General features: G+C 61.5%; 221 protein-coding genes, 1 tRNA gene and 3 pseudogenes (1 of these 225 running past the window's edge). 123 read left to right on the forward strand and 102 right to left on the reverse strand.

What is annotated here, in order from left to right:
* The 3 genes from Q7C33_RS09640 to Q7C33_RS09650 form a co-directional block, all read right to left on the reverse strand.
* Positions 1–388, reverse strand: a 388-nt coding sequence (locus tag Q7C33_RS09640) for a GFA family protein (protein ID WP_407683305.1), incomplete at its 3' end; no start/stop codon positions are given.
* A 56-nt stretch (positions 389–444) separates the two neighbouring features.
* On the reverse strand, positions 445–831 hold the full coding sequence (locus tag Q7C33_RS09645) for a hypothetical protein (protein ID WP_030141390.1): 387 nt from the start codon (positions 829–831) through the stop codon (positions 445–447).
* Positions 832–874: 43 nt separating this feature from the next.
* Positions 875–1828 carry a LysR substrate-binding domain-containing protein gene (locus Q7C33_RS09650; protein WP_407683306.1) on the reverse strand — a complete coding sequence of 318 codons (954 nt, stop codon included), beginning with the start codon at positions 1826–1828 and terminating at the stop codon, positions 875–877.
* A gap of 133 nt (positions 1829–1961) precedes the next feature.
* On the opposite strand from Q7C33_RS09650, the gene Q7C33_RS09655 reads away from it, so the two are divergent.
* Positions 1962–2363, forward strand: a complete 402-nt coding sequence (locus tag Q7C33_RS09655; protein WP_198798194.1) for a RidA family protein — start codon at positions 1962–1964, stop codon at positions 2361–2363.
* A gap of 181 nt (positions 2364–2544) precedes the next feature.
* Here the strand turns inward: Q7C33_RS09655 and Q7C33_RS09660 are convergent, their stop codons facing one another.
* The 4 genes from Q7C33_RS09660 to Q7C33_RS09675 form a co-directional block, all read right to left on the reverse strand.
* On the reverse strand, positions 2545–3024 hold the full coding sequence (locus Q7C33_RS09660) for a VOC family protein (RefSeq protein WP_030141387.1): 480 nt from the start codon (positions 3022–3024) through the stop codon (positions 2545–2547).
* A gap of 61 nt (positions 3025–3085) precedes the next feature.
* On the reverse strand, positions 3086–4387 hold the full coding sequence (locus Q7C33_RS09665; protein ID WP_030141386.1) for an Nramp family divalent metal transporter: 1302 nt from the start codon (positions 4385–4387) through the stop codon (positions 3086–3088).
* 146 nt (positions 4388–4533) lie between these two features.
* On the reverse strand, positions 4534–4773 hold the full coding sequence (locus Q7C33_RS09670) for a hypothetical protein (protein WP_030141385.1): 240 nt from the start codon (positions 4771–4773) through the stop codon (positions 4534–4536).
* Positions 4766–5551: an MlaA family lipoprotein gene (locus Q7C33_RS09675; RefSeq protein ID WP_030141384.1), complete on the reverse strand. Its 786-nt coding sequence runs from the start codon at positions 5549–5551 to the stop codon at positions 4766–4768. Before Q7C33_RS09675 ends, Q7C33_RS09670 begins: the two co-directional genes overlap by 8 nt.
* 381 nt (positions 5552–5932) lie before the next feature.
* On the opposite strand from Q7C33_RS09675, the gene Q7C33_RS09680 reads away from it, so the two are divergent.
* The 4 genes from Q7C33_RS09680 (at position 5933) to kefC (ending at position 10440) form a co-directional block, all read left to right on the forward strand.
* Positions 5933–6643, forward strand: coding sequence for a response regulator (locus Q7C33_RS09680; protein ID WP_030141383.1), 711 nt, complete (start codon positions 5933–5935; stop codon positions 6641–6643).
* The gene (locus Q7C33_RS09685) at positions 6640–7989 is read left to right on the forward strand and encodes a sensor histidine kinase (RefSeq protein WP_030141382.1); all 1350 of its coding nucleotides are present in this window, start codon (positions 6640–6642) and stop codon (positions 7987–7989) included. The genes Q7C33_RS09680 and Q7C33_RS09685 overlap by 4 nt, the downstream gene beginning before the upstream one ends.
* Positions 7990–8090: 101 nt before the next feature.
* Entirely contained in the window at positions 8091–8612 is a 522-nt protein-coding gene (gene kefF, locus Q7C33_RS09690) for a glutathione-regulated potassium-efflux system oxidoreductase KefF (protein WP_323153997.1), read from the forward strand.
* Position 8613: 1 nt separating this feature from the next.
* Positions 8614–10440: a glutathione-regulated potassium-efflux system protein KefC gene (gene kefC, locus Q7C33_RS09695; protein WP_407683307.1), complete on the forward strand. Its 1827-nt coding sequence runs from the start codon at positions 8614–8616 to the stop codon at positions 10438–10440.
* 166 nt (positions 10441–10606) lie between these two features.
* Here the strand turns inward: kefC and Q7C33_RS09700 are convergent, their stop codons facing one another.
* Positions 10607–11473, reverse strand: a complete 867-nt coding sequence (locus Q7C33_RS09700) for an aldo/keto reductase family oxidoreductase (protein WP_407683308.1) — start codon at positions 11471–11473, stop codon at positions 10607–10609.
* Between the two features lie 101 nt (positions 11474–11574).
* Here Q7C33_RS09700 and Q7C33_RS09705 point away from each other — a divergent pair, with 101 nt between their 5' ends.
* The 7 genes from Q7C33_RS09705 (at position 11575) to Q7C33_RS09735 (ending at position 17877) form a co-directional block, all read left to right on the forward strand.
* Positions 11575–12552 (forward strand): LysR family transcriptional regulator, encoded by a 978-nt coding sequence (locus Q7C33_RS09705; RefSeq protein ID WP_407683309.1) that lies wholly within the window; start codon positions 11575–11577, stop codon positions 12550–12552.
* Positions 12553–12795: 243 nt separating this feature from the next.
* The gene (locus Q7C33_RS09710) at positions 12796–12981 is read left to right on the forward strand and encodes a hypothetical protein (protein ID WP_148290007.1); all 186 of its coding nucleotides are present in this window, start codon (positions 12796–12798) and stop codon (positions 12979–12981) included.
* Positions 12974–13657 carry an SOS response-associated peptidase family protein gene (locus tag Q7C33_RS09715; RefSeq protein WP_407683310.1) on the forward strand — a complete coding sequence of 228 codons (684 nt, stop codon included), beginning with the start codon at positions 12974–12976 and terminating at the stop codon, positions 13655–13657. Before Q7C33_RS09710 ends, Q7C33_RS09715 begins: the two co-directional genes overlap by 8 nt.
* 16 nt (positions 13658–13673) lie before the next feature.
* Positions 13674–14555: an NmrA family NAD(P)-binding protein gene (locus Q7C33_RS09720; RefSeq protein WP_407683311.1), complete on the forward strand. Its 882-nt coding sequence runs from the start codon at positions 13674–13676 to the stop codon at positions 14553–14555.
* A gap of 69 nt (positions 14556–14624) precedes the next feature.
* Positions 14625–15005: a RidA family protein gene (locus tag Q7C33_RS09725; RefSeq protein ID WP_198798187.1), complete on the forward strand. Its 381-nt coding sequence runs from the start codon at positions 14625–14627 to the stop codon at positions 15003–15005.
* A gap of 541 nt (positions 15006–15546) precedes the next feature.
* Positions 15547–15882 carry a DUF6124 family protein gene (locus Q7C33_RS09730; protein ID WP_407683312.1) on the forward strand — a complete coding sequence of 112 codons (336 nt, stop codon included), beginning with the start codon at positions 15547–15549 and terminating at the stop codon, positions 15880–15882.
* A gap of 231 nt (positions 15883–16113) precedes the next feature.
* Complete coding sequence (locus tag Q7C33_RS09735; RefSeq protein WP_407683313.1) at positions 16114–17877, forward strand: L-lactate permease; 1764 nt, start codon at positions 16114–16116, stop codon at positions 17875–17877.
* 148 nt (positions 17878–18025) lie between these two features.
* Here the strand turns inward: Q7C33_RS09735 and Q7C33_RS09740 are convergent, their stop codons facing one another.
* Entirely contained in the window at positions 18026–18361 is a 336-nt protein-coding gene (locus tag Q7C33_RS09740; RefSeq protein WP_030141372.1) for a hypothetical protein, read from the reverse strand.
* A gap of 247 nt (positions 18362–18608) precedes the next feature.
* Between Q7C33_RS09740 and Q7C33_RS09745 the strand changes: the two genes are divergently transcribed.
* Positions 18609–19265 (forward strand): polysaccharide lyase family 7 protein, encoded by a 657-nt coding sequence (locus Q7C33_RS09745; RefSeq protein ID WP_030141371.1) that lies wholly within the window; start codon positions 18609–18611, stop codon positions 19263–19265.
* A gap of 18 nt (positions 19266–19283) precedes the next feature.
* On the opposite strand, the gene Q7C33_RS09750 is transcribed toward Q7C33_RS09745, so the two are convergent.
* The 3 genes from Q7C33_RS09750 to Q7C33_RS09760 form a co-directional block, all read right to left on the reverse strand.
* Positions 19284–20516, reverse strand: coding sequence for a nucleoside permease (locus Q7C33_RS09750; RefSeq protein WP_407683314.1), 1233 nt, complete (start codon positions 20514–20516; stop codon positions 19284–19286).
* 174 nt (positions 20517–20690) lie between these two features.
* The gene (locus Q7C33_RS09755) at positions 20691–21776 is read right to left on the reverse strand and encodes a sugar phosphate isomerase/epimerase family protein (protein WP_407683315.1); all 1086 of its coding nucleotides are present in this window, start codon (positions 21774–21776) and stop codon (positions 20691–20693) included.
* The gene (locus Q7C33_RS09760) at positions 21773–22948 is read right to left on the reverse strand and encodes a Gfo/Idh/MocA family protein (protein ID WP_033864575.1); all 1176 of its coding nucleotides are present in this window, start codon (positions 22946–22948) and stop codon (positions 21773–21775) included. Before Q7C33_RS09760 ends, Q7C33_RS09755 begins: the two co-directional genes overlap by 4 nt.
* Before the next feature lie 174 nt (positions 22949–23122).
* On the opposite strand from Q7C33_RS09760, the gene Q7C33_RS09765 reads away from it, so the two are divergent.
* From Q7C33_RS09765 to Q7C33_RS09780, 4 genes and pseudogenes are all read left to right on the forward strand, one after another.
* Positions 23123–24145: a LacI family DNA-binding transcriptional regulator gene (locus tag Q7C33_RS09765; protein WP_407683316.1), complete on the forward strand. Its 1023-nt coding sequence runs from the start codon at positions 23123–23125 to the stop codon at positions 24143–24145.
* Positions 24146–24400: 255 nt separating this feature from the next.
* Positions 24401–25352 (forward strand): annotated as a pseudogene (locus Q7C33_RS09770) (TAXI family TRAP transporter solute-binding subunit).
* Between the two features lie 79 nt (positions 25353–25431).
* Positions 25432–27459 carry a TRAP transporter permease gene (locus Q7C33_RS09775; RefSeq protein WP_407683317.1) on the forward strand — a complete coding sequence of 676 codons (2028 nt, stop codon included), beginning with the start codon at positions 25432–25434 and terminating at the stop codon, positions 27457–27459.
* Complete coding sequence (locus tag Q7C33_RS09780; protein WP_030141364.1) at positions 27456–27839, forward strand: DUF1850 domain-containing protein; 384 nt, start codon at positions 27456–27458, stop codon at positions 27837–27839. The genes Q7C33_RS09775 and Q7C33_RS09780 overlap by 4 nt, the downstream gene beginning before the upstream one ends.
* Positions 27840–27843: 4 nt before the next feature.
* Here Q7C33_RS09780 and Q7C33_RS09785 read toward each other — a convergent pair whose 3' ends face one another.
* Positions 27844–28461: a TetR/AcrR family transcriptional regulator gene (locus Q7C33_RS09785; protein ID WP_258647904.1), complete on the reverse strand. Its 618-nt coding sequence runs from the start codon at positions 28459–28461 to the stop codon at positions 27844–27846.
* A gap of 163 nt (positions 28462–28624) precedes the next feature.
* On the opposite strand from Q7C33_RS09785, the gene Q7C33_RS09790 reads away from it, so the two are divergent.
* Positions 28625–29065 carry a hotdog fold domain-containing protein gene (locus Q7C33_RS09790; protein WP_030141362.1) on the forward strand — a complete coding sequence of 147 codons (441 nt, stop codon included), beginning with the start codon at positions 28625–28627 and terminating at the stop codon, positions 29063–29065.
* Between the two features lie 225 nt (positions 29066–29290).
* On the opposite strand, the gene Q7C33_RS09795 is transcribed toward Q7C33_RS09790, so the two are convergent.
* The gene (locus Q7C33_RS09795) at positions 29291–30379 is read right to left on the reverse strand and encodes an SMP-30/gluconolactonase/LRE family protein (RefSeq protein ID WP_198796063.1); all 1089 of its coding nucleotides are present in this window, start codon (positions 30377–30379) and stop codon (positions 29291–29293) included.
* Positions 30380–30877: 498 nt separating this feature from the next.
* Between Q7C33_RS09795 and Q7C33_RS09800 the strand changes: the two genes are divergently transcribed.
* Both Q7C33_RS09800 and Q7C33_RS09805 read left to right on the forward strand, forming a co-directional pair.
* The gene (locus Q7C33_RS09800) at positions 30878–31840 is read left to right on the forward strand and encodes an EamA family transporter (protein WP_198796062.1); all 963 of its coding nucleotides are present in this window, start codon (positions 30878–30880) and stop codon (positions 31838–31840) included.
* 250 nt (positions 31841–32090) lie between these two features.
* Positions 32091–32954, forward strand: a complete 864-nt coding sequence (locus Q7C33_RS09805; protein WP_407683318.1) for a CAP domain-containing protein — start codon at positions 32091–32093, stop codon at positions 32952–32954.
* 178 nt (positions 32955–33132) lie between these two features.
* Here the strand turns inward: Q7C33_RS09805 and Q7C33_RS09810 are convergent, their stop codons facing one another.
* The 4 genes from Q7C33_RS09810 to ggt form a co-directional block, all read right to left on the reverse strand.
* Positions 33133–33765 (reverse strand): Vgb family protein, encoded by a 633-nt coding sequence (locus Q7C33_RS09810; protein ID WP_198796060.1) that lies wholly within the window; start codon positions 33763–33765, stop codon positions 33133–33135.
* A gap of 34 nt (positions 33766–33799) precedes the next feature.
* Complete coding sequence (locus Q7C33_RS09815) at positions 33800–35026, reverse strand: helix-turn-helix domain-containing protein (RefSeq protein ID WP_407683319.1); 1227 nt, start codon at positions 35024–35026, stop codon at positions 33800–33802.
* A gap of 168 nt (positions 35027–35194) precedes the next feature.
* On the reverse strand, positions 35195–35728 hold the full coding sequence (locus Q7C33_RS09820; protein ID WP_407683320.1) for a cysteine hydrolase family protein: 534 nt from the start codon (positions 35726–35728) through the stop codon (positions 35195–35197).
* Positions 35729–35746: 18 nt separating this feature from the next.
* Positions 35747–37474 (reverse strand): gamma-glutamyltransferase, encoded by a 1728-nt coding sequence (ggt, locus tag Q7C33_RS09825; RefSeq protein ID WP_407683321.1) that lies wholly within the window; start codon positions 37472–37474, stop codon positions 35747–35749.
* 165 nt (positions 37475–37639) lie between these two features.
* On the opposite strand from ggt, the gene Q7C33_RS09830 reads away from it, so the two are divergent.
* On the forward strand, positions 37640–38071 hold the full coding sequence (locus Q7C33_RS09830) for a GNAT family N-acetyltransferase (protein WP_030141355.1): 432 nt from the start codon (positions 37640–37642) through the stop codon (positions 38069–38071).
* Positions 38072–38247: 176 nt separating this feature from the next.
* Here the strand turns inward: Q7C33_RS09830 and Q7C33_RS09835 are convergent, their stop codons facing one another.
* Positions 38248–38598 carry a hypothetical protein gene (locus Q7C33_RS09835; RefSeq protein WP_181287751.1) on the reverse strand — a complete coding sequence of 117 codons (351 nt, stop codon included), beginning with the start codon at positions 38596–38598 and terminating at the stop codon, positions 38248–38250.
* 132 nt (positions 38599–38730) lie between these two features.
* On the opposite strand from Q7C33_RS09835, the gene Q7C33_RS09840 reads away from it, so the two are divergent.
* The 7 genes from Q7C33_RS09840 to Q7C33_RS09870 all read left to right on the forward strand — a co-directional run bounded on the left by Q7C33_RS09840 (position 38731) and on the right by Q7C33_RS09870 (position 42773).
* A complete protein-coding gene (locus Q7C33_RS09840; protein ID WP_030141353.1) occupies positions 38731–39066 on the forward strand; it encodes a DUF6388 family protein in 336 nt (111 codons plus the stop codon).
* 236 nt (positions 39067–39302) lie between these two features.
* On the forward strand, positions 39303–39695 hold the full coding sequence (tusD, locus tag Q7C33_RS09845) for a sulfurtransferase complex subunit TusD (protein WP_334598804.1): 393 nt from the start codon (positions 39303–39305) through the stop codon (positions 39693–39695).
* Positions 39695–40057, forward strand: coding sequence for a sulfurtransferase complex subunit TusC (gene tusC, locus Q7C33_RS09850; protein ID WP_198796057.1), 363 nt, complete (start codon positions 39695–39697; stop codon positions 40055–40057). Before tusD ends, tusC begins: the two co-directional genes overlap by 1 nt.
* A complete protein-coding gene (gene tusB / locus Q7C33_RS09855; RefSeq protein ID WP_030141350.1) occupies positions 40057–40350 on the forward strand; it encodes a sulfurtransferase complex subunit TusB in 294 nt (97 codons plus the stop codon). The genes tusC and tusB overlap by 1 nt, the downstream gene beginning before the upstream one ends.
* Positions 40347–40682, forward strand: coding sequence for a TusE/DsrC/DsvC family sulfur relay protein (locus Q7C33_RS09860; RefSeq protein ID WP_030141349.1), 336 nt, complete (start codon positions 40347–40349; stop codon positions 40680–40682). The genes tusB and Q7C33_RS09860 overlap by 4 nt, the downstream gene beginning before the upstream one ends.
* Positions 40679–41680, forward strand: coding sequence for a glycosyl transferase family protein (locus Q7C33_RS09865; protein WP_258647907.1), 1002 nt, complete (start codon positions 40679–40681; stop codon positions 41678–41680). Before Q7C33_RS09860 ends, Q7C33_RS09865 begins: the two co-directional genes overlap by 4 nt.
* 88 nt (positions 41681–41768) lie before the next feature.
* Entirely contained in the window at positions 41769–42773 is a 1005-nt protein-coding gene (locus Q7C33_RS09870; protein WP_323155611.1) for a glutathione S-transferase family protein, read from the forward strand.
* Between the two features lie 135 nt (positions 42774–42908).
* Here the strand turns inward: Q7C33_RS09870 and cysG are convergent, their stop codons facing one another.
* The 6 genes from cysG to Q7C33_RS09900 all read right to left on the reverse strand — a co-directional run bounded on the left by cysG (position 42909) and on the right by Q7C33_RS09900 (position 50535).
* Positions 42909–44303: a siroheme synthase CysG gene (cysG, locus tag Q7C33_RS09875; RefSeq protein ID WP_407683322.1), complete on the reverse strand. Its 1395-nt coding sequence runs from the start codon at positions 44301–44303 to the stop codon at positions 42909–42911.
* Positions 44304–45584: a serine--tRNA ligase gene (serS, locus tag Q7C33_RS09880; RefSeq protein ID WP_407683323.1), complete on the reverse strand. Its 1281-nt coding sequence runs from the start codon at positions 45582–45584 to the stop codon at positions 44304–44306.
* 15 nt (positions 45585–45599) lie between these two features.
* On the reverse strand, positions 45600–45974 hold the full coding sequence (gene crcB, locus Q7C33_RS09885) for a fluoride efflux transporter CrcB (RefSeq protein WP_030141344.1): 375 nt from the start codon (positions 45972–45974) through the stop codon (positions 45600–45602).
* The gene (locus Q7C33_RS09890; protein ID WP_407683324.1) at positions 45971–47296 is read right to left on the reverse strand and encodes a replication-associated recombination protein A; all 1326 of its coding nucleotides are present in this window, start codon (positions 47294–47296) and stop codon (positions 45971–45973) included. Before Q7C33_RS09890 ends, crcB begins: the two co-directional genes overlap by 4 nt.
* Positions 47297–47444: 148 nt before the next feature.
* Positions 47445–48068 carry an outer membrane lipoprotein chaperone LolA gene (gene lolA / locus Q7C33_RS09895; protein WP_030141342.1) on the reverse strand — a complete coding sequence of 208 codons (624 nt, stop codon included), beginning with the start codon at positions 48066–48068 and terminating at the stop codon, positions 47445–47447.
* Between the two features lie 58 nt (positions 48069–48126).
* On the reverse strand, positions 48127–50535 hold the full coding sequence (locus tag Q7C33_RS09900; protein WP_407683325.1) for a DNA translocase FtsK: 2409 nt from the start codon (positions 50533–50535) through the stop codon (positions 48127–48129).
* Positions 50536–50853: 318 nt separating this feature from the next.
* Here Q7C33_RS09900 and trxB point away from each other — a divergent pair, with 318 nt between their 5' ends.
* The 4 genes from trxB (at position 50854) to infA (ending at position 53704) form a co-directional block, all read left to right on the forward strand.
* Complete coding sequence (gene trxB / locus Q7C33_RS09905; RefSeq protein WP_334597960.1) at positions 50854–51813, forward strand: thioredoxin-disulfide reductase; 960 nt, start codon at positions 50854–50856, stop codon at positions 51811–51813.
* Between the two features lie 69 nt (positions 51814–51882).
* Positions 51883–52563 (forward strand): leucyl/phenylalanyl-tRNA--protein transferase, encoded by a 681-nt coding sequence (gene aat, locus Q7C33_RS09910; RefSeq protein WP_030141339.1) that lies wholly within the window; start codon positions 51883–51885, stop codon positions 52561–52563.
* A 57-nt stretch (positions 52564–52620) separates the two neighbouring features.
* Positions 52621–53328, forward strand: coding sequence for an arginyltransferase (locus tag Q7C33_RS09915; protein ID WP_407683326.1), 708 nt, complete (start codon positions 52621–52623; stop codon positions 53326–53328).
* A 157-nt stretch (positions 53329–53485) separates the two neighbouring features.
* The gene (infA, locus tag Q7C33_RS09920; protein WP_002553999.1) at positions 53486–53704 is read left to right on the forward strand and encodes a translation initiation factor IF-1; all 219 of its coding nucleotides are present in this window, start codon (positions 53486–53488) and stop codon (positions 53702–53704) included.
* Positions 53705–53986: 282 nt separating this feature from the next.
* Here the strand turns inward: infA and clpA are convergent, their stop codons facing one another.
* Entirely contained in the window at positions 53987–56257 is a 2271-nt protein-coding gene (gene clpA / locus Q7C33_RS09925; protein WP_030141337.1) for an ATP-dependent Clp protease ATP-binding subunit ClpA, read from the reverse strand.
* A gap of 28 nt (positions 56258–56285) precedes the next feature.
* Positions 56286–56648 (reverse strand): ATP-dependent Clp protease adapter ClpS, encoded by a 363-nt coding sequence (clpS, locus tag Q7C33_RS09930; protein WP_030141336.1) that lies wholly within the window; start codon positions 56646–56648, stop codon positions 56286–56288.
* Positions 56649–56891: 243 nt separating this feature from the next.
* On the opposite strand from clpS, the gene cspD reads away from it, so the two are divergent.
* Positions 56892–57182 carry a cold shock domain-containing protein CspD gene (cspD, locus tag Q7C33_RS09935; RefSeq protein ID WP_030141335.1) on the forward strand — a complete coding sequence of 97 codons (291 nt, stop codon included), beginning with the start codon at positions 56892–56894 and terminating at the stop codon, positions 57180–57182.
* A gap of 71 nt (positions 57183–57253) precedes the next feature.
* Here cspD and icd read toward each other — a convergent pair whose 3' ends face one another.
* Complete coding sequence (gene icd / locus Q7C33_RS09940; RefSeq protein WP_030141334.1) at positions 57254–58510, reverse strand: NADP-dependent isocitrate dehydrogenase; 1257 nt, start codon at positions 58508–58510, stop codon at positions 57254–57256.
* 482 nt (positions 58511–58992) lie between these two features.
* On the opposite strand from icd, the gene Q7C33_RS09945 reads away from it, so the two are divergent.
* The 9 genes from Q7C33_RS09945 to aceA all read left to right on the forward strand — a co-directional run bounded on the left by Q7C33_RS09945 (position 58993) and on the right by aceA (position 69785).
* Entirely contained in the window at positions 58993–61218 is a 2226-nt protein-coding gene (locus tag Q7C33_RS09945; RefSeq protein WP_407683327.1) for an NADP-dependent isocitrate dehydrogenase, read from the forward strand.
* Positions 61219–61418: 200 nt separating this feature from the next.
* Positions 61419–61865, forward strand: coding sequence for an NUDIX hydrolase (locus tag Q7C33_RS09950; protein WP_030141332.1), 447 nt, complete (start codon positions 61419–61421; stop codon positions 61863–61865).
* A gap of 59 nt (positions 61866–61924) precedes the next feature.
* Positions 61925–63049 (forward strand): tRNA 2-thiouridine(34) synthase MnmA, encoded by a 1125-nt coding sequence (gene mnmA, locus Q7C33_RS09955; protein WP_198796051.1) that lies wholly within the window; start codon positions 61925–61927, stop codon positions 63047–63049.
* Positions 63046–63669, forward strand: a complete 624-nt coding sequence (hflD, locus tag Q7C33_RS09960; protein WP_030141330.1) for a high frequency lysogenization protein HflD — start codon at positions 63046–63048, stop codon at positions 63667–63669. The genes mnmA and hflD overlap by 4 nt, the downstream gene beginning before the upstream one ends.
* A 190-nt stretch (positions 63670–63859) precedes the next feature.
* Entirely contained in the window at positions 63860–65230 is a 1371-nt protein-coding gene (gene purB / locus Q7C33_RS09965; protein ID WP_407683328.1) for an adenylosuccinate lyase, read from the forward strand.
* Between the two features lie 83 nt (positions 65231–65313).
* Entirely contained in the window at positions 65314–66480 is a 1167-nt protein-coding gene (locus Q7C33_RS09970) for a ribosomal protein uL16 3-hydroxylase (RefSeq protein ID WP_407683329.1), read from the forward strand.
* Positions 66473–66898 (forward strand): GNAT family N-acetyltransferase, encoded by a 426-nt coding sequence (locus tag Q7C33_RS09975; protein WP_030141327.1) that lies wholly within the window; start codon positions 66473–66475, stop codon positions 66896–66898. Before Q7C33_RS09970 ends, Q7C33_RS09975 begins: the two co-directional genes overlap by 8 nt.
* Before the next feature lie 294 nt (positions 66899–67192).
* Positions 67193–67954, forward strand: a complete 762-nt coding sequence (locus Q7C33_RS09980; RefSeq protein ID WP_323155605.1) for a secretin N-terminal domain-containing protein — start codon at positions 67193–67195, stop codon at positions 67952–67954.
* Positions 67955–68459: 505 nt separating this feature from the next.
* A complete protein-coding gene (gene aceA / locus Q7C33_RS09985) occupies positions 68460–69785 on the forward strand; it encodes an isocitrate lyase (RefSeq protein WP_030141325.1) in 1326 nt (441 codons plus the stop codon).
* 111 nt (positions 69786–69896) lie between these two features.
* Here the strand turns inward: aceA and Q7C33_RS09990 are convergent, their stop codons facing one another.
* On the reverse strand, positions 69897–70784 hold the full coding sequence (locus Q7C33_RS09990) for a methyl-accepting chemotaxis protein (protein WP_407683460.1): 888 nt from the start codon (positions 70782–70784) through the stop codon (positions 69897–69899).
* A 15-nt stretch (positions 70785–70799) separates the two neighbouring features.
* A pseudogene (locus Q7C33_RS09995) lies at positions 70800–71819 on the reverse strand (methyl-accepting chemotaxis protein); the annotation flags it as partial.
* A 632-nt stretch (positions 71820–72451) separates the two neighbouring features.
* Between Q7C33_RS09995 and Q7C33_RS10000 the strand changes: the two are divergent.
* From Q7C33_RS10000 to Q7C33_RS10080, 17 genes are all read left to right on the forward strand, one after another.
* Positions 72452–72865, forward strand: a complete 414-nt coding sequence (locus Q7C33_RS10000) for an NADH-quinone oxidoreductase subunit A (protein ID WP_030141323.1) — start codon at positions 72452–72454, stop codon at positions 72863–72865.
* A gap of 10 nt (positions 72866–72875) precedes the next feature.
* Positions 72876–73550 carry a NuoB/complex I 20 kDa subunit family protein gene (locus Q7C33_RS10005; protein ID WP_030141322.1) on the forward strand — a complete coding sequence of 225 codons (675 nt, stop codon included), beginning with the start codon at positions 72876–72878 and terminating at the stop codon, positions 73548–73550.
* Positions 73551–73623: 73 nt separating this feature from the next.
* On the forward strand, positions 73624–75408 hold the full coding sequence (gene nuoC, locus Q7C33_RS10010) for an NADH-quinone oxidoreductase subunit C/D (RefSeq protein WP_030141321.1): 1785 nt from the start codon (positions 73624–73626) through the stop codon (positions 75406–75408).
* A gap of 2 nt (positions 75409–75410) precedes the next feature.
* Positions 75411–75908 (forward strand): NADH-quinone oxidoreductase subunit NuoE, encoded by a 498-nt coding sequence (nuoE, locus tag Q7C33_RS10015; protein WP_003180060.1) that lies wholly within the window; start codon positions 75411–75413, stop codon positions 75906–75908.
* Positions 75905–77263, forward strand: a complete 1359-nt coding sequence (gene nuoF / locus Q7C33_RS10020; protein ID WP_198796049.1) for an NADH-quinone oxidoreductase subunit NuoF — start codon at positions 75905–75907, stop codon at positions 77261–77263. Before nuoE ends, nuoF begins: the two co-directional genes overlap by 4 nt.
* A 143-nt stretch (positions 77264–77406) precedes the next feature.
* A complete protein-coding gene (gene nuoG, locus Q7C33_RS10025; protein ID WP_407683330.1) occupies positions 77407–80121 on the forward strand; it encodes an NADH-quinone oxidoreductase subunit NuoG in 2715 nt (904 codons plus the stop codon).
* Positions 80118–81125, forward strand: coding sequence for an NADH-quinone oxidoreductase subunit NuoH (gene nuoH / locus Q7C33_RS10030; protein WP_030141318.1), 1008 nt, complete (start codon positions 80118–80120; stop codon positions 81123–81125). The genes nuoG and nuoH overlap by 4 nt, the downstream gene beginning before the upstream one ends.
* 11 nt (positions 81126–81136) lie before the next feature.
* Positions 81137–81685, forward strand: coding sequence for an NADH-quinone oxidoreductase subunit NuoI (gene nuoI, locus Q7C33_RS10035; RefSeq protein ID WP_003180051.1), 549 nt, complete (start codon positions 81137–81139; stop codon positions 81683–81685).
* 9 nt (positions 81686–81694) lie between these two features.
* The gene (gene nuoJ, locus Q7C33_RS10040) at positions 81695–82195 is read left to right on the forward strand and encodes an NADH-quinone oxidoreductase subunit J (RefSeq protein WP_030141317.1); all 501 of its coding nucleotides are present in this window, start codon (positions 81695–81697) and stop codon (positions 82193–82195) included.
* A 4-nt stretch (positions 82196–82199) separates the two neighbouring features.
* A complete protein-coding gene (gene nuoK / locus Q7C33_RS10045) occupies positions 82200–82508 on the forward strand; it encodes an NADH-quinone oxidoreductase subunit NuoK (protein WP_003180046.1) in 309 nt (102 codons plus the stop codon).
* Positions 82505–84358 carry an NADH-quinone oxidoreductase subunit L gene (gene nuoL, locus Q7C33_RS10050; RefSeq protein ID WP_198796047.1) on the forward strand — a complete coding sequence of 618 codons (1854 nt, stop codon included), beginning with the start codon at positions 82505–82507 and terminating at the stop codon, positions 84356–84358. The genes nuoK and nuoL overlap by 4 nt, the downstream gene beginning before the upstream one ends.
* Before the next feature lie 39 nt (positions 84359–84397).
* The gene (gene nuoM / locus Q7C33_RS10055) at positions 84398–85930 is read left to right on the forward strand and encodes an NADH-quinone oxidoreductase subunit M (RefSeq protein ID WP_407683331.1); all 1533 of its coding nucleotides are present in this window, start codon (positions 84398–84400) and stop codon (positions 85928–85930) included.
* A 7-nt stretch (positions 85931–85937) separates the two neighbouring features.
* Complete coding sequence (nuoN, locus tag Q7C33_RS10060; RefSeq protein WP_217859904.1) at positions 85938–87401, forward strand: NADH-quinone oxidoreductase subunit NuoN; 1464 nt, start codon at positions 85938–85940, stop codon at positions 87399–87401.
* Between the two features lie 253 nt (positions 87402–87654).
* Positions 87655–87927: a CopG family ribbon-helix-helix protein gene (locus Q7C33_RS10065; RefSeq protein ID WP_030141313.1), complete on the forward strand. Its 273-nt coding sequence runs from the start codon at positions 87655–87657 to the stop codon at positions 87925–87927.
* Positions 87927–88202, forward strand: coding sequence for a type II toxin-antitoxin system RelE/ParE family toxin (locus Q7C33_RS10070; protein ID WP_198796045.1), 276 nt, complete (start codon positions 87927–87929; stop codon positions 88200–88202). The genes Q7C33_RS10065 and Q7C33_RS10070 overlap by 1 nt, the downstream gene beginning before the upstream one ends.
* Before the next feature lie 63 nt (positions 88203–88265).
* On the forward strand, positions 88266–89375 hold the full coding sequence (locus tag Q7C33_RS10075; RefSeq protein WP_407683332.1) for an NAD(P)/FAD-dependent oxidoreductase: 1110 nt from the start codon (positions 88266–88268) through the stop codon (positions 89373–89375).
* Between the two features lie 198 nt (positions 89376–89573).
* Entirely contained in the window at positions 89574–90050 is a 477-nt protein-coding gene (locus Q7C33_RS10080) for a hemerythrin domain-containing protein (protein WP_030141310.1), read from the forward strand.
* Positions 90051–90102: 52 nt separating this feature from the next.
* Here the strand turns inward: Q7C33_RS10080 and Q7C33_RS10085 are convergent, their stop codons facing one another.
* The 7 genes from Q7C33_RS10085 to Q7C33_RS10115 all read right to left on the reverse strand — a co-directional run bounded on the left by Q7C33_RS10085 (position 90103) and on the right by Q7C33_RS10115 (position 96846).
* The gene (locus Q7C33_RS10085; protein WP_198796043.1) at positions 90103–90981 is read right to left on the reverse strand and encodes a LysR family transcriptional regulator; all 879 of its coding nucleotides are present in this window, start codon (positions 90979–90981) and stop codon (positions 90103–90105) included.
* 247 nt (positions 90982–91228) lie between these two features.
* On the reverse strand, positions 91229–91858 hold the full coding sequence (gene ycaC / locus Q7C33_RS10090; protein ID WP_030141308.1) for an isochorismate family cysteine hydrolase YcaC: 630 nt from the start codon (positions 91856–91858) through the stop codon (positions 91229–91231).
* A gap of 144 nt (positions 91859–92002) precedes the next feature.
* Positions 92003–93841, reverse strand: a complete 1839-nt coding sequence (locus tag Q7C33_RS10095) for an amidohydrolase (RefSeq protein ID WP_407683461.1) — start codon at positions 93839–93841, stop codon at positions 92003–92005.
* A gap of 118 nt (positions 93842–93959) precedes the next feature.
* Positions 93960–94598: an antibiotic biosynthesis monooxygenase gene (locus Q7C33_RS10100; RefSeq protein ID WP_198796042.1), complete on the reverse strand. Its 639-nt coding sequence runs from the start codon at positions 94596–94598 to the stop codon at positions 93960–93962.
* Positions 94591–95004: a DoxX family protein gene (locus Q7C33_RS10105; RefSeq protein ID WP_407683333.1), complete on the reverse strand. Its 414-nt coding sequence runs from the start codon at positions 95002–95004 to the stop codon at positions 94591–94593. Before Q7C33_RS10105 ends, Q7C33_RS10100 begins: the two co-directional genes overlap by 8 nt.
* A complete protein-coding gene (locus Q7C33_RS10110; protein ID WP_030141304.1) occupies positions 95001–95954 on the reverse strand; it encodes a LysR family transcriptional regulator in 954 nt (317 codons plus the stop codon). Before Q7C33_RS10110 ends, Q7C33_RS10105 begins: the two co-directional genes overlap by 4 nt.
* Positions 95955–96024: 70 nt before the next feature.
* Positions 96025–96846, reverse strand: a complete 822-nt coding sequence (locus tag Q7C33_RS10115) for an alpha/beta fold hydrolase (RefSeq protein WP_030141303.1) — start codon at positions 96844–96846, stop codon at positions 96025–96027.
* A gap of 347 nt (positions 96847–97193) precedes the next feature.
* Here Q7C33_RS10115 and Q7C33_RS10120 point away from each other — a divergent pair, with 347 nt between their 5' ends.
* On the forward strand, positions 97194–100004 hold the full coding sequence (locus tag Q7C33_RS10120) for an ATP-binding protein (protein ID WP_407683334.1): 2811 nt from the start codon (positions 97194–97196) through the stop codon (positions 100002–100004).
* Here the strand turns inward: Q7C33_RS10120 and Q7C33_RS10125 are convergent.
* Both Q7C33_RS10125 and Q7C33_RS10130 read right to left on the reverse strand, forming a co-directional pair.
* A complete protein-coding gene (locus Q7C33_RS10125) occupies positions 99951–101441 on the reverse strand; it encodes an ATP-binding protein (protein ID WP_407683335.1) in 1491 nt (496 codons plus the stop codon). The two genes, Q7C33_RS10120 and Q7C33_RS10125, sit on opposite strands and share 54 nt — an antisense overlap.
* A 185-nt stretch (positions 101442–101626) precedes the next feature.
* A complete protein-coding gene (locus tag Q7C33_RS10130) occupies positions 101627–102577 on the reverse strand; it encodes a GlxA family transcriptional regulator (RefSeq protein ID WP_030141831.1) in 951 nt (316 codons plus the stop codon).
* A gap of 298 nt (positions 102578–102875) precedes the next feature.
* On the opposite strand from Q7C33_RS10130, the gene Q7C33_RS10135 reads away from it, so the two are divergent.
* Complete coding sequence (locus Q7C33_RS10135) at positions 102876–103598, forward strand: pirin family protein (protein ID WP_030141832.1); 723 nt, start codon at positions 102876–102878, stop codon at positions 103596–103598.
* 126 nt (positions 103599–103724) lie between these two features.
* On the opposite strand, the gene Q7C33_RS10140 is transcribed toward Q7C33_RS10135, so the two are convergent.
* A complete protein-coding gene (locus Q7C33_RS10140) occupies positions 103725–104600 on the reverse strand; it encodes a LysR family transcriptional regulator (protein WP_258647924.1) in 876 nt (291 codons plus the stop codon).
* Positions 104601–104710: 110 nt separating this feature from the next.
* On the opposite strand from Q7C33_RS10140, the gene Q7C33_RS10145 reads away from it, so the two are divergent.
* The 3 genes from Q7C33_RS10145 to Q7C33_RS10155 all read left to right on the forward strand — a co-directional run bounded on the left by Q7C33_RS10145 (position 104711) and on the right by Q7C33_RS10155 (position 106883).
* The gene (locus Q7C33_RS10145) at positions 104711–105913 is read left to right on the forward strand and encodes a YbfB/YjiJ family MFS transporter (RefSeq protein ID WP_217859911.1); all 1203 of its coding nucleotides are present in this window, start codon (positions 104711–104713) and stop codon (positions 105911–105913) included.
* Between the two features lie 139 nt (positions 105914–106052).
* Entirely contained in the window at positions 106053–106454 is a 402-nt protein-coding gene (locus Q7C33_RS10150; protein WP_217859912.1) for a hypothetical protein, read from the forward strand.
* A gap of 222 nt (positions 106455–106676) precedes the next feature.
* Positions 106677–106883, forward strand: coding sequence for a hypothetical protein (locus tag Q7C33_RS10155; protein ID WP_030141836.1), 207 nt, complete (start codon positions 106677–106679; stop codon positions 106881–106883).
* 6 nt (positions 106884–106889) lie between these two features.
* Here the strand turns inward: Q7C33_RS10155 and Q7C33_RS10160 are convergent, their stop codons facing one another.
* Complete coding sequence (locus Q7C33_RS10160; protein ID WP_030141837.1) at positions 106890–107933, reverse strand: GlxA family transcriptional regulator; 1044 nt, start codon at positions 107931–107933, stop codon at positions 106890–106892.
* Between the two features lie 269 nt (positions 107934–108202).
* On the opposite strand from Q7C33_RS10160, the pseudogene Q7C33_RS10165 reads away from it, so the two are divergent.
* The 6 genes and pseudogenes from Q7C33_RS10165 to Q7C33_RS10190 all read left to right on the forward strand — a co-directional run.
* A pseudogene (locus Q7C33_RS10165) lies at positions 108203–109285 on the forward strand (HAMP domain-containing protein); the annotation flags it as partial.
* A gap of 93 nt (positions 109286–109378) precedes the next feature.
* Positions 109379–110146 carry a methyl-accepting chemotaxis protein gene (locus Q7C33_RS10170; RefSeq protein ID WP_407683462.1) on the forward strand — a complete coding sequence of 256 codons (768 nt, stop codon included), beginning with the start codon at positions 109379–109381 and terminating at the stop codon, positions 110144–110146.
* A gap of 171 nt (positions 110147–110317) precedes the next feature.
* Positions 110318–111226: a LysR substrate-binding domain-containing protein gene (locus tag Q7C33_RS10175; RefSeq protein WP_198796036.1), complete on the forward strand. Its 909-nt coding sequence runs from the start codon at positions 110318–110320 to the stop codon at positions 111224–111226.
* Between the two features lie 111 nt (positions 111227–111337).
* Positions 111338–112528, forward strand: a complete 1191-nt coding sequence (locus tag Q7C33_RS10180; protein WP_407683336.1) for a CaiB/BaiF CoA transferase family protein — start codon at positions 111338–111340, stop codon at positions 112526–112528.
* Positions 112525–113460 carry a hydroxymethylglutaryl-CoA lyase gene (locus Q7C33_RS10185; RefSeq protein WP_407683337.1) on the forward strand — a complete coding sequence of 312 codons (936 nt, stop codon included), beginning with the start codon at positions 112525–112527 and terminating at the stop codon, positions 113458–113460. The genes Q7C33_RS10180 and Q7C33_RS10185 overlap by 4 nt, the downstream gene beginning before the upstream one ends.
* Positions 113461–113544: 84 nt before the next feature.
* The gene (locus tag Q7C33_RS10190) at positions 113545–114879 is read left to right on the forward strand and encodes an MFS transporter (RefSeq protein ID WP_030141842.1); all 1335 of its coding nucleotides are present in this window, start codon (positions 113545–113547) and stop codon (positions 114877–114879) included.
* A gap of 38 nt (positions 114880–114917) precedes the next feature.
* Here Q7C33_RS10190 and Q7C33_RS10195 read toward each other — a convergent pair whose 3' ends face one another.
* From Q7C33_RS10195 to Q7C33_RS10215, 5 genes are all read right to left on the reverse strand, one after another.
* Positions 114918–115790, reverse strand: coding sequence for a DMT family transporter (locus tag Q7C33_RS10195; protein WP_225936133.1), 873 nt, complete (start codon positions 115788–115790; stop codon positions 114918–114920).
* A complete protein-coding gene (locus Q7C33_RS10200; protein WP_030141844.1) occupies positions 115774–116040 on the reverse strand; it encodes a ribbon-helix-helix protein, CopG family in 267 nt (88 codons plus the stop codon). The genes Q7C33_RS10195 and Q7C33_RS10200 overlap by 17 nt, the downstream gene beginning before the upstream one ends.
* 123 nt (positions 116041–116163) lie before the next feature.
* Positions 116164–117063 (reverse strand): glycine betaine ABC transporter substrate-binding protein, encoded by a 900-nt coding sequence (locus tag Q7C33_RS10205; RefSeq protein WP_258647930.1) that lies wholly within the window; start codon positions 117061–117063, stop codon positions 116164–116166.
* Positions 117064–117236: 173 nt separating this feature from the next.
* Entirely contained in the window at positions 117237–118172 is a 936-nt protein-coding gene (locus tag Q7C33_RS10210; RefSeq protein WP_407683338.1) for an electron transfer flavoprotein subunit alpha/FixB family protein, read from the reverse strand.
* Positions 118172–118921, reverse strand: a complete 750-nt coding sequence (locus Q7C33_RS10215) for an electron transfer flavoprotein subunit beta/FixA family protein (RefSeq protein WP_407683339.1) — start codon at positions 118919–118921, stop codon at positions 118172–118174. The genes Q7C33_RS10210 and Q7C33_RS10215 overlap by 1 nt, the downstream gene beginning before the upstream one ends.
* A 208-nt stretch (positions 118922–119129) precedes the next feature.
* Between Q7C33_RS10215 and Q7C33_RS10220 the strand changes: the two genes are divergently transcribed.
* Both Q7C33_RS10220 and Q7C33_RS10225 read left to right on the forward strand, forming a co-directional pair.
* The gene (locus tag Q7C33_RS10220; protein WP_407683340.1) at positions 119130–121166 is read left to right on the forward strand and encodes an oxidoreductase; all 2037 of its coding nucleotides are present in this window, start codon (positions 119130–119132) and stop codon (positions 121164–121166) included.
* Positions 121167–121359: 193 nt separating this feature from the next.
* Positions 121360–121743, forward strand: a complete 384-nt coding sequence (locus tag Q7C33_RS10225; protein ID WP_030141849.1) for a VOC family protein — start codon at positions 121360–121362, stop codon at positions 121741–121743.
* Positions 121744–121981: 238 nt separating this feature from the next.
* Here the strand turns inward: Q7C33_RS10225 and Q7C33_RS10230 are convergent, their stop codons facing one another.
* Positions 121982–122767 carry a pyrroline-5-carboxylate reductase family protein gene (locus Q7C33_RS10230; protein WP_407683341.1) on the reverse strand — a complete coding sequence of 262 codons (786 nt, stop codon included), beginning with the start codon at positions 122765–122767 and terminating at the stop codon, positions 121982–121984.
* Positions 122764–123465, reverse strand: a complete 702-nt coding sequence (locus Q7C33_RS10235; RefSeq protein ID WP_407683342.1) for a TetR/AcrR family transcriptional regulator — start codon at positions 123463–123465, stop codon at positions 122764–122766. The genes Q7C33_RS10230 and Q7C33_RS10235 overlap by 4 nt, the downstream gene beginning before the upstream one ends.
* 225 nt (positions 123466–123690) lie before the next feature.
* Between Q7C33_RS10235 and choW the strand changes: the two genes are divergently transcribed.
* From choW to Q7C33_RS10270, 7 genes are all read left to right on the forward strand, one after another.
* Positions 123691–124539, forward strand: coding sequence for a choline ABC transporter permease subunit (gene choW / locus Q7C33_RS10240; protein ID WP_030142168.1), 849 nt, complete (start codon positions 123691–123693; stop codon positions 124537–124539).
* On the forward strand, positions 124536–125759 hold the full coding sequence (gene choV / locus Q7C33_RS10245) for a choline ABC transporter ATP-binding protein (RefSeq protein ID WP_407683343.1): 1224 nt from the start codon (positions 124536–124538) through the stop codon (positions 125757–125759). The genes choW and choV overlap by 4 nt, the downstream gene beginning before the upstream one ends.
* 75 nt (positions 125760–125834) lie before the next feature.
* On the forward strand, positions 125835–127088 hold the full coding sequence (locus tag Q7C33_RS10250; protein ID WP_407683344.1) for an aromatic ring-hydroxylating oxygenase subunit alpha: 1254 nt from the start codon (positions 125835–125837) through the stop codon (positions 127086–127088).
* A 9-nt stretch (positions 127089–127097) separates the two neighbouring features.
* The gene (locus Q7C33_RS10255) at positions 127098–128216 is read left to right on the forward strand and encodes an FAD-binding oxidoreductase (RefSeq protein ID WP_407683345.1); all 1119 of its coding nucleotides are present in this window, start codon (positions 127098–127100) and stop codon (positions 128214–128216) included.
* Positions 128217–128303: 87 nt separating this feature from the next.
* Positions 128304–129218 (forward strand): LysR substrate-binding domain-containing protein, encoded by a 915-nt coding sequence (locus tag Q7C33_RS10260; protein ID WP_198796026.1) that lies wholly within the window; start codon positions 128304–128306, stop codon positions 129216–129218.
* 111 nt (positions 129219–129329) lie between these two features.
* Complete coding sequence (locus Q7C33_RS10265) at positions 129330–129593, forward strand: hypothetical protein (protein ID WP_030142163.1); 264 nt, start codon at positions 129330–129332, stop codon at positions 129591–129593.
* A 97-nt stretch (positions 129594–129690) separates the two neighbouring features.
* Positions 129691–129777, forward strand: coding sequence for a hypothetical protein (locus tag Q7C33_RS10270; RefSeq protein WP_442087941.1), 87 nt, complete (start codon positions 129691–129693; stop codon positions 129775–129777).
* Positions 129778–129802: 25 nt separating this feature from the next.
* On the opposite strand, the gene Q7C33_RS10275 is transcribed toward Q7C33_RS10270, so the two are convergent.
* The gene (locus Q7C33_RS10275; protein WP_030142162.1) at positions 129803–130384 is read right to left on the reverse strand and encodes a TetR/AcrR family transcriptional regulator; all 582 of its coding nucleotides are present in this window, start codon (positions 130382–130384) and stop codon (positions 129803–129805) included.
* A gap of 146 nt (positions 130385–130530) precedes the next feature.
* On the opposite strand from Q7C33_RS10275, the gene Q7C33_RS10280 reads away from it, so the two are divergent.
* Positions 130531–131625 carry an alkene reductase gene (locus tag Q7C33_RS10280; RefSeq protein WP_407683346.1) on the forward strand — a complete coding sequence of 365 codons (1095 nt, stop codon included), beginning with the start codon at positions 130531–130533 and terminating at the stop codon, positions 131623–131625.
* A 54-nt stretch (positions 131626–131679) separates the two neighbouring features.
* Entirely contained in the window at positions 131680–132468 is a 789-nt protein-coding gene (locus Q7C33_RS10285; RefSeq protein WP_030142160.1) for an SDR family NAD(P)-dependent oxidoreductase, read from the forward strand.
* 67 nt (positions 132469–132535) lie between these two features.
* Here Q7C33_RS10285 and Q7C33_RS10290 read toward each other — a convergent pair whose 3' ends face one another.
* Both Q7C33_RS10290 and Q7C33_RS10295 read right to left on the reverse strand, forming a co-directional pair.
* Entirely contained in the window at positions 132536–132874 is a 339-nt protein-coding gene (locus Q7C33_RS10290; protein WP_030142159.1) for a hypothetical protein, read from the reverse strand.
* A gap of 99 nt (positions 132875–132973) precedes the next feature.
* Positions 132974–133369 carry a hypothetical protein gene (locus Q7C33_RS10295; RefSeq protein WP_030142158.1) on the reverse strand — a complete coding sequence of 132 codons (396 nt, stop codon included), beginning with the start codon at positions 133367–133369 and terminating at the stop codon, positions 132974–132976.
* A 123-nt stretch (positions 133370–133492) separates the two neighbouring features.
* On the opposite strand from Q7C33_RS10295, the gene Q7C33_RS10300 reads away from it, so the two are divergent.
* Positions 133493–135514, forward strand: coding sequence for a DKNYY domain-containing protein (locus tag Q7C33_RS10300; protein ID WP_407683347.1), 2022 nt, complete (start codon positions 133493–133495; stop codon positions 135512–135514).
* On the opposite strand, the gene Q7C33_RS10305 is transcribed toward Q7C33_RS10300, so the two are convergent.
* A complete protein-coding gene (locus tag Q7C33_RS10305) occupies positions 135511–135750 on the reverse strand; it encodes a YceK/YidQ family lipoprotein (protein WP_030142156.1) in 240 nt (79 codons plus the stop codon). The genes Q7C33_RS10300 and Q7C33_RS10305 overlap by 4 nt on opposite strands.
* Positions 135751–135889: 139 nt before the next feature.
* Positions 135890–137260, reverse strand: a complete 1371-nt coding sequence (locus tag Q7C33_RS10310; RefSeq protein ID WP_407683348.1) for an aminotransferase-like domain-containing protein — start codon at positions 137258–137260, stop codon at positions 135890–135892.
* 142 nt (positions 137261–137402) lie between these two features.
* Between Q7C33_RS10310 and Q7C33_RS10315 the strand changes: the two genes are divergently transcribed.
* The 3 genes from Q7C33_RS10315 (at position 137403) to Q7C33_RS10325 (ending at position 139443) form a co-directional block, all read left to right on the forward strand.
* The gene (locus tag Q7C33_RS10315; RefSeq protein ID WP_407683349.1) at positions 137403–137810 is read left to right on the forward strand and encodes a VOC family protein; all 408 of its coding nucleotides are present in this window, start codon (positions 137403–137405) and stop codon (positions 137808–137810) included.
* A gap of 79 nt (positions 137811–137889) precedes the next feature.
* Positions 137890–138516: a LysE family translocator gene (locus Q7C33_RS10320; protein ID WP_407683350.1), complete on the forward strand. Its 627-nt coding sequence runs from the start codon at positions 137890–137892 to the stop codon at positions 138514–138516.
* Between the two features lie 84 nt (positions 138517–138600).
* Complete coding sequence (locus Q7C33_RS10325) at positions 138601–139443, forward strand: PhzF family phenazine biosynthesis protein (protein WP_407683351.1); 843 nt, start codon at positions 138601–138603, stop codon at positions 139441–139443.
* A gap of 202 nt (positions 139444–139645) precedes the next feature.
* On the opposite strand, the gene Q7C33_RS10330 is transcribed toward Q7C33_RS10325, so the two are convergent.
* The 9 genes from Q7C33_RS10330 to thrS form a co-directional block, all read right to left on the reverse strand.
* Positions 139646–139722: transfer RNA gene (locus Q7C33_RS10330), tRNA-Pro, on the reverse strand.
* 90 nt (positions 139723–139812) lie between these two features.
* On the reverse strand, positions 139813–140169 hold the full coding sequence (locus Q7C33_RS10335) for a MerR family transcriptional regulator (protein WP_003179985.1): 357 nt from the start codon (positions 140167–140169) through the stop codon (positions 139813–139815).
* Positions 140150–140452, reverse strand: coding sequence for an integration host factor subunit alpha (gene ihfA, locus Q7C33_RS10340; protein ID WP_002553164.1), 303 nt, complete (start codon positions 140450–140452; stop codon positions 140150–140152). The genes Q7C33_RS10335 and ihfA overlap by 20 nt, the downstream gene beginning before the upstream one ends.
* A gap of 3 nt (positions 140453–140455) precedes the next feature.
* Positions 140456–142834 (reverse strand): phenylalanine--tRNA ligase subunit beta, encoded by a 2379-nt coding sequence (gene pheT, locus Q7C33_RS10345; RefSeq protein ID WP_198796017.1) that lies wholly within the window; start codon positions 142832–142834, stop codon positions 140456–140458.
* Between the two features lie 26 nt (positions 142835–142860).
* Positions 142861–143877 (reverse strand): phenylalanine--tRNA ligase subunit alpha, encoded by a 1017-nt coding sequence (gene pheS / locus Q7C33_RS10350; protein WP_030142134.1) that lies wholly within the window; start codon positions 143875–143877, stop codon positions 142861–142863.
* Between the two features lie 109 nt (positions 143878–143986).
* Positions 143987–144343 (reverse strand): 50S ribosomal protein L20, encoded by a 357-nt coding sequence (gene rplT / locus Q7C33_RS10355; RefSeq protein ID WP_002553161.1) that lies wholly within the window; start codon positions 144341–144343, stop codon positions 143987–143989.
* Between the two features lie 30 nt (positions 144344–144373).
* Positions 144374–144568, reverse strand: coding sequence for a 50S ribosomal protein L35 (rpmI, locus tag Q7C33_RS10360; protein WP_002553160.1), 195 nt, complete (start codon positions 144566–144568; stop codon positions 144374–144376).
* Positions 144569–144628: 60 nt separating this feature from the next.
* Entirely contained in the window at positions 144629–145180 is a 552-nt protein-coding gene (infC, locus tag Q7C33_RS10365; protein ID WP_169432615.1) for a translation initiation factor IF-3, read from the reverse strand.
* Positions 145180–147102: a threonine--tRNA ligase gene (gene thrS / locus Q7C33_RS10370; RefSeq protein WP_024779373.1), complete on the reverse strand. Its 1923-nt coding sequence runs from the start codon at positions 147100–147102 to the stop codon at positions 145180–145182. Before thrS ends, infC begins: the two co-directional genes overlap by 1 nt.
* A gap of 375 nt (positions 147103–147477) precedes the next feature.
* On the opposite strand from thrS, the gene Q7C33_RS10375 reads away from it, so the two are divergent.
* Both Q7C33_RS10375 and Q7C33_RS10380 read left to right on the forward strand, forming a co-directional pair.
* Positions 147478–147780, forward strand: a complete 303-nt coding sequence (locus Q7C33_RS10375) for a hypothetical protein (RefSeq protein WP_030142131.1) — start codon at positions 147478–147480, stop codon at positions 147778–147780.
* A 289-nt stretch (positions 147781–148069) separates the two neighbouring features.
* A complete protein-coding gene (locus Q7C33_RS10380) occupies positions 148070–148282 on the forward strand; it encodes a cold-shock protein (protein WP_003179963.1) in 213 nt (70 codons plus the stop codon).
* 66 nt (positions 148283–148348) lie between these two features.
* On the opposite strand, the gene Q7C33_RS10385 is transcribed toward Q7C33_RS10380, so the two are convergent.
* Both Q7C33_RS10385 and Q7C33_RS10390 read right to left on the reverse strand, forming a co-directional pair.
* Positions 148349–148663: an I78 family peptidase inhibitor gene (locus tag Q7C33_RS10385; protein WP_030142130.1), complete on the reverse strand. Its 315-nt coding sequence runs from the start codon at positions 148661–148663 to the stop codon at positions 148349–148351.
* A 154-nt stretch (positions 148664–148817) separates the two neighbouring features.
* Complete coding sequence (locus Q7C33_RS10390) at positions 148818–149123, reverse strand: hypothetical protein (protein WP_030142129.1); 306 nt, start codon at positions 149121–149123, stop codon at positions 148818–148820.
* Between the two features lie 129 nt (positions 149124–149252).
* Between Q7C33_RS10390 and Q7C33_RS10395 the strand changes: the two genes are divergently transcribed.
* A complete protein-coding gene (locus Q7C33_RS10395) occupies positions 149253–149450 on the forward strand; it encodes a hypothetical protein (protein ID WP_030142128.1) in 198 nt (65 codons plus the stop codon).
* Between the two features lie 46 nt (positions 149451–149496).
* Here Q7C33_RS10395 and Q7C33_RS10400 read toward each other — a convergent pair whose 3' ends face one another.
* From Q7C33_RS10400 to Q7C33_RS10435, 8 genes are all read right to left on the reverse strand, one after another.
* Entirely contained in the window at positions 149497–150525 is a 1029-nt protein-coding gene (locus Q7C33_RS10400) for a nucleoside hydrolase (RefSeq protein WP_030142127.1), read from the reverse strand.
* A 29-nt stretch (positions 150526–150554) separates the two neighbouring features.
* Positions 150555–150959, reverse strand: a complete 405-nt coding sequence (gene rbsD, locus Q7C33_RS10405) for a D-ribose pyranase (RefSeq protein WP_030142126.1) — start codon at positions 150957–150959, stop codon at positions 150555–150557.
* Positions 150956–151870 carry a ribokinase gene (gene rbsK, locus Q7C33_RS10410; protein ID WP_407683352.1) on the reverse strand — a complete coding sequence of 305 codons (915 nt, stop codon included), beginning with the start codon at positions 151868–151870 and terminating at the stop codon, positions 150956–150958. Before rbsK ends, rbsD begins: the two co-directional genes overlap by 4 nt.
* Before the next feature lie 24 nt (positions 151871–151894).
* Positions 151895–152914, reverse strand: a complete 1020-nt coding sequence (locus tag Q7C33_RS10415; protein ID WP_030142124.1) for a LacI family DNA-binding transcriptional regulator — start codon at positions 152912–152914, stop codon at positions 151895–151897.
* Between the two features lie 3 nt (positions 152915–152917).
* A complete protein-coding gene (locus Q7C33_RS10420) occupies positions 152918–153895 on the reverse strand; it encodes an ABC transporter permease (RefSeq protein WP_198796014.1) in 978 nt (325 codons plus the stop codon).
* On the reverse strand, positions 153892–155445 hold the full coding sequence (locus Q7C33_RS10425; protein ID WP_217859929.1) for a sugar ABC transporter ATP-binding protein: 1554 nt from the start codon (positions 155443–155445) through the stop codon (positions 153892–153894). Before Q7C33_RS10425 ends, Q7C33_RS10420 begins: the two co-directional genes overlap by 4 nt.
* Before the next feature lie 55 nt (positions 155446–155500).
* Positions 155501–156460 (reverse strand): sugar ABC transporter substrate-binding protein, encoded by a 960-nt coding sequence (locus Q7C33_RS10430; RefSeq protein ID WP_030142121.1) that lies wholly within the window; start codon positions 156458–156460, stop codon positions 155501–155503.
* A 133-nt stretch (positions 156461–156593) separates the two neighbouring features.
* Positions 156594–157040 (reverse strand): hypothetical protein, encoded by a 447-nt coding sequence (locus tag Q7C33_RS10435; protein ID WP_030142120.1) that lies wholly within the window; start codon positions 157038–157040, stop codon positions 156594–156596.
* 179 nt (positions 157041–157219) lie between these two features.
* Here Q7C33_RS10435 and Q7C33_RS10440 point away from each other — a divergent pair, with 179 nt between their 5' ends.
* Both Q7C33_RS10440 and Q7C33_RS10445 read left to right on the forward strand, forming a co-directional pair.
* On the forward strand, positions 157220–157519 hold the full coding sequence (locus Q7C33_RS10440; RefSeq protein ID WP_198796012.1) for a DUF1654 domain-containing protein: 300 nt from the start codon (positions 157220–157222) through the stop codon (positions 157517–157519).
* A 5-nt stretch (positions 157520–157524) separates the two neighbouring features.
* Positions 157525–158214, forward strand: coding sequence for an endonuclease (locus tag Q7C33_RS10445; RefSeq protein ID WP_030142118.1), 690 nt, complete (start codon positions 157525–157527; stop codon positions 158212–158214).
* 136 nt (positions 158215–158350) lie between these two features.
* Here Q7C33_RS10445 and Q7C33_RS10450 read toward each other — a convergent pair whose 3' ends face one another.
* Positions 158351–158716, reverse strand: a complete 366-nt coding sequence (locus tag Q7C33_RS10450; protein WP_198796011.1) for an SPOR domain-containing protein — start codon at positions 158714–158716, stop codon at positions 158351–158353.
* 247 nt (positions 158717–158963) lie between these two features.
* Here Q7C33_RS10450 and csrA point away from each other — a divergent pair, with 247 nt between their 5' ends.
* A complete protein-coding gene (gene csrA / locus Q7C33_RS10455; RefSeq protein ID WP_003179932.1) occupies positions 158964–159158 on the forward strand; it encodes a carbon storage regulator CsrA in 195 nt (64 codons plus the stop codon).
* A gap of 192 nt (positions 159159–159350) precedes the next feature.
* Here csrA and Q7C33_RS10460 read toward each other — a convergent pair whose 3' ends face one another.
* The 3 genes from Q7C33_RS10460 to Q7C33_RS10470 form a co-directional block, all read right to left on the reverse strand.
* Positions 159351–159806, reverse strand: a complete 456-nt coding sequence (locus Q7C33_RS10460; protein ID WP_407683353.1) for a DUF2214 family protein — start codon at positions 159804–159806, stop codon at positions 159351–159353.
* 201 nt (positions 159807–160007) lie between these two features.
* Positions 160008–161390, reverse strand: coding sequence for a cysteine--tRNA ligase (cysS, locus tag Q7C33_RS10465; protein ID WP_407683354.1), 1383 nt, complete (start codon positions 161388–161390; stop codon positions 160008–160010).
* Between the two features lie 21 nt (positions 161391–161411).
* Positions 161412–163109 carry a glutamine--tRNA ligase/YqeY domain fusion protein gene (locus Q7C33_RS10470; RefSeq protein WP_030142114.1) on the reverse strand — a complete coding sequence of 566 codons (1698 nt, stop codon included), beginning with the start codon at positions 163107–163109 and terminating at the stop codon, positions 161412–161414.
* A 249-nt stretch (positions 163110–163358) separates the two neighbouring features.
* Between Q7C33_RS10470 and Q7C33_RS10475 the strand changes: the two genes are divergently transcribed.
* Together Q7C33_RS10475 and Q7C33_RS10480 are read left to right on the forward strand one after the other, a co-directional pair.
* On the forward strand, positions 163359–163865 hold the full coding sequence (locus Q7C33_RS10475; protein WP_198796007.1) for a peptidylprolyl isomerase: 507 nt from the start codon (positions 163359–163361) through the stop codon (positions 163863–163865).
* Positions 163862–164629 carry a UDP-2,3-diacylglucosamine diphosphatase gene (locus Q7C33_RS10480; RefSeq protein ID WP_198796006.1) on the forward strand — a complete coding sequence of 256 codons (768 nt, stop codon included), beginning with the start codon at positions 163862–163864 and terminating at the stop codon, positions 164627–164629. The genes Q7C33_RS10475 and Q7C33_RS10480 overlap by 4 nt, the downstream gene beginning before the upstream one ends.
* Before the next feature lie 112 nt (positions 164630–164741).
* Here the strand turns inward: Q7C33_RS10480 and Q7C33_RS10485 are convergent, their stop codons facing one another.
* The 7 genes from Q7C33_RS10485 to Q7C33_RS10515 all read right to left on the reverse strand — a co-directional run bounded on the left by Q7C33_RS10485 (position 164742) and on the right by Q7C33_RS10515 (position 175982).
* The gene (locus tag Q7C33_RS10485) at positions 164742–166271 is read right to left on the reverse strand and encodes a DHA2 family efflux MFS transporter permease subunit (RefSeq protein ID WP_407683355.1); all 1530 of its coding nucleotides are present in this window, start codon (positions 166269–166271) and stop codon (positions 164742–164744) included.
* Between the two features lie 214 nt (positions 166272–166485).
* The gene (locus tag Q7C33_RS10490) at positions 166486–167682 is read right to left on the reverse strand and encodes an HlyD family efflux transporter periplasmic adaptor subunit (protein ID WP_407683356.1); all 1197 of its coding nucleotides are present in this window, start codon (positions 167680–167682) and stop codon (positions 166486–166488) included.
* A gap of 15 nt (positions 167683–167697) precedes the next feature.
* The gene (locus Q7C33_RS10495; protein ID WP_407683357.1) at positions 167698–169167 is read right to left on the reverse strand and encodes an efflux transporter outer membrane subunit; all 1470 of its coding nucleotides are present in this window, start codon (positions 169165–169167) and stop codon (positions 167698–167700) included.
* Positions 169164–169637, reverse strand: a complete 474-nt coding sequence (locus tag Q7C33_RS10500) for a MarR family winged helix-turn-helix transcriptional regulator (RefSeq protein WP_030142108.1) — start codon at positions 169635–169637, stop codon at positions 169164–169166. Before Q7C33_RS10500 ends, Q7C33_RS10495 begins: the two co-directional genes overlap by 4 nt.
* Positions 169638–169861: 224 nt before the next feature.
* Entirely contained in the window at positions 169862–173548 is a 3687-nt protein-coding gene (locus Q7C33_RS10505) for a translocation/assembly module TamB domain-containing protein (protein WP_407683358.1), read from the reverse strand.
* Entirely contained in the window at positions 173545–175272 is a 1728-nt protein-coding gene (locus tag Q7C33_RS10510; RefSeq protein WP_323154651.1) for an autotransporter assembly complex protein TamA, read from the reverse strand. The genes Q7C33_RS10505 and Q7C33_RS10510 overlap by 4 nt, the downstream gene beginning before the upstream one ends.
* A gap of 65 nt (positions 175273–175337) precedes the next feature.
* Positions 175338–175982, reverse strand: a complete 645-nt coding sequence (locus Q7C33_RS10515) for a GNAT family N-acetyltransferase (protein WP_030142105.1) — start codon at positions 175980–175982, stop codon at positions 175338–175340.
* 174 nt (positions 175983–176156) lie between these two features.
* Here Q7C33_RS10515 and xthA point away from each other — a divergent pair, with 174 nt between their 5' ends.
* The 3 genes from xthA (at position 176157) to Q7C33_RS10530 (ending at position 179359) form a co-directional block, all read left to right on the forward strand.
* Positions 176157–176969, forward strand: coding sequence for an exodeoxyribonuclease III (gene xthA, locus Q7C33_RS10520; protein WP_030142104.1), 813 nt, complete (start codon positions 176157–176159; stop codon positions 176967–176969).
* Between the two features lie 224 nt (positions 176970–177193).
* Complete coding sequence (locus tag Q7C33_RS10525) at positions 177194–178528, forward strand: substrate-binding domain-containing protein (RefSeq protein ID WP_198796000.1); 1335 nt, start codon at positions 177194–177196, stop codon at positions 178526–178528.
* Positions 178529–179020: 492 nt separating this feature from the next.
* The gene (locus tag Q7C33_RS10530; protein WP_407683359.1) at positions 179021–179359 is read left to right on the forward strand and encodes a DUF6124 family protein; all 339 of its coding nucleotides are present in this window, start codon (positions 179021–179023) and stop codon (positions 179357–179359) included.
* 176 nt (positions 179360–179535) lie between these two features.
* Here Q7C33_RS10530 and Q7C33_RS10535 read toward each other — a convergent pair whose 3' ends face one another.
* Together Q7C33_RS10535 and Q7C33_RS10540 are read right to left on the reverse strand one after the other, a co-directional pair.
* Positions 179536–180774: a M20/M25/M40 family metallo-hydrolase gene (locus Q7C33_RS10535; RefSeq protein ID WP_198795999.1), complete on the reverse strand. Its 1239-nt coding sequence runs from the start codon at positions 180772–180774 to the stop codon at positions 179536–179538.
* A 76-nt stretch (positions 180775–180850) separates the two neighbouring features.
* Positions 180851–181927, reverse strand: coding sequence for a diguanylate cyclase (locus tag Q7C33_RS10540; protein WP_030142099.1), 1077 nt, complete (start codon positions 181925–181927; stop codon positions 180851–180853).
* A gap of 292 nt (positions 181928–182219) precedes the next feature.
* On the opposite strand from Q7C33_RS10540, the gene Q7C33_RS10545 reads away from it, so the two are divergent.
* The 3 genes from Q7C33_RS10545 (at position 182220) to Q7C33_RS10555 (ending at position 185490) form a co-directional block, all read left to right on the forward strand.
* Positions 182220–183149 carry an alpha/beta fold hydrolase gene (locus tag Q7C33_RS10545; RefSeq protein WP_030142098.1) on the forward strand — a complete coding sequence of 310 codons (930 nt, stop codon included), beginning with the start codon at positions 182220–182222 and terminating at the stop codon, positions 183147–183149.
* A 160-nt stretch (positions 183150–183309) separates the two neighbouring features.
* Complete coding sequence (gene hglS / locus Q7C33_RS10550) at positions 183310–184686, forward strand: 2-oxoadipate dioxygenase/decarboxylase HglS (protein ID WP_030142097.1); 1377 nt, start codon at positions 183310–183312, stop codon at positions 184684–184686.
* 285 nt (positions 184687–184971) lie between these two features.
* Positions 184972–185490, forward strand: coding sequence for an Hcp family type VI secretion system effector (locus Q7C33_RS10555; RefSeq protein ID WP_030142096.1), 519 nt, complete (start codon positions 184972–184974; stop codon positions 185488–185490).
* Between the two features lie 177 nt (positions 185491–185667).
* Here Q7C33_RS10555 and Q7C33_RS10560 read toward each other — a convergent pair whose 3' ends face one another.
* The 6 genes from Q7C33_RS10560 to Q7C33_RS10585 all read right to left on the reverse strand — a co-directional run bounded on the left by Q7C33_RS10560 (position 185668) and on the right by Q7C33_RS10585 (position 192408).
* Positions 185668–185841, reverse strand: coding sequence for a hypothetical protein (locus Q7C33_RS10560; RefSeq protein WP_187293355.1), 174 nt, complete (start codon positions 185839–185841; stop codon positions 185668–185670).
* A gap of 121 nt (positions 185842–185962) precedes the next feature.
* The gene (locus tag Q7C33_RS10565) at positions 185963–186205 is read right to left on the reverse strand and encodes a hypothetical protein (protein WP_030142095.1); all 243 of its coding nucleotides are present in this window, start codon (positions 186203–186205) and stop codon (positions 185963–185965) included.
* Between the two features lie 65 nt (positions 186206–186270).
* Positions 186271–187341, reverse strand: coding sequence for a lipocalin-like domain-containing protein (locus Q7C33_RS10570; protein WP_407683360.1), 1071 nt, complete (start codon positions 187339–187341; stop codon positions 186271–186273).
* On the reverse strand, positions 187331–189799 hold the full coding sequence (locus tag Q7C33_RS10575; protein WP_407683361.1) for an ABC transporter permease: 2469 nt from the start codon (positions 189797–189799) through the stop codon (positions 187331–187333). Before Q7C33_RS10575 ends, Q7C33_RS10570 begins: the two co-directional genes overlap by 11 nt.
* On the reverse strand, positions 189799–190467 hold the full coding sequence (locus Q7C33_RS10580; RefSeq protein WP_407683362.1) for an ABC transporter ATP-binding protein: 669 nt from the start codon (positions 190465–190467) through the stop codon (positions 189799–189801). The genes Q7C33_RS10575 and Q7C33_RS10580 overlap by 1 nt, the downstream gene beginning before the upstream one ends.
* A gap of 243 nt (positions 190468–190710) precedes the next feature.
* Complete coding sequence (locus Q7C33_RS10585; RefSeq protein WP_407683363.1) at positions 190711–192408, reverse strand: sulfatase-like hydrolase/transferase; 1698 nt, start codon at positions 192406–192408, stop codon at positions 190711–190713.
* Between the two features lie 377 nt (positions 192409–192785).
* Here Q7C33_RS10585 and Q7C33_RS10590 point away from each other — a divergent pair, with 377 nt between their 5' ends.
* The 16 genes from Q7C33_RS10590 to Q7C33_RS10665 all read left to right on the forward strand — a co-directional run bounded on the left by Q7C33_RS10590 (position 192786) and on the right by Q7C33_RS10665 (position 210965).
* Entirely contained in the window at positions 192786–194144 is a 1359-nt protein-coding gene (locus Q7C33_RS10590; RefSeq protein ID WP_030142091.1) for a UDP-glucose dehydrogenase family protein, read from the forward strand.
* Positions 194141–195199, forward strand: coding sequence for an NAD-dependent epimerase (locus Q7C33_RS10595; protein WP_030142090.1), 1059 nt, complete (start codon positions 194141–194143; stop codon positions 195197–195199). Before Q7C33_RS10590 ends, Q7C33_RS10595 begins: the two co-directional genes overlap by 4 nt.
* Positions 195196–195942 (forward strand): sugar transferase, encoded by a 747-nt coding sequence (locus Q7C33_RS10600; RefSeq protein WP_198795995.1) that lies wholly within the window; start codon positions 195196–195198, stop codon positions 195940–195942. The genes Q7C33_RS10595 and Q7C33_RS10600 overlap by 4 nt, the downstream gene beginning before the upstream one ends.
* Positions 195943–196587, forward strand: a complete 645-nt coding sequence (locus Q7C33_RS10605) for a CpsD/CapB family tyrosine-protein kinase (protein ID WP_030142088.1) — start codon at positions 195943–195945, stop codon at positions 196585–196587.
* A gap of 20 nt (positions 196588–196607) precedes the next feature.
* Positions 196608–197630: a polysaccharide biosynthesis/export family protein gene (locus tag Q7C33_RS10610; protein WP_030142087.1), complete on the forward strand. Its 1023-nt coding sequence runs from the start codon at positions 196608–196610 to the stop codon at positions 197628–197630.
* A gap of 15 nt (positions 197631–197645) precedes the next feature.
* Positions 197646–199238 (forward strand): GumC family protein, encoded by a 1593-nt coding sequence (locus Q7C33_RS10615; RefSeq protein WP_217859942.1) that lies wholly within the window; start codon positions 197646–197648, stop codon positions 199236–199238.
* Positions 199235–200338 carry a glycosyltransferase family 4 protein gene (locus Q7C33_RS10620; RefSeq protein ID WP_030142085.1) on the forward strand — a complete coding sequence of 368 codons (1104 nt, stop codon included), beginning with the start codon at positions 199235–199237 and terminating at the stop codon, positions 200336–200338. Before Q7C33_RS10615 ends, Q7C33_RS10620 begins: the two co-directional genes overlap by 4 nt.
* The gene (locus Q7C33_RS10625) at positions 200335–201705 is read left to right on the forward strand and encodes an O-antigen ligase family protein (RefSeq protein ID WP_030142084.1); all 1371 of its coding nucleotides are present in this window, start codon (positions 200335–200337) and stop codon (positions 201703–201705) included. The genes Q7C33_RS10620 and Q7C33_RS10625 overlap by 4 nt, the downstream gene beginning before the upstream one ends.
* Entirely contained in the window at positions 201702–202661 is a 960-nt protein-coding gene (locus Q7C33_RS10630; protein ID WP_217859945.1) for a glycosyltransferase, read from the forward strand. The genes Q7C33_RS10625 and Q7C33_RS10630 overlap by 4 nt, the downstream gene beginning before the upstream one ends.
* Entirely contained in the window at positions 202654–203790 is a 1137-nt protein-coding gene (locus Q7C33_RS10635) for a glycosyltransferase family 2 protein (RefSeq protein WP_030142082.1), read from the forward strand. The genes Q7C33_RS10630 and Q7C33_RS10635 overlap by 8 nt, the downstream gene beginning before the upstream one ends.
* Positions 203791–203801: 11 nt before the next feature.
* Entirely contained in the window at positions 203802–204806 is a 1005-nt protein-coding gene (locus Q7C33_RS10640; RefSeq protein WP_030142081.1) for a polysaccharide deacetylase family protein, read from the forward strand.
* Complete coding sequence (locus Q7C33_RS10645; protein ID WP_198795992.1) at positions 204803–206107, forward strand: oligosaccharide flippase family protein; 1305 nt, start codon at positions 204803–204805, stop codon at positions 206105–206107. Before Q7C33_RS10640 ends, Q7C33_RS10645 begins: the two co-directional genes overlap by 4 nt.
* Before the next feature lie 248 nt (positions 206108–206355).
* Positions 206356–208332: a hypothetical protein gene (locus Q7C33_RS10650; RefSeq protein ID WP_407683463.1), complete on the forward strand. Its 1977-nt coding sequence runs from the start codon at positions 206356–206358 to the stop codon at positions 208330–208332.
* Positions 208329–209018, forward strand: coding sequence for a GNAT family N-acetyltransferase (locus tag Q7C33_RS10655; RefSeq protein ID WP_323155714.1), 690 nt, complete (start codon positions 208329–208331; stop codon positions 209016–209018). The genes Q7C33_RS10650 and Q7C33_RS10655 overlap by 4 nt, the downstream gene beginning before the upstream one ends.
* A gap of 5 nt (positions 209019–209023) precedes the next feature.
* A complete protein-coding gene (locus tag Q7C33_RS10660; RefSeq protein ID WP_407683364.1) occupies positions 209024–210199 on the forward strand; it encodes a GNAT family N-acetyltransferase in 1176 nt (391 codons plus the stop codon).
* Positions 210171–210965 (forward strand): ChbG/HpnK family deacetylase, encoded by a 795-nt coding sequence (locus tag Q7C33_RS10665; protein WP_407683365.1) that lies wholly within the window; start codon positions 210171–210173, stop codon positions 210963–210965. The genes Q7C33_RS10660 and Q7C33_RS10665 overlap by 29 nt, the downstream gene beginning before the upstream one ends.
* Before the next feature lie 111 nt (positions 210966–211076).
* Here Q7C33_RS10665 and Q7C33_RS10670 read toward each other — a convergent pair whose 3' ends face one another.
* The 3 genes from Q7C33_RS10670 to Q7C33_RS10680 all read right to left on the reverse strand — a co-directional run bounded on the left by Q7C33_RS10670 (position 211077) and on the right by Q7C33_RS10680 (position 212574).
* On the reverse strand, positions 211077–211523 hold the full coding sequence (locus Q7C33_RS10670) for a hypothetical protein (RefSeq protein WP_407683366.1): 447 nt from the start codon (positions 211521–211523) through the stop codon (positions 211077–211079).
* 185 nt (positions 211524–211708) lie between these two features.
* Positions 211709–212251, reverse strand: a complete 543-nt coding sequence (locus Q7C33_RS10675; RefSeq protein WP_407683367.1) for a hypothetical protein — start codon at positions 212249–212251, stop codon at positions 211709–211711.
* A 95-nt stretch (positions 212252–212346) separates the two neighbouring features.
* Positions 212347–212574 (reverse strand): hypothetical protein, encoded by a 228-nt coding sequence (locus tag Q7C33_RS10680; RefSeq protein WP_217859951.1) that lies wholly within the window; start codon positions 212572–212574, stop codon positions 212347–212349.
* A gap of 182 nt (positions 212575–212756) precedes the next feature.
* On the opposite strand from Q7C33_RS10680, the gene Q7C33_RS10685 reads away from it, so the two are divergent.
* A complete protein-coding gene (locus Q7C33_RS10685; RefSeq protein ID WP_407683368.1) occupies positions 212757–213698 on the forward strand; it encodes an alpha/beta hydrolase in 942 nt (313 codons plus the stop codon).
* Between the two features lie 176 nt (positions 213699–213874).
* Here the strand turns inward: Q7C33_RS10685 and Q7C33_RS10690 are convergent, their stop codons facing one another.
* From Q7C33_RS10690 to Q7C33_RS10715, 6 genes are read right to left on the reverse strand one after another with little or no spacing between them, the layout of a single operon-like run.
* Entirely contained in the window at positions 213875–215617 is a 1743-nt protein-coding gene (locus tag Q7C33_RS10690; RefSeq protein WP_030142072.1) for an ABC transporter substrate-binding protein, read from the reverse strand.
* Between the two features lie 48 nt (positions 215618–215665).
* Positions 215666–215938: a DUF2160 domain-containing protein gene (locus Q7C33_RS10695; RefSeq protein ID WP_030142071.1), complete on the reverse strand. Its 273-nt coding sequence runs from the start codon at positions 215936–215938 to the stop codon at positions 215666–215668.
* 10 nt (positions 215939–215948) lie between these two features.
* The gene (locus Q7C33_RS10700; RefSeq protein ID WP_030142070.1) at positions 215949–216749 is read right to left on the reverse strand and encodes a carbohydrate ABC transporter permease; all 801 of its coding nucleotides are present in this window, start codon (positions 216747–216749) and stop codon (positions 215949–215951) included.
* 10 nt (positions 216750–216759) lie between these two features.
* Positions 216760–217626 carry a carbohydrate ABC transporter permease gene (locus Q7C33_RS10705; RefSeq protein ID WP_030142069.1) on the reverse strand — a complete coding sequence of 289 codons (867 nt, stop codon included), beginning with the start codon at positions 217624–217626 and terminating at the stop codon, positions 216760–216762.
* A complete protein-coding gene (locus tag Q7C33_RS10710) occupies positions 217623–218732 on the reverse strand; it encodes an ABC transporter ATP-binding protein (RefSeq protein ID WP_407683369.1) in 1110 nt (369 codons plus the stop codon). Before Q7C33_RS10710 ends, Q7C33_RS10705 begins: the two co-directional genes overlap by 4 nt.
* Positions 218732–219826, reverse strand: a complete 1095-nt coding sequence (locus Q7C33_RS10715) for an ABC transporter ATP-binding protein (RefSeq protein ID WP_030142067.1) — start codon at positions 219824–219826, stop codon at positions 218732–218734. The genes Q7C33_RS10710 and Q7C33_RS10715 overlap by 1 nt, the downstream gene beginning before the upstream one ends.
* 420 nt (positions 219827–220246) lie before the next feature.
* Between Q7C33_RS10715 and Q7C33_RS10720 the strand changes: the two genes are divergently transcribed.
* Positions 220247–222097 (forward strand): sigma-54-dependent Fis family transcriptional regulator, encoded by a 1851-nt coding sequence (locus Q7C33_RS10720; protein ID WP_407683370.1) that lies wholly within the window; start codon positions 220247–220249, stop codon positions 222095–222097.
* Between the two features lie 126 nt (positions 222098–222223).
* Here the strand turns inward: Q7C33_RS10720 and Q7C33_RS10725 are convergent, their stop codons facing one another.
* Complete coding sequence (locus tag Q7C33_RS10725; RefSeq protein WP_407683371.1) at positions 222224–222742, reverse strand: anti-virulence regulator CigR family protein; 519 nt, start codon at positions 222740–222742, stop codon at positions 222224–222226.
* Positions 222743–223099: 357 nt separating this feature from the next.
* On the opposite strand from Q7C33_RS10725, the gene Q7C33_RS10730 reads away from it, so the two are divergent.
* From Q7C33_RS10730 to Q7C33_RS10745, 4 genes are all read left to right on the forward strand, one after another.
* Complete coding sequence (locus tag Q7C33_RS10730; RefSeq protein ID WP_198795984.1) at positions 223100–223297, forward strand: hypothetical protein; 198 nt, start codon at positions 223100–223102, stop codon at positions 223295–223297.
* A 271-nt stretch (positions 223298–223568) separates the two neighbouring features.
* Positions 223569–223997, forward strand: a complete 429-nt coding sequence (locus Q7C33_RS10735; protein WP_198795983.1) for a DUF2628 domain-containing protein — start codon at positions 223569–223571, stop codon at positions 223995–223997.
* Between the two features lie 106 nt (positions 223998–224103).
* Complete coding sequence (locus tag Q7C33_RS10740) at positions 224104–224280, forward strand: DUF3606 domain-containing protein (RefSeq protein WP_080628505.1); 177 nt, start codon at positions 224104–224106, stop codon at positions 224278–224280.
* A gap of 136 nt (positions 224281–224416) precedes the next feature.
* The gene (locus Q7C33_RS10745) at positions 224417–224551 is read left to right on the forward strand and encodes a hypothetical protein (RefSeq protein ID WP_258647972.1); all 135 of its coding nucleotides are present in this window, start codon (positions 224417–224419) and stop codon (positions 224549–224551) included.
* A 33-nt stretch (positions 224552–224584) separates the two neighbouring features.
* Here Q7C33_RS10745 and Q7C33_RS10750 read toward each other — a convergent pair whose 3' ends face one another.
* Positions 224585–225016 (reverse strand): PACE efflux transporter, encoded by a 432-nt coding sequence (locus tag Q7C33_RS10750; RefSeq protein WP_198795982.1) that lies wholly within the window; start codon positions 225014–225016, stop codon positions 224585–224587.
* A gap of 105 nt (positions 225017–225121) precedes the next feature.
* On the opposite strand from Q7C33_RS10750, the gene Q7C33_RS10755 reads away from it, so the two are divergent.
* Entirely contained in the window at positions 225122–226006 is an 885-nt protein-coding gene (locus Q7C33_RS10755; protein WP_030138078.1) for a LysR substrate-binding domain-containing protein, read from the forward strand.
* A 444-nt stretch (positions 226007–226450) separates the two neighbouring features.
* On the forward strand, positions 226451–226628 hold the 5' portion of the coding sequence (locus tag Q7C33_RS10760) for a type II toxin-antitoxin system HicB family antitoxin (protein WP_407683372.1). It continues 155 nt past the right edge of the window; only the first 178 of its 333 coding nucleotides appear in the window; the start codon lies at positions 226451–226453; the stop codon falls past the right edge of the window.

Raw genomic sequence — 226628 nt, forward strand, 5'->3', positions numbered from 1 at the left:
CCTCTGCCCGCCCCCCGCCCTCGCGATCCCCCTCATACCGCCGCGCCAGCGCAAACGCCGGCAACCAGGACTCACGGCGCACGGTCCAGCATTCGTAGGTGGGCTTGAGTTGATCGGGGGAATCGAGCGCGCCGAGGTGCACTTCGATCTCGTCGCCGCTACGGGCGAACAGTGACGAGCCGCAATTGGGGCAGAAGAAGCGTCCGGCGTAGTCCCGGGTTTCACCCGTGACGGTCACCGCATCCCGGGGGAACACGGCCGCCGCGAAAAACACTGCGCCATGGTGCTTGCGGCAATCCAGGCAGTGGCAAAGGCCGACCCGGTAAGGGCGGCCGGAGGCTTCAAGGCGGACGTTGCCGCATAGGCAGCCACCGGTGAATCGTTCCATGAGGGTTTCCTCGTACCGTTGATAGGCGGCCGGCGTCTCGGTCGGGTCTCAGACATTCATGACGAATCGTCCAATATCAAAACAAGGAAGAACAGGCCATGACCGGTGACCGAGACAACGGAAGTCCACAACGCCATTTTCTTCAAGATAGCCGCTCTGGTTTTGATGAGCCGACTCGCAACGGCCAGCGCACCTCCCAACCAACCCAACTGAGCGAGCAAAAGAATCTCGATAAGAAGCATCCCCAGGGTCCACCTGTTGCCCCCTATGCCATAGATCCAACAGGCAAAGCAAACAATGGTAAGCGGAACGCTACAACCCCATATGAAAAGCGAGACAGCGTTTGCAGGCCTTAGCCTTGTAGCCGCTAAAAGCATCAGCAACAGCCCCAGACAAACGAAGCCCATGTCCAACCACAATAAAAATTCGCTTAGTTTACTCATCGCTCTCCATACGGTCGCAATAACCAGCTTCGCCAGAAAAAAGCTATCTCGCTGGCTCATTCTTCAGCGCGGGTTGACTTTCCATGGTTTCAACAGGCGCATGCTGCGCCATCAGCTCGATCACCCAGTCGATGAACACCCGCAGCTTGGCACTGATATGCCGGTTCGGCGGGTAGGCCACGTACATCGGCATCGACTCCAGGCGCCAGTCTTCGAACAACGGGACCAATGTCCCCTGCGCCTGGTGGATCCGCGACATGTAGGTGGGCAACCAGAGCACCCCGAGCCCCGCCAGGCCGGCGGCGAGATAGGCATTGCCATCGTCGATCGCCAGGGCGTAGCGCCCCTTGATATGCAGGTGCTCGTCCTGCCGGTGCATGGCATAGGGCAAGGCTTTGCCGGTGCGTGCCCAGAGGAAACCGACGACGCGGTGCTGGGAATCCTCCAACTCGCGGGGATGAGCCGGAGTGCCCAGACGCGCCAAGTAGCTCGGCGCGGCGAAGACGCCCAGGGCCAGGTCGCCGACGCGCCGGGCAATCAGCGATTGGTCCGTCAGCTCGCCGCCGCGAACCACGCAATCGACGTTCTCATCGATCATGTCGACGATGCGGTCGCTCACGCCCATGTCGATCTGGATGTCCGGGTAACGCTCATAGAACGCCGGCAACGCCGGGATCAGGATCAGCGCCGCCAATGGGCTCGGCACATCGACCCGCAGTCGGCCGCGCGGCAACGCCTGGGCGCCGGACAGGCTGGTCTCGGCGTCGTCCAGGTCAGCCAGCAGGCGAATCGCCCGCTCGTAGAACACCGCGCCGTCCGCCGTGACGTTGACCTTGCGCGTGGTGCGGTTGAGCAATTTGACCCGCAGCCGCGCTTCGAGCTGTTGCACCAGTTGCGTGACGGTGGTCTTGCTCATGTGCAGCGTCTCGGCGGCCTTGGTGAAACTGCCGGCCTCGACGACACGCACGAACGCTTGCATCGCGTCGAAACGATCCATTCTTTGCCTCGGATTGTTTGGTTTCTACAAACAGTGATCGCCAAGGTTGCTCGTTTATCGCCCGGGCACAAGCCCCTAGAGTGACTTCATCGTTGAGTTCCGGCCGCTATCGGCCATTGATGGAGAGATTCCCATGACCACCCGAGACGTTGTTTTCCCACCCGGCCGCCAAGCGCTTTACGAGCGCAACCGTTATTCACCGGCTGTTCGCTCCAACGGTTTGCTGTTCGTCTCCGGGCAGGTCGGCAGCCGCGAGGACGGCTCGCCGGAGCCGGTGCTGGAAGATCAGGTGCGCCGCGCCTTCACCAACCTGAATGCGATCCTCGCAGCCGCCGATTGCAGCTTTGACGACGTGATTGACGTTACCGTCTTCATGGTCGATCCGGAGTCGATCTTCGAACGGGTCTGGAGCGTCGTGGCCGAATTCTGGGGCAACGCGCCGCACCCGACGGTGACGGCGGTGGGCGTGACGTGGCTGTATGGCTTCCAGTTCGAGATCAAGGTGGTTGCCAGGTTGCCAGGGTCCTCCTTGTAGCATCGGGCGTGTGGAGGGTCTGCGGTGAGTGTGTTGGCTGTGCGTGCGCCATCGCGAGCAAGCTCGCTCCCACAGGGTTCCGTGCTGGCAGGAGAATCGAAGTCACCCTAATAAATGTGGGAGCGAGCTTGCTCGCGATCGCGTAGGGTCAGCTTGCATGGTCTTTTCTTCCGACCGCAGGCTACCCTTTCACCGCCGCCTCGATCGCCGCGATGTCGATCTTGGTCATCGTCATCATGGCCTCGAAGGCGCGCTTGGCCGCGGCTTTGTCGGCACTGGTGACCGCATCCACCAGCACCCGCGGGCTGATCTGCCACGACACGCCCCACTTGTCCTTGCACCAGCCGCAGGCACTCGCCTGGCCGCCGTTGTCGATGATCGCGTTCCACAAGCGGTCGGTCTCGGCCTGGTCGTCGGTTGCGATCTGGAACGAAAACGCCTCGCTGTGCTTGAACATCGCCCCGCCGTTCAAGCCGATGCAAGGAATGCCGATCACCGTGAAATCCACCGTGATCACATCGCCCTGGCTGCCCGACGGGTAATCGCCCGGCGCGTGGTGGATGGCGTTCACCGCGCTGTCGGGAAAGGTTCTTGCGTAAAATTCCGCCGCCTCTTGCGCAGTGCCGTCGTACCAGAGGCAGATCCTGTTCTTGTTGTTCATTCGGATTCTCCGAAAGGGACTGGACCGTGAAGTCTAGCAGTCCCTCCGGAGGTGAATGGACTCAGGTGAACAGATCGACGCCCAACTGGAATGCCACCCACAACGCCAGGCCAGTCGCAAACACCAGCGCAACGTTCTCGAACAGGTTGTTGCGGTACTCCTTGCCCAGCAGTGATTTCTGGTTGGACATGATCAGCAGGCCCAGGGAGATCACCGGCAGGCCGACGATGTTCAGCGCATTGACACCGATGGTCAGGGTCACGAAGTCCGGCATGCCCGGCAACGACCAGATCAACGGCGTGACGAGGATGAACAGCATGAACCACTTGTGCATCGGGTCGCGGTGGAATTCCTTGCCATAACGCTCGCGACGCTCGGGTCGCACGTGCTGGAAAGCATCGGTGATCAACATCGGGAACGCCGTGGTCTTGCCGGAAATGCTGGCGAACAGCGTAGCGAAGACGCCGATGAAGAACACGTACCAACCGATCGAGCCAAAGAACATTTCCAGGGCCTTGCCCAGGTCGCCGAGGGTTTTCACCTCGATACCGTTTGGCCGAAGGATCTCCGCGCCAACGATCCAGATCGCCAGGTTGATGACGATGCCGACGAACACCGCAAACAGCAGGTCGTTGCGCTGGATACGCTTGTGCTCCGGCCCGACCCAGCCTTTCTGGCGCATGACATAAGGGTGGACGAAGTTGGCGATGGAGCCCGCCACCGCACCGATCACCGAGACCGCCACCAGCAGCGCACCGTGCACGCCTTCATCGGGCGGAATGCTGAAGCCGATGGTGCCTTTGACGATCCCGGCGACATCCGGACCGGACATGACCGCCAGGGCCAGGAATGCCAGCGTCATGATCGCCAGCAAGGCCTTCATCACGCCTTCGATCATCGAATAGATATTGCGCCCGACGAGCATCCACACCGCCAGCACCACCGCCACCGAGCACAGCAGCGGGTAGTCGACCTTGAGCAGCATCGCCAGGGCCTCGCCGGCGCCCTTGATCATGTAGGCGTTCATCAAATGGCCCATGAGCAGCGCGTACACCAGCAGGAACCAGGCGAAGAACGGATTGAGCTGGGCGTAGCCCTGGAGGATGGTCATGCCCTGGTTATTGCAGAGCTGGAAGCGCGCGATGATGTTGACGATCAGGTATCGCAGCAGCAGGGACACCGCCAGCACCCACATCATGGCGTAGCCATAGTTCGCACCGGCCACGGAAGACGTGATGAGGTCGCCGGCGCCCAGCCAGGACAGCACTGCAATGATGCCGGGGCCAAGAAGCTTCAAGAGGCGTACGAAGCGGCTCTGCGCGGGAGCCACGGCCTGGCCTTCGGCGGAAGGAATGCTCGACATGGATGAGTCTCCGTTGTTTTTTTTGTGAGAAACGGAAACAGTCGACCACATTACGTACGACATCGTACAACTAAAATCAGGCCGGAATTATGTAGAAATGTTTCATGGGCCCCAGGGCTCAAAGACACCGGGGCCGTCGACTTTCGTCACGGCGCCTCCCTCCGCTCACCGTTATTGATCATCCAGCGAATCATGCTCGCCAACGGCACCCGATAGTGCTGGGTTGCGCATTGGCCGGCCTGCTGCGGGTCGTACCATTCGACGTAGCGGCTGAACAGCACATGGCGGCCGTCCTCGGCCACCCGCAGCTCCATTTCGCGGCAATGCAACATTCCCTGATCGAGGGTTTTTACCCGTCGATGCAGGACCAGCGCCTGGCTATTCATTCGCGGCGCCCTCTTCCCCACATTGTGGCGCGTCCTGGACGGAACCCAACTTTCCTTGCGCGACAAAATCGGCACGGCGCTGGGCGATGGCGTCGCGAAGCGCCACATAGTAATCCGGCTGGGTCCGCAGCTTGTCGGTGAGCGGCAACGCCTCCGCGCGGCCATCGACGACGCCACCCACGGTCTTGATCGTGCCCAGGGTTTCAACGGTATCGCTGTTGTCGCCGAACGGATCGACCGCAAAGCTCACCACCTTGCCGGTCGCGTCCCTCAGGTTGGCGGTGCCCAGCAGCGGCAGCTCGACGATCGGTCCGGGAGCGATGTTCCAGACGCCAAACGTCTGGCCGAAATCGGACTCGTGGCGTTCGATGCCCAGCTTGCCCGACACATCGATCAAGCCGACGATACCCACCGTGGTGTTAATGGCAAAACGGCCCAGTGTGTTGACCGAACGCTGCCCGTTGCCTTGCAGCAAATCGTTGATGAACACCTTGGGCTCGCCGAAGTTGGCGACGAAGTTGTGCACGCCGGCCTGGAGCATGTCCGGCAATTTTCGATACCCACGGGCGATCGGGGCCAGGGCGTAATCGTCGACGGTGCGGTTGAAGGCGAAAATGCCACGGTTCACCGGTTCGGCTGGATCATGGACGGCGAAGGGCACGCTCTCGCAACTGCCTGGCGTGGCAGTGGGCGTACTGCTGCAACCGCTGGCGAGTGCCGCCAGCGCGACGATGACGGTGGATCGGACAAGCAACGGCGCGGGTTTGGTGATCGGCATGCGGGGCTATCTCGGGGAGGAATGGGGACGATACCAATCAGCCAATGACGCGGTTCCTGTGGCGAGGGGATTTATCCCCGCTGGGTTGCGAAGCGACCCCAAAACCAGGCACCACGGTACGTCTGGTTCATTGAGTCAACAGCTTTGGGGCTGCTTCGCAACCCAGCGGGGCGGTGCGACGTTTCGCTAAATCCCCTCGCCACGGGTTCCGTTTGCCATCGTCTAACCAACTGGAATCGACCCCATCCTGCCGCCGTTTTCTTGCCCACAGATTTCCGGAATATTGCTCGCCGGCAGCTTTGTTTCCGGATTGAAATATATGACGCAAGCCCCGGATTGCCCCTAGTATTCCACCCGTATTCATTGCCCGACGTGACCCCCGTGAGCCATTTACTCCTGGTGGACGACGACCTCGAAGTCCTCGCCCTCCTGCGCAAATTCCTCGAACAACATGGCTATAGCGTCGAAGTCGCCGCCGACGGCAAAGCGCTGTGGCAAGCGGTGGAACGCCGACAGCCGGACCTGATCATCCTCGACGTGATGCTGCCGGGCGACAACGGACTGGTGCTCTGCCAGCGCCTGCGCACCGAGCACCGGGTCGGGATCATCATGCTCACCGCCATGGGCGAGTTGAGCGACCGCGTCGTCGGCCTGGAAATGGGCGCCGATGACTACCTGACCAAACCCTTCGACGCCCGCGAACTGCTGGCCCGGGTACGCGCCGTCCTCCGGCGCACCGGTGAAGCCAGGGGCGCCTTGGGCGACTTGACCCGCCCGGTCCTGGAATTCGACGGCTGGCAACTGGACGTCACCCGCCGCGAGCTGCGCTCCCCCGACAAGGTCATGATTCCCCTGTCCAGCGGCGAGTTCGAACTGCTGCTGGTCTTCGTCGAACATCCACGTCGGGTGCTCAGCCGCCAGCAACTGCTGGACCTGGCCCGTGGCGAAACCTTCGATGCGTTCGACCGCAGCATCGACGTGCAGGTCAGCCGACTGCGTCGCAAGCTGGAGACCGACGTCACGGGCCCGTCGATGATCCGCACCGTCCGCAACAGCGGCTACTTGTTCAGCCCCCACGTGGTGAAGCGATGACACCGGGCGGCACGAAGGTGTCTCGACCACGGGACACCGTGGCGCGGTGGATCGCCTTGACCACGATGGTGGCGATGCTGACGTTGCTGGCCCTCAACGAATTGTTCGGGGTATTGGCCGGTGCCTGGGCACGCCCTCCCCTGATGGAAACCGGCCTGATGGACAAGGCCGCGGCAATCACGCGCATCATCGATTCCGCCGCTCCCGGGCAACGCCACGACATCGCCAAGACCGCCAGCGACCCGGGGCTCAGCGTGCAATGGTTGCAGCGCTATGAGGACGCGCGGTTGCCAGTCATCGGAGACCCGGAGTTCAGTGAAGGCTCGGTTTTCCTGCGCCGGCAATTGAACAGGCCCGACGCCCGAATCGAGGCCTATGAGCCGGACGATTGGCCAACCAAGGATAATCCTGACAGGCGCTACGCGGTGATCATCGAGCTGACCGACCACACCTGGGTCATATTCTCGGTGTCATCCCGCAGTTGGGGCCTGGGGGAATGGCAACGCAACCTGATCATCATCGCGCTGATCCTGCTCTCAACCTTGATCGTCGCCCTGATCGCCACACGACACCTGGCGACACCCCTGGAGCACTTTGCGGACGGCGCCCGGCGCTTCGGCGTGGACTTCCGGGCGCCGCCGATCCCAGTCGTGGGCCCCTATGAAATCCGCCAGGCGATCCTCGCGTTCAACGCCATGCAGGCCCAGCTCAAGCACTTCGTCCAGGACCGCACGCAGATGCTCGCGGCCATCTCCCACGACCTGCGCGCACCGTTGACCCGCATGCGCCTGCGCGGGGAATTCATCGAGGACGCCGACCAGCAATCGAAGCTGTTCAGGGATGTCGACGAGATGCAGGCAATGGTCAACGCCGCACTGGAATTCTTCCGCGACGAAGCACGCCTTGAACACGCCACGGCATTCGATCTGGCTGAGCTATTGCACACCGTCGTCGATGACTTCAGGGACGCCGGCACCGAAGTGTCGTTCGAAGGCGCGCAGCGTTTTGTCTATGTCGGCCGGCCCATCGGGATCAAGCGTGCGCTGACCAACCTGATCGACAACGCGGTCAAATATGGCAGCGAGCCCGGCGTTCGTTTGAAAGCCTTCGCCGATTGCGTCGAGATCCGCGTCGTCGACCGCGGGCCGGGCATCGCGCCTCACTATCAAGAGCAGGTGTTCGCGCCGTTCTTTCGCGTCGAGGGCTCGCGCAACAAGCATACCGGCGGCGTCGGCCTGGGCCTGTCGGCGGCACGGGCGACGGTGCTGGAGCATGGCGGGACACTGGTGCTCAGGAATCGACGCGAGGGTGGCCTGGAAGCCAGGGTCTCGCTGCCCCTCAATTGACCCCGGCGAGGCGCGCTGAACAACGATGCCCTAAAACCCACGCGATTTCGGTAGGATGTCCGGCCTTTTGACCCGGCCCCCTGTCTCGTGGAATTGCCCCGATGATCCTGATCGTTTACGCCCATCCCTACCCCGACCAGTCGCGGGTCAACCAGCAGATGCTCAAGCGCGCGTCCGCCAATCCGGACGTGGTCATACGGTCGCTCTACGATCTCTACCCAGACTTCGCCATCGACGTCGAGGCGGAACAGCGCGCCGTCGAACAGGCGGATCTGATCGTCCTCCAGCATCCGATGTATTGGTACAGCATGCCGCCGCTCCTGAAGTTGTGGATCGACAAGGTGTTCACCCATGGCTGGGCCTACGGCAAAGGCGCCACGGCCCTCAATGGCAAAGGCCTGCTGTGGGCTGTCACCACGGGCGGCGAGCGGGAACATTTCCAGATCGGCGCGTACCCCGACTTTTCAGCGCTGGCCCAGCCACTCCACGCCACGGCCCTTTATTGCCACATGCGCTGGCTGGAGCCGGTCGCCGTGCATGGCGCGTATGCCGCCGAGTCCGACACCCAACGCGCACAAATCGAACACTACGGCGCACGCCTGGCCTCCTGGAAGGAAGATTGAGATGGAGACGCACAGCCTGATCGAAATGCTCATCTACCTGGCCTCGGCGACGCTGATCGTGCCGATTGCCGTGCGCTTCGGCCTGGGCCCGGTGTTGGGTTACCTGCTGGCCGGCTGCGTGATCGGCCCGTGGGGGCTCAAGCTCATCACCGATGTGAAGGCGATCCTGGAATTCGCTGAAATCGGCGTCGTGTTGATGCTGTTCATCATCGGCCTTGAGCTCGATCCCAAGCGCCTGTGGGCGCTGCGCCGGATGGTGTTCGGCGGCGGCGCCTTGCAGATGCTGGCCTGCGGCGGCGCAATCGCGGCGTTCTGCGCGGTCCTTGGCCTGAACTGGACGGCGGCGCTGCTGGTCGGCCTGACCTTGAGCCTGTCCTCCACCGCTATCGCCATGCAGGCGATGAGCGAACGCAACCTGACCGCCACCGCCGTCGGGCGCAGCAGTTTTGCCGTGCTGCTGTTCCAGGACATCGCGGCCATTCCCCTGGTCGCCATGATCCCGCTGTTGTCGGCCCACGGCGAAACCCCATCCGGCATGGCCCTGGCGCTGTCAGTCGTGAAGATCGTCGCCGCCATCAGCGTCGTCGTGCTGCTCGGGCGCTATGTGACGCGACCGCTGCTGCGCTTCGCCGCGCGCTCGGGCCTGCGGGAGATCTTCAGTGCCGTGGCGCTGTTCCTGGTGTTCGGTTTCGGTTTTCTGCTCGAAGAAGCCGGCCTGTCGATGGCCATGGGCGCGTTTCTCGCCGGAGTCTTGTTGGCGAGTTCCGAATACCGCCATGCCCTGGAGAGCGACATCGAGCCGTTCAAAGGCCTGCTGCTGGGGCTGTTTTTCATTGGCGTCGGCATGTCGATCGATTTCGGCACGCTGATCAACGCACCGCTGAAAGTCATCACCCTGACCCTGGGCTTCATCCTGATCAAACTGCTGGTGATCAAGACCGTCAGCCGCTTCCTCAACGTCCCCGCCGGCCAGCGCTCCTGGCAAGCGGTGCTGCTCGGCCAGGGCAGCGAATTCGCTTTCGTGGTGTTCGGCGCCGCGACCCTGGCCGGCATTCTCACCGACCAATGGGGCAAGAGCCTGACGCTCGCGGTGGCCCTGTCCATGTGCCTGACGCCCTTGCTGATCCTGCTGCTGGACCGAATAGAGTCGGCCACCAAGAAGGACAGTCAGGAATCCGACCTCGTTGATCAGCAGAACCCACGGGTGATCATCGCCGGCTTCGGTCGTTTCGGGCAGATCGCCGGGCGCTTGCTGATGTCCTGCGGCGTCGAGGTGGTGGTTCTGGATCATGACCCCGACAACATCGAGACGCTGCGCAAGTTCGGCGTGAAAGTGTTCTACGGCGACGCCACGCGCCTCGATCTGCTCCACGCGGCCGGCGCGGCCCAGGCGGTGGTGCTGATCAATGCGATAGATGACCAGCAGGACAACCTGACGCTGACCCGCATGGCCCAGGAGCATTTCCCCGGGTTGAAACTGATCGTGCGGGCGCGGGACATGGCGCACCTGATCACCCTGCGGCAACTGGGCGTGGAAAGCGCCGAGCGGGAAACCTTCGAAAGCGCGCTGGCATTGGGTCGCAGCGCTCTGGTGCAGATGGGCGTCGGCGCGTACGAGGCGCGTGAACGCGCCGATCAGTTCCGTCGCCTGAACCTACGCATGCTCGAGGAAATCGTCGCCCAGCCGGAAGACGACCTCAAGTTCCGGCACGACGCCTACCGTCGCGCCAATGCGCTGCTCACCGAGATGTTCAACGAGGACCGCCAGCGACCGATTGACAGCTGGCCTGAACATCACCGAAACGAGACGGAAAAAAGCGACGGCTAGATCTTGATACAGCCCGTCTGAAGCATCCGTGGCGAGGGAGCTTGCTCCCGCTCGATTGCGCAGCAATCGCACGATCTTGGGTCTGCTGCGCAGCCCAGCGGGAGCAAGCTCCCTCGCCACGGGTGTCAGCCATTTACCCGCGCGCAATGATTGCCGGCGCGCGTCTTCAGTGAACCAACCCGTCCAACTCGGCCAGCATCTGCGCCGGGATCTTCAGTTCGCTCGCCGAGAGGTTTTCCCGCAGATGCGCCACGGATGACGTACCGGGAATCAGCAGGATGTTCGGCGCACGTTGCAGCAACCACGCCAGCGCGACGCACAACGGTGACGCCTCCAGGCGCGCCGCTACGCTCGACAGGGTTTGCGACTGCAGCGGCGTAAACCCACCCAATGGGAAAAACGGCACGTAGGCGATGCCTTGCTTGCCCAACTCGGCGATCAGTTGTTCGTCGTCACGATGGGTCAGGTTGTAGTGGTTCTGCACACAGGCCACCTTCGCGATGCCCTGGGCCTGCCTGACCTGGGACGCCGTGACGTTGCTCAGGCCCAAATGCCGGATCAAGCCCTGGCGCTGCAATTCGGCCAGTGCCGAGAATTGTTCCTCGATGTCGTCATCGGCGGGTGCATGCAGATTGCCCCAGGCGCGCAGGTTGACCACTTCCAACACATCCACGCCGAGGTTGCGCAAGTTGTCATGGACGGCGCGGGTCAACTCGGCCGGGCTGTGGGCCGGGTTCCACGACGCATCGGCACCGCGCACGGCGCCAACCTTGGTCACGATGACCAGATCCTCGGCGTAAGGGTGCAACGCTTCACGAATCAACCGGTTGGTGACATGGGGCCCGTAGAAGTCGGCGGTGTCGATATGGTTGACGCCCGCCGCCACCGCTTCGCGCAGCACGGCGATGGCCGCTGCCGGATCCTTGGGCGGCCCGAAGACCTGGGGCCCCGCCAGTTGCATCGCGCCATAACCCATACGCTTGACCGTCCGCTCGCCCAGTTGAAAAGCCCCTGCGGTGTCTGCCCTGCTCATCTCGTACCCCTTGGATTAAATGTGCCTGGGCCGACTATAGGCGTTGACCACTCCACTGATAATCAGGTGCAATCCGAACGGGTTGTACGGCGGAGAGAACAATGGCGACGGATATCCAGGACTTGCTGTCCTTTGTGGCGGTGGTAAATGCGGGTGGGTTTCGTGAAGGCGCGCGGCTCAGCGGCAAATCCGCGTCCAGCCTCAGCGATGCTGTACGCCGCATCGAAAGCCGCCTTGGCGTGCGCCTGCTCAACCGCACCACCCGCAGCGTGGTGCCGACCGAGGCCGGCGCGCGGTTGATGGAACGCATCGTGCCGGCCCTGGGCGAAGTCGAATCGGCGCTGGACGTGGTCAACGATTTTCGCGACCGCCCCTCAGGCACCCTCAGGCTGAACGTGCCGGTCAGCGCCGCCCGGCTGGTGCTGCCCGCGATCATCGCGCCGTTCTTGAAAAGCTACCCCGACATCAGACTGGAAGTGGTCACCGAGGAGAGTTTCGTCGATATGCTCGCGGCCGGGTGTGACGCCGGCATTCGCTACGACGAACGCCTTGAGCAGGACATGATCGCCATCCCCATCGGCCCTCGCTTGCAGCGCTTCGCCACCGCCGCCTCGCCGGCATACCTCGACGCCCGGGGCCGGCCCGAGCACCCGCGGGATCTGCTTCGGCACGCGTGCCTGGCCGGCAAGTTTCCCAGCGGGGCCATGCCGCTCTGGGAGTATGAACGTGACGGGGAAACCATCAGCGTCGAGCCGAACGGCCCGTTGATCGTGCGCATCGGCGGCGCCATGGACCTGGCGGTACAAGCGGCCATCGACGGCCTGGGTGTTGTCCATTTGTTCGAGGATTGGCTGCGGCCGTACCTCGACAGCGGCGTACTCGAGCCGGTGTTGGAACCCTGGTGGCAGCGCTTTACCGGGCCGTTTCTCTACTACCCCGGCCGCCGCTACCTGCCCTCGCCGCTACGGGCATTCGTGGACTTTATCAATCAGAACCGGGACGAAACGAACAACACCGTCCACTGTGGGAGCGAGCTTGCTCGCGATGGCGGCAGTACATTCAACATCTCTGCAAGCTGAACCACCGCTATCGCGAGCAAGCTCGCTCCCACAAAGGTTCTGCGCCGTGCCCGCGTCCAACAAACAACACTGCTCACTGTGGGAGCGAGCTTGCTCGCGATGGCGGCAGTACATTCAACATCCCCGCAAACTGAACCACCGCTTTCGCGAGCAAGCTCGCTCCCACAAAGGTTCTGCGCCGTGCCCGCGTCCAACAAACAACACTGCTCACTGTGGGAGCGAGCCTGCTCGCGAAGACGGTGGTTGATTCCCCCCACTGCCCGCTCGTCTCCCCGTCGCAAGGATTTTCGAACCAAGCATATCGCCACGGCTCGGACCTACATAACACCGCCGCAAGCCACCGTGCTGCGCTTCGACAAGCACGGTTTCGACGGCGGGATCATCAAGGTTCCTTTGCGCTTCGCTGCCGGGAGTTTTCGCTATGTGTGACGGTCTTGTTCAACACGTTTCTTCCAAGGACTCCCTGGCATATTTCGACCAGCGAGACACCTCCGGCGGTCATTTCGGGACAAGCCTGACGCCCGTGGAATTGTGCGTGGCCACGCCGCCGAAGACGCAGCCGCGACACGGCATGATCGAGCCAAACATGCAGGTCAGCGCCATCCGCCGTCGTGGTGGGCGCCTGGAGTGCATCAAGGTTCGCTGGGGCTGGTCGCCCATCTGGTCGGTGGGAACAATGCCTCCGCTGACGCACCTGCCGTTGCACCTGGTGATGCGCTCCAAGGTGTTCGACCAGATCAAGCGCGAGGGCCGCGTGCTGGTGGCGGTGGACGGCTGGTATGAATCGCCGGAACCGACCACGCCTCACCAGGCACAGCGTCCTGCCTACGTGACCTCCCGGCAATCGACTCCGATCTTCATTGCCGCCCTGGCCCAGGCCTGCGAAAACCCCCTTGGCTGCGACGGCCTGGCCCTGGTGACCTATGGCGACATCGCCAGCCAGCAGCAGCGCCTGTTGGCGTTCAACGCAGAAGACGCACTCGAATGGCTGGTGCCTGATCTGGGTTGGGAGCAGGCGCAGCAACTGATCGAGCGCATGAATGCCACGCCGCCGCACCTTGAACCGGGGGTGACCGTTCAACGCCCGGCCCAGGGCGGCCTTTGATCTGGAAGATGAAGCCATGTACGTAATCATGGGTGCCACGGGGCACGTTGGATCGGCCACGGCCCGAGCCTTACTGGCGCCAGGGCATGCGGTGATTGTCATGACCCGCAACGCCAGCCACGCCACGGAATGGCACGCCAGGGGCGCTCAGATCGTCGAAGCGCATGCTGAAAACGTCGAGTCACTGCGCGCCGCCTTTCAACTTGGGCGCAGGGCGTTCATTCTCAACCCGTCGGCGGCCCCCAGTACCGATACCGATGTGGTGGAACGAGGCACCGTCGCCAATATCCTGTCCGCCCTTGATGGCTCGGGGCTTGAGAAAATCGTGGTGCAATCCACCGCTGGCGCCCAGCCCGGCGAACGTATCGGCGATCTCAGCGTCTTGTGGGAACTGGAAGAAGGCTTGCGCAACCAGCCTATCCCGGCGGCGATCAATCGCGGCGCCTATTACATGAGCAACTGGGACAGCCTGCTCGACACCGTCCGAGATACCGGCAAGCTCCCCACGCTATTTCCCGCCGACCTCGCCTTTCCCATGGTGGCGCCTCGGGACCTGGGCGAAGTGGCGGCCGCACGGATGCTATCGTCGATTGACGACGTTGGCGTGCGTCACGTGCAAGGACCTCGCCTGTATTCGCCCAACGATGTGGCGCAGGCTTTTTCCAAGGCCCTCGGCCGGCCGGTCGAGGTCCAGGTGATACCCAGGGACCAATGGGAAAGCGCCTTCCAGCGCCTCGGTTTCAGTCTCGCCGCGGCGCAATCCTATGCGCGCATGAGCGCCGTCAGCCTCGACAGCGGCTTCGATGTGGGCGATGACGCGGCCCTGCACGGCACCACGACGCTGGAGGCCTACATTGAGGCGCTGGTGCAACGCAGCGGCCTGGGAGCGCTGGGATAACGGAATGCAGGAACGTTGCAGCAATGGGCGCTAAACTGCCGCGGTCTTTTTTTCAGCATGAGGTTTTGCATGAGCAACCCAGACATCACCTTCACCCCCGACCCGGATACAGACTCCATCTCCTCCGACGTCGCCGGCTTCGGCGGCCTGCTGGTTTCCACGCAAATCCCGACCCGCGCCGACGGCAGCCTGGAACTGGGCGACATCACGGCGCAAAGCGAGTGCACGTTGCAGGCGCTCAAGATTGCACTGGAACGTGCTGGCAGTTCCATGGACCGCGTGCTGCACCTGACCATCTACCTCACCGACATGGCTGACCGCGCAGCCTTCAACGAAGTCTACAAACGCTTCTTCGCGAAGCCGTGGCCAGTGCGCGCGGCTGTCGGCGTGGCGGCGCTGGCGGTCGAGGGGATGCGGGTGGAAGTGACGGCGATGGCGGCGAAGGGCTGAACCACACACCTCAGACAAGCGAGGAGCTTTTGTGGCGAGGGGATTTATCCCCGCTGGACTGCGCAGCAGTCCCAATAGCAGTCACCTCGGTGTGTCAGGCTTATCTCCATCCACCTCTTTGGGGCGGCTTCGCCACCCAGCGGGGATAAATCCCCTCGCCACGGGTTCTGTGTTTACTCATCTTTTCAGCCTACAGAGGGCTGTGTTTATTCGGTTGTAGGATCCTTCGCGTTAGGGCTACGTCGTCTTGCGCCGTTACCTACAACTACGCCAGAATCCGCCGGCTTGTGCGTCTTGGGGCCGGGCTTTACTGTTGCTCGGTCGCTGAAAATCAGCGATCGGGTTTGGTAGCCCGGCTTTCTGGTGCAAGTGCAGCCTCATGCAGGGGACTTCTACAACCTCTGTCTTATGGTGGTCATGCGCAGGGCGTCCTCGGACGCGCCGGGTTGCCAGGTAACCGGTCTACCAACCTTCGTATGGCCACCACCCTTCGTTTGGTAGCGAGGATGATGGCTCCAATTTCTTATCTGGAGTTTCATCTATGTTCAAAGTAACCCCGAATCCTCCCGACACCGATCCAGCCGACGCGAAGGCATTCGACGAAGCCGCCGACCGCGCCCTCGATTACTACCTCAAGCCCAAACCCAGCAAACCAACACCCGACCCCAGTCAACTGTTCACCGTGATCAACGGCGTGGGCAACGAAGCCCTGCTCGCCAACCTCAGCGAAACCCTCGCCTCGGCTAACGCGATGATCAATGACCTGGCGTTCGATCTGGACGGTTCGCGACGACACGTTGCGCTGGGCATCCTGCAACTGATCGAAATGGGCGCAATGCTGGCCAACCGTGCGCTGGACAACGTCGAAGCGCGCTAGCCGCCGTTGCACATCCCCTTTGTGGCGAGGGGATTCATCCCCGCTGGACTGCGCAGCAGTCCCAAGTTTTTTGCCAATGCATAAATTTTGGGGCGGCTTCGCCACCCAGCGGGGATAAATCCCCTCGCCACAAAGGGAGTTGCGTGCAATCCAGGGACAAATCCCCGCCTATACTTCTCTGCCAATCCCCCCGGGGCCTGCACTTCCAACAATAAAAAGCAGAGGTGGAACATGGTCTGGCAACAAGTCTACGATCCCTTCGGTAATGCGGTGCTGTCGACGTTCCTGGCGGCGGTTCCGGTGGTAGTGATGCTGGCGTCCCTGGCGTTCTTTCATGTCAAGGCGCACCTCGCGGCGTTGTACGCCCTGGCCTCGGCGTTGCTCATCGCGATTTTTGCCTTCGGCATGCCGGCCAACATGGCCGGTTCGGCGGCGCTTTATGGTGCGGCCAACGGGCTGCTGCCCATCGGTTGGATCGTGCTCAACATCATCTTCCTGCACCGGCTGACCACCGAGAACGGTTCGTTCAAGGTCCTGCAGGATTCCCTGGCGCGCATCACCGATGACCGCCGCTTGCAGCTGCTGTTGATCGCCTTTTGTTTTGGCGCGTTCTTCGAAGGCGCGGCGGGTTTCGGCACGCCGGTGGCGGTGACCGGCGCGATCCTGATCGGGCTGGGCTTTTCGCCGCTGGCCGCCTCGGGCCTGGCGTTGATCGCCAACACCGCTCCCGTCGCGTTCGGCGCCCTGGGCACGCCGATCATCACGCTGGCAAAAGTCACCGGACTGGATGAGATGGAGCTGTCGATGATGGTCGGTCGGCAACTGCCGTTCTTCTCGGTGATCGTGCCGTTCTGGCTGATCTGGGCGTTCGCCGGCTGGCGCAAGATGCTGGAGATCTGGCCGGCGATCCTGGTGGCCGGCGTCAGCTTCGCCATCCCGCAGTTCCTGGTGTCGAACTTCCACGGGCCGATGCTGGTGGACGTGATTGCCGCGCTGATCTCCATGGCGTGCCTCACCGGGTTCATCAAGGTCTGGAAACCGGCCACGATACATACCTCCGCAGCGCTGTCGGGCCGACACGATGATTCGAAGATCGACGCCAGCGAAGCACAGGCGCCGGTCGCCAGCGCCGCGTTTGCCAATGATGCCCGTCCCGCCGTGCTGCGCGCCTGGATGCCGTGGATCATCCTCACGGTGTTCGTGTTTGCCTGGGGCACCCAGGGCTTCAAGAACATCTTCGACACCCGCCCGGCCATCGACCCGCAGACGCAATCGGCCAAGCTCGACCCACAGGGCAAACCGATGCGCGAAGCCAACCCGATCTTCTCGCCCCTGCTGACCTTCGGCACCATCCACCAGCAGATCGAAAAGGTCCCGCCCGTGGTGCCCCAGCCTAAAACCGAGGAAGCGGTCTACAAATTCAACTGGTTCACCGCCACCGGCAGCGGCATCTTCTTGGCGGCGGTTCTCGGCGGCTTGCTGATGGGCTATTCCATCCCGCAACTGGCGCGCCAATACCTTCGAACGCTGTGGGTGGTGCGCTATTCGCTGATCACCATCGTGGCGATGCTGGCGCTGGGTTTCCTCACGCGTTATTCGGGCCTGGACGCGACCATGGGCCTGGCGTTCGCCGCGACGGGCATTTTCTACCCGATGTTCGGCACGCTGCTGGGCTGGCTCGGCGTCGCGCTGACCGGTTCGGACACGGCTTCGAACGTGCTGTTTGGCGGCTTGCAACGGGTCACGGCTGAGCAGTTGGGCATCAGCCCGGTGCTGATGGCGGCGGCGAACAGTTCAGGTGGGGTGATGGGCAAGATGGTCGACGCCCAATCGATCGTGGTCGCCTCGACCGCAACCCGCTGGTACGGCCACGAAGGGGAAATCCTGCGCTATGTGTTTTTCCACTCGGTGGTGCTGGCGATCCTTGTGGGCGGGCTGGTGACGTTGCAGGCGTATGTAGCGCCGTTCAGTCACATGGTGGTGGGAGGACGTTGAATGGAGAAAGACTCTTGTGGCGAGGGAGCTTGCTCCCGCTGGGCCGGTCCGACGCCTCGGGCGTAGCGGCCCCTGTTTTTGCGATTGCTGCGCAATCGAGCGGGAGCAAGCTCCCTCGCCACGGGTAAGCGGACTTACCTGGTCGGTATTACTGAACGTTCTTCAGCTTGACCACATCACCGGACACCGAGGTGGTGTAGCCGGTCAGGACCCAGGCCCAGAACCAGTTTTCCTGGACTTGGGTGTTGATCATGGCGTCGCCGCCCTTGGCCTGGATCGCCGCGGTCTGGGCACGGACGAAACGGTTGTTCTGGCGGATCGGGATCACGCCGAACAGCAGCAGGCCGGTGGCCTTGGCTTCGCTGTGACCGACGACGGTGTATTGGCTGCTGTCGTACTGCTGGGTCTTCATCGGGGTGCCGGTGCAACCCGCCAGGACCAGGCCGAACAGTGCGCCGGCGACAACTTTGCTGATGTGGTTCATTTGAGGCTCCATGGATAAACGCCCGGGATCCATCTCTCGGGCGGCGCGTACTCTAACCGATCAGCAATAAAATGACACAACATCCTCTGCCCATTTCAGGGCTCGAAAGGCCCATGGCAGAGCCATTCGTCAGGTGCGCCTCCAGCGAAACAGACTCGCGTCGATAGCATGAAAACTACGCCACGGAAGGCAGTTTCTTGTCTTGACGACCGCCAGGTAACGGCCGGTCCCGTTGGAGGGTTTCATCATGATCGACGTAACAGTCTGGAGCGTTACCCTGCCGGTGCAAACGCCCGCGCAGGTCGTGGCGACCAAAGCCATGCCGAGTTTGAAAAACAAGTATTTCGACAATAACGGCCAGCGGATCGTCTTCTGGGCGCCCGTCACCGGCTCCCATACCGGTAACAGCAAATTCCCGCGTTCCGAACTGCGGGAAACCAGCAAGGATGGGAAGCATCGCAATTGGCGCTACAACAGCGGCACCAACACACTCAAGGGCGAACTGTCGGTCAACCAGGTGCCGTCGGAAGGCCGTGTGGTGGTGGCGCAGATTCACGCCAAGAATGCCCCGACGCCGTTGTTGAAACTGGTTTACCGCTACGAAAAGGGCACCGGCAACATTGACGTGGAATACCGGGTCAAGCCCAACGACAAAAAGAGCCCGGTGATCTACACCGTGCCCAAGGTGCCGTTGAACAAATCCTTCTCCTACACGTTGCAAATGGACAAGCAAGGCCAGCTCACGATGCTGATCGGCAGCAGCGGCAAACAGGTGAAGCTGGACAAGTCCTGGTACGGCTACGACTTCTATTTCAAGGCCGGCGTCTACACGCTGGACAACAAGGGTTATTCCAACGAAGGCGGGAAAGTGACCTACACCAAGCTGAGCGCCAGTCACAAGTGACTGACGCTCTTCCCACATTTACGCCTTGGACGGTGCCACGGCCGCTTGACGACCACTGAAGGTCAACAGGAAACCCACGAACACCACCAGCGCAAAACCGGCCGGGAACAGCCAGATGCTTTTCCAATCATGGCCGCCTTCCACCACGAAATGATCGGTCACCTGCCCCGCCACCCAGAAACCGATCAACATCCCCACGCCATAAGTCGCCAGGGTGATCAAGCCCTGGGCTGAGCTGCGCAGGTGTTTCGGCGCCTTGGCGTCGGTGTAGACCTGCCCCGAGACAAAAAAGAAGTCGTAGCAGATGCCGTGCAGGGCGATGCCGATGAACAACATGAACGCCAGCTCGCCGTTGTCGCCGTAGGCAAACAGCACGTAGCGCAACGCCCACGCCAACATCCCCACCAGTAGCGCCAACTTGATGCCGAAGCGCTGGATGAACAGCGGCAACAGCAACATGAACAGCACCTCGGACACCTGCCCGATGGCCATTTTCGCCGTCGGGTTGGTCATGCCGGTTTCGGCCAGGAAGGGATTGGCGTTCTGGTAATAAAACGCCAGGGGGATGCAGATCAGGATCGAGGCGATGAAGAACACCAGGTAGCTGCGATCCTTGAGCAGGCCCAACGCATCGAGCCCCAGGGATTGCTTGATGCCGCTCGCACTCGCCTGCTCCTTGAGCGGTGCCGTGTCGGGGAGCGTGAAACTGTAGAGCCCGAGGACCAGCGAGGCGATGGCCGCCATCAGGAAGGTGTTGCGCAAGCCACCGGATGCAATCGCCTCGCGCGAATCCCAGGCGAACACGAAGCTGATCACCACGCCCGCGGCGATCCAGCCCAGGGTGCCCCAGACCCGGATGCGTGAGAACTCCAGCGCCGGGTCGCGCATTTGCCGGAAGGCCACGGAATTGACCAGGGCCAGCGTCGGCATGTAGATCACCATGTAGGCCAGCACGAAGGGGTAGAACGCGCCGAAATCCACCGCCGAATAAAGCTGATACAGCAACACCGCGCCCACCAGGTGCAACACCGCCAGGATGCGCTCGGCGTTGAAGTAGCGGTCGGCGATCAGGCCGATCACGAACGGCGCGATGATCGCCCCCCAGGACTGGGTGGCGAAGGCCATGCCGACCTGCCCGCCACTGGCTTGCAGCGTGCTGGACAGGAACGTGCCGAGGGTGACGAACCAGCCACCCCAGATAAAGAACTGCAGGAACATCATCACGCTGAGGCGTGCGTTTATCGTGGTCATGACTGTCACCGTCTTGTTGTTCTTGTGAAATTTGAAGCCTCGTTTAGAGCACTTTGTGGCGAGGGGATTTATCCCCGCTCGGTTGCGAAGCGACCGCAAAAATTTGGGGGGCGGCTGCGCAGCCCAGCGGGGCGGTGCGACGTTTCGCTAAATCCCCTCGCCACAAGGGTTACGTCATCGCATTGGGGGCAACCCCAACAACCGCCGGTTGGATGCCTCATCCGCCGTGACTCCGGCAAAATCATCGAACGCCTTGGCCGTCTTGTTGATCATGTGCCGCTGGATGAACGCCGCGCCCTCGGCCGCGCCCTGTTGCGAATCCTTCAGGCAGCACTCCCACTCCAGCACCGCCCAGCCATCAAAGCCGTATTGGGTCAGCTTGCTGAAAATCGCCTTGAAATCGATCTGCCCATCGCCGAGGGAACGGAACCGGCCCGGGCGATCCACCCAGCCCTGGTAGCCGCCATAGACACCGGAGCGGGCGTCGGGGCGAAACTCGGCGTCCTTGACGTGGAACATGCGGATGCGCGCGTGGTAGCGGTCGATGAAGCCCAGGTAATCCATCTGTTGCAGCAACAAGTGGCTGGGATCGTAGAGAATCGCGGCCCGTGGATGATGGTCGACCGCCTCGAGGAAGCGCTCGAACGAGGCGCCGTCGTGCAAGTCTTCGCCTGGGTGGATTTCGTAGCACAGGTCCACGCCCGCCGCATCGAAGCAATCGAGGATCGGCCGCCAGCGCCGGGCCAGTTCGGCAAAGCCTTGCTCGACCAGGCCCGAGGGGCGCTGCGGCCATGGGTACATATACGGCCACAGCAACGCACCGGAAAACGTCGCGTGGGCCTTGAGGCCCAGGCGCTGGCTGGCGCGGGCGGCCAGTTTCAGTTGCTCGATGGCCCACTCGGTACGCGCCTGGGGCTGGCCGCGCAGGTGGGCCGGGGCGAAGTCGTCGAACAACGCATCGAACGCAGGATGCACCGCCACCAATTGGCCTTGCAAGTGCGTCGACAATTCGCTGATCTCGACGCCGGCCGCTGCGCACGTGGCCTTGAGTTCGTCGCAATAGTCCTGGCTCTCGGCGGCCCGGGCCAAGTCGATGTAACGCGTGCCCAGCGTCGGCACCTGGATGGCTTTGTAGCCCTGCGAAGCGGCCCATCGGGCGATATTCGCCAAGCTGTCGAACGGCGCTTCGTCGGCCATGAACTGCGCCAGGAAAATCGCCGGCCCGCGCAGGCCGCGCGATGTTTGGTCGAGAGTCTTCACAGCTGCGATTCTCCGGTTTCCAGCGCGGTCCACTTCGCCTCGCCACGGTGATTGATGATGGCGGCCTCGATAAACGCCATGCCGCGCAAACCGGTTTCGATGCCAGGTACGCCCGGCACATCAGGGCCTTCGACCCGGGCACGAATGGCCTGGGCGAAATCGCCGTAGAGGTTGGCCATCGCCTCCAGATAACCCTCCGGATGCCCCGCTGGCAGACGCATCCGCCGAGTCGCCGCTTCACACAGCCAAGGCTGGCCGACACCACTGCGCAGGACGCGCAGCGGTTGGTCGAAGGCGCGATGGATCAGGCTCGACGGTGCTTCCTGGCGCCACTCCAGCGCGCCTTTGTCGCCATAGACGCGAATCTTCAGCGGGTTTTCTTCACCGGTGCAGACCTGGCTGGCGAGCAACACGCCGCTAGCGCCGCCCTCCATCTTGAATAGCATCGCGGCGTCATCGTCCAACTGCCGCCCCGGAACATGGCTGCCCAACGCGGCGCATAGCTGCTGGATCGGTTGGTCCGCGACGAACTCGGCCAGGGAAAACGCGTGGGTGCCAATGTCGCCGATGCAACCACCCAAGCCAGACCGGGCCGGATCATCGCGCCATTCGGCCTGCTTGTTGCCCTGGGCGGCGACGTCCTGGCTGAGCCAGCCTTGGGGATACTCGACGAACACTTTGCGCACCCGACCGATCACCCCCGAACGCACCATTTCCCGGGCCTGCCAGACCATGGGATAGCCCAGGTAAGTGTGGGCCAGGCCGTAGAGGCAACGACTGTCTTGCAGCACGTCCCTCAAGGCCAGCAACTCCTTGAGATTCAGCGCGGCGGGCTTCTCGCTGAACACGTGGAAGCCGGCCTTCAGCGCTTGGCTGGCAATCGGTGCGTGGAGGTGATTGGGCGTGACGATCACCAGCAATTCCATGCGCTGATCCAGCGGCAGCAGCGCTTCGTCGTCGAGCATCTGTTGCCAGTCGTGGTAACAACGCGATGCCGCCAGCCCCAACGCCGCGCCGGTCTGCCGGTTGTTGTGGGGATCGCGGCTGAACGCGCCGCACACCAGCTCGAAACCGCCGTCCAGGCCCGCGGCCTGACGATGGGCCTGGCCGATGAATGCGCCCTCCCCACCGCCGACGAAGCCCATTCTTATTTTCGGTGCTACAGGATTCATCGCGATTCTCTTCTGTCCGGATCGATGATGTAACCGGTTACATCATGACGGGAATCTAGGCTTGGTTTTGTCGCCTGTCAAACGCTATGGAACAGGCTTGAGATGTGTCGGGCGACAAACCTGCGGTAAGCTCGCCGCCATGCCTGGGTCGCCAGGCGCCGAATCGAGGTGCCCTTGTCCAACATCCGTGAAGTGGCCCGGCTGGCCGGTGTGTCGGTGGCCACGGTGTCCAGAACACTGAAATCTCCCGAACGCGTGCTGCCCGAGACCCGGGACAAGGTCAACGCAGCGGTACTCCAGGCCGGCTATCGACCGAACCTGATGGCGGTGCAGTTTCGCTCCCGGCGCACCGGCAACCTGGTGATTCTCGTGCCGACAATCGCCAACACGTTTTTCGCCCGGGTCATCAGCGGCGCCCAACAAGCGGCGCAAGCGGCCGGCTATCGGCTACTGCTGTGCGACACCCAGGGCCGCGAAGACATCGAGCAGGAATTCGCCGCGCTGGTCTACGCCCATCAGGCCGACGGCGTGATCCAGTTGCGCGCCAGCGACCCCTTTGTCTCATTGCCTCCCGGCACCGACGCGCTGCCGCTGGTCAACGCCTGCGAGGTGGTCAAGGACGCGCCCTACCCGACCATCAGCCTGGACAACCGCGGTGCCGCGCGCGCCATGACCGAGCACTTGATCGGACTCGGCCATCGTCGCATCGGCATCATCAAGGGCCCGCGCAGCAGCCCGCTGACCCTCGACCGCGTGGCCGGTTACCAAGATGCCTTGGGCAACGCCGGTATCGCCCTCGATCCTGAATTGGTCTGCCACGGCGACTTCACCCTCAAGGCCGGCTACGACGGCGCCGGGACGATGCTCACACTGGCCGAGCGCCCCAGCGCGCTGTTCTGCGAGAACGACGAAATGGCCATCGGCGCGCTCAAGCGCATCAAGCAGATGGGCCTGCGGGTGCCCGAGGATATTTCCCTGGTGGGTTTTGACGACATTCCGTTCGCCGCGTATTGCGATCCGCCGTTGACGACCATTTCCCAACCGGCAGAAACTTTTGGTCACAAAGCCGTGGAGATGCTGATTGCCTTGATCGAGAAGCGCCCCATCACGCAGCGGCATGTGCTGCTGCCGTTCGAGTTGACCGTGCGGGGCAGTTCGGCTCCCCTGGTAGGTTTCCGTTCCGAGCCAGACCGCTAAGACCAGGGCCGCTGCGCGCGCCAGCGGGAGCAAGCTCCCTCGCCACGGGGATATCTGCTACTGAGCGCATACCTCCGGCTAGGCGAGATTGCTTTTGTGGCGAGGGAGCTTGCTCCCGCTGGGGCGCGAAGCGGCCCCGAATCAAACTGATTACGAAAGTTCTTTGCTCGTGCTTACTCGCCACCACCCAATACCCTTGTTTCGACTACAGTGGAAAGACTCTGCATAAAGCCATAACAAGACGGAGAGTCCTCAATGCGAGTCAACAAGCGCTTCACCCTCCTGGCCGCCGCCGCAGCCTTGGCGGTCGCCACCACCGCCCAAGCTGCCCCGGTGTACATCAACATCCTGACCGGCGGCACCAGCGGTGTGTATTACCCGATCGGGGTCGGGCTTTCCCAGATCTACAGCAGCGGCATCGAAGGTTCCAAGACATCGGTACAGGCCACCAAGGCTTCGGTGGAAAACCTCAACCTGCTGCAAGCCGGGCGTGGGGAGCTGGCGCTGGCCTTGGGCGATTCGGTGGCCGATGCGAAAAACGGTGTGGAAGATGCCGGCTTCAAGGCCCCGCTGACCAAGCTGCGGGCGATTGCCGGCGCCTACCCCAATTACATCCAGATCGTCGCCAGCGAAGAATCGGGGATCAAGACCCTCGCGGACCTCAAGGGCAAGACCGTTTCCGTCGGCGCGGCGAAATCCGGCACCGAACTCAACGCCCGGGCGATCTTCAAGGCCGCCGGCCTGACCTACAACGATATGAAGGTCCAATACCTGCCCTTCGCCGAATCGGTGGACCTGATCAAGAACCGCCAACTGGACGCCACCCTGCAATCCTCCGGCCTGGGCATGGCCGCCATTCGTGACCTGGCGTCGACGATGAAATTGAACTTACGTGTCGATTCCCACTGACGTGGTACAGAAGATCGGCAACCCGGCCTACCAGAGCGCCATGATCCCCGCCAACACCTACGACGGCCAGGCGGATGCCGTGCCCACCGTGGCCATCACCAATATCCTGGTAACCCGCGCGGACGTCCCGGATGAAGTGGCCTATCAGATGACCAAGCTGTTGTTCGATAACCTCACCCGCCTGGGCACCTCTCACTCAGCGGCCAAGGACATCTCGCTGAAAAACGCCGCGAAAAACCTGCCGATCGCCCTGCACCCCGGTGCCGAGCGCTACTACAAGGAAGTGGGCGCGCTGTAGCCCTTGGCACTGCAACGGCGCCCGTCGCCGTTGCAGCATTGCGTTTCGCATCCGCACGTCGACAACAGGCAGGCATCTCATGAGTGAAGACCAGCACGGCATCGCCACGGACCCGCGGGACTGGCCCAAGACGCTGTTCTACGTGGCGTTGCTGTTTTCCATATTCCAGATCATCACGGCGGCCTTTTCACCGGTTTCCAGCATCGTGCTGCGGGCGGTGCATGTGGGCTTTCTGCTGTGGGTGGTGTTTTTGAGCTACCCGGCCCACGGCAAGCAACGGCCCTGGCAACCCCTGGCCTGGGTGTTTGGGCTGGCGGGGATGGCGACGGCACTCTATCAATGGGTTTTCGAGGCCGATTTGATCCAGCGTTCCGGCGACCTGACGACCGCGGACATGGTCATCGGCGTCATGCTGATCGTGCTGGTGTTCGAGGCGGCGCGGCGGGTGATGGGCATCGCCTTGCCGATCATCTGCGGCCTCTTTCTCGCCTATGGCCTGTTCGGCGAACACTTGCCAGGCGAACTGGCCCATCGCGGCTACGGCGTCGATCAAATCATCAACCAATTGGCCTTCGGCACCGAAGGCCTGTACGGCACGCCGACCTATGTATCGGCCACCTACATCTTCCTGTTCATCCTGTTCGGCGCGTTCCTGGAAAAGGCCGGCATGATCAAGCTGTTCACGGATTTTGCCATGGGCCTGTTCGGCCACAAGCTGGGCGGCCCGGCGAAGGTGTCCGTGGTGTCGTCGGCGCTGATGGGCACCATCACCGGCTCGGGCATCGCCAACGTCGTGACCACCGGCCAGTTCACCATTCCGCTGATGAAACGCTTTGGCTACAAGGCCGCGTTCGCCGGCGGCGTGGAAGCGACGTCGAGCATGGGCAGCCAGATCATGCCGCCGGTGATGGGCGCGGTGGCGTTCATCATGGCCGAGACCATCAACGTGCCGTTCGTGGAGATCGCCAAGGCCGCGCTGATTCCGGCGTGCCTGTATTTCGGCTCGGTGTTCTGGATGGTTCACCTGGAAGCCAAGCGCTCCGACCTCAAGGGCCTGCCCAAGGACCAATGCCCGAGCGCCTGGGGCGCGGTCAAGGAGAGCTGGTTCCTGCTGATCCCATTGGCCGTTCTGGTCTACCTGCTGTTTTCCGGCCGCACGCCGCTGTTCTCCGGCATGGTCGGGCTGGCGCTGACGGCCATCGTGATCCTCGGCTCGGCGATCATTCTCAAAGTGTCGAACTACGCCTTGCGCTGCGCCTTCTGGGTCGCGCTGGGCATCCTTTGCGTCGGGTTCTTCCGGCTCGGTATCGGCATTGTATTCGCGGTGATCGGCGTGCTGGTGGTGGCCTGCTGGTTCATGAAAGGCACCCGGGAAACCCTGGTCGTCTGCCTGCACGCCTTGGTGGACGGCGCCCGGCACGCCGTTCCGGTAGGGATCGCCTGCGCCTTGGTCGGCACCATCATCGCCGTGGTCTCGCTGACGGGCGTGGCGTCCACGTTCGCCGGCTATATCCTGGCGATCGGTAAGGACAACCTGTTCCTGTCGCTGCTGCTGACCATGCTCACCTGCCTGGTGCTGGGCATGGGCATCCCGACCATCCCGAACTACATCATTACCAGCTCGATTGCCGCGCCCGCCCTGCTGGAACTTGGCGTGCCGCTGATCGTGTCGCACATGTTCGTTTTCTATTTCGGCATCCTCGCCGACCTGACCCCGCCGGTGGCCCTGGCCTGCTTCGCCGCCGCGCCCATCGCCAGGGAGAGCGGCCTGAAGATCAGCTTCTGGGCGGTGCGCATCGCCCTCGCCGGCTTCGTCATTCCATTCATGACGGTGTACAACCCGGCGTTGATGCTGCAGGGCGACAATCTGTGGATGACGGCGTACATGGTGGTCAAGACGTTGTTGGCCGTCGGGCTCTGGGGGATGGCTTCCACTGGATACCTGCAACAGAAAATGCCGGTCTGGGAACGCCTGATGTGTTTTGCCGCCGGCGCGATGCTGGTGGTTGCCCTGCCCCTGACCGATGAGATCGGCTTCGTGCTGGGTGCGCTGCTGATTTTCCAGCACGTCTGGCGCTCACGACGTGTCGGGCGAGCCTTGGCGTGATTGGCTTGTGCCTGGGCTTGTCCGGCGTGGTCTGGGCACACCTTGAACTCAGCGAGTTCACGCTGGCCTGGAACCACACCATCGAGAAGATCCGTTGGGAGGAGGATTATCGGGTCAGCGAACAGGGCCTGATCCTGGGTGAGGCCAGGGTCAAGGGCAACGGCGCCGGCATGGAAATACCCGAGGGCGCTCGGCTGGAAAACGGCAGTTGGCGATACCACCGCGAACTGCCGCCGCTGCAACCGCTGAAGCTCGGCCGCACACCCCAGGCCGGCGACTATCAGCTGTGTCATGCCGGCGTTTGCCAGCCGATGGCGCATTGGCTGGGGCCGCCCGATGCGCAACAACCGGCCGTGGAATTGTGGAGTTGCCCGCTGTAATCGCTCAGTCAGCGCTGATGGAGCGCCACGCTGCTTGCGCCAATAATTCCCGGTGAATCTTCGGACTGGAGGGCACTCGCCCCGCCAGCCATGCCCGGCAATAACTTTCAGCCGCGCCGATGATCAGCGAGAACATCAACTCGGCGGGATAGCGCTTGAGCGCCTCGCCCTGCTCTGCGGCGCTCAGCCACTGCCACAGTTGACCGTTACGTGAGGTGTTGCGGCTGGCGAGCTCGTCCTTGAACGGTCCCTTGGTTACCGCAAAACGCGCGTGATACTGGAAACGCGCCCATTCGGGCTGGCTGTCCACCCAATCAACGTAGCTGTAGATCAACGCTTGCACGCCCTGTTCGGCGGTTGTCGCCTCGGACAGATATTGCTCGCGCAAACGCGCCTGATCCTCCAGGGCGGTGAAGAACAGCGCCGCCACCAAGCCTTCCTTGTTGCCGAAATGATGGTAGATCGCGCCGACGCTGGTCTGGCATTCGGTGCGGATCATTTCAATGGTGGTCGCCTCGATGCCCTGCTCGTTGAACAGCGCCAGGGCCTTGCGAAAGATATCGCGCTTGAGCTCGGCCCTTCTGCCGGGGAAGGCGCGTTCGAGTAAATCTGCTGTTTCCATGCTTGGCATTAACCGGTTCGTTGAATGGACCGGGCGCTGGGTTGCCCGTGATGAAGTGAGCACAGCTTGACAGATTCGCCGCCAACAGAATACCGTTCCGTTACAGAACATTATTCTGTAACGGAACATCATTCCGCAAAATCACTCGTCAGCGAGGCTTCACATGAATCAGGTTCTCGGTATGTTCAACAGCGCAGGTCCGGACGCGTTCAGCAAAATGGCCTGTCAGATGGCGCCGTACTTTTCCACCATCAACCCTCTGGTCACAGAGTTGCGCCAGGGCGCGGCAACCGTGCAGGTGCCGTTTCGCAAGGAAATCACCAATCACCTGGGCACAGTCCACGCGATCGCCATGTGCAACGCCGCCGAGTTGGCTGCGGGCATGATGACCAACGTTTCCATTCCGGAAGGCGCCCGCTGGATTCCCAAAGGCATGAGCGTGCAATACCTGGCCAAGGCCAAGAGCGATGTGACGGCGGTTGCGAATGGCGACGAGGTGGACTGGCAGACCGAAGGCGACAAGATCGTGCCGGTGGACATTCATGACGTGGAAGGCAAGAAGGTGTTCACGGCGCAGATCACCATGAACGTGAAGCTGGGTTGAGGCAGAGGGCGTCCAGGACGCCCTCTATCCAATGATTGTGAAAATCGTGGCGAGGGGATTTATCCCCGCTGGGCTGCGCAGCAGCCCCAAACCTGTGAACTCAATATTCCTGGCACACCGAGTTGCCTGGTTTGAGGGCTGCTTCGCAGCCCAGCGGGGATAAATCCCCTCGCCACAAAACAGGTGCTCGACTCACTGAGAGACGTTGCTGAGCCTATTTTTTGGTCAGGCGAACGTAGCCCCTCGGGTGTTCACGAACAACGAGTACAGCGAGTGGCTGCCGGCCATGAACAGCCGGTTGCCTTCTCGCCCGCCGAAGCAGATGTTCGGGCAGCGTTCCGGCAACGAGATGTGCCCGATAGCCTTGCCCTCGGGGTTGAACACCCGCACGCCGTCGAGTTTTTCCAGGTCGGCCTTGGGATCGCCATTCCCGCCCCAACCGCACCAGAGGTTGCCGCTCTCGTCGCACTTGATCCCATCGATGGCCGCGTAGTCCAGCCCTTCGATGTGCTTGCGCCGCTCCCCCAGGGTGCCGTCATCCTTGACCGTGATCGCCCAGATCAAACGGTTGGGCTTGGCCCGGCCTTCGACTACGTAGAGGGTTTTTTCGTCCGGGGAAAAGCACAGGCCGTTGGGCCCCGCCAAATCGTCGATTACACGGCTGAGCTTGCCGGTCTGGCCGTCGATGCGGTAGACCGCGTGAGGCTGCGCCGGGGTGACTTTGTGCCCTTCATAATTGTTGCCGGTCTGGAACGGTGGATCGGTGAACCAGATCGAGCCGTCCCGCTTGCAGACGATGTCGTTGGGCGAATTCAACGGCTTGCCGTCGAAACTGTCGGCCAGCACGGTGATGGTGCCGTTGGGTTCGGTGCGCGTGATGCGCCGACCTTCGCTCGTCGTGGTCGAACCTTCGCAGACCAGCAACCGCCCCTGGCGATCGCGGCACATGCCGTTGGAGAAGTTCGAGTTCTCGCGGTACACCGACAAGCCACCGGTTACTTCATCCCAACGCACGATGCGGTTGTTGGGAATGTCACTGACCAGCAGGTAGCGACCGTCGCCGATCCATACCGGCCCTTCCGCCCAGCGCAAGCCGCTGGCGAGCTTCTCGACGCTGGCGTTGAAGATGCGCAAGTCCATGAAGCTGGGGTCGAGGATATTGATCAGGGGGTCTGGATAGCGCTGGCTCAGCGGCTCGGCCTGGGCCAGGCCGGACAGGTTTCCAAGTGTCGCGGCGGCGGCCGAGACCACCAGGGATTTCTTCAGGAAGATCCGGCGCCCCTGATCGGCGGTTGCAGGTTGCGAAGCATCCATCGTACGTCTCCGTTAATTATTATTGGACGGGGACGTTTGTTTTACTCTCTGATAGGACATCGTACAAGATCAAAAATACAGTTGTTGCTTGGCAGCGGCCTTCACGGCGTAGAAAAAGCCGAAATCGGCTTGAACGCGGCATATAACCTGACACTGAAACCAAGAAGCGTTTTCCGACAGGCTTGTTAGCGCTCGCCATATACGGTAAAAATTCGACTCAGTTGTACGACAACAAAATCAAAAGCCCGCTAAAGGGCTGACGCTGCTCACTCAAGATCGTCTAACAACCTGTGGCGAGGGAGCTTGCTCCCGCTGGGTCGCGAAGCGGCCCCAAAACTGCTGAATGCGGAGTTTTATATACACCGCATTCGCCGGTTTTACGGCCGCTTCGCAGCCGAGCGGGAGCAAGCTCCCTCGCCACGGGCCCCCCTTTTTCTTAAGTGAGCAGCATTACGCTAATAGGGCTTGTTTCGCGCCCTCCTTTTGAGACGTCCTGCCATGACCCGCTCCATCGCCGCATCCAATGTTCCCATTCCATTCCCCCGCCCCATCGCCGTGCTCATTCTGCTTTGCATGGGCTGCGCCTTCGCTGGCAACCATGTCGCCGCGCGGGCGGCGTTCGATGACGGGGCCGGCGTGTTGCTGGCGATCCTGCTGCGCTCGGGCGGGACGTTGCTGGTATTGGCGGCGATGGTGTTGTGGCAACGCCAGAGCTTGCGCCTGCCGCCCGGCGCCTGGCGCTGGCAGTTGGCGTTGGGCCTGCTGATCGGCGCCCAAAGCCTGTGCCTGTATTCCGCCGTGGCCCGGGTGCCGGTGGCGCTGGCTCTGTTGGTGGGCAACGTCTTCCCGATTCTCCTGGCCCTGTTGACCTGGGCCCTCGGCGGCCCGCGCCCGACTGCCCGTACCGCAACGCTGATGGGCTTGATCCTGGTGGGCCTAGTATTCGTGCTGGAGGTGCCGACGCGGTTGGCGTCCCAGGCGGATGTCGGCCCGCAATGGCTGCTGGGGGTTGGCCTGGCGTTCTGCGCCGCGTGTGTCTTCGCGTGCGCGTTGTGGATCACCGATCACAAGTTGTCCCAGGTGCGCGGCTCAGTACGCAGCCTGCTGACGATTTTCATTGTGTTCAGCAGCGTCAACCTCGCCGGCCTCACCGGGGCCCTGCCCGGCGGCCTTGACTTCCCCGCCAGCAGCACCGGCTGGCTGGCGCTCGCCACCCTGATGGTGCTTTACGGCACCGGCTTCATCGTCTTGTTCATGTGCGTGCCGCGCCTGGACATGCCGCGCAACGCCCCGGTGATGAACATCGAACCACTGGCGACCCTGCTGATCGGCTGGCTGGTGCTGGACCAGATGCTCAACCCTGGGCAGATCCTGGGCGGCGCGATCGTGGTAACCGGCATCGTGTTGCTGACGTGGCGCAAGGTCGAGCGGGTCAAGGCGCCGGTGGAAGCTCACAACTGAACGCCTTTGTGGCGAGGGAGCTTGCTCCCGCTCGAGCGCGAAGCGGTCGCAAAAACCGGGGCTGCTGCGCAACCCAGCGGGAGCAAGCTCCCTCGCCACAGAGGGCTGTGTGGGTCCAGGGATTTAAGTGTTTGCCAGCTCTGAAACTAGTTTCAAAAGCCGCAGTCCTACCCCAGCCCTGAACGATGCATCCAGGGCTGACCGGCGCCGTTCTGGCGTCAAGGCAATTCCCTCCCGAGCCGTTCGCCCCATGCGCCATCCTGTTCGCTCTCGCCGTTTCGCTTCGCTGTGCCTCACGATCCTGTCTTCTCTCCTCGCCAGCCCGGCCCATGCCCGGGGCGAAGGGCAACTGGTGAGCGCTATCAACGACTACCGCAGCCAGTCCCAACGGTGTGACTGGCGAAGGTTGCGCGCCGCGCCCCCCTTGGTACTGCGCTCGAACCTGGCGTTGCCGATCGGTTTCCGTGGCGGACTGCGCGACGCACTGAAGGATGTGGGTTATCAAGCCCGCGAGGTGCGCAGCATTCGCCTGACCGACGCACGGGACGCCGACGAAGCGTTGGAAATGCTCGCAGACGAGCATTGCGCGGCGCTGCTGGACAATCGGTACGCCGATATCGGCGTCAATCGGGTCGGTGACGAGTGGCGTGTGGTGTTGGCGCAGCCCATGGGGGGCAGCACGCGAATGAGCGATGCGGGCGCGCCGGACAAGACGCTGCTGGCCCAGGTCAACGCCGCCAGGGCCAAGCCACGGATGTGCGGGCGCCAGCGCTTTGCCGCCGCTCGGCCGTTGAGCTGGAACGCCGCCCTGGGTACCGCTGCCCTCGGGCATAGCCGCGCCATGGCCCGGGGTAATTATTTCGCCCATCGCGCCCCGGACGGTCGCTCCACATCCGACCGGGCCAAGGGCGCCGGCTTTCGCGGACATAAGCTGGGCGAAAACATCGCCGCCGGACAGCGCTCGCCGAGCCAGGCGATGGGCGACTGGCTCGCCAGCCCCGGGCATTGCGCCAACCTGATGAACCCGATGTTTACCCAGATGGGCGCCGCATCCGCCAGCGATCCGAGCAGTGATGCGGGGGTGTACTGGACGATGGTGCTTGGCGCGCCATAAGCCAATAGGCAGACATCATTGTGGCGAGGGGATTTATCCCCGCTGGGCTGCGGAGCAGCCCCCTGAACCAGTGCTCGGTGTGTCGGGCCGTGAGGGAAGAGGGGCCGCTGCGCGCCCCAGCGGGGATAAATCCCCTCGCCACAAATGCGGTATTTCAGATACTGAACTTGGCCAGCCCTCAAACCGGCCGACGCACCGCCCTCACCTTGCCGCTGCCGCCCCCACCACAAAAGAACCGGTCCGCACCATCGGACTCCAGCCCCGACACGCCGATCCCCGGCGGCATCGTCACGCTTTCCAGCACTTGCGCCGTTTGCGGATCGATACGCCGCAGGTCGCTTTCATCATCTTCCCAGGTGCCATGCCACAGCTCGCCATCGACCCAGGTCACGCCCGTGACGAAGCGATTGGATTCGATCGTGCGCAGAATCCTGCCGTCGGCCGGGTCGATCTGCAGGATCTTGCGCGCCTTGTACTGACCGACCCAAAGTGAACCTTCGGCCCATGCCAGGCCGGAGTCATCACCACTGTTGGGCGCCGGGATCGTCGCCACTACCTGGCCGGTGCGCGGATCGATCTTGCGGATGCTGTCGCCGGCAATCTGGAACAGATGCTGACCGTCGAATGCCGTGCCCGCATTCGCTGGAACATCAAGGGACTGCACGGTCTGGCCACTGGCGGGATCGAGGGCGTGCAGCTTTTCGCCCGAGGCGAACCAGACGCGCTCGCCGTCATGGCTCACGCCGTGCACGCAGTCGACGCCTGGAAACGGGCCGTATTCACGCAGGATTTGTGCCTCTGAACGTTTCATCTCACATCGCCTCATCGGTGGGTGTGATTGCATCCTAGCCATCGAACGGCAGCGCAGTGAGTAACAATACCGTCGCGAATCCGGGCATCGGTGGCGCCGTCCAGCGCCGGGCCCTGGCGCGACCGAACGACTGCGCCTTGCCATTGGCCGCAAGGGTTTCCAAGGCTCGCTGCACACTGCGCTGGCTTGTGCCCAGGGCCAACGCGAGGGCCGAGCTGGACCAGGCTTCTCCATCCGCCAACAGCGCCAGCACCGCCCCGCAGGGTTGCTCGAGGACATGCGCCAGTACCTGGATCTCGTCGGCATGGCGTGGCTTTAGGATAAAACCGCGCCGGGTCGCGACAACGTCGGCCACTGGACGCAGCGCCTCGCGCAACCGTCCCATCTCGACCCGCAGCCGGGCGCGGTGGGAGTCGTCCGTCAACTTCAAGCCAAAGGCCTGGGTCATGAGCACTTCCCGCGAGGCGTCGCCGGGCCAGGCTTGAGCCAGTTCGCGGGCCAGGGCAAACAGCACCGGGCGCCGGGCAAGTGAAATCTGGCGGCCTGCATTGCCGACCGCATATCGGCAGGCATCCACCACCAGCGCCGCGCCGCCCAACAGGGCTTGCACCTCTTCGAGTGGCAACAAGCGCTCTTCGCCTCGGGCGACCAGGCGCGCTGCGGGCATACGCAGCATTTGCGAGGCGCTTTCGATTTCAGCATTCAACGCGCCAATGCCCGCTTGCCGTGCGGCGTGCCCGGCCCGTTCAAGGGCAGCGCGGGCGGTCTGCGCCTGCAGTCGTCGCATGGCAATGCCGGCGGTCGCCAATTCGCAAGCCGCCCGGGACGCCAAAGGCAGGCCGTCAAGGTCCAGCTCGACGAGTTTGAGCTCGGCCTCGTCGAGCCGGCCCATCAACAACGACCGGCGAATTTCAAGGGTCCGCGCATGGCCCGCGTTCGCTCGATCGCCTTGGGTTTCGAGCACCGACCGAGCGGCGTCGAGGCGCTTCATCGGCCAGGCGAGGTCACGGGAAGCCAGGGCAATTTCAGCCTCGGCGACGACGCACCGCGCCCGCGCCATGGCCTCCCTGGGCCCGAAGGCCAAACCGGCCCGCCGCATCAGGCCCTTGGCTTTTTCCAGCTCTCCCAACTGGGCCATGGCAATGCCACGAAGCGCGAGGGCCGGGGCATCATTGCGCAAGGCGACACGATTGAGCGCGGCCACCGGGTCCCCCGCCGCCAATGCGCGCGCTGCTGTGGTGATCATAAGATCCGTTACCATTCCCGCAGCTCCCTGTGGCGAGGGGATTTATCCCCGTTGGGTCGCGAAGCGGCCCCCTGTATCCCGACTGCTACACCGCAGTGACAGGCACAGCTGGGGCTGCTTTGCAGCCCAACGGGGATAAATCCCCTCGCCACAGAGTTGACCTGAGCGTTCGCTGGTTTTGAATCAAAGGCGGATCTTGGCCGCCGGCATCACATCGATCCGCGACACCGCACTGCTCAACCGCCCCAGTCGATGGTTATGATTGGCGATGATCTGCTCCGCCGTCATGCTGCCGTTGTCCACCGTCGAATGGGCGTCGGCGGCCAGGACCACTTCGTACCCCAGGGCATGGGCCTGGCGCACGGTCGCGTTGATGCAATAGTCGGTTTGCAGCCCGCAGATCACCACGCGATCGATGCTCCGGGCTTGCAACAGCGCCAGCAGGTCGGTCTGGTAGAACGCGTCCGGCGTGGTCTTGCGCACCCGCAAGTCATCAGGTCCGGTGAGCAGGCCGCCGGCCAATTGCCAGGCGGCACTGCCATGTGCCAGCGAACCGTCCAGCTCTTCATGCTGGACCAGGATCACCGGCAGGTCGACAGCCCGCGCCCTGGCGCTGAGGTCGTTGATGGTGTGGACCAGGCGCTGGCTGTCGAAGCATTCCTCCTCGCCAGCACACAACCCCTCCTGGACATCGATAATCAGTAATGCGGTGCTCATGTTTCCCTCTTCGAATGGTCAGTAGCCCAACGACAATCCGGTGTTGCGGCGTGGATCGTTAGCGCCGTAGAAGCGGTTCTTGCCCACCGGCTTGCCGCCCAATGACGGCGCGCCCACCAGGATCGCGGCGATGTGGTTCGGATCCTGTGGCCCGGCAAACTTATGCCCCCAGCTCTCCAGCAGCTTGAGCGTATCGGGGCTGGCGGCGAAGGTTTCCAGGTTGGTTTCCTCCGGCATCCACTGTTGATGGAAGCGCGGCGCATCCACCGCTTCCTGCAGGTTCATGCCGTAGTCGATCACGTTGAGGATGGTCAGCAAGGTTGCCGTGATGATGCGGCTGCCGCCCGGGGTCCCGACGACCATCACGGTCTTGCCGTCCTTGGTGACGATGGTCGGGCTCATGGACGACAGCGGCGCCTTGCCCGGCGCGATGGCGTTGGCTTCGCCCTGCACCAGGCCGTACATGTTGGGCACGCCGACCTTGGCGGTGAAATCGTCCATTTCGTCGTTGAGGATCACCCCGGTCTTGCTCGCCATCACGCCGGCGCCGAACCAGTCGTTGAGGGTGTAGGTGACGGAGACGGCGTTGCCCCACTTGTCGACGATCGAATAATGGGTAGTGTTGCTGCCCTCATGGGGGGCCACGCCGGGTTTGATTTTTTTCGAGTCACCGGCTTTCTGCGGCTCGATCGCGGCACGCAGCTTCGCCGCGTAGTTCTTGTCCAGCAGGTGGTCGATGGGGTTCTGCACGAAATCCGGATCGCCCAGGTAGCTGTTGCGATCGACGTAGGCGTGACGCATGGCTTCGATCTGGTAGTGCATGCCCTGTGCCGAGTGGAAACCCAGGTCTTTCATCGGGTAGCCGTCGAGGATGTTCATGATCTGGCACAGCACCACGCCGCCGGAGCTGGGTGGCGGCGCGGAGATGATGTGGTAGCCGCGATAATCGCACTCCACCGGTGCCAGTTCGCGGGTCTTGTACTTGTCCAGGTCAGCCTGGGTGATGATGCCTTTGTTGGCTTGGCTGGACGTGACGATAGCGTCGGCAACCCAACCTTTGTAGAAACCATCGGCGCCCTTGGTGGAGATTTCCCGCAGCGTCTTGGCGAGGTCCTTCTGCACCAGTTTCTGGCCGGCCTGCATCGGCTCGCCGTTGTGCAGGAAGATCGCGCCGGAATCACGCGCATCCTTCTTGAACACATCGGTGGCGGTTTCCAGCAGATCGACATCCCCCTGCTCCAGGACAAAACCGTCCTCGGCGAACTTGATGGCCGGCGCGATCAATTCCGCCCGGGGTTTGCTGCCATATTTCTTCAGCGCCAGTTCCATGCCGGAGACGGTGCCGGGCACGCCTACCGCCAGATGGCCGCGCGTGCTGAGTTCGGGGATGACGTTGCCGTCCTTGTCCAGGTACATGTCCGCCGTGGCGGCCAGGGGCGCTTTTTCACGGAAGTCCAGGAAAGTCTTGCGGCCATCGGCCATCTGCAAGGTCATGAAACCGCCACCACCGAGGTTGCCCGCCGCCGGGTAGACCACCGCCAGGGCATAACCCACCGCCACTGCCGCATCGACAGCATTGCCCCCATTCTTGAGCACATCGACGCCAACGTGGGTCGCCAAGTGCTGGGCGGTCACCACCATGCCGTTCTCGGCGGCAACCGGGGCCTGGGACGCAGCGTGGGCAGTCAGACAGCAGAGGGAGAGCGAGGTGGCGATGAGGGTCCGGGCCAGGGATTCGAACTTCATGAGTCGGTCTCTTCTTGTTTTAAGGGTCGGGATCGCTTCAAAAGCACAGACGAGTATGGCTCGGTTTGCGCAATGTGCCCGTTTCCCGTCGAGCGGCTTACGTCATCGTCGTCCTTGGGATAGGCTCACTGCGCTTGATCATCCCAATGCACAAGGACATCACTGATGACGCTGCGAATCGAACGCACGGACGCTCCAACCGATGAACAACGCCAGGCCATCCTCGCGCCACTGCGGGCCTATAACATCGCCCAGACAGGCGGAAGCGCGCCAGAACCGGTCGCCTGGCTGGTGCGCGACGAGCACGACGAAATCGTCGGCGGACTATACGGCCGAGTATTTTTTCGTTGGCTCTATATCGAGTTGCTGGTCGTGCCTGAACAGGCCCGGGGTCAGGGCACAGGCTCGGAATTGATGCAGATGGCCGAACAGCTGGCCAGGGAAAAGGATTGCGTGGGCATCTGGCTCGACACCTTCGACTTCCAGGCCCCGGACTTCTACCGCAGGCATGGTTTCACCGAGTGCGGCAAGATCGAGGACTATCCACCGGGGCATCAGCGTTTCTTCTTCCAGAAGCGCCTGATCCAGGCCGATTGAAATACCGATCTTGTGGGAGCGGGCTTGCTCGCGAAAGCGGTTAACTATTCAACATCGTTGCCGACTGACTCTGCGCTTTCGCGAGCAGGCTCGCTCCCACGGGGACAATAGTCAGGCCACCCCAGTCATTGTGGGAGCGAGCCTGCTCGCGAAGGCAGACACCTCGGTCTATCAGCTCAAAGACACGTCGCCAACGCCGCCAACCGGCGCTTGGCGACAAAGTCGTCATGCTTGGCGTAGTAATTCAACGCCGTACCCGTGGCACTGGCTTGCAGATCGACAAACGATTCGGCCGAGCGGGTGTACACCGTCGAGCCGCCATTCTTGCCCGGTTGCAAGTAGGCGCCGGCATCGACACCAAACACCGCTTCATCTTCCCAGGCAAACTTCACGCACTCAGCGACATTCTGCTGCGGCTTGTCGGAGGCCAGGGTCTTGTAGGGGGCTTGGGTCCGGGCTTGTTCCATCGCCGAACCCGCGCAGCCGGCCAGCAGGGTCGCGGCCACGGCCACCATCAGCATTCGCATCGCATTCACTCATCGAGAAAAAAACGGACTGTAGCATTGCGCCCCCTGTTGCCGTGCGGCTTTACCGAAATTTGCACGCGACAACGGCTATCGATTCGCGCAACCTGTTGGCTTATCGACCAAGGAGCGACCATGGCGACAACCGAACAGCAACACGAACGAGCCCTGCAGATCTTCCTCGACGAACGCCCCGAGCTGCGCGACGAACTGGACAACCTCAACCCGCTGCTGGCCCAGGCCAAGGGCGAAACCGCCGCGCAATACCGCGCCGAGCGGTTGCATGAAGCATTCGAAGCCGAGGCCGAAAGCGTCGGGTTGTTCGCCTGGGAACTGACGCTGTTGCTAACGACCGACTCAGCCGAGGACTACCAGGCCCAACGCATGGAAGTGCACAAGGAAGTGGCGGAAATGGCGGGGATGGAATGGGCAGAGTATTGCGAGCTGTATGGCCTCGAAAGCCAAAGCTGAACAACCCGCTGTGGCGAGGGGATTTATCCCCGCTGGGCTGCGAAGCAGCCCCCGGATGTGCCAACGCGGTGTATCAGGCAAACCACAGCGACCTAAAGAGGGGCCGCTGCGCGCCCCAGCGGGGATAAATCCCCTCGCCACAATGAGTACATCTGGGTTCTGTTTTGGAAGACCTGTAATCGCCCCCTCGTCCATAAAGCATTATCATGGCCGCAGTTTTGCTGATCGGGTCCGTCATGAAGTTCGCCATCGCGCTGTTTTCCGCCGCTCACGCGCCCTCCTCGCGCCGCGCCTTGCTGTTTGCCCAGGCAGCGCTGGCCGCCGGGCATGAAATCGTGCGGCTGTTTTTCTACCAGGACGGCGTCTACAACGCCGCCAACAGTGTCGTCACGCCTCAGGATGAACAAGACCTGCCCCAGCAGTGGCGCGCATTCGTCACCGAGCATCAGCTCGACGGCGTGGTCTGCATCGCGGCGGCGTTGCGCCGTGGCGTCTTGAACGCGGAAGAAGCCCAGCGCTACCAGCGTTCGGCGGCCAGTGTCGAAGCGCCCTGGGCGTTGTCCGGGCTCGGCCAGTTGCACGATGCGATCCAGGACGCCGACCGCTTGATCTGTTTTGGAGGCGCGTGATGGCCAAGTCCTTGTTGCTCATCAGCCGCCAAGCACCTTGGTCCGGCCCCGGCGCCCGGGAAGCGCTGGACATCGTCTTGGCCGGCGGCGCGTTCGACCTGCCCATCGGCCTGTTGTTTCTCGATGACGGCGTGTTCCAGCTCGCAGCCGGCCAGCACGCCAAGGTTGTCCAGCAAAAGGACCTGAGCGCCAACTTGCAGGCATTGCCGATGTTTGGCGTCGACGACCTGTTTGTCTGCGCCGACAGCGCCGCCGAACGCGGTCTCGCTGTCGATGCCCTGGCGCTGGACGACCTGAACGTATTGGGCGCAGCGGACATCGCCGCGCTCATTGACCGCTATGACCAGGTGATCACCCTCTGATGTCGACCTTGCATGTGTTGTCTCATTCCCCCTTCGGCGACAGCCGTCTCGCCAGTTGCCTGCGGATCCTGGGCACTCACGACGCGCTGCTGCTGTGCGGCGACGCGGCCTACGCGCTGCAACCCGGTACCGCGCCGTTCTCCACGCTGCACGCCAGCGGCTGCAAAGTGTTCGTCCTGACCGAAGACGCACAGGCCCGCGCCTTGCCTGTTCCGGACTGGGCCGAGGCCATCGATTATCCAGGCTTCGTCGAACTGTCGATCCAGCATGACAAGGTCAACACCTGGCTATGAAGACCCTGACCGTAGGCGAGCGCGGCATTGCGCTGGACAAAGATGGCTATTTGACCGATCTCAATGACTGGTCCGCCGACGTCGCCACCGCCTTGGCCACTGCCGAAGACATCGAGCTGAGCCCCGAACATTGGGAAATCCTCGAACTGCTGCGGGCCTTCTACGATGAATTCCAGCTGTCCCCCGCTACCCGGCCGCTGATCAAGTACACCGCGCTGAAACTGGGGCCGGACAAAGGCAACAGCCTGCACCTGAACCGATTGTTCAAAGGCACTCCCGCCAAACTCGCCGCCAAGCTGGCGGGCCTGCCCAAACCGACGAATTGCCTATGACCGACTTCCCAGCACTGACCCTCGAAACCCCCGCCGAGCACCCGTTCGCCCAGTTCGTGCGCATTCTTGGCAAAGGCAAGCGTGGCGCCCGCAACCTGACCCGTGAAGAAGCGCGGGAAGCCATGGGCATGGTGCTCGACGAGCAGGTTGAAGAAACCCAGCTGGGTGCGTTCCTGATGCTGTTGCGGCACAAGGAAGAAAGCGCCGAGGAAATGGCCGGCTTCACCGACGCCCTGCGTCAGCGCCTGGAGGTGCCGACATTGGCGGTGGACCTCGACTGGCCAACCTACGCCGGCAAGAAGCGTCATCTGCCCTGGTATCTGCTGGCCGCGAAATGCCTCGGACAAAACGGCGTGCGCATCTTCATGCACGGCGGCGGGGCCCACACGGCGGGCCGGCTCTACACCGAGCAACTGCTGGGCTTCTTGAGCATCCCCTTGTGCCGCGACTGGCAGCAGGTCGGCACCGCACTGGACCACGGCGGCCTGGCCTTCATGCCGCTGGTGGACTGGGCACCGCAGATGCAGCGCATGATTGACCTGCGCAACACCCTGGGCCTGCGCTCGCCGATCCATTCCCTGGCGCGGATCCTCAACCCGTTGGCCGCACGCTGCGGGCTGCAAAGCATCTTTCATCCGGGCTACCAGGCCGTGCACCGCGAGGCCAGCGGCTTGCTGGGCGACACCGCCATCGTGATCAAGGGCGACGGCGGCGAGATCGAGATCAATCCGGACGCCGACAGCCATTTGTACGGCACCACTGGCGGCAGCAGTTGGGATGAGGAATGGCCGCGCCTGTCCGAGCAACGCCACGTCAAACCGGAGAGTCTTGATCCCGAGCATTTGAAAGCGATCTGGCGTGGCGACATCGAAGACAGTTACCCGCAACTGGCGCTGATCGCTACCATGGCCCTGGCCTTGCGCGGCCTGGGCGATACTCGCGACGAAGCGTTCGACAAGGCACGCCAGTACTGGCATGCCCGAGACAGATCGATTTAATCGATCATCAGCGCCCAACCTTTGCGCTATTAGTTCGAACCTATCGGAATAGACTCGTCTCCAATGATTATTGAGCGAGGACATCCAGATGGGTTTGTTGGTCGAGGGCCGCTGGCAGGACCAGTGGTATGAAAGCAAGGACGGCAGCTTCCAGCGTGAACAGGCACAACGGCGCAATTGGGTGACCGCCGACGGCAGCGCCGGCCCCTCGGGTGAGAGCGGTTTTGCCGCCGAGGCCGGACGCTACCATTTGTACGTCTCCCTGGCCTGCCCCTGGGCGCACCGGACGCTGATCTTTCGCAAGCTCAAGGGCCTGGAAAACCTGATCGACGTCTCGGTGGTCAGCTACCTGATGCTGGAAAATGGCTGGACCTTCGACAAGGCCCACGGCTCGACGGGCGACAAACTCGACGATTTGCAATTCCTGCATCAGCGCTACACCGCCGACACGCCCGACTACACCGGCCGCGTCACCGTGCCGGCGCTATGGGACAAACAGAAGCGGCGCATTGTCAGCAACGAATCGGCGGAAATCATCCGCATGTTCAACAGTGCTTTTGATGGCTTGACCGGCAACGACTTGGACTTGTATCCCGAACACCTGCGCCATGAGATCGATGCGTTGAACGGGCGTATCTACCCGGCGGTGAACAACGGCGTGTACCGCGCCGGGTTCGCGACGACCCAGGCCGCTTATGAAGAAGCCTTCGACCAATTGTTTGCCGAACTGGATCGATTGGAAGCCTTGCTGGACACCCGTCGCTACCTGGCCGGCGAATACCTGACCGAAGCCGATATCCGCTTGTTCACCACGATGATTCGCTTCGACGCGGTGTACTTCGGTCACTTCAAATGCAACCTGCGGCGCATCGCCGATTACCCGAACCTGTCGAACTGGCTGCGAGAGCTGTACCAATGGCCGGGCATTGCCGAGACCGTGGATTTCACTCACATCCAGGGGCACTACTACGGCAGCCACAAGACCATCAACCCGAATGGGATCGTGCCCAAGGGGCCGAATCAGGATTTCACCGTGGCCCATGATCGGGAGCGGTTGAGTGGGAAAGGGATTTGGCGAGGTGCTGGGAACTGATCCTGGATTCTCGCGGTATTTGAAGGCCTCATCGTCGGAACGCCGCCCGGAGCAAGCTCGCTCCCACAGTGGACTGTGTTCAAACATGGCCTCCTGTGGGAGCGAGCTTGCTCGCGATTGGGGCCGACGCGGTCCTCAGACCTGCCCCTGAGCCCCTTCAAACCAAGCCAGTTTCTCGCGCAACTGCACCACTTCCCCAACGATAACCAGGGTCGGCGCATGCACTTCATGCTCGGCCACCAGCCGTGGCAAGTCCGCCAAAGTGCCGGTGAAAACCCGCTGGTTTGACGTCGTGCCTTGCTGGATCAACGCCGCCGGCGTATTCGCCGCGCGACCGTGCTTGATCAGCTCGGTGCAAATCACTGGCAAGCCGACCAGGCCCATGTAGAACACCAACGTCTGTGCTGGCGAAACCAGGTCCGCCCACGGCAAGTCGCTGGTGCCATCCTTGAGGTGACCGGTGATGAAACGCACCGACTGGGCATAGTCGCGATGGGTCAGCGGAATCCCGGCGTAAGCCGCGCAACCACTGGCGGCAGTGATGCCCGGGACGACCTGGAACGGGATGCCATGGGCCGCCAGTTCTTCGATCTCTTCGCCACCACGGCCAAAGATGAACGGGTCGCCGCCCTTCAACCGCACCACGCGCTTGCCTTGCCGGGCCAGGTCGACCAATTGCTGGTTGATCTGATCCTGCGGCACCGCATGCTCGGAACGACGCTTGCCAACGTAGACCCGTTCGGCGTCGCGCCGGCACAGTTCGAGGATCGCCGGTGCCACCAGGCGGTCGTACAGCACGACGTCCGCCTGTTGCATCAGGCGCAAGGCGCGGAAGGTCAGCAGGTCCGGATCGCCCGGCCCCGCGCCCACCAGATAGACTTCACCCGGCGCGTTCGGCGCCTCGCCGTCGATCTTCTCCCGCAGCAGCCGCTCGGCCTCCGCGCCCTGCCCGGCCAACTGACGATCGGCAATCGGGCCTTGGAACACCTCTTCCCAGAATGCCCGGCGCTGCTGGACATCGGGGAACAACCCTTTCACCTGATTGCGAAAGCGCGCCGCCAAACCGGCCAGTAGCCCATATGTCGAGGGAATCCAGGTTTCCAGCTTGGCCCGGATCAGTCGCGCCAGCACCGGCGCATCACCGCCACTGGACACCGCGATCACCAGGGGCGAGCGATCGACAATCGCCGGGAAGATCACGCTGCACAGCGCCGGCGCGTCCACCACGTTGACCGGCACACAACGCTTGTGGGCGTCGGCCGAGACCTGGGCATTGAGCGGCTCGTCGTCGGTGGCGGCAATGATCAGCCCGCAACCGTCCAGGTCCGCTTCCACGTAACCACGCTGGACGCATTCGCCGCCGCTGCCACTGACCAATTCCCGCAGTTGCGGTTCGATGTCGGGTGCGACCACCCGCAACAACGCGCCGGCGTCGACCAGCAGGCGAGACTTGCGCAGGGCAATCTCGCCGCCGCCGACCACCAGCACGCGGCTGCCGCGCAGGTTGTGGAACAGTGGCAGATAGTCCATTTAGCCGATGACCTCGACGCCGCCCATGTACGGTTTCAGCACCTCAGGCACACGGATCGAACCGTCGGCCTGCTGATAATTTTCCAGCACCGCCACCAGGGTACGACCCACCGCCAGGCCGGAGCCATTGAGGGTGTGGACCAGTTCCGGCTTGCCGGTTTCCGGGTTGCGGAAGCGGGCCTGCATGCGGCGCGCCTGGAAATCGCCGCAGTTGGAGCACGAGGAAATCTCGCGGTACTTGTCCTGGCTCGGAATCCAGACTTCCAGGTCGTAGGTCTTCACCGCACTGAAGCCCATGTCGCCGGTGCACAAGGCCAGGGTGCGATAAGGCAGCTCCAGCAGTTGCAGGACTTTCTCGGCGTTGGCGGTCAGGCTTTCCAGGGCTTCCATGGACTTCGACGGCTCGACGATCTGCACCATCTCGACCTTGTCGAACTGGTGCTGGCGGATCATGCCGCGGGTATCACGGCCCGACGCGCCGGCTTCGCTGCGGAAGCACGGCGTATGGGCGACGAACTTGATCGGCAGTTGCTTGGCATCGACGATCTCGCCCGCGACGATATTGGTCAGCGAGACTTCGGCGGTCGGGATCAGGTACAGGTCGGCTTCGCCGTCGCGGCTGATCTTGAACAGGTCTTCCTCGAACTTCGGCAACTGGCCGGTGCCTTGCAGCGCCGGAGCCTGGACCAGGTACGGGGTGTAGGCTTCTTCGTAGCCGTGCTCGGTGACATGCAAGTTGATCATGAACTGCGCCAAGGCGCGATGCAGACGGGCAATCGGCCCGCGCAGCAAGGCAAAACGCGCGCCCGACAGCTTGGCGGCAGTCTCGAAGTCGAGCCAGCCGAATTTCTCGCCCAGGGCCACGTGGTCCTGTACCGGGAAATCAAAGGTGGTCGGCGTGCCCCAGCGGCGTACTTCGACGTTGCCGTCTTCGTCTTCACCAACCGGCACCGATTCGTGGGGCAGGTTCGGGATGCCCAGCAGGATCGAGTCCAGCTCGGTCTGGATCGCGTCCAGCTCGGTCTTGCCTGCGCTCAACTCGTTCGCCATGCGCTCAACATCGGCCATCAGCGGCGCGATGTCTTCGCCGCGCTGCTTGGCCTGGCCGATGGATTTGGAGCGCGCGTTACGTTCAGCCTGCAGGGCTTCGGTGCGGGTCTGGACGGTCTTGCGCTGTTCTTCCAGCGCTTCGATGCGCGCGACATCCAGGGTAAAGCCACGGGAAGCCAGGCGGTCCGCTACGTCCTGAAGGTTGCTACGTAACAGTTTGGAATCGAGCATGTCGGTCTCTCGTTATCAAAGTTTGGTCAGGGACAGGCCGGCCCAGGTGGCGAGCAGCCCGCCGAATACGGTGATGGCCGCGTAGCCCAGGGCCAGCAGCACTTGGCCGCTTTCCAGCAGGCGCACCGTATCCAGTGAAAAGGATGAAAAGGTCGTCAGGCCGCCAAGAAAGCCGACCATCAGCCCCGCACGCACCTCGATGGGCACCTCGGGGCGAATCAAAAACAGGCCGTAAAGAACGCCGATCAGCAGACAGCCCACGATATTAACGGCCAGCGTCGCGGTATAGAAGTGCCTGGGCCAATTTGCATTGATCCAGTTACCGGTGGCGAAACGCAACAACGTGCCGGCAACGCCGCCAGCGGAAACTGCAAGTATCAGGGGGATCAAGGCTTTCTCCGCTGCCGTGGACTCAGGCGATCCAACTGCGCCAAGTGGTTGAGCTTCTCGCCGATCTTCAACTCAAGGCCACGGGGCACTGGCTGGTAGAAGTGCTGGGGGTCGAGTTCTTCGGGAAAATAGTCTTCGCCGGCGGCATACGCGTCGGGCTCGTCATGGGCATAACGGTATTCGTCGCCATAGCCCAACTGCTTCATGAGCTTGGTCGGCGCGTTGCGCAGATGCAGCGGCACTTCCAGGGAGCCGTGCTCGGCGGCGCTGCGCATCGCGGCCTTGAAGCCCATGTACACGGCGTTGCTCTTCGGCGCGCAAGCCAGGTAGGTGATGGCCTGGGCCACGGCGAGCTCGCCTTCCGGGCTGCCAAGGCGTTCCTGCACGTCCCAGGCCGCCAGGCACAGGCTCAGCGCGCGCGGGTCGGCATTGCCGATGTCCTCGCTGGCCATGCGCACCACCCGCCGGGCCAGGTACAGCGGATCGCAACCGCCGTCGATCATCCGCGCAAACCAGTACAGGGCACCGTCAGGATTGGAGCCACGCACCGATTTGTGCAGGGCCGAGATCTGGTCGTAGAACGCCTCGCCGCCCTTGTCGAAACGCCGACGGGTATCGCCCAGCAGGCTTTGCAACAGCTCGACGCCAATTTCGCTGTCGTCTTCGGCCAGGTCCGAGGCGTTTTCCAGCAGGTTGAGCAAGCGTCGGCCATCGCCGTCGGCGGCGCTGAACAGTATCTGGAAGCCCTCATCGCTGAGGCTCAGGTGACGCTTGCCCAGGCCACGCTCCTCAGTCAGCGCGCGATGCACCAGCTTGCGCATGGCCGCTTCGTCGAGGCTCTTGAGTACGTAGACCCGAGCGCGGGACAGCAAGGCGTTGTTCAGTTCGAACGAAGGGTTTTCGGTGGTCGCGCCGATGAAAATCAGCGTGCCGTCTTCGACATAGGGCAGGAACGCATCCTGCTGGGACTTGTTGAACCGGTGGACTTCGTCGACGAACAGGATGGTGCGCTTGCCGTACTGGCCGGCCTGCTGCTTGGCTATTTCCACCGCCAGGCGAATTTCCTTGACCCCGGCCAGCACCGCCGACACCGTTTCGAAATGCGCGTCCGAGACTTCCGCCAGCAGCCGCGCCAGGGTGGTCTTGCCCACGCCCGGCGGGCCCCAGAAGATCATCGAATGCAGGGCGCCCTGCTCCAGGGCCTCGCGCAGAGGCTTGCCGCGGGCGAGCACATGTTCCTGGCCGACGTACTCATCCAGGTTGGTCGCGCGCAGGCGGGCGGCCAATGGCTGGGCAATCGGGGCGCTTCGAAACAGGTCCATCACTGCCTATGCAACCTCCACTGGGGTCCTGTTGAACACCGCCCTTGTGGGAGCGAGCTTGCTCGCGATAGCGGTGGGTCAGTCACATCAAATCCAACTGATCCGCCGCCATCGCGAGCAAGCCCGCTCCCACAAGGGGGCCATTGGGTTATTCCTGGATCACATCCGCACCCTTGGGGATGTCGAACTTGAACTTGGACGCGGCGATCGGCTCGTTGGCCTTGACCCCGGTGAACAGGATATTGGTGCGCTGGCCAACGCTGTCGATCAGTTGCATATCGTTGACCAACCCATTGCGGAACGACAGCCGCAGGCTGTCGAACAGGCTGTCCTTGGTCTTGGGCTTGAGCGTGAAGTCAATCACGCCGCCCGCCTCCTTGGAGGTAATGTCGAAACTCTGGCTGATCTCGGAGATGTCACCGGACAGCAGCAACGCCGGTGTCTGGGTCAGGCGATGGTCGAGGGTCTTGATGGTGACTTGCTCCAGGTCCGGGTCCCACAGGGAGACTTTCTTGCCATCAGACACCATCAGTTGTTCGGCGGGCGCATCGGTGTGCCAGTAGAACAGGCCGGGGCGCTGCAGGGCCATGTCACCGGCGGTTTCCTGCAATTGGGTGCCACTGCCGTCGAGGGTCAACTGGGAAAAGCGTGCCGTCAGGGTCTGGGAGCCACCCAGCAATTGAGTCAGGCGGGCCACGTCCTTTTCGCCGGCGTGGGCCGACAACGTGCTCAAGGCCAATACGGGCAACAGCAGCATGCGAATCAGGCGCATGGGAATCCTCATGAATTCGTGGGGGGGCGAGCGGCGCGTCATCACGCCGCCCGGGTAGTCAGTCGCGCATCGGGCCCGGCGCGAGCACTTCGCGCGAACCGTTGGTGTTCATGGCCGTCACGACCCCGGCCATTTCCATGGCTTCGATCATGCGGGCGGCGCGGTTGTAGCCGATCTTAAGCTTGCGCTGTACCGCGGAAATCGAGGCCCGGCGGCTCTCCAGGACGAACTGCACTGCTTCGTCGTAAAGCGCGTCGGTCTCGGCATCGTCATCGCCGCCACCGCCACTGCCGCCCTCAAAGCCACTGCCAGCCTCTTCGACACCGTTGAGGATGTCATCGTTGTATTCGGGCGCGCCGCGCAGCTTCCAGGCTTCCACCACGCGGTGTACTTCATCATCGGAAACAAATGCGCCGTGGACACGAATCGGCAGGCTGGTGCCCGGCGGCATGTAGAGCATGTCGCCATGGCCCAGCAGTTGCTCGGCACCGCCCTGGTCGATGATGGTTCGCGAGTCGATCTTGCTCGACACCTGGAACGCCATGCGGGTCGGGATGTTGGCCTTGATCAGGCCGGTGATCACGTCCACGGATGGCCGCTGCGTGGCAAGAATCAAGTGGATACCGGCCGCACGGGCCTTTTGGGCGATACGGGCGATAAGTTCTTCGACCTTCTTGCCGACGATCATCATCATGTCGGCGAATTCGTCCACCACCACCACGATGGTCGGCAGCTTGTGCAGCAGCGGCGCTTCGTCGTGGATGCTTTCGCGGTGATACAGCGGATCGCTCAATGGCGTGCCGGCCTCTTCGGCTTCCTTGACCTTGGCATTGAAGCCCGACAGGTTGCGCACGCCCATCTTCGCCATGAGCTTGTAGCGACGCTCCATCTCGGCGACGCTCCAGCGCAGGGCGTTGGCCGCATCCTTCATGTCGGTGACCACCGGGCACAGCAGGTGCGGGATGCCCTCGTAGATCGACAGTTCGAGCATCTTCGGGTCGATCATGATCAGCTTGGCGTCTTCCGGGCCGGACTTGAACAGGATCGACAGGATCATTGCGTTCACACCCACCGACTTACCGGAACCGGTAGTACCGGCCACCAGCAAGTGGGGCATCTTCGCCAGGTCGGTGATGACCGGCTTACCGCCGATGTCGTGGCCCAGGGCCAAGGTGACCGGCGACTTGTGGTTGTCGTATTCCGGCGTCGACAGCACCTCGGAGAAACGCACGATCTGCCGGTCTTCGTTGGGAATCTCGATGCCCACGGTGGTCTTGCCGGGAATGACCTCCACCACCCGCACGCTGGTCACGGCGAGGGAGCGCGCGAGGTCCTTCGCGAGGTTGGCGATACGGCTGACCTTCACGCCGGCGGCCGGCTGGATTTCGTAACGGGTGATGACCGGGCCCGGATGGATCGAATCCACCGAGACCTCGACACCGAATTCCTTGAGCTTGATCTCCAGCAGGTGACCGACCGCTGCCAGGGACTCGGGGGAATAATTGAGTTGCTTCTTCTCGGCCGGGTCGAGGATCGAGATCGGCGGCAAGGTGCCTTCGACCGCGCTGTCGACGAACAACGGTGCCTGTTTTTCCTTCTGCACGCGCTTGCTTTGCTCGGGCGGCTTGGCCGGGGCCATGGTGATGACCGGCGGCACCTGCTTCTCGCGCTCGGACATGTGCTTGCTCAGGGCCTGCTCGCGCTCGATCAGGCGTTCCTTGACCTTGGCCTGCTCGCGTTTGTCGGTCACCGTCGGCGCCACGACGTCGTGGACGCGGTCGTCGACTTCACGCAGCTGCGCCACCAGTTGCTTGCGTTCGTTGCGCGCCGCCCACCAGCGGTTCAGCGCGCCCTGGATCAGCTCGATGAGGTCGAGGGTGATCTTGCCGGTGACGTCCATGACCTTGAACCACGACAGGTCGGTGAACACGGTCAGGCCGAACAGGAACAAGGCGATGAACAGCAGCGTGCTGCCCTGGATGTTGAGGGCATTGCGGGCCAGGTCGCCGAGGCTTTCACCCAACGCGCCACCCGCCCCGGCCGGCAGGCCAGTGGGTGCGTGGAAATGAATGTGGGCCAGCGCGGCCCCCGACAACACCAGGAACACCAGGCCGATCAGGCGCCAGGAGAACAGCCAGCCACTCCACTGCCAGGGCTCATGGCGCTGGCGGAAGATCTGATAGGTCTTGATCGCCAGCAGCAAGGGGAAAATGTAGGCGAAATAGCCCAGCACCATGAACAGGATGTCTGCGCTATAGGAACCGGCGGGGCCGCCGAAATTCTGCACGTCGTCGATCTTGCTGTTATGGCTCCAGCCCGGATCGTCCTTGCCGTAGGTCAGCAAGGCCATCATCAGGAACAGGCACAGGGCACCAATGGCGATCAACGCACCTTCCTTGAGCCGGTAGTGCAATTGTTGGCGCCAGAGCGGAACGACTGTCTTGGGTGCTGCGGTGGATTTCTTCAAAACGCTTCTTTTCCTGCGCCTATGGCGCGTCCATCTGTTGAATGACTATGAAAAACTGCCCGTGACGAGCAGGTAAAAAAGTGAATGTGCACATCCGGTACTACTTTTACCACTGTGGCATGCGTCCGGAAAACCGCAGGTGTTGCCGAAGATTTTGATCTTTTGCCTTCCCTGCGCTCAAAACTCAAGCATTGTACGGGTTTGTCATGCCCAAGGCATTGCCCGCACGCTCGGCGACAGCATAGCCATGATCAGGGTTCCAGGGCGCCAATTTGAGCATGCATTCTCTTTTGTGACAAAGGCTTATGAGGTGTTTTTATGAGCGAAGCGAAGCATTCACGCCTGATTATTCTCGGTTCCGGCCCTGCAGGGTACAGCGCTGCTGTCTATGCGGCCCGTGCCAACCTCAAACCCGTTGTCATCACCGGCCTACAGGCCGGTGGCCAGCTGACCACCACGGTTGAAGTCGATAACTGGCCCGGCGACGTCGAAGGCCTGACCGGCCCGGTGCTGATGGAACGCATGCAGCGGCATGCCGAGCGCTTCGACACGCAGATCGTCTACGACCATATCCACACCGCCAAGTTGCAACAGCGCCCGTTCGAACTCATCGGTGACAGCGGCACCTACACCTGCGACGCGCTGATTATCGCCACTGGCGCCTCGGCCCAGTACCTCGGCCTGCCGTCGGAGGAAACCTTCGCCGGCAAAGGTGTTTCAGCCTGCGCGACCTGCGACGGTTTTTTCTACCGAAACCAGGTAGTGGCAGTGGTCGGCGGCGGCAACACCGCCGTCGAGGAAGCCCTGTACTTGTCGAACATCGCCAAGGAGGTGCACTTGATCCACCGGCGGGACAAGCTGCGCTCGGAAAAGATATTGCAAGACAAGCTTTTCGAGAAAGCCACCAACGGCAATATCCGCCTGCACTGGAACCAGAACCTGGACGAAGTTCTCGGCGATGCCAGTGGCGTGACCGGCGCGCGCCTGCGGCACAGCGAGAGCGGCAAAACCAGTACGCTGTCCCTGGCCGGGGTCTTCATCGCCATCGGTCATAAGCCCAACACCGACCTGTTCCAGGGGCAACTGAAGATGCGCGACGGCTATTTGATCGTGCGCGGCGGCAGCGAAGGCAACGCCACGGCCACCGACATCGAAGGTGTGTTTGCCGCCGGCGATGTGGCCGATCATGTCTACCGCCAGGCCATTACTTCCGCCGGTGCCGGGTGCATGGCCGCCCTGGATGCGGAAAAGTATCTCGATGACATCCCGGCCGTTTGACGGTTAACCTCTAGGCGGGCTCTGGTTCATCTGGAGCGCCGCCCTCCCCTTCTGCAAGCCCGGACACCCATGCTGACTTGGTTACAACGCAACACCTTCGATTTTCCGCCACTGGAAAAAGCCATGCGCGACCCCAACGGCTTGCTCGCCGCCGGTGGGGATCTGTCCGCCGACCGCTTGATCCAGGCCTATCGCCACGGTTGTTTTCCGTGGTTTTCCGAAGGCCAGCCGATCCTGTGGTGGTCGCCGGATCCGCGTACGGTGCTGTTTCCCGACGAGCTGCATGTCTCGCGCAGCCTGGGCAAGCTACTGCGCAAGCGCCGCTATGAAGTGACGTTCGACCGGGATTTCGCCGCCGTCATCAAGGCCTGCGCCGCGCCCCGCGATTATGCCGACGGCACCTGGATCACCGAAGCCATGCAGACCGCTTATCTGGAACTGCACCGACGCGGCTTCGCCCATTCGGTGGAAGTCTGGGATCAAGGCGCACTGGTGGGTGGCCTGTACGGCCTGGCGATGGGGCAACTGTTTTTTGGCGAGTCCATGTTCAGCCGGGCAGACAATGCGTCGAAATTCGGCTTCGCAACCCTGGTCCAACATCTCAAGGAGGCGGGTTTCGTGCTGATCGACTGCCAGATGCCTACGGAGCACCTGCACAGCCTGGGCGCGCGGTCGATCCCCCGCACGACGTTTGCCGGCTACCTGAAGGCGCATCTGGACCAACCGAACCACGCCACCTGGGTTTGCTGAGCGATATTCGCGCTCCTGGCTTACACTTGAATTTGAAGCTTATACCGAGGGTTGATCATGACCGAGTTGGCGCGCTTGAAGTTCTATGCCACTCAACCCCACTCCTGCAGTTACCTGCCCGAGGAGCAGGCCACGACCCTGTTCCTCGACCCTAGCCAGCCCATGGATGTGCATGTCTACGCAGATCTGTCGGAGATGGGCTTTCGTCGCAGCGGCGATCACCTCTACCGGCCCCATTGCCAGCACTGCAATGCGTGCGTTCCGGCGCGCATCCCCGTGGCCCGATTCACCCCCAACCGGCAGCAGAAGCGTATTTTCAAGCGCAACGCCGACGTACAGGTCCGCCCCGCCAAGCCGCAGTTCACCGAAGAATATTTCGACCTGTACCAGCGCTACATCGAACAACGCCACGCCGACGGCGACATGTACCCGCCCAGCCGGGACCAGTTTTCGACCTTCCTGGTCCGCGACCTTCCGTTCTCACGTTTTTATGAGTTCCGCCTCGAGGGTCGGCTGGTGACCATCGCCGTCACCGACCTGCTGCCCAACGGCCTCTCGGCGGTCTACACCTTCTATGAGCCCGACGAAGAAAAGCGCAGCCTCGGACGCTACGCAATCCTCTGGCAGATCAACGAATGCCGACGCCTGGGCCTGGAAGCGGTGTACTTGGGCTACTGGATCAAGAACTGCAAAAAAATGAACTACAAGACCCAATATCGGCCCATTGAATTACTCATCAACCAGCGGTGGGTTGTCCTGAACTAGGGGCCGCTCGTAGCCTGCGCTTTATCCAAGCGCCGCATTCATTGAGTAACTCCGAAGAACCCCTTGGCTTGCCCCCCCTTTTTCGGGCACAATGCACGCCGCTTTTGCCTGGCGCAGTTGCACCGGGCCATTCACTGGATACCGAGGGCTTTACTGCATGTCGAAAGAAGACAGCTTCGAAATGGAAGGCACTGTCGTCGACACCCTGCCCAACACCATGTTTCGTGTGGAGTTGGAAAATGGGCACGTCGTAACCGCGCATATCTCCGGCAAGATGCGCAAGAACTACATTCGTATTCTTACCGGTGACAAAGTGCGCGTCGAGCTGACGCCCTATGACTTGAGCAAAGGGCGCATCACTTACCGCGCTCGCTAACAAGTCAATACAAAACGCCCGGCTCATGTCGGGCGTTTTTGTTTGCCTGGGATTTGCCCCAATCTTCAGAACACACGCCCCCCTGTGGGAGCGAGCTTGCTCGCGAAGGCGGCGGCACAAGCACCGTTGATGCAAGCTGCCCCACCGCTATCGCGAGCAAGCTCGCTCCCACAGGGATTGGTGATAAAACGCAATCTTGTTCCATGCCCACAGCAGCGCCTGGTAGGCATGGAACAGCAAAAAGGCGCCTTTCGGCGCCTTTCGCTTTGTTGCAGGTAACGATCAAGCCATTTCGGCCGTAGTTTCGAAGTCGAAAGTCAGCTCGCCGTCCTTGATGTCGATGTGAACCACACCGCCATGCTCGGCCAGTTCGCCAAACAGGATCTCCTCCGCCAGCGGACGCTTGATCTTGTCCTGGATCAAGCGAGCCATCGGCCGCGCGCCCATCGTCACGTCGTAACCACCTTCCGCCAGCCAGCTGCGCGCCGCATCGGTGACCTCCAGCAATACACGCTTGTCTTCGAGCTGCGCCTGAAGTTCGGTAAGGAACTTGTCCACCACGCTCTTGATGACCTCATGGCTGAGGCGACCAAACTGGATAATGGTGTCCAGGCGGTTGCGAAATTCAGGCGTGAAGCTCTTCTTGATCACTTCCATCGCATCGGACGAGTGGTCCTGATGGGTGAAACCGATCGAAGCGCGCGCCGCGGTCTCGGCACCGGCGTTCGTGGTCATGATGATGATCACGTTGCGGAAATCCGCCTTGCGCCCGTTGTTATCGGTCAGCGTACCGTGGTCCATGACCTGCAGCAGCAGGTTGAAGACTTCCGGATGCGCCTTCTCGATTTCATCGAGCAACAGCACACAGTGAGGCTGCTTGGTAATCGCCTCGGTCAACAGGCCGCCCTGGTCGAAACCGACATAGCCCGGAGGCGCACCGATCAGACGCGATACAGTGTGGCGCTCCATGTACTCGGACATGTCGAAGCGCACCAGCTCGATGCCCATCGCCTTGGCCAGCTGCCGTGCCGCCTCGGTCTTGCCGACCCCGGTAGGCCCGGCGAACAGGAAGGAACCGACCGGCTTGTCCGGCGACTTGAGTCCCGCGCGGGACAGCTTGATGGCGGTCGAGAGCGAGTCGATGGCCGCATCCTGGCCGAACACCGTCAGCTTCAGGTCACGCTCCAGGTTACGTAGCAGTTCCTTGTCGGAGCTGGTGACGTGTTTTGGCGGAATCCGCGCGATTTTGGCGACGATGTCCTCGACTTGCGGCACCTCGATACGCTTGACGCGATTCTCCACCGGCTGCAGCCGCTGGTAGGCGCCCGCCTCGTCGATGACGTCGATGGCCTTGTCCGGCATGTGCCGATCATTGATGTAGCGTGACGCCAGCTCGGCAGCGGCGCGCAATGCCTCGTCGCTGTATTCGATGTTGTGGTGCAGCTCGAAACGCCCTTTCAGGCCACGCAGGATGCCGATGGTGTCTTCCACCGACGGCTCCGACACATCGACCTTCTGGAAACGCCGTGCCAGGGCACGGTCCTTCTCGAAGATCCCACGGAATTCCTGGAACGTGGTCGAGCCGATGCAACGGATATCACCCGAGGACAGCAGCGGTTTGAGCAGGTTCGAGGCATCCATGACGCCACCCGACGCAGCGCCCGCGCCGATGATGGTGTGGATCTCGTCGATGAACAGGATTGCTTGCGGGCGTTTTTTCAGCTCGCCGAGCAGCGCCTTGAAGCGCTTCTCGAAATCGCCACGGTATTTGGTACCGGCCAGCAAGGCCCCCAGGTCGAGGGAATACACCACACTGTTGGCCAGCAGATCCGGCACCTGGTTGTCGACGATGCGCTTGGCCAGGCCTTCGGCGATTGCGGTCTTGCCCACGCCTGCCTCACCCACCAGCAACGGGTTGTTCTTGCGGCGCCGGGCGAGAATCTGCGCAACGCGCTCGACTTCCGCCTCGCGCCCAACCAGCGGATCGATGCGGCCTTGGCGGGCCAGCTCGTTCAGGTTGCTGGCATACGCGTCCAGCGGATTGCCTGAAGAAGAAGACTCACCGCCCTCGTCGTCCTGCATATCCTGTTCACCCTCGGAATGATCGCCATGCCCCGGCACTTTGGAAATGCCATGGGCAATGTAGTTGACGACATCGATACGCGCGACGCTCTGCTGCTTGAGCAGGAACACCGCCTGGCTTTCCTGCTCACTGAAGATGGCGACCAGCACGTTGGCCCCGGTCACTTCACGCTTGCCCGAGCTCTGCACATGGAAGACAGCACGTTGCAGCACCCGCTGGAAGCCCAGGGTTGGCTGGGTTTCGCGATCCTCGTCGTGAACGGGGATCAGTGGCGTGGTGGAGTCGATGAACTCTTGCAAATCGTGCTTGAGTTTGTCGAGGTTCGCGCCGCAGGCACGCAAAACGGTGGCGGCAGCCTCGTTATCCAGTAGGGCCAACAGCAGGTGTTCGACTGTCATGAACTCATGACGCTTCGAACGAGCCTCCTTGAAGGCAAGATTGAGGGTGACTTCGAGCTCGCGGTTTAACATGGTTCACCTCATACCCAAGTGGTCGGCGTTAACCGTCCTTCTCGATTTCACAGAGTAGCGGATGCTGGCTTTCCCTGGCGTACTGGTTGACCTGCATGGCCTTGGTCTCCGCGATGTCGCGGGTAAACACACCACATACTGCCCGTCCCTCTGTATGAACGGCCAGCATGACCTTGGTCGCCAGCTCACGATTCAGGTTGAAAAACACCTCGAGCACTTCGACGACGAAATCCATCGGTGTGTAGTCATCGTTGAACAAAACCACCTTGTACATCGGTGGAGCCTGTAAAGCGGGCTTTGATTCCTGAACAGCAATGCCCGCTGAATCGTCGTCATGTTGATCCGGGCGATCCTGATTGAATGTTAGTCGAATCTGGCTGATTGCATGCATGGAAAGAAAGGTTCGTTTTAGTTGGCAAATACAGTGATGGGGCCGCTTGCGGGCGATTTCAACCGCTACCGCCCGATCACCTTGACTAACGGCAAATCGGTGTTACAACCAATAGAGCCCACCGTGGGTTAAAAAGGTCCGCGAAGTCAATCCGATTTCCATGATCGACGGCGGATCATCAGGATGATACTCCGTTGCCGGGGTGTGTTGCAGAGGGAAATTGGTATGTCAGGTACCACCAGCATGCGAGTCAAGGGAAAGGTCAAATGGTTCAATAACGCCAAGGGCTACGGTTTCATTATCCAGGACGGGAAGGACGAAGACCTCTTCGCTCATTACTCCGTCATTCAGATGGACGGCTATAAAACCCTGAAGGCAGGTCAGCCCGTGACGTTCTGCATGATACAAGGGCCAAAGGGCATACATGCCGTTGAAATTCGTCCGGTCGCCGTCGACGCTGAGAGCACTCAGGCCAGCGAAAAGCCAGAGCCGACCAGGGTCCACGTCAAGCCTCGGGTCACCGAGGACCACTAAAGGCCTGCCCCACCCATGAAAATGCCCGGTTTCGATCACTCGAACCGGGCATTTTTGTGTCCAGGCTTCGCTTACATATGGGAAATCAGCGCATCGCCGAAGCCGGAAGACGACACCAACTTGGCACCGTCCATCAGGCGCTCGAAGTCATAGGTCACGGTCTTGGCCGAAATCGCACCGTTGGTGCCCTTGATGATCAGGTCGGCCGCTTCAGTCCAACCCATGTGGCGCAGCATCATTTCCGCCGACAGGATCAACGACCCCGGGTTGACCTGGTCCTTGCCTGCGTATTTGGGCGCGGTACCGTGGGTGGCTTCGAACATCGCCACGGTGTCGGACAGGTTGGCGCCCGGCGCGATGCCGATACCACCTACTTCCGCCGCCAGGGCATCGGAGAGGTAGTCGCCGTTGAGGTTCAGGGTGGCGATCACGTCATATTCAGCCGGACGCAGCAGGATCTGCTGGAGCATGGCGTCGGCGATGGCGTCCTTGACCACGACATTCTTGCCGGTCTTCGGATTCTTGAACTGCATCCATGGCCCGCCGTCGAGCAAGGTTGCGCCGAACTCTTCGGCCGCCACTTCGTAGGCCCATTCCTTGAAGGCACCTTCGGTGAACTTCATGATGTTGCCTTTGTGCACGATGGTCAGCGAGTCGCGGTCGTTATCGACGACATATTGCAAGGCCTTGCGAGCCAGGCGCTTGGTGCCCTGTTTGGAAACCGGCTTGACACCGATACCGCAATCTTCGTCGAAGCGGATCTTGGTGACGCCCATTTCTTCTTTAAGGAACTTGATGACTTTGGTGGCTTCGGCCGAACCGGCCTTCCACTCGATGCCGGCATAGATGTCTTCGGAGTTCTCGCGGAAGATCGTCATGTCCACGTCGCCAGGTTTCTTGACCGGGCTGGGCACGCCTTCGAACCAACGCACCGGGCGCAGGCAGACATACAGGTCGAGTTGCTGGCGCAGCGCCACGTTCAGCGAGCGGATACCACCACCGACCGGCGTGGTCAGCGGACCCTTGATGGAAACCACGTAGTCCTTGACCGCGTCCAGGGTTTCCTGGGGGAGCCAGGTGTCCTGGTCATAGACCTGCGTGGCTTTTTCACCGGCATAGACTTCCATCCAGGAAATCTTGCGCTTGCCGCCGTACGCCTTCTCGACCGCGGCGTCGACCACCTTGATCATGACGGGACTGATATCAACGCCAATGCCGTCGCCTTCGATGAAGGGGATGATCGGATTGTCGGGAACATTAAGAGAATGGTCTGCGTTGACGGTGATTTTGTCACCGACGGCTGGAACCTGAATCTTTTGATACCCCATGCTGAACTCCATTGCTTGGATTGAACATCTGGCTTGCGTTCGAGCGTAACCCAGTTGAATCGGCACGCAAACCCTACGTTCGGCCCATCCCGGGCAAATCAATCAACTTCGCCACGTACAAGCCTGATAAACAAGGGAAAAGCGCCAAACTTGAGCATAGTCCAAGTCCCCGGCATGCGACGTTTAGACCAATGGACGTGTACGGAAGTCTATGAACCGTCGGCAGATCGCCAGCTACCTATGTATAATGCCGCCGCTGACCACAGGGTCACGACGGCTGACGGCTCTATAACGAGACTTTCCGCCAACTTGAAAGCCGGACCGTTACCGCGGCCCGACCGCTTGACGCTCGACTGATGCACCCAACATCACCGCGAAGAAACCTCGACATTCGGCTCACGGATGACTTTGAACGAACGCGCTTACCCGGCGCCCCTCGAGTTTCTGCGCATGCTTTAGCAAAGAAGAGAGTTAATCCGAATATGCCCACCCGCTCGAAGATCATCTATACCTTCACCGACGAAGCGCCTGCCCTCGCCACCTATTCGCTGCTGCCGATCGTCGAAGCCTTCACCGCTTCGGCCGACATCGCCGTGGAGACCCGCGACATCTCCCTCGCAGGGCGCATCCTGGCCAGCTTCCCCGAGCAACTGGGTGACAAAGCCGTAGCCGACCACCTTGCCGAACTGGGCGACCTGGCCGTTACGCCTGAAGCCAACATCATCAAGCTGCCGAACATCAGCGCCTCGGTGCCGCAACTGCAGGCCGCGATCAAGGAATTGCAGGCCCAGGGCTACGCACTGCCGGATTACCCGGAAACCGTGACCACCGACGCCGAGAAAGAAGCTCGCGCTCGCTATGACAAGGTCAAGGGCAGCGCCGTGAACCCGGTCCTGCGCGAAGGCAACTCCGACCGTCGTGCGCCGCTGTCGGTCAAGAACTACGCCCGCAAGCACCCGCACAAGATGGGCGCCTGGGCTGCCGACTCCAAGTCCCACGTCGCTCACATGAACGCCGGCGATTTCTACGGCAGCGAAAAAGCCGCCCTGATCGACGCCGCGGGCAGCGTGAAGATCGAGCTGATCGCCAAGGACGGCACCGCCACCGTCCTGAAGGAAAAGACCACCGTTCAAGCCGGTGAGATCCTCGATTGCGCCGTGCTGAGCAAAAACGCCCTGCGCAACTTCATCGCCGCCGAAATCGAAGACGCCAAGCAAAAAGGCGTCCTGCTGTCGGTCCACCTGAAAGCCACCATGATGAAGGTCTCCGACCCGATCATGTTCGGCCAGATCGTCGCCGAGTACTACAAGGACGCGCTGACCAAGCACGCCGAAGTGCTGGAGCAGATCGGTTTCAACCTGAACAACGGCATCGGCGACCTGTACGCCCGCATCAAGGCCCTGCCGGCCGAGCAGCAGGCCCAGATCGAAGCCGACATCCAGGCGGTCTACGCCGTGCGTCCAGCACTGGCGATGGTCAACTCCGACAAGGGCATCACCAACCTGCACGTGCCGAGCGACGTCATCGTCGACGCCTCGATGCCAGCCATGATCCGTGACTCCGGCAAGATGTGGGGCACCGACGGCCAGCTGCACGACACCAAGGCCGTGATCCCGGATCGCTGCTACGCCACCATCTACCAGGCGGTGATCGAAGACTGCAAGCAACACGGCGCCTTCGATCCGACTACCATGGGCAGCGTGCCAAACGTTGGCCTGATGGCCAAGAAAGCCGAAGAGTACGGTTCCCACGACAAGACCTTCCAGATCAAGGCCGACGGCGTGGTCCGCGTTTCGGACAACAACGGTCGCACCCTGCTGGAGCAGAACGTCGAGGCTGGTGATATCTTCCGTATGTGCCAGATCAAGGACGCGCCGATCCAGGATTGGGTCAAGCTGGCCGTCAACCGTGCCCGCGCCAGCGCCACCCCGGCGATCTTCTGGCTCGACCCGATGCGTGCCCACGACGGCGTGATGATCGAGAAGGTCCAGGCTTACCTGAAGGACCACGACACCAGCGGCCTGGACATCCGCATCATGTCGCCTGTCGACGCGATGAAATTCACCCTGGCTCGCACCCGCGAAGGCAAGGACACCATTTCGGTGACCGGCAACGTACTGCGCGACTACCTGACCGACCTGTTCCCGATCATGGAACTGGGCACCAGCGCCAAGATGCTGTCGATCGTGCCGCTGATGAACGGTGGCGGCCTGTTCGAAACCGGCGCCGGCGGTTCGGCACCCAAGCACGTGCAGCAACTGCTGGAAGAAAACTTCCTGCGCTGGGATTCCCTGGGCGAGTTCCTGGCCCTGGCCGCTTCCCTGGAACACCTGAGCGTGACCTACAACAATCCCAAGGCGCTGGTGCTGGCCAAGACCCTCGACCAGGCGACTGGCGAGTTCCTGGATCGCAACAAGTCGCCTTCGCGCAAGGTCGGCGGCATCGACAACCGCGGCAGCCACTTCTACCTGACCCTGTTCTGGGCCCAGGCATTGTCCGCCCAGGATGACGACGCAGCCCTCAAGGCGCAGTTCACCACGCTGGCCAAGACCCTGACCGACAACGAAGAAAAAATCGTTGCCGAGCTCAATGCGGTCCAGGGCAAGCCCGTGGACATCGGCGGCTACTACTTCGCCAACCCGGAACTGACCCGCAAGGCCATGCGCCCGAGCAACACCTTCAACGCGGCGATTGCTGCGCTGGTGTAAGGTTGCAAGGAAGCACCACGAACCCCGGCCTTGTGCCGGGGTTTGTGTTTTTATGCATACCCTATTTGCCCCTGTGGGAGCGGGCTTGCTCGCGAAGGCAATTTATCATTCAACATTTGCATTGACTGACACACCGCTTTCGCGAGCAAGCCCGCTCCCACAGGGGATTCGCATCTCAATCCAACAATAGAGGAACCATCATGGACTGGAACCCCCACATCACCGTCGCCACCATCGTCGAAGACCACGGCCGCTTCCTGATGGTGGAAGAATCCAAGGGCGGCCGCGCAGTACTCAACCAGCCCGCCGGCCACCTGGACCCCAACGAAACCCTGATCGAAGCCGCCGTGCGCGAAACCCTCGAAGAAACCGGCTGGGACGTCGAGCCCACCAGCGTCACCGGCATCTACCTCTACACCGCCCCGAGCAACGGCGTGACCTACCAACGGGTCTGCTTCGCCGCCAAAGCCCTGAAACACCATCCCGAATACCAACTGGACGACGGCATCCTCGGCGCCAAATGGCTGTCCCGTGACGAACTGCTCGAACAGCGCGATCACTGGCGCAGCGAGCTGATCATCCGCTGCATCGACGATTACCTGGCCGGCCATCGCCATAGCCTGGCGCTTATCCGCCCTTCTCTTTAGCCTTGCGCGCCCGGGCCTGATAGAATCGCGTCCTTTTTCAAGACACTCATTGAATTCCTATGCGTGATCCAGCCTCTTCGAACACCCCAAAGCAACGCGTCATCGTCGGCATGTCCGGTGGCGTGGACTCTTCCGTTTCCGCCCTTCTGCTGATGGAGCAGGGTTATGAGGTGGAAGGCCTGTTCATGAAGAACTGGGAAGAAGACGACGGAACCGAATACTGCACCGCCATGGACGACCTCGCGGACGCCCAGGCCGTGTGCGACAAGATTGGCATCAAGCTGCACACCGCCAACTTCGCCGCCGAGTACTGGGACAACGTGTTCGAGCACTTCCTGGCCGAATACAAGGCCGGCCGCACGCCGAACCCGGACATCCTCTGTAACCGCGAAATCAAGTTCAAGGCATTCCTCGACTACGCGATGATGCTCGGCGCCGACCTGATCGCCACCGGCCACTACGTGCGCCGCCGCGACATCGATGGCCGCACCGAACTGCTCAAGGGCCTGGATCCGAACAAGGACCAGAGCTACTTCCTGCATGCCGTCGGCGGCGAGCAGATCGCCAAGACCCTGTTCCCGGTCGGCGAGCTGGAAAAGCCCGAAGTGCGCGCGATTGCCGAGAAACACCAGCTCGCCACCGCCAAGAAGAAGGATTCCACCGGCATCTGCTTCATTGGCGAGCGTCGCTTCAGCGACTTCCTCAAGCAGTACCTGCCGGCCCAGCCGGGCGAGATCAAGACCACCGAAGGCGAGGTCATCGGCCGTCACCATGGCCTGATGTACCACACCATCGGCCAGCGCCAGGGCCTGGGCATCGGCGGGTTGAAAGACGCTGGTGAAGAGCCGTGGTATGTGCTGGTCAAGGACCTGGAGCACAACGAGCTGATCGTCGGCCAGGGCAACGACCACCCATGGCTGTTCTCCGGCGCCCTGCTCGCCTCCGACATCTATTGGGTCAACCCGATCGACCTCAGCGAACCGCGCCGCCTGACGGCCAAGGTTCGTTATCGTCAGAGCGACCAGCCTTGCACGCTGGAGAAAACCGCCAGCGGTTATCGCGCCACGTTCGATGATCCGCAGCGAGCCGTCACGCCCGGCCAATCCGTGGTGTTCTACGACGGTGAAATCTGCCTGGGCGGCGGCGTGATCGAAGTCGCCGAGCCATGGAGCAGCAAGGCATGACGCCGATCCAGGAACAACTGACGGCGCTGGGCGGGGTATTTCTCGCCGCCGTGCTGGTGGATCGCATCGCCAAGACCGGCCAGACCAACGAAGCCGGGCTGGGCTGCATGCTCGGCAGCCTTCTGGTGCGCGACCCCAAGGACACCCTGGAAGTCTACGGCGGCGATGATCTGAACCTGCGCGAAGGCTATCGTGCCTTGATCGGCGCCCTGGAACGCGACCCCAGCGCCCTGCAACGCGAACCGCTGCGCTACGCCTTGTCGATGCTCGGGCTGGAGCGTCAGTTGGCCAAGCGCGACGACCTGCTGGAAACCATCGGCAAGCGCCTGCCGCAGATCCAATCCCAGGTCGAACATTTTGGCCCGTCCCACGAAAACGTGATCGCCGCGTGCGGCGCGCTGTACCAGGACACCTTGAGCACACTGCGCCAGCGTATCCAGGTGCATGGCGACATGCGCAACCTGCAACAACCGAGCAATGCCTCGAAGATCCGCGCGCTGTTGCTGGCCGGGATCCGCTCGGCACGCCTGTGGCGGCAGTTGGGCGGCCATCGCTGGCAACTGGTGATCAGCCGACGCAAATTGTTGAAAGAGCTTTACCCATTGATGCGCAACGAATAAGTCGCCTCGACCTTTTTTTGTGGATTTGAGGGCTGCCTTGCAGCCCAACGGGAGCAAGCTCCCTCGCCACAGGTAATAAACAGCTTTATCTCGTTACGCGTAACACGCCGGTCAGTTGGCAACGGACCGGCGTCTGTTTTCATGTATGATACGCGCCCCATTTCGTTGCCCGACTGTCCGAGAACACCCCATGCAGCTCTCTTCGCTCACTGCGGTTTCCCCTGTAGACGGCCGCTACGCCGGCAAAACCCAGGCCCTGCGCCCGATTTTCAGCGAGTACGGCCTGATCCGTGCTCGCGTCCTGGTTGAAGTGCGCTGGCTCCAGCGCCTGGCCGCCCACCCTGGCATTGGTGAAGTCCCGGCCTTTTCCGCCGAGGCCAACGCAGTGCTGAACGCCCTGGCCGACAATTTCGCCCTGGAGCACGCCGAGCGCGTCAAAGAGATCGAGCGCACCACCAACCACGACGTCAAGGCGATCGAATACCTGCTCAAGGAGCAGGCGGCCAAGCTGCCGGAACTGGCCAACGTCAGTGAGTTCATCCACTTCGCCTGCACCAGCGAGGACATCAACAACCTGTCCCACGCCCTGATGCTGCGCGAAGGCCGTGACGACGTGCTGCTGCCGCTGATGCGCCAGATCGCCCAGGCCATCCGCGAGCTGGCGATCCGTTTCGCCGACGTGCCGATGCTGTCGCGCACCCACGGTCAACCGGCTTCGCCGACCACCCTGGGCAAGGAACTGGCGAACGTGGTCTACCGCCTGGAGCGCCAGATCGCCCAGGTTGCCGCCGTGCCACTGCTGGGCAAGATCAACGGCGCCGTGGGCAACTACAACGCCCACCTGTCGGCCTACCCGGACATCGACTGGGAAGCCAACGCCCGCGCCTTCATCGAAGACGAGCTGGGCCTGAGCTTCAACCCGTACACCACCCAGATCGAGCCACACGACTACATCGCCGAGCTGTTCGACGCGATCGCACGTTTCAATACCATCCTGATCGACTTCGACCGCGACATCTGGGGCTATATCTCCCTGGGTTACTTCAAGCAGCGCACCATTGCCGGGGAAATCGGTTCCTCGACCATGCCGCACAAGGTCAACCCGATCGACTTCGAAAACTCCGAAGGCAACCTGGGCATCGCCAACGCGCTGTTCCAGCACCTGGCGAGCAAGCTGCCGATCTCCCGCTGGCAGCGCGACCTGACCGACTCCACCGTGCTGCGCAACCTGGGCGTGGGTTTCGCCCACAGCGTCATCGCCTACGAAGCCAGCCTCAAGGGCATCAGCAAGCTGGAGCTCAACGAGCAGAAGATCGCCGCTGACCTGGACGCCTGCTGGGAAGTCCTGGCCGAGCCGATCCAGACCGTGATGCGTCGCTACAACATCGAAAATCCGTATGAAAAGCTGAAAGAACTGACCCGTGGCAAGGGCATCAGCCCAGAAGCGCTGCAGACTTTCATCGATGGCCTGGACATGCCGGCCGACGCCAAGGCTGAACTGAAGAAGCTGACCCCGGCCAGCTACATCGGCAACGCGGCGGCACAAGCCAAGCGCATCTGATCCATCGCTTCACCTTGAGACGCCCGGCCGCGCCGGGCGTTTTTATTCGCGTCTGAAAAGTATGTTTTTTCAATAGGTTACACATGAATCCTGACATTCCACTGCAACTCCTGGGCGGTATCACGGCACGGGAGTTCCTGCGCGACTACTGGCAGAAGAAACCCCTGCTGATCCGCCAGGCGATTCCTGATTTCGAAAGCCCGATCGATGCCGACGAACTGGCCGGCCTTGCCCTGGAAGAAGAGGTCGAATCGCGCCTGGTGATCGAGCACGGCGAGCGCCCGTGGGAGTTGCGTCGCGGCCCGTTCGCCGAAGATGAGTTCAGCAAACTGCCCGAGCGCGAGTGGACCTTGCTGGTGCAGGCGGTCGATCAATTCGTCCCGGAAGTCAGCGAGCTGCTGGAGCATTTCCGCTTCCTGCCGAGCTGGCGCATCGACGACGTGATGATCAGCTTCGCCGCCCCGGGTGGCGGCGTGGGCCCGCACTTCGACAATTACGACGTGTTCCTGCTGCAAGGCCACGGCAAGCGCAACTGGAAGATCGGCCAGATGTGCGACTCCGAAAGCCCGCTGCTGCCCCACGCGGACCTGCGCATCCTCGCCGATTTCGAGGCCACCGACGAGTGGGTCCTGGAACCCGGTGACATGCTCTACCTGCCGCCACGCCTGGCTCATTGCGGCGTCGCCGTGGACGATTGCATGACTTATTCGGTCGGCTTCCGCGCACCGAGCGCCGCCGAAGTCCTCACCCACTTCACCGACTTCCTCAGCCAGTTCCTACCGGATGAAGAGCGTTACACCGACGCCGATGCACGCCCGGTGACCGACCCGCACCAGATCCAGCACGACGCCCTGGACCGCCTCAAGGGCCTGCTGGCCGAACACATGAGCGACGAGCGCTTGCTGCTGACCTGGTTCGGCCAATTCATGACCGAGCCACGCTACCCGGAATTGGTGGTGGGCCCGGAACTGGAAGAAGACGACTTGCTGGCCGGCCTGGAACAGGGCGCAGTGATCATCCGCAACCCGAGCGCGCGCCTGGCCTGGTCGGAAGTCGATGACGACCTGCTGCTGTTCGCCAGTGGCCAGAGCCGTTACCTGCCGGGCAAGCTGCGTGACCTGTTGAAGATGATCTGCGCCGCCGACGCGCTGCACATCGAAAACCTCGGCCCATGGCTGGCCGATGAAGACGGTCGCGGTCTCATCCATGAATTGGTCAAGCAAGGCAGCCTGGGGTTCGCCGATGAATAAAATTCACGTTCGTGTCGCAGACTGGCAAAAGGATAACGCCGAGATCCGGCGCATTCGTGAAGCGGTGTTCATTGCCGAGCAATCCGTACCACCGGAGCTGGAGTGGGATTCGGATGATCAGGACGCCGTGCATTTCCTGGCTCTCGAAGGCGACTTCCCGATCGGCACCGCGCGCCTGTTGACCGACGGCCATATCGGCCGGGTGTCAGTCCTCAAGGATTGGCGCGGGCTGAAGGTCGGCGACGCGCTGATGCAGGCGGTGATTGCCGAGGCCGAGAAACGCGGGCTCAAGCAGCAGATGCTCAGTGCCCAGGTGCATGCCACGCCGTTCTATGAGCGACTGGGGTTTGCAGTGGTCAGCGAGGAGTTTCTCGAAGCCGGCATTCCGCATGTGGACATGGTGCGGCGCTCGGCCTGAGACCCGCAGGAAGCACCACCATAATGCCCTGTGGCGAGGGGATTCATCCCCGCTGGGTTGCGCAGCAACCCCAATGAAGCTGCCTGGATTCAAACTGACACACCGCAGCGACTGATTTGGGGCTGCTTCGCAGCCCAGCGGGGATAAATCCCCTCGCCACGAAAGCGTCCTGCAACACCCAAAACGCCCCGCCATCCACCGATGCCGGGGCGTTTTGCCGTCTATCATTCAACTTGCCCCACTCGTGGCCGACAAACTGGCAATATCAAGCCTTTGTCTCGCGGAGAAATGGACATGTCCCTACGCACCCTGCTGGCCACCCTGCTGCTCGGCTGCAGCCTGTCAGTCATGGCCGACACGCAAGTCGTGCCACTGAACTACCGCACCAGCGCCGACCTGCTGCCGGTGGCGCAGAACTTCATCGGCAAGGACGGCCAGGTCAGCGCCTACGGCAACCAACTGATCGTCAACGCCGAGCCCGGCAAGATCGAAGAACTCCGGCAATTCCTGGCCCAATTGGACACCGCTCCCAAGCGCTTGCTGATCACCGTAGACACCAACGAAAACAACCTGCAGGGCGACCAGGGCTACTCGATCAACGGCGCCGCGCCCAGCCAGACCCGCATCATCAACCGCAGCACGGCCAGCCGTGACGGCGGCGTACAGCAGATCCAGGCCAGCGAAGGCCAACCAGCGCTGATCCAGGTCGGCCAGAGCGTGCCTTTCACCAGCAACCAGACTGACGGCTACGGTCGCATGCAAAGCCAGACCGAATACCGCAACGTCACCCAGGGTTTCTACGTCACCGCCAGCGTCACCGGCGAGACCGTTCATCTGAGTATCAGTACCAACCGTGACCGTATGAGCCAGGAACGTCCCGATGTAGTGAACGTGCAAAGTACCGACACAACCGTCAGCGGACGCCTTGGCGAATGGATCACCCTGGCTGGGGTGAATCGCCAGACTCAGGCCGACAAACAGGGCCTGACCCGCAGCTACTCGACCCAAGGCCGCGACGACATGATTCTGCGGGTGAAGGTCGATACCCTGAACTGAAGCACCAGAAACTGACTGATGAGTCGTATTAGACCAAAGATGTAGTGCCAGGAAAAAAGCACTACAAAACGTTTGACGAGCCAAAAAACCGAAGGCATGATGGCCTCGCTCCCGCTAATCAGGGGCCCTGGCAAGGGCCTTCGGGTCGATGCTTGCAACCACCCTGCGAGCCGATTCGTGTCTGTACCGCCCACAAGGTGTGTTTGACGAGGTTGCGACTGGAACGAAGTTGTCCCGAGGGACGGAAGCGTAACTAGGTAACCCGGCATCACTCTGAGTTCGTATAAAGGCCCACGACGCCCGAATGCGCCCGCAGTTCGCCCCTACCTGCTCACTTTCCCCTCGAGCCCATCGTTCATCCCGTCGCCACCCCGCCTTGACCGACTTGTATGCCAGCCTCCTGGTCAGCGAGCAGCCCTTCACACCCATGACGGGTGCGATTGGCAAGCTGGAATCTTCCAGCCCAGAACGACCATCCATACAAGACGCGACGAGGTTTATTTCCATGGCACTGACACGCGAACAGCAAATTGCAGCCCTTGAAAAAGACTGGGCTGAGAACCCGCGCTGGAAAGGCGTGAAGCGCAATTATTCCGCTGCTGACGTCGTCCGTCTGCGTGGCTCGGTTCAACCTGAGCACACCTTCGCGAAGATGGGCGCCGAGAAGCTGTGGAACCTGGTGACCCAGGGCGCCAAGCCAGCCTTCCGTCCCGAGAAAGATTTCGTCAACTGCATGGGCGCCCTGACCGGCGGCCAGGCTGTGCAGCAGGTCAAGGCCGGCATCCAGGCGATCTACCTGTCGGGCTGGCAAGTGGCCGCGGACAACAACTCCGCCGAGTCCATGTACCCTGACCAGTCGCTGTACCCGGTGGATTCGGTTCCAACCGTGGTCAAGCGCATCAACAACTCGTTCCGTCGTGCCGACCAGATCCAGTGGAAAGCCGGCAAGAACCCGGGCGACGAAGGCTACATCGACTACTTCGCGCCAATCGTGGCTGACGCCGAAGCCGGTTTCGGCGGCGTGCTGAACGCCTACGAGCTGATGAAGAGCATGATCGAGGCAGGCGCCGCCGGCGTTCACTTCGAAGACCAACTGGCATCGGTGAAGAAATGCGGCCACATGGGCGGCAAGGTACTGGTTCCGACCCAGGAAGCCGTACAGAAGCTGACCGCTGCCCGCCTGGCCGCCGACGTTGCCGGCGTACCGACCATCATCCTGGCCCGTACCGACGCCAACGCCGCTGACCTGCTGACCTCCGACTGCGACCCGTACGACCAGCCGTTCGTGACAGGTACCCGCACCCCGGAAGGTTTCTACAAAGTGCGCGCCGGCCTCGACCAGGCCATCGCCCGCGGCCTGGCCTACGCCCCGTATGCCGACCTGATCTGGTGCGAAACCGCCAAGCCGGACCTGGACGAAGCCCGTCGTTTCGCTGAAGCGATCAAAAAGGAATACCCGGACCAACTGCTGTCCTACAACTGCTCGCCTTCCTTCAACTGGAAGAAGAACCTGGACGACGCGACCATCGCCAAGTTCCAGCGCGAACTGTCCGCCATGGGCTACAAGCACCAGTTCATCACGCTGGCCGGCATCCACAACATGTGGCACAGCATGTTCAACCTGGCGCACGACTACGCCCGCAACGACATGACGGCCTACGTGAAGCTGCAAGAGCAGGAGTTCGCTGACGCCGCCAAGGGTTACACCTTCGTGGCTCACCAGCAGGAAGTGGGCACTGGCTACTTCGACGACATGACCACCGTGATCCAGGGCGGCGCCTCGTCCGTGACCGCGCTGACCGGGTCGACCGAAGAAGAACAGTTCCACTGATCCAAAAAGCAAGCGGCCCTTGCGGACCGAATAAAAACTAACCGCAAAGCCGACGATCTGAAGCCCCGACTGGTTCGGGGCTTTTTTTTGCCGGTTTCCCCGGTTCGTTTTTCACACCTTGAAATGACTGACCAACTGCTGCAACTGGTTGCCCAGGCGGGCCAGCTCGACGCTGGAGGCTGCGGTTTCTTCGCTGGCCGAGGCAGTCTGCTCGGATACATCGCGCACGCTCAGGATACTCCGGCTGATTTCCTCGGCCACCGAGCTTTGCTGCACTGCCGCGGCGGCGATCTGTTGGTTCATGGCCTGGATGCCCGACACCGCCTGGGTGATGTTGCCCAGGGATGCGCCAGCCTTGCCCGCCAATTCCACGCTGCTATCGGTCAGCTCGCGGCTATTTCGCATCATGCTCGATACCTGGCGCGTGCCGTTCTGCAAGCCCGCCACCAGGTTTTCAATCTCTTCGGTGGAATGCTGGGTACGCTGGGCCAGCCCACGTACTTCGTCGGCGACCACGGCAAAACCGCGCCCGGCGTCGCCCGCGCGAGCGGCCTCGATGGCCGCGTTGAGGGCCAGCAAGTTGGTCTGCTCGGCCACTGCCCTGATCACGTCCATGATCGTGCCGATGCGCCCGCTTTCCTGTTCCAGCTCGCTCATCGCTTCGACCGAGCGACCGACCTCGCTGGCCAGGCGCTCAATCTGGACGATGGCTTGCGCAACCACCTGATCGCCAATACGGGCTTGCGCATCGGCCTCTGATGCAGCTGCGCGAGCTTGTTCGGCATTGCGCGCGACCTCATGCACAGTGACCGACATCTCGTGCATGGCGGTCGCCACCTGATCGGTCTCGGTCTTCTGGCTGTTGACCCCGGCGCTGGTCTGCTCAGTGACAGCCGACAGCTCTTCGGCGGCACTGGCGATTTGGGTAACACCATCGCGAATGCCAGCGATCAGGTCACGCAGGGTGGCGCCCATGCGCTGGATACCCTGCTGCAACATACCCAGCTCATCACTACGGGTCACGACCCTGTGTTGTGTGAGGTCGCCTGCGGCAATGCGATCGACCACCGCCAATGTGTCTCGCAACGGCCGAGTAATCTGACGGGTAATGATCAGCGCGGCAAAAATCCCCAACACCATCGCCAAGGCAGCACAGCTCAACTGCAGGACGCGAGCCTGGGCGCTGTCTTCGTCCCGGGAGACGAGTTGGCTGGCATACATCTCGTCACAGAGGCGGGTGATGGTTTCACCCAGATCGACCGTGTCCTGCACGGCCTTGCCAATGGCCTGGGTGCTGGCCGTGAAATCCTGCACCGAACGGCGGTAAGCAACCAGCGCGGTTTCCAGTTGCTTGAAGGTGTCGGCGTAGGCCGGACCGAACGCGCTGTTGAGGGTTTCGATGCCCTTGAGCGTATTTTCGAGCTGGCGGTTGGCGGCCTGCTCGGTGGCGCTGTTGGGGTTGCCGGTATAGCCACGCACTTCATAACGCACCAGCGCCACGTCCTCTTTTGCCTTGAGGATGATCCTGTACAGCTCGAAACGGCGCTCATCCGAGGCAGGCATTGCTTGTACATCTTCGATGACCTTGGCAATCAGCGCGGCGCCCTTGACGGCATTGACGCCCATCTCCTTGCGCATGGCTGCGTCATTGCGATAGGCCTCGCGCATCGTATTCAGCGCCACCTGATATTGCGTGCTGGCTTGCTCGATCAGCGCAAGCTTCTTCAGGTTTTCCGGTTTTTTCAGCTCGCTTGCGAGGCTTTTCTGCTTGGCGACAAACTGCTCCAGCGAGGCCTGGATCAATGCTCCCTTTTGCTCATCGCCCCTGTCCAACTGGTATTGCAAGCGAGCCCGGCGCAGGTGATCAAGGCGGTTGCCGAGCTCGGTGATGCTGGTCATACGATCGGTACGCTCGATCATTTTCCCCAGGCTGAACCAGCCGGTCGCGGCGAGAACGGCGGTCAGAAGCAGCACAACGGCAAAGCCCAAAGCCAGCTTGAGCATAACGCTCATATTCGCGATCCAAGAGTTCATGGCATTCCTTACGGTACTCAGCCGCGAACCAGGAAGACCGGCACGGCTATCCAGGAAGCGGGCGTTAGCCTAATCACATATTGATATAGATGATTAGATGAATGAACCGCAAAGATAGCCATTTGATATCAAACCTTCAAGACAAGTTGACGATGTCTGTATTGGCGGAGGGCTGGCCGTCAAAAATAGGCAGGAGATCGGCCCTGAAGCATTGAAGCGTGTCGATCAAATGAAAATTGATCGAACGCAGTATCGGGGTGTCTGAAAAGGAGTAAAACGTCCGGCGCTGACAATTGCAGTAGCGGCGATGTAAGAAAGACTCTCATGCACGACAGTAAGTGCATCGCGGAAGGTCGGCACAGATAATAATAATTATCATTTGGAAGGCATTATCATTGTTACATTCCGCGCAAAATATTATTGATGAAGTGACGTCCAGTGCCCACCCAGCCTGGGTTGCAAGGCCATGGAGGTACGCTATGTCCTTATTCCAATAAATAATTTCGCTATAGGAATTTTACTTGCCCGGTGTTTAGCCATAAAATCACCGCGATTGATTGCTGCGACATATCGTCACTGCGTTATTTCTTTTCAAGCTCAGAGACCATTGCTCTCTGTTAAGGATTTCCAGCATGCCCGAAGCGACAGGACTCATGGCCCACAACTGGGGCTTTGCCATTTTCCTTCTGGGCGTGGTCGGCCTGTGTGCCTTCATGCTCGGCGTGTCGAGCCTGCTCGGGTCAAAAGCCTGGGGCCGAAGCAAGAATGAACCGTTCGAGTCCGGCATGCTGCCTACCGGTGGCGCCCGCTTGCGGCTCTCAGCCAAATTCTATCTGGTCGCGATGCTCTTCGTGATCTTCGATATCGAAGCCCTCTTTCTCTTTGCCTGGTCTGTGTCCGTCCGCGAAAGCGGCTGGACCGGATTTGTCGAAGCTCTCGTTTTCATAGCAATTCTGTTGGCAGGTCTTGTCTACCTTTACCGGGTGGGGGCTCTTGATTGGGCTCCGGAAGCTCGGCGCAAGCGGCAAGCGAAGCTGAAACAATGAGGCTTTGGCAATGCAATACAATCTCACCCGGATCGACCCCGATGCTCCTAACGAGCAGTATCCGATCGGCAAGCGGGAAACCGTCGCCGATCCGTTAGAAGATCAAGTCCACAAAAATATCTTCATGGGCAAGCTCGAAGACGTGCTGAACAGCACGGTCAACTGGGGTCGCAAGAACTCCCTGTGGCCGTACAACTTCGGCCTTTCGTGCTGCTACGTGGAAATGACCACCGCCTTCACGGCGCCCCACGACATCGCGCGCTTTGGCGCCGAGGTTATCCGGGCATCGCCGCGCCAGGCGGATTTCATGGTTATCGCCGGTACCTGCTTCATCAAGATGGCGCCGATCATCCAGCGCCTCTACGAGCAGATGCTCGAACCCAAGTGGGTTATCTCCATGGGTTCGTGCGCCAACTCCGGTGGCATGTACGACATCTATTCCGTTGTTCAAGGGGTGGACAAGTTCCTGCCCGTGGATGTCTACGTGCCCGGCTGCCCTCCTCGCCCCGAAGCGTTCCTGCAAGGCTTGATGCTGCTGCAGGAATCGATTGGCCAGGAGCGTCGCCCTCTGTCCTGGGTCGTTGGTGATCAAGGCGTCTATCGCGCCGAGATGCCGTCGCAAAAGGAACAGCGCCGCGAACAGCGTATCGCAGTCACCAACCTGCGCAGCCCCGACGAAGTCTGATCCAAGCTCTGTTCTGAAGAAGAAACGAGAACCTGGCTTCATTCTTTACGTTGACCGAAAGCGATAAATAACCATGACTACAGGCAGTGCTCTGTACATCCCGCCTTACAAGGCAGACGACCAGGATGTGGTCGTCGAACTGAACAACCGTTTTGGCCCCGAGGCGTTCACCGCCCAGCCGACCCGCACCGGCATGCCGGTGCTTTGGGTTGCCCGTGCCAAACTCGTCGAAGTCCTGACCTTCCTGCGCAACCTGCCCAAGCCGTACGTCATGCTCTATGACCTGCACGGCGTGGACGAGCGCCTGCGCACCAAGCGTCAAGGGCTGCCCGACGGCGTCGACTTCACCGTGTTCTATCACTTGATGTCGATCGAACGTAATAGTGACGTAATGATCAAGGTCGCCTTGTCCGAGAGCGACCTCAGCGTGCCGACCGTGACCGGCATCTGGCCGAACGCCAACTGGTACGAACGCGAAGTCTGGGACATGTACGGGATCGACTTCCCCGGCCACCCGCACCTGTCGCGCATCATGATGCCGCCGACCTGGGAAGGTCACCCGCTGCGCAAGGACTTCCCGGCCCGCGCCACCGAGTTCGACCCGTTCAGCCTGTCCCTGGCCAAGCAACAGCTCGAGGAAGAAGCCGCGCGCTTCAAGCCGGAAGACTGGGGCATGAAGCGTTCGGGCGCCAACGAGGACTACATGTTCCTCAACCTCGGCCCCAACCACCCTTCAGCCCACGGTGCGTTCCGCATCATCCTGCAGCTGGACGGCGAAGAGATCGTCGACTGCGTCCCGGACATCGGCTACCACCACCGTGGTGCCGAGAAAATGGCCGAGCGCCAGTCCTGGCACAGCTACATTCCGTACACCGACCGCATCGACTACCTCGGCGGCGTGATGAACAACCTGCCGTACGTGCTTTCGGTCGAGAAACTCGCCGGGATCAAGGTGCCGGACCGGGTCGATGTCATCCGCATCATGATGGCCGAGTTCTTCCGCATCACCAGCCACCTGCTGTTCCTGGGTACCTATATCCAGGACGTGGGCGCGATGACGCCGGTGTTCTTCACCTTCACCGACCGTCAGAAAGCCTACACCGTGATCGAAGCCATCACCGGTTTCCGCCTGCACCCGGCCTGGTACCGCATCGGCGGCGTGGCCCACGACTTGCCGCGCGGCTGGGAAAAACTGGTCAAGGATTTCGTCGAGTGGATGCCCAAGCGCCTGGACGAGTACACCAAGGCCGCCCTGCAGAACAGCATCCTCAAGGGTCGTACCATCGGCGTCGCTGCCTACAACACCAAGGAAGCCCTGGAATGGGGCGTCACCGGTGCCGGCCTGCGTTCCACCGGTTGCGATTTCGACCTGCGCAAGGCGCGCCCGTATTCCGGCTACGAAAACTTCGAGTTCGAAGTCCCGCTGGCGGCCAACGGTGACGCCTACGACCGCTGCATGGTTCGCGTCGAGGAGATGCGCCAGAGCGTCAAGATCATCGAGCAATGCATGCGCAACATGCCGGAAGGCCCGTACAAGGCGGATCACCCGCTGACCACGCCGCCACCGAAAGAGCGCACGCTGCAACACATCGAGACCCTGATCACGCACTTCCTGCAAGTTTCGTGGGGCCCGGTCATGCCGGCCAACGAATCCTTCCAGATGATCGAAGCGACCAAGGGCATCAACAGTTATTACCTGACGAGCGACGGCGGCACCATGAGCTACCGCACCCGGATTCGCACCCCAAGCTACCCGCACCTGCAGCAGATCCCTTCGGTGATCAAAGGCAGCATGGTCGCGGACTTGATCGCGTACCTGGGTAGTATCGATTTCGTTATGGCCGACGTGGACCGCTAAGCATGAACAGCACGCTTATCCAGACAGACCGTTTCGCCCTGAGCGAAACCGAGCGCTCGGCCATCGAGCACGAGCTGCATCACTACGAAGACCCGCGCGCGGCGTCGATCGAAGCCCTGAAGATCGTCCAGAAGGAACGTGGCTGGGTGCCTGACGGCGCGCTCTACGCCATCGGCGAGATCCTTGGCATCCCGGCCAGCGACGTCGAAGGCGTCGCTACCTTCTACAGCCAGATTTTCCGCCAGCCGGTAGGCCGCCACATCATCCGTGTCTGCGACAGCATGGTCTGCTACATCGGCGGCCACGAATCGGTGGTCAGCGAGATCCAAGGCAAGCTGGGCATCGGCCTGGGCCAGACCACCGCCGACGGCCGCTTCACGCTGCTGCCGGTGTGCTGCCTGGGCAACTGCGACAAGGCACCGGCGCTGATGATCGACGACGACACCTTTGGTGACGTCAAGCCGGATGGCGTCGCCAAACTGCTGGAGGGCTACGTATGACCCTGACTTCCTTCGGGCCCGCCAACCGCATCCAGCGTTCGGCCGAAACCCATCCCCTGACCTGGCGCCTGCGTGACGACGGCGAGGCAGTCTGGCTGGACGAATACCAGGCGAAGAACGGCTATGCCGCCGCGCGCAAGGCATTCGCCGACATGGCCGCCGATGACATCGTCCAGACCGTGAAAGACTCCGGCCTCAAGGGCCGTGGCGGTGCGGGCTTCCCCACCGGCGTGAAGTGGGGCCTGATGCCCAAGGATGAGTCCATCAACATCCGCTACCTGCTCTGCAACGCGGACGAGATGGAACCCAACACCTGGAAGGACCGCATGCTGATGGAGCAACTGCCCCATCTGCTGATCGAAGGCATGCTGATCAGCGCCCGTGCGCTGAAGACCTACCGTGGCTACATCTTCCTGCGCGGCGAGTACACCACCGCCGCCAAGCACCTGAACCGTGCCGTGGAAGAAGCCAAGGCCGCAGGCCTGTTGGGCAAGAACATCCTGGGCAGCGGCTTCGATTTCGAACTGTTCGTCCACACCGGCGCCGGGCGTTACATCTGCGGTGAAGAAACCGCGCTGATCAACTCCCTGGAAGGCCGCCGCGCCAACCCGCGCTCCAAGCCGCCCTTCCCTGCCGCCGTTGGCGTGTGGGGCAAGCCGACCTGCGTGAACAACGTCGAGACCCTGTGCAACGTGCCGGCGATCATCGCCGACGGCGTGGACTGGTACAAATCCCTGGCCCGCGACGGCAGCGAAGACATGGGCACCAAGCTCATGGGCTTCTCCGGCAAGGTCAAGAACCCTGGCCTGTGGGAACTGCCGTTCGGCGTCACCGCGCGCGAGCTGTTCGAAGACTACGCCGGCGGCATGCGCGACGGCTACAAGCTCAAGTGCTGGCAGCCTGGCGGCGCCGGTACCGGTTTCCTGTTGCCGGAACACCTGGACGCCCAAATGTACGCCGGCGGCATCGCCAAGGTCGGCACCCGGATGGGTACTGGCCTGGCAATGGCGGTGGACGACAGCGTCAACATGGTCTCGCTGCTGCGCAACATGGAGCAGTTTTTCTCCCGTGAATCCTGCGGTTTCTGCACCCCTTGCCGCGATGGCCTGCCCTGGAGCGTCAAGCTCCTGATGGCCATCGAGAAAGGCCAAGGCCAACCCGGCGACATCGAGACCCTGCTGGGCCTGGTGGGTTTCCTCGGCCCAGGCAAGACCTTCTGTGCTCACGCACCGGGTGCCGTGGAGCCGTTGGGCAGCGCAATCAAATACTTCCGCCCTGAATTCGAGGCCGGCATCGCGCCAACCCGCGCGGGCGATCTCAATCAGGTGGTCACGCCGACCATGGTCGGCGCGTAACGACGCTTAAAAAAGGCGAAGGGTCCGTGCCCTTCGCCTTTCGTTCGATGACGCCTTTTCACCGAGGCTGTTTGGATTCGGACGAATGACAAGATTCCATTAGCCACGCCCGCTGACACCGGGCCAACGAAGAACTTTGAACCATGGCCACTATCCACGTAGACGGCAAAGAGCTCGAAGTCGATGGCGCAGACAACCTGTTACAGGCATGTCTGTCGCTGGGCCTCGACATTCCTTATTTCTGCTGGCACCCCGCCCTTGGCAGCGTTGGCGCCTGTCGCCAATGCGCAGTCAAGCAGTACACCGACGAGAACGACAAGCGTGGTCGGATCGTCATGTCCTGCATGACCCCCGCCACCGACGGCAGCTGGATCTCCATCGACGACGAAGAAGCGAAAGTGTTTCGCGCCAGCGTCGTCGAATGGCTGATGACCAACCACCCTCACGACTGCCCGGTCTGTGAGGAAGGCGGACACTGCCACCTGCAAGACATGACCGTGATGACCGGCCACAACGAGCGCCGTTATCGCTTCACCAAGCGTACCCACCAGAACCAGGACCTCGGCCCGTTCATTTCCCACGAGATGAATCGCTGCATCGCCTGCTACCGCTGCGTGCGTTTCTACAAGGACTACGCCGGCGGCACCGACCTGGGCGTATTCGGCGCCCACGACAACGTGTACTTCGGTCGCGTTGAAGACGGCACCCTGGAAAGCGAATTCTCCGGCAACCTCACCGAGGTCTGCCCGACCGGTGTGTTCACCGACAAGACCCACTCCGAGCGCTACAACCGCAAGTGGGACATGCAGTTCGCACCGAGCATCTGTCATGGCTGCTCCAGCGGTTGCAACATCAGCCCGGGCGAGCGCTACGGCGAACTGCGTCGCATCGAAAACCGCTACAACGGCTCGGTGAACCAGTACTTCCTGTGCGACCGTGGCCGTTTCGGCTATGGCTACGTCAACCGCAAGGATCGCCCGCGCCAGCCGCTGCTGGCAGACGGCGCCAAGCTGAGCCTGGACGAAGCCCTGGACAAGGCCGCCGAACTGCTGCGCGGTCGCAACATCGTCGGCATCGGCTCGCCTCGCGCCAGCCTGGAAAGCAACTACGCCCTGCGTGAACTGGTCGGTGCCGAGCACTTCTACAGTGGCATCGAGGCCGGCGAGCTGGAACGCATCCGCCTGGTGCTGCAGGTACTCAAGGACAGCCCGCTGCCGGTGCCGACGATGCGCGACATCGAAGACCACGACGCGGTGTTCGTCCTCGGTGAAGACCTGACCCAGACCGCCGCCCGCATGGCCCTGGCCCTGCGCCAGTCGGTCAAGGGCAAGGCCGAGGACATGGCCGACGCCATGCGCGTCCAGCCGTGGCTCGACGCCGCCGTGAAGAACATCGGCCAGCATGCGTTGAACCCGCTGTTCATCGCCAGCCTTGCTGAAACCAAGCTCGACGACGTGGCCGAAGAATGCGTCCACGCCGCCCCGGACGACCTGGCGCGCATCGGTTTTGCCGTGGCCCACGCCCTGGACGCCAGCGCCCCGGCCGTCGAAGGCCTGGACAGTGAAGCCGCCGCCCTCGCCCAACGCATCGCCGACGCCCTGCTGGCCGCCAAGCGTCCTTTGATCATTGCCGGCACCTCCCTGGGCTCCAAGGCGCTGATCGAAGCCGCCGCCAACATCGCCAAGGCCCTGAAGCTGCGCGAGAAGAACGGCTCCATCAGCCTGGTCGTGCCGGAAGCCAACAGCCTCGGCCTGGCCATGCTCGGTGGAGAATCGGTCGATGCAGCCCTGCAAGCGGTGATCGACGGCAACGCCGACGCCATCGTGGTGCTGGAGAACGACCTGTTCACCCGCACTGACAAGGCCAAGGTCGATGCCGCGCTGAACGCCGCCAAGGTTGTGATCGTCGCCGACCACCAGAAAACCGCCACCACCGACCGCGCCGACCTGGTGCTACCGGCGGCGAGCTTCGCCGAAGGCGACGGTACGCTGGTCAGCCAGGAAGGTCGCGCCCAGCGCTTCTTCCAGGTTTTCGACCCGCAATACCTGGACGCCAGCATCCTCGTCCACGAAGGCTGGCGCTGGCTGCACGCCCTGCGCGCCACCCTGCTGAACCAGCCGATCGACTGGACGCAACTGGACCACGTCACCGCCGCCGTCGCTTCGAGCAGCCCGCAACTGGCGCGCATCGTCGATGCCGCGCCGTCCGCCGCGTTCCGCATCAAGGGCCTGAAGCTTGCTCGCGAACCGCTGCGCTACTCCGGTCGCACCGCAATGCGCGCCAACATCAGCGTCCACGAACCACGCACCTCCCAGGACAACGACACGGCGTTCTCGTTCTCCATGGAAGGTTACTCGGGCTCCGCCGAACCGCGCTCGCAAGTGCCGTTCGCCTGGTCGCCGGGTTGGAACTCGCCACAAGCCTGGAACAAGTTCCAGGACGAAGTCGGCGGTCACCTGCGTGCCGGTGATCCGGGTACTCGCCTGATCGAAAGCCAGGGCGATGCCCTGGGCTGGTTCGCCAGCGTCCCACGTGCCTTCAATCCGGCACCGGGCACCTGGCAGGTCGTGCCGTTCCATCACCTGTTCGGCAGCGAAGAGAACTCTTCCAAGGCCGAACCGGTGCAGGAACGCATCCCGGCTGCCTACGTGGCGCTGGCCAAGTCCGAAGCCGATCGCCTGGGCGTCAACGACGGTGCCTTGCTGAGCCTGAACGTGGCAGGCCAGACCTTGCGTCTGCCGCTGCGCATCAATGAAGAACTGGGCGCCGGCCTGGTGGCCCTGCCGGCTGGCCTGGCGGGTATTCCACCGGCGATTTTCGGCAAAACCGTCGACGGTCTGCAGGAGGCAGCGCAATGAGCTGGTTCACCCCTGAAGTGATCGCTGTGATCCTGACGGTCCTCAAGGCCATCGTGATCCTGCTGGCCGTGGTGGTCTGCGGCGCATTGCTGAGCTTCGTCGAACGTCGCCTGCTGGGCTGGTGGCAGGACCGCTACGGTCCGAACCGCGTTGGTCCGTTCGGCATGTTCCAGATCGCCGCCGACATGATCAAGATGTTCTTCAAGGAAGACTGGACGCCACCGTTTGCCGACAAGGTGATCTTCACCCTGGCACCGGTCGTGGCCATGAGCGCCTTGCTGATCGCCTTCGCGATCATCCCGATCACCCCGACCTGGGGCGTGGCGGACCTGAACATCGGCCTGCTGTTCTTCTTCGCGATGGCTGGCCTGTCGGTGTACGCGGTGTTGTTCGCCGGTTGGTCGAGCAACAACAAGTTCGCCCTCCTCGGCAGCCTGCGGGCCTCGGCCCAGACCGTGTCCTACGAAGTGTTCATGGGCCTGTCGCTGATGGGCATCGTGATCCAGGCCGGCTCGTTCAACATGCGCGACATTGTCGAGTACCAGGCGCAGAACCTGTGGTTCATCATTCCGCAGTTCTTCGGCTTCTGTACTTTCTTCATCGCTGGCGTGGCCGTGACGCACCGTCACCCCTTCGACCAGCCGGAAGCGGAACAGGAACTGGCCGACGGTTACCACATTGAATATGCCGGCATGAAATGGGGCATGTTCTTCGTTGGCGAGTACATCGGCATCATCCTGATCTCGGCATTGCTGGTGACGCTGTTCTTCGGTGGCTGGCACGGTCCGTTCGGCATCCTGCCGCAACTGTCCTTCGTCTGGTTCGCCCTGAAGACCGCGTTCTTCATCATGCTGTTCGTCCTGCTGCGCGCCTCGATCCCGCGCCCACGCTACGACCAGGTGATGGATTTCAGCTGGAAATTCTGCCTGCCGCTGACCCTGATCAACATGCTGGTGACCGCTGCGATCGTTTTGATGAACGCGCCTGCGGCCGCGGTTCAGTGAGGATTTGACCCATGTTCAAATATATTGGCGACATCGTTAAGGGTACCGGTACCCAACTACGAAGCCTGGTCATGATCTTCGGCCATGGCTTTCGCAAGCGCGACACCCTGCAATACCCGGAAGAACCGGTCTACCTGGCACCGCGTTATCGCGGTCGTATCGTCCTGACCCGCGACCCCGACGGCGAAGAGCGCTGCGTGGCCTGCAACCTGTGCGCCGTGGCGTGCCCGGTGGGTTGCATCTCGCTGCAGAAAGCCGAGACCGAAGACGGTCGCTGGTACCCGGACTTCTTCCGCATCAACTTCTCTCGCTGCATTTTCTGCGGCCTCTGCGAGGAAGCGTGCCCGACCACCGCGATCCAGCTCACGCCGGATTTCGAGATGGCCGAGTTCAAGCGTCAGGATCTGGTGTACGAGAAAGAAGACCTGCTGATTTCCGGTCCCGGTAAAAACCCTGATTACAACTTCTATCGTGTTGCAGGTATGGCCATTGCCGGTAAGCCGAAAGGCGCCGCGCAGAACGAAGCCGAACCGATCAACGTGAAGAGCTTGCTGCCTTAAGGAAGAAAGATGGAATTCGCTTTCTATTTCGCATCGGGTATCGCGGTGGTGTCCACGCTTCGTGTGGTCACCAACACCAACCCCGTGCACGCCCTGCTCTACCTGATCATTTCGCTGATCGCCGTGGCCATGACCTTCTTTGCCCTCGGTGCGCCGTTCGCCGGTGCCCTGGAAGTGATCGCCTACGCCGGCGCCATCATGGTGCTGTTCGTCTTCGTGGTGATGATGCTCAACCTCGGTCCGGCGGCGGTCCAGCAGGAACGCTCGTGGCTCAAGCCTGGCATCTGGGCGGGACCGGTGATCCTGTCCGCCCTGCTGCTCGGTGAACTGCTGTATGTGCTGTTCGCCCACCAGAGCGGCCAGGCCATCGGCCACACCACCGTGGGCGCGAAAGCCGTGGGCATCAGCCTGTTCGGTCCGTACCTGCTGGTGGTCGAACTCGCCTCGATGCTGCTGCTTGCCGCAGTCGTCACGGCGTTCCATTTGGGCCGTAACGAGGCGAAGGAGTAATCACATGCCTGCTATCCCTCTCGAACATGGCCTGGCAGTTGCCGGCATCCTGTTCTGTCTCGGTCTGGTCGGCCTGATGGTCCGCCGCAACATTCTGTTCGTGCTGATGAGCCTGGAGGTCATGATGAATGCCTCCGCCCTGGCCTTCATCGTCGCGGGCGCTCGCTGGGCGCAACCGGATGGACAGATCATGTTCATCCTGGTGATCAGCCTGGCAGCCGCCGAGGCCAGTATTGGCCTGGCGATCCTGTTGCAGCTGTATCGCCGCTTCCACACTCTCGATATTGACGCTGCCAGCGAGATGCGCGGATGAACCTTCTTTTCCTGACTTTCATATTCCCCCTCATCGGTTTCCTGCTGCTGTCGTTCTCCCGTGGACGCTGGTCGGAAAACCTTTCGGCGCTGGTTGGCGTGGGTTCCATCGGCCTGTCCGCCATCGTCACGGCCTACGTGATCTGGCAGTTCAACGTCGTCCCGCCGGAAGGTGGCGCGTACGTGCAGGTGCTGTGGCGCTGGATGGCGGTAGAAGGCTTTACGCCGAACTTCGCCCTCTACCTGGACGGCCTGTCGGTGACCATGCTCGGCGTGGTGGTCGGCGTGGGTTTCCTGATCCACCTGTTCGCCTCCTGGTACATGCGCGGTGAAGCCGGTTACTCGCGCTTCTTCGCCTACACCAACCTGTTCATCGCCAGCATGCTGTTCCTGGTGCTCGGCGATAACCTGTTGTTCCTGTACTTCGGCTGGGAAGGCGTGGGCCTGTGCTCGTACCTGTTGATCGGTTTCTACTACAGCAACCGCAACAACGGTAACGCCGCACTCAAGGCCTTCATCGTCACCCGCATCGGCGACGTGTTCATGGCCATCGGCCTGTTCATTCTGTTCCAGCAGTTGGGCACGCTGAACATCCAGGAACTGCTGGTCAAGGCACCCGAGCACTTCAAGGCCGGTGACTTCTGGATCGTCCTGGCGACCCTGATGCTGCTGGGCGGCGCCGTCGGTAAATCCGCGCAACTTCCGCTGCAAACCTGGTTGGCGGACGCGATGGCCGGCCCGACGCCGGTTTCGGCACTGATCCACGCCGCGACCATGGTCACCGCCGGTGTCTACCTGATCGCCCGTACCCACGGCCTGTTCGCCCTGGCGCCGGACATCCTGCACCTGGTCGGTATCGTGGGCGGCGTGACCCTGGTGCTGGCTGGTTTTGCCGCACTGGTGCAGACCGACATCAAGCGCATCCTCGCCTACTCGACCATGAGCCAGATCGGCTATATGTTCCTGGCCCTGGGCGTCGGCGCCTGGGAAGGCGCGATCTTCCACCTGATGACCCACGCCTTCTTCAAGGCCCTGTTGTTCCTCGCCTCCGGTGCGGTGATCGTGGCCTGCCACCACGAGCAGAACATCTTCAAGATGGGCGGCCTGTGGAAGAAACTGCCGCTGGCCTATGCCAGCTTCATCGTTGGCGGCGCGGCCCTGGCGGCCCTGCCACTGGTCACCGCCGGCTTCTACTCCAAGGACGAAATCCTCTGGGAAGCGTTCGCCAGCGGTAACCAGGGTCTGCTTTATGCCGGCCTGGTGGGTGCGTTCATGACCTCGCTGTACACCTTCCGCCTGATCTTCATCGCGTTCCACGGTGAGGCCAAGACTGAAGCCCACGCCGGCCACGGCATTGCCCATTGGCTGCCGCTGTCGGTGCTGATCGTGCTGTCGACCTTCGTCGGCGCCATGATCACCCCACCGCTGGCCGATGTGCTGCCGCAAAGCGTCGGCCATGCCGGCGGCGAAGCCAAGCACAGCCTGGAAATCGCCTCGGGTGCCATCGCCCTGGCGGGTATCCTGCTGGCCGCCCTGCTGTTCCTGGGCAAGCGTCGCTTCGTCACGGCCATCGCCAACAGCGGCATCGGGCGTTTCCTCTCGGCCTGGTGGTTCGCTGCCTGGGGCTTCGATTGGATCTACGACAAACTGTTCGTCAAGCCATACCTTGCGATCAGCCACATTCTGCGCAAAGACCCGCTCGACCAGACCATTGGCCTGATCCCGCGCATGGCCAAGGGCGGCCACACCGCCCTGAGCCGTACCGAGACCGGTCAACTGCGTTGGTATGCGGCTTCCATGGCGGCTGGCGCCGTGCTGGTTATCGGCGCCATCGTGCTGGTAGCGGTCTGATATGAACCTTGCGAACTTGCGAAAGGAAACGAGCCCGTCATGATTCTGCCCTGGCTAATCCTGATCCCCTTCATCGGCGGCCTGCTGTGCTGGATGGCGGAGCGTTCCAGCTCTACCCTCCCGCGCTGGATTGCGCTGCTGACCATGTCCCTGGAACTCGCGCTCGGCCTCTGGCTGTGGGCGACCGGCGACTATTCATTTGCACCGGCCCCTGGCGCCGATCCGACCTGGGCGCTTGAGTTCAAGCACACCTGGATCGCGCGCTTCGGCATCAGCGTGCACCTGGCCCTCGACGGCCTGTCGCTCCTGATGATCCTGCTGACCGGCCTGCTGGGTATCCTCTCGGTGCTCTGCTCCTGGAAAGAGATCCAGCGTCACGTCGGTTTCTTCCACCTGAACCTGATGTGGATCCTGGGCGGTGTCGTCGGCGTGTTCCTGGCGCTGGACCTGTTCATGTTCTTCTTCTTCTGGGAAATGATGCTGGTGCCGATGTACTTCCTCATCGCGCTCTGGGGTCACAGTTCGTCGGACGGCAAGAAGACCCGGATCTACGCGGCGACCAAGTTCTTCATCTTCACCCAGGCTTCCGGCCTGATCATGTTGGTGGCGATCCTTGGCCTGGTCCTGGTGAACTTCAACAACACTGGCGTGATTACCTTCAACTACGCCGACCTGTTGAAAGTGCAGATGTCCAAGACCACCGAGTACGTGCTGATGCTGGGCTTCTTCATCGCCTTCGCGGTGAAGCTGCCGGTGGTGCCGTTCCACTCCTGGCTGCCGGATGCCCATGCCCAGGCACCGACCGCCGGTTCCGTGGACCTGGCCGGTATTCTGCTGAAGACCGCGGCCTACGGCCTGCTGCGCTTTGCCCTGCCGCTGTTCCCCAACGCTTCGGCCGAGTTCGCGCCGATTGCGATGACCCTGGGCCTGATCGGGATTTTCTACGGTGCGTTCCTGGCCTTCGCCCAGACCGACATCAAGCGCCTGATCGCATTCTCCAGCGTTTCGCACATGGGCTTCGTGTTGATCGGGATCTACTCCGGCAGCCAGCTGGCCCTGCAAGGCGCGGTGATCCAGATGCTGGCCCACGGCCTGTCGGCGGCGGCGCTGTTTATCCTCAGTGGCCAGTTGTACGAGCGCCTGCACACCCGTGACATGCGTGAAATGGGCGGCATCTGGTCGCGCATCGCCTACCTGCCGGCCATCAGCCTGTTCTTCGCGGCCGCGTCCCTGGGCCTGCCGGGTACTGGCAACTTCGTCGGCGAGTTCCTGATCCTGATCGGCTCGTTCGTCAGCGCGCCATGGATCACCGCGATTGCCACCTCCGGCCTGGTGTTCGGTTCGGTCTACTCGCTGATCATGATCCACCGCGCCTACTTCGGTCCGGCCAAGTCGGACGAAGTGCTGCGTGGCATGGACGGTCGCGAACTGATCATGGTGCTTGGCCTTGCGGTGCTGCTGGTTTACATCGGTGTCTATCCGCAGCCGTTCCTCGACACTTCCGCCGCCACGATGCATGGCGTGCAGCAGTGGCTCGGCACCGCCTTCTCTCAACTCGCTTCGGCCCGGTAAGAGCGCTATGGAATTCACGATTCAACACTTTATCGCGCTTGCGCCGCTGTTGATCACCAGCGCCACGATCATCGTGGTGATGCTGGCGATCGCCTGGCGCCGCAATCACGCACAAACCTTCCTGCTGTCGGTGGCGGGGCTGAACCTGGCCTTGCTGTCGATTCTGCCGGCCCTGAAAGTCGCGCCTTTGGCGGTCACGCCGCTGATCCAGATCGACAGCTTCGCGTGCCTGTACATGGCGCTGATCCTGGTCGCCACCCTCGCCTGCGTCACCCTCGCCCACGCCTACCTGGGTGATGGCGGTTCGGGTTACCCGGGCAACCGCGAAGAACTGTACCTGCTGATCCTGATGGCCGCCGCCGGTGGCCTGGTCCTGGTCAGCGCGCAGCACCTGGCCAGCCTGTTCATCGGCCTGGAGCTGCTGTCGGTGCCGGTCTACGGCCTGGTGGCCTACGCCTTCTTCAACAAACGCTCGCTGGAAGCCGGCATCAAGTACATGGTGCTGTCGGCGGCCGGTTCCGCGTTCCTGTTGTTCGGCATGGCCCTGCTCTACGCCGAAGCCGGCACCCTGAGCTTCGTCGGCATCGGCCAGGCCCTGGCGGCCACCGGCCTGCCTAGCCCGATCGCACAATTGGGCCTGGGCATGATGCTGATCGGCCTGGCGTTCAAGCTGTCGCTGGTTCCGTTCCACCTCTGGACCCCGGACGTCTACGAAGGCGCCCCGGCGCCCGTGGCGGCGTTCCTCGCCACCGCGTCGAAAGTGGCGGTGTTCGCGGTCATGGTGCGGCTGTTCCAGATCTCGCCAGTGGCGAGCAGCGGCGTGCTGAGCAACGTGCTGACCATCATCGCCATCGCGTCGATCCTGTTCGGTAACCTGCTGGCACTGACCCAGAGCAACCTCAAGCGTCTGCTGGGTTACTCGTCCATCGCCCACTTCGGCTACCTGCTGATCGCCCTGATCGCCAGCAAGGGCCTGGCCGTGGAAGCCATCGGCGTGTACCTGGTCACCTACGTGATCACCAGCCTCGGCGCGTTCGGCGTGATCACCCTGATGTCCTCGCCGTACAACGGCCGCGACGCCGACGCCCTGTACGAATACCGCGGCCTGTTCTGGCGCCGTCCGTACCTGACCGCCGTGCTGACCGTGATGATGCTCTCCCTGGCCGGCATCCCGCTGACCGCCGGTTTCATCGGCAAGTTCTACATCATCGCCACCGGCGTCGAGGCTCACCAATGGTGGCTGGTCGGCTCCCTGGTGCTGGGCAGTGCCATCGGCGTGTTCTACTACCTGCGCGTGATGGTCACCCTGTACCTGATGGAACCGAACCTGCGTCGCCACGATGCCGAGTTGCACTGGGAACAGAAGGCAGGCGGCGTGATGCTGCTGGCCATCGCCATCCTGGCGTTCTTCCTCGGTGTGTATCCGCAGCCGTTGCTGACCTTGGTTCAGCAGGCTGGGTTGACCGGCTGATTGCCTGAGCGTCATCGGTAACAAAAATGCCCGTATCGTGAGATGCGGGCATTTTTTTTGGCTGCTCTATCACAAGGCGTGATAGCCGGCCGGCCTTGGCTCAGCCAGACTCAGGCGATTGATACTGACACCTTATTCAATATGATTTATTTTGCTGCTCATAGCTTCAAAATTAATCACCTATACTCAGCCTTCGAGAGTGACTGCTTCAGAAGACTGGCTCCTACTGTCGATTGCCAAGGAGAAATCCACCATGACTACCACTGCGAAGACCCGATCGGTCACGGCTCATGTCCCGGTCCACCTGGCCGAGAAAGTCGACCTGATGGCCGAGCGACTCGAGCGCTCCAGGAATTGGATCGTCAAACAGGCGTTATCTGCCTGGATCGACCAGGAGGAGGAGCGAAGCCGGCTGACCCATGAAGCGTTGGCGGACGTGGACGCTGGCCGAGTAATTGACCATCAGGCTGTCCAGGCTTGGGCCGACAGTCTCAGCACCGACGCCCCGTTACCGGTACCGCGCTGATGGAGTTGAAGTGGACCAGCAAGGCGCTTTCCGACATTGCTCGACTTTATGAGTTTCTGGCTTCGGTAAATCAACCCGCCGCCGCGCGGACCGTGCAACAACTCACGGCAGCGCCCAGCTCTCTGCTGGTTAACCCGCGAATTGGTGAACGCCTGGAAGAGTTCGAACCTCGAGACGTACGCAGAATTCAGGTCGGCCATTACGAAATGCGCTATGAAATAGTCGGTTCTACCCTTTACCTGCTACGCCTTTGGCACACCCGTGAGGATCGATGACTTGGGCTTGACCAACCAGACCACCGTCGCGCAGAAGCTGTTTTGATTTTGGAGGCCGCTGCGTTGAGCGTCGATATCGAGTGCGTAGTGGTCGGCGCAGGCACCGTCGGCCTGGCCGTGGCGCGGGAGATGGCACAGGCCGGGCATGAAGTGCTGGTGATCGAAGCAGGCGATGCCATCGGCACGGGCATCAGTGCGCGCAATTCCGAAGTGATCCATGCCGGGCTTTATTACCCGCCCGGCAGTCTCAAGGCGCAGTTGTGCGTCGAAGGCCGGCGACGGCTATATGAGTACTGCGACAGCCACGGCGTCGAGACTCGCCGGCTCGGTAAATTGATCGTGGCCAAGGATCAGGCACAGTTGGCGGTGCTTGAAATGCTGCTGGCCCGCGGCCTGCTCAACGGCGTCGACGACCTGCGCCTGCTCGATCAGGAACAAGCACAGGCACTGGAGCCGGAGCTGTCCTGTGTCGGCGCGTTGTACTCGCCCTCCACCGGAATCGTTGACGTCCATGCCTTGATGCTGGCGCTGCAGGGCGATGCCGAGGCGGCCGGCGCCAACGTGGTGTTTCGCACGCCCTTGCTGGAGGCCCGGGTTATCGACGAGGGCTTCAGCCTGGTGTTGGGCGGCACGGCGCAGATGACATTGTCCTGCCGGCAATTGATCAACGCCGCCGGCCTCCAGGCCCCTGCCCTCGCCCGCCGGATCGAAGGCCTCGACCGGCATTGGGTGCCTGATGAATACCTGTGCAAGGGCAACTACTTCCAACTGTCCGGGCGGGCGCCGTTCCGCCATCTGGTCTACCCCGCGCCGGAAGCGGCCGGCCTGGGCATTCACATGACCCTCGACCTGGCCGGCCAGGCGCGCTTCGGTCCTGACACCGAATGGGTCGATACGGAAGATTACCGAGTGGATCCGGCTCGAGCCGAAGCCTTTTACCAGGCCATTCGAAATTACTGGCCAGGCCTGCCCGATCAGAGCCTGCAACCGGCCTACAGCGGGATCCGCCCGAAAATTTCCGCACCGGGGGAACCGGCTCGGGACTTTCTGATCAGCGCTGCCGCCGAGCATGGAATACCGGGTCTGATCAACCTGTTCGGCATCGAATCGCCCGGACTGACATCTTGCCTGGCGCTGGCGGAACGGGTTCGGCAACAGATCGACAACACCTGACCCGGCAGCGCAAAGTGCAAGGCGTTTTAACCGCCGCTCATGCAGCCTGCACGATGACAAAACTCGACTCCGTCATAACTAACTGTTTTTAAAGAGAATTTAAAAGCGACTCGGCTGGCACGAGGGATGCACCTTTCCTGTCACGTGGCGTCGGCGCTCGAAGCCGGCCCGCATCCGTGAATGACCGAGGAGCAGCACATGAACGCCATCGACCTGTTGAAAGCCGACCATGAACGCGTCAAAGCCATCCTCACTCAGCTGAGTGAATCCACTGATCGCGCCGTCAAGAAACGCACCGAGCTGCTGGCGAAGCTGGAAATGGAAGTGACCATCCATACCCGCCTGGAAGAAGAAATCCTTTATCCGGCCTTCAAGCAGGAAGGCGGCAAGGAAGAAGCCGAGATGTACTACGAAGCCAAGGAAGAGCACCGTACCGTCGACTCGCTGGTGCTGCCCGACCTGAAAACCACCGATCCTTCCCAGCCGGAATTCGCAGGCCGGGTGAAGGTGGTCAAGGAGCTGCTGGAGCACCACATCGAGGAAGAAGAAAAGGAAATGTTCCCGAAAGCCAAGAAGGTGCTGGGCAAGGCCAAGCTGGACGCCTTGGGCGAACAGATGGAAACCATGAAGGCGCAGTACAAGAAAGAACTGAGCAGCGCCAACCTCGCCGCTTGATCGAAGGCCGCGAACGCTTCAGCCACTCATCAGGATTGAAGCGTTCCGGCCTTTATTGCATCCGCTCGCGCAGGAACTCCACCAGCGCCTGCACCGGGCGCGAAGCCTGGCGATGTTGCGGGTAGACCGCCGACAGCGCCAATGGCTCGGTTTCAAAGCCCTCCAGCAGCTTGACCAACCGCCCGTCCTTCAACGCCTCACCAAGGATGAAGGTCGGCAGGTAGGTGATCCCCATACCGGCGATCGCCGCATCCCTGAGCAGGTCGCCGTTATTGGCCCGCATCCGCCCCGCCACTTCCAGGACCAGCGGTTTGCCATTTCCCTCGAAACGCCACTGCACCTGACGGCTGTGTCCATAGGGCAGGCAGTCGTGATTGCGCAGGTCTTCAGGTCGTGCGGGCGTGCCGTTCTCCGCGAGATAGGCCGGGCTGGCGCAGTACACCCGTTCGATGCTCGCGATGCGCCGGGCGATCAGGGTTGAATCCTCCAGCACGCCGATCCTCAGCGCCAGGTCGTAGCCCTCGCCCAGCAGGTCCACCGAGCGATCGCTCAGGTCCACCTCGACGCTAACGTCCCGGTAGCGCTGCAAGAACTGCGGCAGCAGGCAGCCCAGGTGCGCCACGGCGAACGACAACGGCGCGCTGAGTCGAATGGTCCCGCGCGGCTCGCTGGTCTGGCCGCTGATGCCCTGCTCCACTTGCTCGACTTCACTGAGCAGGCGCAACGCCGCCTCGTAGTAGCGCTGGCCGAGCGGCGTCACGTCCAGCCGTCGCGTCGAGCGGTTGAGCAGGCGCACGCCCAGCCGTTGCTCCAGTTCCATGAGCTTGCGGCTGACGAATTGCTTGGACAGTCCAAGCTTGTCCGCCGCCGCCGTGAAACTGCCCGACTCCATGACCTGGGCAAATATGCGCATTTCTTCGAAGGGGTTCATTGTCATTCCGTGGGTGGGACTTAGAAACATCCAAGCCAAATACAAAACCTGTGGCGAGGGGATTTATCCCCGCTGGGCTGCGTAGCAGACCCAATAACTAACCATGTGAACATTCTGACACACCGAGTAAGCCTATTTTGGGGCTGCTGCGCAGCCCAGCGGGGATAAATCCCCTCGCCACAAGGGTGCTTCGGCAGACAAAAAGATGCCCGCACATTGGCGGGCACCTGTTCAGCCAGGACGCTGCTTACTTGGCCGTCAGCGCCGAGTAGCTGTTCATCAGGTTGCGGTAGTTCGGAATGCGCTGGGACAGCAGGTTGCCCAGGCCTTCGATGTCGTTGCGCCAGTCGCGGTGCAGCTCACAGGCCACCGAGAACCAGTTCATCATCTGCGCGCCCGCAGCAGTCATGCGCACCCAGGCGGCTTGCTGCACGGTTTCGTTGAAGGTACCCGAGGCGTCGGTCACGACGAATACGTCGAAACCTTCCGCCAGGGCCGACAGGGTCGGGAATGCCACGCAGACATCAGTCACCACGCCAGCGATGATCAGTTGCTTGCGGCCAGTGGCCTTGATCGCCTTGACGAAGTCTTCGTTGTCCCAGGCGTTGATCTGGCCTGGACGTGGAATGTACGGCGCGTCCGGGAACATTTCCTTGAGCTCCGGCACGATCGGGCCGTTAGGGCCTTGTTCGAAGCTGGTGGTCAGGATGGTTGGCAGGCCGAAGAATTTAGCCAGGTCAGCCAACGCCAATACGTTGTTCTTGAACTCGTTGGGCGAGAAATCCTGGACCAGGGAAATCAGGCCAGTCTGGTGATCGACCAGCAGGACCACCGCGTCGTCTTTGTTCAGGCGGTTGTAGGCGGGAACGTTGCTCATGGGATGACTCCTTTGGGATGGATGTTACAGCCCCCATGTGGGAGCGGGCTTGCTCGCGAAGGCGTCGTCACATCCAACAACCTTGCAAGCTGACACACCGCTTTCGCGAGCAAGCCCGCTCCCACAGGGGAATATGTTTGTCAGTCAAAAGGCAAAGCAGGAACAGCCAAACGCGCCCCAGAAACCCTGGAAGTCGCTGACCGGGACGTTCGACAAGCGCGCCCGTTCGTGGCTGTGGGAGTGCACCGTGCACGGACCGCTGCACTGGTGGACCTGGGCCTGCAACGGTGAGGTCGGACGCCAATGGCCCGGGACCTTGACCACCGGCGACCAGTCCGGCAGCACCGGGACGCTGGCCGGGCCGAGTTTTTCGAAGTCGCCGGCGGCGTAGACCACCTTGCCGTCGACCACGGTCAATACCGACTCGATCCACTTGATGGCTTCTTCCTCGACGCTGAAGAAATCCGCGCTCAGGGCCGCCAGGTCCGCCAGTTGGCCGACCTTGATCTGGCCTTTCTTGCCCTGCTCGGACGAGAACCAGGCGCTGCCATGGGTGAACAGTTCCAGGGCGGTCAGGCGCGGCAGGCCTTCTTCGTGCAACGACAGGCCGCCAACGGTACGACCGCTGACCATCCAGTACAGCGAGGTCCACGGGTTGTAGCTGGAGACGCGAGTGGCGTCGGTGCCGGCGCCCACCGGCACGCCTTCGGCGAGCATGCGCTTGATCGGTGGCGTGGCTTCGGCCGCCTTTGCGCCGTAGCGATCGACGAAATATTCGCCCTGGAAGGCCATGCGGTCCTGGATCGCGATACCGCCGCCCAGTGCTCGCACGCGTTCGATGTTCTTCGGCGTAATGGTCTCGGCGTGGTCGAAGAACCACGGCAGGCCGTTGAATGGAATGTCGCGGTTGACCTTCTCGAACACGTCGAGCATGCGGCTGATGGATTCGTCATAGGTCGCGTGCAGGCGGAATGGCCAGCGCTGTTCCACCAGATGACGAACCACCGGTTCCAGGTCCTGCTCCATGCCTGGCGGCAGGTCCGGACGCGGTTCGAGGAAGTCTTCGAAGTCCGCTGCGGAGAACACGAGCATCTCGCCGGCGCCGTTGTGCCGCAGGAAGTCATCACCCTGGTGCAGCTTGACGCTGCCGGTCCAGTTCTTGAAATCGGTGAGTTCTTCCTTGGGCTTCTGGGTGAACAGGTTGTAGGCGATGCGCACCGTCATCTGTTGCTCGCGGGCCAATTGCTCGATCACCGCGTAGTCGTCCGGATAGTTCTGGTAGCCGCCGCCGGCGTCGATGGCGCTGGTCAGGCCCAGGCGATTGAGCTCGCGCATGAACTGGCGGGTGGAGTTGACCTGGTATTCCAGCGGCAGCTTCGGTCCCTTCGCCAAGGTCGAGTAAAGAATCATCGCGTTGGGCCGCGCCACCAGCATGCCGGTCGGATTCCCGTTGGCATCGCGAACAATCTCGCCACCGGGCGGGTTCGGCGTGTCGCGGGTGTAGCCGGCGACACGCAACGCGGCGCGGTTGAGCAAGGCGCGGTCGTACAGGTGCAACACGAACACCGGGGTATCGGGCGCGGCCTGGTTGAGTTCTTCCAGGGTCGGCATGCGCTTTTCGGCGAACTGGAATTCGTTCCAGCCGCCCACGACGCGTACCCATTGTGGCGTCGGCGTGCGGTCGGCCTGGTCCTTGAGCATGCGCAAGGCATCGGCCAAGGACGGCACGCCTTCCCAGCGCAGTTCCAGGTTGTAGTTCAAGCCGCCACGGATCAGGTGCAGGTGCGAGTCGTTGAGCCCGGGAATGACGGTGCGGCCCTTGAGGTCGATGACCTGGGTGCCGCCGCCACGCAAGGCCATGGCCTCGGCGTCGGTGCCCACGGCGACGAAGCGCCCCTGGCTGATGGCAACCGCGCTGGCGCGAGGCTTCTCGCGGTCGACGGTGTGGAATTGGCCATTGAACAGAATCAGATCGGCGTTCATCGGGTTTCCTTGTGAATGGGAAGAAGCAAGGGACAGGCGCGGCCAGAAAGCCGCGGCGGCGCTGAGCAACGATCCGGCGGCGAGCAGTTGGCGGCGCAGCGGATCGGTTGGATCGTCGTTATTGGCCATGGCCGGGCTCCAGGTGTTCGTGGGCCTTGGACGCTTCCAACCATGGCGCGAACAGGCGGGTCGCCAGCGGCATGCACACGTACACCACCGAAAGCACGATGGTCACGGTGATCAGGAACGTGGCGACCACGTAGTTGGACAGGAACGCGTTGAGTTGCAGCAGCGGGCCCCAGAGCAAGGGCACCAGCAGCGTGTGCGGCAGGATGACGAATAGCGTCACCACCGATTGTTTCCAGCGCGGTGGCGGCGTAGCGGCATCGGCCAGCGGGGCGAACCAGAATTCCTTGTGGGAGGCGACTTCAGTCTGGTCGCCGTCGGCCAGCAGCGGCGTGGCCTCATTCACCAATTCGCGGCGCTCGGACGAGTCCAGCCAGCGCTGCATGGCCTCGGTGGAACAGAAACGCAGCACGCAGGTAAACAACGACAATCCGCCCTGCTTGCCCCGGACCACATCCACGCCCAGATGCCCCGGCCACTGGCCGGCAACGCTGACGATGCGCCGCAACCAGGCTTCATAGGCGCCGTCCTGGCCGGCCTTGATCCGGTGCTTGACCACCAGCGTGACGATTTCGTCGGAACCGGGCATGGCCGGTTTCGCGGTGGATTCGAGGGTTGGGGATTCAGACATGGCGAAGCACTCCATCAAAACGTGTGTTCATCGCCAGGCGGCCGGGGCCGGCAATGAATACGCTGGTAAATATGATCAGCAGTAACCAGCCGAACTGCCCTTCTTCCAGGCTCCACTGCGGATGCACCACCAGCAGCGCCACGGCCAGCAGGAACAGGATCGGCAGGCACGCCAGGCGCACCAGCACGCCGGCCATGATCAGCAACGGACACAGCACCTCGGCGAAAATCGCCAGGATCAGCGTGGGTGCCGCGCCGAGGTGGAACGGGTCTTCGATGCGGGTCAGTTCGGTGCTGTAGTTCAACAATTTGGGCAAGCCATGCACCCACAGCAGGAACAACGCGCCGCTCAGGCGCAGGAACAGCAGGCCCAGGTCCTGCATGCGGCGTTCATCAGTGGTATTCATCGGTGGGCTCCGGCCGGGTCCGTCGAGACGGCCGCGGCGGCAGGCAACGGTTGGGACATGTGGGTGGCGATGCGCGAACGCAGCCAGCGCTCGGCGGGGTCGTTGTCATGCACGCCGCTCCAGACCATCGACAACTCGGCGGCATTGATTTCGAACGGCGGGTCTTCGGCGCGTAGCGCACAGCCTTCCACCAGCGCACAGGCGGCGTAGTCGGGAACGGTGGCGATCAGCTCGGTGCCGGCCAGCAAGGCCCGCAGGCCGCTGAATTGCGGTACCGCCAGCACGACCTTGCGCGCCCGGCCGATGCGGGCCAGGTCCAGGTCGATGTTGCCGCTCAGGTCGCCCGAAAACGAGACCATGGCGTGGGGCCGCGAACAGTACTCGTCCAGGGTCAACGGCCCGGGACGGTTGTCGCCGCGCAAGACCTTGCAGGGAATGTCCCGCAGTTTCTTGCGCTTGGCATTGGCTGGCAAGTCGGTGGTGTAGCTGACGCCGACGCTGATCTCGCCGCTGGCCAGCAGCGACGACATCAGCAGGAAATTGGCCCGGCGCACCACGACGATGATGCCCGGCGCTTCTTCGCGCAGTTGACTCAGCAGTGGCGGAAACAGGCCGAACTCGGCATCGTCCGACAGACCGACGCGGAACACGTCGCAACTGGTGGACGGGTCGAATGCCTTGGCCCGGCTGACCGCGCTGGAAATGGTGTCCATGGCCGGCTGCAGTTCCTGCAGGATCGCCAGGGCCCGCGGCGTGGGTTCCATGCCTCGGCCGTGGCGGATCAGCAGCGGGTCGTCGAACAGATCCCGCAGCCGCCCGAGCGCCGCGCTCACCGCCGGCTGGCCCATGAACAGCTTTTCGGCGACGCGGGTCAGGTTCTTCTCGAACATCAATGCCTCGAAGATCACCAGGAGGTTCATGTCGAGACGGCGTAAATCGTTGCGGTTCATGGGTGTCGTTCCTGTTCAATACCGAACCTGTGGGAGCGAGCTTGCTCGCTCCCACAGGTTTGCGCCCTGATCAGCCTCGGATGAACGCCAACAGGTCAGCGTTCAGTTGGTCCTTGTGGGTGTCGGTCAGGCCGTGGGGCGCGCCTGGGTAAACCAGCAGCTGCGAGTTCTTGAGCAACTTGGCCGCCGCGATGCCGGCGGTTTCGATCGGCACCACCTGGTCGTCATCGCCATGGACCACCAGGGTCGGCACGTCGATGTTGCGCAGGTCTTCGGAAAGGTCGGTCTCCGAGAACGCCTTGATGCAGTCGTAAGTGTTCTTGTGGCCGGCAAGCATGCCTTGCATCCAGAACCAGTCGATCATGCCTTGGGAAACTTTGGCGCCCGGACGGTTGGCACCGAAAAACGCGCTGGCCACGTCCTTGTATAGCTGAGAACGGTCGGCCAGGGAGGCTTGGCGGAAGCCGTCGAAGACTTCGATGGGCAGGCCGCCAGGGTTGGCCGGGGTCCTGAGCATCAACGGGGTGACGGCCGAGATCAGGCCGAGCTTGGCGACGCGGGCGGCGCCATGACGACCGATGTAGCGCGCCACTTCGCCACCGCCGGTGGAGAAACCGAGCAACACCGCGTCCTTGAGGTCCAGGCGCTCGATCAGTTCGGCCAGGTCATCGGCGTAAGTGTTCATGTCATTGCCATCCCACGGCTGGCTGGAACGCCCGTGGCCACGGCGGTCGTGGGCAATCACCCGGTAGCCGTTGGATGCGAGGAACATCATCTGCGCCTCCCAACTGTCGGAGTTCAATGGCCAGCCGTGGCTGAAGACCACCGGTTGGCCAGTGCCCCAGTCCTTGTAGTAGATCTCTGTGCCGTCGCGGGTGATGAACGTGCTCATGACATGACTCCTTGAGGTGGGTGGATCGCTCAATGGTCCGGCCAGGGGAGATATTTGCGTGAGTTAAACGTTGTTAATTTTTTCGGAACTGACGTGCTTTTGTGGCGAGGGAGCTTGCTCCCGCTGGGCTGCGCAGCGGCCCCGGGATTGTCGCCTCGGTGTGCCGGATTGATTGGGAAACGAGGGTTTTTGGGGCCGCTTCGCGGCCCAGCGGGAGCAAGCTCCCTCGCCACGGGTTTGGCGTTGCGCAGGGACATGGCAACACCACCCGCCGTTGCGCTTGACATAAAACCTGAGGAATATAGTCGGGTACAGCCCATCTCCATGGACAGAACCATGAGCACGCCATGAGCCAATACCTCAGCCTGCCCGTCGAAAAGACGGTGCATTTCGGCCCCTATCGGGTCCATCCGCGCCAGCGCCTGGTGTTGGAGGGCGGGCAGCCGTTGCGCCTCGGGCGGCGGGCGGTGGAGATTCTGCTGGTACTGCTCGAACACGCTGGCCAGGTGGTGAGCAAGCAGCAATTGATCGCCCGTGTCTGGCCCAAAAGCGTGGTGGAAGACACCAACCTGCGGGTTCACGTGGCAGCCCTGCGCAAGGCCTTGGGCGACGGACAGGCTGGCCAGCGCTACATCGTCACCGTGGCGCAGCGTGGCTACAGCTTTGTCGCGCCGGTCACCAGCGAACCGCCCGAGCAACTGGCCCGTATCCCCCACCCTTCCCTGGCAGGCAACCTGCCGCCGCGCCGCACCCGCGTGATCGGACGCCAGGGCCTGGTGGAAAGCCTGGTCGCCCAGTTGCCGCGAAAACGCTTCATCACCCTGGTCGGCAGTGGCGGCATCGGCAAGACCACCGTTGCCTTGCGCGTCGCCGAGCGGCTGATCGGACATTACCGTGATGGCATCTATCTGCTGGACCTGGGCTCGCTCAACGACCCGGCCATGATCGCGCCGAACCTCTGCGCCCTGCTGGAGCTGTCGCCGCAAGACGGCGCACCGCTTGAAACGATCCTCAGACCGCTCAAGGATCGCCATTTCCTGCTGGTGATCGACACCTGCGAGCATTTGATCGACGCCGTCGCCCTGCTCTGCGAGACCTTGCTGCGCGGCGCTCCTCATCTGCACATCCTGGCCACCAGCCGCGAGGGCTTGCGCGCCGAGGGCGAGCATGTGCAGCGCCTCGAGTCCCTGGCGCTGCCGCCCCGGGGAATGGCCATCGAAGGCTATCCGGCCCTGGAATACCCGGCACTGCAACTGTTTGCCGAGCGGGCGATGGCCAGCCAGGACGACTTCGAGCTGACCGACCATCAGATCCCGCTGGTCATCGACATCTGCCAGCGGCTGGATGGCATTCCCCTGGCCATCGAGCTGGCGGCCGCACAGGTGGGACGCTTCGGGCTCGAAGAGCTGCGCCGCCAATTGCAGGACAGCGTCGCCCTGCTCGTCCACGACAATCACGCCAGCGCACCGCGCCAGCAAACACTGCGGGCCACGCTGGATTGGAGCTTCGCGCTGCTCACCGCCTGCGAGCAGACTTGCCTGCGACGGTTGGCGGTGTTCATGGGCAACTTCAACCTGGCATCGGCGGCAGCGGTCATCGTCGGCCAGCATGTGGCGCCCGAACAGGTGCTGGTGTCGATCAGTCAACTGGTCGCCAAATCGCTGCTCAACGTCGAGATCGGTGACGAAGAGGTCCGCTATTGCCTGCTGGATACCACCCGCAGCTACGCCTTGGAGAAATTGATCGCGGCAGGCGAACTCGCCGCCAGCCAGGCGCGCCACGCCGAGCGCTGCCTGACCCTCATGGAGCAGGCTGAAAAAGATTGGGAACAGACCCCGACGCGGCTGTGGATCGCGCGCTACGCGACCTACCGCGACGACATTCGCGCGGCGCTGGACCGAGGGCTGGGCCCGCACGGTTCCCACAGCGTGGCGATCCGCTTGACGGCGCGCACCCTGCCCCTCTGGCAGGAGTTGTCACTCCTCAAGGAGCACGGTCTTTACGTCAACAAGGCCCGGGAACTGCTGCAAGGCAGCGCCTCGCCATGCCCAAGGTTGACCCTCGCCCTGGAACTGGCCCACGCCAGTCTCAACTACCACACCGAAGGCGGCACGCCCGCCACCGTCGCGGCGTTCGCCACGGCTCGGCGCCTCGCCCGACAGTATCAAGACCTGGCCGGTGAACTGCGGGCCCTGTCCGGCCACATGACGGTCAACCTCAGTTGCGGGCGCTATCAACAGGCGTTGGAACATTGCCAGGAGTTCGACCGGCTGGGCCTGCCGGGCGATCCGGTCATGTCCTTGAGTGCCCAGCGCCTGCGAGTACTGGCGTTGCATTTCATCGGCGACCAGGGTGCGGCGCGGCACGATGCCGAGCAGGTCATCCAGCGCCTGGCCCAGAACGGTCACTTGAGTCGCTTCACTCACGGTTTCGGCGTGCAATACGAACAGAGCGTGGCGGCGCTGACGATCCTGGCGCGGATCCTCTGGCTCCAGGGCTTCCCCGAGAAAGCCCGGCGCACCGCCAACCTCGCCCTGCAGATTGCCCTGCAAATCAACCACGGCCTGTCGATCTGCTACACCCTGGCGGTGAGTGGTTGCGTGATCGCCCAGTACACCGGGGATTACTCCACCGCCCGGGAACGGCTCGATATGCTGAAACACCAGGCCCGGAAACACTCGGTGATGCTGTTCCATGACTGGGCCTGCCACTTCGAGCGCGCGTTCGACGGCGGGCCCCTCGAGGCGTGCCCGTCCCCTACCAGTCTTATCCAGGACATGGTCGTGACTGTCCGGCCGGATACCGTCAGCCCGACCCAGATCGAACGTGCCCACAGTGGCGCGGCGGGCTGGTGCTCGGCGGAGATCCTGCGTGCCGCCGCCGAAGCCTTGCTGGCACAGGGCGGTGCGGGTGCCGAAGCGAATGCCGAAGCCCATCTGCTGGCCGCGCTGGCCGTGGCACGACGCCAAGGCGCGCGCGCCTGGGAGCTGCGCGGTGCCATCTCCCTGGCCCGCCTGTGGCAGCGGCAAGGTCAGGACGAGGCCGCGCACGACCTGCTCGGGCCGGTCTATCGAGGCTTTGCGGAAGGGTTCGACACCCCCGATCTAACGGAAGCCGGCGTGCTGCTCCAGGCGCTGGCTCGTCGGCTCGGGTCGTGAATGGCGCAGCTGCCACGCGTTCTGGAGCACGTAGCGGCGCCGCAGCAGATGCCACTGGCCATTACGCCGCAATTTTTCCAGGGCATAGCTGCGGGTGGTGTTCAGCAGATAGAACCGAGTCCCTTCGGCCCGTTGTTCGACCATCACCAGCGATTGCCTCACCAGCCGTGACAGCAGCCAGGGCAACCGCTCCATGCCCAGGTCAGTGCAACTGATGACGGCCATCGCGGCTTTCAGGGAAAACGCCTGTTCAAACACCGCCAGTCTCTGGAACACCGTTTGTTCATCGCGACTCAAGCGCTCGAAGCTCCAGTCCAGCGCTGCCTCCAGGCTGCCGTGACGCGCCACGGCCGTGCGACGCCCGTGGCTGAGCACCGACAGACCGCCGTCCAATTGTTCCAGAACGCCAGCAACCCCCAGGACATCGACTTGGGCCGCCGCCAATTCCAACGCCAGCGGTACGCCATCCAGGCGCCGGCAAATCTGCGCGAGGAGCACCAGGTCACGCTCCCCCGGCGTGAAGCCTTGCTGTCGGGCGCCGACGCGATCCATCAGCAACTGCACCGCCGGGCACGCCAGCACCTGGTGATCCGGGTCGCGGGGCGACGCCACCGTCAGGCCGGGCAGTTGCAGGACATTTTCTTGCGCCAGATCGAGGATTTCACGGCTGCTGAACAACAGCGACACACCGGGGGCCGACGCACCCAGCATCAGGGCCAATTCCCGACAGGCCCCGAGCAAGTGTTCAACACCGTCGAGCACCAGCAACACCCGGCAGGATTGCAGTCGCTGCTCCAACGGTCCGTCTTCCAAACCGAGGGCATGGCAGATCCGCGGCGCAATCAGGCTCGGGTCGTTGATGTCGGACAAGTCAATGAACCAGGCGCCTTGGTCGAAATGCTCCAGCAGCAGCTCTGCTGCCCGCAGGACCACAGTGGTCTTGCCGACGCCGCCCGAGCCGGTGACGGTGGTCAGGGGCTGGCGCGGGACTTCGACAAGCAACCGCCCCAGCACTTTGTCGCGTCCGATCACCGGGCTCAGGCGCGCGGGTAGATTGTGCCGCTCGCCCTGTTCGGCATCGGGCCCGTCGGCACTCGGCTCGACAACCAGCGGCGCGGCAAAGCAGTAGCCCTGGTGGGGGTGATTGAGGATGTAGCGTTTGCCATCCCGTCCGTCGCCGAACGTTCGCCGCAGCGCCGCGATATGCACCCGCAGGTTGATCTCCTCCACCACGCTGTCAGGCCAGACGTGAGCGATGAGCGTTTGTTTGCTGACGAAGCTGCCGGCGTGCGCCACCAGCAGTTGCAGAATATCCAGGGCGCGACCGCCCAACGCCAGGGGTTGGCCGTCGCGGGTGACCAGTCGCTGCTGTCGGTGAAAGACAAACGGACCGAAGCCCACCGTCTGTTCGGTGCCAGGTTTGACGAAGCTGTTCATTGAGCGATCCTGCGCCAGATAACCGGTCCGGGCGTGGCGTTGCGAATCATCGCAAGCGTCTGCCCTGGCTCTTTGCGCATCCTTTCCAGAGGGTTCGCCCTTATCTTGGCAGCCACCCGCCAGAGAACAATGCTGGCACAGGACGCATCACGGACATCACGGTGCCCTGGACGGACACCGACGGCTCAACTGAACTGTTGACGGTACTGGACTGGGGTCAGGCCGAGCTTTTCGCTGAACAGCAAGCGCATGTGGCGGACGCTGCCGAACCCGCTGCGAAAGGCCACGGTCTTGAGGGGCAAGTCGGTGGACTCCAGCAACTGTCGCGCCCGGTCGATGCGCGCGCCCTGGAGGAATTCCATGGGGGTCATCTTCACTTCCCGGACGAAGAGCCGGGCGAAGTGCCTGGAACTCATGGCCGCCAACGCCGCCATGCGCTCGATGGTGAACGGCTCTTCCAGATGCTCCATCACGTAATGCTGCACGCGGGTGACCGCCGACTCCTGGGTCGCCACCGCCGCCACCAGCGGACTGAACTGCGCCTGCCCGCCTTGGCGTTTCATCACCACCAGAAGCACCTTGGCGATATCCAGCGCGACCTTCCGTCCATGATCCTGGGCGACGATAGACAACGCCATGTCGATACCGGCCGTGACACCGCCGGAGGTGATCAAGCGCCGATCCTGCAAATAGATTTTGTCGGTCTCGACCAGCGCCTTGGGGAAACGCTGGATCAAGCGTTCGGTGTAATGCCAATGGGTGGTGACGCGGTGTTCGTCGAGCAACCCCGCCTCGCCCAGCACGAAGGCACCGGTGCAGATAGAGCCGTAGCGCGTGGCCCGTTGCGCCGACGCCCGCAGCCAGGCATGCAAGCCAGGATGCCTATCGTTATAGGCACCAGGACCGCCCGGCACGAGCAAGACGTCATAGGCGGCCCACGCCTGGTCGATGTGGAAATCGGCCTGGACCGTCACCCCGTTGGACGCCCGCAATGGGCCCCGCTCGGTGCCCAGGGTCAGCAGCTGATAGTGCTGATCGGGCGCAAGAAAACGATTGGCGATGGAAAACACTTCGAGCGGCCCGGCCATGTCGAGCAGCAGGAAATCAGGAAACAGCACCATTGCAACGGTTTTCATGGGAGAGACGCCAAGATCGAGAAGAACATGCCGGACCTTGTGGGAGCGAGCTTGCTCGCGATAGCGTCCCTCCAGTGGCATCCATGCACCTGACACGTCGCTATCGCGAGCAAGCTCGCTCCCACAAGGATCATCGGCTGGCATTATGACGAAGCCAAGCGCCCGCTGCGAGATTGTCCACTCAGAACGGACAGTATTTCGCCATTGAGCCGCTTATTGAACAGGCCGATTACCATTAATCTTCTTCTGAACCCGGCGAACGGCCACGGCCACCGCCCACTGAACCAGGAGAATTCTCATGCTGACCCTTCGCAAAGCTTCTGATCGCGGCATCGCTCGTCACGGCTGGCTGACCTCGTTCCACACCTTTTCCTTTGCCAGCTACCGCGACCTCAACCAACAAGGTTTTTCCGACCTGCTGGTCATCAACGATGACCGGGTTGCCGCCGCCAAAGGTTTTGGCCAGCACCCGCACCGGGACATGGAGATCTTTTCCTATGTGCTCGAAGGCGCGCTGGAACACAAGGACACCTTGGGCACCGGATCGGTCATTCGCCCGGGCGACGTGCAGTTGATGAGCGCCGGCAGTGGCGTGGCCCACAGTGAGTTCAACCACAGTGCCGACGAGCCGGTGCACTTCCTGCAAATCTGGATCGTGCCCAACGTGGTCGGCGCCACGCCGCGCTACCAGCAGGAGCACTTCAGCCCCGAACAGAAACGCGGTCGCCTGCAACTGATCATTTCTCCGGACGGCGCCGAGGGATCGCTTCACGTTCGCCAGGACGCACGGGTGTATGCCGGGCTGTTCGACGGCCAGGAAAGCGCCACGCTGACGTTGGCCGCCGATCGCTACGCCTATGTCCACGTGGCCCGGGGCAGTGTCGAACTCAATGGCGTGCGGTTGCAGGAAGGCGATGGCGTGCGGGTGCGCCAGGAACAGGCGCTGACATTGGGCAATGGCCAGGATGCCGAGGTACTGGTGTTTGACCTGCGGCCACAGGAACTGCCGCAGATGCCATGAGACCGGTGCCTTGTGCAACCTGTGGGAGCGGGCTTGCTCGCGAAAGCGGAGGGTCAGTCAACATTGAGGTTGACTGGACTGACGTCTTCGCGAGCAAGCCCGCTCCCACATTTCTCTTATCCGCTGTTATTCGTTTTCCTGGGCAAACGCCCCGACGATCTCATCGATCACCGCCCGCACCCGCGCCGTGTGGCGTAGGTCCGCGTGCGTCACCAACCAGACCTCGTACGGCAGCGGTCGCGTGCGTTCCGGCCACAGGCGCACCAAGCCATCGCGCTCGCCCATGTACACCGGGATTTCCCCGACACCGATACCCGCCGCAATCGACCGGCGCACCAGCAGGCTTGAACTCAGGCTGGCAACGATCCGCCCCCGACTGACCGGCTCGGCGACCAGGGTGAAATCCTTCTGGCCCTGCAAGTACGGTTGGTAGACCACCAAGTCATGGCCCTCGAATGCGCTGCCAGGCGTCGGCTCTCCATGGGCATCGACATAATCCCGCGAAGCAAAAAGTCCCACCGGCCAGCGGGCGATCCGCCGGGCGATCAGGTCGGGATTGTCTGGTCGGGTGTTGCGCACGGCGATGTCCGCTTCGCGCTTGACCAGGCTGATGATCTGCGTGGAGGCGTCCAGTTGCACGCGCACATCGGGGTGCCGTTGATGCAGGCGGGCAATGGCCGGGATCAGGAAATCGATCGCCAGCGAATCGGTCGTGGCCACGCGCACGTTGCCGATCAAGCGATCGTCCAGGCCCTGGATCCGTCGCTCCAGCTCCAGCGCCGATTGCTCCATTTTTTCCACGGACTTGAGCGCGGCTTCGCCCATTGCCGTCAAGGCATAACCGTCGGAGGTACGCAGGAACAGCGCCGCGCTCAGGGATTTCTCCAGCGCCACGATACGTCGTCCGACAGTGGCCTGGTCCACCCCCAATACCCGTGCGGCGCCACGCAAGGTCGACTCTCGACAGACCGCCAGGAACACCCGTGCGTCATCCCAATTCATCCGTCCTCCGGTGATGCATAACTGCATCGCTGTGCCGCGTAATCGCTGCATAAACGCAACAACGATAGCCGATATGCTGGGCGCCATAAACCTCTCACGGGATCGCCATCATGCGTACATCATCCGCAGCGCTCGATTCACCTCCAAGCGGCATCTGGCTGCCAATATTCGCCGGTCTTTGCGCCAGCCTCGTCGGTATCGGCTTGGCGCGATTCGCCTATACCCCCTTGATTCCTTCGCTGATCGAGGCGCATTGGTTCAGCGCAGGCGACGTGGTCTACCTCGGCGCGGCCAACCTCGTGGGCTACCTGATCGGCGCCCTGCTCGGTCGGCCCATGGCTCGGCGGCTGACCCATAAAAATGCCCTGCGGTTGATGATGCTGGCAGTGACCGCTGCGTTTTTCGCCTGCGCCTTTCCACTGTCGGTGACGTGGTATTTCGCCTGGCGGCTGCTGTCGGGGATCGCCGGTGGCGCGATCATGGTGCTGGTGGCGGCGACCGTGCTGCCCCATGTGCCCGCCGCGCGCAGAGGGTTGGCCAGCGGCGCGATTTTCCTCGGGATCGGGCTGGGTATCGCGGGCTCCGGGACGATCGTGCCGCCCTTGTTGAGCCTGGGCCTTGAGGCCACCTGGCTGGGGCTCGGCGTGCTGTCGCTGGTGCTGACCGGGCTGAGCTGGTTCGGTTGGCCGCAGGATCTGCCCCACGTGGCCGCCGCGAAACACAGCACCCCGGAGGACACCACGCCCCGAGCCGTCTATCTGTTATTCGCCCAATACGCTTTCATGGCGGCCGGGTTGGTGCCAGCGATGGTGTTCCTGGTGGATTACGTGACCCGCGGCCTCAAGGCCGGTGCTCATGTCGGTGCGCTGGTGTGGGTGATGTACGGCGTCGGCGCGATTATCGGGCCCGTGAGCTATGGCTTTCTCGCGGATCATCTGGGCGCGCGCCGAAGCATTCGCCTGGTGCTCGTCGTGCAGGCCGTTGCCCTGGGTTTACTGGCAATCTCGCAGACATTCCTGGCGCTGGCGTTGCTGGCGGTGCTGATCGGTTCGTTTCCGCCGGGTATCGTGCCGCTGGCCCTGGCGCGGGTGCATGAACTGGTGCCAAACCATCACCGCCAACAGGTGGCCTGGAGCCGTGCAACGGTGTCATTCGCCACGTTCCAGGCGGTGGCCGGTTTCGCCTATTCCGCGCTGTTCAACGCCAGTGGAGGGCACCATGCGTTGCTCTTCCTGATTTCCGCTGGCGCGATTGTCATTGCCTTTTTGTTCGACTACATTCCTCGCATTGCGGTGTCTGACACAAAAGCTTAAAGTTCCGCAAATTCGTCGGAGTCCGACCAGCGGTCAGCATTGCCATCATATTGCAATGTTGACTCGCTCCGACAAGCCAAGCAAAATGATTTCACTTGGCCACCACCCTCTGTCGTAGGTCCTTTCACGGAAGAAAAGAATGAAAAGGGTTATTTCTCTGGTCGCTGTCCTCGCGGCTTGCCCAGCGACAGCAGACGTACAGCAGATCCAGTACAACTACGATGATTCGAATGCCGAGTACGCCATCGTCTCGTTCGTCGAAACGGGTTCGGCTGTGCAGGCAACCGTTAGAAGAACCGGTGCCTATTTCACCAATTACACCAGGCTCGAACTTGATTGCGCCAACCGCAATGTCCGTCACATGGGCATGTACAACAGCGTCGAAGGTGTTGAAAAAGCCGAGTTCGACCAGATGCAAGGCCGGATCATAGACGGTTCGATCGCCGACGAAGTGGGAAAGGTGCTGTGCAAGGGCACGACCTTGACCGCCTCGCAGACAGAAGAATTGCCGACCGAAGATTTATTGGACGACAAGAGCTGAATCTAATCGCTTGCCTTCAGCGCTACCATTCGTAGCCGCGAAGGCAATTGCAGAACGAGTTCCTGAAGCTCTCGGACATTGGATGTCCCGCAGTTGATAAGCAAGGCCTTGCGGCTCGCCACTCGCTGCTCGAAGACTTCTTTTATTTCTGCCCAGACAGAAAAAAAGCCAACCTGACCGATCGCTTGAACACCCGCCTTGATCGGCGGGCGGGGAATCCTGATGCACGCTAGAAAGATATTCGAACTGCTGATGTCGTCGCTGGGCTACGTCTTGATCTCACTGCTTTGGTTCGTCTACGCCGTCCCGGGGATGATCGAACTGGATTCCGACTTTTCCCTCATAGCCGCCGCTTTTGGCTCCATCGTCTGGCTGTGTGCCACGGGCTGCATCGTCCTGTACGTCGTCCAGCGGATGCGCACGGCCTGATAGGGCTCATTGCGATACGTGTTTTCGCCCGAAGGCCGAACGGTAGCTGCCGGGCGGAACACCAAAAAAATCCCGGAAACGTCGCTGGAAATGCGGGGAGCTGACAAAGCCCGTGGCCACGGCGATTTCCGTGACTGATCGATTGGTCTGCTGGATGAGCTGGCGTGCACGGGTCAGGCGCAGTTCCAGGTAATACCGCGTCGGGGTCGCACCGAGAAACCGACAGAACCGCCGCTCCAGTTGACGCTTGGACACCTTGACGCACGCCGCCAGCTCATCGATCGTCAACGGCTCCTCGACGTTCTGCCACATCAGTTCCAGTGCCAGCTTGAGACTTTGCGGCAGCGTCGGATCGGTCTCGACGAAGATCGGCGGCAGGTCGCTGGCGTCGTCGCCCGACTCGTCGCAGCGCAGGATCTCCTCGATCGCCCCCACCAGCGCTTCCCCACCCGTGCGGCGAATCAACTGCAGCATCATGCGCAACGAACTGTTGGCACCCGCGCAACTGACGCGCTCGCGATCCACCACATAAGCGCGGCTGGAGACCTTCACAAGGGGGAACATCTCGGCCATGGTCGCGCGACTTTCCGGATGGACCGCGCATTCGAAGCCGTCGAGCAGGTTTGCGTCAGCGACAAAGAACACGCCGTTCCACAACCCGCCCAACAAGGCGCCAGAGGTTGCGTTGGCGCGCAGTTTGCGCCGCAGCAACGGCGAGCCTTGCAGCTTGACGCGAAAGCCGCCGGCGACAATCAGCACGTCCAGGTTGTCCGGCAGTTGCGCCAGCTCGACATCGGCCGAAATGACGATGCCCAGGTCACTCGTCACCTGCCCGCCCGACGCGCCGACCGTCAGCACTTCATAAAGCGGCATGTCGCTCATCAGGTTCGCGGTGACCAGCGCGTCCACCGCGCCGGTAAAGGACATCATCGAAAAATTGTCCATCAATACAAACGCGACACGGACCGGCGCCTGGCCGGGCGACGCAGCGCCCTGGGGCCGATAGGCCATGTTCTTGTTCTTGAGTACGCTTTCGAATGCGCTTGGCATGGGGCCTCGGGAGACAGGAAGGCGATCTGGACCGGAGCCGGGCACACGGCCCGAACCCTGCCATCTTCCCGATTAACCACCCAAGCGACCATCGTCTGCGCGACATCACTGTCAGCGATAACGACCTCCGACAAATGGCTACCTCAAGGGAATACGACCTTGGTCGATAGCCTATGGGTAGGCATGGGCGCTTTCCCTTCCAGAGTTCGCAACGCTCACCGCTAATGTTTCCGCCGTTCCAACACCGATAAATACCTGCGGGAGAAGTCATGAATATCAAACAGAAGCTGACATGGGCGTTCGCGGCCATTGCCTGCGTACCGGTGATCCTGGTGGCGGTGCTCGTGGTATTGAACCTGCGCGATGCGGCACAAGCCAACTTCCTGGACAGCAGCGGTCGCGAGATCCGCCAGATCGACAACGGCATGAAGCAGTTCTTCGACGGCATCATGCAAAACGTCGAATTCTTCGCCAAGGACCCGCGGATCGTCGCGGCCAAGGACTTGAAGAATTATTCCGCCGCCGACGCTGCGCAAACACCCCTGCCCGAGACCAACAAACAGATCCTGGACATTTTCGACCGGTTCGCCAAGAGCCATCCAACCACCGCCTACCTTTCCGTCGGCCTGGCGGACGGTGGCTATGCCAGTTGGCCGGATGATCCGAAAATCTCCAATTACGACCCGCGCGTGCGCCCTTGGTACAAGGCCGCCATCGCCGCGCCAGGCACCACCGTGAAGACCGATGCCTACTACTGGGCGCCGGATGACGTGTCGTTGATCGGCATCGTGCACACCGTCAGCGACGCCGCCGGCAAGCTGGTGGGCGTGGTGGGCCTGGACGTGTCGCTCAAGCAACTGACTGAGCTGGTCAAGAACATCAAGCTCGGCGACAGCGGCTACCTGATGCTGGTGGAAGCCAGCGGCAACGTCCTGGTGGACCCCGCCGATGCCAAGCACAACTTCAAGCCGCTGGCCGATCTCGGCCCGAACTACGCCGCACTGGCCAAGAGCAGCGATGGCGCCACCCAGATCGAGATCGATGGCGTGCCCTACATGGCCAACATCGTCACCTCCAAGAGCCTGGGCTGGCGCTTCATTGGCCTGATCAAGCGCGACGAAGTCATGGCCGGTGCATCGAGCCTGACCTGGCTGATCGCCGTCATTGCCGCCGCCCTGGCCGTGGTCTTCGCCATTGTCGGCGCCAGCTTCGCCAGCGTCATCGTCCGGCCGATTCGTGGCGTTGCCAACGGCCTGCAGGAAATCGCCGAAGGCGAAGGCGACCTCACCCGTCAGCTGGCCGTGCAAGGCAAGGACGAAACCGCCACCCTGGCGAGCTGGTTCAACCAGTTCCTCGGCATGATCGCGCAGTTGGTACAACGCATCGGCAGCGCCTCCTCCGACCTGCAGAATGCCGCCGCCGATACCAGCGATGTGGCCCAGAACATGAACGAAGCCGCCGGGCGCCAGCGCCAGGCCGTGGAACTGGTGAGTACCGCGTTCAACGAAATGGTCGCCACCGCCAACGAAGTCGCCCGCTCCTGCAGTCAGGCCGCCGTCAGCGCGGACACGGGTTATCGCGACGTTCACGACGGCCAGCACCACATCGGCGAAGCCACCGGCAGCGTGTTGAAGCTGAGTGAGGAATTGCAGCAGTCGACCCAGACCATGCAGGCGCTGGAGCAGGACAGCAAGAACATCAACACGATCCTGGACACCATTCGCTCGATTGCCGAGCAGACCAACCTGCTCGCCCTCAACGCGGCCATCGAAGCCGCCCGTGCCGGTGACCAGGGCCGCGGCTTCGCCGTGGTGGCCGACGAGGTACGCGCCTTGGCACGGCGTACCGCCGACTCCACCGGCGAGATCGACAGCCTGCTCGGCAACCTCGCCCGGCGCACCCAGGAAGTGACACACCAGATGCAGAACAGCCTGCAGGTGTCGCACACCAGCGTCGAGCGCATCCAGCAGGCCCGCGACAGCTTCGACAAGATCCGCACGTCGGTGGACTCGATTCGTGACCAGAACACCCAAATCGCCACCGCTGCAGAGCAACAGCACCAAGTGGCCGAAGACATCAACCGGCACATCGCGCAGATTCATTCCGATGCGCAACTGGTCGAGGAATTCGCCCACACCGCACAGACCGGTTCGAGCCGTCTGACGGATATTTCCGGGCAGCTCAAGGGCTTGGTGGGACGCTTCAAGTTCTAAACCGGGCTTAGGTCCACTGAAGATCCAATGTGGGAGCGAGCCTGCTCGCGAAAGCGTCGTCACAATCAACGAAGAAGTTGAATGTGCCGGCCTCTTCGCGAGCAGGCTCGCTCCCACAAATGGTTTTGTGTTACACGTCGGGAGGCAAGCTCAACCAACAGGACAGGCTCCATGCTCCACAAGCAACTGATCAGACGCCTGGACCTCATCACGCTTCAGTTGTTCGTCGCCGTCCATGAAGAAGGCACCTTGACCCGCGCGGCATCGAGGGAAGCTATCGCGGTGTCGGCGGCCAGCAAGCGCTTGATGGAGCTTGAGGAAGTGCTGGGCGTCGCGCTGTTTTCCCGTACCGCAAAAGGCATGTCCCTGACCGCCGCCGGCGAAACACTGCTGCACCACGCGCGACGCATGCTGGCCGAGGTCGAGAAAGTCGGCATCGAAGTCGGTGAGCATCTGCAAGGGCTCAGGGGCTACGTGCGCATGCTTGCCAATCTCTCGGCCATCATCCAATTCCTGCCTGAAGACCTGCACAGCTTCGTGTCCACCCACCTGCGGGTGAAGGTCGATCTGGAGGAGCGCCCCAGCACCGGTGTGGTCGAAGGGATCATCGACGGTGTGGCCGACCTGGGCATCTGCACGATGGACAGTGACACCAAGGACCTGTTCAGCGTGCCTTACCGCCACGACCGCCTGGCCGTGGTCATGCGCCCTGACCATCCATTGGCCAACCGGGCCCAGGTGGCCTTTTCGGAAACCTTGCCCTACGACCATATCGGCCTGCACGCCGCGAGCTCGATCAACAGCCGCGTCCACGCCGCCGCCAACGCCCTCGGCGAATCCTTGCGCGTGCGCATCCATGTGCCGGGGTTCGACGCGGTGTGTCGGATGGTGCAGGCGAACATGGGCATCGGCGTCCTGCCATACAAAGCCTACGAATTGTTTGGGCAAGGCCTTGGATTGACGGTCGTGCCGCTCACCGATGACTGGTCCCATCGAACGCTGTTGCTGGTGGTGCGCGACCGCGATGCCCTGTCCCCCGTGAGCCGGTTGTTGTTCGACCATCTTCAGCTCAGCGAGTGATCCAACGCCGCGTTCGCGAAACGCGAACGCCCCTTTCCAACACAAGGTTGGAATCCGCCTCGGGTCAGCCTCTAGTCTTGGCACAAATTCCAAGAAACACGAGGCTGCACCATGACTGCTCTTAGCGGAATCCGCGTCATCGAGATCGGGACACTCATCGCCGCCCCTTTTGCCGCGCGCTTGATGGCTGAATTTGGTGCCGAGGTGATCAAGATCGAAAGCCTTGGCCAAGGCGACCCACTTCGCAAGTGGCGAAAGCTGCATGAAGGCACCTCGCTCTGGTGGTACCTGCAGTCACGCAACAAAAAATCCCTGGCACTCAATCTCAAATCCGCCGAAGGCATCGCGATCGTCAAGCAACTGGCCGAAAGCGCCGATGTGCTGATCGAGAATCTTCGCCCTGGTGCATTGGAAAAACTCGGGCTGGGTTGGGACGTGCTGCATGCGCTCAATCCCAAGCTGACCCTCGTGCGGATCTCCGGTTATGGGCAGACCGGCCCTTACCGCGACCGCCCGGGATTCGGTGCGATTGGCGAGGCCATGGGCGGGGTTCGCTACACCACCGGCGACCCGCAATCGCCGCCCGCGCGCATGGGCGTCAGCCTTGGCGATTCGCTGGCCTCGATGCATGCGGTCATGGGCGCGCTGATGTCGTTGTTGCGGGTCAAGACCGGCCAGGGCGACGGCCAGGTCGTCGACGTTTCCCTCGTCGAAAGCGTGTTCAACGTGATGGAAAGCCTCGTGCCGGAATACGCCATGCTCGGCCATGTCCGCGAACGCAGCGGCGGCGCCTTGCCAGGCATCGCGCCGTCCAATACCTACCCGACGGCGGATGGCGGCTACGTCGTCATTGCAGGCAACAGCGACCCCATCTTCAAGCGCCTGATGATCGCCATTGGGCGACCCGACCTGGGTGAAAATCCGGCATTCGCCCATAACGACGGACGGGTCGCAGAATGCGAACAGCTCGATCGCGCCATCAGCGAGTGGAGCATCAGGCGGCCAATCGATGCGGTCCTCGACACGTTGGAAAAAGCCGAGGTGCCGGCGGGGCGAATCTACTCCGTGGAGGACATCGTCAGCGACCCGCACTACCAGGCGCGCGACATGATCCTGGATGCCCAGCTTCCGGGCGGCGCCGCCGTAAAGATGCCCGGGATTGTCCCCAAGCTGTCGGCCACACCCGGCACCGTCAATTGGCAAGGACCGAGCCTGGGACAACACACCCAAGCCGTTCTGGGCGAACTGGGCCTGAGCGAAAGCGCCATCCAACGCCTGAAAAATGAAGGGGTCGTGCAATGATCACCGACTACTCGCAACGCCTCATCGTCCAGGAAGTCTCGCCCCGGGATGGCCTGCAGATCGAGCCGACCTGGGTCGAAACGGCGGACAAGGTCCAACTCATCGATCAGCTGTCCCTGGCCGGCTTCACGCGAATTGAAGCAGGATCCTTTGTGTCGCCCAAGGCCATTCCCGCGCTGCGCGATGGCGAGCAAGTGTTCCAGGGCATCACGCGGCGCCCCGGGGTCATTTATGTCGCGCTGATCCCCAACCTCAAGGGTGCGCAACGGGCACTCCACGCCGAGGCCGACGAACTGAACCTGGTGCTGTCGGCCAGCCAGAGCCACAACCGGGCCAACATGCGCATGACCCGCGAGCAGTCCCTGGCCGCCTTCGCCGACGTGGTTTCGCTGGTGAGTAACAGCGGCGTCAGCCTCAACGGCTCGGTAGCGACGACCTTTGGCTGCCCGTTCGAAGGGCCGGTCGATGAAGACGTGGTGATGCGCCTGGTCGATGCCTACCAAACGTTCGGCATGCAAGGTGTGACCTTGGCCGATACCACCGGCATGGCCAACCCACGCCAGGTCTACCGACTGGTGCGCCGGGTGCTGGAACGACTTCCCGCCAGTGCCTTGACGTTGCACTTCCACAACACCCGAGGCCTGGGCCTGTGCAACGTGCTGGCAGCCTACGAGGCCGGGGCCCGGCGTTTCGACGCCTCGCTCGGTGGACTGGGAGGCTGCCCTTTCGCCCCGGGTGCCTCAGGAAATATCTGCACCGAAGACCTGGTGAATCTGTGCGAAGAAATCGGCATCGACACCGGAATCGACCTGCCCCACTTGCTGAAACTGTCCCGCACCCTGCCCTCGCTTCTCGGGCACGAGATGCCAGGGCAAGTGGCCAAGGCGGGACGAAATCGTGACCTTCATCCGCTGCCTCCTGGTATCGATTGACACACAACGAGGCGACTCGGGTCGCCAGCCAGACAACAAAAACAAAAGGGTTCCCCTAGGGAAACTCGCCTGGAGAAAAAACTCATGTCCGTATCCGTAACCTCACAGGGCGACGGCGTCGCCACCGTGGCCAACGATGAAAAAGCCTTGATCGCCAAGGTGGCATGGCGCCTGATGCCCTTGATCATGGTCTGCTATCTGTTCGCGTTCTTCGACCGCATCAACATCAGCTTCGCCAAGTTCCAACTGCAAGCCGACTTGAGCCTGAGTGATACCGCCTACGGGCTGGGCGCCGGACTGTTCGTGGTCGGCTACGTCCTGTTCGAAGTGCCCAGCAACATGATGCTCTACAAGGTTGGCGCGCGGCGCTGGATCGCTCGCATCATGATGTCCTGGGGTATCGCGACGGCGCTGATGGTATTCGTCACCGCCGAGTGGCAGTTCTACGTGCTGCGCTTCATCATCGGAGCCATGGAAGCAGGCTTCGCCCCCGGTGTGCTGTACTACCTCACCCTGTGGTTTCCACAGAACTACCGCGGGCGCATCACCTCCACGCTGTTCCTGGCGTCTGCGTTTGCCGGGTTGATCGGCGCACCGGTCTCCGGCCTCGTCCTGGGTCATATGGACGGCGTCCTGCAGATGCGCGGCTGGCACTGGCTGTTCCTGCTGGGTGGCATTCCCTGCGTGGGCCTGGGCCTGGTCGTGCTGTTCACCCTCAAGGACCGCGTCACGGACGCCAAATGGCTGACCGATGCCGAGAAAACCTACCTGGCCAGCCGGATCGCCAGCCAGGAACCCCACAAGCATGGCGGCTCATTGATGACGGCGCTGAAATTGCCGGGCTTCCTGATGCTGGGCCTGATCTACTTCCTCATCCAGGTCGCCTCGTACGGGCTCAATTTCTGGGCGCCGCAACTCATTCGCAGCGCCGGCACCGAAAGCCCGACCATCATTGGCCTGCTCACCGCGGTGCCTTATGTCTGCGGCGCCATCAGCATGATTGTGATCGGGCGCTGGTCCGACGCCACCGGGGAGCGGCGCAAATTCGTCTGCGGCCTGGTGCTTGCCGGCGCGATCGGTTTCTTCAGCGCGGGCATCTTTGCGAGCCACACGCTGCTGCTGACCATTTCCCTGGCGTTGCTCGGCAGCGGCATCATCGCCTCGATCCCGGCCTTCTGGGCGCTTCCTCCCAAGCTGCTCGCAGGTGCAGGAGCCGGCGCGGCGGGAGGGATCGCGCTGATCAACACACTGGGGCAGTTCGGCGGGATCGTCAGCCCGGTGATGGTGGGCTACATCAAGGACATGTCCGGCAGCACCACGCCAGCGCTGTATGTCATCGGCGGCACCTGCATCCTGGCCGGGGCCTTGCTGATGTGGGGCTTGCCGCAGTCGTTGAGGACGCTGGACAAGAATCAATAGCGACCTTACGAGCCATGGACGGCTCGCCCACCCGTTCGCTACCCTTTTGCCTTGATCGCATACATCCCGCCGGCAATCACCAGACAGGCGCCCACGACGGTCCAGGTGTCGGGTAGCTCGCCGAAGACCAACAGGCCGATCAGCGTGGCGAACACCAGAAGAGAATAGTTGAACGGCTGGAGTGTGGCCGCCGTTGCAACCTTCAGTGCCTGGAGCAATAACAGCTGGGCCACCACGCCGGTCATGGACAGCACTGCTATCAGGCCCCATTGCGCCGGGCTCGGTGATACCCAGCCTGGAAGGCCCAACATGGTGATCGCTACCGCGCCGAAAAAACCCATGTGAAGCATATTCGTGGCGAACGAGTCCTGCCGGCTGATACGTCGGGTCAGCACACTGAAAATCGCGAAACCCAACGCAGACAACAACGGAATCAGCGCTGCCAGTTCGAAGACGCCGGAGCCTGGACGAAGGATAACCAGCGTCCCCGTGAAGCCAATGGCGGCGGCAATCCATCGACGCACACCAATGAACTCGCCCAGGAACGCCCCTGCCAATGCCAACGTCATCAAGGGGAACACCGCATACAGCGCATGCATTTCCGCCAGCCCCAGATAGCGCAGCCCCAGTCCAAACAGTGCGCTTTCACCGACCCCGATGAGCGCACGAATGACCTGCTGGCAAGGATGGTGGCTTCGATACGCAGTCCGCAGGCTGCCCTGATAGACGCTGTAACCGACAGCAAAAGCCAGGAACACCCAATAGCGCACCATGACCAGTTGTGCGATCGGGAGGTCTTTGACCAGTACTTTGGTGACGCCATCCTGGGCTGCGAAAATCAGCATGGACAGAAGGCACAGGGCGATCCCTAACCGAGGGCGGGGGGTGTCATGATCATGCACCGCGCGCACCTGGGACGGTATCTTCAAGCAGGCTGCTCTCTGTGCGGCGCCTCGCAATGCTATGGCGCAACCGATCCCGTTCCAGCGCTTCGGCGGCTACGAGTGCTTCAACGCCGGCCCCGGCTTCGACTTGTTCAATGAAGTTCAAAATCGCCTTTTTCATGAACCAGTGCGAGGTCCGGTCCAACCTGGCCGATGCCGACTTCAACCTGGCGCGTGTCTCCTCATCCAACTTGATACCCAGCGTTGTCACGGTCATCGCTCAGCCTCTGAATGGAACAACCCCCTGCCCTGCTACACCTGCGACAGGACACAGCAGACAGTGCCCTCGGCTCTCGACCAAGGGCACCGGACTGCAACAGCTATCGGATAGCAACGACGATTACTGGGCTGGCGTCGCAGAAGCCGTCTGGCTGCCAAACATCGCTTCGAAACGCGGCTTGTTGGTTGCGTAATATTCCGCAACCACTTTGTCCGCCGTGCTGTCACGGGCATCCGCCATCAACTTCTCGAGGTCAGCCTTGGGGATCTTGAAGTTGGCGAAGAAGCGCGCCACGTCAGGGTGCTCCGCGCTGAATCCTTTGCGTGCGACGGCGTGGATCTGCTCGGCACCACCGAAGATCTGCTTCGGATCATCGAGGTAGCGCAGCGGCCATTTGGCGAACATCCAGTGCGGACTCCAGGCGTTGACCAACGACCATTTGTCGCGCTTGATGTTGCGATCCAGCTCGCTCAGCATCCCGGACTCCGACGAAGCCACCATCTTGTAGCCGTCGAGCTTGTATTCCTTGATGGCCTTTTCCGTCAGCTTGTACTGACCGTTGCCCACTTCCGATGTGAGGATCTTGCCACCGAGTTTTTCCCGCACTTCAGGCTTGTTGAGGTCCTCGACACTGGCGATCTCGCTGGTGGGAATGGAAGTGGGCACCGCCATGCCGATCCGGCCTTCGTACAGCACGCCGAGGTCTTCGAGCTTGTCCTTGTACTTGTCATAGAAGGACTTGTGGGTGCTGGGCAGCCAGACCATCGGGATCAAGTCGATATTGCCGTTAGCCAGCGCCTGGAACTGGATGCCGATGTCGGCCAGCACCAACTTGACCGGTTGCTTGAGGTGATCCTGCAACGCGGTGTTCGCCAGTTTCACCGCGATTTCCGTATCCGACCAGTTCACCCAGCCGATACGGATGGGCGCGGGTTCCTCGGCTTGGACGATCAGGCTGCTGCAGGCTAAAGCAAGGCCTGCAAACCAGCCGATTAAAGTTTTACTGGGTAACGTCATCATGTGCATCTCCGCAGACTGTATTAATAGTTATTGGCAGGGCAGCAGAAGCATTCACTTTTCCATCACGGCCGCACGCGGCCATCCGGTGGGTTCTAGTTATGAAAATCACGGGGACTGAAGTTTTTCGGCCCTCCTCCGCCCTATGGCGTTTCCAACCGCAATGACCGGCTCATTCACAACGCTTTCTCGAGTGCCGGCAAAGCCTCGAACAAATCCGCCACCAACAGGTAATCCGCCACCTGGGCAATCGGAGCCTCGGCGTCCTGGTTGATCGCGACGATCACTTTGGAACCGCTCATGCCCGCCAGGTGCTGGATGGCCCCGCTGATACCCGCCGCGATGTAAAGCTCTGGCGCGACGATTTTTCCCGTCTGCCCAACCTGCAGATCGTTAGGGGCGAACCCTGAATCCACGGCTGCGCGGGAGGCACCCACCGCGCCACCGAGCTTGTCCGCCACGCGTTCGATCAAGGCAAAATTGTCTTTGGCTTGCATCCCCCGGCCGCCGGACACCACGACGCGGGCGCTCGACAGATCGGGCCTTGCGCTGGTTGTCAGTTGTTCACTGATAAAGCGGGCGTGGGTTGAGCTTTGGCCGCCCTCCACCTCCATGACTTCGCAGGGTTTGTCATGGGATAACGCCTGGGCAAACGCCGAGGCGCGAACGGTGAGCAGCTTGATTGGATCGAGGGACTGCACCGTGGCGATCGCGTTGCCGGCATAGATGGGACGCTGGAAAGTGTCCGCCGAAACGACGGCGGTAACGTCTGAAAGCATCCCGACATCCAGGCTGGCCGCGACCCGTGGCAACAGGTTGCGGCCCATGCTGCTGGCGTCGGCGAAAACGTGCGTATAACCCTCGCAGACCAACGACGTGATCAGCGGCTGGGTATTTTCGGCCAGTGTTTTTTCGAACAGCGCATCCTGTGCGAGCAGGACTCGGCCCAGGCCTTGGACGAGCGCAGCTTGACGCGCCACTTCCGGCGCATCCGCTCCACCCAAGACCAGCAAATCCGTCTCGCCCCCCAGCGCCAGGGCGGCGGTCACGGCACTGCGTGTACCTGCCGTCAGTTGACCGGCACTGTGCTCGGCGATCACTAAACTGCGCATCAAATCAACCCCGCCACGTTTTTCAGTTTATCCACCAGCTCAGTCACCGAAGCGACCGTGATGCCTGCCTTGCGCACCTGCGGTGGGACCACGCCCAACAATCGAGCGTGTTCCTTCACACTCGCGCCCAAGGTGTCGGCGGCAATGATTTCCAACGGTTTTTTCTTGGCTTTCATGATGTTCGGCAACGAGGCGTAGCGCGGTTGGTTCAGGCGCAAATCACAGGTCACCACGGCGGGCACCGTGAGGGCGACGACCTGGCTGCCGCCGTCGACTTCACGCTCGACGACCCATTGCCCGTCGACATGATTGACCGCCGAGGCGTAAGTGGCCTGACCGCAGCCGATCAACTGCGCCACCATTTGCCCGACCTGATTGTTCTCCTGGTCAATCGCCTGCTTGCCGAACAGGATCAGTTGCGGCTTTTCCTGATCGATCACCTTGCTCAAGTACTTGGCGACGTTGAGCGGCTCAAGGACCGCGCTCGTCTCCACCAGAAGTGCTCGATCCGCGCCCAGCGCCAATGCGGTGCGCAATTGTTCCTGCGCCGCAGGACTGCCCACCGAGACCACCACGACCTCGGACGCCAGCCCCTTCTCCTTGAGGCGGATTGCCTCCTCCACTGCGATCTCGCAGAACGGGTTCAAGGCCATTTTCACGCCGTTGAGCTCAACGTCCGAACCGTCAGCCTTTACCCGGACCTTCACATTCGGGTCGATGGCGCGCTTTACCGCAACGAGCACTTTCATGATTCCTCGCATCCCCCTCGCACTCTGGATCGACGCGGGCGACCGGCTACACGTGCCGGATCACCCCCTGTTTCGACTGGATGGTAATCCTGGTTTTTCCGAGGCGCAAGAAAAATGTACACCTATGTCTCAATCATTGACACACATGAACATTGCACATACCGTTATGTCAAAACCAAGCCTGATGTTCTGTTCCCGGAGCAACACCATGTCCAGTGATCCTCTGCTGCAGCCCTACAAAATCAAGCATCTGACGCTCAAGAATCGGATCATGACCACCTCTCATGAACCGGCGTATCCCGTCGATGGCATGCCGAAGGACTTGTACCGTGCCTATCACGTCGAACGGGCGAAAGCCGGCGTGGCGTTGACCATGACCGCCGGCTCCGCCGCTGTTTCCCGGGACAGCCCGCCAGTGTTCAACAACGTGCTGGCGTACAAGGACGAAGTGGTCAAATGGATGAAGGACCTGACCGACCAGTGCCATGAGCACGGCGCGGCGGTGATGATCCAACTGACCCACCTGGGCCGGCGCACGCGCTGGGACAAGGCTGACTGGCTGCCGGTCGTCTCGCCGTCCCATCGCCGCGAAGCATCCCACCGGGCCTTTCCGAAAAAGATGGAAGACTGGGACATCGACCGGATCATCAAGGATTACGTGGACGCTGCCGAACGCATGAAGGCCGCGGGCCTGGATGGCCTGGAGCTGCAGGCCTACGGGCATCTCATGGATCAATTCTGGTCGCCACTGACCAACGATCTCGACGGGCCCTACGGCGGCTCGCTGGAAAACCGCATGCGCTTCACCTTCGATGTGTTGCGCGGTATCCGCCAGCGTTGCGGCGAGGATTTCCTGCTGGGGGTGCGCTACACCGGCGACGAAGACTTGCCAGGGGGCTTCGGTGCCAGCGACGGCATCCGGATTTCCCACATGCTCAAGGACAGCGGCCTGGTGGATTTCCTTAACGTCGTGCGCGGGCATATCGATACCGATGCCGGCCTCACCGACGTGATCCCGATCCAGGGCATGCGCAACTCACCGCACCTGGATTTTGCCGGCGAGATTCGCTCGGCCACCGGTTTCCCGACGTTCCATGCGGCGAAGATCCCGGACGTCGCCACCGCGCGACACGCCATCGCCTCGGGCAAGGTGGACATGATCGGCATGACCCGCGCCCACATGACCGACCCGCACATCGTGCGCAAGATCATCGAGAAGCGTGAAGAAGACATCCGCCCCTGCGTTGGCGCCAACTATTGCCTGGATCGCATCTACCAGGGCGGCGCCGCGTACTGCATCCACAACGCCGCCACCGGGCGCGAAACCACCATGCCCCACGACATTCCCAAGGCGCCGGTCAAGCGCAAGGTCGTGGTGATCGGCACCGGCCCGGCGGGGCTGGAGGCGGCACGGGTAGCCGGTGAACGCGGCCATGACGTCACGGTGTTCGAAGTGGCCGACCAGCCAGGCGGGCAGATCCGCCTGACCGCGCAGAGCGAGCGTCGCCGCGAGATGATCAGCATCATCGACTGGCGCATGGCGCAGTGCGAACGACTGGGCGTGAAGTTCCAATTCAACACCTGGGCCGAAGCCGAGACAGTCCTGGCCCAGGAACCGGACGTGGTGATCGTCGCCACGGGCGGCCTGCCCCACACCGAGGTGCTCAAGCAAGGCAACGAACTGGTGGTTTCGACCTGGGACATCATTTCCGGCGACGTCAAACCCGGCCAGAACGTGCTGATCTTCGACGACGCCGGCGACCATGCGGCGCTACAGGCGGCCGAGGTGATCGCCAACAGCGGTGCGAAACTGGAGATCGTCACGCCCGACCGATCGTTCGCGCCGGAAGTGATGGCCATGAACCTCGTGCCATACATGCGCAGCCTGCAAGACCTGAACGTCACCTTCACCGTCACCTATCGGGTCGATTCCGTGGAGAAGCGCGACGGCCAGTTGGTCGCCAGCTTCGGCAGCGATTACGGCCAGGTGCACAAGCAGCGCGTGGTCGATCAGGTGGTGGTCAACCACGGCACCCTGCCCCTGGATGATTTGTACTTCGAACTGCGCCCGCATTCGAAAAACGACGGCGCGGTTGAACAACACGATCTGATTGCCGGGAAAACCCAGAACATCGTGACCAACCCCGAGGGCCGCTTCCAACTGTTCCGCATCGGTGACGCGGTGTCGGCGCGTAATACCCATGCCGCGATCTACGATGCGCTGCGGCTGGTCAAGGACATCTGAAGACGCAGCCCGATAAGGATCGGGCAACGTTCGCACTGAATAAGAAATGCGCTCAATCCGTGGCGAGGGAGCTTGCTCCCGCTGGGCTGCGCAGCAGACCTGTTATGAGCGCTTCGCACTCAAGCGGGAGCAAGCTCCCTCGCCACGGGTTATCCCGTCCGTAAACCTCTACAACCAACAGAAAGGAAATGAAATGTCCGTTTTTACCCATGTCACCGTCGGCACCAACAACCTGGCAAACGCTCGCGCATTCTATGACGCTACCTTGAAGGAAATCGGCCTGAAGCGCGTTGCCGACCTTGATGAGGCCGGTTCCATCTGGGGCGTCGACAAGCCTTCGTTCTTTGTACTGAACCCGGCCAACGGCAACCCGGCGTCCATCGGCAACGGTGTCACCGTGAGTTTCGAAGCGCCGGACCGGGCGGCGGTCCATGCCTTCCATAGCGCCGCGCTGGCGAACGGCGGCGTGTGCGAGGGGCTGCCGGGCTCTCGCGGCTGGGCGGAAAATGCCTACGCGGCTTATGCCCGGGACCTGGATGGGAACAAGCTGGCGGTGTATTGCTTCAAGGCTGAGTAATGAGATGTAGCTTGCTCGCAAAAGCGGTGGGTCAGTCACAGGGATGTTGGATCGGCTGTCGTCATCGCGAGCAAGCTCGCTCCCACAAGGGGATTGAGTTGCATACGATGTTTGTGGTGGATAAAGAGCCCAATGTGGGAGCGAGCCTGCTCGCGAAAGCGGTGGGTCAGTGACGGGGATATTGGATTGGCTGACGCCTTCGCGAGCAAGCCCGCTCCCACAAGTTCCATGCAGTGGATCAGCCTTGGAGCCCTTTGCGTGCGACTGCGGCGCCGGCTTGCAACGCCCTTCCCACCTGCGCCTCGAAATGCCCCTGGGTCATTGACTGCAAGGCGGCGGCCGTCACGCCGCGATAGGCGACCAGGGCATCGATCATCTGCTGGGCATCACGACTGACGAGCAACTGGCTGCTGTCGACCACGACATTTTTCGCGGCAAGCAGGGCAATCTCGGCTGGAATGCCGGCCGCCATTGCCTGATTCGCCAACGCCGTCATCAACAAGGCAGGAAAGGCCGGACCGGTGCCCGACAGCGCGCAGAGGTAATCAATGAAATCTTCCTGCTGGACCTCGGCAGCCGTGCCCACGCATTCGAACAAGCGCTGAACCAGGCTTTTCGTCGTCGGCTCTGCCACGCCAGCGCAATACCACGGCGTAAAGGATTGCCCGATCTCCACCGCCGCGTTGGGCATCGCCCGTACGACCCTTGAAGCCGAGGTCTGCGCGGCAATAGCCTGCGCCGTGATTCCGGCCATCAGTGAAATGACCGTCTTGCCCATCGCGTCGAGGGTCAGGTTGGCGAACTGCTCGGGTCGTACCGCGATGACGATGACGTCGCTGCGGTCCACCAGTGCCTGGTTGTCGGTGACCAGGCAAACGCCTTGCTGCGCCAGTGGATGTGCCCCGGAGCGATTGGAGAGGATCAGATTACCCGCCGGCAACAAGGCCTTCGCCAGCACGGCCTTGGCAATCGCCCCACCCAGCCAGCCCGTACCGCCAATGATGCCCAGCGTCGGCTCGATCATTTTCCAGCCGTCTCTTCAAAAGTTTCCACCAGCGGCACAAAGACCCCAGGCTCTTTTTCGGCATAGCCGAATTTGCCATAGAAACGATCCAGCTCACGCTGCTTGGGCACCTTGCCGGTGAAGATGCTCACGTACTGGGGGATGCGCTGGAAACGCACGGTGATCAGCTCGCTGGTGTTCATGGTGATGTAGCCGATCTGCGTCAGGTAGATCGTCCGGGCTCGCGCGTCGGCCCCTTGGCTGTCGTAGCCAAAGCGCTTGAACATGCTCGCCAGCGCGCCCATTCGCTGCTCGTCGACAACGGCAACTTCTTGCGCGACCTCTGCGGACTGGAGCGCCCAACTGCGCACCGCGAATTCAAACTGCGAGTCGAACAGTTGTGGGTTGAGCCAGCATTCGAAGACATTCAGGATCGCCTCGGAGATGCTCTCGGCGTAGCTTTCGCTTTGCCGGATCAACCCGCCGGTGTTGGTCTCGCGCCAGCGCGACAGCAGGGCCGCCAGCAACTGTTCGCGGTCCTCGAAGAACCAATAGAAACTGGTGCGTGACAAACCCAGGCGCTTGGCCAACGGCATGACCCGGACCGCATCGATGCCGGACTCCTTCAAGGCCTCGTAGGCCGCTTCCAGCCACCCTTCGGGCGACCCCCGCCAACCCGCGTCCTGGGCCTTGCCACGTGCCTTCCCTACCTGGGGCATCTTGCATCCACCTTATTGAACATACGTAACGCGAATGTACTCGGATGCCCGCTAAATGTACACCTAAGTACATTTGATCGACTCTCCGCCTCTTCTTCCCCCGAGAGCGCAAAAAAGATTGATGAGAAAAAGTCATGAACGGCTGATTTTAAATGGTTTGTCAGCATGGCAGGCCCGGGACGAGTATCTGCTCCAGGCAAACCAAAACAACAACGAGCCGCCTCTATGTGGACTACGCAAGAAAAACTTCCATTGGGCGAGCACATCGCCCGGTACGTCGAGTGGCTGACCCAGCATGGCGCTGATGTATTCGACGCCATATCGTCGTCGCTCTCCGAAATCATCAGCCTCCTCACCAGCGCCCTGCTCTGGTTCAATCCGTTGGCCTTGATAGGGCTGCTGGCGCTGCTCGCCTTCTACATTCAACGCAAGGTGAGCCTGACGCTGTTCGTCGCGCTGTCGTTCCTGCTGATTCTCAACCTGGGCTACTGGCAGGAAACCATGGAGACCCTGGCCCAGGTGACATTCGCCACGCTGGTGTGCGTGATCGTCGGCGTGCCGCTGGGGATCGTCGCGGCGCATCGCCCCTGGTTCTACGCAGCCTTGCGACCGGTGCTCGACCTGATGCAGACCGTGCCCACCTTCGTCTACCTGATCCCGACCTTGACGCTGTTCGGCCTCGGCGTCGTTCCGGGGTTGATCTCCACGGTGGTCTTCGCGATCGCCGCGCCGATTCGCCTTACGTACCTGGGCGTGCGTGACGTCCCGCAAGAATTGATGGACGCCGGCAAGGCGTTCGGTTGCTCGCGTCGCCAGTTGTTGGCCCGCATCGAACTGCCCCATGCGATGCCGAGCATCGCCGCCGGCATCACCCAATGCATCATGTTGTCGCTGTCGATGGTGGTCATCGCCGCGCTGGTTGGCGCGGACGGCTTGGGCAAACCTGTCGTCAATGCGTTGAACACGGCTGATATCGCCATGGGCTTCGAAGCAGGCCTGGCGATCGTGCTCCTGGCGATCATCCTCGACCGCATTTGCAAACAGCGCGAAACCGTAAGACGAGGTGACGCATGAGCATCATTCGTTTCGAAGACGTCGACGTCATTTTCGCCCATCGTCCCAAGGCCGCGCTGGACCTGCTGGATCAAGGTTTTTCCCGGTCGGACATTCTGCAGAAGACCGGCCTGATCGTCGGCGTGGAAAAGGCCAACCTGGAAATCAACAAAGGCGAAATCTGCGTATTGATGGGCTTGTCGGGTTCCGGCAAGTCCAGCCTGCTGCGCTGCATCAACGGCTTGAACACGGTGAGCCGCGGCAAGCTCTTCGTCGAACACGAAGGTCGGCAGATCGACGTTGCCGCCTGCACCCCAGCCGAGTTGAAAATGATGCGCACCCAGCGCATCGCCATGGTCTTCCAGAAGTTCGCCCTGATGCCCTGGCTGACGGTGCGCGAGAACATCGGTTTCGGTTTGGAGATGCAGGGTCGCCCGGAGAAGGAGCGGCGCAGACTGGTCGACGAAAAGCTTGAACTGGTGGGCTTGACCCAGTGGCGCAACAAGAAGCCGGACGAGTTGTCCGGCGGCATGCAGCAGCGCGTGGGGCTGGCCCGCGCCCTGGCGATGGACGCAGACATTCTGCTGATGGACGAGCCGTTCTCGGCCCTCGATCCGCTGATTCGCCAAGGGTTGCAGGACGAATTGCTCGATCTGCAGCGCAAGTTGCACAAGACCATTGTGTTCGTCAGCCATGACCTGGACGAAGCCCTCAAGCTGGGGACGCGGATCGCGATCATGAAGGACGGCAAGATCATTCAGTACAGCAAGCCCGAAGAAATCGTGCTCAACCCGGCCGACGACTACGTGCGCAACTTCGTCGCCCACACCAACCCGCTGAATGTGCTGTGCGCGAAAAGCTTGATGACTCCGCTGGACCGGTGCGTCTTCGCCCAAGATGAATACTGCCTGGATACGGTACAGAACCTCTGGATGGCACTGGATCAGTCCCGAGGACTGGCCAGCATCCGACGAGGCGCAACCGCCCTGCCGACGCAACGCTGGGAGGATGGCAAGGCCCTCGGGACCTTGCGCCGCCAAGTCACACTGGTAGCGCCGGAAACCAGCATGCGAGTCGCCTTGGGGATCCGTTATGAAACAGGTCATCCATTGCTCATAGTCGACGATGCCCAAACCGTCCTGGGCGTATTGGGCGACGTGGAACTGTACCGGGCGTTGCTCGGCCATGACCTGTCGCGCCCGGTCTTACCCGAGCCATTGCCGGAGCCTTCGGTGGCTTGAACAAACGACACCCATTTTTCCTGCTGCACTGCTTGCCCGCCAACCACCGATCATTTGCCTTGAGTGAGATCGACGATGAACCCTACCTTGAAAACCCATCGTGAACTGCTGGCCGATCGCGCCCCCGGCCATGGCATGCCCGGCGGTCTGTTCGGCCGCCAGGATATTTTTGAAACCGACGTCGATGTCTTTTTTACCAAACACTGGATCCTGGTGGGGGTCACCAGCGACGTTGCCGAACCCGGCGATGTCTCCACGATCGACATCGGCAAATCCTCGATCATCCTGGTGCGCGATGACGACGAGCATGTGCAGGCCTTCCGCAACGTCTGCCGCCACCGTGGGGCGCGCCTGAAACAGGCCGGCAAATCGACGGTGGGCATGCTGGTCTGCCCTTATCACCAATGGACGTACGACCTCGATGGCAGCCTCAAACATGCCGCGCACATGGGCAAGGACTTCGACCCGGGGTGCAAGAGCCTGATCCCTGTCCATACGCGCGTGGTCGGCACCCATGTTTTCGTCTGCCTGGGTGACGAGCCGCCAGAAGACATCCTGTACCTGGACCAACTCATGACGCCGCGTTTCGCTCAATATGACCTTGCCCATTCCAAGATCGCCTACGAGTCGGAGATCATCGAGAACGGCAATTGGAAACTGGTGATCGAGAACAACCGCGAGTGTTATCACTGCGCCGCCACCCACCCCGAACTGACGGCGTCGTTCCTGCCGGAGGATTTCGGCTTCTGCACCGATGGGCTGGGAGAGGACTCGCTCCAAGCGCTGCAGGAGTACCACCAGCGCAACGCCAATACCAAGCAGGACTGGGAGCGCGAAGGCTACCTGTGTGACGCCGTCGAGCATCTGGGCGAGGACGCGGTGACTCAGTTCCGCTCCCAGCGCCTGGTCATCGCGGGCAACGGCGAATCCCAGACCCTCGATACCCGCGTGGCCTGCACCCGGCTGTTTGGCGACCTCACGCGCCGCGACCTGGGCGACATGCACTTGTGGACCCATAACTCATGGACCCACATCATGAGCGATCATGCGATCGTCTCGTACATCATCCCGCTGGCGCCCGATAGAACCCTGGTGCGCACCAAATGGCTGGTGCACGCCGACGCCGTCGAAGGCGTGGACTACGCGTTGGACAAGCTGACCGAAGTCTGGGCGGCGACCAACCTCCAGGACGCCAGCCTCGTCGGCATCACCCACAGCGGCACCCAGGACCCGGCCTACACGCCCGGACCGTTCTCGGCGTTTACCGAAACCTATGTCGACCAGTTCTCGCGCTGGTACGCGGCGCGTCTGGCCGCCCACGGCGTGTGAGGGATGAACATGACGATTTACGAAAAGCTGACGCGCCCTGAACGTTTTACCGATCCGACGACCTGGGGAGCGTTTGGCGCGCAATGGCACAGCGGCGAGCAGAAGACCTTGCAGTGTTGCGCCGTGCGACAGGAAACCCATGATGTAAAAACGTTCACTTTCCAATGCGCGGACTTCAGCGCGTTGAGTTTCGAGCCGGGCCAGTTCATTACCCTGTCGCTCGTCATCAATGGGCAGGCCATTGCTCGGTGCTACACCCTGTCGTCTTCACCGACTCGCCCGTTCGCTTTTTCGATCACCGTCAAACGCGTGCCCGGAGGCGTGGTGTCGAACTGGCTGCATGACCATCTCAAGCCTGGAGACAACCTCAAGGCGTCCGGGCCGGCGGGCAGCTTCACGCCGGTTGGTCATCCAGCGGCAAAACTGTTGTACCTCTCCGCCGGTTCCGGCGTGACCCCGTTGATGTCGATGACCCGCGCCGCCTGCGACATGGCTGCCAACCTGGACATTGTTTTCGTGCACAGCGCTCGCACGCCGGCGGATATCATTTTCCACGGCGAGTTGACGCGAATGCAGGCCGATATGCCGGGACTGCGGGTCATCGATATTTGTGAAGGGCTTGGCGACGCCAGCCACTGGCAACAGCCGATGGGTCGTCTCGATTTGCCTTTGTTGAGCCAACACGTCCCGGACTTCAAGGAGCGAGAAATCTTTACCTGTGGCCCCCAGGGTTACATGGAAGCGGTCAAGGCGTTGCTCAGGGAAGCGTCGTTCGATTTCGGCCACTATCATCAGGAAAGCTTCGATATCGCGGTGTTGAATGAGGAACCGTTGATCGAGCAAGCCGCTCCATTGGATCAACAGGACATCTTCACGGTCACGCTGGCACGTTCGGGCAAGACCTTCAGCATGCCCGGCCACCAGACCGTGCTGAGCGCAGCCAAAAAGGCCGGTGCGATTGTGCCTTCATCCTGCAGCCAGGGCGTTTGCGGCACCTGCAAGACCGCCCTGCTGGAAGGCACCGTGGACATGAACCACAACGGCGGCATCCGGCAACGGGAGATCGACAAGGGCCTGCGTTTGCTGTGTTGCAGCAAGCCGACGTCCAACCTGGTGATCGATCTCTAGCCGTCATGCCGGATTAGGTAGTCACTGCGCGCAGGCTTCTGCACAATCGCCCTGCGCTTGAAACCAACAAGACAGTGACCCAGCCCGATGAAACTGCAACCGTTGCCGCCGCTCAACAGCCTGGTAGCGTTCGAAGCCGCCGCACGCCACCTGAGTTTCACCGTGGCGGCCCGCGAACTGAACGTCACCCAGGGCGCTGTCAGCCGCCAGATACGCCTGCTCGAGGATTACCTGGGCACAGCGCTGTTTGTCCGTACGACCCGTGAGATCAACCTCACTTCGACAGGCAGCCAATACTACGAAAGTGTTCGCGATACGCTGCAACAGATCGCCCGTGCCACGGCTGGCGTGCGTCATTGGCAAGGCGCGCAGCAAGTCACGGTGGTCACCAGCACGGCGATGGCATCGCTGTGGTTGCTGCCGTTGGTATCGGAGTTCCGGCGTCAGCACGAGGAGATCGACCTGCGCATCATCGCGACCGATCAAGTCGAGGATTTCTCCCGCCTCGACTGCGACCTGGCGCTGTACTACTGCAGCACGCCCCCCAAGAACATGAAGGTCACTGCGCTGTTCAATGAAGAAATTTTTCCGGTGTGCAGCCCGGCCTACCTGTCTCAGCATCCCGAGGCGGGCAACCTTGAACAACTCGGCGCCTGTACCTGGCTGTGGCTCGAGGACCAGCATCGGGACTGGATTGGCTGGAAGGAATGGTTCCAGCGCCTGGGCCATCCAGCGCCAGAACCTCGTCGACGCATCAACATCAACAACTACTCGATGCTGATCCAGTCGGCGCTGGCGGGCCAGGGAATCGCCCTGGCCTGGACGCGGTTGCTCGGCGACCACCTACAGACCGGCAATCTCGTGCGCCCGACATCCGCCATCTTGTGCACCGATGCGCAATTCTGCTTGTTGGAGCCCCTGGGCCAGGTGCCGAACCGGCAAAGCGTCAACCGCTTCCGCGAATGGTTGATGGCGCACCTGGCACAGACAGAGGATGCCTGACCCGTGGAACCTCGAACCCGTTTATCAATCAGCTTCAAAAATCAGCATTCACGGCCGATAACCAGAAAAGAGCCCAGTGATTGGGTGGTGGGAATACGGCGGGAACCGGTGATGACAGACATATATCTGCTGATAGCGAGCGGAACTGACCAGAGCGATGCCTACGTCCTGGGTTGGTTCGATGATCGAAACAAAGCCAGGGAAGCGGCCGAGCAGAAGGAATGGGAAGCTTATCGCGCCAGCCTGAAAGCGGAACATCCTTGGTCCAGCCAAAAACCGTTGGCGCCGGACAAGACCGAGTATCGGCGCTATTGGATCAAGACCGTTTCGAAGTTCGAACATGTGTCCGTGCCGAGGTCCCTGGCGGTTCACTGAGCGGCGCCCAGGCTTTTTACCCATCGCGCAAATTTAACGAACTGTGCGCTCTCGCCAAGGGTCTAGAAAATTAAGCCCATCCGATGAGAGCGTTCCTATGTTGAAATTTCTTGGTGGTACCGTTGGGATCATTTTCCTGATCGGCCTGATCGTGGTCATTGCCCTGTTCAAGTTCATCTTCTGATCCCCCACAGCGGTAGCGCAATGCGCTACCGCTGGTTTTCCTCGGGGTCGGAGGCTGGCAAGGACGCCAGGATCTGATCACGGCAGACTTCAAGGATTTCGTCTGCCAACGGCGAATCATCCGGGCAAGCGCGCGAGAGCATGACCGCGCCGATGGCATGGGCGAGCAAGTTGATCATCTTTGCCCGTCCACCTTCTCCTGTGGGCTCGAACTTTTCCTCAAGGGTAGCCAGCGTGCCTTCCACCCCATTGGCAAACGTGGCCTTGACCTCATCGGACTGACGCGCCGCGTCGCCACACAACGCCGCCATCGTGCAGCCGTTGCCCCGAGCGTCGCGGTGCTCCCGCGAGACATACATGGCAAAGAACCCAGCGACATCCAGGTCGCTGGCGCTGGTCAATGAGCGCGAAAGACTGTCCGCAGCGGCTTCGGCCATCAGGTCGGCCTTCGAACCGAAATGCTTGTAGAAACCGCCGTGGGTGAAGCCGGCCGCGGCCATCAAGTCCGCCACGCCTATCCCGTCAAAACCTCGCTCGCGAAACAACACGGACGCCGTCTCGACGATGTGTTCCCGGTTTGCCTGTGCCTGGGCCTTGGTGACTCTCATGTTCGTTTACCTCGTACCACTCCGATCAAGTCTTCATCATACATAGATGCCAACCGTAATCAAATTCGTTGACAGTTTAGATTTCGATCATCATCCTAAGCGCAAGCCGCACCCACCGCTCATCTACTGGCACGGAAACGAGAGACATGACCGATCAGATGCTGTTTACCCCCTATACCCTGGGCTCCCTCACCCTCGCCAACCGAGTCGTGCTGGCGCCGCTGACGCGTAACCGCGCAGGCAAAGGCTTCGTTCCCAGTGAATTCGCGGCGACCTATTACAGCCAGCGCGCATCGGCAGGCTTGCTGATTGCCGAGGCCACGCAGATCTCGCAGCAGGGACAGGGTTATCAGGACACGCCCGGCATCTACACCCAGGCGCAGATCGCCGGCTGGCGCGAAGTGACCGATGCGGTCCACGCCAAGGGCAGTCGGATATTCCTGCAACTGTGGCACGTCGGGCGCGTGTCCCACGTGGCCCTGCAGGAAAACGGCGCCGCCCCGGTAGCGCCTTCCGCCCTGCGCCCCGCCACCAAGGTGTTCGTCAATAACAGCTTCGAGGATGTGTCCGAACCGCGAGCGCTCGACGTGAGCGAGTTGCCGGGAATCGTCAATGATTTCCGCCAAGCGGCTGCCAATGCCATCGCCGCCGGGTTCGATGGCGTGGAGATCCACGGTGCGAACGGCTATCTGCTCGATCAGTTCATCAAGGACGGCGCCAACATACGTACCGATGCCTACGGTGGCTCGATTGAAAACCGCGCCCGCCTACTGCTGGAAGTGACCGCCGCCGTCGTGAGCGAGATCGGTGCCGGACGCACCGGCCTGCGCATCTCGCCGGTCTCGCCCGCCAACGGCGTGTCCAGCAGCGCACCGCAGGCGCAGTTCGACTACATCGTCGATCAGCTCAACACCCTGGACATCGCCTACCTGCACGTCGTCGAAGGCGCGACCGCCGGGCCGCGTGATGTGGCGCCGTTCGATTTCGCCGGCTTGCGCCAGCGCTTCAACAACACCTACATCGCCAACAACGGCTACGACCTGGACCTGGCCACTTCGCAGGTCCTGGAAGACAAGGCCGACTTGATCGCCTTTGGCCGCCCGTTCATTGCCAATCCAGACCTGGTGGAACGCCTGAAAAGCGCCGTCCCTTTGGCTGCCCTCAACCCCGCGACCCTCTATGGCGGCGGCGCCGCAGGCTACATCGACTACCCGACGTTCGCCGAGGCGAATGCCCAATAGCGCCGAAAAAAATCACGCGGTTGATCGCCCCCCAATCCTGAAGAGACTGACACCATGACCACTCGCACAACCGTTCTCATCACCGGCGCTTCCACCGGTATCGGCGCCGTCTATGCCAAGCGCTTCGCCCAGCGCGGCCATGATCTGGTGCTGGTTGCCCGCGACAGCACGCGGCTAGAAACACTGGCGACTGAACTGCGCAACGAACACACCGTGACCGTTGACGTGCTCCAGGCCGACCTGACCCAAATCGGCGACCTGCACAAAGTTGAAACCCGCCTGCGCGATGACGACCGCATCGGCATCCTGATCAACAACGCAGGCGCCGCCCAGTCCGGCAGCTTCATCGAACAGACCACCGACAGCGTCGCGCACCTGGTTTCACTCAACACCACTGCGCTGGTCCGGCTCGCCAGCGCCATCGCCCCACGCCTGGCAAGCGCTGGCGACGGCGCGATCATCAACATCGGCTCGGTGGTTGGCCTGGCACCGGAATTCGGCATGTCGGTCTACGGGGCGACCAAGGCTTTCGTACTGTTCCTGTCCCAAGGGCTCAGCCTCGAACTGACCCCAAAAGGCGTCTACGTCCAAGCCGTCCTGCCGGCGGCGACCCGGACCGAAATCTGGGAACGCGCCGGCATCGACATCAATACCTTGAACGAGATCATGGAAGTGGGCGACCTGGTCGATGCCGCGCTGGTCGGCTTCGACCGTCGCGAACCGGTGACCATCCCGCCGCTGCAGGACGGTGCTCGCTGGGATGCGTTGCAGGGGGCGCGGCAGGGATTGTTGTCCGAAATCAAGCAATCGGCGGTTGCCGAGCGCTATAAAACCCAGGCCTGAACGGGGCAAACGATGGCGAAGGTTTCAACTTTGCCATCTTTGCAATGCCGCCAGAAAAAAGCCCAAATTACTTGGGCGCATATTCCTTGCACATGTCCTGGGCCATGGCCCCGAGTGGTGAGTTAGTTAAGGTGCTCACCATGTTTGAAACCTGGAATTTATAGGCGGGATCGGACTTTATCTTCCTGATTTGCGCCTTGGCTGCTTCGTTGAATTTTGGTTCAGTGGCCATGGCGTTCTCCACATCCCCGTTCAGGCCAGGGTTATTCTTGTTGCATATCTGTTCCATGGCCACCAAGACGACGTACCCCTGGTGCTCTTGATCTTGCTGATTCGCGAGCGAGCTGCCAGCAACGCTGATTCCAGCCAGGCACAAAGAAAATGTAGACATCCTTAACAGCGACATTCAAAACTCCTTATTGATAAAACAGCCTCTACTGCCTGCGGAGCAAGATCGCCGCACCTTGTCACGCCCTTCAGTTTTTCCGCACAGTTGCCCGAACGATTATTGCGAGTCTTCGGCGGACGCTTCGTCCGCATCCTCCGGTGGCGCCCCATAAGGCTTGCCAATCTCGACCCGGTCAGCCTTTACCCAACCGGTATAGTCCTCGCCATCCTTGGCGATGAAATTCACTTCCAGCCATGATTCGTCCTCCAGGCTGGAGTAGACGGTGAGGGAGTCGCCCGGTATGACGAAAATCTTCTTGTTGGCACAAGCTTCATCCGGCGCTTCGTGGAAATGCAGGCGCCCGGTGCCGATGACCTTGCCTTGCACCGAAGGATGAAACTCAGGCACTGTCCCCGAGAGTTTTTCCGCCAGGGCCGAGCAGTTAACCTTAACGGCGGCCTGGCTCAGGCTGCTGAACAGGCATAGGCACAACAGGCTAGCGCGCAGATACATTCGCGGATTCCGTCCGGATGGGAGCCGTAGGATATAAAGTCTGGAATGCGCGGGGAAGAGACGTATCAGCATTTATAAATGGCTGCGTGGAGCCAAACCATCAGACCTCAAGGCCGCAATGACATGACGGACACAGAGACAGTCTGCGCCGACTGGGAACCGCTTGATCTTGAGTGGCATCAAGGCTTCGCGTTCATGGACGACGTGCTTCTGGGCGATGGGCGCGTGCCAGACGTCTACATCCTGCTCAGCCCTGAAGGCGCACGACCCGGCGAGCTAGCCCAACGTGCCGGGGACGGAGGTTATCCGCCCTCGCCGTTGATGGCCGGCCAGCCGGTCTGGCGGCATCGACGCAACCCGTGGATCTTGCGTGATGCGTTGCACGATTATTACCTGCTCCCCGGTTACCGGGAGCGCCATGGTTACCATGCGCTTCAGGCCCTGCCTTTTCAGTTCCACCGGGGTTTGGAAAGTCTCGGCCACCAGTACTGGCGTGACGAAACCGGCGCCTATTGGTTCGGCGAATACGCGATCACCGAAATCCGGCAGGCACGACCCGACAGCCTGGCGCTGTTGCCATCGTCGCCCGTCTCGGTGGCTTCAACCTCTGCGTTGTTCAGCGACGGGGCGAGCATCTTCCTGCACGGAAAATTCATCGCCGCCGCCACCGCTCGGGTGCGGTACTGCAACCATCCGTCTTATCGGGTGATCGACGGGCAAGTCTACAAGGGCTTCAAGCCCCTGCACCAAAAGGACGGCACACCGCTGCCGATCGCAAACCCCGACGACTTCCACATGCTCGCCCAACGCTGGGGAACTGACGGACAGTCGATCATCGTGCAAGCGCAGCAAGGCTCGAGCATTTCGTACGACTACTTCTACCGCATCGACAACGCCGACCTGGCAACCTTCACCGTGCTTAACGAACGCTACGCCAAGGACAATCGACGGGCCTATTACCTGACGGGAAAAACCATCCGCTACGTCGGCGATTTCCGCCTGCTCAAGTGTTCGCAGCCGACATTCGACGAGTGCGGCCGCGTGGTCAGCGCCAGTGAGTACGAGGATGACTATTTTGCCGTGGACGACAAATTCGTCTACGCCGCCGGGACCCGCTTGCGTGACGCCCATGGCCCGAGCTTTCGCCACTTGGGATTCGATTACTACCGTGATCGCCAGTACGTCTATCAACGCCAGAAACGCCTTGATGTCGACGTGGAAAGTTTCGTAGTGGCCCAACTCTATCGCAATGACCAGGATTACGCGCCCGTGCTGGCAGGCGACAAGAACGGCCCGCTGGGTTCTGGCGGAATAATCGATGCAGCCATGCAACAAGCCTGGGCCCCCTATTTCGAGGCCCATCCGCAATTGAAGGATTATTGGTGGCACCGCTTGCAGGCAAAGGCTGGCGCCGCGCAAATATTTTCAGAAACGGCGCCTTTACGCGCCATCGGCCTCGGCTTCGATGTGGGCCGCCAAGTGCATTTTCATGGACGGGCGATCAACGGGCTGGACGCGGCGAGTTTCAAACTGCTGGACACCCACCTGTGCGGCGATGCCCACGGTCTCTATCTGATCCCGTTCCATAACGCCGAAACGCAAGTGCCCGAACGGTTCTCCACGGAGCCTGCCGAGCACTTCCGCTCCTTGGGATCGCCTTACCTGACAGACGGAAAAACCGTGTATTGCCACCGGGTCTTCTATCATCCCCCCGAACCCATTCGGAAGGCTCACGCGCCGAGTTTCGAGTCCTGTGGACATGGCTGGGCCAAGGACCGGGAAGCGGTGTATTACTACGGCGAGGCGAAAAAACGCCTCCATCCCGCTGAGACCCGCGTGCTCGGCACTTACGCCATCAGCCCTGCCCTGATCTTCTCGGAGGGCAAGTGGCTGGATGTCGACTTCGCCCCTGATGAAGTTCGTGTACCGCATCCGGATTTCCTGCAACTGGGGACACGCAAGTTGTTCTGCCATCGACGGCCGCTGAGCGCCAAGCGTTTTGATCTGGCCACCCTGGAGTTCCTGACCGAGCGCTATGCCCGGGACAGGCATCGGTTCTATTACTACGATGGGTATGGGACATTGACGGAGGTTGAAGAAGCGGATTATCGGGCATCCCTTGGACAGCCGGTGGCGGGCGCTTAGAGATTGCACTCGTATTGATATTCGAAGGGGAAAAATACGGTATCGACCACCAAGGAGAACGGTGCGTCGATAAGCAAGAAAGGGATCAGCTTTCCTTTGGACGTGCCCACCAGCCACCAGTCGAAGCGCAGACCGATGTAGGGGCATCTGTGCTTGTCGTAGTCCATCCGCATCGCGGTGGCCATGCAGCCGCTCAAGCTGGTGATCAAGATCAGTAGAATTGCTTTCCGTAGCACTTGATGTCCTTGTTAGTTTTGCAAAGCCCGCGTAGGCCACCTTGGTTGGAAACCCCAGCGATGGATACGAAGGCGCATGGTTGTATGTTTTGCATACGCAAAAGAAAGCCGATCTATCTGATCGGCTTAAATATCTGAATCAGTCAGGATACAGGGTCTGGACGGAGTGATTCGAACATTCAAGCTTGGTCAGGAGCATCAATCCTTGCGCCAGGTCTTCGAAGGTTGGGCCGCCGAGACAAAGCCGAATGCCGGCCGCCTGGTCAGTGTGATCGACCATGACCGATTCTGGCGCAGTCACTTTGATGCCAATCGCGGCAGCCGCTGTGGCGAAGCGATCGGCAGCGTCGCGTGGCATCGGTAGCCAGACGTGAAAGGCGTCCGGATGCCAAACAAGCCCGGCCGCGCCGAACAGCGAAGCGGCCAGGTCTGCTCGGCGTCGCGCTTCATGGCGCAGGTCCTGGGGGATCGATGCGATAACGCCACTGGACAGCCACTCCTCCACCACCGCGCAGGACAATGGCGACGGGGTCATGGGGACATCCTGCAAGGCTGCTTGCGCGGCGGCATTCATGCCGTCCGGTAGCGTGAGCATGCCGATCCTCAGCCCGGGACCGATGGATTTGGACAGCCCGTTGACGTGCAAGACTCTCTCGGGCGCCAGCGTCACAAGCGCAGGTTCAAGTGGAGGTCCCAACGCGTAGACGCCATCCTCGATGATCCAGGCCCCGGACCGTCGACAGACATCGACGATAGCCTGCCGTCGCGCCGTGTCCATCGTTGCCGTCGTCGGATTGTGCAGCGTCGGGGTGAGATAAACCGCTTTGCCTGCGCTTGATTCGAGGCTATCGAGGGCGTCTGCAAGCGCCTGCGGCAGCATGCCTTGCGCATCGATCTCGACGCCTTGCATCCGGTAACCCTTGCGCCGGGCCAGGGCAATCGCGCCGGGATAGGTGATGCGTTCTGTCAAAATCACCCCTTCAGGACCGCAGGCAATATCGAAGGCCAGGGAAATGGCTTGGCGGGCATTACTCGTCAGCGCCAGATGCGACGGCTTGACCTCTATGCCGAGCGTTTCAAGCCAGCGCGCCAACAGACGGCGATGCTCCAGATGCCCGGCGGGCGGTGAATACAGGTTGAGATGATCGGTGTCGATCTTGCGCGCAATACCGGTCAGCGTCCGCGCCAAAAGACCGGCCGTCAGCATTGCCGGCGGCACGTTGGACGAGAGGTCGATCTGCCGGTCCTCATGTGCCTGGTGGATCGCCACGAACATTCCCCGGCCCTTGATGCTGCGCACCAGACCTCGTCGCTCCAGCACCGCATAGGCTTTGGTCACCGTGCCAAGACCGATCTGCAACTGCCACGCGAGGTCTCGATGGGCAGGCAGACGGTCACCCCCTTTCAGTCGCCCCTCGATGATGTCGTCGGCCAGGGCGAGCACCAGGCGCTCGGCGACACTCGCCTCGATGTCTGCAAGGCGGGGTATCCAGGGCGATTGAAGACGCATTGCCATCCTCCAGAATGATTAATAGTGTCGCGTGACACTATATAAATAGCCATAAAGTGTCACGCATATTAGGGTATTTCACGAAATCAATCTTTCACCATCAGTCTGGCCGCGATGACGGGGCGAGGCAGCGGAGCGTCTAATGTTTAGCCATGTGACCGTGGGCACAAATGATCTTGAGCGTGCAGGCGCTTTTTATGACGCTATCCTCGCGCCACTCGGTCTGAAACGACGAGTCGTAGTACCTGATGGCGGTCCGGCAGCGCTTTGCTGGGTCACCGCTGAGGCGCCTCTGCCACGCTTCTATGTCTACATCCCTGCCAATGGCGAGCCATCGTCCATCGGCAACGGCAGCATGGTCGCCTTCTTGGCGTCCTCTGATCACGCCGTGGCGCTGGCCCATGCGGCGGGACTTGCCCATGGCGGGACGGACGTAGGAGTGCCCGGGCCGCGTCCCCGCTACGGTGACGGCTATTTCGGCGCATACCTTCTCGACCCCGATGGAAACAAGGTTCATATCGTTCATCGCGCGGATCTACCGCAACCATGAAAAAAAACCACGCTTTACAGCGCAGCGGATCGCCGCATCCATTTCATGGGTTGCGGTATCCATTCCAAGGAGCCGCTCAATGATCGGCAGCCCGATCCTGCTCGCCTTCGGCACCTATGTCCTTGCCGCTGCAAGTCCAGGCCCCAGCAACATGGCAATCATGGATGTGGCGATGCGTGATGGTCGCACGCGCGCCCTGATGCTGGCGTCCGGCGTCATCACCGGCTCGCTCTTCTGGGCGATCCTGGCGGCCACGGGTATCAGCGCCTTGCTGGCCGCCTATGCCCAGGCGCTGTTATTGATCAAGGTGGTCGGCGGTGTCTATTTGCTTTATCTCGCGCTGCGTGCCGGCAGATCCGCCATGCAGTCGACTGCGGACCGCACCAGCACGGTGGCAGGACAGGCGCCGCGTTACCTGTCGCTGTACCGCCAGGGTGTCCTTATGCACATCAGCAATCCCAAGGCCATCATGTCCTGGATGTCGATCATGTCGCTCGGACTCCGAGGGGACGCTCCACCGGGCACCTTATCGGGGATCATCGGTGGTTGCGCAGCGCTCGGCGTCATCATCTTCGGCGGCTACGCCATCGTTTTCTCGACCGCCACGATGATTGCCTGCTACGCCCGCGCAAGACGCTGGATCCAGGGGCTTTTCTCGGCGCTGTTTGGCGTCGCGGGATTGAAGCTTCTGGTCTCGACAAACTGATTTCGTGTTGAAACCAATGGGCCTGGTTCCCCTTCAAGGCAGGTCAGGCGAGCCTGTGTCGCCACGCAGGTGAGAGAGAATGTGATGACCCATGTGATCCATATGATCGACGTATTCGGAGCAAAAGCCCTGAGTGGAAACCCACTGGCGGTGGTCATGGACGCGGATGCATTGCAGACAGATGACATGCAGCGCCTGACGCGCTGGCTCAACCTGTCGGAAACAGCCTTTGTGCTTTCGCCCACGCATCCGCAGGCGGACTACAGGCTGAGGATTTTCACGCTGGACAGGGAAATGCCATTTGCTGGACACCCGACGCTGGGAAGCTGCCATGCCTGGCTTTCGACCGGACGGGCGCCGAGGAACGAAACGCACATTGTCCAAGAGTGCGGTGTGGGCCTCGTGACCATTCGCCGTGAACAAGGACGGCTTGCCTTTGGCGCTCCCCCACTGCTCCGTTACGGCGCTCCGTCGAAAGAAGAATTAACCGAGGTGCTGCAGTGTCTCGGCATTGAACCCTGTGAGGTCGTTGATGCGGCGTGGATCGACAACGGTCCCGGATGGCTGGGAATCCGCCTGGCTTCGGCAGAGAAAGTCCTTTCCCTGCAACCGGCCCGGAGCTGGCCACGCAGAATCGACTTTGGCGTCATTGGTCGTCACGCCCATGGCGATGCCACCTTCGAAGTTCGCGCCTTTTTCAGCGATCACCTCGGTGCCATTGTCGAAGACCCGGTTACAGGCAGCCTTAATGCCTCACTGGCACAGTGGTTATTCGACACAGGTGTGGTTGAGCAAGACTATGTCGCCGCCCAAGGAACCCGCCTCGGTCGCCAAGGGCGCATCCACGTAACTCGCGATGATGCAGGCCAAATCTGGATCGGCGGCGAGACACGCACTCAGGTTGAAGGTCGGATTAGCGCAGGGTGAAGGTTGCAGTAATGCTTAGGCGGCGGCGTGGAGATCGCGCACCTGCCGAGGTGTTTCCGGCCTTTTGCTGGACGGCGCCAATGAACGATTCACGCGTTTTGAATATCAGCGAAATTACCGGTTAGTTTGCGCATGTTTTACGCGCACACAAAAAAGCCGATCTATCTGATCGGCTTAACTGCCTGATTCTACTCAGAAAATATGGTCGGGACGGAGTGATTCGAACACTCGACCCCTAGCACCCCATGCTAGTGCGCTACCGGACTGCGCTACGCCCCGACTAGGCGTGAATCTTGTTCCGCTTCTCAACGGAACGCTCAGGAATATATCGCAAGCTTTTGAAAACTGGAAGTATTTAAAAGCAGAAATTTATTTCTTGAGCACCACCAGCACATCTTCAAGCTCGGCGATCATCTGGCGGATCATTTGTTTGTACTGGGTTGTGTCGTCCTTGGCCTCGTCACCGGAGAGGCGCAGGCGCGCGCCGCCGATGGTGAACCCCTGGTCGTACAGCAGCGCGCGGATCTGCCGGATCATCAGCACGTCCTGGCGCTGATAATACCGGCGGTTTCCGCGGCGCTTGACCGGGTTGAGTTGAGGAAACTCCTGCTCCCAATAGCGCAGCACGTGCGGCTTAACCGCACACAGCTCGCTGACTTCACCAATGGTGAAGTAGCGTTTGCCTGGGATGACGGGTAGCTCGTCGTTATGACTTGGTTCCAGCATAAGCCTCAACTCGGGCCTTCAACTTCTGCCCTGGACGAAAGGTGACCACACGGCGAGCCGTGATCGGGATTTCTTCTCCCGTTTTCGGATTGCGGCCAGGCCGCTGGCGTTTGTCCCGAAGGTCAAAATTGCCGAAACCCGACAATTTGACCTGTTCGTTGTCCTCGAGAGCGTGCCTGATTTCTTCGAAAAACAGTTCGACCAATTCTTTGGCCTCCCGTTTATTCAGGCCCAACTCCTCATACAGACGTTCCGCCATCTCAGCTTTCGTCAGAGCCCCCATACGTCACTTCCTTAACGTGGCGTTCAACCTGTGTTCGAGCGAGGTGAGGATATTCTGCGTTGCGGTATTCACCTCATCGTCATTAAGAGTGCGCGATGGATGCTGCCAGGTCAAGCCGACGGCAAGGCTTTTTCTATGAGGATCAATGCCTTTACCCTGATACACGTCAAATAGCCTGAGGTCCGTCAGCCATTCGCCTGCATTTTCACGAATTACTGCCAGAACCGCACTGGATGCGACGCCGACATCAGCCACCAGGGCCAGGTCGCGACGCACTTCAGGAAAGCGTGACAACTCCTGGAATTTCGGCATTTTTCCTTGGGCGACTTCGGCCAGGATCAGCTCGAAAACGAAGACTGGACGGTCGAGACCCAGGGTCTTGGACAGTTCAGGGTGGATCGCGCCGACGTAACCGACTTCACGACCTTCTCGCTCGATGCGCGCGGTCTGGCCCGGATGCAGCGCCGGATGCTTGCCAGGCACGAAAGTGAACGCGCCGAGCGCGCCGGCAAAGCCCAGCACGGCTTCCACGTCGGCCTTGACGTCGAAGAAGTCGACGACATCGCGCCCTTGAGCCCAGCCTTCCGGCAGGCGGCTGCCGCAAACGACACCGGCCAGCATTGGCTCTTGCTTCAAGCCGTCCAGCTGACCCACGAAGCGCAGGCCACTCTCGAACAGCCGCACGCGATCCTGCTGGCGGTTCAGGTTGTGCTGCAACGACTTGACCAAGCCCGGCCACAGGGACGAGCGCATGGCCGCCATGTCGTTGGAAATCGGGTTCGCCAGCAACAGTGGTTCGACACCTGGATTGAACAGTTCGAACTGACGCGGATCGATGAAGCTGTAGGTGATCGCTTCCTGATACCCACGAGCCACCAGCAGGCGACGCAGCTCTGGCAGTTCGCTGCGAGCCTCGGCCTTGGCTTGCGGGGCCAGACGCGCCTGCGGATAGCGAACCGGCAGGCGGTTGTAACCGTACAAGCGAGCCAGTTCTTCGATCAGGTCGACTTCCAGGCTGATATCGAAGCGGTGGCTCGGCACTTCAACCTGCCACTGCCCTTCCCCATCGGCACGGATGGTCAGGCCCAGCGCGCTGAGCAGACGCTCGACTTCGGCTGGAGCCATTTCCATGCCCAGCATCTGGGTGATGCGTTGGGCACGCAAGGTGACCGGCGCAATCTTTGGCAAATGCTGTTCGTTGACGGTCTCGACGATCGGACCGGCTTCGCCACCGGTGATCTCCAGCAGCAGGCCAGTGGCGCGCTCCATGGCTTCACGTGCCAGTTGCCAGTCCACGCCACGCTCATAGCGGTGCGAGGCGTCGGTGTGCAGGCCATAGGAACGCGCCTTGCCGGCCACCGCGATCTGGTCGAAGAATGCGCTTTCGAGGAATACATCGCGAGTGGTCGTAGACACGCCGCTGTGTTCGCCACCCATCACGCCAGCAATCGCCAGGGCTCGGGAATGGTCGGCAATGACCAGCGTATCGCTGCGCAAGGCCACTTCCTGGCCGTCGAGCAGTACCAGTTTTTCGCCTTCTTCGGCCATGCGCACGCGAATGCCGCCGTTGATTTCGGCGAGATCGAACGCGTGCAGCGGTTGACCCAGTTCAAGCATCACGTAGTTGGTGATGTCGACAGCCGCGTCGATGCTGCGCACTTCGGAGCGACGCAGGCGTTCAACCATCCACAGTGGTGTCGGCTTCGAAAGGTCGACGTTTCGGATCACTCGACCCAAGTAACGAGGGCATGCCGCCGGCGCCAGGACGTCGATCGAGCGCACTTCATCGTGCACGGCGGGTACAGCGATGATTGCCGGACGCGTTACAGGAGCGTCATACAGCGCGCCCACTTCCCGGGCCAGGCCGGCCACCGACAGGCAGTCGCCACGGTTCGGGGTCAGGTCAACCTCGATGCTCGCGTCGTCCAGGCCCAGGTATTCACGAATGTCCTGGCCCACCGGCGCATCGGCTGGCAGCTCCATCAGGCCATCATTGCCTTCGCCAATCTGCAGTTCCGCCTGGGAGCACAGCATGCCGTTGGACTCGACACCGCGCAGCTTGGCTTTCTTGATCTTGAAGTCGCCCGGCAGTTCGGCGCCGATCATGGCGAACGGAATCTTCAGGCCCGGACGCACGTTGGGCGCACCGCACACGACCTGGAACGTTTCCGCGCCATTGCTGACCTGGCAAACCCGCAGCTTGTCGGCGTCTGGGTGCTGCTCGGTGCCCAGCACCTCTCCCACCACCACGCCGCTGAAGGCACCGGCGGCCGGCGTCACGCTATCGACCTCGAGGCCGGCCATCGACAGGCGAGCAACCAGCTCGTCCTGGCTCACCTGCGGGCTTACCCAGCCACGCAGCCATTGTTCACTGAATTTCATCCTGCTCTCCTAAAGGTTCGTTACGACTAGCGAAATTGCGCGAGGAACCGCAAGTCGTTGTCGAAGAACAGACGCAAGTCATTCACGCCGTAACGCAGCATGGCCAGGCGCTCGACGCCCATGCCGAAGGCAAAGCCCGAGAATTCTTCCGGGTCGATCCCGGACATGCGCAGCACGTTCGGATGAACCATGCCGCAGCCCATGACTTCCAGCCAACCGGTCTGCTTGCAGACACGGCAACCTTTGCCGCTGCACATCACGCATTCCATGTCGACTTCAGCCGATGGCTCGGTGAACGGGAAATACGAAGGGCGGAAACGCACGGCCAGTTCTTTTTCGAAGAACACCCGCAGGAACTCTTCGATAGTGCCCTTCAGGTCGGCGAAATTGATGTCGCGATCAACCAGCAGGCCTTCGACCTGGTGGAACATCGGCGAGTGGGTGATATCGGAGTCGCTGCGATACACACGGCCTGGGCAGACGATGCGGATCGGCGGCTGCTGCGATTCCATGGTGCGGACCTGTACCGGCGAGGTATGGGTCCGCAACAGCATGTTCGCATTGAAATAGAAGGTGTCATGCATCGACCGGGCCGGGTGATGGCCTGGGATGTTGAGCGCCTCGAAGTTGTGATAGTCGTCTTCGACCTCAGGGCCTTCGGCAATGCCATAGCCGATGTGGGTGAAGAACTGCTCGATGCGTTCCAGGGTCCGGGTCACCGGATGCAGGCCACCGGAAGTCTGGCCACGGCCAGGCAGGGTCACGTCGATGGACTCGGCGGCGAGCTTGGCAGCCAGGCCTGCCTCCTCGAACAACGCCTTGCGCGCATTGAGGACCTCTGTGACACGTTCCTTGGCGACGTTGATCAGCGCACCGACCTGCGGACGCTCTTCGGCCGGCAGGTTCCCCAGGGTCTTCATCACCTGAGTCAACTCGCCCTTCTTGCCAAGGTAGTGAACCCGGATTTGCTCCAGGGCATTGATATCTTCAGCGCTTTGCACAGCCTCTAGTGCTTGAGCGACCAGCGCGTCCAGGTTTTCCATGTACAGACTCCAGATACAAAATAGGGGAAGAGCTTTAAGGCTCTTCCCCTATTTATGACGTTTGACACCTGGGCCCGCAGATGCGGACCCCGGTGACTGCCGGGGGTACTTAAGCCAAGGTGGCTTTAGCTTTCTCGACAATCGCAGCAAACGCCGCTTTTTCGTTCACTGCCAGATCAGCCAGAACCTTACGGTCGATCTCGATGGACGCTTTTTTCAGGCCAGCGATGAAACGGCTGTAGGACAGACCGTTAACACGAGCACCAGCATTGATACGAGCGATCCACAGAGCGCGGAACTGACGTTTTTTCTGACGACGGTCACGGTAGGCGTATTGGCCTGCCTTGATTACCGCTTGCTTGGCAACACGGAATACGCGGGAACGCGCGCCGTAGTAGCCTTTAGCAAGTTTCAGAATTTTTTTGTGACGCTTACGGGCAATGACGCCACGCTTTACACGAGCCATGAGTTACTTCCTCTATTCTTGATCCAAAAATTAACGAAGGCGCAGCATGCGCTCGACTTTTGCCACGTCAGACGGATGCAGCAAGCTGCTACCGCGCAGTTGACGCTTACGCTTGGTCGACATTTTGGTCAGGATGTGGCTCTTGAAAGCGTGCTTGTGCTTGATACCGTTAGCAGTTTTCAGAAACCGCTTAGCAGCACCACTTTTGGTTTTCATCTTTGGCATGTTCGGATACTCCGCATTCAGTTGATAAACATAATCGCAAGGCCTGCCGTGCCCTGTTGATTACTTCTTCTTTTTCGGGGCGATGACCATGATCAGCTGGCGTCCTTCCATCTTAGGATGCTGTTCGACCGAACCGTACTCAAGCAGGTCTTGTTCAACCCGCTTGAGGAGTTCCATCCCCAGCTCCTGGTGGGCCATCTCACGGCCGCGGAATCGCAAGGATACCTTGGCCCTGTCCCCGTCACTCAGGAAACGTACCAGGTTGCGCAGTTTTACCTGGTAATCCCCTTCCTCCGTCCCTGGACGAAACTTGATTTCTTTTACCTGAATCTGCTTCTGGTTTTTCTTCGCCGCGGCAATCTGCTTCTTCTTCTCGAAGATCGACTTGCCGTAGTCCATCACCCGGCAAACGGGCGGGACTGCGTCCGCGGAGATTTCCACCAGATCAAGCTTGGCTTCTTCAGCAATACGAAGCGCTTCATCAATCGAGACGATGCCAATCTGCTCGCCATCAGCGCCAATTAACCGAACCTCGCGTGCCGAGATATTCTCGTTGATCGGGGCTTTCGGTGCAGCTCGTTTATCTTGTCTCATTTCACGCTTAATAATAATTACTCCGAATCTGGGCGACCACGCCGGGAAACCGCTTGCGCGAGAAACTCAGCGAATTCGGCGACGGGCATCGAGCCCAGGTCAGCACCTTCACGAGTACGCACAGCGACAGTCTGCATCTCGACCTCCCGATCTCCAATAACCAAGAGAAAGGGAACCTTGAGCAAAGTATGCTCGCGGATTTTAAAGCCGATCTTTTCATTTCTCAAGTCGGACTTGGCACGAAATCCGCTTTGGTTGAGAGTTTTTTCGACCTCGGCGGCAAAATCTGCCTGTTTATCAGTGATATTCATGATCACTGCCTGGGTCGGCGCCAGCCACGCGGGGAACGCGCCCTCGTAATGCTCGATCAGAATCCCGACGAAACGCTCGAACGAACCGAGGATCGCGCGGTGAAGCATGACCGGGTGCTTGCGGCTGTTGTCTTCGGACACATATTCAGCGCCCAGACGGATCGGCAGGTTGAAATCGAGCTGCAAGGTACCACACTGCCACACGCGACCGAGGCAATCTTTCAACGAGAATTCAATCTTCGGACCGTAGAAGGCGCCCTCGCCTGGCTGCAAGTCGTACGCAAGGCCCGCACTATCAAGGGCTGCGGCCAGGGCGGCCTCGGCGCGATCCCACAGCTCGTCGGAACCGACGCGTTTTTCCGGACGAGTGGACAGCTTCATTTCGACTTCGGTGAAGCCGAAGTCGCGATAGACGTCCATGGTCAGCTTGATGAAGGCGGCGGATTCGGCCTGCATCTGCTCTTCCGTGCAGAAGATGTGCGCATCGTCCTGGGTAAATGCCCGCACGCGCATGATGCCGTGCAGCGCACCCGATGGTTCGTTACGGTGGCAGGCACCGAACTCGGCCAGGCGCATTGGCAGTTCGCGGTAGCTCTTCAAGCCCTGGTTGAACACTTGCACGTGGCAAGGGCAGTTCATCGGCTTGATGGCGTAGTCGCGGTTTTCCGACTGGGTGGTGAACATGTTGTCGGCGTAGTTGGCCCAGTGCCCGGATTTCTCCCACAGGCTGCGGTCGACCACTTGCGGCGTCTTGATTTCCAGGTAGCCGTTTTCACGCTGGACCTGGCGCATGTACTGCTCAAGCACCTGGTACATCGTCCAGCCGTTCGGGTGCCAGAACACCATGCCCGGGGATTCTTCCTGGGTATGGAACAGCCCCAGGCGCTTGCCGATCTTGCGGTGATCGCGCTTCTCGGCTTCTTCGATACGCTGGATGTAGGCCGCCAGTTGCTTCTTGTCCGCCCAGGCAGTGCCATAGACGCGCTGCAACTGCTCGTTCTTCGCGTCGCCACGCCAGTAGGCGCCGGACAGCTTGGTCAGCTTGAAGGATTTCAGGAAACGCGTGTTCGGCACGTGCGGGCCACGGCACATGTCGACGTATTCTTCGTGGTAGTACAGGCCCATGGCCTGCTCGTCCGGCATGTCTTCCACCAGACGCAGCTTGTAGTCCTCGCCACGGGCCTTGAAGACTTCGATGACTTCGGCGCGCGGGGTGACTTTCTTGATGACGTCGTAATCTTTCTCGATCAGCTGCTGCATGCGCTGCTCGATGGCCGCCATGTCGTCCGGGGTGAAAGGACGTTCGAAGGCGATGTCGTAATAGAAGCCTTCGTCGATGACCGGCCCGATGACCATTTTCGCGCTCGGATACAGCTGCTTGACCGCATGGCCAACCAGGTGAGCGCAGGAGTGACGAATGATCTCCAGCCCCTCTTCATCCTTGGGCGTGATGATTTGCAGCGTGGCATCGCTGTCGATGACATCGCTGGCGTCGACCAGCTTGCCGTTGACCTTGCCGGCCAGGGTGGCCTTGGCCAGGCCCGCGCCAATGGATGCGGCGACCTCGGCTACGGAAACCGGGTGATCGAATGAACGTTGACTGCCGTCGGGAAGAGTAATAGTTGGCATGGCGCCTCCTCTCCTAGTGGTGACCCCTACCAAAGGTCACGTGGGTTGGGATGAGCCAGTACAAGATCCAGTCCAGGCCATTCAATGACGAACGCCTGCCTTACAGCGGCAGGAGCCTTGCGGCCAACCGGGAAAACCGAACCAGAGTGACTGGGATTCAAATCAGGGTTAATCGAACATTTGCCGCCACCGGGACCTGTCGTCATCCGGCGCCTGAGAAATACCCGAGCCCGGCATCCTAGCACAGATGAACGGTCATCGCCGCCTCCGGATGGAAGCGCGCGTAAACTCACGTTTTTTATGCCAAAGTGCTGAACCGAAGCGCCTGCAACGCCTCAGATAACAAGACATCGACCCCAAAAGGAGCATCCTCGCATGCGTCTGAATACACTACTGGCAGTAGTCGCCCCCCTCGCCCTGCTGCTTCCGCTGGCCGCCCACGCCGAATGGCCGAAGGGCGAGCGTGAAAAATACATGGCCCAGTGCACTGAAGCGGCCACTCCCCAGATCGGCGCAGCAGCGGCCAAATCACACTGTGCCTGTGGCGCCGACGCGATCAAATCCTATCCGGCCAGTGACATCCAGGCGCTGATGGACAACAAGGCCACCCCTGAACTGCAGCAGAAAGCGCTCGGTCAAATCGCCAAATGCAAGGCCAATCCACCTGCGAAAAAATGAATAATCGGTACCACGCGAGGCCCTCGGCGCCGATAAAAAGGGCCGAATAAACGCTTTTTCGTACGATTTTTTCAGGTTTTTCAGCTTTTTTTATCGTCTTCACTTTGGGCTGAAAGCCTTTGAAACCGGGGCTTTCAGCCAATCCGGACGATAGAGAAAACACGACTGATTGGCAAACAGCTCGTCCGGGGGGCTCCCAAATCGAACATTTCGACTATGATACCCGGGTGTGCCCAGTTGGCCTGAGCAGCACAGTACACTGAAAATATATGTTTCTTGGAGATACACCATGTCTAATCGCCAAACCGGCACCGTTAAATGGTTCAACGATGAAAAAGGCTTCGGCTTCATCACTCCTCAAGGTGGCGGTGACGACCTGTTCGTACACTTCAAAGCTATCGAAAGCGACGGTTTCAAAAGCCTGAAAGAAGGCCAGACCGTTTCCTTCGTGGCTGAGAAAGGCCAAAAGGGTATGCAAGCTGCACAAGTTCGCCCAGAGTAATTTCCCGGCGCGCTAAAAAAACCCCGTCCAAGTGACGGGGTTTTTTATGGCCGGTCGAAAACCGAATCAGCCGCAGTTCACCCGATTGATCACCAGGTTGGCATCGGTATTGAGGTTCAGGCGATCGGAGCGGTACTCAAGGGTCACCATGTCGTTGGGCTTGAGAATACGAGCAATCTGCGCACCCGCACGAGTCCGTGCCTGCTCCAACAACTCCGGCGAGGCCTTCTTGCCGATCGCGAACTCGGCGGACTTCGCTTCGCAGCGGTCATGGCCGGTCTCGGCCGCCGCAGGTTCGGGGGTCGATTCAGAGGTGCTGCTGCAACCGCTCAACAGCGCAACGGCCAGCAAAGTACTCAGTGACGCGAGCTTCCAAGGCATGAAGCCTCCTTTTTTGATTGATAAACAGAGAGCGTGCGACAACCCAAACGGGGCTTGGTTTCAGCACCGTTGCCATCCGCCTGGGCAAAGCTGGCAGTTTGCCTGAGCCCGCGACCCTGTTCGGTCCAGAATCGTGACTGGATATGAACGCGGCTCAATAAACGTCGATGTAATCGAAAGGTGGATTGGGCCAGTTGTCCTTCAGCGCGTTGTAGATCTGCATGACCCAGACCTCGTCGCTGGCAGCGACCCGACCGACATATCCCGAGCCCTTCGCCCAGGTCTCGAGCCGAAACCGCAAGTCGCCGATATCAGTGCCACCGACCACACCCGAAGACAAATAGGCGATACCGCTCTTGGTCACGCGCAACTGCGTATGCTCGTCGTCACTGGCCGAGGCCAGCAATTGACGAACCGCCTCGACGGTGAGGCCGTCAGGAGCATTCAAATCGATCTGCACGGCGGGGCTCCCTTGAAAAATAAAAAGACGAGTGTCGCACAGCCCTCCCCCGATGCCTAAGTCGCAGTGCCAAATCCCTGGCAAAAATGTTTAACTCAGCCTACCGACCTCCAACTCGCGAGCCCTACCATGAGCACCGTCAGCATCGAAGCCACCATCAATGCCAAATGGTCGGAGGGCCATAGTTCCTATAGCCCGGGCAGCCCGGAGGAATTGGCAGTTATCTGCATAGAATTGTTGGTGAGAGAGTTGGGCACGGAGGTCGCCCGCGACTTTATCCAGCAAGCGTTCGAACGCTACCCGAGCATCGTCGACGCGGTGGATTGAACTCATGTGCCCCCAGGCCCAGCCTGCGGACACATAGCCAGGCAGGTTACTTCAGGCGCGCCAGTCGCTCGGTCAGCAAGTCAAAGAAGCCCTGGGCATCGCCGTTTTCCACCCAGAACGCGTTCTTCGGTGCTTTCAGGCCGTCGTACCAGTCGACGATGGTCTGCCCGAACGTCGGGCCCTCGCGACTGTCCACGACGACATTGACCGAACGACCGCTAAACAGTTGCGGCTTGAGCAGATAGGCAATCACCGTCGCGTCGTGCACCGGCCCACCCGTCATCCCGTAGTGCTCCATGTCGCCCTTGACGTATTCGTTGAGGATATCGCCGACCAATTTGCTGGCGTTGTTATTGAGCGCCGCAATCTGCTTCAGGCGTGCCTCGCTGGTGAGGATCTTATGGGTCACGTCCAACGGCAGATAGGTCAGCTTCACGCCACTTTTGGCAACCACTTCGGCCGCCTGGGGATCGGCGTACAGATTGAACTCGGCCACCGGCGTGATATTGCCGCCGTTGAAATGCGCGCCGCCCATGATGACCACTTCCTTGATGCCCTGGACGATGTCCGGTTCCTGGATCAGCGCAAGCGCGAGGTTGGTTTGCGGCCCAAGCATGGCGATGGTGATGCTGTGCGGCTTGGCGGCCTTGAGGGTGTCGATCAGGTAGTTGACTGCATTGCCCTGGGCCAAGCCTTTCTTCGGCTCATGCACGGTTACACCCGACAGGCCTTCCTTGCCATGGATGTTTTCCGCGTAGATCGGCGTACGCATCATCGGCTTTGGCGCACCGGCATAGACCGGGACCTCTTCGCGCCCTGCCCACTCCCGGGCCAGGCGCGCATTGCGAGAGGTCTTGTCCAGGCGCACGTTGCCTGCGACCGTGGTCAATGCGCGGATATGCAGTTCTTCGGGCGACGCCAGGGCGAACAACAGCGCAACCACATCATCGGCGCCCGGGTCGGTGTCGATGATCAGGTCGATTTTTTCTGCCGCCTGGGCGCTTGCGGTGGTGATCAGGGACAAAAGCAGCAGACTCCGCAGCAGTTGATGGACCTTCTGAGCATAGCGGTGCATGGCGCACTCCTTGTGCAGGTGGGTAAGACTCAGAACGTGACGCCCGCGACGAGCACCACGTTGCAATAGGGAGAGCATTCTCCCGTGCGGATAATCGCCCTCGCCTCGCGGCTGAGCAGCTTGAACTGTTCGTGGCTGACCAGCTCCCGCGAGCCCAACGCGCCTTCGGCATGCAACGCCTCCAACGTGGCCAGGGCCGACGGTTGCTTATCAAGGATTTCCTCGGCCAGTACGTGGCTCTCGACCTGCATTTCGCTGAGCACCACCTTCAAAGTACTGACGAAATCAGGAATACCATGGGTCAGCGCCAGGTCAATCAGCTCGACGTGTGGCGGGACCGGCAGGCCGGCGTCGCCAATGACCACTTTGTCGCCATGGCCGAGGGACGCAATCAACCGTGACATGGCCACGTTCAGCAACGGAGTCTTTTTCATGATTTGAACGCCTGTACTTCCAGCAAAGTGGGGATGGAGGGCTGAGCGCCCGCGCGAGTGACCGACAGCGCAGCGGCGACCTGACCAAAACGAATCGCCTCGGCTTCGTCCTTGCCGCTCGCCAGCGCGGCTGCGAAGCCACCGACAAACGTATCGCCGGCCGCCGTGGTGTCCACGGCCTTGACCCGTGGCGCGGGGAAGTGCTCGAAGCTCGAGCCATTGGCGAACATCAGCCCTTGGGCGCCCAGCGTCACAATCACTTTGCCGGCACCGCTGGCGATCAACTGCGTCGCGGCAGCTTCGGCGGTTTCCAGGGAGTCCACCGCCAGACCACTCAGGACCATCGCTTCGCTTTCATTGGGGATCAGGTAGTCGACGTAGGCGTACCATTCGGCCGGCAGCGCACGGGAGGCCGGCGCCGGGTTGAGGATGACGGTCTTGCCGAGTTCGCGTCCGCGCTTGAGCGCATGCCCCACAGTGGCATCCGGCACTTCGAGCTGACAGATGATGACATCGGCGCTTTGCAGCACGGCGTCGAAACGCTCGAGAACCGTTGGCGTCAGCTCGCCATTGGCCCCGGCGACGATGACGATCGCATTCTGGCTGTTGTCATCGACCACGATCAGCGCCACACCGCTGGAGCCGTCCACGACGCTGACCGCCTGGCAATCGATACCCTCGGCCAACAGCGCACCGCGCAGTTGCTGGCCGTAGGCGTCACTGCCGACGCAGCCGACCATGGACACCTGCGCGCCCAGGCGCGCGGCGGCCACCGCCTGGTTGGCGCCCTTGCCACCTGGAATGGTAGAGAACGACTCTCCGATCAGGGTTTCACCACCGCGAGGCAGACGCGGTGCACGGGTCACCAGGTCCATGTTCAGGCTGCCTATTACCACTACGTTTGCTGGCATTGCTTCATTACTCATCTATTCGGTTCAGCGGTACTGGGCGAATGTGCCGGACAGCGGTGCAGTCGATTCTCGCAGGACAATGCTCGGCGTCACGATCCGCTGGTCAGTGACAAGCCCCGGCGTAGCGATGCGTCGCAGCAGGACTTCCGCCGCCATTTCGCCAAGCTGCAGGATCGACTGCCCCACCGTGGTCAGCGCCGGGTAGACATAACGGCTCATCTGGATGTCATCGAAGCCGATGATCGACAGCTCGCTGGGCACGCGCACGTTGCGTTCGGCGGCGGCGCGCAGCGCACCGATGCCGATCATGTCGTTGGCGGCGAAAATCGCGCTGGGCGGTTGCTGCTCAAGCAGTTGTGCCGCGGCCCGATAGCCGCCGGTACTGGTGAAATCACTTTCAAGCATGCGCTCCACAGGCAGCTCGATCCCCGCCTCTTTCAGCGCACGGCAATAGCCCGCCAGGCGCATTTGCGCCACGCTGGTGTCCGCCGGCCCACCAATAAAAGCGATGTCACGATGGCCCAGCTCCAGCAGGTGCCGAGTCGCGAGGTACGCGCCGTACTCGTGGTCGATGCGCACCAGGTCCGCGTCCACGCCGTCAAGCCCACGGTCAACGATCACCATGGGCGTGCGCACGTTGGCCAGCCCTTCGGCCAAGCCGACATCGCCCCCGGCCGAGGCCACGATCAGCCCGTCGATGCGTTTTTCCAGCAACACCCGCAGATAACTGCGCTGCTTGTCCGGGTTGTCATCGGAGTTGCAGAGGATCACGCAGTAACCATTGCGCTCGCAGTAATCCTCGATCCCCCGAGCCAGCTCGGCGAAGTACGGGTTGAGACTATTGGGCACCAGCAGGCCGATGGTTGCCGTGGTCTTGGCCTTGAGCGAGCGCGCCACCGCGCTGGGCACGTAGTCCAACCGCTCGATTGCCGCCTCGACTTTGCGTCGCACCTCGTCACTGACCGGCCGCGTCTTGTTCACGACGTGGGACACGGTCGTGTAGGAAATGCCTGCAAGCGCCGCCACATCCTTGATCGTCGCCATGGTTCAAGCCCGCCGACTGGCGCGCTGGCTGCGGTACGTGTCGAGCACCACCGCCACCACGATCACCGCGCCGGTAATGATGCGCTTGGTCGGTTCGGTGGCGCCGATCTGGGCCAGGCCCGCCGCCAGCACCGAAATGATCAGCACGCCGAAGAAGGTACTGATCACCGAGCCACGCCCGCCCATCAGGCTGGTGCCGCCGATCACCACGGCCGCAATGACCTGCAACTCAAGCCCCGAACCCGCGTTCGGATCCGCCGCTTCCAGGCGCGAAATCTGGAACAGCGCCGCAACGCCAGCCAGCAACCCCATCAGGCTGAACACCAGGATCTTGTAGGGTTTTGGGTTGATCCCCGCCAGGCGCACGGCCTCCTCGTTGGTGCCGATGCCGATCAGGTAGCGGCCGAACACGGTGCGGGTCAGCACCGCCTGGGCAATGAAGATCACCAGTAAGGCGATGATGAACGAAGGTGAAATGCCAAAGGCGATCGGGTTGGACAGCCAGGCGAACGAATCGCCGATGTAGGCGGTCCGCGAACCGGTCATCTGGTACGCCAGGCCCCGGGCCATTTCCAGCACGCCCAGCGAGACGATGAACGATGGGATACGCCAGGCCACGGTAATCGAGCCGGTGACAGTCCCCGCCAACGCGGCCACGGCCATGCCAAGCAAGGCCGACGGCCAGACGCTCCAGCCCCAGCCGAGCACCGCGATGCTGACTGTCGAGGCGGCGAGCGCCAACACCGATCCCACCGATAGGTCGATGCCACCGATGATCAGGATAAAGGTCATGCCGACGGCCAATACCATCAGGTCCGGAATCTGGTTGGCCAGGGTGCTGAACGTGTCATAGGACAGGAAGTGGCTGCTCAGGACCGAGAACAGCGCGACCATGGCCAGCAACGCGCCAGCCAGGCCCAGGTAGGTGCCGAGGCCATAGAAATTGCCAGTGGATTTGCCAGCGGCAGGTGCGGTTTTCATGAGAGATCCCTAGGCGCTGCTTCGTTGAGCAGCGCATCACGTTTCTGGTAGCCGGCGAACGCGGCGGCAAGCAAGTCATCCTGGGTCCAGCTGTCGCGCTCGAAGGTATCGATCAGGCGCCCGGCGGACAACACGCCGATGCGATCACAAATCAGCATCAGTTCCCGCAGGTCACTGGAGACCACGACCAACGCCTTGCCCTGGCGAGTCAACTCACCGAGCAATGCATAGATGTCGAATTTGGCGCCGACGTCGATGCCACGGGTCGGCTCGTCGAACAGCAGCACCGAGCAATCGCGCTCGAGCCAGCGGCCGATCACGACTTTCTGCTGGTTGCCGCCGGACAGTTCGGACACCAATTGCGTCGGGCTCGAGCTGCGGATGCGCATCGCGTCGATCTGCCGCTGCGCCAACGCCACCTCGGCGCTGCCATTGACCAGGCCGGCGCTGGAAATCTCCGGCATGTTCCCCAGGGCGATATTCGCCGCGATGGATTGCGTCAGCAGCAGGCCTTCACCCTTGCGATCCTCAGTGATCAAGGCGATGCCATGGGCCACCGCATCGGCCGGCGACCGGATGCTGACGACACTGGCCGGCGAGCCCAGCGCCACGGTGCCGCTGTCGGCCGCATCGGCGCCGAAGATCAGCCGCAACAACTCGGTGCGCCCTGCCCCGATCAGGCCGGAGATGCCAAAGATTTCACCACTGCGCACTTCAAAGGATACGTCGCGGACCTTGTCGGACCGGCTCAGCCCCTTGACGGTCAGTGCAGGAGCACCGATTTGCCGGGGGCCCAGGTCGATGTGCTCGCCCAACTCACGGCCGACCATCAGCGTCACCAATTGTTCGCTGTTGTAGTTCGCCATCGGCTCGACGCAGACCAGGTTGCCGTCGCGTAGCACCGCAATGCGCTGGGCGACCCGCGCCAACTCTTCGAGGCGATGGGAGATGTAGATGATCGACACGCCGCGCGCCTGCAAGCGTGTGATCTGCTCAAAAAGCATTTCGACTTCGCGGGCCGTCAGCATCGCGGTCGGCTCATCGAGAATCAGCACATGGCAATCGCCGATCAGGTTGCGGGCGATCTCGACCATCTGCTGGTGGCCGATGCCCAGCTCACCGACCAGCGTGTCGGGATCAATTGCGTCGAGCCCCACCTGGGCCATGGCCTCGACCGCCGCCTTGCGCAGTTGCTTGCGGCTGATCCAGCCACCGTGGCTAGGCAGGTTGTCGAGGAACAGGTTCTCGGCCACGGACAGCGTCGGCAGCAGGTTGAGTTCCTGCATGACCATGCGTACACCCAGCGATTCCGCCTGGGCCCGGCTGCCGGGGCGGTAATCCTGCCCCTGGAATTGCATCTGCCCGGTCGTTGGCGTGACCAGGCCACCGATAATCTTGGACAAGGTACTTTTGCCGGCACCATTTTCGCCGGTCAGCGCCAGCACTTCACCGCGCATCAACGTCAGGTTGATATCGCTCAGTACCGGCTGGGCATAGGTCTTGCCGATACCGCTGACGCACAGGACAGCGTTCGGGTCGCGAACGGACATAACAAACTCTCCAATGCGCTCGCCCGGACGGGCGAGCGCCGTTGTGTCGCCAGGGTTACGGCTTGGTCACCAGCTCGACCGGAGTTTCGATAACGCCGTTGGCGCCGCTGTCGACTTTTTCACCCTTGAGGATCTTCAGCGCGGTCTCGATACCGAACACAGCCTGCTTGGCAGCGAACTGATCAGCAGTCGCCAGGACACGACCGTCCTTGAGCATCGGCTTGATCGCGTTGATGTTGTCGTAGCCGACCACTTGCACCTTGCCCGCCTTGCCAGCAGCGCGCACGGCCGAGACCGCGCCTACCGCCATGCTGTCGTTACCAGCCAGCAACGCCTTGATGTTCGGGTATTCGCTGAGCATCGACGAGGCAACCTGGTTGCCCTTGTTGATTTCCCAATCGCCCGATTGCAGTGAAACGACCTTGACCTGCGCCGCCTCCATCGCATCCTTGAAGCCCGCGGTGCGTGCCTGGGCATTGGTGGTGGTCGACACGCCTTCGATAATGCCGACCTCGTCACCGGCCTTGAGCTGCTTGGCCAGGTATTCCCCCACCAGGCGAGCGCCCTTGCGGTTGTCCGGACCTACGAACGGCACGTTGATGTTCTTGCTCTTGACCACTGCCGGGTCGAGCTGGTTGTCGATGTTGATCACGGTGATACCGGCGTCGACGGCTTTCTTGATCACCGGCACCATGGCCTTGGAATCGGCCGGCGCGATAATCAGCGCATCGACTTTGGACACGATCATCTGTTCGACGATGCGAATCTGATTGGCGGTGTCGGTTTCATCCTTGATCCCGTTGGAGATCAGGTCGAAATCGGCGGAGTGTTCCTTTTGATACGCCTTGGCGCCATCTTCCATGGTCAGGAAGAATTCATTGGCGAGGGACTTCATGACGAGCGCGACCTTGGGTTTTTCCGTGGTCTGGGCGAGCGCCGAGGAGAAAGGCAGCGCTGCGGATGCGGCCGCGAGCATGGCGACGGCGAGAAGGCGTCCAGCGAATGGCAGCTTCATGGGTTCACTCCGATTTTATGATTATTGTGAGCAAAATCGTCGCACGGCAATCGCGCAAACGTTTGCGTGGAATGAACTATGGTAAAGCATCGGCGTTTTGTCAACGTCCCGTTTTCATCCGGAACGTCATCGATCAAGCCGTGGTGTTGACCAGCGAACCCGAGCTGGAATCTTTCGCCAGCTCCTTGATCAAGCTACCCGTAACCTGCTGCAGCGCGCCGGTGGTGTCGGCGATCTGACCCTGGATCGACAGGATAGCAGTCGTCTTGGCATCAGGCGTCGGATAAGGACGCGCCTGTGCCGCGGCAAGCTGCTGTTGTTGCTCGCGCAGTTGCTGTTGAAGCTCCTGCATGCGCTTGAGCAATATTTTTGTGGCAATGCTCTGGTCGCTGTCGCTTTTTTCGGTCTTGCTCTCGGCTTCGGTCGCCAGATTCGCACGGACCTTGCCAGGCACTTGCGTTTCGCCAAGGGCCTCGTCGGCTGCGTCGGCGCTCGCCTCGCTCAGGGCATTCAGCGTGGCCGCGGATTTTCCGCCAATGGTGATGGCGGCGGCATTTGGAAAGCCGATTGAAATGGACATGTCTCGCTCCGTGAAAAAATTTCCTACAAGCAAGATCGTCCGCCGGGGAATTTTCTTTAGGCCTCTGGCGGAATCTGCTGAAGACAAAGGACCTTTCTCAATAAAAAAATCCTTCTTCCTACATCAAAACGCAAAAAGCGCTGTCAGACGATTTTCTTGATTTTTAAGCAGTTGCGTAAATGCCTACAAATAAATACTGTATGCACGTACAGCTTAATAAGGATAATCCTGTGGCCACGCCCTCCGCTGCAACTACTCCCTTAGATTCCTATTCACGACTCGGTCTTCGGGTCTCGAAAATCATCAATTCCCCCTCCGCACAAAAAGCCAAGGCCGCACTGATCTTCCGCCTTCCTGATGAGCCGGTGGATGAATGGGAACGCTTGCTGGAAGAAATCGACGAGAACGACAACGTCACCCTCGCTTATCGCGACGATGGCGGCGTGCAGGTTTTCTGGGTTGTGCCGAAGGAAGATTGAGCCTGATGATCGTTCGCTGTTTAGCTTTATCGCTCGTCTTCGTTGCCATGGGCGCGCAAGCCGCTGCTCCCCGCACCTTCAACGAAGCCAAGAAAGTCGCCTGGAAACTCTACGCCCCGCAATCCACCGAGTTCTACTGCGGCTGCAAATACACCGGCAATCGGGTGAACCTGGCGGCCTGCGGTTACGTGCCGCGCAAGAACGCCAGTCGCGCCGCGCGCATCGAGTGGGAACATATTGTCCCGGCGTGGCAGATCGGCCATCAGCGTCAATGCTGGCAACAGGGCGGGCGCAAGAACTGCACGCGCTACGACCCGGTGTACCAACGGGCCGAGGCTGACCTTCACAACCTGGTGCCCAGCATTGGCGAGGTCAATGGCGACCGCAGCAATTTCAGCTTCGGCTGGTTGCCGGTGCAGAAGGGTCAGTACGGCTCATGCCTGACCCAAGTGGACTTCAAGGCCAAGAAAGTCATGCCCCGCCCTTCCATCCGGGGAATGATCGCCAGGACGTATTTCTATATGAGCAAACAGTACGGCCTGCGCCTTTCGAAACAGGACCGGAGCCTGTACGAAGCCTGGGACAAGACCTATCCCGTGCAGGCCTGGGAGCGCCAGCGCAACCAGAGCGTTGCGTGCGTGATGGGGCGCGGAAACGAATTCGTCGGCCCAGTGGACCTGAAGGCCTGCGGCTGAGCGGGCATTTTTGAACCGCACAAACCAACTGTAGGAGCGAGCTTGCTCGCGATAGCGGTGGATCCACCAACAGAGACGTTGGCTGGCATGCCCCTATCGCGAGCAAGCTCACTCCCACACGTTTTGTCCTACCCGTTTATTTGGCCGTTGGATAATCCACAACCTGAGTCTCGATGTTGCGCTTCTTGGCGCGGACCAGGGCAGCGGTGATTTGCTCCTGCTTGGCTTGAGCCTCGGCTTCGGAGCTCAACGGCCCGACCAGAACCCGATCCTTGCCATCCTCCCGGACCACAGTGGACATGAAACTGTGCTCGATCAGCCATCCGGTGAGATCGCTGACGGCCTGGGGCGTCTCGCCGCGAACCTCGACCGCCCATTGCGGCGCCGCAGCGGCCGCCGGCGTGGAGCTCGCCACTGCTTTCGGCTTGGGTGCCTCGACGTCGCGCCCTTCCCCACATCCAGCCAGCGCCAATACCGCGATAACCCAAGCCAATTTACGCACAACGATTCCCTCGCAAGACATGAAGCGGGGATTTTAGCATCCACTCTCGCCAACAACGCCCTAAACAGTGCGCAAAACACGAGAATCCTGCCCGGCGTCTCTGTATAGTCGCACCCTGGGAATTAATGCTGCGTCTGCACGTCAGAAAGAGGCACCCACATTGTGACACTTAGCACTAATCTATAAGCAGTACCGACATCTGCACTGTCTGAATCAGGTGCCCTATAAAGCTATCAAGGAGAACACCATGCTGATACTCACCCGCAAAGTCGGTGAAAGCATAAACATTGGTGACGACATCACGATCACCATTCTGGGCGTAAGCGGCCAACAAGTCAGGATCGGCATCAACGCCCCGAAAAACGTTGCGGTGCATCGTGAAGAGATTTATCAGCGTATCCAGGCCGGCCTTACCGCCCCGGACAAGCCTCAAACGCCCTGAGCCTTGTCGCAGTCCGCAGCCAGCCCGCTTGCATCACCGCAAGGCTGGCTAAAGATGCATATCGACCGCGCCTCGCCCTGCCCCATCCGCCTTGACCTCGTCCAGCCGTGAAACCGATATTAATGGCTTGCCTCGTAGCATGGCTGTCAGACGTTTCGTTTTAATGGCGGGGAAGCAGGCGTTCGTGGCCGGTCAACCCAAGCTCACGCCGCGAGCCATCCCCGTGGCGGCGATCACCATCAGGATCAACAGCAACGCCTCCAAATGACTGATCCGCGCAAAGCGCCCCGCCCTCGATGGATCGATCGCGCCCCCTTTGCCGAGGGCTATCCGCCATTTGATCAGGGCGATCATCGGCGCGATTTCAAGCAACAGAATCGCCACGAACAGCGTCATCTTCAGGTGAAACAGCGGCTGATGCAGGTAATAGTCAGCGCCTTTTTCGTACCCGGCAAAAGCGCGCATCCCACCCGTTACCAGCAACACCAGCGCTGACAGTCCCCATACGTTGTCCGCAACCAGGACATTGCGAACCACGTCAGCGCCGCTTGCGAGGCGGCGCAACGCCGTGCCACGGGTCAGCACCGCCCAGAACCCGAGGGCGAACGCCAGGAGATGGATGGCCGCGAGAGACCAGTGAGCGAGCATGGGAGGACTCCTGTCAGAGGATGTCGAATTGACCTGACAGTACTAGCTCATAATTAATTGATTGCTAGGGTTGGAATGCAAAAAACTGTGGGAGCGAGCTTGCTCGCGATGGGGATATATCAGCAGACAAACATGTTGCCTGACACTCCGCCATCGCGAGCAAGCTCGCTCCCACAGTGGGTATTGCGCGCCTAAGAGATCTTAGTCCGCCAATCGCCAGGTCGTCCCGCCCTTCCCGTCTTCCAGCACCACGCCCATGGCGGTGAGCTGGTCGCGGATGCGGTCGGATTCGGCCCAGTCCTTGTTGGCTCGCGCAGCCAGGCGCGCCTGGATCAACGCCTCTACCTCGGCCGCGTCCACGCGACCTTCGGCGCCGGCTTGCAGGAAGTCATCGGCTTCGAGCTGCAACACACCCAGCACACTGGCCAGTTCCTTCAAGCGTGCCGCCAGGCCCGCCGCCGCATCAACATCGCTCTCGCGCAGGCGGTTGATCTCACGCACCATCTCGAACAGCACCGCGCACGCTTCCGGCGTGCCGAAGTCGTCGTTCATCACTTCGGTGAAACGCGCCACGAATGCTTCGCCACCGCCAGGCGGCACGCTCGGCAGGCCCTTCAACGCATGGTAGAAACGCTCCAGGGCACCCTTGGCATCCTTGAGGTTATCTTCCGAATAGTTGATGGCGCTGCGGTAGTGGCTCGATACCAACAGGTAACGCACGACCTCCGGGTGATACTTGTCGAGCACGTCGCGGATGGTGAAGAAGTTGTTCAAGGACTTGGACATCTTCTCGCCATTGATGCGAATCATGCCGCAATGCATCCACGCGTTGGCGTAGGTCTTGCCGGTGGCTGCTTCACTCTGGGCGATTTCGTTTTCGTGGTGCGGGAATTCCAGGTCGCTGCCGCCGCCATGAATGTCGAAGGTCTCGCCCAGGCAGCAGGTCGACATCACCGAGCACTCGATATGCCAGCCCGGACGCCCGGCGCCCCATGGCGAATCCCAACTCGGCTCACCCGGCTTGGCGCCCTTCCACAGCACGAAGTCCAGCGGGTCTTCCTTCGACTCGTCGACTTCGATACGCGCACCGATGCGCAAGTCTTCGATCTTCTTGCGCGACAGCTTGCCGTAGCCCATGAACTTGGCGACGCGGTAGTACACGTCGCCATTGCCCGGTGCATAGGCGTAGCCCTTGTCGATCAAGGTCTGGATCATCGCCAACATGCCCGGGATGTGGTCCGTGGCGCGCGGTTCCAGGTCCGGCTTCTGGATGTTGAGGCGCGCCTCGTCCTCGTGCATGGCCTTGATCATGCGCTCGGTCAACGCATCGTAAGGCTCGCCGTTTTCACGGGCACGGTTGATGATCTTGTCTTCGATGTCGGTGATGTTGCGCACGTAGGTCAGGTCATAACCGCTGAACCGCAGCCAGCGGGTCACCAGGTCGAAGGCGACCATGCTGCGGCCATGACCGATGTGGCAGTAGTCGTACACGGTCATGCCGCAGACGTACATGCGCACCTTGTTGCCATCCAGCGGCTTGAAGACTTCTTTGCTCTTGGTGAGCGTGTTGTAGATCGTAAGCACAGGGTTTCCCTTAAGACTTGATCACTGACCCCAGGAATCGCGCAAGGTCACGGTACGGTTGAACACCGGAGCACCGGGTTTCGAGTCCTTGATATCCGCGCAGAAGTAACCTTCGCGCTCGAACTGGAAACGGTCTTCCGGCTGTGCGTTGCCCAGCGATGGCTCGGCACGACAACCAGTGAGTACTTGCAAGGAGTCAGGGTTGATGTTGTCCAGGAAACTGGCGCTGTCTTCGGCCTTCTCCGGGTTCGGCGAACGGAACAGGCGATCGTACAGGCGCACTTCGCACTCGACGCTGGCGGCGGCCGGCACCCAGTGGATCACGCCCTTGACCTTGCGACCTTCCGGGTTCTTGCCCAGGGTGTCGGGGTCATAGGAGCAACGCAGCTCGACGATGTTGCCGTCGGCGTCCTTGATGGCTTCGTCGGCGCGGATCACGTAGCTGCCGCGCAGGCGCACTTCGCCGGCAGGCTCCAGGCGCTTGTAGCCTTTTGGCGGCTCTTCCATGAAATCTTCACGGTCAATGTAGATTTCCCGGGCGAACGGCAGGACGCGCACGCCCATGTCTTCCTTCGGGTGGCACGGCAGCTCGAGGTTCTCGACCTGGCCTTCCGGGTAATTGGTGATGACCACTTTCAGTGGGCGCAACACGCACATGGCACGCGGCGCACTGTGGTCGAGGTCGTCGCGGATGCTGAACTCCAGCATGCCGAAGTCCACCACGCCGTCGGAGCGGTTGGTGCCGATCATCTCGCAGAAATTGCGGATCGACTTCGGCGTGTAGCCACGACGGCGGAAGCCCGACAGCGTCGACATGCGCGGGTCGTCCCAGCCGCTGACGTGCTTCTCGTCCACCAGTTGCTTGAGCTTGCGCTTGCTGGTGATGGTGTAGTTCAGGTTCAGGCGGCTGAATTCGTACTGGCGCGGGTTGGCCGGCACCGGCAGGTGTTCCAGGAACCATTCGTACAGCGGACGGTGGCTTTCGAATTCCAGGGTGCAGATCGAATGCGTGATGCCTTCGATGGCGTCCGACTGGCCGTGGGTGAAGTCATAGTTGGGGTAGATGCACCACTTGTCGCCCGTCTGGTGGTGATGGGCATGACGGATGCGGTACATGATCGGGTCGCGCAAGTTCATGTTCGGCGAGGCCATGTCGATCTTGGCGCGCAGCACACGGGCACCGTCCGGGAACTCACCGGCGCGCATGCGGGCGAACAGGTCCAGGTTCTCTTCCACGCTGCGATCGCGGAACGGGCTGTTCCGGCCCGGTTCGGTCAGGCTGCCACGGTATTCCTTGGCCTGCTCCGGCGTCAGGTCGCACACGTAGGCGTTGCCGGACTTGATCAGCTCGACCGCCCAATCATGCAACTGGTCGAAATATTGCGAGGCGTAGCGCACTTCGCCGGCCCATTCGAAACCCAGCCACTTGACGTCGCTCTTGATCGCGTCGATGTATTCCTGGTCTTCCTTGGCCGGGTTGGTGTCATCGAAACGCAAGTGCGTGACGCCACCGAACTCCTCGGCCAGGCCGAAGTTCACGCAGATGGATTTGGCGTGACCGATGTGCAGGTAGCCGTTGGGCTCCGGCGGGAAGCGGGTGACGATCTGCGTGTGCTTACCCGAATCCAGGTCCGCCTGGACAATCGGGCGCAGGAAATTGACCGGCACGGCCGGGCCGGTCTTGGAATTCGAGGTAGGGTCGACAGTGGGCTTGCTCATAGGATCCTTGAACGTACAAGTGCGCGGCCGGGTGCGGCCTGATAAATCAAAGCCCGTATCATAGCCGATGCTGTCAAGCACCTGACAGGCCGAGCCGGCAAACGATTGAATTTAATCGATGAGCCGATGAAAAACAGCCTCGAAATTCGTGCCCGGCACGCTAAACTGCCCAACCTGGCGATTGCGACCAGACCGGTTGCGGGCGTCCGCGCCCCCGAAACCCACGAATTCCTTGAAAGAGTAGTGATCATGACCCAAGTCAAACTGACCACCAACCATGGCGACATCGTCCTGGAACTGAACGCCGAAAAGGCACCGATCACCGTTAAGAACTTCCTTGAGTACGTCGAGGCCGGCCATTACGAAAATACCGTTTTCCACCGTGTCATCGGCAACTTCATGATCCAGGGCGGCGGTTTCGAGCCGGGCATGAAAGAAAAGAAAGACAAGCGCCCAAGCATCCAGAACGAAGCCGACAACGGTCTTTCCAACGACAAGTACACCGTCGCCATGGCTCGCACCATGGAGCCGCATTCGGCCTCCGCGCAGTTCTTCATCAACGTTGCCGACAACAGCTTCCTGAACCACAGCGGCAAGAACGTCCAGGGCTGGGGCTACGCAGTATTCGGTAAAGTCACCGCTGGCACCGACGTGGTCGACAAGATCAAAGGCGTGTCCACCACCTCCAAGGCCGGCCACCAGGACGTGCCCGCAGAAGACGTGATCATCGAGAAAGCCGAGATCATCGAAGCGTGATATTGCTGATTTCAGATTTGCATCTGGAAGAGGAGCGCCCGGACATCACCCGGGCGTTTCTGGATTTACTCGCCACACGCGCCCGCTCGGCGCAAGCGTTGTACATCCTGGGCGACTTTTTCGAAGCCTGGATCGGCGACGATGCCATGACGCCGTTCCAGCGTTCCATCTGCCAGGCCCTGCGCGAATTGAGCGACAGCGGCACGGCCATTTTCCTCATGCACGGCAATCGCGACTTCATGCTCGGGCAGGCTTTCTGCAAAGCGGCTGGCTGTACCTTGCTCAAGGATCCGAGTGTCGTGCAGTTCAACGGTGAACCGGTATTGCTGATGCACGGCGACAGCCTCTGCACACGGGATATCGGCTACATGAAGATGCGCCGCTGGCTGCGCAACCCGGTCACGTTGTTCATCCTGCGCCACCTGCCACTGGGCAGTCGCCAGAAACTGGCCCGCAAGCTGCGCAGCGAAAGCCGCACCCAGACGCGGATGAAAGCCAACGACATCGTCGACGTCACGCCCGAAGAGATCCCGCGGATCATGCAGCAATACGGCGTGAAGACCTTGGTCCACGGCCACACCCACCGTCCCGCCATCCACAAGCTGCAACTGGGCGAACACGCAGCGAGACGCATCGTGCTGGGGGATTGGGACAAGCAAGGTTGGGCGTTGCAGGTGGATGAACAGGGGTTTGCGTTGGCGCCGTTCGGGTTTGCCCCGCCGCCACAACTGCCGGCACCCGATACAATCCCTGACTACATATAGATCCCTTGTGGGAGCGAGCTTGCTCGCGAAAGCAGTGTGTCAACCGACGTTAAAGTTAACTGACCCACCGCCTTCGCGAGCAAGCTCGCTCCCACAGGAGTTCATGGTTGCTTCAATGACCGCTGGCAGCAGGCCCCGCCTTCGCCGCGAACGGCGGCTTCGCCAGCCACACCAGCAAAATCAACCCCATGAACGCCCAGCCCAGCAACGTGAAGTAATCCACGGTGGAGAGCATGTACGCCTGGCTGGTGAGGATCTGGTCGAGCTGGGCATAGACCGGCGTGCTCGCGCCACCGAGTTGGTTGATCGTCTCGCGGGTGGCCGGCTCGAAGGTGCTGATGCTTTCGCTCAGGTACGCATGGTGCTGGTCGGCGCGGCGGATCCAGATCCAGGTGGTCAGCGACGCGGCGAAGCTGCCGCCCAGGGTTCGCAGGAACGTCGCCAGCCCCGCGCCATCGGCGATCTGGTGCGGCGGCAGGTCCGACATCAGGATGCTCAGGGTCGGCATGAAGAACAGCGCCACGCCGATGCCCATGAACAACTGCACCAGGGCGATGTGCTGGAAATCCACCTCGTTGGTGAACCCGGCGCGCATGAAGCAGCTCAGGCCGATCGCCAGGAACGCCAGCCCGGCCAACAGGCGCAGGTCGAACTTGTGGGCGTACTTGCCGACGAAGGGCGACATCAGCACCGGCAGGATGCCGATGGGCGCCACTGCCAGGCCGGCCCAGGTGGCCGTGTAGCCCATCTGGGTCTGCAACCATTGCGGCAGGATCAGGTTGATCCCGAAGAACCCGGCGTAACCGCCCACCAGCACAATGGTGCCGATGCGAAAGTTGCGATAGGCGAACAGCCGCAGGTTGACCACCGGGTGTCCATCGGTCATCTCCCAGATCACGAAGACCGCCAAGGCAACGACTGAAATCAGCGCGCCAATGATGATGAAGTTCGATTCGAACCAATCCAGGTCATTGCCCTTGTCGAGGATCACCTGCAACGCACCGACCCCGATGATCAGCGTGATCAAGCCGACATAGTCCATCGGCTGGCGACTGGTGACCACGGGCCGCGCCTTGAGCTGCTGGCGCACGACCATCACCGCGAAAATGCCGATGGGCACGTTGATGAAAAAAATCCACGGCCAGCTATAGCTGTCGGTGATCCAGCCGCCGAGGATCGGCCCGGCAATCGGCGCCACCACCGTGACCATCGCCAGCAACGCCAGGGCCATGCCGCGCCTGGCCGGCGGGTACACGGCAATCAACAGGGTCTGGGTCATCGGATACAACGGCCCGGCGACCAGCCCCTGGAGTACACGGAAGCCGATCAGCTCTGGCATGGAGGTGGATATCCCGCACAGGAACGAGGCCAGGACGAACAGCATCGTCGCCCACAAAAACAGCTTCACCTCGCCAAAGCGACGGCTCAGCCATCCGGTCAGCGGCAGCGCGATGGCGTTGCTCACGGCGAACGAGGTGATCACCCAAGTGCCCTGCTCCGAACTGACACCCAGGTTGCCGGAAATGGTCGGCAAGGCAACGTTGGCGATGGTGGTGTCGAGCACCTGCATGAACGTCGCCAGCGACAAGCCAATGGTGCTGAGCAACAGGCTGGGCGGCGTGAAGGACGCGTTATTGCTCATTGCGAGAATCCTATGAAACGGAGGTGGTGAACTACTGGCGCCCCGATGAAATGGAATTACGCCCTGTGGCGAGGGGATTTATCCCCGCTGGGCTGCGTAGCAGCCCCTGTTTGATTAGATGAGTGAGTCCCTGATACACCGGGTCGCAGTTTTAGGGCCGCTGCGCAGCCCAGCGGGGATAAATCCCCTCGCCACAGAGGCCGGCATCGCTGCCTCAGCGCTGCGCGGTATTGCTCGTCGCCGCGCTGTTCTCATGAATCAAACGGCTGATCATCGCGTCGGCATCGGCCAGCTGACGGTCATAGACCTGGGTGCTGAACGAGGCTTTTTGCGGTGGCTGCTGGGCCAGTACCGGGCCGCTCTGGTCATGCAGGTTGACGTTGACCTGAGTCGACAGGCCGACCCGCAGCGGATGCTTGGTCAGCTCCTCGGCATTGATATGAATGCGCACTGGCACCCGCTGGACGATCTTGATCCAGTTACCGGTGGCGTTCTGCGCGGGCAGCAAGGCAAATGCGCTGCCGGTGCCGGCGCCCAGGCTGTCGACCGTACCGCTGTATTTCACGTCGCTGCCATACAGGTCAGTCTCGATGTCCACCGGCTGGCCGATGCGCATGTCGCGCAGTTGGGTTTCCTTGAAGTTGGCGTCGATCCACAACTGATCCAGCGGGATCACCGCCATCAACGCCGTGCCCGGCTGCACTCGCTGCCCCAGCTGTACGGTGCGCTTGGCAACATAACCGGTCACCGGCGCGATCAAGGTGCTGCGCGCGTTGGACAGATAGGCCTGGCGCAGTTGCGCAGCCGCCGCTTGCACGTCGGGGTGGGACGACACCACCGTGTCATCCACCAACGCGCTGGTGGTCTTGAGCTGTTGCCGGGCGTTGGCCAAGGCGTTCTGCGCCGAGGTCAGGTCGTCCCGTGCGTGGGACAGTTCTTCCTGGGAAATCGCTCCGCCGGCCGCGAGGTTCTTGCGTCGGCTGTAGTTTTCCTGGGCCTTCTGCACTTCGGCCTCTTGCGCATGCACCTGCGCCTTCATGCCATCGACATTGCTGTACAAGCCGCGCACCTGGCGCACGGTACGGGCCAGGTTGGCCTGGGCACTTTGCAGCGCGACTTCGGCATCGTTCGGGTCGAATTGCACCAGCACCTGGCCTTCGCGCACCAGGTCACCGTCATCGGCGCCAATGCTCACCACCGTGCCGGTGACTTGCGGGGTGATTTCCACCACATTGCCGTTGACGTAGGCGTCGTCGGTGCTTTCGTTCCAGCGACCATACAGTTCGTGCCAGGCCCAGACACCCACGCCGGCGAGAATGACGATCAGGGCCAGGGCCAGCAGCATCACCTTGCGCTTGCGCGGATTGCTGCCGTCCTGTGGGGTTTGTTGAGTTGTTTCGGCAGTTGCCATGACAAATACCTCGAATCAGTGAGTTGGCGCGGTGGCGGCCGGTGTGGCCGAAGCTACGGTCCGGGTCTCGAAACCACCGCCCAGGGCCTGCATCAGTTGGATCGACAGGTCGATCTGCTCGGCATTGAGGGTCGCCAGTTGGCGTTGGGCCTGGAGCAGTTGCTGCTCGATGCTCAGCACGTCCAGGTAATTGCCGATGCCGGAGCCATAGCGCTGGACCACGGTGTCGTAAGAGCTTTGCGCGATATCCACGGCATGTTGCTGGGCGCCGATCTGCCGACCGATGTCACGCAACTGGTTGATGGTGTCGCTGACATCGCCAAGGGCCGCGACCAGGCTCTTGTTGTATTGCGCCACCGCCAGGTCGTAGTCGGCGTCCCGGGCATCGAGATCGGCCCGCAGGCGTCCGCCGTCGAAAATCGGCAGCGACACCGTCGGTGCCACATTGAAGAAACGGCTGGCCGAGCCGAACATCGCGTCACCCAACAGCGATTGCACTCCCGCCGCCGCGCTCAAGTTGAGGTTGGGGTAGAAATTGGTCTTGCCGGCTTCGATGTTCTTGCTCGCCGCCTCGACCCGCCACCGCGCCGCGACCAGGTCCGGACGACGGCCCAGCAATTCGGCCGGCAGATTCGACGGTAACGCCACGGCGCTGGCCTGCAGCACGTTGGGCCGGGCGATTTCGTTGCCACGGTCCGGCCCTTTGCCCAGCAGCACCGCCAAGGCGATCTTGGCGCTTTGCAAACGTTTCTCCGCGTCGATCAACGTTGCATCGGCGCTCGCTTCCAGGCTTTCGGTCTGCTGGAACTGATACTGGCTGTCGATCCCGGCGCCGAGGCGACGCTTGCCCAGGTCCAGCATCTGCCGCGTGCGCTTGAGGTCTTCGTTGGCCAAGTCATGAATGATATGGGCCTGGCCCAGGTCGCTGTAGGCCCGGGCCACATCGGCAGCCAGGGTCAGTTGCGCGGCCTGGCGGTCGATCTCGGCGGCGCGGGCCTGACCGAGGGCGGCTTCCCAGGCGGCGCGCTGGCCGCCCCAGAGGTCGAAGTTGTAATTGAAATCCACGCTCAGCGAACGCAACGTGCTGTAGGCCCCACCCTGCCCTTGCGGATCCTGGTCGCGAGCCAGGCGCGAACGGCTGACGCTGCCGCTGGCATCCAGGGTTGGCAGGCGTGCGGCGTTGGCGGCATAGGCGGCGGCACTGGCCTGGTGAACCCGGGCGCTGGCGATCTGCATGTCCGGGCTGTCGTGCAGCGCTTCGCGGATCAGGCCATCGAGTTGTGGGTCGCCGAGGCTTTTCCACCAGTCGCTTTTCGGCCACGAGGCCGGCGACAGCTTGACGCCAGTCAGGGACTGTCCCGCCTGGAGGCTCTTGGCTTCGAGGCTGACCCCTTCGGTCTTCAGGCCGCTGTAGCTGGCACAACCGGCGAGGCTCATGGCCAGCAGCACCAGGCCCAAGTGGGTACGCAAGGTTTGACGCTTCATTTTTCCCCCAATCGCAAGACGGTGATGGGGTCACCGGCGGCGAGCAGTATTTTCTTGAGGATGTCTTCGAGGGTTTGCAGCTCCTCGCGGCTGATGGCACTGGCCAGTTGATTCATCGCATCGGCACCGATGAACGGCAGGCGATCGGCAAGGGCCTGGCCGGCTTCGGTCAGCACCAATTGCACTTGGCGCCGGTCCTCTGCCGAGCGTTGGCGAACCAGGAAGCCCTTCTGCTCCAGGCGATCGAGCATCCGTGTCATCGAGCCGCTGTCCAGGGACAGGTAGCGGCACAGTTCGACCGGCGTGTCGATGCCGTGCTGGGCCATGATGATCAGCACCTTGAACTGCGCGGCGGTGATGCCGACGGGCTCCATGTGGGTGTCGATGATCCGATCCTTGAGCAGCGCGGCACGGCCGAGCAGCATGCCGAGATGGCAATTGTGGAAATCGCCTGGGGTGAAATGCTTCATCTGGATACCGTTGTCGGAAGACGTTTTGCTGCCTAGGCAGTGAATGTATGTCGAGATATTACTGCTTAGGCAGCAAATGTCAAACAAATAGTTAGTTAGCTACGCATAGACAGACCTGTGGGAGCGGGTTTACTCGCGAAAGCGGTGTGCCAGTCAGCAATTTTTTAGCTGATAGACCGCATTCGCGAGCAAGCCCGCTCCCCACAGGTTGTTTTGAGGAGGGATCAGAAATCGCGCTTGTAGAAGATATCCAGCGAGCTGGCGACGCCGCTGGCGGCTTCGAGGTAGACCTTCTTGCTCAGCTTGTAGCGCAACGCGATGGTATTGGCCGGTTCGAACACGCCCACGCCATAGCGCAGGCTGAGTTTTTCCGACAGGTTGCCACTGGCGACCACGCTGGTGTCGTTGCCGCTGCCCTGGGTGTCGAGCTGGAAATCTTCGATACCCAGGTTGTTGGCCAGGCTGGTGGTCACGCCGGCGCTGCCCATCAAGCCCAGGCCCAGCGCGGCCTGGGCGAGCATGTTGTTGTCCTCGCCGGTGGTGCTCAACGGCCGGCCCAGCACCAGGTAGGACAACGCCTGCTCCTGGCTCATGGCCGGCTCGGAGAAGATCTGCGTGGTCGGCTGCTCGGCGCTGCCACTCAAGCGAATACCGGCGATCACATCGTCGGTCTGGCGGATCGCTTCAATGTCCAGGTAAGGCTGGTCGATCGGCCCGGCAAACAACAATCGCGCCCGGCGTACCGTCAGGCGTTGTCCGTAGGCCCGGTATTTTCCGTCGTTGAGCCAGAGCTCGCCGCGCGTGTCCATGTTGTCGCCGATGTGTACTTGGCCTTGGACGTTGGCCGTCAGGCCAAAACCCGAGAAGGCGAGTTTTTCCTGGCCGACGATGACATCGATGTCCATCGCCATCGCAATCGGTGCCTTGCCCTCTTCAGTCTGGTGGCCGACGATCACCGTGTCATCCGATACCTTGACCGTGGACGGCGGCAGCTCGCGAACGGTGATCTCGCCCTTGGGCACCAGGACCTTGCCGGCAATCGAAAGTCGTTCGCCCTGCATCGTGATGTTCAGGTTCGGCGCCACGTCCAGCACCGCGTAGGGTTCGACAGTGACCGGCAGTTGCGAGCCCTTGAGGGCCAGGTCCATGGTCAGGGCCTCGCCCCAGCCAATGCTTCCGGTCAGGCGGCCCTGCCCGCTCTTGCCACTTTTCCAGGCGCCATCGAGCCTTACCGTATCACCGGCGATCATGGCCCGCAGTTGCAGGGCTTCGAGGCTGATCGGCAGTTCCGGGCCGGACATTTCGCCGTCGCTGAGCACCAGGTTGCCGTTGACCTGGGGCGCGAGCAATCCACCGGACAGCGTGCCACTGCCGTTCAAATGACCGGTCAGGGTTTCCACCATCGGCACGAACGGCCGGGCCACCGACAGGTCCAGACCATTGAGTCGGAAGGAGCCGCTCAAAGGCTTGCTGGCCGGCAACGGGTTGATCCGTGCCTGGAGCGTCAGCTCACCCAGCCTCGCGCCGACGAAATTGATATCGGTATCGATGCGCGTCGGCGTCAGGCGGCTGCTGAGCGTCAGGGTCTGGTAGGGGAAATCCAGCCATTGCCCCTTGTCCTGCTCCTTATCTCGAATCCGCAAAGTACCGCCGCTGGCATCCACCAACACGCGGCCGTTCGGGCCGCTGGCCGGCAGGTCCAGTTGCAGGTCGGCGTTGAGCTGTCCGCGCCAGCCAAAATCCTTGGGCATCCACTGGGCCAGGCTTTCGATGGGGAATTGCTTGAGGTGATAACGCAGCTTTGGCTCCGGCATCAATCGCTGATCTTCCCCGCAGAGGCTGGCCTGGCCGGATCGCCAGCAGTGGGCACCGAAGTTCAGCGTGCCGTTGGCCAGGCGCTCAAGCTTCGCTGGTGCCTGCAAGCGCCAGGTCTGCCCGCCGACCTGCACGTCGCCGCTGGCGAGGCGTCCGCGCCAGTTGCCTTGGTCGAGCGAACCGTCGAGGGCCAAGGTGGTTTCCAACTGCGGCCCCTGCAGGTCGAGGTTGAGCCTCTGTTGCTTGATGTCGCCCTGGCCGCTGACCGTCAACACGCCCAGCGATGTTTCGCCGGCCCGGATGCCGCTCGCCTTCAAGTCGACCTTGCCCCGCTGCGCACTGTCGAGCGTCGCGTCCAGGTTCAGGCTTTGCAAGCGGTTGTCCTGGAAGGCCAGTTGCGTACCTTGCAAGTCGAGCTTGCCTTGCGGTGCCTTCAGCGTCCCGGCGAGATCGACGCGGCCGGTGATTTGGCCGCGCAATTGCGGCCAGAGCTGGGCCAGGCGCAAGAGCTTGATATCGATCTGCCCTGTCAGTTTCTGCTGCAGGCTGCCCGTGCCGTTGATGCGGTTGTCGCCCAGACGAATATCCAGCGCGCCGAGATTCCATTGTTCGCCAGCCCCGCTGGCCTTGGCCTGGAACAGCGCCGGCTGGCCGCGCAGCTTGCCCTTGAGGTCCAGGTCCGCGTCGAGCTCGAGGCGCTCGTTTTTCATCGTTCCCTTGCTGCGCAACGGCCCGGCCAGGGTGCCGGGCAACTCGCCGAGCCAATACGCCGGGTTGATGGCCGACAATTGCAGCGCCGTATCCCAGGCAACGCCGTCGGCAAATTGCAGGCTCAAGTGCCCTTCGGCCTTGCCCTGCCCGGCGGCGAGCTTGAGCTGTGGCAAATGGATCTGCGTCAGGTCGCCGCTGAACGGGCTGTCCAGGCTGAACGCCCCGGCCGGACCGTCCAACGCCGCGTGGAAATTGCCGAGGTATTTGCCATCGGTGTACGAGACTTCGCCATTAAAACGGCGCAACGTCACTTGCGGTTCGTCGATCAGTGGATAGAGGCGATGCCAAGGGAACTCCAGCCAAGCGATCTTCGCTTCGGCGCTCAGGCCTTCGCGCCAATCCAGCTGCCCGGTGAGCTTGAGGCTTTGCTGGTCGCCCGCATCCAGATCGAGGCCAGCGATCTGTGCGCCGTTGGCGTCGACCTTGCCGCTGAGCGACAACGCCACCGGGCCTTTCTCGGCGGGCAAACTCGCCTTGCCGAGCAGTTGATAGCCATCTTTCAGGTTACCCTCGCCGGTCAGTTCCAGCTGATTGAGCAACAGCGTGTCCGGCAGGTCGGCGCTGGCCTTGAAGCCGTCGGCGGTGATGCGCACCTTGGCCGGCAGGTTGTCCGCGAGCGGTTGCAGCTCGCCACTCAGGTGGCCTTGCAGATAACCGCTGCTGTCGGCAGTGAGCTCAAGGGTCCTGAGCAGATCGCCATCGACTTTCAGATCCAGCATCCAAGGTGTCGCACCCGGTGCCGGCAATGTCAGTTGGCCCGCAGCACTGAGCGGCCAGTTCCCACGCGGCTGCAACAGGCCGGACAGTTTCAGGCTCAACTCGTCGCGCTGCAATTGCACCGAGTCGATCTGCAGACCTTCGGCGGTCCAGTGCGCCGCCAGTTGCAACCCCTTGAGCTGTTCGCTGCCGTTGAACGACAGGCTGCCCACCTGGACGTCGCCCAACTCGATCGCCAAGGGCAAGTCCAGGTCCGGCAGGCTGATCGGACCGCTGCTCGGTGCATCGGAAGAGGCCGGCAGCTGCAAGGCAATCCTGTCGGCCTTGAGCTGCTCGATGCACAGGGTCATGCGTAAAAGGCAAAACGGCGACCAGGCGAAGATCGGCCGATCGAGTTCTACCCGGCTGGCGTCCTGTTGCCACACTACCCGGTCGGCATTCCACTGCCCGCCCAGCCGCCCCTGGAAACTCTCCACGGTCAGCCCTGGCACCAGGCCAAGGGCCCAGCGGCTGCCAAACGCCGTGCCCAACACGATGCTCAAGGCCAGCAAGACCGACACCAGCAACCCGCCAAGGGCAAGCAGCGTTATTTTCAAACCGCGATTCACAACTCAGGCCCCATGGAAAAGTGCAATCGAATGCCGCCGTCGTCGTCCAGGGCATGGGCCAGGTCGAGGCGGATCGGGCCGACCGGCGACACCCAGCGCACGCCGACACCCACGCCGGTCTTGAGGCTTGGCAAATCGAGATTATTGAAAGAGTTGCCCTGGTCAACGAAGGTTGCGACGCGCCATTTTTCCGCGACCGAATATTGATACTCGACGCTGCCGGCCACCATGTAGCGGCCGCCGATGCGATCGCCGTCGGAGTTTTCCGGCGACAGGCTCTGGTAGTCGTAGCCGCGTACGCTCTGATCGCCGCCGGCAAAAAAACGCAGGGATGGCGGGATCGATTTGTAGCCATTGGTAGCGCTGCCGCCGATCTGGGCGCGGGCCAGGAAACGATGCTTGTCGAACACAGTGGTCAAACCCTTGACCATGGCGGTGCCATACAAAAGGTTGTTGTCCGAACCCAACCCTTCCTTGGCGACCTTGGTGTCGAATTGCAGGCGATAGCCATGGTGCGGGTCGATACGGTTATCGCTGCGCAGGTACGAATAGCTGACGCCCGGCATCAGCAACGTACTCAGGCCCGAATCGTCGCCAAGACGGTATTCCTCGCGCTGCCACTTGAGCGACACCACACGCTGCCAGCCGCTGGGCAACTTGCTGTGCCATTCGGGCCCCACGGTCAGCAGTTTGCTGAGGGTGTCGGTGCCGGCCAGTTCTTCATATTGATAACCGCCGGCGTAGCGCAGCTTATCGGTCAACGGCGGGTCCAGCGGCACGTCGTACCAGAGGCCGATGTTTTGCCGGGGCGCCGAGACTTCCGCCTCCCAACCGTAGCTGTGCCCTTGCGGATTGACCCAGTGGCGCGTCCAGTTGGCCTTGGCCCGGGGGCCGACGTCGGTGGAGAACCCCAGGCCCAGCCCCATGGTGCGAGGCTTGCGGGTGTCGAGCTTGACCGCCACCGGGATCACGTTGTCGGTGGCCGCGGTGGGCGTCGCATCGACGCGCACGCCTTCGAAGTAGCCGCTCGATTGCAAGGCCTGGTTGAGTTCGGCGATGAGCTCGGAGTCGTAGGGCGCACCCGCCTTGAACGGCACCATGCGTTGCAGCAGGTCTTCATCGAAGGGTGTATCACCTTCGAAGCTGACCGCGCCCAGGGCGTAGCGCGGCCCGCTGTCGTAGATCAATTCGATGTCGGCGATACCGGCCTGCGGGTCCACGCGCAACGTCTGGCTGATGAACCGCCCACTGAAAAAACCATAGCGCGAGGCCTGGTTCTGGATTGTCCGCTTGGCGTCTTCATAGCGCCCGTGGTTGAGCACCGCTCCGGGTTTGAGGCCTGGGTTGTCAGGCACGCGGAAGCCCTTGAGCGACGCCGCCGGGCCGTCGATGCGGATCGTGACATTACGCAAGTGCACCGGCTCGCCGGGGTCGATGCTCAGGATCAGGCGCGGCGCCTTGCCCGCCTGGACCTCACTGTCGATCTGCGGCTGGTAGTAGCCCAGCGCCTGGGCCGCTTTGCGCGCCTGCTCCTCGGCGCCGCGACTGAAACGCAGCAACGCCTCTTCGTCACGATCGCCCACACCACCGATGTAGCCTTCTACGTTGGCCTTGAGTTCGTCATTGGAGGGTTTGACCCGCACATCCAATTCACTTTGTGCCAGCGCCACGCAGCTGAGGGACAGCAAGAGCGCGCCACCGGTCATTCGTCCTGGGAAATTCATGGCGCGGATGCTATCACGAGGTCGGGAGCCTGATAGAGCCAGACGATTCCCAAAAGTTCGTCTGACTAAGCCGTCGCGCTCTGCAGGACCTGCGGGTTCGCATGAAAGAAAACATGCTCGCGGATCGGTCCTACCGCTATTTCGCCAATTTCCTCATAACCCTGGCGTTTATAAAATTCGAGATAACGGGGATTTCCAGTGTCCAGCACCACGCCTTGGGAATGCTCGTCCACGGCACACCAGTTGTGCACCGCCTCGAGCAACTGTTCGCCGTAGTGTTTGCCCTGGAATTGCGGATGAACGCCCAGCAACGGCAATACATGCACCGCGTCCGAAGGCAGGCAGGCCAGCACGGCGGCGTGATAGTCCAGGTACCGTCGGGTACAGCGGAACCCCGTGCTCAAGACCATGCGCAGGCGCCAGGCCCAACTCTCGGTGATACCCAGGCGCCGCTGCGGCGGGGCGATCAGGGCGATGCCTATCAGGCGGTCGTTGACCAGCAGGCCAATGGCCGGCAGGTCCTGGAGGAAATGCTGCTTGACCAGTTCACGCACGGTCGCCCGCACCCGCTGTTCATAGCCGGGACGCTCGGACTCGAACAGGTAGCTGAAGGTCGGCTCATGACGATAGGCCTGGTAGAGCAACGAACGGGCTTCGCGGGAATAGCCGCTGTCGAGCATATGGATATCAGCAGTGGCGGTTTCAGGCATGGCGTTGCGTCTCCTGGGCGGGCTCGATGAGGCCTGCTCTTATTGACTACGAACCCGATAGGGCTGCGATCGTTCCTACATGCCAAGGACATTAGCAGTGCATTTGTCCTACTGCCACGCTAGCCCCGTTCCCACATGTCAGCTAGCATCGCAGTTTTGCCAGGACAGCCGACCATGAAGATCGTCTCCTTCAACATCAACGGCCTGCGAGCCCGTCCCCATCAGTTGGCGGCACTGATCGACAAGCACCAGCCGGACGTGATCGGGTTGCAGGAAACCAAGGTCCACGACGAACAGTTCCCGCTGGCCGAGGTGCAAGCCTTGGGCTACCACGTGCATTACCACGGTCAGAAGGGCCACTACGGTGTCGCCCTCCTCTCGCGCCAAGCGCCGCTGACCCTGCACAAAGGCTTCGAGACGGACGATGAAGATGCCCAGCGGCGTTTCATCTGGGGCACGTTTGCCGATGCCAACGGTGTGCCGGTGACCATCATGAATGGTTATTTCCCCCAAGGTGAAAGCCGCGACCACCCCACCAAATTCCCGGCCAAAGAGCGCTTCTACAGCGACCTGCAGCAATTGCTGGAAACCCGCTTCAGCAACGACCAGCCGGTCGTGGTGATGGGCGACGTGAACATTTCCCCGGAAGACTGTGACATCGGCATCGGCCCGGACAACATGAAGCGCTGGCTGAAGACCGGTAAATGCAGCTTCCTGCCGGAAGAACGCGAGTGGATGGCGCGCCTGAAGAATTGGGGCCTGGTGGACAGCTTTCGCCACCTGAACCCGGACGTCACCGACCGCTTCAGCTGGTTCGACTACCGCAGCCGCGGTTTCGAAGACGAACCCAAGCGCGGGCTGCGCATCGACCTGATCCTGGCGTCCCACGGCCTGCTGCCACGGGTCAAGGATGCTGGCGTGGACTATGAACTGCGGGGCATGGAAAAGCCGTCGGACCATGCGCCGATCTGGTTGGAACTGAGCTGAATCCCAGCCTTCAGATTCTCTGTAAGAGATCCCTGTGGGAGCGAGCTTGCTCGCGATAGCGGTTTATTTGCCACATCAATACTGACTGTGCTGCCGTCATCGCGAGCAAGCTCGCTCCCACACTTGATCGCGCCGGTCATTCGTTTCTCGTCGCACCCCTGTCATCTTTCAGTAACGCGACTGACTTAATCTTCCGGCACTTCCCAAGGTCAGAAGGTGCCGGCATGCGGCTCAGCGTTGTGTTTTTCCTCGGCTTCTGGCTGCCGTGCGGCGCATGGGCGGACCGCTTGCCCATTCCCGAACACGGCCCTGCCCTGCGCCTCCAGGGCTCCAACACCATTGGCGCGGCGTTGGGGCCGGCCCTGGTCCGCGGACTGATGGAGAACCAGGGATTGCTCAAAGTCAGCGCCGAAATCACCGGCCGCGACAACGAGCAACGCATCGTCGGGCAGACCGCCGAAGGCCAGCGAGTCACAGTCGACATCGCCGCCCACGGCTCCAGCACCGGATTCACTGCGCTCAAGCAAGCCAACGCCGACCTGGCCGCCTCTTCCCGGCCGATCAAGGAAAGTGAACTGAAGGACCTGGCGGCCCTCGGCGATCTGAAAAGCCCGACATCCGAACAGGTCATCGCCATCGACGGCCTGGCGATTATTCTTCACCCACAAAACCCATTACGGCAGCTCGACACCGTGCAACTGGCACGCATCTTCAGCGGCGAGGCAAAAACCTGGGAAGCGGTGGGTGGCGTTGGCGGGGCGATTCATCTATACGCCCGGGACGAGCAGTCCGGTACGTATGACACCTTCAAGGAATTGGTACTCAACCGACAGGGAAAAAAGCTGGATCCTACGGCCAGACGCTTCGAATCCAGTGATCAACTGTCGGATGCCGTCAGCCAAGACCCACAAGGCATCGGTTTCATCGGTCTACCCTACGTGCGCCAGGCGAAACCTCTGGCGATTGTCGATGGCGATTCCCAACCCATGTTGCCGCTGAACAACCTGATCGCCACCGAGGACTATCCCCTTTCCCGGCGTTTGTTCTTCTATTTACCGCCCTTGCAGACCAATCCGTGGGCCGAGGCGCTGGTGGACTTCACCCAAAGTGAACAGGGCCAGGCTATCGTCGCGGCCAACGGCTTCATCGCCCAGACAGTCCAGGCGATGTCGGTCACCCCCAACGCCTTGATGCCCGAGGGTTATCAGGCCCTAAGCCGTCATGCCCAGCGCCTGACCGTGAATTTTCGTTTCGAAGAAGGCAGCGCCAATCTCGACAACAAGGCCCATCAAGACCTCGGTCGGGTGCTCGACTACATCAAGCAGCATGGCAAAACCGATCGGCGTGTGACCCTGGTGGGTTTCGGTGACGCCAAGGACGATCCAGCGCGCGCCGACCTGCTGTCCAAACTGCGGGCAATGGCGGTGCGGCGTGAATTGGTCAAATTCGGCGTGGCGTTGCGTGAGGTGCGCGGTTTCGGCGCGTTGATGCCGGTGGCGGCCAATAGTGAAGATGAAGGACGGGTTCGCAATCGGCGGGTGGAGGTTTGGGTGTATTAGAAAGCTTCGCAATCCAAAGCGAAGCCAGTCATGTGGCGAGGGGATTTATCCCCGCTGGGCTGCGCAGCAGCCCTAAAACAGTGAACACAATCTTTCTGACATACCGAGTTGGCTGGTTTGGGGGCCGCTGCGCAGCCCAACGGGGATAAATCCCCTCGCCACGAAAGCTCTGATGTTTATGTCGATAATCTTGGCGTAGGAAGGGACTCCAACTTCTTGCGCCATTGCCTACAACTACGCCAGAATCCGCCGGCTTGTGCGCCTTGAGGGTGGGCTTTACTGTTGCCCGGTCGCTGAATATCAGCGATCGGGTTTGGTAGCCCGGGTAAAACTAAGGCGCACAGTTCCGGCATATTTATTATGGCGGCTGTGCGTGGGGCGCCTCCTGGCGCGCTGGGTTTGCCTTGGTACCCGGTCTACCAACCTGCGTATAGCCGCCACCCAATGTTTGGTAGCAAAGGGTTGCGGCTCCCATTACCAAGGAGTTTCATCATGTTCAAAGCAACCCCAAATCCGCCGGACAACGATCCAGCCGACTCAGCAGCGCTCGACAAAGCGGCAGCAGACCGCGCCCTCGATTACTACCTGAAACCCAAATCCAGCACACCGAAAACCGATCCAGGCCAGCTCTTCACCCTCATCAACGGCATCACCACCGAAGCCCTCCTCGCCAACCTCAGCGAAACCCTGGCCTCGGCCAACGCCATGATCAATGACCTGGCCTTCGACCTGGACGGCTCACGCCGGCACGTCGCCCTGGGCATCCTGCAACTGGTCGAACTGAGCGGACTGCTGGCGAATCGCGCGCTGGATAACGTCGACCCACGCTAGTCGAGGACAACCCTGTTGTGGCGAGGGGATTTATCCCCGCTCGGCTGCGGAGCAGTCGCAACCCTGCTGGCGGGGTTTATCTGGTGTACCGCGCCACTTGGTTTTGGGACTGCTTCGCAGCCCAGCGGGGATAAATCCCCTCGCCACAAGGATTTTTGGGGTCCGGGAGTGGACAGCTACCGCCCCGCCAATTCCATGATCATCCGCGAGAGCAAATAGATTCGCGGCACCACGCTCTCGACTTCAGCGTATTCCTCAGGGGTATGAATATTCCCCCCGACGATGCCAAAGCCATCCAGCGTCGGCGTGCCAACCCCGGCCGACAGGCTGGCGTCCGCCGCCCCGCCGCTGCCTTCTTCGGTGAGTTTGCGCCCCAGTTCGCCGTAGATACCCTGGGCCATGGCCATCAATCGATCCGACTCCTTCGTCTGCGGCATCGGCGGCAAGCCACGCTGCAGGCTGGTGGTGACTTCGGTGTCGGCGATCAACTTGTCCTTGGACACCCGGGCCAGGTCTTTTTCGATGCGGTCGAATTCTTCCGGCACCGCCGCCCTCACGTCGGCCTTCGCCGTGGCCTGGTCGGGAATCACGTTGGTCCGGTCACCCGCCTTGAGCACGGTGAAGTTGATGGTGGTTTTCTTCTCCGCGTCGCCGAGCTTGCCCAGTTGCAGAATCTGATGCGCCGCCTCCATCGCCGCGTTGCGCCCCAGCTCCGGCGCCACACCCGCGTGGGCCGCCTTGCCCTTGACCTCCACCAGCGCCGTTGCGCTGCCCTTGCGCCACACCACCAGACCGTCAGCCGGACGACCCGGTTCAAGGTTCAGGGTCACGTCGTGGGCCTTGGCGGTTTTCTTGATCAGGTCGGTGGCGGCGTCCGAGCCGGTTTCTTCGCTGGCGTCGAGCAGGAAGGTGATCTGCGCGTAATTCTTGAAGTCGAGGTTTTTCAGCACTTTCAAGGCATAGATGCCGGCGACGATACCGCCCTTGTCGTCCATCACCCCCGGCCCGTAGGCCCGGCCATCCTTGATATGAAAAGGCCGCTCGGCGGCGGAGCCTTCCTTGAACACCGTGTCCATGTGGGCCATCAGCAAGATCTTCGCCTTGCCGGTGCCCTTGAACGTCGCCAGGACATGTTGAGTACCGTCCGAATTGGGCACCTTCTCGATGGTCGCGCCGAGCTTTTGCAGCTCATCAATGGCGATATCACCGACCTGGGTCAGCCCCGGTACATAACCGGAACCGGAGTCGATATTCACCAGCCGTTCCAGCAGTTTCAGGGCCTCGCCCTTGTACTGCTCGGCATCGGCCAGCACTTGCTGATGGGGCTGCGCAAAGACAGCGGGGGCGAAGGTGCCAAGGGCCAGGCTCAAGCCAAGACTGACGGCCAGACGGGAGCGACGAGCGATAACGGTCATGAGTTCATCCTTGTTTCGTCGGGAAAGTACCCTTGAGGGAGTCAAGGGGCACCCTACCCGACAAAACGCCAATGCTCTAGACCGTCGACGTCTCCAACACCGGTCGATGTCGCTGACAGACAACCCGATTACGCCCGCCAGTCTTGGCTTCGTAGAGCATCTGGTCAGCGTCGTTGAGCCATGCACTGGCATCGCCATAAGCCGGGTTGAACGCTGCCAGGCCAATGCTCAGGCTCACTTTCAAGGCCGGATCCTGCTCATAGGCGAGCGTGGCAAAGCGTTCGCGCAAACCGTCCATGGCCTGCACCGCGTTGTGCAAGGTCAGGTCCGGCAGGATCACGCAAAACTCGTCGCCACCGTAGCGCCCGACAATGTCGGCAGCCCGCAGGTTTTGCCTGAGCAGCTTGCCGAGCTGGCGCAGCACAACGTCGCCGGCACCATGGCCGTAGGTGTCGTTGATGGCCTTGAAATGGTCGATATCGATCAGCGCGATTGCGCCGTGGATTCCGTCCGATGGATGACGCAGGCAACGCTGGAACTCTTCATCGAGTCGATCTTTCCAGGCGCCATGGTTGAGCAGCCCGGTGAGGCTGTCAGTGCGACTGAGGGCCAGCAATTCGCGCTTCTGCCGGCCGAGCGTGTAGGCCTGGCGAAAGCAGATCCAGCCCAGCGCCAGCGGATACAGGCACAGCAGCGGCAGGCAGGCATAGAGCTGCGCCGGGCTGGTCATGGGCACGCTGCTCAACGGAAAAATCACGCCTCCTATCGCAATGCCGGCCACTTGGGCCGCGGCCCCGACCAGCAGGAAACGCAGCCCGCCGATAGCGACATTGTTCATGGCCATCATCGCCAGGGTGACGGCCGTGGGCAGCGGATTGAATTGCATCGCGGCGACCCAGAAGCCGCCAAGGAAAGCATCGATCAGCAGGTTGCGGTGTTCGGCGTGGTACGGCACCGCCGAGCGACGCGCCCATTGATAGGACACGTGCGGCCAGAGCAAGCCGTTAAACAACATGAAGCCCCAGACCCAGGGCGCCGGGTCGAGGGGCAGGACGGCAACACTCACCACCAGCAACCCCAGCGCCAGGCCTAGGATGCGCGATGTATACAGCCTCCTGGCCAGCGACAGTCCCTTTTTTCCCGTCTTATGCATAGAGGCCTCTGCACCGCCGGTCTCCCGATCGCCGGGATGGGTTGTTGGGAGTCTATCAGGGTGGCGTCAAATAGCCATCACTCCATGCAGGGGTATTTATCCCACCGGACGAACGTAGTTCTTCGCATATTTTGGCTATACATGAGGAGGGGAATTGTTGTCCGACACAGCGCGTATCAAAGCAGACACCTGCATGACATCGCGATATTCCAAGGTTTCAGCTTCACTTACCTTGATCCGTCGGATCATATCGACGGGTCAACATCCAACGTGACCCATGGAGGGCAACGACATGCTGGTGTTGTGGGTGGTCCTCGCCGTGTTCATCGCCTGGAGCTGGCTGACGTATCCGGGCATCGGCCACGTGCTGTATGACCTGGGCATGGCCCTGGAAGCGCGGCTTTACCGGCTGCACAAGATCACGGTGCCCATCAGTGAAATGACGGTGTCGACCTGGCAAGGTGGCCCTTATGAAGCGTCCGGCAGCATCCTGATGCTGCACGGCTACAGTGCCGACAAGAACCTCTGGCTGCGCTTCGCCCGGCATTTTGTCAGCCAGTACCGCGTGGTGATTCCCGACCTGGCCGGCCATGGCGAAACCGGCTTCAAGGCTGGCGGCGGCTATGACATTCCGACCCAGGCCCGGCGGGTGATCGAGCTGCTCGATGCCTGCGGCCTGGACAAGGTTCATGTGATCGGCAATTCCATGGGCGGCCACCTCGCGGCGTGGCTGGCGGCGACCTCACCTGACCGCGTGCTGACCCTGGCGCTGATCGACCCGGCGGGCGTCACCGCCCCCCAACCCAGTGACATGGAACGCCACCTGGCCGCTGGGCATAACCCGTTCCTGGTGTATTCGCGGGATGATTTCGCACCGTTCTACGCCATGACCATGGCCTCGCCGCCCTGGTTGCCGAGCGTGGTGCTGGCGGCACTGGCCGAGCGTTACGAACAGCGCCGGGAAGAACTGGCGGAAATCTTCGTCGATTTTCGCGCCAGCCCACCGATGGAGCCCCGCCTGAACGACATCCGCGCGCCGTCGTTGCTGCTTTGGGGGCGCAAGGACCGGCTGATCGACGTCAGCAGCGTGCCGGTCTGGAGCAAGGGCATCGCCGATTTGCGGGTGGAGATCTGGGACGGCGTCGGCCATATGCCGATGGTAGAGAAACCCGGGAAAACGGCGGCGTTATATCGGGATTTCCTGAGGGGATTGGGGCAGTGAACACAAGGCAGGCTTGATTGCTTGCGACGACGTCTTCGGCGGGAGCCTTCGGATCAGTCCCTGGCAGAATGAAGTCCTGAAGATTCTTCGTTTGCCGGCATTGGCGAAGGCTGCGATCTTTCGTTCAACTTTCCCACAGCCCTCGCCAGGAATTCTCACGATGAGCTTCGTCAGCCCCGACTTGATCCGCCAACGCTTTTCCAGGGCGATGTCCGACATGTACCGCGACGAGGTGCCGCTGTACGGCGCACTGATGAACCTGGTGGAACAGACCAACGCCCAGGTGCTGGCAAACGACTCCCCGCTGGCCGAACACCTGCGCAGCACCGGCGAGCTCGAGCGCCTGGACTTGGAACGCCACGGTGCGATCCGCGTCGGCACCGCCGCCGAGCTGGCGATGCTCGGTCGCCTGTTTGCGGTGATGGGCATGGAGCCGGTGGGCTATTACGACCTCACGCCTGCCGGGGTACCGGTGCACTCCACGGCATTTCGCGCTGTACACGAGGCATCGTTGCAAGTAAGCCCGTTCCGGGTCTTCACCTCGCTGTTGCGCCTGGAGCTGATTGAAAACACCGAGCTTCGGACCTTTGCCGAGTCGGTGTTGGCCAAACGGCAGATTTTCACCGCCGACGCCCTCGATCTCATTGAGCTGGCCGAGCGCCAGGGTGGCCTGACGGAGCACCAGGCTGACGAGTTTGTCCTGCAAGCATTGGAAACTTTCCGCTGGCACCACAGCGCCACGGTCACCGCCGAACAATATCGACAACTCAGCGCCCAGCATCGGCTGATCGCCGACGTCGTGGCCTTCAAGGGCCCACACATCAATCACCTGACGCCGCGCACCCTGGACATCGACATCGTCCAGGCCCAGATGCCGCGGCATGGCATCACGCCGAAGGCCGTGGTCGAAGGTCCACCTCGCCGACAGTGTCCGATCCTGCTGCGCCAGACCAGCTTCAAGGCCCTCGACGAACCCGTCGCGTTTACTGACTCGCCTCAGTCCAAGGGCAGCCACAGCGCGCGTTTCGGCGAGATCGAACAACGCGGCGCCGCCCTCACGCCCAAAGGTCGTGCGCTGTACGATCAATTGCTCAACGCCGCACGGGACGCCTTGGGGGAATTTCCCAACGAAGCCAACGCGCAACGCTACAACGCGTTGATGGCTGAACATTTCGCCCAATTCCCGGACACCCTCGATGAGTTACGCCAGCAGGCACTGGCGTACTTCCGCTACTTTCCGACATCGAAAGGCCTGGCCGCCAAGGGCACGTTGGCCAAACCGCTCACACTGGAGTACTTGTTGGAACAGCAATGCCTGCGCGCAGAGCCCTTGGTGTACGAAGATTTCCTGCCAGTCAGCGCCGCCGGTATTTTCCAGTCGAACCTCGGCGATGCCGCCCAGAGCCACTATGCCGGACAGTCCAATCGGCAGGCATTCGAAACCGCACTGGGACGAACAACCATCGATGAGTTGGCGCTGTACGCCGCGACACAGCAGCGCTCCATCGATGAGTGCATGTCTGCGTTGGGTGCGTAGAAAAGCCGAAGGCAAGACGGCGCAAGAAGTTGCACGGGGCGCTGGCTTCAATCCAGCGCTTGTCGCCGTTTCAGCCGCCCCAGCGCAGTGTGCAATCGACGGGGATACACGGCGCAGTCCATTGCGTGAATGTCCGGCGCTTGATGTCGGATTCGACAGCGCCGCTTCACCAAACAACTGATTTATAGAGGTTTTTTAGCGAATGGCACAGCTCTTGATAACTCAGGCAGCCTCGGGACGATTCGCGACCCGGGCTTTCAGATTATTCCGCAAGGAGAGCATCCATTGGCTACCCCCGCTTACATGTCCATCGAAGGCACCAAACAAGGTCTGATCACTGCCGGCGCGTTTACCGCCGACTCGGTGGGCAACACCTATCAGGAAGGTCATGAAGACCAGGTCATGGTGCAAGGCTTCGAGCATCAGGTGATCATCCCGCGCGATGCCCAGTCGGGCCAGCCAACCGGTCAGCGCGTGCACAAGCCACTGGTCATCACCAAGGTTTTCGACAAGGCCTCGCCGTTGCTGCTCGCCGCACTGACCAGCGGTGAACGCTTGACCAAGGTCGAAATCCAGTGGTTTCGCACATCAGCCGCAGGCACCCAGGAGCACTACTACACCACCACCCTGGAAGACGCGATCATCGTTGACATGAAGGACTACATGCTCAACTGCCAGGACCCGAACAACAGCCACTTCACCCATCTGGAGGATGTCCACTTCACGTATCGCAAGATCACCTGGACCCATGAAGTCAGCGGCACGTCCGGCTCCGACGACTGGCGTTCACCGGTCGCCGGCTAAGTCACACAGGTGTTCGCCCAGTGCGACGGCCTCGGCATTCCATGCACTGGTAAAGAGCCTGACACTGGGCGAACGCAGACAATAATAGTGGAGCTTGCGCGGGATGTCCGTGAGCCCCACTTAAATAATTTTTCACGCCATGGGCCAAGGAATCCTTGCCCTCCCCCGCCAACAACTTCAATCGCGCCGGGCCGTTTTCTGCGCATCGGTTTCCTGCGCATCGGGATTACCGTGGCGTTGCTCACGCTTGGCCGGGTCGTTGGGGCGCAACGCGTCGTTGTCCCGCTCCACTTCACCAGGCATGGCCGGCTTATCAGGGTTGTGTTCGGATGGGTCTGATGTGGGCTTCATCTTGAATTCCTTCTGCTGTAGTGCCAACTGCTGGCGTGGGATTGCATGGCGGCGATGGCGTTTTAATCCAGGACCGAGTTGTCCTTTTCGCGAGCCTGCTCGCGAAAGGGCCGCCATAAGATCAGGCGTCGGGGTCTGCCACTTCCGCTGCGACGTTGGCATCCGGCGAGCGCTGGTGAAGTTCCTCGGCTCTGGTCTTCAGTTCTTGCCAGCGGTCCAGGTCAATCTCTCCCAGGCCGAACAGATCGTCAGCCAGCCGCATCAGCTCGGTGAAATGAGCGTCGGGCGACTGCTGGAAGTAAGCCTTGTCGTCGAACAGTCGCTGCCAATCGGCCAGCGACGGTGGTTTGAGGTCATCGCTCATGAAGGACTCCCGCGAGGCATTCATAAGCTATGAGGGGCGACGGATGCGGGGAGTTCCGGCGATTCTCAATAGCCGGTCATTTCCAGATAGCCGCTCCCGCCGTGACTGCCGCTCAGTTGCACCGGCCCTTCCCAGTAGGGAATGCGCAGGTTCATCCAAGCCCCGGGATTCAGCGCCCGGGTGGTAATGTCGAGCTGTTTGCCGGGGATCTTGACCGACCAGCGCACCGGCATCGCGCGCCCCGCGACCTTGGAGGTGTCCAGCGGCGCGAGGCTGATTTCGTCGGCATGCAACGTCGTCGCCTGGCCATGGGCATCGATCCAGGTTCCCGTGAGATACGGTGCGCCTTCCTTATGGCGCATGCGATAGAGCATCACCTGTTCGCCGCTTTCCAGGTGCAGCGAAAACCAGTCCCATCCGGTCTGGTTTTCCGTCAGCGGCTGGCTGCTCCACTCACGGTCAAGCCACGCTGGGCCGCTGACTTCGTAGCGCTGGCCGTCGATTTCCAGATGACCACGCGCCTGGAAAAACGGCTGGCTGTAGTAATACGACGCTTGGCCCTGCGCGGATTTCTGGCTGAAACCCTGGTCGCCTTGCAGGACCAGCGGACGCGTCGACCTGAGCTGCAGTTCATAGTTGAAGTGTGCGTCACGCGCCTTGAGCTGCATCGCCGCCAGGGGATCATTGCCAGTGGCTTGAGTCGTCAATTGCCAATCATCGATCCAGGCATCGAAAGGCGTAGTCCGCACCCCGGCCTGCCCGACGCCGCCCCGGGCGTAGCGCTCGGCGGCATGGTGGACGCTGGCGGAGGTCACGGCGGCGTGGCCGAGCCAGATCGTCTGGTTGCGCCAGCCACTGCCCTGCACCGCAGGATCCTGGGCGCTGCGGAACAACGTCCACTGCACGCCGAAATCCCGCCCTTCGGCGTCCTTGAGATTAGCGGTGATGTACCACCATTCGATGCGGAAACCTTCATGAACACCGTGATCGGCTGGAAAGCTGAACACGCGCCCGGGCACCACGGGCGTGAACGCAACGGTGTGGGTGCCGAGACCGGCAAAACCCTTTTCCGGCGGCGTCGAGTCATCACAACCGGCAAGCAATGCAAGGAGCATCAGGCCGACTCTAATCTTCATGGGCAAACGTCCTCAGCAAATCCGTCGGCTGCGTGCGGTACAGCGCGTACAGCGGCCAGGCCGATGCCAGCAGCGTGGCGAGCATCGCCAAGGCCAGCAGTTGCGCCAGTTGCAACGGAAAGACCCGCAACGGCAGGCGCCAGCCAAAGGCCTGCACATTGATCACCGCATCCAGGCACCAGGCCAGGGCAATGCCCAGCGGCACGGCCAATAACAAGGTCAGCAGCGCCAGCAGCCAGGTCTGGCCAAGGTTGAGCAGCATCAATTGCCGCCGCGTGACGCCCACTGCCCATAGCGGTGCCAATTGGCCGAGGCGGCTCTGGCTCTGGGTCAACAGGCTGATGAACAACGCCACCCCGGCTACGGCCAGGGTCAGGCTGTTGAGCGCGGCGGTGGCGGCAAAGGTGCGCTCGAACACTTGGGTTGACCAGCCTTTGAGCCGGGCCTGATCGACGATGCGGCTGTCGTCGAGGTTGAACCGGTTTTGCAACGCCGCCAGCAAGGGTGGGATCTTCGACGGTTCGATGCGCAGGTTGAAACGATACGGCGTGAGCTGCGGCCAGTGCGCCAGCAGGTGCTTCGCGTTGATCAACACGTGGCCCTTGGGGTTGCCGTAGTCGGCGTAGATTCCGACGATGCGCGGCGCCCACGGACCTTGTGGGGTCGGGAGGGTCAATCGATCACCGATCCGCACTTTCAGGCGCCGGGCCAGTTGTTCGCTGAGCATCAGCGTGTCGGCGCCGGCCAGTTGCTCCCACGCCTGGCCGTCGGTCGACTCCAGCAACGGCCAGTGCTGGCGATAGGAAGCATGGTCGATGATGCCGAAAATGTCCGTCGGCCAGCCTTGCAAGGGAATCGACACCTGCCAGTTGGGCAGCACGGCGGTGACCGTCGGTTGTTGCTTGAGCCAGTCGTACAGCTCGCCCGCCTGGGCTGGCGTCTGCGGGCTGATATACAACTCGGCGGTCAGTCGTTGCTCCAGCCAATCGCTGAACGTCTGGCGAAAACCGGAGGTCATGCTGCCGGCGCCGATGTTCGCCGCCAACGCCAGCAGCAACGCCATCAGCGCCAGGCTCAGCGTGGGCAATTGCTGGCGGCAATCAGCGAGAAACCACTGCCCGAGCACCGAACGGCTGCCACGCAACAACCGGTTCAACACCCCATTGAGCAGCACCGGCAAAGCCAGCGCCGCGCCCAGCAACAACGCCGTCATCAAGACAAAACCGCTCGCCAGGCTGTCGCCCCGGACCAGCACCGACACGGCGATCAGCGCGGCCAATGTCGCCACCGCCCCCTGGCGCCGCAGCCATCGCGCATGGGCCTGGTGCCAGGCCTGGGGATTGGCCAGCGCCAGCAGAGGCAGGCGTGCAGCGCGCAAAAGACTCTGGGCCCCGGCCAGTAGCGCGCCGAGCAGGCCCAGGCCAATCCCGCCCAGCCACCACCAGGGGCTGAGGTTCAATTGTCCGGGCACTTGCGCGCCGTACAGGCCCCGCAGGCTCGCCGCCACATCGGGCAGCAACAGACTCGCCAGCCAATACCCACTGAGCACGCCAGCCACGCCGCCCAACAAGGCCAACGCGCCCAGCTCCAGCGCCAGGCTGGTGATCAGCACCCGCGCGCTGACGCCGCAGGCCCGCAGGGTTCGCAACAGGCTGCGGCGTTGTTCCAGCGCCAGGCCGATGGCCGCATGAACGATGAACAACCCCACCACAAATGACAGGACCCCCAACGCATCGAGGTTCAGATGAAAGCTTTCGGTCAGGCGCGACAGGTTGTTTTCCTCGTCCGCACGCTTCAATTGCAGCAAGCCGTTGAAGGCCTCGGGCAAAGTGGCCGTGAACGTGGCGGGCAGCAGCAATCGCGAAACCTGCTCCGGCAAGCCCAGCAGTTGCTGGGCGAAGCCGATGTCCATCAACAACACGCCCGGCGCCATGTCGGGTTGCACATGCAAGGGCGGCAAGGCTTGGTCGCCGACGGTGCGAGGCCTGTCGCCCTCCTTCAGCCCCAGGGCTTGCAAGGTCGAGGGGGCGATCCAGGTACGCCCGGCACCGGTGAAAAACTCCACCGCCTCATCGATTTCCCGCGCCTGTCCCGCCACGGCCGAACCCGGCGGCAGCGACACCGGGTCGATGCCCATCACCTGTAGTCGCTGCTCTTCGTGCCCCTTGAGCGTCACCCGCGCCTGCAACACCGGCGACACGGGCCAGCCTTGGCGACGCAGGTCGACAAACCATTGCTGCGCGAAGGTGCCGCCACCCGGCGCGCTCAGGCTGGCCTGGGGTTCGCCGCCGATCAATTGACTGGCCCGGGCGTAGCTGTCGCGAGCCTGGCTGTTCAGTGCCTGGACGCCGATGAGCAGGCTGGTGGCGAGCCAAAGCCCGGTCAGCACACTGAAGAATTGCACCGGGTGTCGTCGCCAGTGGCTGAGCAGGGCCTTGAGCGTCTGGCGAAAAACCATCAGGCCTGGACCGCCTGTGCCAAACGCCCACCTTGCAGCACCACACGATGCGCGAGGCGCGCCGCTACTCGTTGACTGTGCGTGACCATCAACAGGCTGGTGGGGCTGCCGTCGAGCAATTCCAACAGCAATTGCAGCACTTCGTCGCTGGTGGCTTCGTCGAGGCTGCCGGTCGGCTCGTCGGCCAACAGCAAGGGTGGCCGTGAAGCCAGCGCCCGGCCCAGCGCCACCCGTTGTTGCTGTCCGCCGGAAAGTTGTTCGGGATAGCGCCGCAGCAGGTCCGTCAGTCCGAGTCGCTGCACCAGGTGCGCCTGCCAGCCAGCATCGAAACGCCCACACAGGCGCGCCTGGAAGGCGAGGTTGTCATCCACCGACAGGCTGCTGATCAGGTTGAATTGTTGGAACACCAGGCCGATTTCCGTGCGTCGCCAATGGGCCAGTTGGTGCTCGCTCATGCCGTCGAGCTGGTAGTTACCGCTGCGGATGCTGCCCCGGTCCGCTTTGTCCAGGCCGGCGACCAAGTGCAACAAGGTGCTCTTGCCGCTGCCCGATTCACCCATCAGCGCCAGGCTGCTGCCCGGGGGCAGCGTAAGGTCGACACCTTGCAACACGGGCAGCGGGCCTTGGGGCGTGGCGTAGCTCTTGAAGACGTTGCGGACTTCCAGCATGGGCAGGACTCGGGGCAGATCGGCGAAGGCGTCAGGATAGCGGAGGCTCAGAGGGTTGTGAGAGTTCCAAAAAGATGCTTGGTCTAGTGTCCAACTGTGGGAGCGAGCTTGCTCGCGATGGCGGTGTGACAGTCGATGAAGATTTTGAATGGGCTGACCTCATCGCGAGCAAGCTCGCTCCCACAAGGGATCTGTGGTGCGCGGCCCCTTCAGTCACGGCGCTGGATCAACCATGGTCGATCCTCACTGCCCCGCCGCCACTTCGGTCTTCACCGGCCCTGGTGTGACGATGCTGTCCAGGTCGATATGTTTCCAGGCCGGCTTGGCCCCCAGCCGGGCATTGAAGCGGTAGTTGAAGGTGAAGTCGTCTTCGGTCGGTTGGTTCAATGGCTTGCCATAGTGGGCCATGATCCCGGCCGGGTCGTAGCCCATCAACTCCAGCAGCGTCGGGAAGATGTTGTAGTGGCTGGAGCGGTCCTTGTTCTGTGCCAAGGTGCCGCGCCAGTCCAGCGTCTGCAGTTGGCTGCCCTGAATCACCACGAGCGGCACCAGCCCTTCTTCCTCCACCGGATCACCGCCGCAGTGGGTATTGAGCCCGGGATTGCCGCGTTCATGGAGGTCCTGGCCATGGTCGGAGGTGTAGATCAGCACGGCGTTCGTGAGGTTGCCTTCACGGAAAAGTCGCTGGAAAAATTCGCCGACGTTCCACAGCAAGGTGTTCTGGTAAGCGTTGCGGTAGAGCGCCCAATCGCTTTTCTCGCCGTTGAAACCATCGCGGCTGCCGGTGTCGCTCACGTCTTGGAACTGCCCGCGCGGCAGGGCCGGACGGTAGGTCATGAAGTCATCGGGGTATTTGTCGTGGACCGGAAAATGCGCGCCGACCTTGTTGATCACCACCAACTCGGGCTGGCCGTTGCCCAGCAACTCAACCAGCTTCGCCACGGCCGCCATGTCCCGGTCGCGTACGCGGGCCTGGTCGAATTGGACGAATTGATCGATATCTTTTTTTTCCAGCTCGGTCATCAGATTCTGCAGGTTGCCGCCGGTGCGCTGGGCGTCGATATAGACAGTGCGCAACCCGGCCTGGTGGGCGTACTGCCAGATCGACGGTTGTGTGCTGTTGATGCGCACGTAGTCGGCTCGGGTGCCGCCATAACGCAGGGTAACGTTGGTGTCGGCGCTGCAATTGGCAACAGACGCCGCGTAGCCATAATTGAAAATGTCGACGCCGGGGGGCGGTGCCTTCAGCCCAGTGGAGACGCCGGACGGGGTGTTGATGTCGAGGTAGTTGCCGGCAATGCTTTCGTCGATGATCAACACGATATCGTGGTCGATCGGAGACGATTGCCGGGCGAGACTGACCGGCTCCCGAGGCCCGACGGTGTTGTGCACCGTCTCGTAGATGAACAGGTTCAGATAGGCCAGCGGCGTGTACATCACCGGCAGGCCGCGCGCGCCCTCGCCCGCTCGCACGAACAGCACAGCACTGAGCAGCAGCACGCCCAGCACGGGCGCGATGATCGGCACGTAGCCGGGCAGCGATAGACGACGCCGCGGCTTGAGGGCGATGCCCAACAACAGCAACACACCGCCGGCCACCGCGCTGATGATGACCTCGCGATATTGATAGGCCGCCTCCTGGATAAAACCACCGGAATACACCAGCGACACGAACTGGCTGTAGGTCAGGTAGCTGTCGGTCACCCGCGTATACACCTCGAAGAACACCGCCGAGACAAACATCGCCAGGGCAAACAGATGCCTGACCAACGCCGGGCGAATGTAGGCGGTCATCCAGAGCGCCAGCACCAAGGCCAGGAACATCGCGCCAAACAGCGCCGTTGCAAAGCCAACACCCAACGCTGCCAGTCGTTCCAGGTACAAGTCATGCCCCCGGAAAAGGTACAGCACCAGCAGCACTTCCTTGAGGTATCGGGTCATGGGTTTCTCGACGGCGTCGCGCAGCAATGGAAGGTTCGTTTTCTGCACACTAGCAGCGGGTTTTCAAAGCGCAAGAAACTGGACGAACGGCTAGAGCGTCAAAAAAACGTTAGCCCGAAAATGACACCTTTGACCCCCGGAAAATATAAAAACCTATGGATAGGTACCGTTCATCGCCTCATTAAACAACGATATTACCCTTTAAAAACGGCACTTCTCCAAGTCTGTCAATGACTTGATATCAAAAAGCCCCAATCTCTCGAGTTTGCCAACACTGACAACTGTCATTTTGCTGACACGCTTTTCAGAAGCTGCGCTATACCCCTCTAAACAGTTTCATCCGAGTTACATCAATCGGTTTACGAGGCGCGCGAAAGATGGACGTGAGCGTATTTGGAACGGGGTATGTAGGGCTGATACAGGCGGCGGCGCTGGCCGATGTCGGGCACCGCGTCCTGTGCGTCGACATCGACCCGAACAAGATCCGTCAATTGCAGCAAGCGGTACCGCCGATCAGCGAACCGGGACTGTCCGGTCTGCTCGAAGACAACATCAAGACCGGACGCCTGTCGTTCAGCTCCCAGGCCAGCGATGCGGTGAACCATGGCGAACTGATCTTCATTGCCGTCGGCACGCCCGCCGATGAAGACGGCTCGGCGGACTTGAGCCATGTGCTGGCGGTCACCCGGCAAATCGCTGATTTCATGGACAGCGATCGCACCCTGATCATCAAGTCCACGGTGCCGGTCGGCACGGCTGACAAAGTCGCCGAATGCGCTCGCCAGGCGTTGGCGCGGCGTGGCCTGAAACAGCTGAATGTCCGCGTCGTCTCCAACCCCGAATTCCTCAAGGAAGGCAGCGCCCTGGCCGATTGCATGCGCCCGGACCGGATCATCATCGGCACCGGCGATCAGTTGGCGCGCGATCAAATGAGCGAGCTCTACGCGCCGTTCTGCCGCAACCACGAAAAACTGATGTTCATGGACAACCGCAGCGCGGAGCTGACCAAGTACGCCGCCAACGCCATGCTCGCCACCCGCATCAGTTTCATGAACGAACTGGCCAACCTCACCGAACGCCTGGGCGCCGACATCGAGGCCGTGCGCAAGGGCATCGGCTCGGACCCGCGCATCGGCTATCACTTCATCTACCCGGGCTGCGGTTTTGGCGGCTCGTGCTTTCCCAAGGACCTGCGGGCCTTGCTGCACACCGCCGAACAAAGCGGCATGCCCCTGCGCCTGCTGCGCAGCGTCACTGATGTGAACGACAGCCAACGGCACATTCTCTTCGAAAAACTGGCCCAGCAGTTCCCCGACGGATTGGCCGGCAAGTCGATTGCCATCTGGGGCCTGGCCTTCAAGCCCAACACCGACGACATGCGTGAAGCGCCCAGCCGCTACCTGATGGAAGCGCTCTGGCGCGAAGGCGCGAAAGTCCATGCCTACGATCCGGAAGCCATGTCCGAATGCCGGCGCCTGTATGGCTACCGCAAAGACTTGAACCTGTGCGCGACCCGCGATGACACGCTGGAAGACGCCGACGCCCTGGTGATCTGCACGGAATGGAAGAATTTCCGCGTGGTGGATTTCGATTTCCTGGCCGGCAAGCTCCGTGCGCGGGTCATCATCGATGGTCGCAACCTGTACAACCCCGAGCACCTCGCCGCTGCCGGGCTGCTGTATCGCGGCATCGGCCTGCGGCACACCGTGCCCAGCGTCCCGGGGCCACAAGCGTGAACATCCTGGTGACCGGCGCGGCCGGTTTCATCGGCGCCCATTGCGTGCTGCGGTTGCTGCGCGACGGCCACGACGTGTGCGGGCTGGACAATTTCAACGACTACTACGACCCGCAACTCAAGCACGACCGCGTGGCATGGGTGAAGGACCAGGTCGGGGAATTTCCACTGGCGCACATCGACCTGACCGACGCGTCGGCGATCGATGAATTGTTCCAGCTCCGTCGCCCGGACGTGGTGATTCACCTCGCCGCCCAGGCCGGCGTGCGTTATTCGCTGGAAAATCCCCGCGCCTATGTCGACAGCAATCTCGGCGGGTTCCTGAACATTCTCGAAAGCTGCCGCCATCACCCGGTCAAGCACCTGATCTACGCCTCTTCCAGCTCGGTGTACGGCGCCAACCAGCGCACACCCTATTCGGTGCAGGACGGCGTGGACCATCCGTTGTCGTTGTACGCGGCGACGAAAAAGGCCAACGAATCGATGGCCCACAGCTACAGCCACCTGTTCGGCATCCCTTGCACCGGCCTGCGGTTTTTTACTGTGTACGGCCCCTGGGGCCGGCCGGACATGTCGCCGATCCAGTTCGCCAAGGCCATCACCGAAAACCAGGTGTTGCAACTGTTCAACCACGGCGAGCATGCACGCGACTTCACGTATATCGACGACATCGTCGAGAGCATCGCCCGGCTGGTCGAACGCCCGCCTCGCCCGATACCGGACTGGAATCGCGAGCAACCAGACCCGGCCACCAGCCTGGCGCCATGGTGCCTCTACAACATTGGCGGACAGCACCCGGTGGCGCTGCGGACCTACGTCGCGCTGCTGGAAAAACACCTGGGCCGCACGGCCCGGATCGAGCTGCTGCCCCTGCAGCCGGGGGACGTGCTCAACACCTGCGCCGATGCCAGCGACCTGGCCCGGGCCACCGGTTTCCAACCGCGCATCGAACTGGACGACGGCCTGGGTCGCTTCGTCGACTGGTTCCTCGATTACTACGCGCACCCCATCGTCCACGCGCCGCTTGCGGCCGAATCTCAGCGGAGGAGTCTATGACCCGACATGAACAAGGCATCCCGATCAGCGCCTTCGGACGCGACAAACGTGTCGACCCCGAGCACCGCCGACGCCTGGACGCGGCGATTCACCGCCAAGGTCGCGGCTGGTTGACCGGTCGCGACGGCGGTCGGCCCTGGACGGTCTCGCGGACCAATCGGGTGGTGGCCTGCCTCGGCGCACTGGCGATCCTGGTGCTGCTCGCCCCGGTTCTGCTGGGCCTGGCATTGCTGGTCAAGTTTTCCAGCCCTGGCCCGGTGCTGTTCGTGCAAAAACGCACCGGTTATCGCGGTCGCGTGTTTGGCATGTACAAATTCCGCACCATGGTCGCCGACGCCGAAGCCCTGAAAGAGTCGTTGCGCCACCTGAACAAGCACGGCGCCGATGCCATCGACTTCAAGATCGACAACGATCCGCGCATCACCCCCATCGGCCGGTTCCTGCGACGCAGCAGCCTCGACGAACTGCCCAACCTGATCAACGTAGTGACCGGCGACATGCGCCTGGTCGGCCCCCGGCCCACCTCGTTCAACGCCTATCGCTACAAGGACAACCATCTTGTGCGCCTGAGCATCTACCCCGGCCTCACCGGCCTGTGGCAGATCTCCGGGCGCAGCAATATCGACTTCGACCAGCGCGTGGAACTGGACCTCAGCTACATCGCCGAGCAGAGCCTGCTGTTGGATTTGAAGATCCTGATGATCACCCCCTTCAAAGTTTTCAGCGGCCACGGAGCGAGTTAAATGGACGGTTCGACGAATATCCTGACCATAGCCAGCCCGAGCGAGACCAACCTGACCTCGACCGTGCTCGACCCGGATCTGCGGATCCTTCTACTGACGGCCGCCAACACCGGCACCGGCACGAGCACCAGTGCCATGGCGCTGGCTGCCCAGCTGGCGCAGATGAGCAACGGTCGCGTGCTGCTGGTGGACGCAAGCCAGTCGCCGCATAACCTCAGCCAACAACTGTCGTTGCAAAAAGAGCGCGGTTTCAGCGACCTGCTGTTCAACAGCCTCGCCCCGCCCCTGCTGCAAGACTGTGTGGTGCAGATTTCCAGCCTGCCCTTCGACGTGCTGCCCAACGGTCGTCTCGGGCACAACGCCGAACGCCTGAGTCCCGAGCGACTGCGTCCGTTGTTCCGGCAACTGGCGACGCAATACCGCTTCGTGGTGATCGACGCCGACGCGGTGTACTCGGCCACCGACACCCTGGTCATGAGTACCCAGGTGGACGGCGTGGTGCTGGTGGTACGCGGCGAGGACACCCGCTGGGAAGTCGCCCAGGCCGCGCGGCAGCGCTTGGTCCAGGCCGGCGCGAAGGTCGTCGGCAGCGTGTTCAACCGCCGCAAGTACTACATGCCGAAGTGGCTCTACAACAACCTTTAAGCCTGCAAAAGGATGACGAGATGAACGCCAGAATGCTTGTCCTGCTGTTGCTGCCGCTTGCCGGTTGCTCCAGCCACAACGAAAACACGACGATGCCGGTGCAGATCCTCACGGCCGCGCCGGCCAATGCCCAGGCCACCGACATGCCCCGGGTCGAACAGACGCTGCGGCCGCAGGACGTGCTGGATGTGATTTTTCACATCGACACGACCTCTTCCCAGGCTTATCGCGTGCAGCCGGGCGACCAGGTTGCCCTGAACTTCACCGCTGCCAGCCAGCTCAACGGCACGCAACAGGTGATGCCCGACGGCACTATCGAACTGCCGGGTGCCAACACCTCGGTGAAAGTCGCCGGCCTGACCACCGACGAGGCGCGCCTGGAAGTGCAGCGTGCCTACAACCAGAAGATGCTGTTCCAACCCAACCGCAACCAATTGAGCGTCCTGGTGACCAGCCCGATGTCCGGTGAGGCGAACTTGCGCAACACCTTGATCCACCCGGCCACGGGCATGAGCCGGGAGATCATCGTGGGCCGGGATGGCTACGCCGCCTTCCCGGAAATCGGTTCCGTGCCGTTGCAAGGCATGACCGTTACCCAGCTGGAGACCTTCCTCAACGAGCGCTACGCCCAGTTGCCAGGCCACATGACCGTCGACGTGCTGCTCAAGTCCACCGCCGGCAACGAGATCTATGTGCTGGGCGAAGTGGCCCAACCCGGTTCCTACCCGATCCGCCGGCCCATCTCGGTCCTCGAGGCGCTGACCCTGGCCCGCGGCACCAACGTCAAGGCCCGGCTCGACTCGGTGGTGATCATGCGCCGCAACGGCAACCAGGTCGAAACCCGTCATTACGACGTGGAAAAAGCCTTGAGCGGCGATGCGTCGCAGATCGCCTACCTGCAACCGGAAGACATGCTCTTCGTACCCAAGACCGGCCTGGCCAAAGCCGGTGAAATGGCCCGGCAACTGGCCGACGTGGTGCTGTTCCAGGGCGTTGGCGTCAGCTTCGGTTATGACCTCGACAACAATAGCAACGGCAACTGACCCGGGTGAATGATCATGAATCCCAAGGAAAACTACCTGCACGAGTTCTTCAGGATCTTCTTCGCCAACAAGCAGTGGGTGAAGCGCGTCTTCCTGATTTTCGCCGTGATCGCCCTGGTGCTGCCGTTGATGCTCAAGCAGAGCTTCGACATAACCGCCCAGGTGATCGTCCAGTCGAAAAAACTCTCCCAAGGCGATGCCACGACTTCGCTGAACCAGGAAAACGCAACGTTCGTTCCGCCATCCCTGGCGGACATGGAAACCGAGAGCAACATCCTGCGCTCGCCAGCGTTGATTCGCGAAACCATCAAGGCCCTGCGCGACCAGGGGGAATACACCCCAAGCCCGGGCGTCCTCAACAAATGGGTGAGCGAACCGTTCAAGCGCTACATCACCCAGCCGCTGCGCGAATACGTCATCAACCCGGTGCGTGACGGCCTGGGGCTTGAAGTCGACCCCGTGCGCGACACGGTGCTCGACACGCTGACCGACGAGGCGATCGAAAACCTGAAGATCGAGACCCTGCCCGGTTCCAACGTGATCTCCATTGTCTACAGCTTCGGTGATCCGGCCCAGGGCACCCGGTTCGTGGGGCAACTGCTGCAAAACTACCTCACCGGCCGCCAGGACTTGCAGTCGATCGAGTTGCCCCAGACGTTCTATGAGCAGAAGAAAGTCCAGTACCAGACGCGCCTTGACGGTTTGGAAGGCAACCGGCTGACGCTGCTCGAGGGCGTTGGTTCTTCCGATCCCAAGGAAGAAATCACGTTCCGCTTGAATGCGATCAACACCGAAGAGCAGGCCCTGAACCTGTACCAGGATCGCCTGCTGCAAAGCCAACGCTGGCTCGATTACCTCAAGACCAGCCTGGCGGCGGCGAACAGCTCGCGGTTCAACGACTACACCTTCCCCTTCACCTTCACCACCACCGTGGACAACATCGCCTTCGAGGACAGGGAAATCAGGCAATTGGGTGAGCAATTGACCAGCCAGGTCAGCCGCTACATGAACGACCTGGCGATTTTCCAGCCCAGCAGCGAACCGATGTTGCTGGCGCGCGAGCAGATCATGCGTACCCGCCAGCAATTCCTGAAAGTGGTGAATAACCGCATCCAGGAACGCACCACCGACCTGGCGGTGGTCAGCTCGGTGATCAATCAGAAAGTCGAACGCATCGCCGCCTTCAAGGATCGCATCCACCAGTTGCAGGAAACCCAGAGCAAACTGCGGCAAATGGACACCGAGATCAACGCGCTCCACGCGGCGTTCTCCACGTATGCCCAACGGTTCGCCGAAGCCAGCTCCGCCCGTTCACTGGACAACGACCTGTCCAACGCCCGGGTCCTGAGCCCGCCGTTCGAACCGACCGCCGCAGCGTTTCCCAAGCCGGTGCTGATCATCGCCTTCGGCCTGTTCAGCGGCCTGCTGCTGGCGATCGCCCTGGTCTATGTGCGTGAGTTCTTCGACCATCGCTTCAAGCACCCTGCGCAAATCAGCCACCAATTGGATCTGCCGGTGCTGCTGGTGATCAACGAGCAATCGCCCGAACAGATCAACCCGCACCGCAACTGGAGCGTGCCCAGCCTTGTCCATTGGGTGAGAAATTGAACGCGCCGTTCGGCCCGTCCCGCCAAGACAGCCCCCTGTCGATCATTCATCTGCTCGACAGCGGGGGCTTCTATGGGGCCGAGCGGATGTTGCTCGATCATTGCCTGGCGACGCCCGGCCAGCATCAAGTGGTGTTCCTGGCGGCGCCGCCGACGTTGATCACGCGGTTCCGCCAGGCCGGGGTCGATTGCTGCCATTGCGCCAATTGGGCCGAGCTCTTGCAGCATTTGCGGCACCGGCGCGACGAGCGACCGCTGATCAATACGCACAACTTCAAGGGCCTGTTGTTCGGCTGGGCCGCGGCCACGATGCTGCGCCTGCCGCTGGTGATCACCCAGCACGGCTTCACGCCACGCAGTCCCAAGCAGCGGTTCTATACGTGGCTGAGCCTGCAACTGTGCCGCACCGCGCCGGTCAAGCGTGTGGTTTGCGTGGCCGAAAGCATCGCCGCGCTGCACCGCCAGGCCAGCGTTAACGCGGACAAGCTCGACGTGATTCCCAACGGTTTGCCAGCCGCCACGACGCCGCTGCCCCATCGCGACGACAGGCAACGCTGGCGGGTCGGCTACGTCGGCCGCTTGAGCAGCGAAAAAGGTCCGGACCTGTTCCTCGACGCGATGATCCCGCTGTGCCAGCGCCATGCGTCCTTGCACGCGGTGATGCTCGGCGATGGCCCGGAACGCCAGCCGTTGCTCAAACGCATCGCCGATGCCGGGCTGCCAACGCGCATCGAGTTGCCCGGCTATCAAACCGACATGGACGACTGGTGGAGCCGCCTCGATGCGCTGGTGATCAGCTCGCGCACCGAAGGCACGCCGATGATCCTGCTCGAAGCCATGCAGGCCGGCGTGCCGGTGGTGGCGTTCGGCGTCGGCGGTATTCCCGATATCCTGCAGGACCGTCACAACGGCCTGCTCGCCACGCCGGCCGACAGCGAGGAGCTGGCACGCCAGATCGAAACGCTGTACAGCGAACCGCCCCTGGCGCGAATCCTCGCCGACAACGCGCGCCGTACCCAAAGCGACCGCTATGACCTGCGCACGCTGGCCGAACGCTGGTCACAACTTTATATCCGCACGGCACGGGAGGCTCGGCCATGATCGTCCCGCTCTCGATCGTCAGTCTGCTGGGGCTGGTGTGCCTGGCATTGCTGGCCAGTCCTTATCCGTTTCTCGCACCGGGTGCGGTGCTTGGGCTCGTGGGCGTTGCCATGCTGTACCGCAAGCCCACTTGGGGTTTGCTGGGCATTGCCGCGCTGCTCCCGTTCGAAGGCCTGTTCAAGGACAACGCGTTTTCCGGCAGCAAATTCTTCGGTGTGGCGCTGATCCTGATCCTGATGCTGCAGTTGGCCTTGCACCAGATTCCTGCGACGCGCTTGCGCAGCAATATCTGGAAGCCGCTGCTCGGCTTCATGGCCCTGTATGGCCTGAGCCTGTTGATCTCGGAAAACATGGACCTGTCCCTGACACAGCTGCGTGAACTCTCGGTAGGGCTGATTCTGTTCGTGATCACGTTGCTGATCGGCCGCGAGCTGAACCTGGATATGTTCGCCCGACTGATGACCGTGAGCGTCGCCACGGCCTGCGTGCTCGCGATGTTTTCAGCCAAATACCAGGATCAGGGCCGCGCCTCGGGTCTGTTGGAGGACCCGAACGCCTTTGCCCTGTTGATTGCGTTTACCGTGCCGCTGGCATTGTGGTTGACCATTCGCAGCCAGAACTTGCTGCAACGCTTGTTCTGGGGTGGCGGTTTCATCCTGTTGTTGGGCGGCATGACCAAGACCGAATCACGCTCAGGCCTGGTCGTGTTGCTGCTCAGCCTGGTGATCGGGTTGTATCACTACAGGGCGCAGCTGCCACGCATACGTCCCCGGCACCTGGGGTTCGCGATGCTCGGCCTGGCGCTGGCTGTTCCGGCGACAATCGCCTTGATGCCGGCTGGCTACGTGGCACGCATCCAGTCATTGAGCATTCTCAGTTCCGGCGCCAACGCCTACCAGGACGGATCCTTGGGACGCCGCGCCTCGTACATCGTGGTGGGCAGCCAGATGATCCGGGAGAAGCCGATACTCGGTTCCGGCCCGGGAACGTTTCCAGAGCACTACGCCCCCACCGGTTACGCGAAGGCGTTCTCGGCCAATCGCAAACGGGGGGATCTGTACCGCCAGGCCCATAACACCTATCTGGAGATCTTCAGCGAAGTCGGCGTGCCGGCCGGCTTGATGTTTGTCGGCATGATTGGGCTGGGCCTCTACAACCTGGTGCGCGCGCGCCAACTCTGGCTCCAGCGTCGGGACTGGGCCCAGGCGGACCTGTTGACGCACCTGGGCATGAGCTTCCTGTCGCTGGCATTGTTCCTGATGTTCCTCAGCGCGCAGAACCACAAGTTGCTGTGGATCATGCTCGCCTTGACCAGTGTGCTGCGCTACCACGCCGAACAGGTCGAGCCGCAGGAGGCCCGTTCATGAGCCGCGTAAGCGTCGTCATCCCGATGTACAACGAGGCCCGCCACATCGGCCGTACGTTGCTGGCCGCGCAGGAAGCGGCTCGCCAGGCGCAACTGGAATGCGAGCTGATCGTGGTCGACAACGGCTCGGACGATCACGGCCCGCGCATCGCCAACGAACTGGGCGCACGTGTGCTGATCGTGCCTGGCGTGCACATCGGCGCCCTGCGCAACCGCGGCGCGGCGGTCGCCAGCGGTGAATGGCTGGCGTTCATCGATGCCGACATGGAAATGCCGGCCGACTGGCTCAAGTTGTTGGTTGAAATGGAAGGCCGCCAAGGTGATGTGCTGGGGCTTGACCTGGACACGCCCGCGCAAGCGCCTTGGTTCGCCCAAGCGTGGCAGCGCCGCAGCCAGCGCCCGGGATCGCGCCCCTTGCGCCGGGTGCAGTGGCTGCCCAGCGCCAACCTGCTGATGCGCCGCACCTGGTTCGACCAGGTCGGCGGTTTCGACGAAACCCTGCGCACCGGTGAAGACAAGGATTTTTCCCTGCGCTTGCGCGAAGCCGGTGCGCAGTTGCTGCTGGTCACTGAAAGCCTGGCCTTGCACTGGGGTTACGAAGGCAGTTGGCGCGAGTGGATGAGCAAGGAACTGTGGCGCCAGGGCAGTCACTGGCAGTTGTTGCGCAGTCACGGGCCGAGCCTGCGCCTGTTGCGTTTTCCTGCGCTGTCGGTGGGCATCTGGGGCCTGGATTTCCTGGCACTGGTCGCCCTGCTCCAAGGCCAGGCGCGCCCGGCCTTGATGCTGTTATTGATCGCCACGTTGCCGGCCTTGTTTCTCAGCCTGCGCCAGAGCCACCGCGCCCCGCGCTTGACGTTGCAATTGTGGGCCTTGCACGAGGTGCGCTTGCACCTGACTGGCGCCGCGTTGCTGCTCAATCTTTTTCAATGGAATGCCAGGAGACCTGCCCGTGGCTGAATTCATTTATTGGTCTTGCCTGTTGCTGCCGGTGTACGCCTACCTCGGCTACCCCGTGCTGTTAACCCTACTGACGCCTTTTTTTCCGGTACGGCGCTACGGCAAACCCTTGCCGATGGATGTCAGTATCGTCATCGCCGCCCACAACGAGGCGCGGCACATCGAAGAAAAGTTGCGCACCTTGCTGGCCCAAGATTATCGGGCGCATTCGCTGCGGATCATTCTCGCCAGCGACGGTTCCACCGACGACACCGTGGCCTGCGCGCGCAGAATCGGCGACTCGCGCATCACCGTGCTCGACCTGCCACGCCAGGGCAAGGCCGCCGCCCTCAATACCGGCGTGGCCCATAGCTATGGCGAGATCCTGGTGTTCACCGACGCGGACAATCAATGGGCCCCGGACACGCTCGGCCACTTGCTGGCGCCGCTGGGCGATCCGGAAGTTGGCGCCTGCGCCGGGCACATGGACATCCCCGTGCCGGGCAAAGGCCTGAGCCTGGGCGACAGCCTTTATCGGCACTATGAAGGCTGGTTGCGCCGGGTGGAAAGCCGCACAGGCTGCATGGTCTCGGCCGACGGCGCGTTATTGGCGCTGCGCCGGGCACTGTTCCAGCCGATACCGGCGCAAGTCAACGATGACTTTTTCCTCAGCACCTGCGCGCCGGCAGCCGGCAAATCGATCGTTTATGCACCGAAGGCCCGGGTGACCGACCAGGGCGTGGACGAAGCCGGCAAGCAGTTTCGTCGTCGCCAGCGGGTCACCGTCGGCGGGTTGCAGAGCCTCGCCCAGCGTCGGGAACTGCTCAACCCGCTGCGTCATGGGCTCTATGCCATCGGGTTGATCAGCCACAAATTGATCCGCCGCCTGGCGCCGGTGCTGCTGCTGCCCTTGTTGTTGAGCAACGCCTGGCTGTGGAACGACCATCCGTTCTATCGCCTGAGCCTGGTGGCGCAGTTGCTCGGCTACGCCATGGCACTGATCGGGTTGCTGGACGCCGGCCACCGTTTGCCCCGGCCCTTTCGCCTGGCGGCGTTCGTGCTGGTGACGCTGGCGGGCATGAGCATCGGGCTCTGGCAGTTCCTGCGAGGCCAGCGCTACAGCCAATGGAATCCCGAGCAGAATCGTTAAGGAGATGGCCGATGTCGATCAAATACGTTTTCAAGCGCACCGGCGGCTGGCTGTACCTGAACACGTCCCTGGGTCGCCATCCGTTGCGTGGCGCCGGCGTCATCCTGATGCTGCACCGGGTGCTGAACAACGACCGCGCCGCCGAACTGCCCCATCGCAACGAGCTGTGCGTGGGGCCCGATGCATTCGAACATTTGCTGATCTGGCTGCAACGGCATTTTGAATGCGTGCCCCTGATGACATTGCTGTTGGCCGACCCTGAAAGCGTTCCAAACCGTCCCCGGGTGGCCCTGACGTTCGACGATGGCTGGCGCGACAATGCCATGAACGCCTTTCCCCTGCTGCGCCAATACCAAGTGCCTGCGAGCATTTTCCTGTCCACCGATTTCGTCGGCAGCCGCCAGCACTTCTGGTGGGAAAGCATCGGCGAAACCCTGTGGGGCAGCCATGGGCAGGTAGCACGGCATTCGCTGATCGAGCATTTGCAGCACGCCGGCCGGCCGTTGCCGGTGCTGCTCGATGATATCGACGACGAGCGCCGCAGCCTGGCGCTACTGCACTATCTGCAAAGCCTCAAGACCCTCGATGCGCGCACCTTGAGCGACCTCACCGAAGCCTGTCCGCACGGTGCCCAACCCCAGGCGCTGGACTGGACCCAGGTGCGCATGCTCGAAGATTCCGGCCTGGTGCGCTTCGGCCCCCATGGCGCCAGCCACGCGATTCTGACGGGCCTGGACGACCAGCGCCTGCACGAGGAACTGACCCGCAGCTGGACCGCCCTGGAGAATGGCTGCGCCCAGCCCTTGCCGGTGTATTGCTACCCCAACGGGGACAACGACGCCCGTGTGCGCGAGCATGTGGCGGCCCACGGTTTTCCGTTCGCGCTGGGCACCCAGGCCGGACTGTATCGCCATGACGGCGACCCGCTGAACCTGCCGCGTTTCGGCGTCAGCCAACGCAACGCCTGCCACCCGGAATTGTTGGCTTGGCGCATTCGTCGAGGAGCCCGCTCATGAACCGCGCACGTTACCTCAAGCTCCTGGTGTTGAGCATGGGCACAAGCCTGGCGATGCTCTGCCTGCGCCTGTTGCGCAACGTCTTGCTGGCACGGATCCTGGGGCCCAGCGAACGCGGGCTGTTGGCGCTGCTCAGCACCCTGCCGGACTTGATCAGCGCCATCACCAGTGGCGGGCTGAATTCCGCCGTGGGTTATCAGGCGGCGCAGCACCGCTCGATGAGCCTGCTGCTCAGCCATGTGTTGGTCTTCGGTTGCCTCCTGGCGGGACTGCTGACGTTGCTGGTGGTGGCGCTGGTACGTGAGTTCGGCGCCGAACTGGACATCGCCGTGCAACTGGGGCTGCTGGCCTGGCTGCTGTTGCTGGCCGTACCGCTGGCGGTACTCAAGAGCGGCCTGCTGACGCTGCACAACGCCTCCGGCGGCGTTGGCGCGTTCAACGCCTTGCGGCTGATGGAATCCCTGGTGCCGCTGTTGCTCTTCGTGGCGCTGTTCTGGATATGGAAAGACACGGCGCTGGAAGCAGCGCTGATCAGCTGGCTGGCGGGCCTGAGCCTGGTGGTGCTGGCAGGTTGGATGTGGTTGCGTCGCGATCATTCGATCACCCTGCGCTGGGACCGCACCGGCCAGAACGAACTGTTGCATTACGGTGTCCGCAGTCACCCGGATATCCTGTTCCAGCAATTGATGATGCGCTCGGACTACCTGTTCATCGGCGCACTGCTGGGCAGCACGGCGCTGGGACACTACGCCATGGCCAGCGCCGCCGCGGAACTGCTGCATATCGTCCCGGAAGCGGTCACCACGCCGCTGATGAAAAGGCTCCTGCAGCAAGACACCGATATGAAGCGCCTGACCCCGTTGGCCTTGCGCCTGACCGCCACGGCCATGCTGGGCGCCTGCCTGGGCATGGCACTGGTCGGCGAATGGCTGATCATCACCCTGTTCGGCATCGCCTATCAACCGGCGTACCCGGCCCTGCTGGCGCTGCTGCCAGGGGTATTCGGGTTGTGCTACGCGAGCATCCTGCGCCTGGACCTGCTAGGCAAGAACCGCCCCGGCGCTGTTTCGCTGATGATGGGCGGGGGGGCGCTGTTGAACCTGGCGCTGAACGTGATCCTGATCCCGCGCTACGGCATCGTCGGCGCTGCCGCCGCTTCTTCAATTGCCTACCTGGGCGTGACCCTGCCGATGCTCGCCATGTATTGCCGCCTCAGCGGCGTGTCGCCGTGGCAGACGCTGATTATCCTGCCCAGCGATCTGCTGCCGATGCGTCAGATGCTGTTGGGAAAATCTGCGTGAATACCTTGTCCAGCAAAATCGCCATCGCGAGCAAGCTCGCTCCCACAGGGTCCGGTGGCGGACATGGCATCTGCATCCACCGAAGATCTACTGTGGGAGCGAGCCTGCTCGCGAAAGCGGTGGGTCAGTTTGCGGTGATGTTGAAGGTGACGGCCTCTTCGCGAGCAGGCTCGCTCCCACAAGGGTCCGGTGTTGGACATGGCATCCGCATTCACCGCAGGTCCACTGTGGGAGCGAGCTTGCTCGCGATGGGGCCAGTGCGGCGCTTGCTCAAAATGGGCGGCTGTCTGTGTTTCCTGTTTTTGGCAACCTCGGCCCAAGGCGCGTCCATGCAATGGACCGGCATCCGTGACGGCAGCCTGTATCTGCAAACCGACCGCCCGGACACCGTCACCGTCCGCTGGGTGCCCGCCTGGCAAGCCGAGGCCAATGCCGAACATCTGTATCTGCTCGACGGCCATGGGCGATTGGCGGGTGAGCGCCTGGTCAAGGCGGATCAGACCCGTGGCGAGCAGCAATGGCCGCTGCTGCCGAGCGCCACCAGTTACCGACTGGAAATTCCCGGCTACAGTTTCCGGCGCTATAGCGTCGAACACGACGCGCGCATCCGTGCGTTGTTCGCCCCGGCCAAGGTGCATTTCAGTGCTGAAGCCCACGATGGCGACGAGCTGTATTTCAAAGTGGCAGCGGGCGAACAGGCGGTGCTGGCGGGCAAGTTCCACGGCGGCGTACGTGCGTTGCAAGCCCGGCGGGTTGCGGACGGCAAGCAGCTGCAACTGAATCTCAAGCCACAGCGGGCCTATTGGCAATTCGATCAGGTGGCCCTCCCGGTGGCGGACGCGGACCAAATCTGGCGCGTGCACCTGCAAGGCAACGGCAAGGTCGCGTTCTGGTTGGACGGCACCGTCAACCTGTTCGCCCAAGACCCGGCGCACTTGCAACCGGTGCGCCAGGATCCGGGGCAGACCCACCTGGCGCTGCACGACGAGGCGCTCGGCACGACCCCCAAATTGGGCATATATATGCCCTATGAATTACTGCCGCCCTCCAGCTACGCGGTGCTCGATGCGCTCAAACCCCAGGCGGCAACCCTCTACAGCTTCGTCGACGTCATGGCGGCCAAGGTCAATCACGAAGATGCTTTCCGACGCTTGTACCGGGGGCGGTTCGGCATCAGCCAAGACATTACCCTGTTGGCCGCCAGTCAGCGCCGGGCGGATCTGCAGGCCGACCGGACCAGTCTCAGCGGCTTGCAAGCCTGGCTCATGTCGACCCGAGCCTCGGACGACAAGGGCGTCCACTACCTCAGTTTTGCCGACGAGCCAAACCTGAACTACCCGGACTTCGCCAGTTTCCAGCAAGTGTTCCAAAGCATGGCTGCCCAGGTCCGCGCCGATCCCGCCAACGCACGCGCCGGTGTCCGCATCGCCATACCCGCCAGCTCCCGGTTCACCAATGGCCCCTTTACCGACAATGCAGCTGACAAGCGCGGGATCGACTGGGCACGGCGCCTGCTCGCGACGTCCGACGATCAGATCGACGCCCTGGCCTGGCATGAATGGATGATCCGCGACCTGCTGGCAACCCGGGTCTATCGCGACAGCGTCCGCCAAGCCGCCAACCTGGTGGGACTGGACAGCCAGGGCCGGCCCCGCAAGGCTTTGCTATTGGACCAGACCAACATGTCCAGCGGCTCGAGCCTGAGCCCTTACGACCAAGAGACCCACTACGCCGCCTTATGGTGGACCTCGGTGGCGATCAACGCCTCCGCGGATGGATGGCTCGACATGCTCAACTGGTTCATGCTCGCCGACGAACCTGAATACCCCAAGGGCATGGTGCGGGTGCTGGATAACAAGCGCTTCGAGCTCAAGCCCGTAGGCCTGGCCCAGCAGTTCATCCAGCAGCACTGGCTCGACCAGGTGCTGCGCCTGGACAACGACGCGTTTGAAGTCGACGTACTGGCCATGGCCACCGGCAAGCAACGCAACCTGCTGGGCGTGAACAAAAGCACGCGAGCCCATCAGGTCAGCCTCGACGGCACGGCCTGCCCCCAGCCAGGCATGACCCTGCTGTATTTCGGCCCGAACAACCGCAGCCAAAGCGTTCCGTTTGATTGCAAGGCCGGCCAGGTCGGGTTTCTCCTGCCAGGGGAAACCGTGTTCGCCCTCGGTTGGACAGCTCCGCTTTCACCCCAACCCGCCACCCGTCAGGAGGCACCATGAACGCTCTGCAAACATTGCGTGATCACATCCAGAAAAAAGGTCTGCGCGCCGTCCTAAAACAGCTAGGCAGACGCTACGTATTTTCCCATACCCGACTGGTGTGGCTGGAGCACGATATACGCACCCCGCTCCCCCCACACAACCTCAAGCCCTACCCACCAATGCGCCTGGAATTCATCACAATCGCCAACGCCGACGCATTTGCCCGGCACTTCGGCGACCGCGTCGAAACCATGCGCGAGTTGGCGGCAGAAGGCTATACAGGCTTGATGTACCTGGATGATCAGGGCGATACCGTGGGCTTCGCCTGGGCCAGTACCCGGGACTATTTCGACCGTCATTTCTATCGCTGCAACTTTCCGATCAAGCCGGGCGAGTACTTCCAGTTCGGTGGCGAGGCGATTCGTCGATACTGGGGAACCAGTATCTCGGCGGACATGCAATTGGAAGTGTGGAAAGTCATGGCGGACCAGGGGTGCCACACCATGGTCGATGTCTGCGATTTGCAAAACGTCCAGGCGATCAAGATGCATATCCGTATGGGCTTCCAGGAGCGCGGCAAGATCACCCACGTGTATCGCCTGTTCGGTCATTGGAGGTTCTTTCGCGACACGCTTTACCGCGGTTCTGTGCTGGACGGCTTTCGTAAACCGGCCCAGCCGGTTACCTCGACAGCAGCGGCCTGACTTCCATGGCGATCCGGTACCAATGGTGTCGCTCCCTGGGCGCGGAGGATTTCCCTGCAACAGCTTATGAACAGCTGCGAACGCAGGTGGCCGACGCCACACCGTTCAACACCCTGGCTTGGCTGCAAGCGGCGGAATTCGCCCTGGTGCCGGAGCAGCAACTGCATATCCTGCTGGGCTGGCAGGACCAGACCTTGTGCTTCTGCCTGCCCCTGATATCAGGACTGGAACGTATCGGCGGGCTGCGGTTCCGGGTATTGCGTCATCTGGGTTTTCCAATGGCCGACCGCATCGCCCTGCTGGCGCGCATGGACGCCGAAGGCATGGGCCAGGCGCTGATGCAGATCCGTCAGCATTTGCCCCACGCGTTGCTGCAAATCAATGAAGTGATCGAGCCCGTCGGCGAGCAAAGCGCCCTCAGCGCCTGGATGGCGTTGAGTTCCACCGGAGAACGGCGCCTCAGTTGCCGGGTTCCGGTGCACCTGATCACTGAAAGCGACCATCAGGAGATCTCTGGCGATCCACGCTACAAGCTGCGGCGAGCGCGCAAGCGAATCGCGGCTTGTGGTGCCGAGATCCGTCGGATAACGCCAGACGCCATCAGCATGGGGCAATTGTTGCGCGCCCTGGCCGATGTCGAGGATGCCAGTTGGAAAGGCGAGGAAGGCGTCGGCATCTTCGCCACCCCCCTTCGCCGGCAATGGATGAACCTCGCCCTCACCGCCCTCGCCGCCCAGGGCCTGGTGCGAGTGGTGATGCTGGAGCTGCACGGCGAATGCATCAGCTATCGCCTCGGCCTGCTGGATCAGGGCCGGCTGTATGACTACAACCTGGCGTTCCTGCCGCAACACGCCGACCTGGGCAGCGGCCGGGTATTGCTCGAAGAGTGGATTCGCTGGGGGCTGGACGAAAACTGGCGGTGGATCGATGCGTCGCGGGTCAGTCTGGAGAACTCCAACCACCAACTGCACGAGCGCATGACCGGACAACTTGAACAATGGCGTTGGAGCTTTTACTCCTGGCAACCCGATGGCTTGCTCCTGGGGTTGGCCTTGCGGCTATGGAAGAGCCTGAAACCCTGGCTCGGCAAGCGCAAGGCCAAACCAGCCGCGAAGACGGCATCGTCTTCCACCAAGCACCAGGAGAACGCGAATGCCCCGCCAAGTGATCGTCAACGCTGACGACTTCGGGCTCAGCCATAGTGAAAACGACCTGATCCTGCGAGCCTTCGAGGCCGGCGTGATCAGCTCCGCCACGGCGATGGCCAACATGCCGGGGTTCGACCAGGCGTGCGAACTGTCCCGGCACCCGTTGCTTGAAGGGCGCGTCGGCCTGCATTTCAACCTGAGTTATGGGCCGCCGCTGAGTCAGGCGATCAGGTCACGGAAAAGGTTCTGCAATGCCGCCGGCGAGTTCGACCTGAACCTGTCGCGGTACTGCCTGCGTCTTGGGTCGCGAGATCTGGCGGCGGTGGAAGAAGAGCTCCAGTCACAGTGGCAATATTGCCTGGACCGTGGCCTGCGTCCCAGCCACTTGGACTCGCATCAGCACGTGCACAACATCTGGCCCGTCGGAGAGCTGGTGGCACGCTTCGCCGCGCGACACGGCGTACCGGTGCGGCTGGCGCGCAACCTGGGGGCCAACCTGAGCGTGCCCAAGCGCATCTTCAAGACGTTGTTCAATCATCGCCTGCGCCGGCTGTGCGGCGCGACCGCCGACTACGTCTGCACACCAGCGGACCTTGACCACGCCGCGCCGCCGGGCCACGGTTCGCTGGAAGTGATCGTTCATCCACTGGAACTGGATGGCGACTTCGGTGACGCCAGTTTGCTACCGGGCCACTCACTGACCCAGGTGCTGCACCAGCGCCTGGCGGGGGTGCCGAAGGTGGGGTATGGGGAGAATGGGCGCAGGTTCGTGCTGGTGGAATTCGGGGATGTGCACTGATCAACAAAATTTGCCTGTGGGGCTTTGGGTAGGAACAACAACTAGCTCAAAAGCCCCGAACGCAATGAGGTTACTTAGGAATTTTCACAAAGCAGATGGATTAGCTCCTGATTAATCGATAGCCCAGATGCGAATGTCATCAACGTGAAATTCGCCTTCGCCCCCTTGAAATAATCCAAAAATTTGCAGATTATTTTTTGACTTCAATATAAAAGCTCCTGTGTAAGTTTCCCACGAAGGTCCTACCGCAGAAAACGAAATAACTGGACCGCGACTATCGTGGATTTGCAAACAATCAGTATCACTACCGCCCTTCCGACGGGCTGCCAAACTTATTAAATAATTTGCCCCAATGATAAATTCGGGGAGATCAGCAATAGAAAAAATCAACTCCTGCGCAAAGTCTGATCCTGCATGCACGCTGCAGAAATAGTCAGTTTCGAGCGTCGCGCCCTCGTGCAGGACCCAGCCATTCATGTCTTGATCAGCAAAGGGCGTGAAATGGACAAGCCTACGATGCTCTTGGGTAGCATTGTCGATTGATTGGTCAGTAGCCATGATGGTGCTTCCAAATGTTGTTGATGGAAACCCAATCTAAGGCCAGCATGTGGATACGGCTACTGTCAGACTTTACAGGTGTAGAGTACCTTCGGACGAATGGTCGCCAGTAAGAGACCGTGATTGTCATTGTTTGTTTTTTCAGCTGAAAAAAACAATGCGCATAAACCACGCCATCCGCTGAATCAATTACCGAAGCTCACCCGCGCCAGCGAGGCACGGCGATCGATGGCTTCACGCAGCCGACGTCTTTGCGCCTCCCACACCATGGCGTCGACCCGGACCGAACGCATCAGCACCAGCATCGCTGCCTTGGCATTCAGGTATTCAACCCATGCATCCCGGGCCTTGAGCCTGTGTCGTTCTTCATCGCTCATGTCCATGCGCCTGAGCGCCAGGGCGCATTCGTCCTGGATCAGCGGCCCAAGGGTCATCTGGATCCGGTGAGGAGCCTTGAAGCCTGCCGTACCGGCGACGATTTCCCGCGCCCGATCCATGCCCCATTCCAGCGCCTGGGGAAGGGGTTCACGCAAGGCGCGGTCATGGAATTCCTCGACCCAGACGGAGCCGTTGGGTCGATAAACACAGACGAAAACCTGTGTGATGCTTTGCTGGTTGATCCGTGTCTGGACCTCGACCTGCGTGCCGTCCTCAAGAACTTCTTCGTGGTTGCGGCCTGGCAACCGGCTGTTCACCCAAAGCCAATACTGTGCGCTTCTACGTCGCATCGCGTTGCCCTCCCCCTCAGGAACAAGGAGTAAGGCACACGGGTGAAGTATTTTCCAGCCATGAAAAGTGCGCTCCGGACGAATGACAGCGTCGTCTATCGGTCGAGCTTTTTCTCCACCTGGGCGACCTTATCCTGAAGTTTTTCGGCATCCTGTTCATGGCTCTTGATCGACTTGGGCGTGATCGTCTTGTCCACTTTGTCAGTTGCCGAATCCGGCTGGCGCACATCGCGCTTGACCACATCCACCGGCTCACCGGAAGCGTCTTTCGCCGGTGCATTGTTGCCAGGTTGGGTCTGCCCTTTGGAATGCTCGATCGTCATGATGTCGTCCTCGATGTGATGGTTGTCGAATTTTCGAGTGGGGCGAAACGGCGAGAGTTCGATCGGGTTGCACGTACCCTGGAAAGGCAGAGCGAAACCACGGGCAAACTGTCCGAAATCCCTGCGCGCAATCCAGAGAATCTGCTAAAAAGCAGCTTCTGTCCGAGTAGCGAATCGCATCGATGCCCGCATTTTTATTTTCTCGCTTCAAACAGCGCTGGCTGGCCTGGTCGTTGATGATCGCAACGGTGGTCGGCCTGCCAGTGGGCTGCGCGGCGTTGCAGCACAAGGAGCGCGAGCTGGTGTTTCGCATCGAACCGGGAACAGCGAGCTGGTTCAGCGGCCTTCCCAGCGGTTTGCAGGAATTCGATCTCAAGCCCAAGAATTTCAAGGCCGGGGAAAATATCCATGGCTGGTGGTGGCCGGCTGAACGCAAGAACGCACCGGCCATCCTGTACTTGCACGGTGTGCGCTGGAACCTGACCGGGCAATTGTTTCGCATCCAGCAATTAAGGGCGCTGGGCTATTCGGTGCTGGCAATCGATTACCGTGGCTTCGGCAAGAGTCAGGGGGACCTGCCGTCGGAGTCCAGCGTCTACGAAGACGCGCGAGTCGCCTGGGAGCACCTCGTAAAGCTGCAACCGGATCCGGCCCTGCGGCTGATCTACGGTCATTCGCTGGGTGGCGCCGTGGCGGTGGACCTGGCGGCGGAACTGGGCCAGGAGGCTGCAAGCAACGGCACCCCGGTGCCGGCCCGAGGGCTGGTGATCGAATCCACCTTCACCTCGTTGGGCGATGTCGCCACCGCAATGGCCGACACATCCTTGCCGGTTCGCTGGCTGCTGTCGCAGAAGTTCGACTCCATCGACAAGATCGGCGAGATCAACATGCCGCTGCTGATTGTTCATGGCGCCGCGGACAACTACGTACCGCCGCGTTTCAGCCAACAACTGTTCAACGCAGCTCGGGAGCCCAAACGCTTGTTGCTGGTGCCAGGGGGCACGCACAACAACAGCATGAGCCTGGCGGGCAGGACGTATCGGCAGGCGTTGGATGGGTTGATGAAAAGTACCCCCTCATCGGTGGCTGGAAACTCCCAGGCCAGCCCGAACAAAGCGGGTTGATCCACAACCACCTGTGGGAGCGAGCTTGCTCGCGATGGCGGCGGCACATTCACATGGATGCAAACTGAACCACCGCTATCGCGAGCAAGCTCGCTCCCACAGGGGATTGGGTTACTTCAGATCCTGGGTAAAAAAAACGGCACCTTTCGGTGCCGTTTTTTATTGCCGGTACAAGATTACTTGCGCGCCGCCTCCCAAGATTTCAACAGCTCGGTGTAGCTCACGGTTTCACCTTTAGGCTTCTCGTTCGCCAGTTTCGGCTTCGGTGCGCCCGGCTGGTCGAACCAGTATTGCGCGTCGCGCTCAGGGTTCATCTTAGGTGCGCAGGTGGCTTGGGCCTTGGAGCGTTCCAGGCGAGTCATGATTGCGTCCTGGTCCTTGGCCAAGCCATCGAGGGCCTGCTGTGGCGTCTTCTCGCCGCTGGCCGCTTCGGCGATGTGGCTCCACCACAACTGCGCGAGGCGTGGATAATCCGGCACGTTGGTCCCGGTCGGGGTCCATTGCACGCGGGCCGGGCTGCGGTAGAACTCCACCAGGCCGCCGAGTTTCGGCGCCAGGTCGGTCAGGGCCTGGGAGTTGATGTCCGACTCACGAATCGGCGTCAGGCCGACGATGGTCTTCTTCAACGAAACCGTCTTGGACGTCACGAACTGCGCATAGAGCCAGGCCGCGAGTTTCTGCTTCTCAGGCGTGGACTTCATGAACGTCCACGAACCCACGTCCTGATACCCCAGCTTCATGCCCTCTTCCCAATACGGACCACGTGGCGAAGGCGCCATGCGCCATTTCGGCGTGCCGTCGGCGTTCACCACCGGCAGGCCCGGCTTGGTCATGTCGGCGGTGAACGCGGTGTACCAGAAAATCTGCTGGGCGATGTTGCCTTGGGACGGCACCGGGCCGGATTCGGAGAAGGTCATGCCCGCCGCTTCTGGTGGCGCGTACTTCTTCATCCAGTCCACGTACTTGGTGGTGGCGAACACGGCCGCGGGGCCGTTGGTGTCGCCACCACGGGTCACGCTGGAACCGACCGGGTGGCAATCCTCGACACGGATGCCCCACTCGTCCACCGGCAAACCGTTGGGCAGGCCCTTGTCGCCGCCGCCGGCCATGGAGAACCAGGCATCGGTGAAGCGCCAGCCCAGGGACGGGTCTTTCTTGCCGTAGTCCATGTGGCCATAGACACGCTTGCCGTCGATCTCCTTGACGTCTTCGGAGAAGAACTTGGCGATGTCTTCATAGGCCGACCAGTTCACCGGTACACCCAGCTCGTAGCCGTACTTTTCCTTGAACTTGGCCTTCAGGTCCGCACGCTCGAACCAGTCGGCGCGAAACCAGTACAGGTTGGCGAACTGCTGGTCGGGCAGTTGATAGACCTTGCCGTCCGGCGCGGTGGTGAAGGAAATGCCGATGAAGTCCTTGAGGTCCAGGGTCGGCGAAGTGAAATTCTTGCCTTCGTTGGCCATCAGGTCGGTGATCGACTCGGTCTTGCCGTAGCGAAAGTGCGTACCGATCAGGTCCGAGTCGTTGACCCAACCGTCATAGATGTTCTTGTCCGACTGCATCTGGGTCTGCAACTTCTCCACCACGTCGCCTTCTTGCAGCAGGTCGTGGGTCAGCTGGATCCCGGTGATTTCGTTGAAGGCCTTGGCCAGCACCTTGGATTCATATTCGTGAGTGGCGATGGTTTCCGACACCACGTTGATTTTCATCCCGCGAAACGGCTCGGCGGCCTTGATGAACCACTTCAACTCTTCGAGCTGCTGCTCGGCTGTCAGCGTCGACGGCTTGAATTCGCTGCCGATCCATTTTTTAGCGGCGTCTTCATAGGCGTCGGCCCAGGCCGTAGCGCTCAGCCCGCTGAGTGCCAGCGCGGCTGCCAATGAAACGCTATGTCGCAGCTTATTGTTTTTATCGAACATAGAGACCTCCTGTTTGGGTTTAAGAGCCTGATCGTCGAATGGTCGCGATTAGCCCCACCGCATCACTGCCAACAGCCACACCAAAGACAACGCGAACGCTATCCAGATGCTCCAGTCGGTGGCGCCGATTACCAGCAGATGCAGGTAGGCGCTACCGAGAAGACCGATAAACAACCGATCGCCACGGGTGGTGGCAATCGGCAGGAAACCACGCCGAGGGATGCTCGGCGAACGCAATTCCCACGTGGTCATGCCTATCAACAACAAGGCGATGACACCAAAAAACGCCGCCGTCGGGACGGTCCAGTTCATCCATTCCATCATCGACTCCTCAGACCCGGCCCAGGGCAAAGCCCTTGGCCACGTGGTTGCGAACGAACCAGATCACTAGCATGCCCGGCAGGATGGTCAACACCCCCGCCGCCGCCAGCACGCCCCAGTCGATACCCGACGCCGACACCGTACGGGTCATGACCGCCGCGATCGGCTTGGCATTCACCGAGGTGAGCGTACGGGCCAGCAACAGTTCGACCCAGGAAAACATGAAGCAGAAAAATGCCGTCACACCAATGCCGGAGCCGATCAACGGGATGAAGATCTTGGCGAAGAACTTGGGGAAACTGTAGCCGTCAATGTAGGCGGTCTCGTCAATTTCTTTTGGTACCCCGGACATGAACCCTTCGAGGATCCACACCGCCAGCGGCACGTTGAACAGGCAGTGGGCCAGCGCCACCGCGATGTGGGTGTCGAACAGGCCGATGGACGAATACAACTGGAAAAATGGCAGCAGGAACACTGCCGGTGGCGCCATGCGGTTGGTCAGCAGCCAGAAGAACAGGTGCTTGTCACCGAGGAACCGATAACGGGAAAACGCATAGGCCGCCGGCAACGCGACCGCCAGGGAAATCACCGTGTTCAGGCTGACGTAGTACAGCGAATTGAGGTAACCGGTGTACCAGCTCGGGTCGGTGAAGATCACCTTGTAGTTGTGGAACGTGAAATCGTGCGGCCACAGGGTCAGGCCGCCAAGGATCTCGGTGTTGCTCTTGAAGGACATGTTCAGCAGCCAGTAGATGGGCACCAGCAGGAACAGGATGTAGATCAGCAGGGGTATCAGCTTTCTCTTGCTCATTGTGCGGGCCTCAACGGTTGGCGTCGGAGTGCGTCATGGCGGTGTAGAACAGCCAGGACACCAACAGAATGATCAGGAAGTACACCAGTGAAAACGCCGCCGCCGGGCCCAGGTCGAATTGACCGATGGCCATCTGCGTCAGGGTCTGGCTGAGGAACGTGGTGGCGTTGCCCGGCCCGCCGCCGGTGAGCACGAACGGCTCGGTGTAGATCATGAAGCTGTCCATGAAACGCAGCATCACGGCAATCAGCAGCACACTCTTCATCTTCGGCAACTGGATGTGCCGGAACACGGCCCAGTTCGATGCTCGGTCGATCCGCGCCGCTTGATAATAGACGTCGGGAATCGCTCGCAGCCCCGAATAACACAGCAGCGCCACCAGCGACGTCCAGTGCCAGACGTCCATCACCAATACAGTGACCCAGGCATCCATGGTGTTGGCCGCGTAGTTGTAGTTGATTCCCAGGCCGTTGAGCGTCGAACCGAGCAAACCGATGTCGGCGCGGCCGAAAATTTGCCAGATGGTGCCGACCACGTTCCACGGGATCAGCAACGGAATCGCCAGGATGATCAGCACCAGGGACGACCATTTGCCCTTGGTCGGCATGGTCAGGGCGATGGCGATGCCCAGGGGAATTTCAATCAGCAGCACGCACGCCGAGTAGATGAACTGGCGCAACAGTGAATCGTGCAAACGGGGATCGAGCAGCACCTGCTTGTACCAGTCGGCGCCGACGAAGTAACGGCTGGACTGGTCGAAAATGTCCTGCACCGAATAGTTGACCACCGTCATCATCGGGATCACGGCGCTGAAGGCCACCAGCAAGAACACCGGCAACACCAGCCACCAGGCCTTGTTGTTCTGCACCTTGTTCATGGCTGCACCTCGCTCAACGGTTCCAGCAAATACTCATCGGCATAGACCATCAGCCATTGGGCCGGAAAACTGATGTACGCGGTGCCTTCGGGCACAGGCTTGTCTTCGGCCAGGCGGACCTTGATCGGCGCGCCATCGAAGTTGAGGGTCAGGATCTTGTAGGTGCCCAGGTCTTCGACGTGCACCACGTCAGCCCGCATCGCGTCGTCATAGGGGCCGTCCCAGACATGAACGAATTCGGGGCGGATACCAACCTTCAGGGTTTTGCCCTGGGCCTCGGCAACGCGTTGTTGCAGGGTTTCGGACAGAGGCAAGTGGGTCGAGCCGAAGCCGACGCCACCGGGCTGCGCGGTGACCTCGATCAGGTTCATTCCCGGGCTGCCGATGAAGTAGCCGACAAAGGTGTGGCTGGGACGCTCGAACAAGTCCCGAGGCGTGCCGAACTGCACGATCTGGCCGCCGTACATCACCGCGATCTTGTCGGCGAATGTCGAGGCTTCCAACTGGTCGTGGGTGACGTAGACCATGGTGATGTTGAACTGTTCGTGAATCTGCTTGAGCTTGCGCCGCAGCTTCCATTTAAGGTGCGGGTCGATCACCGTCAGCGGTTCGTCGAACAGGATCGCCGACACATCGTCGCGCACCAGCCCGCGGCCCATGGAGACTTTCTGTTTTTCGTCGGCGGTGAGGTTGCGAGCCTTTTTATCCAGCAGATTCTGCAGGTCGAGGACCTCGGCGATTTCCTGCACCTTGGTGTGGATTCGCGCCTCGGCCATGCCCTGGTTGCGCAGCGGGAAGGCCAGGTTGTCGAACACCGTCATGGTGTCGTACACCACCGGGAACTGGAACACCTGGGCGATGTTGCGGCGCTCCGGGGTCAGCTCGTTGACGACTTTGCTGTCAAACATCACCTGCCCTTCAGACGGGCTGAGCAAGCCGGAAATGATGTTGAGCAACGTGGACTTGCCGCAGCCCGAAGGCCCGAGCAGCGCATAGGCGCCGCCCTGCTCCCAGATGTGGTTCATCTCGCGGATCGCGTAGTCCTCGGGGCCCGCCGGGGTGCTGGTGTAGCTGTGGGCGAGGTTCTGCAAACGAATTTCAGCCATCAGGCAACCCTCGCGATACGCTGCCCTGGGGCTTGGACCAGCTTGCCCTGGGCGTCGAAGACAAACAGTTTATGGGTCGGGATGTAGATGCGGATCGGCGCGTCAACGTCGTATTCATGCACGCCCGGCAAATGCAGCACCAGCAGGAAGTGTTCGTTGCGCACATGCAGGAACGTTTCCGAGCCGCTGATCTCGGCCACCTCGACGGTCACGGCCAGTTCGAGGTCGTCGTCATTGCTGGGCACCAGGGAAATATGGCTGGGGCGCACGCCGAATCGGAACTCGCCCTCACCCACCGGGCGCAGGTCGACGTTCAGCGGAAAGTGGACGAAATTGGCGAAGCTGACTTCATTGCCGGCGATCCGTCCGGGCATGAGGTTGATCGGTGGTTCGGAAAACAACTCGGCGGCCAGCACCGTTTGTGGCTGGTGATAGACCGAAGAAGATTTACCACTCTGGATCACCCGGCCTTCGTGAAGAATCGTCGTGGTGCCGCCCAAGGCCAACGCTTCGTTGGGTTCGGTGGTGGCGTAGACAGCGATGGTGTGGCGGGCCTGGAACAGTTCGCGCATTTCCTGGCGCAGCTCTTCGCGCAGCTTGTAGTCCAGGTTCACCAGCGGCTCATCGAACAGGATCAGCTCGGCGTCCTTCACCAGCGCCCGGGCCATCGCCGTGCGTTGCTGCTGACCGCCGGACAATTCCAGCGGGTGACGCTTGAGGAATTTTTCGATCCGCAACATTTTTGCGGTTTCCAGGACTTTACCCTGGATGATGTCTTCGGACACACCGCCCTGGCGCAACGGCGAGGCGATGTTTTCGAAAACGGTCATGGTCGGGTAGTTGATGAACTGCTGGTAAACCATCGACACGTTGCGCAGCCGTACTGGACGGTTGGTGACGTCGACGCCGTTCATCAGGATGCGGCCGCTGTCGGGCTTGTCCAGACCGGCCATCAGGCGCATGAGGCTGGTCTTGCCGGACAGCGTGCGGCCCAGCAAAACGTTGAAGGATCCGGGTTCGAAACTCAGATTGGCATCGTCGATCCAGGGCTGGCCCTCGACGGTGCGACAGATGTGCTCAAGCTTTAATGACATGGCTCGGCCTTTTTATTATTTGGAGTCAAGCGACCCGAATACAAAAGCGAAAGCCGTGCCAGAAATCGCAACCTATTGATCAGGTTGATATTTCCCCTGATTCCTTGGGAAAAGACGTTCGTTGGTGAACACAAGTGAACAATCAGGAATGAACAACTGAACAACCAGCCGGTTGACAATGAACAATTTTGAACAACACTGAAAGAACGCTATCTGCCGGCCTGACGATATCCCTTGTGGGAGCGAGCTTGCTCGCGATGGCGGTGGATCAGTTGCATTGATGTGACTGACACACCGCCATCGCGAGCAAGCTCGCTCCCACAGGATCTGTATATGAAGTGATATTCAGGCCTGCCCCAGCACAAGGAACCTGTGCGAGACTTGCCACAACAATAAAAACAGCTCCTGCGAGAGTGTCCCATGGCCGCACCTGCTCCTGCCTTGACCCACGAGGCCATCATCCAGGCTTCCTGGTCCCGTTGCCGTGCCTTTGGCCTGAATCACCAGAGCGTGCCTGCGTTCGATCAACTACCGGCCGACGGCATCGCCCAGTTGCTGGAGAGCCAGCATTCACTGGTGCAGACCACCCACCAGGAAGTCTTGCCGTACTACGAGAACATCCTGAGCAATTCCAATTGCCTGATCATGCTGGCCGACCATCAAGGCCAGGTCCTGACCTCCTGGGGCACCCAGCGCTTCATCGACCCGAAACTGGCCCATGGCTTCAGCGCCGGCGCGAGCTGGATGGAGCGCTGCACCGGGACCAACGCCATCGGCACCGCGCTGGCCTGCGAGCAGGCCGTGCACATCGAACATGATGAACACTTCCTCAAGGCCAACCGCTTCATGACCGGTTCCGCGGCGCCGATCTTCGACGCCGAACGCAAGGTCATCGCGGTGCTGGACGTCTCCAGCGACAGCTATCTGCCGCCCTCCCACACCCTGGGCATGGTCAAGATGATGAGCCAGACCGTGGAGAACCGGCTGATCCTCAACCTGTTTCGCGGTGAACATTTCCAGCTGACGTTCAACACCGGGCTGAACAACCTCGACAGCCAATGGGCCGGGCTGCTGATTTTCGATGAAACCGGTCAAATCCTGTCGGCCAATCGCCGCGCCGACAATCTGCTGGGCCTGAGCCTGTCGCGGGTGAGCATCGAAAGCCTGTTCAAGGTCTCGCTGATGGAGCTGTTGAACCAGCCCGACGGCCTCCCGTTCGCCTTGCAGGCGTCAGGACGCAATCGCTTCCAGTGCCTGCTCAAGCGGCCGAAGCAGGTTTCGGTCAAGCCGCGCATCTTCGCCGAACCGACGCCCTCGCCGACACCAACGCCGACTAATAACGGGATCAGCCTCAACACCCTGCATTTCGGCGACAGCCGCGTGGAAAAAGCCGTGCGCCAGGCTGAGCGCTTGCTTGAAAAAGATATTCCGCTGCTGATCCATGGAGAAACCGGCGTTGGCAAGGAAGTGTTCGTCAAAGCGCTGCACCAGGCCAGTTCGCGTTGCAAGCAGCCGTTCATTGCGGTCAACTGCGCGGCAATCCCCGCCGAGTTGGTGGAATCGGAACTGTTCGGTTACGAAAAAGGCGCCTTCACCGGCGCCAATCAGAAAGGCAGCATCGGCCTGATCCGCAAGGCCGACCGTGGCACGTTGTTCCTCGATGAGATCGGCGACATGCCGCTGCCCACCCAGGCCCGACTGCTGCGAGTCCTGCAGGAGCGTTGCGTGCAACCGGTGGGCAGCGCCGAGCTTTTCCCGGTGGATATTCGCATCATCTCCGCCACCAACCGCTCGCTGCGTGAACAGGTGCAACTGGGGCGGTTTCGTGAGGATCTGTACTACCGCATCGGCGGCCTGACCCTGGAGCTGCCGCCGCTGCGCGAACGCAGCGACAAGCAGGCGCTGTTCAAACGCCTTTGGGAACACCACCGCGAGCCGACCCAATGGGCTGGCCTGAGCCGTGAAGTCCTGGAGTTGTTCGAGCAACATCCTTGGCCGGGCAATCTGCGGCAAGTCAGCAGTGTGCTGCAAGTTGCCCTGGCCATGGCCGAGGAGCAGCCGATCCGCCCGGAGCATCTTCCTGACGACTTCTTCGTTGACTTGGAAATGGAACCGGTGGAGACGCCGGAGCCACTGACGGTGGACCTGAACGATGCCGAGGACCTGAACCGCCAGTTGCAGGCGGTGGGCGGGAACATTTCCCACCTGGCGCGGCGCCTCGGAGTCAGCCGCAACACCTTGTACAAGCGCCTGCGACAATCTGAAAGCTGACACAAATCCTGTGTGGGGGTGAGCTTGCTCGCGATAGCGTCAGTTCAGCCGATGATGAGGTGACTGATACAACGCCATCGCGAGCAAGCTCGCTCCCACAAGCTGCCATTTCATTGGAACAACGGATCAGTCGAACGCACCGTTGAGCACTTCATAGATGATACCGCTGGCGATCGCCACCAGAATCAAGTCCGTGCCAACCTGCTGCCATTCATAACCGTCATAGTGCGGCAAACGCCCCAGCAAACGCCCGTCGAGCTTCTTGGCGATGCCAGGGGGGAGCGGTTTGCCACGGGCCAGGTTCTTCTGGATACCCGGCGGCAGTGCCGGGCCCGGGCTCCAGTAATCGCGATAACCGCCAATCACGCCAAGAATGCCGCCACGATCGATGCTCGGGCCGTTATGCCAATCGCCACCGCCCTGGTTGCCTTTGCCACCCTGGTTGCCCTTGTTACCGGAGTTTCCCTGGCCGCCCTGGTTACCCTTATTGCCAGCATTTCCCTGTCCGCCCTTGCCTCCTTGCCCCTGGCCTTGATCGAATTGAGCGTTTCCCTTGCCGTTACCCGGGTCCGCCACAACAATCCCAGGGCCCGCGGCCAAGGCGAAACAGGTGACTGCAGCAATCAACGAGCGCGATTTGAACATGGCAGTTCTCTCAAAAAGGGGATGTCCCCTGTAAAGATATAGAGACTAACGGTGATATTAGTTCCATATCACACTTACGTCATTCGCCGGCCCGACCTGGTCCACTGTTGCCCGAAAACGCCGCCACCCTGCGCCACAGGTTGATTGACTTGGTTTTGTATTATCAGTGACTTATTTCTGAGGCATGGTTGAAACGTTGCCGGCCTCGACGGCCACTGGTCGCCTTTGAAACTTCGCGAACGTCACGCGGGCGTGTCTGGCTCAAGGTTTGCAGCGGACCGTGGTAGCAGCGCAGGACGACGTCTTCCTGGCGCGGCAGCAAATTCTCAACGCTTGGTCAGCCACCGGAGATGTACCGTGTCAACTCTCAACGAAATCGCAGCGAACCACGCGAGAATGGCAAAGTTAAAGGAAGAAGAGTCGATGCGGCTGAATGCGCTTCAAAGCCAGATAGTGGGCAGTTTTGAAATGCCGTCCACCCAGCCTACACATGAAATGCCGCTGCACTTCTTGACCATAGCGACGGAGCATGTTTTTGCCGAGGCCGTGATTTGACGGTTTGCCCTGGTATTTGATCAACCTGTCGCCCGTTATAAAACGGGCGCGTCACGTTCGCCTGCCTTCAACTTCTCTAGCCTTCCCCCAAGCGCCATGCCTGCGTCCGCAGGATCTACCGTGATGCCCATCACAGATCAGCGAGTCAGCTAAACAGCCAGTGCGGTATTTTCGTGCGCGAACGCTTATAAAGCGGACAGTAAAACTGCTTCAAAGTCGCGCGACCTCTCGAGAGAACGAATTCTTTCATGGAAAACAAGGAACGATAAAAATGAGCACCCCCGAGCACGTGGAAAGCACCGACAAATACAGCGCCAAATGGCAAGAACGCTTTGACTTCTTTGAAACCTATGGCGCACCCAACGACCCGCGCTACAAGGAAGCCGTCAAGACGCTGCCGGACTTCAAGAAAAAAATATTGATCAATGCCAACGTGATCGCGTTTTTCTTCGGCCCGATCTACCTGTTTGTCCTGGGACTCTGGAAGAAAAACCTGGCCCTGCTTGGGGCTTTCCTGGCGATCAACATCGTATTGAGCGTGGTCTTCGCCATTATCGGCATGGATTTCCCCCGACCTTTGAGCATGGGCCTGAACGTCGCGATGTCGATGATGTACGCGCTGATGACCAACTACGCTTACTACTTGAAAGAAATCAAAGGCGAGCAAGACTGGAATCCGCTCAAGGGCATGCGTCTCTGATAACGGGTTTAATCGTCAGTGCGCATAAAAATGGCGTAAACCGTCAAGCCTGAGTGTCTATTGGAAGTCGCCTGGGATAACCAGGCTTTCTTCCAAGGACTCGAAAATGGCTGACGACTTGAGCAACCGCGGACCGCGAGACCGGAGCCGCATCAACACTTCCGAAGAGTGGGAACTGAGATACTGGACAAAAGAGTTCGGCGTAACCGAAGACGAACTCAAGGCAGCGGTCAAGGCCGTTGGGGCAGGAGCCGAAGATGTTCGCAGGCAACTGAAAAAATAATCTAAAAGCCCTACATGACTGTAGGGCTTTTTTGTAGGTATTCGCGCCCCTCGATAAGCCTGTTAGAAAAAATGAATTACCCGCCGTGACGTTCGGTCAACAATTATGAACGCAGTAATCTGACGAGGTAACAGCGATGACTATCGAAGCAGAGACACTCGTACAACTGACCGAAGCACTTCAAGAACGCGGCATGGTACTGGTATCCGACGTGGCGTTTATCCGCGCACCCTATCGGCAGGATCATCATTGGGTTTGCACGGTCGAGTGATTAGGAATCCGCCGTGTTCATCGCGCCGGCAGTTCAATCAGAACGCGCCTGCGCCGAAAGCGGAACATCGAACACTCGATCGAATATCCACTGAAAAACCAGCGAGTAAAAAAAGAAAAATACAAACAAGCCCAGGTTCGTCACCAGCGCCAACCACAGGCTGATACCCAACCAGGCTCCAATCACCGGCGTCAGGATCAGCGTCAAGCCGCCCTCGAATCCAAGGGAATGAAGCAGTCGACGTTGCCAATTGCGATGGCGGCTGCGCTGACGCCGCTCCCACCATTCGAACAGGCCGTTGAAAAGCATGTTCCAGGCCAGCGCAACGGCAGAAATCACCAGCGACAGCAGGGTCGAATAGGCCATGCCCTGCCCATAGACGAGCGCAAGGGATGGCGCGACAAAAAGCACACCACCGGCCTCATAGAGTATGGCCTGAAGAATTCTGCGAGCTGCGCCTTGCATCGATGGACTCCAGGAACCGAGAAGGAACCACAGCCTGGCAAGTTGAGCGCTCACGCTCAATTGAGCTAAATTGAGCCACGCTCAATCTGAGTAACCTTCCCGCCCATGTTCGCCAAACTGCCCCTTACCGCGTTGCGCGGCTTCGAATCCGCCGCACGGCTGGGTAGCTTCAAGGCGGCGGCCCAGGAACTGAATGTCAGCCCGGCGGCGATCTCCCATCAGGTCAAAAGCCTCGAAGCGTTTCTCGGCGTGCGACTGTTCGAACGCTCCAGCCAAAACGTGCGCCTGAGCGCTGACGGCGAACGCCTCCAGCCGTACCTGCACCGCGCCCTACTCGATATCCAACACGGCCTGCAAATGCTGGTGCCGTCGTGTACCGCACAGTCCTTGGTGGTGAGCACAACGCCAGCGTTCGCCAGCCTGTGGCTGATACCTCGGCTCGGAGACTTTCATCGGTTGCATCCGGAGATTGACGTCAGGCTGCACAGCAGCAACGACGTGGTCGACCTACAACGTGACGCCAGCATCGACCTGGCGATCCGGGCCCTCTTCGCGCCAGATCCTCACCTGTTCGAGCAACCTCTACTGGATGAATACTTTGGTGCTTATTGCCAACCCGGTTGGCAACCGCCCACAGCGGGCTCGCCCGTCGAACTCATCGACGTGCCATGGCTGAGCAGCGCAAATGTCGCGGTCGATTGGGCTGCATGGTGCGCCAAGGCCGGCACTCTGGGCTGGCTGGAGAACGCGCGCTTTCGACGTTATGACGAGGAACAGCATGCCTTGCAGGCGGCGGTCGCGGGGCACGGGCTGGTGCTTGCCAGCAATGTGCTGGTTGCCGACGCGGTTGCGCGTGGGGAGTTGATTGATTACCGGCCTGAGGTTCGTTTGGCGGGGGCGCGGTATACGGTGGTGTGCGTGCCGGGGCGGGAGCGGCAGGTGGAGGTGCGGGCTTTTAGTGAGTGGGTGTTGGGGCGGAATGTTGGTTGAGTTGGATAGCACCATCAAAGAAGTTTGTTGCAGGACAAGGTGATTCTTCACGGAGAGCCACATCAGGATGGAGGATGGAGACGGAGCTATTTCCTCGGAAAAATGCCGAAATGAAAATTCCGTCCCTGCGTCAAACCTCGGTGAGAACAGTACTGGTAGGATCCTGCTATCTTTTTTTGATAGCATGAGCAAAATGAACAACAGGCACCGGAAAATTTGGGAAGCGATCTACCACACGCCAACCAGCGCGACGGTAGTGTTTGCTGACATTGAGGCTTTAGTCGTCCATTTGGGCGGTCAAGTGTTGGAACGCCAAGGATCGCGGGTCAAGCTCGTGCTACGAGAGGCCCAGTGACGCTGTCATCGGCCGCACCCCGGAAAGGAAGCCAAGAAATATCAGGTAGAAGAGGCTCGTGAATTTTTCCAGCGGGCAGGAGTAGAGCTATGAACAGCATGACTTATAAGGGTTACACAGCCCGAGTTGAATTTGATGAGCGCGACGACATCTTTGTCGGCCGGGTCCTGGGCGTCCGTGACATCATCAGCTTCCATGCCGACTCAGTGGCGGAGCTACGAGCGGAATTTGCTGCCGCGATTGAGGATTATTTGGCGGACTGTGCCG

This window comes from Pseudomonas sp. BP11-1-1 (genome assembly GCF_052112105.1).
Taxonomy (GTDB): domain Bacteria; phylum Pseudomonadota; class Gammaproteobacteria; order Pseudomonadales; family Pseudomonadaceae; genus Aquipseudomonas; species Aquipseudomonas alvandae.

Coding starts and splice junctions, on each gene's coding strand:
- Q7C33_RS09645 (WP_030141390.1), bottom strand. CDS start 831: ATGAGTAAACTAAGCGAATTTTTATTGTGGTTGGACATGGGCTTCGTT.
- Q7C33_RS09650 (WP_407683306.1), bottom strand. CDS start 1,828: ATGGATCGTTTCGACGCGATGCAAGCGTTCGTGCGTGTCGTCGAGGCC.
- Q7C33_RS09655 (WP_198798194.1), top strand. CDS start 1,962: ATGACCACCCGAGACGTTGTTTTCCCACCCGGCCGCCAAGCGCTTTAC.
- Q7C33_RS09660 (WP_030141387.1), bottom strand. CDS start 3,024: ATGAACAACAAGAACAGGATCTGCCTCTGGTACGACGGCACTGCGCAA.
- Q7C33_RS09665 (WP_030141386.1), bottom strand. CDS start 4,387: ATGTCGAGCATTCCTTCCGCCGAAGGCCAGGCCGTGGCTCCCGCGCAG.
- Q7C33_RS09670 (WP_030141385.1), bottom strand. CDS start 4,773: ATGAATAGCCAGGCGCTGGTCCTGCATCGACGGGTAAAAACCCTCGAT.
- Q7C33_RS09675 (WP_030141384.1), bottom strand. CDS start 5,551: ATGCCGATCACCAAACCCGCGCCGTTGCTTGTCCGATCCACCGTCATC.
- Q7C33_RS09685 (WP_030141382.1), top strand. CDS start 6,640: ATGACACCGGGCGGCACGAAGGTGTCTCGACCACGGGACACCGTGGCG.
- kefF (WP_323153997.1), top strand. CDS start 8,091: ATGATCCTGATCGTTTACGCCCATCCCTACCCCGACCAGTCGCGGGTC.
- kefC (WP_407683307.1), top strand. CDS start 8,614: ATGGAGACGCACAGCCTGATCGAAATGCTCATCTACCTGGCCTCGGCG.
- Q7C33_RS09700 (WP_407683308.1), bottom strand. CDS start 11,473: ATGAGCAGGGCAGACACCGCAGGGGCTTTTCAACTGGGCGAGCGGACG.
- Q7C33_RS09705 (WP_407683309.1), top strand. CDS start 11,575: ATGGCGACGGATATCCAGGACTTGCTGTCCTTTGTGGCGGTGGTAAAT.
- Q7C33_RS09715 (WP_407683310.1), top strand. CDS start 12,974: ATGTGTGACGGTCTTGTTCAACACGTTTCTTCCAAGGACTCCCTGGCA.
- Q7C33_RS09720 (WP_407683311.1), top strand. CDS start 13,674: ATGTACGTAATCATGGGTGCCACGGGGCACGTTGGATCGGCCACGGCC.
- Q7C33_RS09725 (WP_198798187.1), top strand. CDS start 14,625: ATGAGCAACCCAGACATCACCTTCACCCCCGACCCGGATACAGACTCC.
- Q7C33_RS09730 (WP_407683312.1), top strand. CDS start 15,547: ATGTTCAAAGTAACCCCGAATCCTCCCGACACCGATCCAGCCGACGCG.
- Q7C33_RS09735 (WP_407683313.1), top strand. CDS start 16,114: ATGGTCTGGCAACAAGTCTACGATCCCTTCGGTAATGCGGTGCTGTCG.
- Q7C33_RS09740 (WP_030141372.1), bottom strand. CDS start 18,361: ATGAACCACATCAGCAAAGTTGTCGCCGGCGCACTGTTCGGCCTGGTC.
- Q7C33_RS09745 (WP_030141371.1), top strand. CDS start 18,609: ATGATCGACGTAACAGTCTGGAGCGTTACCCTGCCGGTGCAAACGCCC.
- Q7C33_RS09750 (WP_407683314.1), bottom strand. CDS start 20,516: ATGACCACGATAAACGCACGCCTCAGCGTGATGATGTTCCTGCAGTTC.
- Q7C33_RS09760 (WP_033864575.1), bottom strand. CDS start 22,948: ATGAATCCTGTAGCACCGAAAATAAGAATGGGCTTCGTCGGCGGTGGG.
- Q7C33_RS09775 (WP_407683317.1), top strand. CDS start 25,432: ATGAGTGAAGACCAGCACGGCATCGCCACGGACCCGCGGGACTGGCCC.
- Q7C33_RS09785 (WP_258647904.1), bottom strand. CDS start 28,461: ATGGAAACAGCAGATTTACTCGAACGCGCCTTCCCCGGCAGAAGGGCC.
- Q7C33_RS09790 (WP_030141362.1), top strand. CDS start 28,625: ATGAATCAGGTTCTCGGTATGTTCAACAGCGCAGGTCCGGACGCGTTC.
- Q7C33_RS09795 (WP_198796063.1), bottom strand. CDS start 30,379: ATGGATGCTTCGCAACCTGCAACCGCCGATCAGGGGCGCCGGATCTTC.
- Q7C33_RS09800 (WP_198796062.1), top strand. CDS start 30,878: ATGACCCGCTCCATCGCCGCATCCAATGTTCCCATTCCATTCCCCCGC.
- Q7C33_RS09805 (WP_407683318.1), top strand. CDS start 32,091: ATGCGCCATCCTGTTCGCTCTCGCCGTTTCGCTTCGCTGTGCCTCACG.
- Q7C33_RS09810 (WP_198796060.1), bottom strand. CDS start 33,765: ATGAAACGTTCAGAGGCACAAATCCTGCGTGAATACGGCCCGTTTCCA.
- Q7C33_RS09815 (WP_407683319.1), bottom strand. CDS start 35,026: ATGGTAACGGATCTTATGATCACCACAGCAGCGCGCGCATTGGCGGCG.
- Q7C33_RS09820 (WP_407683320.1), bottom strand. CDS start 35,728: ATGAGCACCGCATTACTGATTATCGATGTCCAGGAGGGGTTGTGTGCT.
- ggt (WP_407683321.1), bottom strand. CDS start 37,474: ATGAAGTTCGAATCCCTGGCCCGGACCCTCATCGCCACCTCGCTCTCC.
- Q7C33_RS09830 (WP_030141355.1), top strand. CDS start 37,640: ATGACGCTGCGAATCGAACGCACGGACGCTCCAACCGATGAACAACGC.
- Q7C33_RS09835 (WP_181287751.1), bottom strand. CDS start 38,598: ATGCGAATGCTGATGGTGGCCGTGGCCGCGACCCTGCTGGCCGGCTGC.
- Q7C33_RS09840 (WP_030141353.1), top strand. CDS start 38,731: ATGGCGACAACCGAACAGCAACACGAACGAGCCCTGCAGATCTTCCTC.
- tusD (WP_334598804.1), top strand. CDS start 39,303: ATGAAGTTCGCCATCGCGCTGTTTTCCGCCGCTCACGCGCCCTCCTCG.
- tusC (WP_198796057.1), top strand. CDS start 39,695: ATGGCCAAGTCCTTGTTGCTCATCAGCCGCCAAGCACCTTGGTCCGGC.
- tusB (WP_030141350.1), top strand. CDS start 40,057: ATGTCGACCTTGCATGTGTTGTCTCATTCCCCCTTCGGCGACAGCCGT.
- Q7C33_RS09860 (WP_030141349.1), top strand. CDS start 40,347: ATGAAGACCCTGACCGTAGGCGAGCGCGGCATTGCGCTGGACAAAGAT.
- Q7C33_RS09865 (WP_258647907.1), top strand. CDS start 40,679: ATGACCGACTTCCCAGCACTGACCCTCGAAACCCCCGCCGAGCACCCG.
- Q7C33_RS09870 (WP_323155611.1), top strand. CDS start 41,769: ATGGGTTTGTTGGTCGAGGGCCGCTGGCAGGACCAGTGGTATGAAAGC.
- cysG (WP_407683322.1), bottom strand. CDS start 44,303: ATGGACTATCTGCCACTGTTCCACAACCTGCGCGGCAGCCGCGTGCTG.
- serS (WP_407683323.1), bottom strand. CDS start 45,584: ATGCTCGATTCCAAACTGTTACGTAGCAACCTTCAGGACGTAGCGGAC.
- Q7C33_RS09890 (WP_407683324.1), bottom strand. CDS start 47,296: ATGGACCTGTTTCGAAGCGCCCCGATTGCCCAGCCATTGGCCGCCCGC.
- lolA (WP_030141342.1), bottom strand. CDS start 48,068: ATGCGCCTGATTCGCATGCTGCTGTTGCCCGTATTGGCCTTGAGCACG.
- trxB (WP_334597960.1), top strand. CDS start 50,854: ATGAGCGAAGCGAAGCATTCACGCCTGATTATTCTCGGTTCCGGCCCT.
- aat (WP_030141339.1), top strand. CDS start 51,883: ATGCTGACTTGGTTACAACGCAACACCTTCGATTTTCCGCCACTGGAA.
- Q7C33_RS09915 (WP_407683326.1), top strand. CDS start 52,621: ATGACCGAGTTGGCGCGCTTGAAGTTCTATGCCACTCAACCCCACTCC.
- infA (WP_002553999.1), top strand. CDS start 53,486: ATGTCGAAAGAAGACAGCTTCGAAATGGAAGGCACTGTCGTCGACACC.
- clpA (WP_030141337.1), bottom strand. CDS start 56,257: ATGTTAAACCGCGAGCTCGAAGTCACCCTCAATCTTGCCTTCAAGGAG.
- clpS (WP_030141336.1), bottom strand. CDS start 56,648: ATGCATGCAATCAGCCAGATTCGACTAACATTCAATCAGGATCGCCCG.
- cspD (WP_030141335.1), top strand. CDS start 56,892: ATGCGAGTCAAGGGAAAGGTCAAATGGTTCAATAACGCCAAGGGCTAC.
- icd (WP_030141334.1), bottom strand. CDS start 58,510: ATGGGGTATCAAAAGATTCAGGTTCCAGCCGTCGGTGACAAAATCACC.
- Q7C33_RS09945 (WP_407683327.1), top strand. CDS start 58,993: ATGCCCACCCGCTCGAAGATCATCTATACCTTCACCGACGAAGCGCCT.
- Q7C33_RS09950 (WP_030141332.1), top strand. CDS start 61,419: ATGGACTGGAACCCCCACATCACCGTCGCCACCATCGTCGAAGACCAC.
- mnmA (WP_198796051.1), top strand. CDS start 61,925: ATGCGTGATCCAGCCTCTTCGAACACCCCAAAGCAACGCGTCATCGTC.
- hflD (WP_030141330.1), top strand. CDS start 63,046: ATGACGCCGATCCAGGAACAACTGACGGCGCTGGGCGGGGTATTTCTC.
- purB (WP_407683328.1), top strand. CDS start 63,860: ATGCAGCTCTCTTCGCTCACTGCGGTTTCCCCTGTAGACGGCCGCTAC.
- Q7C33_RS09970 (WP_407683329.1), top strand. CDS start 65,314: ATGAATCCTGACATTCCACTGCAACTCCTGGGCGGTATCACGGCACGG.
- Q7C33_RS09975 (WP_030141327.1), top strand. CDS start 66,473: ATGAATAAAATTCACGTTCGTGTCGCAGACTGGCAAAAGGATAACGCC.
- Q7C33_RS09980 (WP_323155605.1), top strand. CDS start 67,193: ATGTCCCTACGCACCCTGCTGGCCACCCTGCTGCTCGGCTGCAGCCTG.
- aceA (WP_030141325.1), top strand. CDS start 68,460: ATGGCACTGACACGCGAACAGCAAATTGCAGCCCTTGAAAAAGACTGG.
- Q7C33_RS09990 (WP_407683460.1), bottom strand. CDS start 70,784: ATGTTGCAGCAGGGTATCCAGCGCATGGGCGCCACCCTGCGTGACCTG.
- Q7C33_RS10000 (WP_030141323.1), top strand. CDS start 72,452: ATGCCCGAAGCGACAGGACTCATGGCCCACAACTGGGGCTTTGCCATT.
- Q7C33_RS10005 (WP_030141322.1), top strand. CDS start 72,876: ATGCAATACAATCTCACCCGGATCGACCCCGATGCTCCTAACGAGCAG.
- nuoC (WP_030141321.1), top strand. CDS start 73,624: ATGACTACAGGCAGTGCTCTGTACATCCCGCCTTACAAGGCAGACGAC.
- nuoE (WP_003180060.1), top strand. CDS start 75,411: ATGAACAGCACGCTTATCCAGACAGACCGTTTCGCCCTGAGCGAAACC.
- nuoF (WP_198796049.1), top strand. CDS start 75,905: ATGACCCTGACTTCCTTCGGGCCCGCCAACCGCATCCAGCGTTCGGCC.
- nuoG (WP_407683330.1), top strand. CDS start 77,407: ATGGCCACTATCCACGTAGACGGCAAAGAGCTCGAAGTCGATGGCGCA.
- nuoH (WP_030141318.1), top strand. CDS start 80,118: ATGAGCTGGTTCACCCCTGAAGTGATCGCTGTGATCCTGACGGTCCTC.
- nuoI (WP_003180051.1), top strand. CDS start 81,137: ATGTTCAAATATATTGGCGACATCGTTAAGGGTACCGGTACCCAACTA.
- nuoJ (WP_030141317.1), top strand. CDS start 81,695: ATGGAATTCGCTTTCTATTTCGCATCGGGTATCGCGGTGGTGTCCACG.
- nuoK (WP_003180046.1), top strand. CDS start 82,200: ATGCCTGCTATCCCTCTCGAACATGGCCTGGCAGTTGCCGGCATCCTG.
- nuoL (WP_198796047.1), top strand. CDS start 82,505: ATGAACCTTCTTTTCCTGACTTTCATATTCCCCCTCATCGGTTTCCTG.
- nuoM (WP_407683331.1), top strand. CDS start 84,398: ATGATTCTGCCCTGGCTAATCCTGATCCCCTTCATCGGCGGCCTGCTG.
- nuoN (WP_217859904.1), top strand. CDS start 85,938: ATGGAATTCACGATTCAACACTTTATCGCGCTTGCGCCGCTGTTGATC.
- Q7C33_RS10065 (WP_030141313.1), top strand. CDS start 87,655: ATGACTACCACTGCGAAGACCCGATCGGTCACGGCTCATGTCCCGGTC.
- Q7C33_RS10070 (WP_198796045.1), top strand. CDS start 87,927: ATGGAGTTGAAGTGGACCAGCAAGGCGCTTTCCGACATTGCTCGACTT.
- Q7C33_RS10080 (WP_030141310.1), top strand. CDS start 89,574: ATGAACGCCATCGACCTGTTGAAAGCCGACCATGAACGCGTCAAAGCC.
- Q7C33_RS10085 (WP_198796043.1), bottom strand. CDS start 90,981: ATGAACCCCTTCGAAGAAATGCGCATATTTGCCCAGGTCATGGAGTCG.
- ycaC (WP_030141308.1), bottom strand. CDS start 91,858: ATGAGCAACGTTCCCGCCTACAACCGCCTGAACAAAGACGACGCGGTG.
- Q7C33_RS10095 (WP_407683461.1), bottom strand. CDS start 93,841: ATGAACGCCGATCTGATTCTGTTCAATGGCCAATTCCACACCGTCGAC.
- Q7C33_RS10100 (WP_198796042.1), bottom strand. CDS start 94,598: ATGTCTGAATCCCCAACCCTCGAATCCACCGCGAAACCGGCCATGCCC.
- Q7C33_RS10105 (WP_407683333.1), bottom strand. CDS start 95,004: ATGAATACCACTGATGAACGCCGCATGCAGGACCTGGGCCTGCTGTTC.
- Q7C33_RS10110 (WP_030141304.1), bottom strand. CDS start 95,954: ATGAACCGCAACGATTTACGCCGTCTCGACATGAACCTCCTGGTGATC.
- Q7C33_RS10115 (WP_030141303.1), bottom strand. CDS start 96,846: ATGAGCACGTTCATCACCCGCGACGGCACAGAGATCTACTACAAGGAC.
- Q7C33_RS10120 (WP_407683334.1), top strand. CDS start 97,194: ATGAGCCAATACCTCAGCCTGCCCGTCGAAAAGACGGTGCATTTCGGC.
- Q7C33_RS10125 (WP_407683335.1), bottom strand. CDS start 101,441: ATGAACAGCTTCGTCAAACCTGGCACCGAACAGACGGTGGGCTTCGGT.
- Q7C33_RS10130 (WP_030141831.1), bottom strand. CDS start 102,577: ATGAAAACCGTTGCAATGGTGCTGTTTCCTGATTTCCTGCTGCTCGAC.
- Q7C33_RS10135 (WP_030141832.1), top strand. CDS start 102,876: ATGCTGACCCTTCGCAAAGCTTCTGATCGCGGCATCGCTCGTCACGGC.
- Q7C33_RS10140 (WP_258647924.1), bottom strand. CDS start 104,600: ATGAATTGGGATGACGCACGGGTGTTCCTGGCGGTCTGTCGAGAGTCG.
- Q7C33_RS10145 (WP_217859911.1), top strand. CDS start 104,711: ATGCGTACATCATCCGCAGCGCTCGATTCACCTCCAAGCGGCATCTGG.
- Q7C33_RS10150 (WP_217859912.1), top strand. CDS start 106,053: ATGAAAAGGGTTATTTCTCTGGTCGCTGTCCTCGCGGCTTGCCCAGCG.
- Q7C33_RS10155 (WP_030141836.1), top strand. CDS start 106,677: ATGCACGCTAGAAAGATATTCGAACTGCTGATGTCGTCGCTGGGCTAC.
- Q7C33_RS10160 (WP_030141837.1), bottom strand. CDS start 107,933: ATGCCAAGCGCATTCGAAAGCGTACTCAAGAACAAGAACATGGCCTAT.
- Q7C33_RS10170 (WP_407683462.1), top strand. CDS start 109,379: ATGAACGAAGCCGCCGGGCGCCAGCGCCAGGCCGTGGAACTGGTGAGT.
- Q7C33_RS10175 (WP_198796036.1), top strand. CDS start 110,318: ATGCTCCACAAGCAACTGATCAGACGCCTGGACCTCATCACGCTTCAG.
- Q7C33_RS10180 (WP_407683336.1), top strand. CDS start 111,338: ATGACTGCTCTTAGCGGAATCCGCGTCATCGAGATCGGGACACTCATC.
- Q7C33_RS10185 (WP_407683337.1), top strand. CDS start 112,525: ATGATCACCGACTACTCGCAACGCCTCATCGTCCAGGAAGTCTCGCCC.
- Q7C33_RS10190 (WP_030141842.1), top strand. CDS start 113,545: ATGTCCGTATCCGTAACCTCACAGGGCGACGGCGTCGCCACCGTGGCC.
- Q7C33_RS10200 (WP_030141844.1), bottom strand. CDS start 116,040: ATGACCGTGACAACGCTGGGTATCAAGTTGGATGAGGAGACACGCGCC.
- Q7C33_RS10205 (WP_258647930.1), bottom strand. CDS start 117,063: ATGATGACGTTACCCAGTAAAACTTTAATCGGCTGGTTTGCAGGCCTT.
- Q7C33_RS10210 (WP_407683338.1), bottom strand. CDS start 118,172: ATGCGCAGTTTAGTGATCGCCGAGCACAGTGCCGGTCAACTGACGGCA.
- Q7C33_RS10215 (WP_407683339.1), bottom strand. CDS start 118,921: ATGAAAGTGCTCGTTGCGGTAAAGCGCGCCATCGACCCGAATGTGAAG.
- Q7C33_RS10220 (WP_407683340.1), top strand. CDS start 119,130: ATGTCCAGTGATCCTCTGCTGCAGCCCTACAAAATCAAGCATCTGACG.
- Q7C33_RS10225 (WP_030141849.1), top strand. CDS start 121,360: ATGTCCGTTTTTACCCATGTCACCGTCGGCACCAACAACCTGGCAAAC.
- Q7C33_RS10230 (WP_407683341.1), bottom strand. CDS start 122,767: ATGATCGAGCCGACGCTGGGCATCATTGGCGGTACGGGCTGGCTGGGT.
- Q7C33_RS10235 (WP_407683342.1), bottom strand. CDS start 123,465: ATGCCCCAGGTAGGGAAGGCACGTGGCAAGGCCCAGGACGCGGGTTGG.
- choW (WP_030142168.1), top strand. CDS start 123,691: ATGTGGACTACGCAAGAAAAACTTCCATTGGGCGAGCACATCGCCCGG.
- choV (WP_407683343.1), top strand. CDS start 124,536: ATGAGCATCATTCGTTTCGAAGACGTCGACGTCATTTTCGCCCATCGT.
- Q7C33_RS10250 (WP_407683344.1), top strand. CDS start 125,835: ATGAACCCTACCTTGAAAACCCATCGTGAACTGCTGGCCGATCGCGCC.
- Q7C33_RS10255 (WP_407683345.1), top strand. CDS start 127,098: ATGACGATTTACGAAAAGCTGACGCGCCCTGAACGTTTTACCGATCCG.
- Q7C33_RS10260 (WP_198796026.1), top strand. CDS start 128,304: ATGAAACTGCAACCGTTGCCGCCGCTCAACAGCCTGGTAGCGTTCGAA.
- Q7C33_RS10265 (WP_030142163.1), top strand. CDS start 129,330: ATGACAGACATATATCTGCTGATAGCGAGCGGAACTGACCAGAGCGAT.
- Q7C33_RS10270 (WP_442087941.1), top strand. CDS start 129,691: ATGTTGAAATTTCTTGGTGGTACCGTTGGGATCATTTTCCTGATCGGC.
- Q7C33_RS10275 (WP_030142162.1), bottom strand. CDS start 130,384: ATGAGAGTCACCAAGGCCCAGGCACAGGCAAACCGGGAACACATCGTC.
- Q7C33_RS10280 (WP_407683346.1), top strand. CDS start 130,531: ATGACCGATCAGATGCTGTTTACCCCCTATACCCTGGGCTCCCTCACC.
- Q7C33_RS10285 (WP_030142160.1), top strand. CDS start 131,680: ATGACCACTCGCACAACCGTTCTCATCACCGGCGCTTCCACCGGTATC.
- Q7C33_RS10290 (WP_030142159.1), bottom strand. CDS start 132,874: ATGTCGCTGTTAAGGATGTCTACATTTTCTTTGTGCCTGGCTGGAATC.
- Q7C33_RS10295 (WP_030142158.1), bottom strand. CDS start 133,369: ATGTATCTGCGCGCTAGCCTGTTGTGCCTATGCCTGTTCAGCAGCCTG.
- Q7C33_RS10300 (WP_407683347.1), top strand. CDS start 133,493: ATGACGGACACAGAGACAGTCTGCGCCGACTGGGAACCGCTTGATCTT.
- Q7C33_RS10310 (WP_407683348.1), bottom strand. CDS start 137,260: ATGCGTCTTCAATCGCCCTGGATACCCCGCCTTGCAGACATCGAGGCG.
- Q7C33_RS10315 (WP_407683349.1), top strand. CDS start 137,403: ATGTTTAGCCATGTGACCGTGGGCACAAATGATCTTGAGCGTGCAGGC.
- Q7C33_RS10320 (WP_407683350.1), top strand. CDS start 137,890: ATGATCGGCAGCCCGATCCTGCTCGCCTTCGGCACCTATGTCCTTGCC.
- Q7C33_RS10325 (WP_407683351.1), top strand. CDS start 138,601: ATGACCCATGTGATCCATATGATCGACGTATTCGGAGCAAAAGCCCTG.
- Q7C33_RS10335 (WP_003179985.1), bottom strand. CDS start 140,169: ATGCTGGAACCAAGTCATAACGACGAGCTACCCGTCATCCCAGGCAAA.
- ihfA (WP_002553164.1), bottom strand. CDS start 140,452: ATGGGGGCTCTGACGAAAGCTGAGATGGCGGAACGTCTGTATGAGGAG.
- pheT (WP_198796017.1), bottom strand. CDS start 142,834: ATGAAATTCAGTGAACAATGGCTGCGTGGCTGGGTAAGCCCGCAGGTG.
- pheS (WP_030142134.1), bottom strand. CDS start 143,877: ATGGAAAACCTGGACGCGCTGGTCGCTCAAGCACTAGAGGCTGTGCAA.
- rplT (WP_002553161.1), bottom strand. CDS start 144,343: ATGGCTCGTGTAAAGCGTGGCGTCATTGCCCGTAAGCGTCACAAAAAA.
- rpmI (WP_002553160.1), bottom strand. CDS start 144,568: ATGCCAAAGATGAAAACCAAAAGTGGTGCTGCTAAGCGGTTTCTGAAA.
- thrS (WP_024779373.1), bottom strand. CDS start 147,102: ATGCCAACTATTACTCTTCCCGACGGCAGTCAACGTTCATTCGATCAC.
- Q7C33_RS10375 (WP_030142131.1), top strand. CDS start 147,478: ATGCGTCTGAATACACTACTGGCAGTAGTCGCCCCCCTCGCCCTGCTG.
- Q7C33_RS10380 (WP_003179963.1), top strand. CDS start 148,070: ATGTCTAATCGCCAAACCGGCACCGTTAAATGGTTCAACGATGAAAAA.
- Q7C33_RS10385 (WP_030142130.1), bottom strand. CDS start 148,663: ATGCCTTGGAAGCTCGCGTCACTGAGTACTTTGCTGGCCGTTGCGCTG.
- Q7C33_RS10395 (WP_030142128.1), top strand. CDS start 149,253: ATGAGCACCGTCAGCATCGAAGCCACCATCAATGCCAAATGGTCGGAG.
- Q7C33_RS10400 (WP_030142127.1), bottom strand. CDS start 150,525: ATGCACCGCTATGCTCAGAAGGTCCATCAACTGCTGCGGAGTCTGCTG.
- rbsD (WP_030142126.1), bottom strand. CDS start 150,959: ATGAAAAAGACTCCGTTGCTGAACGTGGCCATGTCACGGTTGATTGCG.
- rbsK (WP_407683352.1), bottom strand. CDS start 151,870: ATGCCAGCAAACGTAGTGGTAATAGGCAGCCTGAACATGGACCTGGTG.
- Q7C33_RS10415 (WP_030142124.1), bottom strand. CDS start 152,914: ATGGCGACGATCAAGGATGTGGCGGCGCTTGCAGGCATTTCCTACACG.
- Q7C33_RS10420 (WP_198796014.1), bottom strand. CDS start 153,895: ATGAAAACCGCACCTGCCGCTGGCAAATCCACTGGCAATTTCTATGGC.
- Q7C33_RS10425 (WP_217859929.1), bottom strand. CDS start 155,445: ATGTCCGTTCGCGACCCGAACGCTGTCCTGTGCGTCAGCGGTATCGGC.
- Q7C33_RS10430 (WP_030142121.1), bottom strand. CDS start 156,460: ATGAAGCTGCCATTCGCTGGACGCCTTCTCGCCGTCGCCATGCTCGCG.
- Q7C33_RS10435 (WP_030142120.1), bottom strand. CDS start 157,040: ATGTCCATTTCAATCGGCTTTCCAAATGCCGCCGCCATCACCATTGGC.
- Q7C33_RS10440 (WP_198796012.1), top strand. CDS start 157,220: ATGCCTACAAATAAATACTGTATGCACGTACAGCTTAATAAGGATAAT.
- Q7C33_RS10445 (WP_030142118.1), top strand. CDS start 157,525: ATGATCGTTCGCTGTTTAGCTTTATCGCTCGTCTTCGTTGCCATGGGC.
- csrA (WP_003179932.1), top strand. CDS start 158,964: ATGCTGATACTCACCCGCAAAGTCGGTGAAAGCATAAACATTGGTGAC.
- Q7C33_RS10460 (WP_407683353.1), bottom strand. CDS start 159,806: ATGCTCGCTCACTGGTCTCTCGCGGCCATCCATCTCCTGGCGTTCGCC.
- Q7C33_RS10470 (WP_030142114.1), bottom strand. CDS start 163,109: ATGAGCAAGCCCACTGTCGACCCTACCTCGAATTCCAAGACCGGCCCG.
- Q7C33_RS10475 (WP_198796007.1), top strand. CDS start 163,359: ATGACCCAAGTCAAACTGACCACCAACCATGGCGACATCGTCCTGGAA.
- Q7C33_RS10485 (WP_407683355.1), bottom strand. CDS start 166,271: ATGAGCAATAACGCGTCCTTCACGCCGCCCAGCCTGTTGCTCAGCACC.
- Q7C33_RS10490 (WP_407683356.1), bottom strand. CDS start 167,682: ATGGCAACTGCCGAAACAACTCAACAAACCCCACAGGACGGCAGCAAT.
- Q7C33_RS10495 (WP_407683357.1), bottom strand. CDS start 169,167: ATGAAGCGTCAAACCTTGCGTACCCACTTGGGCCTGGTGCTGCTGGCC.
- Q7C33_RS10500 (WP_030142108.1), bottom strand. CDS start 169,637: ATGAAGCATTTCACCCCAGGCGATTTCCACAATTGCCATCTCGGCATG.
- Q7C33_RS10510 (WP_323154651.1), bottom strand. CDS start 175,272: ATGAATTTCCCAGGACGAATGACCGGTGGCGCGCTCTTGCTGTCCCTC.
- Q7C33_RS10515 (WP_030142105.1), bottom strand. CDS start 175,982: ATGCCTGAAACCGCCACTGCTGATATCCATATGCTCGACAGCGGCTAT.
- xthA (WP_030142104.1), top strand. CDS start 176,157: ATGAAGATCGTCTCCTTCAACATCAACGGCCTGCGAGCCCGTCCCCAT.
- Q7C33_RS10525 (WP_198796000.1), top strand. CDS start 177,194: ATGCGGCTCAGCGTTGTGTTTTTCCTCGGCTTCTGGCTGCCGTGCGGC.
- Q7C33_RS10530 (WP_407683359.1), top strand. CDS start 179,021: ATGTTCAAAGCAACCCCAAATCCGCCGGACAACGATCCAGCCGACTCA.
- Q7C33_RS10535 (WP_198795999.1), bottom strand. CDS start 180,774: ATGACCGTTATCGCTCGTCGCTCCCGTCTGGCCGTCAGTCTTGGCTTG.
- Q7C33_RS10540 (WP_030142099.1), bottom strand. CDS start 181,927: ATGCATAAGACGGGAAAAAAGGGACTGTCGCTGGCCAGGAGGCTGTAT.
- Q7C33_RS10545 (WP_030142098.1), top strand. CDS start 182,220: ATGCTGGTGTTGTGGGTGGTCCTCGCCGTGTTCATCGCCTGGAGCTGG.
- hglS (WP_030142097.1), top strand. CDS start 183,310: ATGAGCTTCGTCAGCCCCGACTTGATCCGCCAACGCTTTTCCAGGGCG.
- Q7C33_RS10560 (WP_187293355.1), bottom strand. CDS start 185,841: ATGAAGCCCACATCAGACCCATCCGAACACAACCCTGATAAGCCGGCC.
- Q7C33_RS10565 (WP_030142095.1), bottom strand. CDS start 186,205: ATGAGCGATGACCTCAAACCACCGTCGCTGGCCGATTGGCAGCGACTG.
- Q7C33_RS10570 (WP_407683360.1), bottom strand. CDS start 187,341: ATGAAGATTAGAGTCGGCCTGATGCTCCTTGCATTGCTTGCCGGTTGT.
- Q7C33_RS10575 (WP_407683361.1), bottom strand. CDS start 189,799: ATGGTTTTTCGCCAGACGCTCAAGGCCCTGCTCAGCCACTGGCGACGA.
- Q7C33_RS10580 (WP_407683362.1), bottom strand. CDS start 190,467: ATGCTGGAAGTCCGCAACGTCTTCAAGAGCTACGCCACGCCCCAAGGC.
- Q7C33_RS10585 (WP_407683363.1), bottom strand. CDS start 192,408: ATGACCCGATACCTCAAGGAAGTGCTGCTGGTGCTGTACCTTTTCCGG.
- Q7C33_RS10590 (WP_030142091.1), top strand. CDS start 192,786: ATGGACGTGAGCGTATTTGGAACGGGGTATGTAGGGCTGATACAGGCG.
- Q7C33_RS10600 (WP_198795995.1), top strand. CDS start 195,196: ATGACCCGACATGAACAAGGCATCCCGATCAGCGCCTTCGGACGCGAC.
- Q7C33_RS10605 (WP_030142088.1), top strand. CDS start 195,943: ATGGACGGTTCGACGAATATCCTGACCATAGCCAGCCCGAGCGAGACC.
- Q7C33_RS10610 (WP_030142087.1), top strand. CDS start 196,608: ATGAACGCCAGAATGCTTGTCCTGCTGTTGCTGCCGCTTGCCGGTTGC.
- Q7C33_RS10615 (WP_217859942.1), top strand. CDS start 197,646: ATGAATCCCAAGGAAAACTACCTGCACGAGTTCTTCAGGATCTTCTTC.
- Q7C33_RS10625 (WP_030142084.1), top strand. CDS start 200,335: ATGATCGTCCCGCTCTCGATCGTCAGTCTGCTGGGGCTGGTGTGCCTG.
- Q7C33_RS10630 (WP_217859945.1), top strand. CDS start 201,702: ATGAGCCGCGTAAGCGTCGTCATCCCGATGTACAACGAGGCCCGCCAC.
- Q7C33_RS10640 (WP_030142081.1), top strand. CDS start 203,802: ATGTCGATCAAATACGTTTTCAAGCGCACCGGCGGCTGGCTGTACCTG.
- Q7C33_RS10645 (WP_198795992.1), top strand. CDS start 204,803: ATGAACCGCGCACGTTACCTCAAGCTCCTGGTGTTGAGCATGGGCACA.
- Q7C33_RS10650 (WP_407683463.1), top strand. CDS start 206,356: ATGGGGCCAGTGCGGCGCTTGCTCAAAATGGGCGGCTGTCTGTGTTTC.
- Q7C33_RS10655 (WP_323155714.1), top strand. CDS start 208,329: ATGAACGCTCTGCAAACATTGCGTGATCACATCCAGAAAAAAGGTCTG.
- Q7C33_RS10660 (WP_407683364.1), top strand. CDS start 209,024: ATGGCGATCCGGTACCAATGGTGTCGCTCCCTGGGCGCGGAGGATTTC.
- Q7C33_RS10665 (WP_407683365.1), top strand. CDS start 210,171: ATGCCCCGCCAAGTGATCGTCAACGCTGACGACTTCGGGCTCAGCCAT.
- Q7C33_RS10670 (WP_407683366.1), bottom strand. CDS start 211,523: ATGGCTACTGACCAATCAATCGACAATGCTACCCAAGAGCATCGTAGG.
- Q7C33_RS10675 (WP_407683367.1), bottom strand. CDS start 212,251: ATGCGACGTAGAAGCGCACAGTATTGGCTTTGGGTGAACAGCCGGTTG.
- Q7C33_RS10680 (WP_217859951.1), bottom strand. CDS start 212,574: ATGACGATCGAGCATTCCAAAGGGCAGACCCAACCTGGCAACAATGCA.
- Q7C33_RS10685 (WP_407683368.1), top strand. CDS start 212,757: ATGCCCGCATTTTTATTTTCTCGCTTCAAACAGCGCTGGCTGGCCTGG.
- Q7C33_RS10690 (WP_030142072.1), bottom strand. CDS start 215,617: ATGTTCGATAAAAACAATAAGCTGCGACATAGCGTTTCATTGGCAGCC.
- Q7C33_RS10695 (WP_030142071.1), bottom strand. CDS start 215,938: ATGGAATGGATGAACTGGACCGTCCCGACGGCGGCGTTTTTTGGTGTC.
- Q7C33_RS10700 (WP_030142070.1), bottom strand. CDS start 216,749: ATGAGCAAGAGAAAGCTGATACCCCTGCTGATCTACATCCTGTTCCTG.
- Q7C33_RS10705 (WP_030142069.1), bottom strand. CDS start 217,626: ATGAACAAGGTGCAGAACAACAAGGCCTGGTGGCTGGTGTTGCCGGTG.
- Q7C33_RS10710 (WP_407683369.1), bottom strand. CDS start 218,732: ATGGCTGAAATTCGTTTGCAGAACCTCGCCCACAGCTACACCAGCACC.
- Q7C33_RS10715 (WP_030142067.1), bottom strand. CDS start 219,826: ATGTCATTAAAGCTTGAGCACATCTGTCGCACCGTCGAGGGCCAGCCC.
- Q7C33_RS10720 (WP_407683370.1), top strand. CDS start 220,247: ATGGCCGCACCTGCTCCTGCCTTGACCCACGAGGCCATCATCCAGGCT.
- Q7C33_RS10725 (WP_407683371.1), bottom strand. CDS start 222,742: ATGTTCAAATCGCGCTCGTTGATTGCTGCAGTCACCTGTTTCGCCTTG.
- Q7C33_RS10735 (WP_198795983.1), top strand. CDS start 223,569: ATGAGCACCCCCGAGCACGTGGAAAGCACCGACAAATACAGCGCCAAA.
- Q7C33_RS10740 (WP_080628505.1), top strand. CDS start 224,104: ATGGCTGACGACTTGAGCAACCGCGGACCGCGAGACCGGAGCCGCATC.
- Q7C33_RS10745 (WP_258647972.1), top strand. CDS start 224,417: ATGACTATCGAAGCAGAGACACTCGTACAACTGACCGAAGCACTTCAA.
- Q7C33_RS10750 (WP_198795982.1), bottom strand. CDS start 225,016: ATGCAAGGCGCAGCTCGCAGAATTCTTCAGGCCATACTCTATGAGGCC.
- Q7C33_RS10755 (WP_030138078.1), top strand. CDS start 225,122: ATGTTCGCCAAACTGCCCCTTACCGCGTTGCGCGGCTTCGAATCCGCC.